Source organism: Streptomyces sp. NPDC024017, assembly GCF_040638895.1.
Lineage (GTDB): Bacteria > Actinomycetota > Actinomycetes > Streptomycetales > Streptomycetaceae > Streptomyces.
The window spans coordinates 286788-517473 of the sequence record NZ_JBEZYZ010000004.1; the positions used below are offsets into that span (position 1 = coordinate 286788).

205 protein-coding genes, 1 tRNA gene, 9 pseudogenes and 1 riboswitch (2 of these 216 only partly in view) are annotated in these 230686 nt (G+C 71.8%); of the genes and pseudogenes, 124 read left to right on the plus strand and 91 right to left on the minus strand.

The features are described from left to right. The 4 genes from AB0G20_RS12630 to AB0G20_RS12645 form a co-directional block, all read left to right on the plus strand. Positions 1-925, plus strand: partial view of an MBL fold metallo-hydrolase gene (locus AB0G20_RS12630; protein WP_361300048.1) — the 3' portion only. The gene continues 155 nt to the left of window position 1, outside the view; only the last 925 of its 1080 coding nucleotides appear in the window; its start codon lies off the left edge, out of view; its stop codon occupies positions 923-925. After that, entirely contained in the window at positions 922-2202 is a 1281-nt protein-coding gene (locus tag AB0G20_RS12635; protein ID WP_361300051.1) for a patatin-like phospholipase family protein, read from the plus strand. The genes AB0G20_RS12630 and AB0G20_RS12635 overlap by 4 nt, the downstream gene beginning before the upstream one ends. An 87-nt stretch (positions 2203-2289) precedes the next feature. Then, the gene (locus tag AB0G20_RS12640) at positions 2290-3132 is read left to right on the plus strand and encodes an NAD(P)H-binding protein (protein ID WP_361300054.1); all 843 of its coding nucleotides are present in this window, start codon (positions 2290-2292) and stop codon (positions 3130-3132) included. Positions 3133-3270: 138 nt separating this feature from the next. Then, positions 3271-4185 carry a YceI family protein gene (locus AB0G20_RS12645; RefSeq protein WP_361300057.1) on the plus strand — a complete coding sequence of 305 codons (915 nt, stop codon included), beginning with the start codon at positions 3271-3273 and terminating at the stop codon, positions 4183-4185. Positions 4186-4235: 50 nt separating this feature from the next. On the opposite strand, the gene AB0G20_RS12650 is transcribed toward AB0G20_RS12645, so the two are convergent. Further along, positions 4236-4619, minus strand: a complete 384-nt coding sequence (locus tag AB0G20_RS12650; protein WP_361300060.1) for a DUF6083 domain-containing protein — start codon at positions 4617-4619, stop codon at positions 4236-4238. A gap of 508 nt (positions 4620-5127) precedes the next feature. Here AB0G20_RS12650 and fusA point away from each other — a divergent pair. After that, positions 5128-7170: an elongation factor G gene (fusA, locus tag AB0G20_RS12655; RefSeq protein ID WP_361300063.1), complete on the plus strand. Its 2043-nt coding sequence runs from the start codon at positions 5128-5130 to the stop codon at positions 7168-7170. Positions 7171-7220: 50 nt separating this feature from the next. Here fusA and AB0G20_RS12660 read toward each other — a convergent pair. Beyond that, positions 7221-7465: pseudogene (locus AB0G20_RS12660) on the minus strand (coagulation factor 5/8 type domain-containing protein); the annotation flags it as partial. A 1-nt stretch (position 7466) separates the two neighbouring features. Between AB0G20_RS12660 and AB0G20_RS12665 the strand changes: the two are divergent. The 6 genes and pseudogenes from AB0G20_RS12665 to AB0G20_RS12690 form a co-directional block, all read left to right on the plus strand. After that, positions 7467-7571: pseudogene (locus AB0G20_RS12665) on the plus strand (sugar ABC transporter permease); the annotation flags it as partial. Positions 7572-7890: 319 nt separating this feature from the next. Then, entirely contained in the window at positions 7891-8463 is a 573-nt protein-coding gene (locus tag AB0G20_RS12670) for a hypothetical protein (protein ID WP_361300066.1), read from the plus strand. 43 nt (positions 8464-8506) lie between these two features. Further along, positions 8507-8773 (plus strand): annotated as a pseudogene (locus AB0G20_RS12675) (RNase A-like domain-containing protein); the annotation flags it as partial. Positions 8774-9152: 379 nt separating this feature from the next. Further along, positions 9153-10466 (plus strand): hypothetical protein, encoded by a 1314-nt coding sequence (locus AB0G20_RS12680; protein WP_361300069.1) that lies wholly within the window; start codon positions 9153-9155, stop codon positions 10464-10466. Between the two features lie 61 nt (positions 10467-10527). Then, the gene (locus AB0G20_RS12685) at positions 10528-10815 is read left to right on the plus strand and encodes a hypothetical protein (RefSeq protein ID WP_361300072.1); all 288 of its coding nucleotides are present in this window, start codon (positions 10528-10530) and stop codon (positions 10813-10815) included. Between the two features lie 220 nt (positions 10816-11035). Further along, on the plus strand, positions 11036-13021 hold the full coding sequence (locus tag AB0G20_RS12690; RefSeq protein WP_361300075.1) for a hypothetical protein: 1986 nt from the start codon (positions 11036-11038) through the stop codon (positions 13019-13021). A 60-nt stretch (positions 13022-13081) separates the two neighbouring features. On the opposite strand, the gene AB0G20_RS12695 is transcribed toward AB0G20_RS12690, so the two are convergent. Both AB0G20_RS12695 and AB0G20_RS12700 read right to left on the minus strand, forming a co-directional pair. Continuing rightward, entirely contained in the window at positions 13082-13753 is a 672-nt protein-coding gene (locus tag AB0G20_RS12695) for an SMI1/KNR4 family protein (protein ID WP_361300078.1), read from the minus strand. Positions 13754-13982: 229 nt separating this feature from the next. Then, on the minus strand, positions 13983-14606 hold the full coding sequence (locus tag AB0G20_RS12700) for an HD domain-containing protein (protein WP_361300081.1): 624 nt from the start codon (positions 14604-14606) through the stop codon (positions 13983-13985). Between the two features lie 170 nt (positions 14607-14776). Between AB0G20_RS12700 and AB0G20_RS12705 the strand changes: the two genes are divergently transcribed. Next, the gene (locus AB0G20_RS12705) at positions 14777-15319 is read left to right on the plus strand and encodes a hypothetical protein (protein ID WP_361300084.1); all 543 of its coding nucleotides are present in this window, start codon (positions 14777-14779) and stop codon (positions 15317-15319) included. 81 nt (positions 15320-15400) lie between these two features. Further along, positions 15401-16267: an alpha/beta hydrolase gene (locus AB0G20_RS12710; RefSeq protein WP_361300087.1), complete on the plus strand. Its 867-nt coding sequence runs from the start codon at positions 15401-15403 to the stop codon at positions 16265-16267. Here AB0G20_RS12710 and AB0G20_RS12715 read toward each other — a convergent pair. Further along, positions 16237-17196, minus strand: a complete 960-nt coding sequence (locus tag AB0G20_RS12715) for an ATP-binding protein (RefSeq protein WP_361300090.1) — start codon at positions 17194-17196, stop codon at positions 16237-16239. The genes AB0G20_RS12710 and AB0G20_RS12715 overlap by 31 nt on opposite strands. 151 nt (positions 17197-17347) lie before the next feature. On the opposite strand from AB0G20_RS12715, the gene AB0G20_RS12720 reads away from it, so the two are divergent. Further along, positions 17348-18871, plus strand: coding sequence for an ABC transporter substrate-binding protein (locus AB0G20_RS12720; protein ID WP_361300093.1), 1524 nt, complete (start codon positions 17348-17350; stop codon positions 18869-18871). 8 nt (positions 18872-18879) lie between these two features. Here AB0G20_RS12720 and AB0G20_RS12725 read toward each other — a convergent pair whose 3' ends face one another. Next, complete coding sequence (locus tag AB0G20_RS12725; protein ID WP_361300096.1) at positions 18880-19281, minus strand: RidA family protein; 402 nt, start codon at positions 19279-19281, stop codon at positions 18880-18882. 114 nt (positions 19282-19395) lie between these two features. On the opposite strand from AB0G20_RS12725, the gene AB0G20_RS12730 reads away from it, so the two are divergent. Continuing rightward, the gene (locus AB0G20_RS12730; protein WP_361300099.1) at positions 19396-19776 is read left to right on the plus strand and encodes a helix-turn-helix domain-containing protein; all 381 of its coding nucleotides are present in this window, start codon (positions 19396-19398) and stop codon (positions 19774-19776) included. A gap of 16 nt (positions 19777-19792) precedes the next feature. Here the strand turns inward: AB0G20_RS12730 and AB0G20_RS12735 are convergent, their stop codons facing one another. Beyond that, complete coding sequence (locus AB0G20_RS12735; protein ID WP_361300102.1) at positions 19793-20551, minus strand: CDP-alcohol phosphatidyltransferase family protein; 759 nt, start codon at positions 20549-20551, stop codon at positions 19793-19795. A 108-nt stretch (positions 20552-20659) separates the two neighbouring features. On the opposite strand from AB0G20_RS12735, the gene AB0G20_RS12740 reads away from it, so the two are divergent. The 5 genes and pseudogenes from AB0G20_RS12740 to AB0G20_RS12760 form a co-directional block, all read left to right on the plus strand. After that, complete coding sequence (locus AB0G20_RS12740; RefSeq protein WP_361300105.1) at positions 20660-21640, plus strand: zinc-binding alcohol dehydrogenase; 981 nt, start codon at positions 20660-20662, stop codon at positions 21638-21640. Positions 21641-21811: 171 nt separating this feature from the next. Further along, positions 21812-22210 carry a 6-carboxytetrahydropterin synthase gene (locus AB0G20_RS12745; protein ID WP_030843501.1) on the plus strand — a complete coding sequence of 133 codons (399 nt, stop codon included), beginning with the start codon at positions 21812-21814 and terminating at the stop codon, positions 22208-22210. Further along, a complete protein-coding gene (locus tag AB0G20_RS12750; protein ID WP_361300108.1) occupies positions 22207-23412 on the plus strand; it encodes a glycosyltransferase family 4 protein in 1206 nt (401 codons plus the stop codon). Before AB0G20_RS12745 ends, AB0G20_RS12750 begins: the two co-directional genes overlap by 4 nt. Beyond that, a complete protein-coding gene (locus AB0G20_RS12755) occupies positions 23409-24503 on the plus strand; it encodes a class I SAM-dependent methyltransferase (protein WP_361300111.1) in 1095 nt (364 codons plus the stop codon). The genes AB0G20_RS12750 and AB0G20_RS12755 overlap by 4 nt, the downstream gene beginning before the upstream one ends. A gap of 155 nt (positions 24504-24658) precedes the next feature. Then, positions 24659-25669, plus strand: a pseudogene (locus AB0G20_RS12760) (lysylphosphatidylglycerol synthase transmembrane domain-containing protein); the annotation flags it as partial. A gap of 107 nt (positions 25670-25776) precedes the next feature. Here AB0G20_RS12760 and AB0G20_RS12765 read toward each other — a convergent pair. Next, the gene (locus tag AB0G20_RS12765; protein WP_361300114.1) at positions 25777-26505 is read right to left on the minus strand and encodes a creatininase family protein; all 729 of its coding nucleotides are present in this window, start codon (positions 26503-26505) and stop codon (positions 25777-25779) included. Between the two features lie 41 nt (positions 26506-26546). Here AB0G20_RS12765 and ribA point away from each other — a divergent pair, with 41 nt between their 5' ends. From ribA to AB0G20_RS12780, 3 genes are all read left to right on the plus strand, one after another. Next, entirely contained in the window at positions 26547-27206 is a 660-nt protein-coding gene (ribA, locus tag AB0G20_RS12770; protein WP_361300117.1) for a GTP cyclohydrolase II, read from the plus strand. A 144-nt stretch (positions 27207-27350) separates the two neighbouring features. Next, positions 27351-28412, plus strand: a complete 1062-nt coding sequence (locus AB0G20_RS12775; protein ID WP_361300120.1) for a saccharopine dehydrogenase — start codon at positions 27351-27353, stop codon at positions 28410-28412. Beyond that, positions 28402-29559: a saccharopine dehydrogenase family protein gene (locus tag AB0G20_RS12780; protein ID WP_361300123.1), complete on the plus strand. Its 1158-nt coding sequence runs from the start codon at positions 28402-28404 to the stop codon at positions 29557-29559. The genes AB0G20_RS12775 and AB0G20_RS12780 overlap by 11 nt, the downstream gene beginning before the upstream one ends. A gap of 6 nt (positions 29560-29565) precedes the next feature. On the opposite strand, the gene AB0G20_RS12785 is transcribed toward AB0G20_RS12780, so the two are convergent. The 3 genes from AB0G20_RS12785 to AB0G20_RS12795 all read right to left on the minus strand — a co-directional run bounded on the left by AB0G20_RS12785 (position 29566) and on the right by AB0G20_RS12795 (position 33348). Next, on the minus strand, positions 29566-30795 hold the full coding sequence (locus tag AB0G20_RS12785; protein ID WP_361300126.1) for a serine hydrolase domain-containing protein: 1230 nt from the start codon (positions 30793-30795) through the stop codon (positions 29566-29568). A gap of 366 nt (positions 30796-31161) precedes the next feature. Continuing rightward, positions 31162-32520, minus strand: coding sequence for an MFS transporter (locus AB0G20_RS12790; protein WP_361300129.1), 1359 nt, complete (start codon positions 32518-32520; stop codon positions 31162-31164). A 162-nt stretch (positions 32521-32682) separates the two neighbouring features. Then, positions 32683-33348 (minus strand): TetR/AcrR family transcriptional regulator, encoded by a 666-nt coding sequence (locus tag AB0G20_RS12795; RefSeq protein ID WP_361300132.1) that lies wholly within the window; start codon positions 33346-33348, stop codon positions 32683-32685. Between the two features lie 142 nt (positions 33349-33490). Here AB0G20_RS12795 and AB0G20_RS12800 point away from each other — a divergent pair, with 142 nt between their 5' ends. Further along, complete coding sequence (locus AB0G20_RS12800; protein ID WP_361300135.1) at positions 33491-34366, plus strand: shikimate dehydrogenase; 876 nt, start codon at positions 33491-33493, stop codon at positions 34364-34366. A 14-nt stretch (positions 34367-34380) separates the two neighbouring features. Then, positions 34381-36177 (plus strand): TIM barrel protein, encoded by a 1797-nt coding sequence (locus AB0G20_RS12805; RefSeq protein WP_361300138.1) that lies wholly within the window; start codon positions 34381-34383, stop codon positions 36175-36177. Here the strand turns inward: AB0G20_RS12805 and AB0G20_RS12810 are convergent. From AB0G20_RS12810 to tkt, 8 genes are read right to left on the minus strand one after another with little or no spacing between them, the layout of a single operon-like run. After that, positions 36164-37630 (minus strand): membrane-associated oxidoreductase, encoded by a 1467-nt coding sequence (locus AB0G20_RS12810; RefSeq protein WP_361300141.1) that lies wholly within the window; start codon positions 37628-37630, stop codon positions 36164-36166. The two genes, AB0G20_RS12805 and AB0G20_RS12810, sit on opposite strands and share 14 nt — an antisense overlap. A 59-nt stretch (positions 37631-37689) precedes the next feature. Then, complete coding sequence (locus tag AB0G20_RS12815; RefSeq protein WP_361300144.1) at positions 37690-38277, minus strand: histidine phosphatase family protein; 588 nt, start codon at positions 38275-38277, stop codon at positions 37690-37692. Positions 38278-38280: 3 nt separating this feature from the next. Continuing rightward, the gene (gnd, locus tag AB0G20_RS12820; protein WP_361300147.1) at positions 38281-39165 is read right to left on the minus strand and encodes a phosphogluconate dehydrogenase (NAD(+)-dependent, decarboxylating); all 885 of its coding nucleotides are present in this window, start codon (positions 39163-39165) and stop codon (positions 38281-38283) included. Position 39166: 1 nt separating this feature from the next. Next, the gene (gene pgi, locus AB0G20_RS12825) at positions 39167-40867 is read right to left on the minus strand and encodes a glucose-6-phosphate isomerase (RefSeq protein ID WP_361300150.1); all 1701 of its coding nucleotides are present in this window, start codon (positions 40865-40867) and stop codon (positions 39167-39169) included. Continuing rightward, on the minus strand, positions 40860-41795 hold the full coding sequence (opcA, locus tag AB0G20_RS12830; protein WP_361300153.1) for a glucose-6-phosphate dehydrogenase assembly protein OpcA: 936 nt from the start codon (positions 41793-41795) through the stop codon (positions 40860-40862). Before opcA ends, pgi begins: the two co-directional genes overlap by 8 nt. After that, a complete protein-coding gene (gene zwf, locus AB0G20_RS12835; protein ID WP_361300156.1) occupies positions 41792-43465 on the minus strand; it encodes a glucose-6-phosphate dehydrogenase in 1674 nt (557 codons plus the stop codon). The genes opcA and zwf overlap by 4 nt, the downstream gene beginning before the upstream one ends. Beyond that, a complete protein-coding gene (tal, locus tag AB0G20_RS12840) occupies positions 43462-44607 on the minus strand; it encodes a transaldolase (protein WP_361300159.1) in 1146 nt (381 codons plus the stop codon). Before tal ends, zwf begins: the two co-directional genes overlap by 4 nt. A gap of 19 nt (positions 44608-44626) precedes the next feature. Beyond that, positions 44627-46702: a transketolase gene (gene tkt, locus AB0G20_RS12845; protein ID WP_361300162.1), complete on the minus strand. Its 2076-nt coding sequence runs from the start codon at positions 46700-46702 to the stop codon at positions 44627-44629. 160 nt (positions 46703-46862) lie between these two features. Between tkt and AB0G20_RS12850 the strand changes: the two genes are divergently transcribed. Next, positions 46863-47756 carry an AraC family transcriptional regulator gene (locus tag AB0G20_RS12850; RefSeq protein ID WP_361300165.1) on the plus strand — a complete coding sequence of 298 codons (894 nt, stop codon included), beginning with the start codon at positions 46863-46865 and terminating at the stop codon, positions 47754-47756. 60 nt (positions 47757-47816) lie between these two features. Here the strand turns inward: AB0G20_RS12850 and AB0G20_RS12855 are convergent, their stop codons facing one another. After that, on the minus strand, positions 47817-49211 hold the full coding sequence (locus tag AB0G20_RS12855) for a glycoside hydrolase family 16 protein (protein ID WP_361300168.1): 1395 nt from the start codon (positions 49209-49211) through the stop codon (positions 47817-47819). A gap of 351 nt (positions 49212-49562) precedes the next feature. Between AB0G20_RS12855 and AB0G20_RS12860 the strand changes: the two genes are divergently transcribed. The 4 genes from AB0G20_RS12860 to AB0G20_RS12875 all read left to right on the plus strand — a co-directional run bounded on the left by AB0G20_RS12860 (position 49563) and on the right by AB0G20_RS12875 (position 53538). After that, entirely contained in the window at positions 49563-50072 is a 510-nt protein-coding gene (locus AB0G20_RS12860; RefSeq protein WP_361300171.1) for an SRPBCC family protein, read from the plus strand. After that, the gene (locus tag AB0G20_RS12865; protein WP_361300174.1) at positions 50065-51684 is read left to right on the plus strand and encodes an NAD(P)/FAD-dependent oxidoreductase; all 1620 of its coding nucleotides are present in this window, start codon (positions 50065-50067) and stop codon (positions 51682-51684) included. The genes AB0G20_RS12860 and AB0G20_RS12865 overlap by 8 nt, the downstream gene beginning before the upstream one ends. 47 nt (positions 51685-51731) lie before the next feature. Further along, the gene (locus AB0G20_RS12870) at positions 51732-52613 is read left to right on the plus strand and encodes an SDR family oxidoreductase (RefSeq protein WP_361300176.1); all 882 of its coding nucleotides are present in this window, start codon (positions 51732-51734) and stop codon (positions 52611-52613) included. A gap of 73 nt (positions 52614-52686) precedes the next feature. Next, the gene (locus AB0G20_RS12875) at positions 52687-53538 is read left to right on the plus strand and encodes an oxygenase MpaB family protein (RefSeq protein WP_361300179.1); all 852 of its coding nucleotides are present in this window, start codon (positions 52687-52689) and stop codon (positions 53536-53538) included. Positions 53539-53797: 259 nt separating this feature from the next. Here AB0G20_RS12875 and AB0G20_RS12880 read toward each other — a convergent pair whose 3' ends face one another. The 4 genes from AB0G20_RS12880 to AB0G20_RS12895 form a co-directional block, all read right to left on the minus strand. Then, the gene (locus AB0G20_RS12880; protein ID WP_361300182.1) at positions 53798-54541 is read right to left on the minus strand and encodes an IclR family transcriptional regulator; all 744 of its coding nucleotides are present in this window, start codon (positions 54539-54541) and stop codon (positions 53798-53800) included. Beyond that, positions 54538-55908: an alpha/beta fold hydrolase gene (locus AB0G20_RS12885; protein ID WP_361300185.1), complete on the minus strand. Its 1371-nt coding sequence runs from the start codon at positions 55906-55908 to the stop codon at positions 54538-54540. The genes AB0G20_RS12880 and AB0G20_RS12885 overlap by 4 nt, the downstream gene beginning before the upstream one ends. Then, positions 55905-57251, minus strand: a complete 1347-nt coding sequence (locus AB0G20_RS12890; RefSeq protein ID WP_361300188.1) for an MFS transporter — start codon at positions 57249-57251, stop codon at positions 55905-55907. The genes AB0G20_RS12885 and AB0G20_RS12890 overlap by 4 nt, the downstream gene beginning before the upstream one ends. Positions 57252-57331: 80 nt before the next feature. Then, on the minus strand, positions 57332-57850 hold the full coding sequence (locus AB0G20_RS12895) for a MarR family transcriptional regulator (RefSeq protein ID WP_199808830.1): 519 nt from the start codon (positions 57848-57850) through the stop codon (positions 57332-57334). 94 nt (positions 57851-57944) lie between these two features. On the opposite strand from AB0G20_RS12895, the gene AB0G20_RS12900 reads away from it, so the two are divergent. Genes AB0G20_RS12900 through AB0G20_RS12915 form a run of 4 tightly spaced genes read left to right on the plus strand, consistent with a single transcriptional unit; the run spans position 57945 to position 61714 of the window. Beyond that, positions 57945-58862 (plus strand): SDR family NAD(P)-dependent oxidoreductase, encoded by a 918-nt coding sequence (locus AB0G20_RS12900; RefSeq protein ID WP_031134960.1) that lies wholly within the window; start codon positions 57945-57947, stop codon positions 58860-58862. Then, positions 58862-59737: an amidohydrolase family protein gene (locus AB0G20_RS12905; RefSeq protein ID WP_361300193.1), complete on the plus strand. Its 876-nt coding sequence runs from the start codon at positions 58862-58864 to the stop codon at positions 59735-59737. Before AB0G20_RS12900 ends, AB0G20_RS12905 begins: the two co-directional genes overlap by 1 nt. 10 nt (positions 59738-59747) lie before the next feature. Beyond that, positions 59748-61250 (plus strand): long-chain fatty acid--CoA ligase, encoded by a 1503-nt coding sequence (locus tag AB0G20_RS12910; RefSeq protein WP_361300196.1) that lies wholly within the window; start codon positions 59748-59750, stop codon positions 61248-61250. Positions 61251-61258: 8 nt separating this feature from the next. Then, positions 61259-61714 carry a MaoC family dehydratase gene (locus AB0G20_RS12915; RefSeq protein ID WP_361300199.1) on the plus strand — a complete coding sequence of 152 codons (456 nt, stop codon included), beginning with the start codon at positions 61259-61261 and terminating at the stop codon, positions 61712-61714. On the opposite strand, the gene AB0G20_RS12920 is transcribed toward AB0G20_RS12915, so the two are convergent. The 9 genes from AB0G20_RS12920 to AB0G20_RS12960 form a co-directional block, all read right to left on the minus strand. Further along, complete coding sequence (locus AB0G20_RS12920) at positions 61705-62532, minus strand: PaaX family transcriptional regulator C-terminal domain-containing protein (protein WP_031134966.1); 828 nt, start codon at positions 62530-62532, stop codon at positions 61705-61707. The two genes, AB0G20_RS12915 and AB0G20_RS12920, sit on opposite strands and share 10 nt — an antisense overlap. Before the next feature lie 51 nt (positions 62533-62583). Continuing rightward, entirely contained in the window at positions 62584-64254 is a 1671-nt protein-coding gene (locus AB0G20_RS12925; RefSeq protein WP_361300202.1) for a PHP domain-containing protein, read from the minus strand. Positions 64255-64279: 25 nt separating this feature from the next. Next, a complete protein-coding gene (locus AB0G20_RS12930; protein ID WP_361300205.1) occupies positions 64280-66106 on the minus strand; it encodes a LamG-like jellyroll fold domain-containing protein in 1827 nt (608 codons plus the stop codon). Between the two features lie 47 nt (positions 66107-66153). After that, positions 66154-69087 (minus strand): glycoside hydrolase family 2 TIM barrel-domain containing protein, encoded by a 2934-nt coding sequence (locus tag AB0G20_RS12935; protein ID WP_361300208.1) that lies wholly within the window; start codon positions 69085-69087, stop codon positions 66154-66156. Continuing rightward, complete coding sequence (locus tag AB0G20_RS12940) at positions 69084-69953, minus strand: alkaline phosphatase family protein (protein WP_361300927.1); 870 nt, start codon at positions 69951-69953, stop codon at positions 69084-69086. Before AB0G20_RS12940 ends, AB0G20_RS12935 begins: the two co-directional genes overlap by 4 nt. A gap of 231 nt (positions 69954-70184) precedes the next feature. Then, complete coding sequence (locus tag AB0G20_RS12945; protein WP_361300211.1) at positions 70185-71033, minus strand: carbohydrate ABC transporter permease; 849 nt, start codon at positions 71031-71033, stop codon at positions 70185-70187. Next, positions 71030-71914, minus strand: coding sequence for a sugar ABC transporter permease (locus tag AB0G20_RS12950; RefSeq protein ID WP_361300930.1), 885 nt, complete (start codon positions 71912-71914; stop codon positions 71030-71032). Before AB0G20_RS12950 ends, AB0G20_RS12945 begins: the two co-directional genes overlap by 4 nt. 124 nt (positions 71915-72038) lie before the next feature. Beyond that, positions 72039-73316, minus strand: a complete 1278-nt coding sequence (locus AB0G20_RS12955; protein ID WP_361300214.1) for an extracellular solute-binding protein — start codon at positions 73314-73316, stop codon at positions 72039-72041. A gap of 47 nt (positions 73317-73363) precedes the next feature. Continuing rightward, positions 73364-74416, minus strand: a complete 1053-nt coding sequence (locus AB0G20_RS12960) for a carbohydrate kinase family protein (protein WP_361300217.1) — start codon at positions 74414-74416, stop codon at positions 73364-73366. A 149-nt stretch (positions 74417-74565) separates the two neighbouring features. Here AB0G20_RS12960 and AB0G20_RS12965 point away from each other — a divergent pair, with 149 nt between their 5' ends. From AB0G20_RS12965 to AB0G20_RS12985, 5 genes are all read left to right on the plus strand, one after another. Then, positions 74566-75330, plus strand: coding sequence for a DeoR/GlpR family DNA-binding transcription regulator (locus AB0G20_RS12965; RefSeq protein WP_361300933.1), 765 nt, complete (start codon positions 74566-74568; stop codon positions 75328-75330). After that, on the plus strand, positions 75327-76667 hold the full coding sequence (locus tag AB0G20_RS12970; protein ID WP_361300220.1) for a 6-phospho-beta-glucosidase: 1341 nt from the start codon (positions 75327-75329) through the stop codon (positions 76665-76667). Before AB0G20_RS12965 ends, AB0G20_RS12970 begins: the two co-directional genes overlap by 4 nt. A gap of 71 nt (positions 76668-76738) precedes the next feature. Beyond that, positions 76739-79780 (plus strand): glycoside hydrolase family 38 C-terminal domain-containing protein, encoded by a 3042-nt coding sequence (locus AB0G20_RS12975; RefSeq protein WP_361300223.1) that lies wholly within the window; start codon positions 76739-76741, stop codon positions 79778-79780. Positions 79781-79784: 4 nt separating this feature from the next. Continuing rightward, on the plus strand, positions 79785-81035 hold the full coding sequence (locus AB0G20_RS12980) for an alpha-L-fucosidase (RefSeq protein WP_361300226.1): 1251 nt from the start codon (positions 79785-79787) through the stop codon (positions 81033-81035). A 158-nt stretch (positions 81036-81193) separates the two neighbouring features. Further along, positions 81194-82048, plus strand: coding sequence for a sulfotransferase (locus AB0G20_RS12985; protein WP_361300229.1), 855 nt, complete (start codon positions 81194-81196; stop codon positions 82046-82048). Here AB0G20_RS12985 and AB0G20_RS12990 read toward each other — a convergent pair. Then, positions 82045-83178, minus strand: a complete 1134-nt coding sequence (locus tag AB0G20_RS12990) for an ATP-grasp domain-containing protein (RefSeq protein ID WP_361300232.1) — start codon at positions 83176-83178, stop codon at positions 82045-82047. The genes AB0G20_RS12985 and AB0G20_RS12990 overlap by 4 nt on opposite strands. Before the next feature lie 254 nt (positions 83179-83432). Between AB0G20_RS12990 and AB0G20_RS12995 the strand changes: the two genes are divergently transcribed. Beyond that, a complete protein-coding gene (locus AB0G20_RS12995) occupies positions 83433-84293 on the plus strand; it encodes a metallophosphoesterase (RefSeq protein ID WP_361300235.1) in 861 nt (286 codons plus the stop codon). Further along, the gene (locus tag AB0G20_RS13000) at positions 84290-84949 is read left to right on the plus strand and encodes a 4'-phosphopantetheinyl transferase superfamily protein (RefSeq protein ID WP_361300238.1); all 660 of its coding nucleotides are present in this window, start codon (positions 84290-84292) and stop codon (positions 84947-84949) included. The genes AB0G20_RS12995 and AB0G20_RS13000 overlap by 4 nt, the downstream gene beginning before the upstream one ends. A gap of 36 nt (positions 84950-84985) precedes the next feature. Here the strand turns inward: AB0G20_RS13000 and AB0G20_RS13005 are convergent, their stop codons facing one another. The 3 genes from AB0G20_RS13005 to AB0G20_RS13015 form a co-directional block, all read right to left on the minus strand. Then, positions 84986-85210, minus strand: coding sequence for a hypothetical protein (locus AB0G20_RS13005; protein WP_361300241.1), 225 nt, complete (start codon positions 85208-85210; stop codon positions 84986-84988). Between the two features lie 177 nt (positions 85211-85387). After that, positions 85388-85918: a toxin-antitoxin system, toxin component gene (locus AB0G20_RS13010; RefSeq protein WP_361300936.1), complete on the minus strand. Its 531-nt coding sequence runs from the start codon at positions 85916-85918 to the stop codon at positions 85388-85390. Between the two features lie 32 nt (positions 85919-85950). After that, positions 85951-86610 carry a helix-turn-helix transcriptional regulator gene (locus tag AB0G20_RS13015; RefSeq protein ID WP_361300244.1) on the minus strand — a complete coding sequence of 220 codons (660 nt, stop codon included), beginning with the start codon at positions 86608-86610 and terminating at the stop codon, positions 85951-85953. 238 nt (positions 86611-86848) lie between these two features. Here AB0G20_RS13015 and AB0G20_RS13020 point away from each other — a divergent pair, with 238 nt between their 5' ends. From AB0G20_RS13020 to AB0G20_RS13050, 7 genes are all read left to right on the plus strand, one after another. After that, entirely contained in the window at positions 86849-87508 is a 660-nt protein-coding gene (locus AB0G20_RS13020) for a hypothetical protein (RefSeq protein WP_361300247.1), read from the plus strand. A gap of 71 nt (positions 87509-87579) precedes the next feature. Then, positions 87580-88734, plus strand: coding sequence for an FAD-binding oxidoreductase (locus AB0G20_RS13025; RefSeq protein WP_361300250.1), 1155 nt, complete (start codon positions 87580-87582; stop codon positions 88732-88734). Further along, on the plus strand, positions 88731-89045 hold the full coding sequence (locus tag AB0G20_RS13030) for a (2Fe-2S)-binding protein (RefSeq protein WP_361300253.1): 315 nt from the start codon (positions 88731-88733) through the stop codon (positions 89043-89045). The genes AB0G20_RS13025 and AB0G20_RS13030 overlap by 4 nt, the downstream gene beginning before the upstream one ends. Beyond that, on the plus strand, positions 89035-90399 hold the full coding sequence (locus tag AB0G20_RS13035) for an NAD(P)/FAD-dependent oxidoreductase (protein ID WP_361300256.1): 1365 nt from the start codon (positions 89035-89037) through the stop codon (positions 90397-90399). Before AB0G20_RS13030 ends, AB0G20_RS13035 begins: the two co-directional genes overlap by 11 nt. Continuing rightward, positions 90396-91286 (plus strand): dihydrodipicolinate synthase family protein, encoded by an 891-nt coding sequence (locus AB0G20_RS13040; RefSeq protein ID WP_361300259.1) that lies wholly within the window; start codon positions 90396-90398, stop codon positions 91284-91286. The genes AB0G20_RS13035 and AB0G20_RS13040 overlap by 4 nt, the downstream gene beginning before the upstream one ends. Positions 91287-91535: 249 nt before the next feature. Continuing rightward, complete coding sequence (locus AB0G20_RS13045; RefSeq protein ID WP_361300262.1) at positions 91536-92537, plus strand: proline racemase family protein; 1002 nt, start codon at positions 91536-91538, stop codon at positions 92535-92537. 40 nt (positions 92538-92577) lie between these two features. Beyond that, positions 92578-93249 (plus strand): GntR family transcriptional regulator, encoded by a 672-nt coding sequence (locus tag AB0G20_RS13050; RefSeq protein WP_361300265.1) that lies wholly within the window; start codon positions 92578-92580, stop codon positions 93247-93249. A gap of 81 nt (positions 93250-93330) precedes the next feature. Here the strand turns inward: AB0G20_RS13050 and AB0G20_RS13055 are convergent, their stop codons facing one another. Genes AB0G20_RS13055 through AB0G20_RS13065 form a run of 3 tightly spaced genes read right to left on the minus strand, consistent with a single transcriptional unit; the run spans position 93331 to position 95509 of the window. Next, complete coding sequence (locus AB0G20_RS13055) at positions 93331-94266, minus strand: PDR/VanB family oxidoreductase (RefSeq protein WP_361300268.1); 936 nt, start codon at positions 94264-94266, stop codon at positions 93331-93333. Then, complete coding sequence (locus tag AB0G20_RS13060; RefSeq protein ID WP_361300271.1) at positions 94263-94442, minus strand: hypothetical protein; 180 nt, start codon at positions 94440-94442, stop codon at positions 94263-94265. The genes AB0G20_RS13055 and AB0G20_RS13060 overlap by 4 nt, the downstream gene beginning before the upstream one ends. Further along, a complete protein-coding gene (locus tag AB0G20_RS13065) occupies positions 94439-95509 on the minus strand; it encodes an aromatic ring-hydroxylating dioxygenase subunit alpha (protein ID WP_361300274.1) in 1071 nt (356 codons plus the stop codon). The genes AB0G20_RS13060 and AB0G20_RS13065 overlap by 4 nt, the downstream gene beginning before the upstream one ends. A 178-nt stretch (positions 95510-95687) precedes the next feature. On the opposite strand from AB0G20_RS13065, the gene AB0G20_RS13070 reads away from it, so the two are divergent. The 5 genes and pseudogenes from AB0G20_RS13070 to AB0G20_RS13090 all read left to right on the plus strand — a co-directional run bounded on the left by AB0G20_RS13070 (position 95688) and on the right by AB0G20_RS13090 (position 100115). After that, a complete protein-coding gene (locus AB0G20_RS13070) occupies positions 95688-95885 on the plus strand; it encodes a LysM domain-containing protein (RefSeq protein ID WP_361300277.1) in 198 nt (65 codons plus the stop codon). A gap of 1262 nt (positions 95886-97147) precedes the next feature. Beyond that, the gene (locus AB0G20_RS13075) at positions 97148-98386 is read left to right on the plus strand and encodes a SpoIIE family protein phosphatase (protein ID WP_361300280.1); all 1239 of its coding nucleotides are present in this window, start codon (positions 97148-97150) and stop codon (positions 98384-98386) included. Between the two features lie 95 nt (positions 98387-98481). Next, a pseudogene (locus AB0G20_RS13080) lies at positions 98482-98622 on the plus strand (LysM domain-containing protein); the annotation flags it as partial. A gap of 36 nt (positions 98623-98658) precedes the next feature. Further along, positions 98659-98910, plus strand: a pseudogene (locus tag AB0G20_RS13085) (peptidoglycan-binding protein); the annotation flags it as partial. Between the two features lie 137 nt (positions 98911-99047). Next, positions 99048-100115 (plus strand): hypothetical protein, encoded by a 1068-nt coding sequence (locus AB0G20_RS13090; RefSeq protein WP_361300283.1) that lies wholly within the window; start codon positions 99048-99050, stop codon positions 100113-100115. Between the two features lie 12 nt (positions 100116-100127). Here AB0G20_RS13090 and AB0G20_RS13095 read toward each other — a convergent pair whose 3' ends face one another. Then, the gene (locus AB0G20_RS13095) at positions 100128-101411 is read right to left on the minus strand and encodes an MFS transporter (RefSeq protein WP_361300286.1); all 1284 of its coding nucleotides are present in this window, start codon (positions 101409-101411) and stop codon (positions 100128-100130) included. 169 nt (positions 101412-101580) lie between these two features. Here AB0G20_RS13095 and AB0G20_RS13100 point away from each other — a divergent pair, with 169 nt between their 5' ends. Further along, positions 101581-103632: a phosphocholine-specific phospholipase C gene (locus AB0G20_RS13100; RefSeq protein WP_361300289.1), complete on the plus strand. Its 2052-nt coding sequence runs from the start codon at positions 101581-101583 to the stop codon at positions 103630-103632. Here the strand turns inward: AB0G20_RS13100 and AB0G20_RS13105 are convergent. Then, positions 103622-104569, minus strand: a complete 948-nt coding sequence (locus AB0G20_RS13105) for a hypothetical protein (RefSeq protein ID WP_361300292.1) — start codon at positions 104567-104569, stop codon at positions 103622-103624. The two genes, AB0G20_RS13100 and AB0G20_RS13105, sit on opposite strands and share 11 nt — an antisense overlap. Beyond that, complete coding sequence (locus AB0G20_RS13110; protein ID WP_361300295.1) at positions 104566-105369, minus strand: phosphatase PAP2 family protein; 804 nt, start codon at positions 105367-105369, stop codon at positions 104566-104568. Before AB0G20_RS13110 ends, AB0G20_RS13105 begins: the two co-directional genes overlap by 4 nt. 167 nt (positions 105370-105536) lie before the next feature. On the opposite strand from AB0G20_RS13110, the gene AB0G20_RS13115 reads away from it, so the two are divergent. Then, entirely contained in the window at positions 105537-106145 is a 609-nt protein-coding gene (locus AB0G20_RS13115; RefSeq protein ID WP_361300298.1) for a TetR/AcrR family transcriptional regulator, read from the plus strand. A 159-nt stretch (positions 106146-106304) separates the two neighbouring features. Here AB0G20_RS13115 and AB0G20_RS13120 read toward each other — a convergent pair whose 3' ends face one another. From AB0G20_RS13120 to AB0G20_RS13135, 4 genes and pseudogenes are all read right to left on the minus strand, one after another. After that, the gene (locus tag AB0G20_RS13120) at positions 106305-107324 is read right to left on the minus strand and encodes a hypothetical protein (protein WP_361300939.1); all 1020 of its coding nucleotides are present in this window, start codon (positions 107322-107324) and stop codon (positions 106305-106307) included. A 252-nt stretch (positions 107325-107576) separates the two neighbouring features. Next, positions 107577-107693: pseudogene (locus tag AB0G20_RS13125) on the minus strand (DUF2510 domain-containing protein); the annotation flags it as partial. 53 nt (positions 107694-107746) lie between these two features. Continuing rightward, on the minus strand, positions 107747-108901 hold the full coding sequence (locus tag AB0G20_RS13130; RefSeq protein WP_361300301.1) for an anhydro-N-acetylmuramic acid kinase: 1155 nt from the start codon (positions 108899-108901) through the stop codon (positions 107747-107749). Positions 108902-108905: 4 nt separating this feature from the next. Next, positions 108906-110210, minus strand: coding sequence for an MFS transporter (locus AB0G20_RS13135; RefSeq protein WP_361300304.1), 1305 nt, complete (start codon positions 110208-110210; stop codon positions 108906-108908). A gap of 180 nt (positions 110211-110390) precedes the next feature. On the opposite strand from AB0G20_RS13135, the gene AB0G20_RS13140 reads away from it, so the two are divergent. Then, the gene (locus tag AB0G20_RS13140) at positions 110391-113075 is read left to right on the plus strand and encodes an AAA family ATPase (protein ID WP_361300307.1); all 2685 of its coding nucleotides are present in this window, start codon (positions 110391-110393) and stop codon (positions 113073-113075) included. A gap of 1 nt (position 113076) precedes the next feature. Here AB0G20_RS13140 and AB0G20_RS13145 read toward each other — a convergent pair whose 3' ends face one another. From AB0G20_RS13145 to AB0G20_RS13180, 8 genes are all read right to left on the minus strand, one after another. Then, complete coding sequence (locus AB0G20_RS13145) at positions 113077-113868, minus strand: SDR family NAD(P)-dependent oxidoreductase (protein WP_361300310.1); 792 nt, start codon at positions 113866-113868, stop codon at positions 113077-113079. Positions 113869-113946: 78 nt separating this feature from the next. After that, the gene (pcaD, locus tag AB0G20_RS13150) at positions 113947-115065 is read right to left on the minus strand and encodes a 3-oxoadipate enol-lactonase (protein WP_361300313.1); all 1119 of its coding nucleotides are present in this window, start codon (positions 115063-115065) and stop codon (positions 113947-113949) included. After that, positions 115062-116357, minus strand: coding sequence for a 3-carboxy-cis,cis-muconate cycloisomerase (gene pcaB / locus AB0G20_RS13155; protein ID WP_361300316.1), 1296 nt, complete (start codon positions 116355-116357; stop codon positions 115062-115064). The genes pcaD and pcaB overlap by 4 nt, the downstream gene beginning before the upstream one ends. Then, entirely contained in the window at positions 116354-116959 is a 606-nt protein-coding gene (gene pcaG, locus AB0G20_RS13160; RefSeq protein WP_361300319.1) for a protocatechuate 3,4-dioxygenase subunit alpha, read from the minus strand. The genes pcaB and pcaG overlap by 4 nt, the downstream gene beginning before the upstream one ends. A 6-nt stretch (positions 116960-116965) precedes the next feature. After that, entirely contained in the window at positions 116966-117739 is a 774-nt protein-coding gene (gene pcaH / locus AB0G20_RS13165) for a protocatechuate 3,4-dioxygenase subunit beta (protein ID WP_361300322.1), read from the minus strand. 91 nt (positions 117740-117830) lie between these two features. Beyond that, complete coding sequence (locus AB0G20_RS13170) at positions 117831-119033, minus strand: thiolase family protein (RefSeq protein WP_361300325.1); 1203 nt, start codon at positions 119031-119033, stop codon at positions 117831-117833. Further along, complete coding sequence (locus AB0G20_RS13175) at positions 119030-119674, minus strand: CoA transferase subunit B (protein WP_361300328.1); 645 nt, start codon at positions 119672-119674, stop codon at positions 119030-119032. The genes AB0G20_RS13170 and AB0G20_RS13175 overlap by 4 nt, the downstream gene beginning before the upstream one ends. Continuing rightward, positions 119674-120429, minus strand: a complete 756-nt coding sequence (locus tag AB0G20_RS13180; protein WP_361300331.1) for a CoA transferase subunit A — start codon at positions 120427-120429, stop codon at positions 119674-119676. The genes AB0G20_RS13175 and AB0G20_RS13180 overlap by 1 nt, the downstream gene beginning before the upstream one ends. 206 nt (positions 120430-120635) lie before the next feature. Here AB0G20_RS13180 and AB0G20_RS13185 point away from each other — a divergent pair, with 206 nt between their 5' ends. Beyond that, entirely contained in the window at positions 120636-121100 is a 465-nt protein-coding gene (locus AB0G20_RS13185) for a MarR family transcriptional regulator (protein ID WP_361300334.1), read from the plus strand. A 23-nt stretch (positions 121101-121123) separates the two neighbouring features. On the opposite strand, the gene AB0G20_RS13190 is transcribed toward AB0G20_RS13185, so the two are convergent. Then, a complete protein-coding gene (locus AB0G20_RS13190) occupies positions 121124-122104 on the minus strand; it encodes a DUF3048 domain-containing protein (RefSeq protein WP_361300337.1) in 981 nt (326 codons plus the stop codon). Positions 122105-122307: 203 nt separating this feature from the next. Here AB0G20_RS13190 and AB0G20_RS13195 point away from each other — a divergent pair, with 203 nt between their 5' ends. Next, positions 122308-123498: a zinc-dependent alcohol dehydrogenase gene (locus AB0G20_RS13195; RefSeq protein WP_361300340.1), complete on the plus strand. Its 1191-nt coding sequence runs from the start codon at positions 122308-122310 to the stop codon at positions 123496-123498. Positions 123499-123513: 15 nt separating this feature from the next. Here AB0G20_RS13195 and AB0G20_RS13200 read toward each other — a convergent pair whose 3' ends face one another. Next, positions 123514-124578: an ATP-dependent DNA ligase gene (locus AB0G20_RS13200; protein ID WP_361300343.1), complete on the minus strand. Its 1065-nt coding sequence runs from the start codon at positions 124576-124578 to the stop codon at positions 123514-123516. 74 nt (positions 124579-124652) lie between these two features. Between AB0G20_RS13200 and ligD the strand changes: the two genes are divergently transcribed. Next, positions 124653-125684, plus strand: a complete 1032-nt coding sequence (ligD, locus tag AB0G20_RS13205; RefSeq protein ID WP_361300346.1) for a non-homologous end-joining DNA ligase — start codon at positions 124653-124655, stop codon at positions 125682-125684. Here the strand turns inward: ligD and AB0G20_RS13210 are convergent. Further along, complete coding sequence (locus AB0G20_RS13210) at positions 125671-127815, minus strand: family 16 glycoside hydrolase (RefSeq protein ID WP_361300942.1); 2145 nt, start codon at positions 127813-127815, stop codon at positions 125671-125673. The two genes, ligD and AB0G20_RS13210, sit on opposite strands and share 14 nt — an antisense overlap. Positions 127816-127859: 44 nt before the next feature. Beyond that, a complete protein-coding gene (locus tag AB0G20_RS13215) occupies positions 127860-130340 on the minus strand; it encodes a ThuA domain-containing protein (protein ID WP_361300349.1) in 2481 nt (826 codons plus the stop codon). A 189-nt stretch (positions 130341-130529) separates the two neighbouring features. Here AB0G20_RS13215 and AB0G20_RS13220 point away from each other — a divergent pair, with 189 nt between their 5' ends. Together AB0G20_RS13220 and AB0G20_RS13225 are read left to right on the plus strand one after the other, a co-directional pair. Beyond that, the gene (locus AB0G20_RS13220) at positions 130530-131507 is read left to right on the plus strand and encodes a multicopper oxidase domain-containing protein (RefSeq protein ID WP_361300352.1); all 978 of its coding nucleotides are present in this window, start codon (positions 130530-130532) and stop codon (positions 131505-131507) included. A 94-nt stretch (positions 131508-131601) separates the two neighbouring features. Beyond that, positions 131602-132639, plus strand: a complete 1038-nt coding sequence (locus AB0G20_RS13225; RefSeq protein WP_361300355.1) for a LacI family DNA-binding transcriptional regulator — start codon at positions 131602-131604, stop codon at positions 132637-132639. A gap of 69 nt (positions 132640-132708) precedes the next feature. On the opposite strand, the gene AB0G20_RS13230 is transcribed toward AB0G20_RS13225, so the two are convergent. Beyond that, entirely contained in the window at positions 132709-133494 is a 786-nt protein-coding gene (locus tag AB0G20_RS13230) for a VOC family protein (protein ID WP_361300358.1), read from the minus strand. Between the two features lie 224 nt (positions 133495-133718). On the opposite strand from AB0G20_RS13230, the gene AB0G20_RS13235 reads away from it, so the two are divergent. Beyond that, a complete protein-coding gene (locus AB0G20_RS13235) occupies positions 133719-133964 on the plus strand; it encodes a WhiB family transcriptional regulator (RefSeq protein ID WP_030841026.1) in 246 nt (81 codons plus the stop codon). 117 nt (positions 133965-134081) lie between these two features. Here AB0G20_RS13235 and AB0G20_RS13240 read toward each other — a convergent pair whose 3' ends face one another. The 5 genes from AB0G20_RS13240 to AB0G20_RS13260 all read right to left on the minus strand — a co-directional run bounded on the left by AB0G20_RS13240 (position 134082) and on the right by AB0G20_RS13260 (position 142658). Beyond that, positions 134082-135059, minus strand: a complete 978-nt coding sequence (locus tag AB0G20_RS13240) for an acyl-ACP desaturase (RefSeq protein ID WP_361300361.1) — start codon at positions 135057-135059, stop codon at positions 134082-134084. Positions 135060-135248: 189 nt separating this feature from the next. Then, the gene (ddaH, locus tag AB0G20_RS13245; RefSeq protein ID WP_361300364.1) at positions 135249-136025 is read right to left on the minus strand and encodes a dimethylargininase; all 777 of its coding nucleotides are present in this window, start codon (positions 136023-136025) and stop codon (positions 135249-135251) included. A gap of 191 nt (positions 136026-136216) precedes the next feature. Continuing rightward, positions 136217-138598 carry an Orn/Lys/Arg decarboxylase N-terminal domain-containing protein gene (locus AB0G20_RS13250; RefSeq protein WP_361300367.1) on the minus strand — a complete coding sequence of 794 codons (2382 nt, stop codon included), beginning with the start codon at positions 138596-138598 and terminating at the stop codon, positions 136217-136219. 138 nt (positions 138599-138736) lie between these two features. Further along, positions 138737-141022 (minus strand): excinuclease ABC subunit UvrA, encoded by a 2286-nt coding sequence (locus tag AB0G20_RS13255; protein ID WP_361300370.1) that lies wholly within the window; start codon positions 141020-141022, stop codon positions 138737-138739. A 10-nt stretch (positions 141023-141032) separates the two neighbouring features. Beyond that, entirely contained in the window at positions 141033-142658 is a 1626-nt protein-coding gene (locus tag AB0G20_RS13260; RefSeq protein WP_361300372.1) for an ABC-F family ATP-binding cassette domain-containing protein, read from the minus strand. Between the two features lie 306 nt (positions 142659-142964). Here AB0G20_RS13260 and AB0G20_RS13265 point away from each other — a divergent pair, with 306 nt between their 5' ends. Continuing rightward, the gene (locus tag AB0G20_RS13265; protein WP_361300375.1) at positions 142965-143609 is read left to right on the plus strand and encodes a GPP34 family phosphoprotein; all 645 of its coding nucleotides are present in this window, start codon (positions 142965-142967) and stop codon (positions 143607-143609) included. A gap of 266 nt (positions 143610-143875) precedes the next feature. Continuing rightward, a complete protein-coding gene (locus tag AB0G20_RS13270) occupies positions 143876-144706 on the plus strand; it encodes an isocitrate lyase/phosphoenolpyruvate mutase family protein (protein WP_361300378.1) in 831 nt (276 codons plus the stop codon). 1 nt (position 144707) lies between these two features. Here AB0G20_RS13270 and AB0G20_RS13275 read toward each other — a convergent pair whose 3' ends face one another. After that, positions 144708-145124 carry an SsgA family sporulation/cell division regulator gene (locus tag AB0G20_RS13275; RefSeq protein ID WP_053674905.1) on the minus strand — a complete coding sequence of 139 codons (417 nt, stop codon included), beginning with the start codon at positions 145122-145124 and terminating at the stop codon, positions 144708-144710. Between the two features lie 256 nt (positions 145125-145380). On the opposite strand from AB0G20_RS13275, the gene AB0G20_RS13280 reads away from it, so the two are divergent. After that, positions 145381-146475 (plus strand): oxidoreductase, encoded by a 1095-nt coding sequence (locus AB0G20_RS13280; RefSeq protein WP_361300381.1) that lies wholly within the window; start codon positions 145381-145383, stop codon positions 146473-146475. 70 nt (positions 146476-146545) lie between these two features. Next, positions 146546-146869 (plus strand): hypothetical protein, encoded by a 324-nt coding sequence (locus AB0G20_RS13285; protein WP_030840999.1) that lies wholly within the window; start codon positions 146546-146548, stop codon positions 146867-146869. A gap of 10 nt (positions 146870-146879) precedes the next feature. Here AB0G20_RS13285 and AB0G20_RS13290 read toward each other — a convergent pair whose 3' ends face one another. After that, on the minus strand, positions 146880-147173 hold the full coding sequence (locus AB0G20_RS13290; RefSeq protein ID WP_361300384.1) for a YciI family protein: 294 nt from the start codon (positions 147171-147173) through the stop codon (positions 146880-146882). A gap of 62 nt (positions 147174-147235) precedes the next feature. Here AB0G20_RS13290 and AB0G20_RS13295 point away from each other — a divergent pair, with 62 nt between their 5' ends. Beyond that, the gene (locus AB0G20_RS13295; protein WP_361300387.1) at positions 147236-147928 is read left to right on the plus strand and encodes an endonuclease V; all 693 of its coding nucleotides are present in this window, start codon (positions 147236-147238) and stop codon (positions 147926-147928) included. Here AB0G20_RS13295 and AB0G20_RS13300 read toward each other — a convergent pair. Continuing rightward, positions 147916-148110, minus strand: a complete 195-nt coding sequence (locus AB0G20_RS13300) for a hypothetical protein (RefSeq protein ID WP_361300390.1) — start codon at positions 148108-148110, stop codon at positions 147916-147918. The genes AB0G20_RS13295 and AB0G20_RS13300 overlap by 13 nt on opposite strands. Before the next feature lie 181 nt (positions 148111-148291). Here AB0G20_RS13300 and AB0G20_RS13305 point away from each other — a divergent pair, with 181 nt between their 5' ends. Beyond that, positions 148292-148438 (plus strand): hypothetical protein, encoded by a 147-nt coding sequence (locus AB0G20_RS13305; RefSeq protein WP_361300393.1) that lies wholly within the window; start codon positions 148292-148294, stop codon positions 148436-148438. 5 nt (positions 148439-148443) lie between these two features. Here the strand turns inward: AB0G20_RS13305 and AB0G20_RS13310 are convergent, their stop codons facing one another. After that, positions 148444-149622 carry a saccharopine dehydrogenase NADP-binding domain-containing protein gene (locus AB0G20_RS13310; RefSeq protein ID WP_361300396.1) on the minus strand — a complete coding sequence of 393 codons (1179 nt, stop codon included), beginning with the start codon at positions 149620-149622 and terminating at the stop codon, positions 148444-148446. 91 nt (positions 149623-149713) lie between these two features. Between AB0G20_RS13310 and AB0G20_RS13315 the strand changes: the two genes are divergently transcribed. The 4 genes from AB0G20_RS13315 to AB0G20_RS13330 all read left to right on the plus strand — a co-directional run bounded on the left by AB0G20_RS13315 (position 149714) and on the right by AB0G20_RS13330 (position 154796). Next, positions 149714-150094: an MmcQ/YjbR family DNA-binding protein gene (locus tag AB0G20_RS13315; protein ID WP_361300399.1), complete on the plus strand. Its 381-nt coding sequence runs from the start codon at positions 149714-149716 to the stop codon at positions 150092-150094. A gap of 109 nt (positions 150095-150203) precedes the next feature. Beyond that, a complete protein-coding gene (locus AB0G20_RS13320) occupies positions 150204-151349 on the plus strand; it encodes a CaiB/BaiF CoA-transferase family protein (protein ID WP_361300402.1) in 1146 nt (381 codons plus the stop codon). An 11-nt stretch (positions 151350-151360) separates the two neighbouring features. Continuing rightward, a complete protein-coding gene (locus tag AB0G20_RS13325) occupies positions 151361-152575 on the plus strand; it encodes an acetyl-CoA C-acetyltransferase (protein WP_094053779.1) in 1215 nt (404 codons plus the stop codon). A 34-nt stretch (positions 152576-152609) separates the two neighbouring features. Continuing rightward, positions 152610-154796: a 3-hydroxyacyl-CoA dehydrogenase NAD-binding domain-containing protein gene (locus tag AB0G20_RS13330; protein WP_361300405.1), complete on the plus strand. Its 2187-nt coding sequence runs from the start codon at positions 152610-152612 to the stop codon at positions 154794-154796. On the opposite strand, the gene AB0G20_RS13335 is transcribed toward AB0G20_RS13330, so the two are convergent. Then, positions 154782-155504: a MerR family transcriptional regulator gene (locus AB0G20_RS13335; protein ID WP_361300408.1), complete on the minus strand. Its 723-nt coding sequence runs from the start codon at positions 155502-155504 to the stop codon at positions 154782-154784. The genes AB0G20_RS13330 and AB0G20_RS13335 overlap by 15 nt on opposite strands. 268 nt (positions 155505-155772) lie before the next feature. On the opposite strand from AB0G20_RS13335, the gene AB0G20_RS13340 reads away from it, so the two are divergent. Together AB0G20_RS13340 and AB0G20_RS13345 are read left to right on the plus strand one after the other, a co-directional pair. After that, the gene (locus tag AB0G20_RS13340) at positions 155773-157239 is read left to right on the plus strand and encodes an amino acid permease (RefSeq protein ID WP_361300411.1); all 1467 of its coding nucleotides are present in this window, start codon (positions 155773-155775) and stop codon (positions 157237-157239) included. Between the two features lie 43 nt (positions 157240-157282). Next, positions 157283-157501, plus strand: a complete 219-nt coding sequence (locus AB0G20_RS13345; RefSeq protein WP_361300414.1) for a hypothetical protein — start codon at positions 157283-157285, stop codon at positions 157499-157501. A 22-nt stretch (positions 157502-157523) separates the two neighbouring features. Here the strand turns inward: AB0G20_RS13345 and AB0G20_RS13350 are convergent, their stop codons facing one another. Both AB0G20_RS13350 and AB0G20_RS13355 read right to left on the minus strand, forming a co-directional pair. Next, on the minus strand, positions 157524-158465 hold the full coding sequence (locus tag AB0G20_RS13350; RefSeq protein ID WP_361300417.1) for an arginase family protein: 942 nt from the start codon (positions 158463-158465) through the stop codon (positions 157524-157526). Between the two features lie 279 nt (positions 158466-158744). After that, a complete protein-coding gene (locus AB0G20_RS13355) occupies positions 158745-160262 on the minus strand; it encodes a M1 family metallopeptidase (protein ID WP_361300420.1) in 1518 nt (505 codons plus the stop codon). A gap of 211 nt (positions 160263-160473) precedes the next feature. Here AB0G20_RS13355 and AB0G20_RS13360 point away from each other — a divergent pair, with 211 nt between their 5' ends. The 3 genes from AB0G20_RS13360 to AB0G20_RS13370 all read left to right on the plus strand — a co-directional run bounded on the left by AB0G20_RS13360 (position 160474) and on the right by AB0G20_RS13370 (position 165523). Continuing rightward, complete coding sequence (locus tag AB0G20_RS13360; protein WP_361300423.1) at positions 160474-162429, plus strand: Xaa-Pro dipeptidyl-peptidase; 1956 nt, start codon at positions 160474-160476, stop codon at positions 162427-162429. Continuing rightward, positions 162426-163715 carry a M14 family metallocarboxypeptidase gene (locus tag AB0G20_RS13365; RefSeq protein ID WP_361300426.1) on the plus strand — a complete coding sequence of 430 codons (1290 nt, stop codon included), beginning with the start codon at positions 162426-162428 and terminating at the stop codon, positions 163713-163715. The genes AB0G20_RS13360 and AB0G20_RS13365 overlap by 4 nt, the downstream gene beginning before the upstream one ends. An 83-nt stretch (positions 163716-163798) precedes the next feature. Next, positions 163799-165523, plus strand: coding sequence for a BCCT family transporter (locus tag AB0G20_RS13370; RefSeq protein ID WP_361300429.1), 1725 nt, complete (start codon positions 163799-163801; stop codon positions 165521-165523). A gap of 73 nt (positions 165524-165596) precedes the next feature. Here the strand turns inward: AB0G20_RS13370 and AB0G20_RS13375 are convergent, their stop codons facing one another. Continuing rightward, positions 165597-166547: an FAD-dependent oxidoreductase gene (locus tag AB0G20_RS13375; RefSeq protein WP_361300432.1), complete on the minus strand. Its 951-nt coding sequence runs from the start codon at positions 166545-166547 to the stop codon at positions 165597-165599. A gap of 66 nt (positions 166548-166613) precedes the next feature. Between AB0G20_RS13375 and AB0G20_RS13380 the strand changes: the two genes are divergently transcribed. After that, positions 166614-167636 (plus strand): oxidoreductase, encoded by a 1023-nt coding sequence (locus AB0G20_RS13380; protein ID WP_361300435.1) that lies wholly within the window; start codon positions 166614-166616, stop codon positions 167634-167636. 29 nt (positions 167637-167665) lie between these two features. Next, the gene (locus tag AB0G20_RS13385; RefSeq protein ID WP_361300438.1) at positions 167666-169306 is read left to right on the plus strand and encodes an ABC-F family ATP-binding cassette domain-containing protein; all 1641 of its coding nucleotides are present in this window, start codon (positions 167666-167668) and stop codon (positions 169304-169306) included. Here the strand turns inward: AB0G20_RS13385 and AB0G20_RS13390 are convergent. From AB0G20_RS13390 to AB0G20_RS13405, 4 genes are all read right to left on the minus strand, one after another. Then, entirely contained in the window at positions 169303-169851 is a 549-nt protein-coding gene (locus AB0G20_RS13390) for a putative glycolipid-binding domain-containing protein (RefSeq protein ID WP_361300441.1), read from the minus strand. The two genes, AB0G20_RS13385 and AB0G20_RS13390, sit on opposite strands and share 4 nt — an antisense overlap. A gap of 113 nt (positions 169852-169964) precedes the next feature. Next, complete coding sequence (locus tag AB0G20_RS13395; RefSeq protein WP_361300444.1) at positions 169965-172364, minus strand: Tex family protein; 2400 nt, start codon at positions 172362-172364, stop codon at positions 169965-169967. A gap of 99 nt (positions 172365-172463) precedes the next feature. Beyond that, positions 172464-172595, minus strand: a complete 132-nt coding sequence (locus AB0G20_RS13400; protein ID WP_252100478.1) for an LPFR motif small protein — start codon at positions 172593-172595, stop codon at positions 172464-172466. A gap of 67 nt (positions 172596-172662) precedes the next feature. Beyond that, positions 172663-173538 carry a hypothetical protein gene (locus AB0G20_RS13405; protein ID WP_361300449.1) on the minus strand — a complete coding sequence of 292 codons (876 nt, stop codon included), beginning with the start codon at positions 173536-173538 and terminating at the stop codon, positions 172663-172665. A 114-nt stretch (positions 173539-173652) separates the two neighbouring features. Between AB0G20_RS13405 and AB0G20_RS13410 the strand changes: the two genes are divergently transcribed. Both AB0G20_RS13410 and AB0G20_RS13415 read left to right on the plus strand, forming a co-directional pair. Continuing rightward, positions 173653-174612 (plus strand): GlxA family transcriptional regulator, encoded by a 960-nt coding sequence (locus tag AB0G20_RS13410; protein WP_361300452.1) that lies wholly within the window; start codon positions 173653-173655, stop codon positions 174610-174612. A gap of 33 nt (positions 174613-174645) precedes the next feature. Continuing rightward, positions 174646-175281, plus strand: coding sequence for a DJ-1/PfpI family protein (locus AB0G20_RS13415; protein ID WP_361300455.1), 636 nt, complete (start codon positions 174646-174648; stop codon positions 175279-175281). On the opposite strand, the gene AB0G20_RS13420 is transcribed toward AB0G20_RS13415, so the two are convergent. Continuing rightward, on the minus strand, positions 175268-176023 hold the full coding sequence (locus AB0G20_RS13420) for an enoyl-CoA hydratase/isomerase family protein (RefSeq protein ID WP_361300458.1): 756 nt from the start codon (positions 176021-176023) through the stop codon (positions 175268-175270). The genes AB0G20_RS13415 and AB0G20_RS13420 overlap by 14 nt on opposite strands. Positions 176024-176241: 218 nt before the next feature. Here AB0G20_RS13420 and AB0G20_RS13425 point away from each other — a divergent pair, with 218 nt between their 5' ends. Next, positions 176242-176748 (plus strand): ATP-binding protein, encoded by a 507-nt coding sequence (locus AB0G20_RS13425; protein ID WP_361300945.1) that lies wholly within the window; start codon positions 176242-176244, stop codon positions 176746-176748. 21 nt (positions 176749-176769) lie between these two features. Here the strand turns inward: AB0G20_RS13425 and idi are convergent, their stop codons facing one another. From idi to galE, 3 genes are all read right to left on the minus strand, one after another. Continuing rightward, entirely contained in the window at positions 176770-177363 is a 594-nt protein-coding gene (idi, locus tag AB0G20_RS13430; RefSeq protein ID WP_361300461.1) for an isopentenyl-diphosphate Delta-isomerase, read from the minus strand. A gap of 294 nt (positions 177364-177657) precedes the next feature. Then, positions 177658-178593: a cation diffusion facilitator family transporter gene (locus tag AB0G20_RS13435; protein ID WP_361300464.1), complete on the minus strand. Its 936-nt coding sequence runs from the start codon at positions 178591-178593 to the stop codon at positions 177658-177660. A gap of 148 nt (positions 178594-178741) precedes the next feature. After that, entirely contained in the window at positions 178742-179713 is a 972-nt protein-coding gene (gene galE, locus AB0G20_RS13440; protein WP_361300467.1) for a UDP-glucose 4-epimerase GalE, read from the minus strand. Positions 179714-179991: 278 nt separating this feature from the next. Between galE and AB0G20_RS13445 the strand changes: the two genes are divergently transcribed. The 20 genes from AB0G20_RS13445 (at position 179992) to AB0G20_RS13540 (ending at position 201185) form a co-directional block, all read left to right on the plus strand. Next, positions 179992-181806: a DUF5941 domain-containing protein gene (locus tag AB0G20_RS13445; RefSeq protein WP_361300470.1), complete on the plus strand. Its 1815-nt coding sequence runs from the start codon at positions 179992-179994 to the stop codon at positions 181804-181806. Then, the gene (locus AB0G20_RS13450) at positions 181803-182555 is read left to right on the plus strand and encodes a phosphocholine cytidylyltransferase family protein (protein WP_361300473.1); all 753 of its coding nucleotides are present in this window, start codon (positions 181803-181805) and stop codon (positions 182553-182555) included. Before AB0G20_RS13445 ends, AB0G20_RS13450 begins: the two co-directional genes overlap by 4 nt. Further along, a complete protein-coding gene (locus AB0G20_RS13455; RefSeq protein ID WP_361300476.1) occupies positions 182543-183604 on the plus strand; it encodes an iron-containing alcohol dehydrogenase family protein in 1062 nt (353 codons plus the stop codon). The genes AB0G20_RS13450 and AB0G20_RS13455 overlap by 13 nt, the downstream gene beginning before the upstream one ends. Continuing rightward, positions 183582-184361, plus strand: a complete 780-nt coding sequence (locus tag AB0G20_RS13460) for a CDP-alcohol phosphatidyltransferase family protein (protein WP_361300479.1) — start codon at positions 183582-183584, stop codon at positions 184359-184361. Before AB0G20_RS13455 ends, AB0G20_RS13460 begins: the two co-directional genes overlap by 23 nt. A gap of 5 nt (positions 184362-184366) precedes the next feature. Continuing rightward, positions 184367-185239: a glycosyltransferase gene (locus AB0G20_RS13465; RefSeq protein WP_361300948.1), complete on the plus strand. Its 873-nt coding sequence runs from the start codon at positions 184367-184369 to the stop codon at positions 185237-185239. 105 nt (positions 185240-185344) lie between these two features. Further along, positions 185345-186274 (plus strand): ABC transporter permease, encoded by a 930-nt coding sequence (locus AB0G20_RS13470; protein WP_361300482.1) that lies wholly within the window; start codon positions 185345-185347, stop codon positions 186272-186274. Beyond that, positions 186267-187046: an ABC transporter ATP-binding protein gene (locus AB0G20_RS13475; RefSeq protein WP_361300485.1), complete on the plus strand. Its 780-nt coding sequence runs from the start codon at positions 186267-186269 to the stop codon at positions 187044-187046. The genes AB0G20_RS13470 and AB0G20_RS13475 overlap by 8 nt, the downstream gene beginning before the upstream one ends. A 359-nt stretch (positions 187047-187405) precedes the next feature. Then, on the plus strand, positions 187406-188308 hold the full coding sequence (hpnC, locus tag AB0G20_RS13480) for a squalene synthase HpnC (protein WP_361300488.1): 903 nt from the start codon (positions 187406-187408) through the stop codon (positions 188306-188308). Further along, positions 188305-189255, plus strand: coding sequence for a presqualene diphosphate synthase HpnD (hpnD, locus tag AB0G20_RS13485; RefSeq protein WP_361300491.1), 951 nt, complete (start codon positions 188305-188307; stop codon positions 189253-189255). Before hpnC ends, hpnD begins: the two co-directional genes overlap by 4 nt. Then, positions 189252-189443, plus strand: coding sequence for a DUF6380 family protein (locus AB0G20_RS13490; protein ID WP_361300494.1), 192 nt, complete (start codon positions 189252-189254; stop codon positions 189441-189443). Before hpnD ends, AB0G20_RS13490 begins: the two co-directional genes overlap by 4 nt. Further along, positions 189440-190852 carry a hydroxysqualene dehydroxylase HpnE gene (hpnE, locus tag AB0G20_RS13495; protein WP_361300497.1) on the plus strand — a complete coding sequence of 471 codons (1413 nt, stop codon included), beginning with the start codon at positions 189440-189442 and terminating at the stop codon, positions 190850-190852. The genes AB0G20_RS13490 and hpnE overlap by 4 nt, the downstream gene beginning before the upstream one ends. Next, a complete protein-coding gene (locus AB0G20_RS13500; RefSeq protein ID WP_361300951.1) occupies positions 190852-191985 on the plus strand; it encodes a polyprenyl synthetase family protein in 1134 nt (377 codons plus the stop codon). The genes hpnE and AB0G20_RS13500 overlap by 1 nt, the downstream gene beginning before the upstream one ends. Positions 191986-192107: 122 nt before the next feature. Further along, a complete protein-coding gene (gene shc / locus AB0G20_RS13505; protein ID WP_361300500.1) occupies positions 192108-194180 on the plus strand; it encodes a squalene--hopene cyclase in 2073 nt (690 codons plus the stop codon). Beyond that, positions 194177-194818: a 1-hydroxy-2-methyl-2-butenyl 4-diphosphate reductase gene (locus AB0G20_RS13510; RefSeq protein WP_361300503.1), complete on the plus strand. Its 642-nt coding sequence runs from the start codon at positions 194177-194179 to the stop codon at positions 194816-194818. Before shc ends, AB0G20_RS13510 begins: the two co-directional genes overlap by 4 nt. A gap of 5 nt (positions 194819-194823) precedes the next feature. Beyond that, entirely contained in the window at positions 194824-195846 is a 1023-nt protein-coding gene (gene hpnH, locus AB0G20_RS13515) for an adenosyl-hopene transferase HpnH (protein WP_361300506.1), read from the plus strand. A gap of 4 nt (positions 195847-195850) precedes the next feature. After that, positions 195851-197008: a flavodoxin-dependent (E)-4-hydroxy-3-methylbut-2-enyl-diphosphate synthase gene (gene ispG, locus AB0G20_RS13520; protein WP_361300509.1), complete on the plus strand. Its 1158-nt coding sequence runs from the start codon at positions 195851-195853 to the stop codon at positions 197006-197008. Positions 197009-197037: 29 nt separating this feature from the next. Continuing rightward, entirely contained in the window at positions 197038-198933 is a 1896-nt protein-coding gene (gene dxs, locus AB0G20_RS13525) for a 1-deoxy-D-xylulose-5-phosphate synthase (RefSeq protein WP_361300512.1), read from the plus strand. Next, the gene (locus AB0G20_RS13530; protein WP_361300515.1) at positions 198930-200345 is read left to right on the plus strand and encodes an aspartate aminotransferase family protein; all 1416 of its coding nucleotides are present in this window, start codon (positions 198930-198932) and stop codon (positions 200343-200345) included. The genes dxs and AB0G20_RS13530 overlap by 4 nt, the downstream gene beginning before the upstream one ends. A gap of 79 nt (positions 200346-200424) precedes the next feature. Next, positions 200425-201069: an XRE family transcriptional regulator gene (locus tag AB0G20_RS13535; RefSeq protein WP_361300518.1), complete on the plus strand. Its 645-nt coding sequence runs from the start codon at positions 200425-200427 to the stop codon at positions 201067-201069. Further along, positions 201066-201185 (plus strand): DUF6126 family protein, encoded by a 120-nt coding sequence (locus AB0G20_RS13540; protein WP_361300521.1) that lies wholly within the window; start codon positions 201066-201068, stop codon positions 201183-201185. Before AB0G20_RS13535 ends, AB0G20_RS13540 begins: the two co-directional genes overlap by 4 nt. A gap of 14 nt (positions 201186-201199) precedes the next feature. On the opposite strand, the gene AB0G20_RS13545 is transcribed toward AB0G20_RS13540, so the two are convergent. Beyond that, complete coding sequence (locus AB0G20_RS13545) at positions 201200-201997, minus strand: tyrosine-protein phosphatase (protein WP_361300524.1); 798 nt, start codon at positions 201995-201997, stop codon at positions 201200-201202. A 179-nt stretch (positions 201998-202176) separates the two neighbouring features. Here AB0G20_RS13545 and AB0G20_RS13550 point away from each other — a divergent pair, with 179 nt between their 5' ends. From AB0G20_RS13550 to AB0G20_RS13565, 4 genes are all read left to right on the plus strand, one after another. Next, positions 202177-204252, plus strand: a complete 2076-nt coding sequence (locus tag AB0G20_RS13550; protein WP_361300953.1) for an alpha-galactosidase — start codon at positions 202177-202179, stop codon at positions 204250-204252. Positions 204253-204560: 308 nt separating this feature from the next. Continuing rightward, a riboswitch (cyclic di-AMP (ydaO/yuaA leader) is annotated at positions 204561-204722 on the plus strand. A gap of 4 nt (positions 204723-204726) precedes the next feature. Beyond that, on the plus strand, positions 204727-205653 hold the full coding sequence (locus tag AB0G20_RS13555) for a LysM peptidoglycan-binding domain-containing M23 family metallopeptidase (RefSeq protein ID WP_361300527.1): 927 nt from the start codon (positions 204727-204729) through the stop codon (positions 205651-205653). A gap of 169 nt (positions 205654-205822) precedes the next feature. Beyond that, positions 205823-206539, plus strand: a complete 717-nt coding sequence (locus AB0G20_RS13560) for a DUF6250 domain-containing protein (RefSeq protein ID WP_361300530.1) — start codon at positions 205823-205825, stop codon at positions 206537-206539. A 145-nt stretch (positions 206540-206684) separates the two neighbouring features. Continuing rightward, positions 206685-207470, plus strand: a complete 786-nt coding sequence (locus AB0G20_RS13565; protein ID WP_361300956.1) for an SGNH/GDSL hydrolase family protein — start codon at positions 206685-206687, stop codon at positions 207468-207470. 72 nt (positions 207471-207542) lie between these two features. On the opposite strand, the gene AB0G20_RS13570 is transcribed toward AB0G20_RS13565, so the two are convergent. Then, positions 207543-208154 (minus strand): TetR/AcrR family transcriptional regulator, encoded by a 612-nt coding sequence (locus AB0G20_RS13570; RefSeq protein ID WP_361300533.1) that lies wholly within the window; start codon positions 208152-208154, stop codon positions 207543-207545. Between the two features lie 94 nt (positions 208155-208248). After that, on the minus strand, positions 208249-209427 hold the full coding sequence (locus AB0G20_RS13575; RefSeq protein ID WP_361300535.1) for a Glu/Leu/Phe/Val dehydrogenase dimerization domain-containing protein: 1179 nt from the start codon (positions 209425-209427) through the stop codon (positions 208249-208251). 128 nt (positions 209428-209555) lie between these two features. On the opposite strand from AB0G20_RS13575, the gene AB0G20_RS13580 reads away from it, so the two are divergent. The 12 genes from AB0G20_RS13580 to AB0G20_RS13635 all read left to right on the plus strand — a co-directional run bounded on the left by AB0G20_RS13580 (position 209556) and on the right by AB0G20_RS13635 (position 220661). Beyond that, the gene (locus AB0G20_RS13580) at positions 209556-210821 is read left to right on the plus strand and encodes an MBL fold metallo-hydrolase (RefSeq protein ID WP_361300538.1); all 1266 of its coding nucleotides are present in this window, start codon (positions 209556-209558) and stop codon (positions 210819-210821) included. A 591-nt stretch (positions 210822-211412) separates the two neighbouring features. After that, positions 211413-213638, plus strand: coding sequence for an ATP-binding protein (locus AB0G20_RS13585; RefSeq protein WP_361300541.1), 2226 nt, complete (start codon positions 211413-211415; stop codon positions 213636-213638). Positions 213639-213706: 68 nt separating this feature from the next. Continuing rightward, entirely contained in the window at positions 213707-214138 is a 432-nt protein-coding gene (locus AB0G20_RS13590) for a roadblock/LC7 domain-containing protein (protein ID WP_361300544.1), read from the plus strand. Positions 214139-214140: 2 nt separating this feature from the next. Continuing rightward, positions 214141-214512, plus strand: coding sequence for a DUF742 domain-containing protein (locus tag AB0G20_RS13595; protein WP_062930368.1), 372 nt, complete (start codon positions 214141-214143; stop codon positions 214510-214512). After that, entirely contained in the window at positions 214490-215119 is a 630-nt protein-coding gene (locus AB0G20_RS13600; RefSeq protein WP_361300547.1) for an ATP/GTP-binding protein, read from the plus strand. The genes AB0G20_RS13595 and AB0G20_RS13600 overlap by 23 nt, the downstream gene beginning before the upstream one ends. Positions 215120-215180: 61 nt before the next feature. Then, positions 215181-215753 (plus strand): GAF domain-containing protein, encoded by a 573-nt coding sequence (locus AB0G20_RS13605; protein ID WP_361300550.1) that lies wholly within the window; start codon positions 215181-215183, stop codon positions 215751-215753. Between the two features lie 181 nt (positions 215754-215934). After that, a complete protein-coding gene (gene tdh / locus AB0G20_RS13610) occupies positions 215935-216963 on the plus strand; it encodes an L-threonine 3-dehydrogenase (RefSeq protein ID WP_361300553.1) in 1029 nt (342 codons plus the stop codon). Between the two features lie 35 nt (positions 216964-216998). Continuing rightward, complete coding sequence (locus AB0G20_RS13615) at positions 216999-218192, plus strand: glycine C-acetyltransferase (RefSeq protein WP_361300556.1); 1194 nt, start codon at positions 216999-217001, stop codon at positions 218190-218192. A 36-nt stretch (positions 218193-218228) separates the two neighbouring features. Beyond that, entirely contained in the window at positions 218229-219131 is a 903-nt protein-coding gene (locus AB0G20_RS13620; protein WP_361300559.1) for a LysR family transcriptional regulator, read from the plus strand. 46 nt (positions 219132-219177) lie between these two features. Next, positions 219178-219750 (plus strand): XRE family transcriptional regulator, encoded by a 573-nt coding sequence (locus AB0G20_RS13625; RefSeq protein ID WP_361300562.1) that lies wholly within the window; start codon positions 219178-219180, stop codon positions 219748-219750. Continuing rightward, positions 219747-220274 (plus strand): GNAT family N-acetyltransferase, encoded by a 528-nt coding sequence (locus AB0G20_RS13630; RefSeq protein ID WP_361300565.1) that lies wholly within the window; start codon positions 219747-219749, stop codon positions 220272-220274. Before AB0G20_RS13625 ends, AB0G20_RS13630 begins: the two co-directional genes overlap by 4 nt. A 30-nt stretch (positions 220275-220304) precedes the next feature. Continuing rightward, positions 220305-220661 carry an MmcQ/YjbR family DNA-binding protein gene (locus tag AB0G20_RS13635; RefSeq protein ID WP_361300568.1) on the plus strand — a complete coding sequence of 119 codons (357 nt, stop codon included), beginning with the start codon at positions 220305-220307 and terminating at the stop codon, positions 220659-220661. 13 nt (positions 220662-220674) lie between these two features. On the opposite strand, the gene AB0G20_RS13640 is transcribed toward AB0G20_RS13635, so the two are convergent. Both AB0G20_RS13640 and AB0G20_RS13645 read right to left on the minus strand, forming a co-directional pair. Next, positions 220675-221586 (minus strand): transketolase, encoded by a 912-nt coding sequence (locus AB0G20_RS13640; RefSeq protein ID WP_361300571.1) that lies wholly within the window; start codon positions 221584-221586, stop codon positions 220675-220677. Between the two features lie 28 nt (positions 221587-221614). Continuing rightward, positions 221615-222319 carry a transketolase gene (locus tag AB0G20_RS13645; protein WP_361300574.1) on the minus strand — a complete coding sequence of 235 codons (705 nt, stop codon included), beginning with the start codon at positions 222317-222319 and terminating at the stop codon, positions 221615-221617. 135 nt (positions 222320-222454) lie between these two features. Between AB0G20_RS13645 and AB0G20_RS13650 the strand changes: the two genes are divergently transcribed. After that, a tRNA-Pro gene (locus AB0G20_RS13650) sits at positions 222455-222528 on the plus strand. Between the two features lie 100 nt (positions 222529-222628). On the opposite strand, the gene AB0G20_RS13655 is transcribed toward AB0G20_RS13650, so the two are convergent. From AB0G20_RS13655 to AB0G20_RS13675, 5 genes and pseudogenes are all read right to left on the minus strand, one after another. After that, entirely contained in the window at positions 222629-223165 is a 537-nt protein-coding gene (locus AB0G20_RS13655; protein ID WP_361300577.1) for an NUDIX hydrolase family protein, read from the minus strand. 76 nt (positions 223166-223241) lie between these two features. Then, positions 223242-223664 (minus strand): annotated as a pseudogene (locus AB0G20_RS13660) (amidohydrolase); the annotation flags it as partial. Between the two features lie 12 nt (positions 223665-223676). Then, positions 223677-223946, minus strand: a pseudogene (locus tag AB0G20_RS13665) (glutamine synthetase); the annotation flags it as partial. A 51-nt stretch (positions 223947-223997) separates the two neighbouring features. Next, positions 223998-224810: an SAM-dependent methyltransferase gene (locus tag AB0G20_RS13670; protein ID WP_361300580.1), complete on the minus strand. Its 813-nt coding sequence runs from the start codon at positions 224808-224810 to the stop codon at positions 223998-224000. Positions 224811-224962: 152 nt separating this feature from the next. Continuing rightward, a complete protein-coding gene (locus AB0G20_RS13675) occupies positions 224963-225778 on the minus strand; it encodes a hypothetical protein (RefSeq protein WP_361300583.1) in 816 nt (271 codons plus the stop codon). 173 nt (positions 225779-225951) lie between these two features. On the opposite strand from AB0G20_RS13675, the gene AB0G20_RS13680 reads away from it, so the two are divergent. The 5 genes in view from AB0G20_RS13680 to AB0G20_RS13700 are tightly spaced (at most 52 nt apart) and all read left to right on the plus strand, a layout consistent with a single transcriptional unit that may run on beyond the window. Then, the gene (locus tag AB0G20_RS13680) at positions 225952-226629 is read left to right on the plus strand and encodes an XRE family transcriptional regulator (RefSeq protein WP_361300586.1); all 678 of its coding nucleotides are present in this window, start codon (positions 225952-225954) and stop codon (positions 226627-226629) included. Between the two features lie 52 nt (positions 226630-226681). Next, on the plus strand, positions 226682-228007 hold the full coding sequence (locus AB0G20_RS13685) for a Xaa-Pro peptidase family protein (RefSeq protein WP_361300589.1): 1326 nt from the start codon (positions 226682-226684) through the stop codon (positions 228005-228007). Further along, the gene (locus AB0G20_RS13690; RefSeq protein ID WP_361300592.1) at positions 228007-228984 is read left to right on the plus strand and encodes a thiamine pyrophosphate-dependent dehydrogenase E1 component subunit alpha; all 978 of its coding nucleotides are present in this window, start codon (positions 228007-228009) and stop codon (positions 228982-228984) included. The genes AB0G20_RS13685 and AB0G20_RS13690 overlap by 1 nt, the downstream gene beginning before the upstream one ends. Beyond that, positions 228972-229952 (plus strand): alpha-ketoacid dehydrogenase subunit beta, encoded by a 981-nt coding sequence (locus AB0G20_RS13695; protein ID WP_361300595.1) that lies wholly within the window; start codon positions 228972-228974, stop codon positions 229950-229952. Before AB0G20_RS13690 ends, AB0G20_RS13695 begins: the two co-directional genes overlap by 13 nt. 41 nt (positions 229953-229993) lie before the next feature. Next, positions 229994-230686, plus strand: the 5' portion of a protein-coding gene (locus AB0G20_RS13700) for an amidohydrolase family protein (RefSeq protein WP_361300598.1). It continues 669 nt past the right edge of the window; 693 of the gene's 1362 nt are visible here — the first part of the coding sequence; the start codon lies at positions 229994-229996; its stop codon lies off the right edge, out of view.

Sequence of the window (230686 nt, forward strand, 5' to 3'; positions counted from 1 at the left end):
CGGCGAGGACCCGCCGCACCTCGATGTCGTGTGCCTCTCCCACGTCGACGACGACCACGCCGGCGGGCTCGTCCGGCTCTTCCGCGACATGAGGCAGGCCCAGCAGGACGGGGACGCCCCGCCGTACGCGGTGGACGCCCTGTGGTTCAACTCCGTGGAGGAACTCGTCGACCGGCGCGCCCCCGGGCTGAGCGCCTCCGTACGGCCGCTTCTCGAACGCGCCGCCACCGACGCGGCAGTCGGGGCGAGCTACCAGCAGGGCCGCGACATCCGCAACGCGGCCACCGCACTGCACCTGGACGGCAACACCCCGTTCGGCGGCCCGCTCGTCGAGGGCGCGGAGGCCGACCTCGACGACCTGGGCGTCACGGTCGTCGCGCCGGACGAGGAAGCGCTGGAGGAACTGGAGGAGCGGTGGCACAAGGCGAAACAACGTGGCGATCCCGACGTCATCACCGCGGGATACACCGACGGGTCGGTGCCGAACCTCTCCAGCATCGTCCTGCTGCTGCGCCAGGCGGGCCGCACCGCCCTGCTCACCGGTGACGCCCGCGGCGACCGCGTCCTGTCCGGGCTGCGCGCACTGGGCCTGCTCGACGACTCGGCGCCCCTCCACGTCGACCTGCTGAAACTGCCGCACCACGGCAGTGACCGCAACGTGGAGGCAAGCTTCTTCGAACAGGTGCAGGCCGACCACTACGTCGTCTCCGCCGACGGCGTGCGCCACCACCACCCCAGCGAGGACACCCTGCGCTGGCTCGTCGAGTCCCGGGCACCGGACGACGCCTACGTCGTCCACCTGACCAACCCCATCCCGTTCGCCGAGGAGGAACTGGCGCGACTGAGCGAGGGCCGGGCCTTCGGCATCGACGTCCGGGCGCCCGCCGAGCAGGGGCTCCCCATCACGATCGGAGACTCGCCATGACCACCTCCCGGCAGGCCCCCGCCCCTTCCGCGCCCCCGGCCGGCGCCGCGCCGGCCGCCGGTCCGCGGTGGGCCGTCGACTCGCCCGCGGCCGGCACCGGCCTCGCGGCGCGTCCCTGCGGTGACGCCCTCCGCCCCGCCGAGCCTCCCGCCACCGCGCACCCGGTCGCGCTCGCCCTGTCCGGCGGCGGGTTCCGCGCCACCCTCGCCGCCCTGGGCTTCGTGCGGCTGCTGGCCGGCACCGGGCTGCTTTCCCGGCTGCGCTACTCCTCGTCCGTGTCCGGCGGTTCGGTGGCCAACGGCTGCCTGGCCACCGCCTGGCCCGCGCTGCGGCGGGAGAACTTCACCACACGCGCCTTCGACGAGCTGGTCGTCGCGCCGGTCGTCGACCGCGTCTCCTCCCGCTCCCTCAAGCGCGCTCTCGTCGGCGGCCTGTGGCGGACCCTCGGCCCTTCGACCCGTACGGACCTCCTGGCCGGGCGTCTGGACGAGTGGTTCCTGCGGGAGACCGAACTGGAGCGTCTGGACCCACAGGTGCGCTGGATCATCAACGCCGCCAACCTGACCACCGGTGCCCGCTTCACCTTCGAACGCGACGTGTACGGCGACTACACCATCGGCCTGGCCTCCACGGCCGGCACGCGGCTGCGGCTGAGCCGGGCCGTGTCGGCCTCCGCCGCGGTCCCCGGCGCGTTCCCGCCCGTCGTTCTCGACCGGGCCCCCTTCCCGTGCGCCACCCAGCCGCCGGCCCTGCTCGACGGCGGTACGTACGACAACACCGGCCTGGAGGCCATCGACTCGGACCGCTACGGGCACACCTTCCTGTGCGTCCTCAACGCCGGAGGTCTGCTGCGCCCCGGCGTGTACGGGCGCGTCCCGGTGGTCCGGGACCTGGCCCGGGCGAACTCACTGCTGTACCGGCAGAGCACCACACTGCGGACCCGTGCCGTCGTCGAACGCTTCGAGCACGCGAGGGCCTCGGGCCCGGACGGTGAACTGCCGCGCGGTGCCCGCCGCGGAATTCTCGTCCAGCTCTCCACCGACTTCCCGGCGGACGGCCCGGACGCCCTGCGCCGCTGGCGTGCGGCCTTCCCCGAACACCCGGCCTTCGACGGCCGCCATCTCGCCCTCGTCCCGACCGTGTTCGACCGCCTCGACCCCGGCCTCTGCCGTGCCCTGGTCCACCGCGGCTGGTGGCTCGGCGGCGCGGCTCTGGCGGCGTACCACCCGGAGCTGCTTCCGGACGACCTGACAGCGCTGAGCCCGCCGCAACGGTGACACCCCCGTCGACGACCGCAAGCACAGCTCAGACCCGCCCGGTTCCCGCGGACAGAAGGTGACCGCAAGTCTTCCTAGGGTCGTGGCATGACCCAGACGCAGAAGACTCTTGTCACCGGCGCCACCGGAACCGTCGGCCGTCAGGTCGTGGCCGAGCTGCTCGACCGGGGCCACGAGGTGCGTGCCCTGACGCGTGACGCCGCGAAGGCCGCCTTCCCGGCGGGTGTGGAGGTCGTCGAGGGCGACCTGACCGAGCCGGACAGCCTGGCCCCGGCCCTGGAGGGGGTCACCGGCCTCCATCTGATCACCTTCGGCGGCGCTGCCTTCAGCCCGCTGGAGACCGGCCCCCGGATCCTGGAACTCGCCCGCTCCGCCGGTGTCCGCCGCGTCACCGTGCTGCACGGCGGCGGCCCCACCCCGCTGGAGGACGCGGTGCGCGCCGACGACGGTGTGGACTGGACCGTGCTCATGCCGGTCGAGTTCATGGCCAACGCCCTGGAGTGGGCGGACGGCATCGTGGCCTCGGGCGAGGTGCGGGAGCCGTTCGTCGGCCGGCTGAGTGCCATGGTCCACGAGGGCGACATCGGCGCCGTCGCCGCGGTCGCGCTCACCGAGGAGGGACACGGCGGCCGGGAGTACGTGATCACCGGCCCCGACGTGCTCACCGTCGGCGACAAGGTGAAGACGATCGCCGACGCCGTCGGCCGGGAGATCACCCTGGTCGAGCTGACCGAGGAGCAGGCCCTCGCGCAGTGGCGTGCGGCGGGCCTCCCGGAAGACGTCATCGGCTTCCTGCTCATGGCCTACGGGGACACCCCGGAGGTGGGCCGGACGGTCTCCGGCACCGTCGAGAAGCTCACCGGACGCCCTGCGCGCACCTTCGCCCAGTGGGCCGCCGAACATGCGGACGCCTTCAAGCGGCAGTCCTGACTGTCTCGTATTGAGACACCCGCACCGGAGCCCGGCCCGTCAAGATCGACAAGGGGGTGTGACCGCAGCAAGGTGCGGCCGTCGGCATGCGCTGAATCGCTGCGCGTACGGCCGCACACCCGAAGAAAGGTGACCACCATGGCCCTCGCACTGCTCCGGCGCCGGTGGCTCAAGAGCTCCTCCGCCGCAGCGGCGGGCCTCGCCCTCCCCCTCCCCACCGGCGCGGGTGCCGTCGCCCGCGAGGTCGTCGACCCGATGGGCGCGCCCCTGGCGGCCGCGGACGTCACCGTCACCGCCCTGGACACCCACCGCGTCGCCGCGCGCGGCACGACCGACCCGTACGGCTACTTCCTCGCGGCGCTGCCGCCCGGCCGGTACAGCCTGCTCATCTCGGCGGAGGGCCTGCGGCCGCACCGCGAGACGATCGAGACGGGCCCCGGGACCCCGACGGCCACCGAGCGGGTCTGGCTGCAGCCCGCCGAGGCGCTCCAGCTGCCGACCGCCGGAACCTGGCTCTTCGACCCGCCGCACACGGCGATCCGGTTCATCGCCAAGCACGTCGGCATGGCCCATGTCCACGGCCGCTTCGAACGCTTCGAGGGCGGCATCCGGATAGCCCCGGACATGACCGACTCCCGCGTGCACGTCCGTATCGACGCCTCCAGCATCACCACCGGCAACTCCACCCGCGACAACCACCTGCGGTCCGCCGACTTCCTCGATGTCGAGCGCTTCCCGTACATCGACTTCACGAGCGCGCGCTTCGCCTACCGGGGCGGCAGCAAGTGGACGCTGCACGGCTCCCTCACGATGCACGGCGTCAGCCGCTCGGTGTCCCTGGACACGACGTACCTCGGCACCGTGAACGGCGGCTACGGGCAGGAGCTGCGCTGCGCCGCCCTCGCCACGGCGGAACTCCACCGCGAGGACTACACCCTCAACTGGCGTTCCATGCTGGCCCGGGGCATCGCCGTGGTCGGCCCGACCGTCCAACTGGAGCTGGACGTCCAGGCGATGTACCGCACCCACGACACACCGACCCCGCCGGAATAGTGGTACGACCCGGGCCTTCCGAGAGGCCCGGGTCGTACGGTGAGCTGCTCCTACCCGGCGTCCGGCCACACCTCCGGCGGCCGGGGCGGTTCCGGGTCGGTCCGCCGCTCCGCCGCCCGGGCGTTCTCCTCCCGCAGGGCCGTCAGCCACGGCCACAGATCGGGCAACGGCTGCCTCGCGCACGCCAGTCGGTGCTCGATCCGGCAGCGCTGCGATCCGTCCGGCGGGCACACGCCGTACATCGCGACCCGGCCGTCCGACAGAGGGATCCACCGGTGCCCCGCAGGCACGAGATGCGCCGGCACCTCCACCCCCGGCTCCAGCAGAACCCATCCGTGCTCCAGCGTCGCCACGCGATCCTGCGGCAACCGACAGCGCGGACACGCGTACCGGCCGACCCGCAATCGGCGCAGCCCGTCATCAACAGCCCCCATACGGCCAGCGTCCGCAGTCACCGGCACGGCGAGTAGAGGGCGAACCGGACGGGGCACCTGCGTCGCTCCGGCACCAGAGGGGCGAAGCGAGACTCGGCAGGTGCCATCAGCAACCACCGCCGAATCCCCGGAGGCCGATACGCGACGGGACCCCGGCCGTCCCGCGCCCGCGGGACTCCGCAATAATCCCTGGCACCCGTCCCGCTGACCTCCCTACACTCACGCACATACCCGCGCCGCCCACGACCCGAGCGGTGCACCGATGTGACGAACGAAGGGAGACGGCCATGCGTGACCACACCGCTGTCGCCGCCTCCCTGCCGCGCTACGAGGTGATCCTCGTGTCTTCGTCGTCCCGGTGCCCGCTGCGCGGCGGCATCGGCTGACCGGACGAAGAACGCCGGACCCGGAAGCACTCCGACGTGAGGTCAGGGCTGTGTGCCGCCCTGCCCTTCCCGCCCGGAAATCGCGCTGCCTCATTCCCGATCGCACCGAAAGGCCCTGGGCCGTGCGCACCCACCTCAACCCGCTCGCCGTCGTCCGCAACCTCGGCATCCTCGCCCACGTCGACGCCGGCAAGACCACCGTCACCGAACGGATCCTGTTCGCCACCGGCACCACGCACAAACGCGGCGAGGTCCACGACGGCACCACCGTCACCGACTTCGACCCGCAGGAGCGCGACCGGGGCATCACCATCTTCGCCGCGGCGGTGAGCTGCGCCTGGGACGGGCACCGGATCAACCTCATCGACACCCCCGGGCACGTCGACTTCGCCGACGAGGTGGAGCGTGCGCTGCGGGTGCTCGACGGTGCGGTGGCCGTGTTCGACGCGGTGGCCGGCGTGGAGCCGCAGAGCGAGTCGGTGTGGCGCCAGGCGGACCGGCACGGCGTGCCGCGGATCGCGTTCGTCAACAAGATGGACCGCGCCGGGGCCGATCTCGACGCGGCCGTGGCGTCGATCCGGGAGCGACTGCACCCGGCGCCCCTGGTCGTCCAGCTGCCCATCGGCGTGGAGGACACCTTCACCGGCGTCGTCGACCTGGTGCGCATGCGCGCGCTGCTGTGGGCCGACGACGGCACCGCCGAGGACGTGCCGGTGCCAGGCGACCTGCTGGGCGCAGCCCATGAGCGCCGCCGGACACTGGAGGAGGCCGTGGCGGAACTGCACCCGGGAGCCCTGGAGGAGTTCTGCGACACGGGCACGCTCTCCGAGGGGACTCTCTCCTCGGCGCTGCGCGAGGTCACCCGTGACGGCGACGGCGTGGTCGTGCTGTGCGGCTCCGCGTACCGCAACCGCGGTGTCGAGCCACTGCTCGACGCGGTCGTGGCCTATCTGCCGTCGCCACTGGACGTGCCCCCGGTCCGCGGCACGCACGAGGGCGAGGAGCAGGCGCGGCCCGCCGACCCCGCCGCGCCGGCGGCCGCCCTCGCGTTCAAGGTGCACGCCACCTCGACGGGACGGCTGACCTACCTGCGGATCTACTCCGGCACGATCGAGAAGGGAGACACCCTGTGGGACACGAGCGCGCGGTGCACCGAGCGGATCGGGCGGATCCTGCGCGTCCAGGCCGACCGGCACGCCCCGCTGGACCGGGCCGTCGCCGGGGACATCGTCGCCGTGGTCGGGCTGAAGTCCGCCCGCGCCGGCTCGACCCTGTGCGCACCGGACGCGCCGCTCGTCCTGGAACCGCCCGGTGTTCCCGAGCCGGTGGTGTCGGTCGCGGTCGAGTCCCGCCGGGCCGGTGACACCGACCGCATGGCGTCGGGGCTGGCGCGGCTGACCGAGGAGGATCCCTCGCTGGTCGTGCGAACCGACCCGGAGACCGGGCAGACGGTGCTGTCGGGCATGGGTGAGCTGCACCTGGAGGTGGCGGTGGAGAAGCTCCGGCGCGAGCTGGGGCTGGAGGTCAACGTCGGACGCCCCCGGGTCAGTTACCGCGAGACCGTCGGCCGGGGTGTGTCCGGCCTGGTGTTCCGGCACGTCAAACAGGACGGCGGGGCGGGGCAGTTCGCCCACGTCGTCCTGGACGTCGAGCCGTACGCGGAGGGAGGGTTCGACTTCCGCTCGGCCGTCGTCGGCGGGCGGGTGCCGCAGGAGTACGTCCGGGCGGTCGAGGCGGGCTGCCGTGACGCCCTCGCCGAGGGGCCGCTCGGCGGTCATCCGGTGACCGGGCTGCGGGTCACCCTGACCGACGGGGCGACCCATGTGAAGGACTCCTCGGACACGGCGTTCCGCACGGCCGGCCGGCTCGGTCTCCGCGCGGCCCTGCGCGCCTGCGCGATGGTCCTGCTGGAGCCGGTCGTCGAGGTCACGGTCACCGTGCCCGAGGACGCGGTCGGCGGTGTGCTCGGCGATCTCGCCGCCCGGCGCGGACGGGTGACCGGCTCGGTCACCCGCGCGGGCGCGGCGGTCGTCACCGCCACCGTGCCGCTGGCCGAACTGTTCGGCTACGCGACCCGGTTGCGCAGCCGCACCCAGGGCCGCGGCACTTTCACGGCCCGGCCCACCGGCTACGCGCCGGCGCCGGTCGCGACGCCGGTGCGGTAGCCCGGGGCACCGGCCCCTCCCTTCCCGACCGGAAGGGAGGGGCCGGCCGTTCACGGGTACGACACCACCGTCGACGGCACCGTGGACGTCCCCGACGTCGGCGACCCCGTGTCGTTGATGCACGCTCGTACTGCCCGTTGCCGCCGAGCGAGACCACGAGCAGGTCGTGGAAGCGCACCCCGGGCCGGTTCGGCGCCGCGAAGCCGTGGTGCTGCACGATGCCCGGATCGACGTTGTAGTAGCAGTAGCTGCCCAGGCCCCAGCCCTCGTGGGCGGTGACGCCGTCCCCGACCCGGTCCTTCTGGCTCATCGGCGACAACAGCTTCATCGCACTGCTGACGGCGTCGGTGTGGAAGGGCTGGCCGTTCGCCTTCCTCATCGTCATGGCGGGCCTGCAGAACAGCTTGTCGGTGAGGCCCAGCTGGTCGTGCAGGACGTGGTTCACCAGGCCGTTGTCGTGCTGGAACATGAAGACCCAGGTGCGGCGGATCTGCTGCCACACGCCGGCCCCGTCCAGGGCGGCCGCCTCGTACAGCTCGCCCGGGATACCCGAACGACCCGCTGTCCGGGTACAAGCAGGGCGGCCTGAACGCCGAGGCGTACGACGTCACCGGCATCGACACAAGGATCCGGTACGACAGCAGCCGCACCCCGCCGTTCACCGTCATGACGTCGATGCCCTCCAAGGTCTGACGCCCCGCATAGAAAGGCCAGCGCCACATGTCCGTCGACCAGATTGCCTGGGAAGCCGCAGTACGCCACCTCTTCGAGGACGCGTTCCCGTACGACGCCACGGGTCCGCGACGCCACGAGGACTGGATCCTCGACGTTCTCGCGCTGATGGCCCGGGCCGTACCGGATCCCCGGGGCTGGACCGGTCTCGACGACACGGCGCAGACCCCGGAGCGCGAGACGTACCCCACGTATCCGTTCGCCGTCCACCCTCCGGAGTACATCGCGCCGCGTCTCCACGAGATCGACCGGGCCAGCGCCGAGAACCTGCTGCTGGCCCTCACGGACGACTGCTGCACCCTGTCCAACCTGAAGCGCTTCACGGAGAGCGAGGAGGAACTGCGGGCGATGGCACGCACGATCCTCGCCCGGTACGGAGACGAAGCCACCTATCACACCAACGTCAAGAAGCCCGGACATGTCCGTGGCACGCTCGACTTCACGTCATCGAGTTGGGCTTACAGCCCGCTGGCGCTTACCAACGACTACTCGGAGGACTGCGGCCTGATCGTCGTCTCCGACACCGAGGTGGGCATGTTCTGGAACTTCTCCGACTACTGATCCGTACAAGCGCAGCTCCTGGCCATTTGAGCAGGATGCCCCCGTGCTGACCCGTTCCGCCTCCTACCCCGACCGGGAGACCGCCCACTGGGCCACCCAGCAGGTGGTGACCGCCAACGAGCAGGTCATCCACCGCTGGCTCGCCCAGGGCACCCGGGCCCGCCTCACTGTCGAGGCCGCCTGGCCCTCCCGAGAGGAGCCCGTGGGCCGGGTCCAGCTGGAGGGTGACCTGCTGGCGGGGCGGGGGCTCGTCGACGTTCGCGCGGCGCGCGTCGTTCTGCGCCGTGAGCCGTCGAGCCCCCATGGTTGGCCACCACCGACCCCCACCTGGTCGCACGCCCTCGTGGGCGAACTCCACGAGCTGCCCGCACTGCCCGTGGACGAAGGGGACTACGCCTTGGCAGCCGCCGAACTGGGCATGAAGGTCGGCCCATCCGAACCCTTCTCCTACGTGCCTGGTTCCAGGCGGTGGCGGTGACGCTGGCCGGCAGCTGAGGCGGGCTTGTGGCCGCCCACCGCCCACCGCCCACCGCCCGATGCTTGACCCGACGGTACTCACGAGCAGGAGCACGGCCGGGCCCGCATCGCGCGGTGCCGTGGGCGGCGGTTCCCCTGGCCTGGAAGCACGAGGTTCATGCCGTCCTCGTCGGGCGTCGGCCGTAGGCTGTCGTCGGAAAAAGGGGGAGACGATGACTGACGACCGCAACGCGATGATTCCGGTGTGGACGCTGGCGACCGGTGACGTCCGGGTGCCCGCATTGGCCGGGGACGAGCCGATGACGGCTGAGCGCTTGGCCGAACTGCGCGGTGTGCTGGCGGCTTTGGCCGACTCGCCGATCGCCACGCTCGAGGCGCATCCGCTGCCCGACAAGCTCGACCGCGGCCGGGGCATCCCGCTCGATGCCGCCAGCCCCCTGGCGCAGCACCTGTCGCAGCTCATCACGCAGACAGCCCGAGGCTCCTCTGCCCCGGCCACGTCGGCCGCTGCCGGCGAAGGCCTGTATCGCATGGTGGTTCCGGCGAAGGTCGCCGCCCAGTTCGCTCAGGGTGTCGTCCGTCCGATGGCGTCGAAGGGGTCGGCCGACGGCATCTACGGTTCACTCGTGAACGCCGCCACGGGCCGCATCGCTGCCGGCGCGACGTTCGAGCCGGTCGGCAGAGCGGCGGCGGCGGGCGCGGTCGGCGGAGCCGGTGCGACAGCCGGTGTCGCGGTCGCCGGCAGCGCGGCGCTCACCGTGGCCGCGCCGCTCGTGCTCATGGCCGTGGCGGTGGGGATGAGCGCGAACGCCGACTCCAAGCGCCAGCAGGCCATCGAGCGCATCACGGAACTGCTGGAGCAACTGCACGACGAAAAGCTCAACAACGACCGCAGCGAACTCGACGGCTGCCGTGACGCCATTGACAAGGCGACCGCCGTTCTCCTCGACCAGGGCAAGCTCGGTGCCTCGCTGGGACTGGACTCGGCGGTGCACGCCATCAGCAAGGCGCTTGCCGCCGCCGAGCGTAACCTCGCCCAGTGGCAGAGCGCACTCGACGAGTTGCCTGACGGCAAGGCCGTCGAGATCGGCACGCTGACCAAGGCGTTCCCCGGCGTCGACGAGGACGGCAGCACGTTCCGCGCCCACCTCGAACTCGCCTCCCTGGCCATCGCGTTGAAGCGGCGGGTCATCGTCCTGCAGGCCGTCGAGCACGCCCAGACCGACTCCGGCAACCTGTTCGAGAACTTCACCCGCGCACTCAAGACCGATCAGCAGCGCCTCGACACACTGGAGTCGGCCATCGCCGGTGTCCTGCAACGCCTGTCGAGGCTGGAGCTGGCCCGCCCGCAGGGTCGGCGACCCGTCTTCACAACCGGTGAGGTCGATCGCTTGATGCGCGCGACGAACCAGATCCACAGGCTGGGCGACGGCGTCATGGTCAACGGCCCCACGCCGGACGTGGCGATCGAGATCGCCCGCGACAAGGACGGCTCGGTGGTCGTGTTCCCTGCGCTGGCCGCGTAGGCGTGAGCGCGCTCGCCGCGGACCGGTGCGTGGTGCGGGGTCGTCCGACACCCCGAGCTCGATGGTGGCTCTCCTCGCTTCGTCCCGCATCGTGAGTGACGGCAGGACGGCGGTGATTCCCGCATCCCGCCGTCCTGGCGAGACCAGCCCCCACCAGCACGGCGACGGCCGACTGCGTGTCCACGCTCAGCGCACCCTTGACCTGTCGTTCAGCCGCGGGCAGCAGCATTTCCTGGTCGGCTTGCTACTGATCCGCGCCTGTGGAGATGCACCCGGTGCCTGGACCGTGACCGACCCCGTCGATGCCGACGGCACCAACTTCGCAGCGGAGCCGGCGACCGTGGTGTAAGGCAAAGCGCTGTCCGCCTCCGTGACTTGCCGAGACCACCTTGATGGCTCCGGGACGTATCCGCCCCCCTGTTCGCGATGGCGGCCTTCGAGGCGACGCGTACGGGATTCCTGGTGGCTCATCTCTTTCCCTTCTCGCTCAAACCGTGATCTCGGCCATGGCCCGCGCCACCACGGCCTGATGGTATCGAACTGATGTTCTCCAAGAGAGAGGTCGCAGGTTGATACCCGCTACTGCAAGAAGACATCGCTTAACCGTCGGTGCGATCCTCGCGATCGTCATCGGGTCCGGTGCCCCCGGCATCAGCCACGCGGTCGGCTCCGACAGCCCTCCCGCCGTTCACGGTCCCGGTGCACGGACCGTCGCGGCCGCCGAGCCGAACACTCCCAACGGCCCCGAAGTCGGCCCGCCGTTCACGAAGACCAACAACGTGTGGCAGACCGACACCACCACACCGACCTTACGCAACACGGTCACCGCCCCCAGCGGCCACAAGACCACCGCCACCTTCGAGGTCCACACCACCGATTCCAGCGGCAAGCCCACGGCCACGGTCGTCAAGCTGACCGACGAGAACCAGTGGGGCGTCCTCGTCTCCGGCGAGGTGACCGCCGGCAAACCGGCCTCCGTCAAGGTTCCGGCCGGCAAGCTCAAGAACGGCGTCACCTACGCGGTCCGCTCCTCCGGGTACGACGTCACCAGCAACGCGTACGAGAGCGACTGGTCCCCGTACTCCACCTTCAAGATCAACGTGCCCCCGGCCGAGAAGCCGTACGTCACCTTCCCTGCACCGCAGGCCACGTCCGGCATCGACTCGCTCGCGCAGACTCCGGTCGAATTCACGCGTACCGATCCCGGCCCGGTCGCGGGGCTGCGCGGCGATGACACCGGCCGGAAGTGCTCCGCCCCGGACGCCGAGGGGCGGAAGGTGTGCATCGAGATCAGTCGCGACGCGCCGACTCCCGAAGACGCGGCGGTCGCCAAGAGGGCGATGAGACAAGCTCTTCGGGGCGCCGATCTCGTCTCGTGGTGCGCCGCGAAACCCGACGGCAAGGACTACATGAACCGGGGCGAAGCGTGCCTCAAGAACGTCGGCTACGCGACCCTGATCTTCGTCGACGCCGATGACCTGCCCCGGTTCGGCACCGCCACGTTCGCCCTGTCCCAGCAGATCAAGCTGTACAACAGGAAGTCGGACACCGGCACGGACCGTGCGGAGTTCGACCAGCAGCTCACCGTGATCCCGACGCAGATCGACGCCGCGACCGAGGGCGTTCACCTCACCTGGCAGCCGGGCGACAACTGCAAGGACTGCACCAGCTCGCAGGTCAAGTGGTCGAGCAACGACGGCCTCAACACCACGCCGCACTGGGCGATAGGCGAAGTCGGTGCCCAGTACGCCATGACGGCGAAGAGCCAGACGATCTGGAACGGCACCGGTAAGGAGCAGTTCGACCTCGGCTGGAGCCTCCTCGGTTCCGTCGACGCCGGCAACGCACACGCGCAGACCAGCCTCGGCACCAGCGGCGACGTCCGTGTCCGGGAACTGGCGCCGCGCTGTGACGACATCGCCGGAGGCAGCATCAAGACCGGTTGTGTCTTCCCGTACTTCAAGCCCACCTGGACGGTGGACACCAACCTGTACCCGGCGGCCGGTGCCTACTACTGGCTGCTGCAGGAGAAGCTCCCCTCCCACCCCGGCAGCAGGAAGTGGGACTCCCTCGTCACCTACCTCGGCCCGGGCAACAATGCCGATCCGGACGGCGGTGACTGGACCAACGACGACAGCCGCGGCATCGTCTGCCCCACGGGAGCCAGCGGTTTCAAGCCCAACCCTGCCACGCCCGACGGATCGTGCGACGAGTACGCGCCGGCGAGTACGTACCAGAGCGGCGGCATGCCTAAGGGCCCGAACCAGGTCGCTTCCGGTAAGGAGTGCGCACAGCTCTACACCAAGCCCATGACCGGCGGCACGTGGGGACTGCTTGCCGAGAACCGTGACGGCTACACCGGCCCGAAGTGGAACGAGAAGTGTGGCCGTGCCTCCGTGCCCACGGATCAGAACACCGGCGCCTTCCGCGACCTCGGCATCAAGTTCGTCCCCCAGATGCGGCTGCTCGACAAGGACGGGTTCTTCATCAGCGACCCCGGCTTCGAGCACTGCAAGAACGCCGACACGGTCTGCGCGTGGAAGAAGGTCGGCTGACCTGACCCTTGACTGACCAAGCCTGTGGCCGGAGCACCCTGTGGTGCTCCGGCCACAGTGCTATGCGAAGCGCGTCCAGTCCGGATCCCGCGGATGTGCCGGCCCGTCCCACACCAGCGCCTGATCGACGAGACCGGGCACCTTCCTGTCCTGGTGTCCGTCCGCGTACTCCACGCCCCGGTTCTCGTACAGGGCGTCGGCGACTTCGATGAGGTAGTCGGCGAATGACGGCCAGACGCCCAGCTTGGGAATGCCGGCCTCTTCAAAGGTGCCGATCCGTCCGTACCCCGGCCCTGGCGTGCAGTCCGTGAACAGCCCGTACAGACCGCTGCGGTCGGTCGCGGCGAACGCCAGGTATCGCACCATGGGGTCGTCCGGCATACCGATCGTGTGAGGGCCTTCATCCCAGTACGACAGGTGCTGCACGGGAGGAATCCCATGCTTCCTCGGCAACAGCCAGGCCGTCTCCTGCCCTTGTGGGGGGAGTCCGGTCTCGGGTTCGGGTGTCCAGCCGAAGTCACCGGGGTGACCCGTGCCGTTGCGGAGGCGGTAGAAGGCCTTGAGGCCCGGCGGGACGGTGAGGTCGAGTTCCTGCTCGACCTCACGGATGTCGGCCTCCAGGGCGGGCGGAGGAAGCATCCGGTAGGAGCGCGGAGCGTGCTGCTCCAGCCACTTCTCGATCCTCGCCCAGGCGCCCGCCACGGCCTGCTCCTGTTGCTGATCGTCCGTCATACCCAGGACCCTACGGGTCTCATGCCGTTCTCCGGCAACCTCACGAACCTCTTCGGCCGCACAAAGCGGGAGTCCAAGTGTGAGCGGTCCGAGGCGTCCTGTGGGTCGTCGGTCCGGTGAGTCGTTGTCGCCCGTAGGGGCCCGTGCTCACGGCTCAAGTCACTGCGGTTCAGCCTTCACCGAGCCGCCGTGAGAGCACCGGAACCGGCCGCCATGGCCTTCCGGCCTGCTACCCCAGAACCGCGGCAGCCGTCGTGTCTTCCTCCGTCCCGAAGCCCGGCACGGACCCGCTGAGATCCGGTTCGCCGAACTCCCCCCGCAATGCCTCGAAAGCCGTCACCTTGTCCTCGCCGAAGCGGCGGATGTGGACGGCGTATTCGTCAGGTGAGAGGAACGCCGACGGCTGGGACTTGGTGTGGAACTTGTCCGCGTACATCACCAGCCTCTCCTCCTCCGTCACCGCCAGGTAGTCGGCGGGAGGGAGGGGCAGACCTTGGCTCACGATGTCCTGCCGCGTGAGTCCCACTCCGGTGTGGTGGGAGCAGAAGCGGCGAAGGGTTTCGGGGAAGCCCTCCGCTTCGAGGATCTCGTGGCCGAGCAGTCCGTGCCGGATGTAGTTCTCGTGGTCCAGCCGTCCGTCGTCCCCGTAGAGGCGGTAGACACCGATGTCGTGAAGGAGGCAGCCGGCGCGGACCAGTTCGGCATCGAGGTGAGCGAGGTGAGGCGCGGAGAGCAACTGCTCGGCGATTCCCCAGACGATCTCGCAGTGCGTGTGGACGAGCGTGAACGCCTCGGCGGTGGGCGCGTGCTTCTCGTGCAGCGCCCGGATCTCTGCGGGGTCCGGAATCCTCACCGGAGGAGCGTAACAAGCGCCATCTCGCTTGGTCGGCCAGTTCCCACGCTGCCTGTTTTCACGCGATCAGGTGGTGCTGCGGAGAAGCGGGCACGGGCTGACAACGCGGGCCGTTCGAGCTGGTGACGGGGACTTCTCGTCCATTGTCATCACGGCAACGGGAGCACACCATGGGCCTGCACTTCCACCGCAACCCCGACGGCACGACGACCGGGCGCAACGAGGCCAACGGCTTCGCCGTGACGCATGCCGAAGAAGAAGAGGTGAAGCGGCAGTTGTACGAGGACGCCGGGTGGGAGTACACGCCTCCACCGCCTCCGGTTCCGCCCGGGTTCCATCGGTTCTCTCTGGTGCACGACGAGTTCCAGGCCTCCGGGTTCGGGGACGAGAGGTATGCGGGGCTGCGGGCGCGTCCACCGGAGGGGTGTGTGCCGGTCGACTGGGGTGACTTCGCCCTGGATTGCGAGCGGCCGGGGAAGACGCTCATGGACGCGGTCGCCGGTACCGTCGCGGAGGTCCGCCGAGAGCACGGGCTGGTGATGAACAGCCTGGGTGTCGAGAAGCCCCACGAGTGGTTCGACGCGGACAACAAGGACGGATACGCGGCGAAGATCGTCGCGCACCTGGTGCTGATGGCCGCTGATCGCGCCCGGCTGCTCGGGTACGGGCGCAAGGACGTGGTCCGGCTGCTCGACGCCACGGGGATCGAGTAGGGGAACGCCTTGGTGGGCTGGGACTGACGCCCGGCGGAAATCCCGTTGTCCAGGACGCCACCTCCTGACAAGGTCGCGCCCATGCCCACCTTCACCGCTCCCGACGGCACGGTCCTCGCCTACCACGTGACCGGAGAAGGCCCGCCCTTGCTCTGTCTCCCGGGCGGCCCCATGCAGGACTCCGTCTACCTGGGGGACCTGGGCGGTCTGACGGCTCACCGCACCCTGATCCGGCTGGACCTCCGGGGCACGGGCCGGTCCGCGGTGCCGAGCGATACAGCGTCCTACCGCTGTGACCGGCAGGTCGGCGATGTCGAGGCACTGCGCGAGGAGTTGGGCCTGGAGCGGGTCGATCTGCTCGGGCACTCCGCCGGGGCGAACCTGGCCGTGCTGTACGCGGCCCGCCATCCGGAGCGGGTGGACCGGCTCGCCCTCGTCACGCCCAGCGTCTTCGCCGTCGGCCTCGCCATCACCGCCGAGGACCGGCTGGAGACGGCCCGCCTGCGCCGGGACGAACCGTGGTTCGCCCCGGCGTACGCCTCTCTGGAGGCCGTCACCTCCGGCCGCGCGGCGCCCCCCGACTGGGACGCCGTCGCCCCCTTCTGGTTCGGCCGGTGGGACGACGAGGCGCGGGTGTTCCGTGCGGCGGAGCAGCAGCAGCGCAACGACGAGGCCGCGGCCCTGTATGCCTCGGAGGGTGCCTTCGATCCCGAAGCCCAGCGCGCCGCCCTCACCGCGTTCACAGCGCCGGTCCTCGTTCTCGCCGGGGAGTACGACGTGGCCGCGCCCCTGCGCGTGATGAAGGAGTACGCCGGCCTGTTTCCGCACGCCGAACTCGTCGTGCAGAGCGAAGCGGGGCATTTTCCGTGGCGGGACGGGCCGGAGACGTTCGTGACGACCCTGGCGGCCTTCCGGGATCAGGCGTTGGCCGGGCCGCCCGGCACATAGTCCGGATCCACCTGCGCCGCCAGATCCTCCCCCGTGCGGGCATCCGCCCAGGCCCGGACGTTGCGCAGGTGGAACTCGACCGCGTGGCGGTGCAGGCGGTCCCAGTCGCGGACCTGGGAGTCGACCGTCTCGCGCAGGACCGTCAGGGCGTGGCGGTTGTGCGGCTCCAGGGAGTCCAGGGCATCCGGCCCGGACTCTGCGCGGCCCTGCTCGGCCGCGCGGACCCAGGGGGAGTGGGCCAGGTGGGTCAGGAGGTCGTCGCCCACCTGTTCCTTGAGGAAGAGCAGGTCGTCCTCGCAGGTGACCTTGTTGCCGACGACCGCGATGCGGATGCCGAACTGTTCCGCGTGGTCGCGGTACTGGCGGTAGACCGAGACGCCCTTGCGGGTGGGTTCCGCCACCAGGAACGTGATGTCGAAGCGGGTGAACAGGCCGGAGGCGAAGGCATCCGCCCCCGCTGTCATGTCGACCACGACGTACTCGCCCGGGCCGTCCAGCAGGTGGCTGAGGTACAGCTCCACCGCGCCCAGCTTGGAGTGGTAGCAGGCCACGCCCAGATCGGACTCGTCGAACTCGCCCGTCACCATGAGGGGGACGCCGCCGGCCCGGCCGACGTGCCGCGCGTGCAGTTCGTCCTCGCCGAGCGGGCGGACGAGGCGGGAGCCGCGGCCCGGCGGGGTCGTCTTGATCATCGCTTCGGGGGAGGGGATGCGCGGGTTGTCGCCCCGTAGGAAGTTCTTGACCTCCGGCACGTGGGTGCCCAGGGGAGGGGCGGATTCCTCCTCGCCGCCGAGCGCCTCGGCCAAGTGCTGGTTGATGTCGCCGTCGATGGCGAGGACCGGGGCGCCGGAGCGCGCCAGGTGGCGGGAGAAGAGTGCGGACAGGGTGGTCTTGCCGCTGCCACCCTTGCCGACGAACGCGATCCTCACGGCCGCCCCACCCTTTTGAAAATGGATGTCATGTGGTCAGGTTTAGGGAGTGACCCTCGTCGGTGTCAAATCGCCTAGTCCGTATGGGATTTGTGGCGCCGTCGGCATGGATCACCCGGTTGAACGGCGTGTTCCGCTTGATGCATATGCTGTGCAAGTGCGTCATCAGAGCATCAAGGGCCGCCGCCTCCGGTTCCTCACCGCCCTCGCCCTCGTGCCGTGTCTGGCCGGCTGCTTCGTCTCCCCCGGCGGGGAGTCGTCGTCGGAGGGCGGGCCGTCCGGGGCGCGGCTGCGCGTCGCCCTCGCCTTCCCGCCCGCGGAGAACTTCTCGCCGTACGGAGCCGACGCCACGCTGCTCAGCCGGCTCGGTGTCACCGAAGGGCTGACCGCCCTGGACGCCAACGGCGCCGCGGCCCCCGCGCTCGCCCGGTCCTGGCGCCGGGAGGGCGAGCACACCTGGCGGTTCACCCTGCGCGAGGCCACCTTCCAGGACGGCACGGACGTCACCCCCGCCGCCGTGGCCTCCGCGCTCACCCACGCCACGAAGGCCGAGCCCGCACCCGCCGCCCTGGCCGGCGTCACCCTCAGCGTGAAGGCCGACGGCGACAGCGGCATCCGCATCACCACCGCCGCACCCGACCCCGTCCTGCCCATGCGCCTGGCCGGTCCGAGCCTGGCGATCCTCTCCCCGAAGGCGTACGCGAAGAAGGGCACCCCCACCCCGGTCGGCACCGCCACCGGGCCCTTCGAGATCACCAAGGTCAACGGCGGCGGCTCCGCCACCCTCGACCGCTTCGGCGACTACTGGGGCGGCCTCGCACACGCGTCCGGCATCGACGCGCGCTTCGTCAAGGACGGCACCGCACGCGCCAACGCCGTTCGCACCGGGGACGTCGACATCGCCGAGGCAATCCCCGTCGCCCAGGCCGCCACGCTCGACAAGGCCACCCTGGAAGAAGCCGGCACCACCCGGACCACCAGCCTGCAGCTCAACACGCGGACCGGGCCCTTCAAGGACCCGGAGCTGCGCGCCGCCGCCCGCTCGGCGATCGACTCCTCCGCCCTCGTCAAGGGCGTCTTCGAGGGGTACGCCGACCCGGGCGCCGGCATCTTCGGACCCGCCGTCACCTGGGCCGAGAGCAAGCGGGTGAAGCCGGTCGGCCGCGCGAAGCCGGCGCGGGCCGACGGTGCGCCGATCACCCTCGCCACCTACGACAACCGGCCGGAGCTCCCCGAGGTCGCCCAGGTCGTGCAACAGCAGCTCCGGAAGGCCGGCTTCACGGTGAAGCTGGAGGTGCGCGAGTACTCCCGGCTGGAGAGCGACGCGCTCGCCGGGAAGTTCGACGCGTTCATCGGCGCACGCAACAGCCTCCTGGACACCGGCGACCCCGTCGGCGTCCTCGGCAGTGACTACACCTGCGACGGCGCCTACAACCTGGCCCGGTTGTGCGACAGGAAGGTCGACCGGGCCGTCGCCGAGGCCATCAAGACCGACGGCACCGGTGAGCGGCAGGGCGCCGCCATGGCCGCCGAGGCCGCGATCCTCGCCGCGGACGCGGTCGTGCCGCTGGCCCACCAGCAGATCGTCGCCGGCGTCTCCACCAAGGTCCGGGGCGTGCTGCTCGACCCGTACGAGCGGACCCTGGTGGGCACGGGGACACGAACGCGGCACTGACCGGTGTCTCAGGCGGGCAGCTTCGTGTCGATCACGCAGCCGATCTCGACGAGCTGCCCGGGGAAGGTCAGTTCGGTGACGCCGAGGGCCGTGCTGACCGGGCGGTGGGTGCCGAAGTAGGCCCTGTTGCCCTTCGCCACCACATCGGCGTTGCGCACCAGGTCCACCAGGTACAGCGTCTGGGAGACGATCTGGTTGCGGGTGGCGCCGTAGTGGGCCAGGACCCTGTCGAGGTTGACGTAGGTCTGTCCGAGCTGGGCGGCGACGTCGTCCTCCGGGTGGAAGACGCCCGCCTCGTCGAACGAGAGCTGCCCGGAGACGTGGATCAGATCGCCGGACCTGATCGCCTGCGCGTAGCCGAAGTGGCTCTCGGCCGGAATGCCGTGGTCGTAGACGTCGAGCGTGGTCATGGTTCGGGTTCCCTCCGTCGAGCACGCACTCGTGCTCTCTTGTGGTTACTCAAGAACCGTAGGAGAGTGAACGCCGACCTGGAAGAACGCACTTTTCAGTGACTGGGGAACCAGATGGTGACCAAGCAGTTGAGGGACCTGCCCGAGAACGCCGACCTGCGCAGGGCGGACTCCCTGGCGCGGGAGATCTTCTCCGACGTGGCCAACAAGTGGGCGCTTCTGATCATCGAGGCGCTGGGGGAACGCACCCTGCGCTTCAGCGAGTTGCGCGACGAGGTCGAGGGCGTCAGCCACAAGATGCTCACGCAGAACCTGCGAATGCTGGAGCGCAACGGCCTGGTCGACCGGAAGGTGCACCCGACCGTGCCGCCCAAGGTCGAGTACACGCTCACCGAGCCGGGCCGGGCCCTGCGCGCCACGGTCGACGCGATCTGCGGCTGGACCCACCAGTACCTCGGGCACATCGAGACGGCGCGGGGGCGCTTCGGCACCTGACCGGCACCGGCCGGCGTCAGCTCGCGACGAGTTCCCGCACCTGACGGGGCGCCACCGGCTCCTCGACCCGCGAGGTCCGGAACAGCCACAGCACGTCACGCCCGAACGACCAGACCAGCAGGCCCAGGGCCAGGGCCGCGACGCCGAAGTTGGCCGCGTGGGGCAGCAGATCGGCACCCGCCAGCAGCAGAAGCACACCCTGGAGCGCGGCGACGGTCTTGCGGGCGGTGCTCGGCGGGAGCGCGGCGGTCAGCCAGGGCCACACCTTGGCCGCGGCGACGAAGACGTAGCGCATGCCGCCGATCAGCAGCACCCACGGGCCCAGTTGCATCGACACGTACACGCTCAGCACCAGGATCAGGAACGCGTCGACCTCCATGTCGAAACGCGCGCCCAGCGGGGTCGAGGTGCCGGTGCGGCGGGCGACCTTGCCGTCCACGCCGTCGAGGATCAGCGCCACCGCCGTCAGGCCGACGAACAGCGACACGGGCGGCGAGCTCTGGAAGGAGTCGGCGACCAGGGCGGTGACCCCGCCGACGAGGGTGGCCCGGCCGAGGGTGACCCGGTTGGCCGCGCCGAACGAGCGCAACCGGGAGCGGTGCAGGGCCCGGGAGAGCACCGCCCAGGTGGCGATCGCGAACGCGAGGCCCGTCAGCCAGCCCGCCGGCCCCATCCCGATCGCCGTGCCGATCAGGGCCAGCAACAGGACCTGCACGCCCGCCCCCAGGGCGGTCTCCTGCTGGAGCCTCGCGTCGTAAGTGTTGTTCAGGGCCACCGAACACCCTCCGGCCGTGTGACAGAGTCGATCAACGCCGCTACGTTGTGCGCGGCCTGTGCACCCCTCGGTACGCAAGCAGCTTCCCGATCGTTCAGGAGGACTTCGATGAAGCACACCGGACGTGCGTTCTGGATCGACTCGCCTGGGCGAGGCGGGATCCGGGACGTCACCCTGCCGGCGCCCGGCGAGGGCGAGGTGCTGGTCCGCACGCTCTTCTCCGGTGTGAGCCGCGGCACCGAGACGCTCGTCTTCCGCGGCGGCGTGCCCGTCAGCCAGCACCAGGCCATGCGCGCGCCGTTCCAGGAGGGCGACTTCCCCGGCCCGGTGAAGTACGGCTACCTCAACGTCGGCGTGGTGGAGGAAGGCCCCCGGGAACTCATCGGCCGCACCGTCTTCTGCCTCTACCCGCACCAGACGCGCTACGTCGTCCCGGCCACCGCGGTCACCCCCGTCCCGGACACCGTGCCCGCCGAACGGGCCGTGCTCGCCGGGACCGTGGAGACCGCCGTGAACGCCCTGTGGGACGCCGCGCCCCTGGTCGGCGACCGGATCGCCGTGGTCGGCGGCGGCATGGTCGGCTGCTCGGTGGCCGCCCTCCTCGCCCGGTTCCCCGGGGTCCGCGTCCAACTGGTCGACGCCGACCCGTCCCGGGCGAAGATCGCCGAGGCGCTCGGCGTCGGCTTCGCCACGCCGCAGGACGCCGACGGGGACCGCGACCTGGTCGTGCACGCCAGCGCCACCGAGCAGGGCCTCGCCAGGTCCCTGGAACTCCTCACCGCCGAGGGCACCGTCCTCGAACTCAGCTGGTACGGCGACCGGCAGGTCAGCCTCCCGCTCGGTGAGGCCTTCCACTCCCGGCGGCTCGTCATCCGCAGCAGCCAGGTCGGCACCGTCTCCCCGGCCCGCCCGAACCGCACCTACGCCGACCGGCTCGCCGTCGCCCTGGATCTGCTCGCCGACCCCGCGCTCGACGCCCTCATCACCGGCGAATCCCGCTTCGAGGACCTGCCGGACGTGCTGCCCAAGCTCGTCTCCGGCGAGGTCCCCGCGCTGTGCCACCGCGTCCGTTACGACGAGAGCGATTGACGCATCGACCGGCGATTCGTTCCATCCGGTACGGCTTCGCCACGACAAGAGCGCCTGACCTGAGAAAAGACGTACGGAAGGCTGAACAGGGGAAGGTAACGAGCCGTACTACTCGGCATCCCCGGCACCCGGAGCGGGGGAGCAGACGCGCCGCACCTGGAGGGTCGTCCGTTGTTCAGCATCACCGTCCGCGATCACATCATGATCGCCCACAGCTTCCGTGGCGACGTCTTCGGACCGGCCCAGCGCCTGCACGGGGCCACGTTCCTCGTGGACGCCACGTTCCGGCGCGAGCAGCTGGACGAGGACAACATCGTCGTCGACATCGGGCTGGCCACCCAGGAACTGGGCGCGGTCGTCAGCGAGCTGAACTACCGCAATCTCGACAACGAGCCCGACTTCGCCGGAGTCAACACCTCCACGGAGTTCCTCGCCAAGGTCATCGCCGACCGGCTCGCCGAGCGCATCCACAAGGGTGCGCTGGGCGAGGGCGCCAAGGGCATCGCCGGCCTCACCGTCACGCTGCACGAGTCGCACATCGCCTGGGCGAGTTACGAGCGTGCGCTGTGACCGACACGACCATCGAGCGGCCCGAGCACATGGGTCCGGCGCCGGCGCGGCTGAATTATGTTCCCGTGCAGCACGCTTCCCTGAAGAACGCCGAGATCATCCCCATGTCCCTGCGCACCGTGCACTTCGTGCTGCCGGGCGGCGTCGACGACCCGACGGCCCCGAGCGGCGGCAACGCCTACGACCGGCGCGTGTGCCTGGACCTGCCCGGCTTCGGCTGGCAGGTGACCAAGCACGCCGTGGCCGGTGACTGGCCCCGGCCTGGGGCCGACGCCCGCACGGAACTCGCCCGCACCCTGAGCGGGTTGCCCGACGGGGCCGCCGTCCTGCTCGACGGGCTGGTGGCCTGCGGCGTGCCGGAGGTCGTGGTGCCCGAGGCGAAACGGCTGAGCATGGCCGTCCTCGTCCACCTCCCGCTCGGTGACGAGACGGGACTGGACGCTGCGGTCGCCGCCGAACTGGACGCCAAGGAGCGGACGGTGCTGCGGGCGGTGCCGGCGGTGATCGGCACCAGCGACTGGGCGGTCCGCCGCCTGGTCTCGCACCACGGCCTGCCCCCCGAGCGGGTCCACGTCGCGGCCCCCGGCGCCGACATCGCGCCGCTCGCGCCCGGTACCGACGGTGTGTCGCGCCTGCTGTGCGTGGCCGCCGTGACCCCGCGCAAGGGCCAGCACCGGCTGGTGGAGGCGCTGGCCGCGGTGCGCGAGCTGCCGTGGAGCTGCGTGTGCGTCGGCGCCCTGACCCAGGACCCGGAGTACGTCACCCATCTGCGGTCCCTCATCAGGAAGCACGGCCTGGAGGACCGGCTGGAGCTGGCCGGTCCCAAGTCCGGCCCCGCGCTCGACGCCAGCTACGCCACCGCCGACCTGATGGTCCTCACCTCCTACGCCGAGACGTACGGCATGGCGGTGACCGAGGCCCTGGCCCGGGGCATCCCGGTGCTGGCCACGGACGTCGGCGGGCTGCCCGAGGCGGTCGGCCGCGCGCCCGACGGCGGGGTGCCCGGCATCCTCGTCCCGCCGGAGAACCCCGCCGCCATCGCCGCCGAACTGCGCGGCTGGTTCGGCGAGGCGGACGTACGACGCCGCCTGAAGGCCGCCGCCCGCAGCCGCCGCGCCGCCCTCGGCGGCTGGGCGACGACCGCACAGAGCCTGGCGGCGGTACTGCGCCGGCTCCCGACCGAACCCCGGAGGGCCGCATGACGAACCCGGCGACGACGACCCAGCAGAGCGGGGCGATCCCGGCGCAGCCCGGGCCGAGGGAGGTCACGGGTGTGACGGACAGCGCGATGCCGGGCGGGAAGCCCGGCCCGGGGCAGGTCGCCGAGGCCGTGATCCCGCATCTGGGCTCCAGCGTGGAGTTCGGTCCGGGCCAGGTCCCCGGGGCCGTCATCCCCGGCGCCGGCCCCAGCGGCAAGCCCGGCTCGCGGCCCACCGTCAAACTGCGTGAGGCCAACCCGGACGATCCGCCCCGGTACGCGCCGGAGTGGCTGGAGTTGCGGGAGCCGGCCGATGCCGCCGCGCGGGCGCACGAGCTGCTCGACCCGCTGCGGATCCGGCTCGCCAACCTGCCCGGCAAGTCGGGCGTCGTCATCCACGACCTGGGCTGCGGCACCGGCTCGATGGGCCGCTGGCTCGCGCCCCGCCTGGACGGCACCCAGCACTGGATCCTGCACGACCGCGACCCGTACCTGCTGCACTTCGCCGCCGTCTCCTCCCCGCGCTCGGCCGCCGACGGCAGCCGGGTCTCCGTGGAGACGCGGCGCGGCGACGTCGCCCGTCTCACCCCGGACGCCCTGCAGGGCGCGTCCCTGGTGACGGCGTCCGCCCTGCTGGACGTCCTCACGCGCGAGGAGGTCGACACCCTGGCCGCCGCGTGCGCCGGAGCCGGCTGCCCCGCCCTGCTGACGCTGTCCGTCGCCGGGCGCGTGGAACTGACCCCGTCCCACCCGCTGGACGCGGAGATCGCCCAGGCGTTCAACGACCACCAGCGCCGCGACGGCCTGCTCGGCCCCGACGCGGTCACGGCGGCGGCCGAGGCGTTCTCCGAGCACGGCGCGACCGTACGGCTGCACCCGAGCGCCTGGCGGCTCGGCCCCGAGCAGGCCGCACTCACCGAGCAGTGGCTGCGCGGCTGGGTCGGCGCCGCCGTCGAGGAGCGCCCCGAGCTGCGGGCCGAAGCCGACGTCTACCTGACCAACCGGCTGGCGGCCTGTGCGGCGGGCGAGTTGCGCGTCACCGTCCACCACGTCGACCTCCTGGCCCTGTCCCGCCCGGCGGGCGGAGCGTCATGAGCCTCCAGGCGACGGGAACGCGTCCGCGCACCACGCTCACCGGGCACCCCCGGTCGCGCGCGACCGGCGGCATCGGCAGCCGGGTGCCCGCGGTATCCGGTGCGGCGACCGCGGTCCGGGCGGTCGCGGCCGTGCCGAGCCCGGCCGTGGGTGAGATGAGCGAGCCCGTCGCCTCGGACCCGGCCGGACCCGCCCGGACCGCCGAAGCCCCGTCGCCGGGCACCGGTTCGCACGGCACCGGCCCGGACGGCGCCGGCCCGCCGTCGCCCGGCCCGATCCGCACGGCCCTGGCCCGGCTGGGCTCCCCCAAGGTCCGTACGCACCTCGGCACCGTCGCCGGAATCGCCATCCTGGGCGTGCTGTTCTGGCGGCTCGGTACCGGAGTCTTCCTGGACGGGCTGCGGCGGATCGACGCGGTGTCGCTGCTGCTCGCGCTCGGCATCGGACTCGTCACCACCGTGTTCAGCGCGTGGCGTTGGGCGATCGTGGCCCGGGGGCTCAGGATCCGGCTGCCGTTCGGGCCGGCCCTCGGCGACTACTACCGCGCGCTGTTCCTGAACGCGGCCCTGCCCGGCGGCGTCCTCGGCGACGTGCACCGGGCCGTGCGGCACGGGCAGAGCGAGGGGGACCTGCGGCGGGGCGTGAAGGCGGTCGTCCTCGAACGGGCCGCCGGGCAGATCGCGTTGTTCGCCGTCGGGGCCGTCGTCATGCTGACCATGCCGTCCCCGGTGCTGGCCGAGGCCCGCCACATCGCCCCGCTCGCGGCCCTGACCGCGCTGGGCGCACTCGCCGTCGTCCTCGCCCTGCGCATGAACCGCACGGCACCCCCGCACCGCGGCCGCAAGCTGCGCGCGGTCCTCGCCGAGGCCTGCAACGTTCTGCTGTCGCGACAGAACGGGCCCGGAGTGGTTGTCTCCTCCGTGGTGGTGCTGGCAGGTTACGTCGCGATGTTCGTACTCGCCGCCCGGGTCGCCGGGACCGCCGCCCCCGTGGCCGTCCTGCTGCCCCTCGCGGTCCTCGCCCTGCTGGCGATGAGCCTGCCGCTGAACGTGGGCGGCTGGGGACCCAGGGAAGGCGTCACCGCCTGGGCGTTCGGCGCCGCGGGCCTGGGCGCCGGCCGGGGACTCGCCGTCGCGGTCGTCTACGGGGTGCTCAGCCTCGTGGCCAGCCTGCCCGGCCTGATCGTGCTCGTCGCCCGCTGGTACGCGGGCCTGCGGGGCGGGACCCGGTCCGTCGTACCGGACCCGGAGCCCGTCCCCGCGACCGCGGCTGACTACTCGTCGGAGGCCAGCATCGAGAAATACGCCCCGAAGGAATCCGCGAGGCTCGCCAGGAGTTCCTTCCCCTTTTCCGCCGAACCCAGCGAAGGACGGCCGATGACACCCGAATCGGTATAGCCGGACATGCCGAGGGTGAGCAGATGACGCCGGTCGTCAGCGACGAAATCGGAAGTTTCATAACCGGGTCGGAGAAATTCGGGATGAGCGTGCAGAAGGATGGAGGTCTCTATTTCCCCCGCATGCATGTCGGTGAGCAGCGAGGTGACCACACCCGCCCGCTCGCGCGCCGCCTCCCAGTCCTCCGCGGCCGGGAAGAGCGCCATCCGCTCGCCGCGGGCGGAGGATTCCTGAACCACGTTGCCCAGCACGTAGTTGCCGCCGTGCCCGTTGACCACCACCAGGGTGTCGACCCCGGACCGGCGCAGCGAAGCCGCAATGTCCCGTACCACCGCATGAAGGGTCACCGAGGAGATGCTGACGGTCCCCGGCCAGGCCGCGTGCTCGTGCGAGCACGAGATCGTCACCGGAGGAAGGAGGTGCACCGGGTACGCGCCGGCTATCTCCCGCGCGATGGCACAGGCGACGAGCGTGTCGGTCGCCAGCGGGAGGTACGGACCGTGCTGCTCGAAGCTCCCCACGGGAAGCACCGCGACCTGCCGTGAGACATCGGCGCCCCGCGTCCGTACGTCTTCCGTGGTGTCCGCCGGCACCAGATCACTCATAACGTCACGGCCTTTCGTCTCTGCTTAGGAACTCGAGAATCATGACAGAAAAAATTGGCGTACTCGGCAAGAAGTCGGCGCAGCGGACCGGCGTGGAACGCGTCGTGAATGCGCCCTTGCCCACCGTGTACGGGAAATTCCAGGCGGTCGGCTACCTGGACCATGACCGCGGTGACGAGCAGGTGGCGCTGGTCTACGGAGAGATCGGCACGGACGACGTCCTCATCCGGCTGCACTCGGAGTGCCTGACCGGCGACGCCTTCGGCTCCCAGCACTGCGAGTGCGGCGACCAGCTCGACGCCGCCCTGCGCGCGGTCGTCGCCGAGGGCGCCGGCGTCGTCGTCTACCTCAGAGGGCATGAAGGCCGCGGCATCGGCCTGCTCGCCAAGCTGCGCGCGATGGCCCTGCAGGCGGAGGGCCTGGACACCGTCGAGGCCAACCTCGCCCTCGGTCTGCCCGTCGACGCCCGGGACTACGGTGTCGCCGCGCGAATACTGGAGGACCTGGGCGTGCGGTCCGTGCGCCTGATGTCCAACAACCCGCGCAAGCGCGAGGCGCTGGTGGACCACGGCATCGAGGTCGCCGAGCAGGTCCCGCTGCTGATCCCGCCGTGCGAGAACAACATCACCTATCTGCGCACCAAGCGGGAGCGCCTCGACCACCATCTGCCCCACCTGGACGCGGTGGTCAGCTCCTCCTGACCGCCTCGGCCGGTTCCGGTTCCCCGACGTGACCTGGGCGAATCCGTGCGCGACCCGCAGGCGGGCCGCGTACGCTTCGTGGACGTCCGCCCCAGAAGCGTCGGCCCTCAGCGGCCGACGCCTCACGCCGGAGGCCCACCTGGTATGACCGAGCTCCATCTGTGGCTGCGCCACGAGGCCCGAACGACCGAGCGACGCACTCCGATCGTGCCCGACGACGCCCGGCGGCTCGTCGGGGACGGAGTGCGACTGACCGTCGAGGAGTCCCCGCAGCGGGTCTTCCCGATCGAGGAGTACGAGGCGGCCGGCTGCCGCGTCGCCCCCGCGGGATCCTGGGTGACGGCGCCGCGGGACGCCGTCGTGCTCGGCCTGAAGGAACTGCCCGAGGACCCGGCCGAACTGACGCACCGGCACATCTTCTTCGGCCACGCCTACAAGGGCCAGCCGGGAGCGGCGGAGCTGCTGGGCCGGTTCGCCGCCGGGGGCGGGGCGCTGTTCGACCTGGAGTACCTGGTGGACGACACCGGGCGGCGCCTCGCCGCCTTCGGTTTCTGGGCCGGCTATCTGGGCGCGGCCTTGGCCGTGCTCCGGCACCGGGGCCGGCTGCGGGCACCACTGGCGCCGACCACCAAGGAAGACCTGGACGAGACGCTCAAGCCCGCCGCCGGTGACGCCGAGTTCACCGGCCTCGTCATCGGCGCCCTGGGCCGCAGCGGCCGCGGCGCCCGCACGGCCTTCGCCACCGCCGGCGTCGACCCGACCTGCTGGGACCTCGCCGAGACCCGGGACCTGGACCGCCCCGCCCTGCTGCGGCACGACGTGATGGTGAACGCGGTGCTCGCCACCACCCCCGTCCCGCCCTTCCTCCGCGAGCAGGACCTCGACACCTCCGACCGCCGCCTGCGCACCCTGTGCGACGTGACCTGCGACGTCGGTTCTCCGCTCAACGTCCTTCCCGTGTACGACGACACCACCTCCTGGGACGAGCCCGTCCGGCGCCTGCGCGATGAACCCCCGCTCGACCTGATCGCGATCGACAACCTGCCCTCCCTGCTGCCCCTGGAGTCCAGCGCCGACTTCTCGGCCGCCCTGCTGCCCCACCTGCTCGACTTCGGCGTCTCCGGGCCCTGGGGACGTTGCCTGGACCGGTTCCGTGACGCCTCCCGCGCGCACGGCCTCGACAAGGGGGAGCCCCTTGACCACTGAACCGGCAGCGGCGAGCGGCACCGTCCACTGGATCGGCGCCGGCCTGTCCACGGGCAGCGGCCTTGCCGCGCTGTGCGACACCGCCGAGCGCGTACGGCTCTGGCACCGCACCGAGAGCCGCGCGTCCGACGCCCTGGGCCGGCTGGGCCTCGCCGGACGGGCCGAGCCCCGCGCGTACGCGCCGTCCGCGCTCGCCGCCGAACTCGCGCCGGGCGATGTCGTGGTGTCGATGCTGCCCGCGCCGGAGCACGCGCCGCTGCTCGCGGAGTGCGTACGGCAGGGGGCGCACTTCGCGTGCTCCAGCTATGTGTCGGACGCGGTGCTGGAGCAGGTGCCCGCGGCCGGGGAGGCCGGGCTCGTCGTCCTCACCGAGGCCGGGCTGGACCCGGGCATCGACCACCTCTTCGCCCACGCCCTGGTCGCCCGGGCCCAGGAGGCGATCGGCGACGAGACGCCCGCCTCGTACACCCTCACGTCGTACTGCGGCGGTGTCCCCGCCGTCCCGAACGACTTCACGTACCGCTTCAGCTGGGCACCCACGGGTGTCCTCAACGCCCTGCGCTCCCCGGCCCGTTACATCGAGGGCGGGGTGCAGACGGTCGCCGAGCGGCCCTGGGAGGCCACCCGGCGGCATGTCGTCGACGGGGAGACCTTCGAGGTCTACCCCAACCGCGACAGCGTCCCCTTCGTCGCGCAGTACGGCCTGCCGGACACCTGGACACCGCGCACGTTCGTTCGCGGCACCCTGCGTCTGGAGGGCTGGCTGCGCGCCTGGGACGGCGTCTTCGAGGAGCTGAGGACCGGCGACGACGACCGCATCGCCGCCCTTGCGCGGGAACTGGCCGCCGCCCACCCCACCACGGACGCCGACCACGACCGGGTCGTCCTCGCCGTGTCGCTGGACGTGCGGGCCGAGTCCGGACGCACCTGGGCGGGCGGTTACCTGCTGGACCTGGTGGGCGATGCCGAGGAGAGCGCGATGGCCCGCTGCGTCTCACGGACCCTCGCGCTCGGCGTCCGCCACGTCCTGGACGGTTCCCTGCCGCCGGGCCTGAACCGCGCCGCCGAGACGGCCGCCCGGTCCGAGCATTGGCTGAGTGAACTCGCCCGGGACGGAGTCGGGTTCACGCTCCGCGTCGACCAGTAGCGGGCATCAGCCCGTCAGGGCCTCGTGGATCAGCCGCTTGAGATCCTTGAAGACCGTGTGGGAGGTCCTGGGCCGCAGCTGCGTCATGAACTGCACCGTCAGGTCGCGGCCCGGATCGACCCAGAACGTCGTCGTGGCCACCCCGCTCCAGCCGAACGCGCCGAGCCCGGACGGCACCAGGGTGCGGGACGGGTCGATCACCACGGAGCAGTTGAGGCCGAAGCCGAGCCCGTCGTTGCCGGGCTCGTCGTGGGCGGGGCGGCTGCCGAAGGCCCGCAGGTCGGCGCCGCCGGGCAGGTGGTTGCGGGTCATCAGATCCACCGTCTCCGGGGCGAGCAGCCGCACGCCGTCGAGCTCGCCCCGGCGGCGCAGCAGCTCCATGAAGCGGTGGTAGTCGTGGGCCGAGCACACCATGCCGCCGCTGCCCGACAGGAACCGCGGCCGGCCGCGCAGCGGGAGCCCCGGGATCGGCTCGATGCCGCCGCCCTCCTTCTCCCCGTACATCTCGGAGAGCCGGGGCGCCTGCGCGTCCGTGACGTGGAAGCCCGCGTCCGTCATGCCGAGCGGCCCGAAGATCCGCTCGGCGCAGAACACGTCGAGCGGCTGCCCGGACACGACCTCGATGATCCGGCCCAGGACGTTGCTGGCCACCGAGTAGTTCCACTCGGTGCCCGGCTCGAACTGCAGCGGCAGGCTCGCGTACACCTCGATGGTCTCGGCCAGGTTCGCGCCCGGCGGCACCGACGACTCCAGGTTGGCCTCGCGGTACAGGGCGTCGACGGGGTGGGTGTGGTAGAAGCCGAAGGTCAGACCCGAGGTGTGGGTCATCAGATGCCGGACGAGTATCGGGCCGTCGGCGGGGCGGGTCTCGACGTCCGCCCCGGAGCCGCCGACGTAGACCCGCGGGTCGGCGAAGGCGGGCAGGTGGTCGGCGACCGGGTCGTCCAGCGACAGCCGGCCCTCCTCCACCAGCAGCAGTGCGGCGACCGCGGTGACCGGCTTCGTCATGGAGTACACCCGCCACAGCGTGTCGGGCTCGACCGGGAGCCCGGCCGCGATGTCGCGCAGTCCGTGCGTCGTGAGGTGGGCGACGCGCCCGGCCCGGGCGACGGACACCAGGAAGCCCGGCAGACGCCCGTCGTCGACCAGCCGGGCGAAGGTCCGGTCCAGGCGGCCCAGCACCTGCGGATCCAGCCCGGCCTCACCCGGATCGACCTCTTGTCGCAGCTGTGCCATGGCTCTTCTCCCGTCGCGCTCGTCGAGGTGAGATCCGGCCTACCCCGCCCGGACCGCCTCAGACCCCATCGTGGTGCAGGAACGGTTCATGATCGCGCAGGAACACGTGAGCGAGGGCCTGGGTGTGTCGACCCGCTGAACAACTCTGGGGGCAATACACCGAGGGCCTGTCGGCTGGATCAGGTCGCAGGCAGGCGACGGTGCCGCTCGACGCCGGTGAGCGGGGTCAGCTGCGTTCGGCCGGCCCGACGCCGACTGGCACGCCCCGGACGGCTACCGCCTGGTCCTGTGCCGGCGAGGCTGGTCCACCAGCTGAAGCGCGAGCTGCCGGGCCCGTAAAGGGCCCGGCAGCAGCACCTGATGGCCTCAGGCCGTCACCTTCTCCGGCGACACGGCTTCCCGGACCGCACGGTCACCCAGCGCCTCGGTCGGGACCCGGTGCGTCTCCCGCGCCGACAGTGCCGCGATCACGGGCGGCACGCACAGCGCCGCCGTGAACAGCGCCACCGCCGACCAGTTGTCGCCCCCCGGCCCCGCGATCTGCGCCGCGAACGTCACCGCGAACCCGGCCGCCGCGAAACCGATCTGCGTGCCGATGGCCACGCCGGACAGCCGGACCCGGGTCGCGAACATCTCGCCGTAGAAGGCGGGCCACACACCGTTCGCGGCGCTGTAGACCACGCCGAAGCAGACGATGCCCGTCAGGAACGTCAGCGGGTAGGAGCCCGTGGAGACCGCCCACAGGTACAGGAACATCGTCACCGCGCTGCCCACCGCGCCGATCAGGAACACCGGGCGGCGCCCGATCCGGTCGGACAGCGTCGCCCAGAGCGGGATCGCGGCGAGCGCGACGACATTGGCCAGGGCGCCCACCCACAGCATGGCCGTACGCGACATGCCGACCGCGTCGCTCGTGGCGTACGCCAGCGCCCACACCGTGAAGATCGTGCTGACCGAGGCGACCAGCGCACCCGCGATCACCCGCAGCACGTCCGCCCAGTGATCGCGGAGCAGGACCACGAGCGGCATCTTGGCCACACCGTCCTGAGCGGCCTGCTGGGCGAAGGCCGGCGTCTCGTCCAGCTTGCGGCGGATGACCCAGCCGACGACGGCGACCGCGACGCTCAGCCAGAACGGCAGCCGCCAGCCCCACGACAGCAACTGGTCCTCGGGCAGTGCGGCGACCGGGATGAACACCAGCGTGGCCAGCAGCTGGCCGCCCTGGGTGCCGCTGAGGGTGAAGCTGGTGAAGAAGCCGCGCCGGTCCGGTGGCGCGTGTTCCAGCGTCATGGAGTTGGCGCTGGCCTGCTCGCCCGCCGCCGAGATGCCCTGCAGCACCCGGCACAGCACGAGCAGGACCGGGGCGAGGTTGCCGACCTGGTCCCGGGTCGGCAGACAGCCGATGAGGAACGTCGACAGCCCCATCAGCATCAGCGTGAAGACCATGATCTTCTTGCGGCCGAGCTTGTCGCCGAAGTGGCCGAGGACCAGCGCGCCGACCGGGCGGGCGGCGTACGCGACGCCGAACGTGGCCAGCGACAGCAGGGTCGCGGTGGCCGGGTCGGACTCGTCGAAGAACACCTCGGGGAAGATCAGCGCGGCGGCGCTGCCGTAGATGAAGAAGTCGTAGTACTCCAGCGCGCTGCCGATCCAGGCGGCGGTCGCGGCCTTCTTCGGCTGACCGGGTGGGGCGGCGGCCCCTTGGGGCATGGCGGGGACGGACACGGCGGCTCCTTAGCGGGCTCCACCATAGGCGGAGTGAGAAGAACGGCAAGCAGAGGGGACGGGCCGGATCGCGGCTAATTAACCCACTGGGTAGTTAGTAGGGGATGGCCAGTGATGCTGCGCCGGTGCGCCGCCGGTGTCAAGGGGTCGTGCGCGGGGCGTTCAGTGCGCCGTGCGCTCCGCCGTCAGGTAGGCGATCACCATGTCGCCCAGCATCGCGCGGTAGTGCGCGCGCTGCGCCCCGTCGAGCAGGTCGCGGCCGAACAGCGCGCCGAAGGTGTGCCGGTTGGAGACCCGGAAGAAGCAGAAGGAGGAGATCATGGCGTGCAGGTCGACGGCGTCGACGTCGGCCGTGAACAGGCCCGACTCCTGGCCCGACGCCAGGATCCGGCGGATCACGTCCAGGGCGGGGGAGCCCATCTTCCCGAGCTTCTCGGAGCCGGCGATGTGCTGCGCCTCGTGAATGTTCTCGATGCTGACCAGGCGGATGAAGTCGGGGTGCTGCTCGTGGTGGTCGAAGGTCAGCTCGGCCAGGCGCCGGATGGCAGCCACCGGGTCCAGATGGTCGACGTCGAGTTGCTGCTCGGCCTCCCGGATCACGCCGTACGCGCGCTCCAGCACGGCTGTGAACAGCTGCTCCTTGCCGCCGAAGTAGTAGTAGATCATCCGCTTCGTGGTGCGGGTACGGGCGGCGATCTCGTCCACCCGGGCCCCGTCGTAGCCGGCGCGGGCGAACTCCTGGGTGGCGACGTCGAGAATTTCGGCCCGGGTGCGGGCGGCGTCACGGATGCGCTCGCCGGATCGTGCCGGTTCTTCGACGCTGGTCATCAGGTTCCTTCGGGCAAAGGGGCGGGTGCCGGTGATTCTAGAAGCAGGGGCCCGTCCGCCCGAGGGGTCTTCCCGAGCTCGTGCTCGACTGATATAGCTAACGTACTAGTTCGTACATTAGTGAGCCGCTCGGGAGGCGCGCGTGCCCAAGGAGTCGTACCTCGTCGGACTGATCGGTTCCGGCATCGGCCCGTCACTCAGCCCGGCCCTGCACGAGCGGGAGGCCGACCGGCAGGGCCTGCGCCTGCTGTACCGGCTGATCGACATCGACACCCTGGGGGTGCCGCCCGAGGCGGTGGGTGATCTGCTGCGGGCCGCCCGCGACCTGGGCTTCGACGGGCTCAACATCACGCACCCCTGCAAGCAGCTCGTCATCGAGCACCTGGACGCGCTCGCCCCGCAGGCCGAGTCACTGGGCGCCGTCAACACGGTCGTGTTCGAGGACGGCCGCGCGGTCGGCCACAACACGGACGTCACCGGCTTCGCCGCGTCGTTCGCCCGCGGGCTGCCCGACGCGCCGCTGGAGCGGGTCGTGCAGCTGGGCGCCGGCGGTGCGGGCGCGGCCGTCGCCCACGCCACGCTCACCCTCGGCGCCGAACGGGTCACCGTCGTCGACGCCCTGCCCGAGCGGGCCGCGGCCCTGGCCGGCTCCCTGAACCGGACCTTCGGGGAGGGCCGCGCGGCCGCCGCCCGCCCGGACCGGCAGGCCGAGCTGCTCGCGCACGCCGACGGCATCGTCCACGCCACCCCCACCGGCATGGCCGCCCACCCCGGCCTGCCGTTGCCCGCCGAGCTGCTCCACTCCGGGCTGTGGGTGGCCGAGGTCGTCTACCGCCCGCTGGAGACACAGCTGCTGCGCACCGCCCGCGCCCTGGGCTGCGCCACCCTCGACGGCGGCGGCATGGCCGCTTTCCAGGCCGCCGACGCGTTCCGCCTGTTCACCGGCCGGGAACCCGACGCAGCGCGGATGCTGGCGGACCTGACCGAACTGGCCGGGGCCGTCGGGGCTTCGAACTAGAGAGAGGTACCGACGTGCGTACGTCCATCGCCACCGTCTCCCTCAGCGGCTCCCTCACCGAGAAACTCGACGCCGCCGCCCGGGCCGGCTTCGACGGGGTGGAGATCTTCGAGAACGACCTGCTCGCCAGCCCCCTCGCTCCCGAGGACATCCGCGCCCGCTGCGCCGACCTCGGGCTCCGCATCGACCTCTACCAGCCGATGCGGGACATCGAGGCCGTCCCCGAGGCGGAGTTCGCCCGGAACCTGCGGCGGGCCCGGCACAAGTTCGAGCTGATGCGCCGGCTCGGCGCCGACACGGTCCTCGTCTGCTCCAGCGTCTCCCCGCAGGCGGTGGACGACGACGCCCTCGCCGCCGAGCAGCTCGGCCGACTCGCCGACCTGGCACGGGAGTCCGGCATCCGGGTGGCCTACGAGGCGCTCGCGTGGGGGCGGCACGTCAGCACGTACGACCACGCCTGGCGCATCGTCGAGACGGCCGGCCACCCGGCGCTCGGCACCTGCCTGGACAGTTTCCACATCCTGTCGCGCGGCTCGGACCCCAAGGGCATCGAGGACATCCCCGGCGAGAAGATCTTCTTCCTCCAGCTCGCCGACGCCCCGCTGCTCGCCATGGACGTCCTGCAGTGGAGCCGCCACTACCGCTGCTTCCCCGGGCAGGGCGGCTTCGACGTCGCGGGGCTGGTGCGCCACGTGCTGGCCACCGGCTACGACGGCCCGCTCTCCCTGGAGGTCTTCAACGACGTGTTCCGGCAGGCCGATGCCGGCCCGACCGCCGTCGACGCCCGGCGCTCGCTGCTGGTCCTCCAGGAGACGGTGGGCAGGGCACCCCTGCCCGTCCCCGTGGTCCCCACCGGCGTCGCCTTCGCCGAGCTGGTCACGCCCGACGCCGAACCCCTCGCCGCCCTGCTCGGGGCCCTGGGCTTCACCCGTACCGCACGGCACCGCGGCAAGCCCGTCGGCCTGTGGGAGCAGGGCGACGCCCGGATCCTGGTCAACACCGGGCCGGCCGTCCGCCGCGACGGCACCCAGCTCGCCGCGATCGGGCTGGAGTCACCGGATCCGGCCGGAGCCGCCCGGCGCGCCGAGGCACTGCTCGCGCCCGTCCTGCCGCGCCGTCGCGCCCCGCAGGACGCGGTGCTCGACGCGGTCGCCGCGCCCGACGGCACGGAGCTGTTCTTCTGCGCCACCGGCCGCCCGGAACTGCCCGACTGGCGTGCCGACTTCGAGGACACGGGGCTGCCCTCGGCGGAAACGGGCATCCGGGGCATCGACCACCTCGCCCTCACCCAGCCCTGGCACCACTTCGACGAGGCGGCCCTCTTTCACCGCGGCGTGCTCGGCCTGCACGCACAGGAGAGCGTCGACGTCGCCGACCCCTACGGACTGATGCGCAGCCGCGCCGTCACCACCCCCGACGGCAGCGTCCGGATCGCCCTCACCGTCGGCGCCGCGCCCACGGACGACACGGTCCACGCCCAGCACATCGCCCTGGCCACGGACGACGTGGTCGCCTCGGCCCGCCGCTTCCGGGACGCGGGCGGCACTCTGCTGCCGGTCCCGGCGAACTACTACGACGACCTCGCCGCCCGCTTCGAGTTCGCCGACGGCGAGCTGGAGACCTACCGCGACCTCGGCATCCTCTACGACCGTGACGCGCACGGCGTCTTCCGCCACTGCTACACCCGCACCGTCGGCCGGGTCTTCTTCGAACTGGTCCAGCGCGACGGCGGTTACCGGGGCTACGGCGCCGCCAACGCCCCGGTGCGGCTGGCCGCGCAGCACACGGTGCGTTCGCTCACTGGCGGCTGACGGTCCGGGTGATGCCGGTGACGACGGTGGTGGCGAGGATCCAGCCCGTGAGCACGAGGGCGTAGGAGAGCCACTGGTAGCCGCCGGTGGGGGCGAACGCGGCCTCCTGCCCGAAGGAGATGACCGGCAGCAGCAGATCGAGGGTGTAGAACACCGGGTTGAACTGCGGTACCTCGTCCGCCTTCAGCGGCGCGGGGTGGTGCAGCGCGTAGGCGAGGGAGCCGACCACGAGCAGCGACACCAGCCAGCCCGCGGCCCGCAGGGGGCGGAAGCCGTAACCGACGGTGGCGTCCTGCACGTGTCCCCACAGCCGGCCGTACCAGGGCAGGGTGCCGCGCCGGCGGCGCTGCTTGGCGAGCTGGACGAGGCGGGCCGCAGGGTCGTCGCCGATCCTGCGGTAGGCGGCGGTCAACTGCTCGTAGGCGTGCGGGACATAGCCCTCGCCGTCCCGCTCCAGCATCGCCAGGCGCCGCTCCGCGGGCTCGTGCGGGGTGAGGGAGGTGTAGACGAGACTGTTGAGAAGGACCTCCTCGGGGACCACCTCCGGCTCCAGGAACAGCACGTCCACCTGGGCGCGGCGCAGATTGAGGGTGCCCTCCATGGGAGGGCCCTTGCGCAGCCAGAGTTCCCCGATGGTGCAGCTGCTGGCCCGCAGCGCCGCGTCGCCCGGGTTCGCCAGCCGCGCGTGCGACAGGTCGAGACGGCCCGCGATCCGGGCGCCGCGCAGGCCGATCCAGCCCAGCACGTCCGCTTCGCGCAGCAGGGCGTCGCCCTCCACCGTGAGCGTCTCCGCGTCGACGGCGACCTCACCGGTACCGGCCTGCAGCCGCGCCCCGTTGAAGTCGATCGTGCCGGCGACCGACGCACCCGTCAGCCGCACCTCGCCGCGCGTGTGCAGGCCGTGTGCCGACAGTCCGTCCCCGACGGTCACGTGGTTGAGCTGGAGCGCCGGCTGTCCGCCCGGAGGCTCGTCGATGTCGGCCCCGTCCATGAACAGCGCGCCGGAGATCTGCGCACCGCCGAGCCGCACGGGCCCGGCGAACTGACAGCCCGACAGGCGCAGGACGCTGTCCACGCGCAGGGTGGCGGCGTCCAGGCCGGGCAGGGCGGAGCCGCGCAGGTTCAGCTGGCGCAGCCGCGCCGCGTACAGCACGGGCACGTCCTCGAAGCAGCAGTCACTGAGGCGCACGGCGTGGTCGATCTCGCCGTACTGGAGGTTCAGCACCCCGGTGATCCGCGCGCCCGCCAGTCTGAGGGTGGCGACCTCCCCGTCCTCCTGCGGCGCGCTCAGCAGCAGGGCGCGCAGCACGGCCGCCCGCACGGTCCGCTCGGGGCCCCAGTCCGCGCCCCGCGCCGGGTCCTCGTCGGCCGGGCCCCGGAAGTCCACGTCCTGCCCGCGCGGAAAGGCACGCCACACCCGCTCCTCGGCGGGTGTCATGTTGTCGATCTGCATCAGCGGGGACTCTGACGTGCCCGGCCGGAGGCTGTCAACTCACCTCCGGCCGGGACCGGTTACGCCCTGGTGTTCCACTCCGCGATCACGGGCCGGCCGTGCTCGGTCGACAGCCGGCTGACTGTCCCGGTCTCCAGCCGGAACAACTGCCCCCGCGCCGGGGGCAGACCCAGCCGGCGGGCTGTCAGGACGCGGAGGAAGTGGCCGTGGGCCACCAGCATCACATCGCCCTCGGGCAGCGCCTTCGCCGCCCGGGTCAGCACCCGGTCGGCCCGTTCGCCGACCTGCTCGGGGGACTCGCCGGGCCGGCCGTCGGGGCCGGGCGGCCCGCCGTCGGTCCACAGGTCCCAGTCGGGCCGGGTGCGGTGTATCTCCTCGGAGGTGACACCCTCGTAGGCGCCGTAGTACCACTCGTGCAGGTCCGCGTCCCGCACGGCCCCCGTCAGGCCCGCGAGTTCGGCGGTGCGCACCGCGCGGGCGAGCGGGCTGGTGAGGACCAGTGCGAAGGAGCGGTCCGCGAGGAGCGGGGCGAGCGACTTGGCCTGTTCCTCCCCGTTCGGGGTGAGGGGCAGGTCGGTGAAGCTGGTGTGCTGTCCGCTCCGGCTCCACTCCGTCTCGCCGTGGCGGACCAGCAGCAGATCACCCACGTCCTACGCCTTCTTCGCGGACTCGACGGCGTGGCCGCCGAACTGGTTGCGCAGCGCCGCGATCATCTTCATCTGCGGCGAGTCGTCCTGCCGGGAGGCGAACCGGGAGTAGAGGGAGGCGGTGATCGCGGGCAGCGGTACGGAGTTGTCGATCGCGGCTTCCACGGTCCAGCGTCCCTCGCCGGAGTCCTGGGCATAGCCCCGGAGCTCCTCCAGGTGCTCGTCCTCGTCCAGGGCGTCCACCGCCAGGTCCAGCAGCCAGGAGCGGATGACGGTGCCGTCCTGCCAGGAGCGGAACACCTCGCGGACGTTGTCCACCGAGTCCACGGCCTCCAGCAGCTCCCAGCCCTCGGCGTAGGCCTGCATCATCGCGTACTCGATGCCGTTGTGGACCATCTTCGCGAAGTGCCCGGCGCCCACCTTGCCCGCGTGGACGAAGCCGTACGGGCCCTCCGGCTTGAGCGCCTCGAAGATCGGCCGCAGCGGGTCGACGTACTCCTTCTCGCCGCCGACCATCAGGGCGTAGCCGTTCTTCAGGCCCCACACGCCGCCCGAGACGCCCGCGTCGACGAAGCCGATGCCGCGCTTGCTCAACTCCTCGGCGTGCTTCTCGTCGTCCGTCCAGCGGGAGTTGCCGCCGTCGACCACCGTGTCGTACGGCTTCAGGAGGCCCGCGAGCTGGTCGATGACGTGCTGGGTGACCTCGCCGGCCGGGACCATGACCCAGACCGTGCGGGGCGCTTCCAGCTGGTTGACGAGGTCGGCCAGGCTGCTGGCGTCGGACTTCTCGGGGTTGGTGTCGTAGCCGATGACGGTGTGGCCGGCGTTGCGCAGGCGCTCGCGCATGTTGCCGCCCATCTTGCCGAGACCCACAAGACCGATCTGCATGTCAGTTCACTTCCCGAAGTGTGCGGTAGGCGGCCACCAGCGCGGCCGTGGACGGGTCGAGACCGGGGACGTCGGCGCCCTCGGTCAGGGCGGGCTCGACGCGCTTGGCGAGCACCTTGCCGAGCTCCACGCCCCACTGGTCGAAGGAGTCGATGTTCCAGACGGCGCCCTGCACGAACACCTTGTGCTCGTAGAGGGCGACCAGCTGGCCGAGGACCGACGGGGTCAGTTCGGTGGCGAGGATCGTCGTGGTCGGGTGGTTGCCCCGGAAGGTGCGGTGCGGCACCTGCTCCTCGGGCACGCCCTCCGCGCGCACCTCCTCGGCGGTCTTGCCGAAGGCGAGCGCCTGCCCCTGTGCGAACAGGTTGGCCATCAGCAGGTCGTGCTGCGCCTTCAGTTCGTCGCTCAGCTCGGCGACGGGCCGGGCGAAGCCGATCAGGTCGGCCGGGATGAGCTTGGTGCCCTGGTGGATCAACTGGTAGTAGGCGTGCTGCCCGTTGGTGCCGGGCGTGCCCCACACCACCGGCCCGGTCTGCCAGTCCACCGGGTTCCCGTCGCGGTCCACCGACTTGCCGTTGGACTCCATGTCGAGCTGCTGGAGGTAGGCGGTGAACTTGGACAGGTAGTGGCTGTAGGGCAGCACCGCGTGCGACTGGGCGTCGTGGAAGTTGCCGTACCAGATGCCCAGCAGGCCCATGATGAGCGGGGCGTTGGCCTCCGCGGGGGCGTTGCGGAAGTGCTCGTCGACGATGCGGAAGCCGTCGAGCATCTCCCGGAAGCGGTCCGGGCCGATCGCGATCATCAGGGACAGGCCGATCGCGGAGTCGTACGAGTAGCGGCCGCCGACCCAGTCCCAGAACTCGAACATGTTGTCGACGTCGATGCCGAAGCCGGAGACCTTCTCGGCGTTGGTCGACAGGGCGACGAAGTGCTTCGCCACGGCCTTCTCTCCCCCACTCTCGGCTTCGCTCGAGCGGGAGGTGCCCCCAGCCCCCAGGCCCTCCAGCAGCCAGGAGCGCGCCGAGGTCGCGTTGGTGATCGTCTCGATCGTGGTGAAGGTCTTGGACGCGACGATGAACAGCGTCTCCGCTGGGTCCAGGTCGCGCACCGCCTCGTGCAGGTCCGAGCCGTCCACGTTCGACACGAAGCGGAACGTCAGCTCCCGCGCGGTGAACGGCCGCAGCGCCTCGTACGCCATCGCCGGGCCCAGGTCCGAGCCGCCGATGCCGATGTTGACGACGTTGCGGATGCGCTTGCCGGTGTGGCCGGTCCACTCACCCGAGCGCACCCGGTCCGCGAAGGCGGCCATCCTGTCGAGCACGGCGTGCACGCCCGGGACGACGTTCTCGCCGTCGACCTCGATCACGGCGTCCCGCGGGGCGCGCAGCGCGGTGTGCAGCACGGCCCGGTTCTCGGTGGTGTTGATCCTCTCGCCGCGGAACATGGCGTCCCGCAGCCCGGACACGCCGGTCGCGGCGGCCAGCTCCTGGAGCAGGGCCAGCGTCTCGTCGGTGACCAGGTGCTTGGAGTAGTCGATCCGCAGGTCGCCCACGTGCACGACGTAGCGCTCGGCACGCCCCGGGTCCGCCGCGAACAGCTCACGCAGGTCCGGCTGCGGCAGGGCGTCCTTGCGGTGGTCCTCCAGGGCGGTCCACTCGGGCCGCCGGTCGAGCCTCGGGGAACCGGAGGGGGAGTCAGACATGAGCAGGGGTCTCCTCGGTTGCCTCGCCGTTCAGGGCGATGGCGTACATCTCGTCCGCGTCGAGGCGCCGGAGCTCCTCGGCGATGAGTTCGGAGGTGGCACGGACCTTCAGCGCGAGGGTGCGCGACGGCTGGCCCGGCAGGGTCAGCGTGGCCAGCGGCCCCTCGGGGCGGTCGATGACGATCTCGCCGCTCTGCGTGCCCAGGCGCACGGCCGTCACGACCGGCCCGGCGGTGACCACGCGGTCGACCCGGACGTGCAGCCGCGCCTCCAGCCAGCGGGCCAGCAGCTCGGCGGCCGGGTTCTCGGCCTCGGCCTCCACCGCCGCCGAGACGATCCGCGCCCGGGCCTGGTCCAGCGCCGCCGCCAGCATCGAACGCCAGGGCGTCAGCCGGGTCCAGGCGAGGTCGGTGTCACCGGGCGCGTAGGAGTGGACCCTGGCCTGGAGCGTCTCCAGGGGGTTCTCGACGGCGTACAGGTCGGTGATCCGCCGCTGGGCCAGTGCCCCGAGCGGGTCCTTCGAGGGCACCTCGGGGGCGTCCACCGGCCACCAGACCACCACCGGGGCGTCCGGGAGCAGCAGCGGCAGCACCACCGAGTCGGCGTGGTCGGACACCTCGCCGTAGGTCCGCAGGATCACCGTCTCGCCGGTGCCCGCGTCGGCGCCCACCCGGACCTCGGCGTCCAGGCGGGAGGACTGGCGGTCGCGCGGGGTGCGGGCGTGCCGCTTGATGACCACCAGGGTGCGCGAGGGGTGCTCGTGCGAGGCCTCCTCGGCCGCCTTGATCGCGTCGTAGGCGTTCTCCTCGTCCGTGACGATCACCATCGTCAGGACCATGCCCACCGCGGGCGTGCCGATGGCGCGGCGCCCCTGCACCAGCGCCTTGTTGATCTTGCTTGCCGTGGTGTCGGTCAGGTCGATCTTCATGGCCTGCGCCAGCTCCGTCCGTCTCGTGCGAGCATCTCGTCGGCTTCCTCGGGTCCCCAACTGCCCGAGGCGTACTGCGCGGGCCGGCCGTGCGTGGCCCAGTACTGCTCGATCGGGTCGAGGATCTTCCAGGACTCTTCCACTTCCTGGTGACGGGGGAACAGGTTGGCGTCGCCCAGGAGGACGTCAAGGATCAGCCGTTCGTACGCCTCGGGGCTCGACTCGGTGAACGACTCGCCGTAGGCGAAGTCCATCGTGACGTCCCTGATCTCCATCGACGTACCCGGCACCTTGGAGCCGAAGCGGACCGTCATGCCCTCGTCCGGCTGGACGCGGATGACGATCGCGTTGGAGCCGAGCTCCTCGGTCGCGGTGGAGTCGAAGGGGGAGTGCGGCGCCCGCTGGAACACCACCGCGATCTCCGTCACCCGGCGGCCCAGCCGCTTGCCGGTGCGCAGGTAGAACGGGACGCCGGCCCAGCGGCGGTTGTCCACCTGGAGCCTGACCGCGGCGTACGTGTCCGTCGTGGAGGCCTGGTCGATGCCGTCCTCCTCCAGATAGCCGCGCACCTTCGCACCGCCCTGCCAGGCCGCCGCGTACTGCCCGCGCACGGTGCCCTGCCCGAGGTCCTGCGGCAGCCGCACCGCCTTGAGGACCTTCAGCTTCTCGGTGAGCAGCGAGGCGGCGTCGAAGGCGGCCGGTTCCTCCATCGCGGTGAGCGCCATCAGCTGGAGCAGGTGGTTCTGGATGACGTCACGGGCGGCGCCGATGCCGTCGTAGTAGCCGGCCCGGCCGCCGATGCCGATGTCCTCGGCCATGGTGATCTGCACGTGGTCGACGTACGACCGGTTCCAGATCGGCTCGAACATCTGGTTGGCGAAACGCAGCGCCAGGAGGTTCTGGACGGTCTCCTTGCCGAGGTAGTGGTCGATGCGGAAGACCTGCTCCGGGTCGAACACGTCGTGCACGATCGCGTTGAGCTCCTCGGCCGACCCCAGGTCGTGCCCGAACGGCTTCTCGATGACCGCCCGGCGCCAGGATCCCTCGGGAGCGCTGGCCAGCTTGTGCTTCTTCAGCTGCTGGACGACCTTCGGGAAGAACTTCGGCGGCACCGAGAGGTAGAAGGCGTAGTTGCCGCTGGTGCCCCGGGAGGCGTCCAGCTCCTCGACGGCGGAACGCAGCTGCTTGAACGCCGTGTCGTCGTCGAAGTCGCCGGGGATGAACCGCATGCCCTCGGCGAGCTGCTGCCAGACCTCCTCGCGGAACGGGGTCCGCGCGTGCTCGCGGACCGCGTCGTGCACCACCTGCGCGAAGTCCTGGTCCTCCCAGTCCCGGCGGGCGAAGCCCACCAGGGAGAAGCCCGGCGGCAGCAGACCCCGGTTGGCCAGGTCGTACACGGCCGGCATCAGCTTCTTGCGGGACAGGTCGCCGGTCACGCCGAAGATGACGAGCCCGGACGGGCCCGCGATCCTCGGCAGCCGGCGGTCGCGCGCATCGCGCAGGGGATTGACGAAGTCGGCCTCGGTGTACTCCGGGCGCGGGCCGGCACCGGCCGTGCCGCTCACCCCGGTCTGCTCGACCCCGGCCGCCTCCTGGGCCGCCAGGGCCTCCTTCTCCTCCTTGGTCCCCTTGGTCTCCTGCTCGGCCGTCTGGGGGATGCCCTCGCTCATTCCGCGTCAACTCCCTTGCTGTTCAAGGACTTGGTGACCGCGTCCAGCAGGTCCTGCCAGGCCACCTCGAACTTGGCCACGCCCTCGTCCTCCAGTTGCCGCACCACCTCGTCGTATGCAATGCCGAGCCGTTCGACGGCCGCCAGGTCCGCACGGGCCCGGTCGTAACCGCCGGTGACGGTGTCGCCCTGGACGTCGCCGTGGTCGGCGACGGCGTTCAGCGTGGCCTCCGGCATGGTGTTGACCGTCCCGGGGGCGACCAGCTCGTCCACGTACAGGGTGTCCTTGTAGGCGGGGTCCTTCACACCGGTGGAGGCCCAAAGGGGGCGCTGCCGGTTCGCGCGGGCGTCCTCCAGGGCCTGCCAGCGCGGCCCGGCGAAGACCTGTTCGTACGCCTCGTAGGCGAGCCGCGCGTTGGCCAGGGCCGCCCTGCCCTTCAGGGCGAGGGCCTCGTCCGTGCCCAGCAGCGTCAGCCGCTTGTCGATCTCGGCGTCCACACGGGAGACGAAGAACGACGCGACCGAGTGAATGCCCGACAGGTCCAGGCCGGCCGTCCGCGCCCGCTCCAGGCCGGCGAGGTAGGCGTCCATGACCTCGCCGTAGCGCTCCAGCGAGAAGATCAGTGTCACGTTCACACTGATACCCGCTCCGATCACCTCGGTGATCGCCGGCAGGCCCGCCTTCGTCGCCGGGATCTTGATCATCACGTTGGGGCGGTCCACCAGCCAGGCCAGCTGCCGGGCCTCGGCGACGGTCGCCCTCGTGTCGTGGGCCAGCCGGGGGTCGACCTCGATGGAGACCCGGCCGTCCCGGCCGCCGGTGGCCTCGTACACCGGCCGCAGGACGTCGGCGGCGGCCCGGACGTCGGCGGTCGTCATCATCCGGACGGCCTCGTCGACGGTCACACCGCGCACCGCCAGGTCGGCGAGCTGCTCCTCGTAGCCCGCGCCGGAACCGATGGCGGCCTGGAAGATGGACGGGTTGGTGGTGACGCCGACGACGTTCCTCGTGGCGACGAGCTCGGCCAGGTTGCCGGACTCGATCCGCCGGCGCGACAGGTCGTCGAGCCAGATCGACACGCCCTCGTCGGACAGGCGCTTGAGTGCTCCCGCGCTCGCGGTCGCTTCGGTCACAGTGATCATCTTCTTTCGGGCGGTCGGATCAGCCACGGGCGGCGGTCAGGGATTCCCGCGCGGCGGCGACGACGTTCTCGGGGGTGAAGCCGTACTCGGCGAACAGGGTCTTGGCGTCGGCGGAGGCACCGAAGTGCTCCAGGGAGACGATGCGTCCCGCGTCCCCCACGAACCGGTACCAGGTCAGGCCGATCCCCGCCTCGACGGCGACCCGGGCCTTCACGGACGGCGGCAGCACGCTGTCGCGGTAGGAGCGCGGCTGCTCCTCGAACCACTCCACGGACGGCATCGACACGACCCGGGTGGGCACGCCGACGGCCTGGAGGAGATCGCGCGCCCCGGCGGCGACGTGCACCTCGGACCCGGTGGCGATCAGGATCACCTGAGGCTCGCCGCCCTCCGCCTCGAACCTCACGTAACCACCGCGCGCCGCGTCCGGGTCCGGCTCGTACGTGGGCACGCCCTGGCGGGTGAGCGCGAGGCCGTGCGGGGCCGGGGCGGTGCTGTGCCGCTTGAGGATCTCGGCCCAGACGACCGCGGTCTCGTTGGCGTCGGCGGGACGTACGACGTTCAGGCCCGGGATGGCGCGGAGACTGGCGAGGTGCTCGACCGGCTGGTGGGTCGGGCCGTCCTCGCCCAGGCCGATGGAGTCGTGCGTCCACACGTACGTCACCGGCAGCTGCATCAGGGCCGACATCCGCACGGCGTTGCGCATGTAGTCGGAGAAGACCAGGAAGGTGCCGCCGTAGATCCGGGTGTTGCCGTGCAGCGCGATGCCGTTCATCTCCGCGGCCATGGAGAACTCGCGGATGCCGAAGTGCACGGTGCGGCCGTACGGGTCGGCCTCCGGCAGCGGGTTGCCCTTCGGGAGGAACGAGCTGGTCTTGTCGATGGTGGTGTTGTTGGAGCCGGCCAGGTCGGCGGAGCCGCCCCACAGCTCGGGGACGACCGGGCCGAGCGCCTGCAGGACCTTGCCGGAGGCGGCACGCGTGGCGACCGCCTTGCCCGGCTCGAACACCGGCAGCGCGTCCTCCCAGCCCTCGGGCAGCTGGCCCTTGCTGACACGGTCGAACGTGGCGGCCCGCTCCGGGTTCTCGCCCCGCCAGGCGGCGATCCGCTTGTCCCAGGCGGTGCGCGCCTCGGCGCCCCGGTCCAGGGCCAGGCGGGTGTGGGCCAGTACCTCGTCGGCGACCTCGAAGGACTGCTCCGGGTCGAAGCCGAGGAGGCGCTTGGTGGCCGCGACCTCGGCCTCGCCGAGCGCCGAGCCGTGGGAGGCCTCGGTGTTCCGTGCGTTCGGGGCGGGCCAGGCGATGATCGTGCGCATCGCGATGATCGAGGGGCGCTCGGTCTCGGCCTGAGCCGCCCTCAGCGCCGCGTACAGCGCGTGCACGTCGACGTCGCCGTCCTCGGCGGGCGTGATCCGCTGCACGTGCCAGCCGTAGGCCTCGTAGCGCTTCAGCACGTCCTCGGAGAACGCGGTCGCGGTGTCGCCCTCGATGGAGATGTGGTTGTCGTCGTAGAGGAAGACCAGGTTGCCGAGCTTCTGGTGGCCGGCGAGCGAGGAGGCCTCGGCGGAGACGCCCTCCTGGAGGTCGCCGTCGGAGACGATCGCCCAGATCGTGTGGTCGAAGGGGGAGTCGCCCTCGGGGGCCTCCGGGTCGAACAGGCCGCGCTCGTAGCGGGCGGCCATCGCCATGCCGACGGCGTTCGCGACGCCCTGGCCGAGCGGGCCCGTGGTGGTCTCCACACCCGCGGTGTGCCCGTACTCGGGGTGGCCGGGCGTCTTGGAGCCGTGCGTGCGGAACGCCTTCAGGTCGTCCAGCTCCAGCTCGTAGCCCGCGAGGTAGAGCTGCGTGTAGAGGGTCAGCGAGGTGTGTCCGGGGGACAGGACGAAGCGGTCACGGCCGGGCCACTCGGGATCGGCGGGGTCGTGCCGCATCACCTTCTGAAAGATCGTGTAGGCGGCCGGGGCCAGGCTCATCGCGGTACCGGGGTGGCCGTTGCCGACCCGCTGGACGGCATCCGCCGCCAGGAGACGGGCGGTGTCGACGGCACGCCGGTCGAGTTCGGTCCATTCGAAGCGGTCCGCTGTCTGCGTGCTCATCTTCAAGAAGTCCTCGATAGGAGCGAAGTGGCTGGTCTGACGCGTTCAAATTTAAAAGTCTGACTTTTATGACGGAAGGTCGCGGTGTGCCAGCCTGTGGTGAAAGTGGGACACCCACCGGCAGCAGGGCACGCGAGCGGGGCGGGACGAGGGGTACTTGATGGACATCGCGGACAGAAGCATCCAAGGCGGCGACGGGATCAGAACGTTCCCCTTCCCGGTCGAACTCAGCGTCGGCGGTGTCGGCATGCAGGTCGGCCCGATGGGGACCGGCCGCACCTGGCATGCCGACGCGCCGCTGGAGCGCGTGCACCGCATCGACTTCCACGTCGTGATGCTGTTCGGCGCGGGCCCGGTCCGGCACATGGTCGACTTCACCGAGTACGAGGCCATGGCCGGGGACCTGCTGTGGATCCGCCCGGGGCAGGTCCACCGCTTCTCCCGCACCAGCGAGTACCGCGGAACCGTGCTGACCATGCAGCCCGGCTTCCTGCCCCGCGCGACCGTGGAGGCAACCGGCCTGTACCGCTACGACCTGCCGCCCCTGTTGCGCCCCGACGCGGCCCAACTCGCCGGTCTGGAAGCCGCGCTGGCACAGCTGCGGCGCGAGTACGAGGACACGGCCACGCTCCCGCTCAGCCTGCACACCGCCGTCCTGCGTCATGCGCTGACGGCGTTCCTGCTGCGGCTCGCCCACCTCGCGGCGAGTTCGGCCCAGGCCCTGCGGCAGCGGTCCGACTCCACCTTCACCCTCTTCCGGGACGCCGTGGAACGGGACTTCGCCACCAACCACAGCGTCAGCGCCTATGCCGACGCGCTCGGCTACTCCCGCCGCACCCTGGTCCGCGCGGTGCGCGCCGCGACCGGTGAGACGCCCAAGGCGTTCATCGACAAGCGCGTGGTCCTGGAGGCCAAACGGCTCCTCGCCCACACCGAACTGCCCATCGGCCGGGTCGGCGTGGCGGTCGGCTTCCCCGACGCCGCGAACTTCTCCAAGTTCTTCCACCAGCACACCGACCAGACCCCGGCGGCCTTCCGGGCGGAACTGCGCTGAGGGCGCCCGGGCACAGCGAAGAGGGGCCCCACGCGTGCGTGGAGCCCCCGTCGGAGAGGGTCAGTGCCCGAAGGTGAACCAGTTGACGTTCACGAAGTCCGCCGGCTGACCGCTGGTGAAGGTCAGATACACGTCGTGCGTTCCCGTCACGGCACTGATGTTCGCCGGGACGGTCCGCCACGACTGCCAGCCCCCGGTGCCACCCACCGCGAAGCTCCCGACCGGCGCGTTGCTGCGACTGTCCAATCGCACTTCGACCAGCCCGCTGACGCCGCCCGCCGCTCCGCTCGCGACCCGGGCACTGAACTGCCGGGCCGCCGAGGAGCCGAAGTTCACGCCCTTGAAGTGCAGCCAGTCGCCGTTGGCCAGCGCGCCGACGTTCTGGCCGCCGCCGGAGTCGGCCGTCGTCTCGGTGATCACGCCGGACTGGCCGTCGTAGGACTCGGCCTGGATGGTGCCGTAGGCGTCGCGGTTGCCCGTCGGGGGAGGCGTGGTGCCGCCGCCGGACGACAGCACCTGCACGTAGTCGACGACCATCGAGTGCCCCGGCTGGGTCCCGGCGTCCGGGCCGCCGCCGAACGCGTCGGGGAAGCCGCCGCCCATCGCGACGTTCAGGATGACGAAGAAGCCGTGGTCGGTGGCGTTCTTCCAGGTCGTCGCGTCGACCTGGTTGGCGCGCACCGTGTGGAAGTTGACGCCGTCCAGGTAGAAGCGGATCTCCTCGACGCTCGTCGAGCGGTCCCACTCCATCCGGTACGTGTGGAAGCCGGCCTGGCAGGAGGTGCCCTGGCAGGTGGTCGAACTGCCGATGCCGCTGGTCTCGTTGCAGGGGCCGCCCGGGGAGGTGCCGCAGTGCATCGTCGCGAACACCGTGTTCATGCCCTGGGTGTTCTCCATGATGTCCAGCTCGCCGACCGCCGGCCAGTTCCAGTAGTCGCCGCGGTACGGGGCGCCCAGCATCCAGAACGCCGGCCAGTAGCCCTTGGCGGCGGCGCCGGTGACGTTCGGCACCTGGATGCGCGACTCGACGCGGAGCTTGCCGCCGGCCGGGGGCTGGAAGTCGGTGCGGTTGGTCTCGATCCGGCCGGAGGTCCAGTTGCCGGCGGCGTCCCGCCGGGGCGTGATGCGGAGGTTGCCGTTGCCGTCGAGGGAGACGTTGTCGGTGCTGTTCGTCATCGTCTCGATCTCGCCGGTGCCCCAGTTGGCGGGGCCGCCCGGGTAGCCCTTGCCGGTCGCGTACTGCCAATTGGAGGTGTTGACGCCGGTGCCGGCGGCGCCGTTGAAGTCGTCCACGAACACCTGCGTCCAGTCCGACGGGGGTGTCGGCGCGGAGGCGTTCGCGGACGGAGTGGCGACCGTGGAGGCGGCCGCCGCGAGGCCGAGCGTGCTGACGACGGCGACGAACGCCTGCCGGAAGGGGCGCCGTCTGGGGGAGGTGCCGGTGGTGTCGCTCATGTGGGGATGCCTCTCGGATCGGATGCGGGAGGTGAGAGCGCTCTCAAAGTGCCGTCAATGTGCTCCACGCTGCTCGGGGCGTCAAGAGGTAAAGCCGGGAAAAGTACGACGGCGGTTGATGGGTGCACAGCTTGAACAGGGCTGGGCGGCCGGGGAGTTGCGGGTAGGGCAGAGGGGTGGGGGGTGAGGTCCATTGAGAGCGCTCTCAGAGGACGTGGCGGCCCCCTCGACCACTGCTTCGGCGGCCGCGCTGCCGCCGCCCTCCTGCCGAGGGGCCGCGCTGTTGAACAAGGGCTTCCTGGGCACTCGGGGTGGACGACGGACTACCGGTCGAGGCAGCTGGAGGCATCCGTGGCCGTACGTCATCACCTGATCCGAGTCGGCCCCGGCGCCGTGTGGGACGTCCTCGCCGACGGCTACCGCTACGCGGAGTGGGTGGTGGGAACCTCCGAGTCCCACCCCGTGCGCGGACAGTGGCCGCGCACGGGCGCGGCGATCAGCTACCAGGTCCGGCTGGGCCCGGTACGGCTCGACAACGAGACGGTCGTCCGCTACTGCGAGGAAGGCACCCGGCTGGAGCTGGAGGCCGCCGCCGGTGCGCTCGGCACGGCACGCATCGCGATCGAGCTGCGGCCCTGGGGCGAACACTGCCTGGTGATCGTGGACGAGCATCCCCTGCGGGGCGCGGGCGGGCGCATGCACAACGTCGGCTTCGAGGCGCTGATCCAGCTGCGCCACCGGGCCATGCTGTCCCGCCTGGCCAGGCTGTGCGAGGCCGAGGCGCAGAACCCGGGAGGTCGGCGCCGCGCCCTGGGCCAGGTGACCGTGCGACCCGACGCGGACGGAGCCGGCCATGCCTGACGCGGTGGTGATCGGCGCAGGGCCCAACGGCCTGGTGGCCGCCAACGTCCTCGCGGACGCCGGGTGGAGCGTCGAGGTGCTGGAGGAGCAGCCCGAACCGGGCGGCGCCGTGCGCCACGACCGGGGCGTCGACCCGGCCTTCGTCAACGACCTGTTCAGCTCCTTCTACCCCCTCGCGGCCGCCTCGCCCGTCCTGGCCGCGCTGCACCCCGAGGAGCACGGACTGCGCTGGAGCCACGCGCCCAGCGTGCTGGCCCACCCCCTCACCGACGGCAGCTGCGCCGTCCTGGACCGGAACATCGAGACCACCGCGGCGTCCCTCGACACCTTCGAGCCGGGCGACGGAGCCGCCTGGCAGCGGCTGCACGAGGTGTGGCAGAACCTGGGCCCCGGCCTCCTGGCCGCCCTGTTCACCCCGTTCCCGCCCGTCCGCGCCACGGCGCGGCTGGCGCTGCGGCTGCGGGCGGCGGGCGGCCTGCGCATGGCGCGCTCCCTGGTCCTGCCGGTGCGCCGCCTGGGGGAGGAGGAGTTCCGCGGCCAGGGCGGCCGCCTGCTGCTGGCCGGCAACGCCCTGCACGCCGACCTCGCCCCCGAGTCGGCGGGCAGCGGCGGCTTCGGCTGGCTGATGGCCATGCTGGGCCAGACCTACGGCTTCCCGGTCCCGGCCGGCGGCTCCGGCGCGCTGACCTCGGCCCTGGTGCACCGCCTGCAGACCCGGGGCGGCCGGGTGCGCTGCGGGCAGCGCGTCGAGCACGTCGTCGTCCGCGGCGGGCGGGCCGTCGGCGTGCGGACCGCGGCCGGCGACGCGGTGCCGGCCCGCCGGGCGGTACTGGCGGACGTGTCGGTGCCCGCCCTGTACGGCGAGCTGGTCGACCCCGAGCACCTGCCCGCGCAGCTCCTGGACGACCTGCGGCGCTTCCAGTGGGACTTCGCCACCTTCAAGGTCGACTGGGCACTCGACGGCCCGGTGCCCTGGCAGGCGGAGGAGGCGACCCGGGCCGGTACCGTGCACCTCGCCGACGGCATGGACGAGCTGACGCGCTTCGCCGCGCAGATCGCCATGCGGCAGGTCCCGGACCGGCCGTTCCTGATCTTCGGCCAGATGACCACCTCCGACGCCTCCCGTTCTCCGCAGGGCACCGAATCGGCCTGGGCCTACACCCACATCCCCCACGAGATCCAGGCCGACGCCGCCGACGAGGGCATCACCGGCCGCTGGGACACCAAGGACCAGGAACTCATGGCCGACCGCGTCGAACGCCAGGTGGAACGCTTCGCGCCCGGCTTCCGCTCCCTGATCCGCGCCCGCCGCGTCCTGGCGCCCCCGACCCTGGAGGCGCTCGACGGCAATCTCGCGGGCGGCGCCATCAACGGCGGCACCACCGCGATCCACCAGCAGCTCGTCTTCCGCCCCCTGCCCGGCACCGGCCGCCCGGAGACACCGGTACCGGGCCTGTACCTCGCCTCCTCGGGGGCCCACCCGGGCGGCGGGGTGCACGGCGCACCCGGAGCCAATGCCGCCCGGGCCGCCCTGCGCCGCAACCGCCCACCCGGCCTCGCCGGCGCCCAGCGGCTCCTCGCCCACCGCGACCGCACCGGAGCCAGACGCTGAACCCAGCCCTCCAGGGCCGGGTCCGGCACCGGAAGGAAGGGCAGCCCATGCGCAGCAGCCCGCTCGCCGAGCGCACGATCGTCGTCACCGGAGCCGCCCGTGGCGTGGGCGCGGCACTGGCCCGCGAAGTCGCCCGGCGCGGCGCCCGAGTGGCGCTCGTCGGCCATGAGAAGACCGCCCTGGACGCCGTGGCAGCCTCTCTGCCGGGCCCGGCCCTCGCCCTGGAGGCCGACGTCACCGACCTCTCCGCCTTGGAGGCCGCGGCAACCACCGTGCGGGAGCGCCTCGGCCCACCCTCGGCCGTGGTGGCGAACGCCGGCATCGCCGAGGGCGGCGCGTTCCTCGCCTCGGACCCGGCCGCCTGGCGCCGCGTGATCGACGTCAACCTCACCGGCAGCGCCCAGACCGCCCGGGCGTTCCTGCCGGACCTGCTCGACACGGCGGGCTACTTCCTCCAGGTCGCCTCCCTGGCCTCGATCGGGGCCGCCCCGCTGATGAGCGCCTACTGCGCGTCCAAAGCGGGGGTCGAGGCCTTCGCGCACGCCCTGCGCGCGGAGGTGGCGCACCGCGGGGTCGGGGTGGGCATCGCCTACCTCAACTGGACGGACACCGACATGATCCGCGACGCCGACCGGTACGCCGTGCTGCGGGAACTGCGCAGGCACATGCCCCCGCCGGCCCGCCGCGTGTACCCCGTGGACGTGGTCGCCGCCCGCCTGGTCAGAGGCATGGAGCGGCGGCGTACGGCCGTCTACGCACCGGCGTGGCTGCGGCTGGCCCAGCCGATACGCCCGGCCATGCCCCCTGTGGTGCTGCGCGTGGCGCGCCGCGAACTGCCCCGCCTGGAGGCCATGGGCCCGGTGCGCTACACCGGCCCGCTCGGCGCCGGGGGCCGGGCGGACCGTGCGGCGGCCGGGCCGGGCCCCTGACGGCGGCGGTCCGGCAGGTCCGGTCGGGCACGGCCATGCCGGACACTGGTCAGCAGGAGAAGGGAGGCCGACCGTGCTGACCGGAGTCCGTGACCAGCTGGGCCAGGCCCTGTTCCGCCGCGTTGCGGGTCCCGGCGGGCCCGCGACCCGTGCCCGTATCCACGACACCCCCGGCCCGCGCTGGTTCGGGCCGGACCGGCCGATCCGCACGGTTCACGGCGACGCCTCGATGTTCATCGGCGGGCTGACCGCCCTGCTCCTGCAGTCGCTGCATCCGCTCGCGATGGCGGCGGTCGCCGGGCACTCCGGCTTCCGCGGCGACCCGTGGGGCCGGTTGCAGCGCACCAGCACCTTCCTGGCCGTGACGACGTACGGCACCGCCGCGGACGCCCAGCAGGCGGTCGACCACGTGCGCGGCATCCACGAACGGATCCGCGGCACGACGGCCGGGGGCGTGCCGTACCACGCGGCCGACCCCCATCTGCTCGGCTGGGTGCACGCCGCCGAGACGGACAGTTTCCTGCGCGCCCACGAACGCTACGGGGCCCGTCTCCTGGACGCCGCCGGCTACGACGCCTACGTCGCCGACACCGCGCGCGTCGCGGAGGCGCTGGGGGGCGTCGACCCACCGCGGGACCGCCGCGAACTGGCCGAACGCCTGACCGCCTACCGGCCCGAACTGCGGGCCACGCCCGAGGCCCGGGCCGCCGCCCGCTTCCTGCTGTTCCAGCCTCCCCTGCCCCTTGCCGTCCGGCCCTTCTACGGCGGGCTGGCCGCGAACGCCGTCACCCTGCTCCCGCCCTGGGCGCGCGGCATGCTGTGGCTGCCCCGGCTGCCGGTCGTCGAGGACCTCGCGGTACGTCCCACCGGCCGGGCCCTGACCCGGACCATCCGCTGGGCCATGACCCCGGCCCGGGAGGCCTGACCTAGGGCCTGTCGTTTGGATCAGGCCGCAGACGCGGGGCCTGGCACGCGCCTCTGCCGTGTTGTCGTCGGTTGCCGACTCCCCCACGCTCGGCTGCGCTCGCGCGGGAGGGACCCCCATCGCGTCGACTCCCTCCTCCGCCTTGCAGCTGCACGCACCAGACCCCGCTCACCGGCGTCGAACAGCACCGTCGCCTCCCTGCGACCTGATCCAAACGACAGACCCCAGGGGCGAGCGGCCCGGCGAACCCCGGCAGCGCTCAGGGCTGCCACCCCAGCGCCCGCGAGATGCCCCGCGCCGCCACCCGCACCGCCGGGCCCAGGACCGGCACCTGGGCGTCCGCGTGGGGCACCACGATCGACACGGCGGCGGTCACCGTGCCGTCCGCGCCGCGTACCGGCGCGGCCACCGACAGGGCGTCCTGCGTGACCTGACGGTCGCTCACCGCGATCCCCGACCTGCGCACTTCGGCCAGCGCCCGGCGCAGCCGCTCCGGTTCGGTGATCGTGTACCGGGTGAAGGACGCGAGTTCGCCCGCGCAGTACTCCTTCTGGAACACCGGGTCGCCGTGGGCCAGCAGGGCGAGTCCGACGCCGGTGGCGTGCAGCGGCCAGCGGGCGCCGACGCGGATGTGCACGCCGACCGCCGACCGGCCCGAGAGCCACTCGATGTAGACGACGTCGGACCCGTCCCGCACGGCCAGCTGCACGTTCTCGTGGGTCGCCTCGTACAGGTCCTCCAGGTACGGCAGCGCGATCTGCCGCAGGGCGAGGCCGCGCGGGGCGAGTGCGGCGAGTTCCCACAGCCGAAGCCCGACGTGGTAGACCCCGGACTCGTCCCGCTCCAGGGCGCCCCAGTCGGTGAGCGCGCCCACCAGCCGGTGCGCGGTGGTCAGGCTCAGCCCGGCCCGCCGGCTGATGTCCGTCAGGCACAGGGCCGGGTGCTCGTGGTCGAAGGCCGCGAGCACGGACAGCAGCCGGTCGGGCGCGGTGGGCCCGGTCATGGCCGGTTGTCTCCCGGGTGGGCGAGGTCGTAGGGGCGGGGGTAGGCGGTCGGGCGGTAGGAAACGTAGCGGGGCTCGGTCGTCGGGTCCTCCTGCTGCGCGCGGGAGTTCAGGGTGCCGGGCGACACGTCCCAGCGGCCCGTGTCCAGGCGGTCTTCCAGGGCGTCCAGGGCGCCCAGCGTCTCGCCGGTGGTGAAGGTGCAGTGGCCGGGGCCGTCGACGTACGCCTGGCGCAGCAGCCCCGCGGAGCCCCCGGCCGTGGCCGCCCGCCGGTAGGCACTCTCGGCCTGCACCGGGATCAGCGCGTCACCCGTCGTGTGGATGTTCAGCTGGGGGTCGGTGAGCCGGCCGGAGGGCACGCTGGTGTCGCGCATCCACTCCACGGCCGACGCGTCCGCCGAGATCCGGGGTGCCCGGCCCAGAGCCGAGAGGTCGGTGTGCAAGGACAGGCCCGCCTCCTTGTAGAGCTCCGTCACCTCTTTGTACAGCGGGGAGCGGGCGAGCATGGCCCCGTAGTCGACGCCCGTGTTCCAGGACGGGTTGCCGCCCGCCCGGCTCTCGGCCTCCTGCCGCCAGCTGAAGGCGGGCCTCTGGATGAGCCCTCGGACGGCGGCCAACTGGTTGGACTGCTGGGTCCCCCAGTCGGTGGGGCCCGGCTTCGTCTGCGAGGCGTCGTTGTAGCCGGGGATGTTGTGCAGGGCGGCGGCGAGGCCGATGCGGGCCCGGCCCTCGGGGGTCTGCTGGGCGGCGTCGACCTTCGTGGTGAGGCTCTTCGCGGCGGCGACCGCCTCGGCCTGGTCCGCGAACCCGGCGAGCCGGATGCCGGAGTCCGGGGCGAGCAGTGTGCGCAGTGCGAACACCGGGTCCAGGGTGCTGTTCCAGTTGGCGACGCCGCCCTGCACCAGCCCGCACATCGACACCGAGCCGTCGAAGCGGTCGGCGTGCCGCTCGGCGAGCATGGTGGTGACGAAGCCGCCGTACGAGGTGCCCCAGGCGAGTGTCCGCCGGGCCGGTCCGAACTTCTCGGTGAACAGGTCCAGCGTGGCGAGCTGGTCGGGCACCGCCTCGGTGACGGCCCAGCCGTTCGTCGCGTACGAGGAGCCGATCAGGGCGTAGCCCTCGGCCAGCAGCTTGTCCAGGGCGGCCGTGCTCGGCGTGTTCTGGGCCCGCTTGGGGGATCCGGCCGGGGCGTAGCCGTGGCTGTACAGCAGCACCGTGCCGTTCCAGGACGCGGGTACGTCCATCACGTAGACCGCGCCGGAGGAGAGCTCGCCCTCCAGGTGGGTGTCGGTGGCGCCGGCGGCCTGCGCGGGCAGCGCGGTCGCCACGGAGAGGCAGGTGGTCAGGAGGGCGAGGCGGATCCTCAACGCGGGATTCCTTCCAGGGTGGGGGTGGCGGCGGGGGAGTCCAGGGCGTCCGTGTGCGTCTCGCGCAGCCGCCACACGGTGACGGCGGTGATCGCCGCGCCCGCGCACAGCAGCAGCGAGACGGGCGTGCTCCCGCCCCCGTACGAGGCGAGGAGGCTGCCGGCGATCAGCGGGGAGAAACCGGCGCCGACCAGGGTGGCCGCCTGGTAGCCGAGGGAGGCGCCGGTGTAGCGGACGCGGGTGCCGAACATCTCGGTGAGCAGGGCGCCGAGCGGCCCGTACATCGTGGACTGGGCGACACCGTGGCCGAGCGCGAGGGCGAGGATGAGCAGGCCGGGCGAGCCGGAGTCGACCAGGGCCAGTACGGGGAAGGCGAGCGCCGCCGAGGCGACGGCACCGGCGAGGACGACGGGCCGGCGGCCGACCCGGTCCGACAGCGCGGACGCGGCGGGCAGGACGGCGAGGGCCACGCAGGAGGCGACGGTGACCGCGGTCAGCACCTGCGGGCGGGTGTACCCCTCGTCGACGGCGTAGGAGATCATGAAGCTCGTCAGCAGCGACTGCGTGGTGAACGCGCCGATGCCGACGCAGGCGGCCAGCAGCACGGGCTTCGGGCGGCGCAGCAGCTCCACGATCGGCGGCTTGTCCACCGGCTCCCGCTTGACCTGGGCGAACAGCGGGCTCTCGGCGACCTTCAGACGCACGAACAGTCCGACGGCCAGCAGCACGATGCTGAGCAGGAACGGCACCCGCCAGCCCCAGGAGCGGAACTCGTCGTCGGGCAGGCCGGCGACGAGGGTGACCACACCGGCCGACAGCACGGAACCGAGCGGGGCGCCGAGCTGGGTGAAGCTGGACCACAGCCCGCGCCGGGAGCCCTGCGTCTGCTCGGCGTGCTCGACGACCATCAGCATCGCGCCGCCCCACTCGCCGCCGATCGCGATGCCCTGCACCACACGCAGGGCGACGAGCAGCACCGGGGCCCAGACGCCGATGGCGTCGTAGGTCGGCAGCAGGCCGATGAGGAAGCTGCCCAGGCCCATCAGGACCATGGTCAGCAGCATCATCGACTTGCGCCCGATCCGGTCGCCGAAGTGGCCGAAGACGATGCCGCCGAGCGGGCGGGCGAGATAGCCCGCGGCGAAGGTTCCGAACGCCGCGATGGTGCCGACCGCCGGGTCGGCCTGGGGGAAGAACAGGTCGCCGAAGACGAGCGCGGCGACCGTGCCGTAGACGAGGAAGTCGTAGAACTCGACGGTCGTGCCGAGCAGGCCGGAGACGGCGACACGGCGCAACTGCCGGGAATCCGGGGATGGCTGAGCGGCTGACGGGGATGGCTGCACGGGGAGCTCCCTGGGGACGGGTCGCGGTTGGTCCGTGAAGTTATGCATCTATCGTGCAGCCGTCAATCATTTGCACAACATCAGTTCAGGCCGTCCTCCGCGATCCGCAGCAGCAGCGCGTGCAGTGCCTCCCGCTCGGCCTCCTCCAGCGGGCCCAGCAGTTCGTTGGTCACCCGCAGTCCGGCCTCGTCGGTGTCGCGCAGGAACGCGCGGCCGCTCTCGGTCAGGACGACGATCCGGCTGCGGCGGTCGTCGGGGGAGGGGCGGCGCTCGGCGAAGCCCTGCTTCTCCAGGTCGTCGACCAGGCCGACGATCGCGCTCGGGTCGTAGCCGAGCCGGGTGCTCAGCTCGCGCTGGAGGGCGCCCTCGGCGGTGGCGAGGAAGCGCAGCACCGCGTAGTGACGCAGGCGCAGGCCCGACTCCTGGAGGCAGGCGTTGAAGAGCTGCCCCGAGCGCAGGCCCAGGCGGTACAGCAGGTAGCCCGTGTCGGCGTGCAGCCCGCGCATCCACGGCTCGTGGGCGTCGATGGGCTTCGGGGTGACGTTCTGGCGAGTGATGGCGGGCTCCCTGTGCTCGGCGCTTCCTGGAGATTCCAGCATCTCGCACCCGTAGGTCGCCAACAACTATTGACGTCAACAATTATTGCTCTTAGCTTCGATCTCGAAGTCGAACCCGTGTTGAAGGGACCCACCCGTGCCCAGCATCGATCTCTCCGGCAAGGCCGCCGTCGTCACCGGCAGCGGCCGAGGCCTCGGCCTCGCCTACGCGCAAGCCCTGGCCGCCCACGGCGCCTCCGTGGTGGTCAACGACGTCGACGAGGCCGTGGCCGAGGCGGCCGTGAAGTCCATCGAGGAAGCGGGCGGCAGGGCCGTCGCCGAGGTCGTCCCGGTCGGCACCTCCGAGGCCGCCGAGCGGCTGGTGAACCGCGCGGTCGAGGAGTTCGGCCGGCTGGACGTCCTCGTCACCAACGCGGGCATCCTGCGCGACAAGGTGCTGTGGAAGATGACCGACGAGGACTTCGACGCGGTGATCACCACCCACCTCAAGGGCACCTTCACCTGCGCCCGCGCCGCCGCCGTCCGGATGCGCGAGCAGGGCGAGGGCGGCTCGCTGATCCTGGTCGGTTCCCCGGCCGGCCAGCGCGGCAACTTCGGCCAGACGAACTACGCCGCCGCCAAGGCCGGCATCGCCGCCATGGCCCGCACCTGGTCCATGGAGCTGGGGCGCGCGAACATCACCGTCAACGCGATCGTGCCGGTCGCCGCCACCGCGATGACCGAGACCATCCCGGCCTTCGCCCCGTACATCGAGGCCATGAAGAACGGCGAGCCCCTGCCGGACTTCCTGCGCAAGGGCGAGGGCTTCGGCACGCCCGAGGACTGCGCGGCCCTGGTCCCGTTCCTCGCCTCCGAGGCCGCCCGGGGCGTCACCGGCCAGGCCATCGGCATCGGCGGCGACAAGGTGGCACTCTGGTCGCATCCGCAGGAGATCAGGGCGGCCTACGCCGACGGCGGCTGGACCCCCGGCGCGCTGGCCGACGCCTGGCCCACCTCGGTCGGTGCCGAGCTCCAGTCGGTCGGCATCCCGGCGCCGAAGTCCCCGGAGGCGTGATGGACCTGGAGCACCTGGTCGCGATCGACGTCCATACCCACGCGGAGGTGTCGTCCAAGGGACACTCCTCGCTGGACGACGACCTGCACGACGCCTCCTCCGCCTACTTCAAGGTCGAGGGCAAGCGGAAGCCGACCCTGGAGGAGACCGCCGCCTACTACCGCGAGCGGAACATGGCCGCCGTGATCTTCACGGTCGACGCCGAGTCCGCCACCGGCACGGCGCCCGTCCCGAACGAGGAGGTCGCCGAGGCGGCCGCCGCCAACGCCGACGTCCTCATCCCCTTCGCCTCCATCGACCCCTTCCGGGGGAAGGCGGGCGTCAAGCAGGCCCGCCGCCTGGTCGAGGAGTACGGGGTGAAGGGCTTCAAGTTCCACCCCAGCATCCAGGGCTTCTTCCCCAACGACCGCTCGGTGGCGTACGACCTGTACGAGGTGATCGAGGAGACGGGCGCGATCGCCCTCTTCCACACCGGCCAGACGGGCATCGGCGCCGGAGTCCCCGGCGGGGGCGGGATCAGGCTGAAGTACTCCAACCCGCTCCACGTGGACGACGTGGCGGCCGACTTCCCGCACCTGAAGATCATCCTGGCGCACCCGTCCTTCCCCTGGCAGGACGAGGCCCTGGCCGTCGCCACGCACAAGCCGGGCGTGCACATCGACCTGTCCGGCTGGTCGCCGAAGTACTTCCCGCCGCAGCTCGTGCAGTACGCGAACACGCTGCTGAAGGACAAGGTCCTCTTCGGCTCCGACTTCCCCGTCCTCACCCCCGACCGCTGGCTCGCCGACTTCGACAAGCTGACGATCAAGGAAGAGGTCCGGCCGAAGATCCTCAAGGAGAACGCGGCCCGCCTGCTCGGGCTGACGAAACCGTAAGGGGCGTGACATGCGCAACGAGGGACTGGGGTCATGGCCCGCACGCCGGGCCCGCAAGACCCCGCACCGCACCGCCCTGATCCACGGCGACACCACCCGCACCTACGCCGGCCTGCACGACCGCACCACCCGCCTGGCGCACGCCCTTCGCGCCCGGGGCGTGCGCCGTGGCGACCGCATCGCCTACCTCGGCCCGAACCACCCCTCCTACCTGGAGACCCTGTTCGCGGCCGGCACGCTCGGCGCGGTCTTCGTCCCGCTCAACATCCGCCTCGCCGGCCCCGAGATCGCCTACCAGCTCGCCGACTCCGGTGCGAGAGCCCTCGTCTACGGCCCGTCCTACGCCGGTCTGGTCGCGGGCCTGCCCGGCAGCACGGACGTCCGCGTCTATCTGGAGGTCGGCGGCGAGTACGAGGCGGCCGTCGCCGAGGCGCCCGGGGAGCCGATCGACGAACCGGTCGGCGCCGACGACACCTGCATCATCATGTACACCTCGGGCACGACCGGCCGCCCCAAGGGCGCCATGCTCACCCACGGCAACCTCACCTGGAACGCGATCAACGTCCTCATCGACCACGATCTGGTCGCCGACGAGCGAGCCCTGGTCTCCGCCCCGCTGTTCCACACCGCAGGCCTGAACATGCTGACGCTCCCCGTCCTGCTGAAGGGCGGCACCTGCGTCCTGGTCGAGGCCTTCGACCCGGACGCCACCTTCGACCTCGTCGAACGGCACCGGATCACCTTCATGTTCGGCGTGCCCACGATGTTCGACCAGGTGGCCCGCCACCCGCGCTGGCCGGACGCGGACCTGTCGTCGCTCCGCATCCTCACCTGCGGCGGCTCCCCGGTCCCCACCCCGCTGATCGCCGCGTACCAGGAGCGCGGCCTGACCTTCCTCCAGGGCTACGGCATGACCGAGGCCGCTCCCGGCACGCTCTTCCTCGACGCCGAACACGCCGTCGCCAAGGCGGGTTCGGCGGGCGTGCCCCACTTCTTCAGCGACGTACGCGTCGTCCGGCCCGACCTGTCCCCGGTCGACGCCGGCGAGGTGGGCGAGATCGTGGTGCGCGGCCCGCACGTCATGCCCGGCTACTGGGGGCTGCCCGAGGAGACGGCCGCCTCCTTCGCGGACGGCTGGTTCCGCAGCGGGGACGCCGCCCAGGTCGACGAGGACGGCTACGTCCACATCGTCGACCGCATCAAGGACATGATCATCTCGGGCGGCGAGAACATCTACCCCGCCGAGATCGAGGACCAGCTCCTCGCCCACCCCGACATCGTCGAGTGCGCGGTGATCGGGGTGCCGGACGACAAGTGGGGCGAGGTGCCGCGCGCGGTCGTCGTGCCCCGTGAGGGTGCCGTCCTCGACTCCGACGAGGTGCTCGCGTCGCTCGCGGGCCGCCTCGCCAAGTACAAGATCCCGAAGTCGGTGGTGGTCGCGGACGGACTCCCGCGCACCGCCTCCGGAAAACTCCTCAAGTCCCGTGTCCGTACGCGCTACGGCAACCAGTAAGGATCCGCATGAGCATCACCGTCAACGGCCTCGACGAACTCAAGAAGCTCGCCGGCAGCGACCTCGGCACCAGCGAGTGGATCGAGGTGACGCAGGAGCGCATCGACACCTTCGCCGACGCCACGGGCGACCACCAGTGGATCCACGTGGACCCCGAGAAGGCCAAGGAGGGCCCCTTCGGAGCCCCCATCGCGCACGGCTACCTCACGCTCTCCCTCTTCATCCCCCTGTTCACCGAACTGCTGGACGTCCAGGGCGTGACGACGAAGGTCAACTACGGCCTCAACAAGGTGCGTTTCCCCTCCCCCGTGAAGGTCGGCTCCCGCATCCGGCTGGTGGCGAAGCTCGCCGAGGTCGAGGAGGTGCCGGGCGGCGTGCAGATCACCGTCGAGGGCGCCATCGAGATCGAGGGCGGCAGCAAGCCGGCCGCGGTGCTGCAGAGCCTGTCGCGGTTCTACGCCTGAGGCCGGGCGGGCACCAGGTCCAGAAGGCGTTCTGAGGCGTCGCGGGCGAGCGGTGAGAGCCGTTCGTGCACGGCCCGGAACGTCTTCTCGGCCTGTTCGGCCGGCCAGTCGTCCGGCAGGTGCTTGACGGGCAGCCGCGGATCGCACCGGACGATCTGCAGCCACTCCGTCTGGAGGCGCAGGCGCAGCACGAGGGCGTCGTCGGCGTCCGGCAGCTCGTCCTCCCAGGGCTGCCAGCGCCGCACGAAGCCCTCGTAGCGCCCGGCCAGGTCGGACAGCTCCCAGGTCTCCTCGATCATCTGGCCGATGTCCATGCCGGTGTCCGCGTGCGCCCGGAAGACCTTCACGTGGGCGGAAAGGCCGAGCTCGGCCACCAGGGCCGACACATCGACCTCTCCGGGGGCGATCCACAGGCCGTTGAAGAGGGCGCCGAAGCCGCTCCAGGTCAGCTGGGAGCGCAGATCGTGGCGCTGGCGCTGCCACGACTCGGGCAGGGAGAAGCCGAGCAGCGTCCAGGTGCCGTCCCACCGCCGGTTGACGGCACCCGTCTGCCAGATCCGCTGCTCGCCGTCGCGCAGCACCGCCTCCGAGCGCTCGGTCAGCCCGAAGTACATACGACGGCCCTCGCGCTGGCGGCGCAGCAGGTCACGGCCCGCCATGCGGGTCAGCGTGGAGCGGGTGGCCTGCTCGCCGATCCCGGCGCGGGCGAACACGTCGATGACGCTGCCCGAGTACACGCACACGTCACGCCCGAGCACCTGGTCACCCAGGAACGTCAGCATGAGGGACTGGGGCCGCAGCGACTCTTCACCGGTCACGCGGCCCACCGTACCTCCGCGGATCAGTCCGTGACCTGCTGGTACCCGGGGTCAGGAACCCTCGACGTCGACGAACACGGGGTTCGAGTAGAACCACGTGTCCGCCCACGGGTCACCGTCCCCGGGCGGATGCGGCACCGGCCCGTGCGGGTCGACCGAGGCGCCGAGCAGGCCGGTGCCGTGCCGGTTGCCGTCGCTGCCGCGCAGCCGGACGTAGAAGGACTCCCTGCCGGCGGTCAGCGGGATGCGCAGGGTGTAGGTGCCCTCGCGGCCCGAGACGTCCGCCGTCCGGACGACCCGGGTGTCCGGGGCCTTCCAGGTGTCACGGTCGGCGACCGGCCCGCGCACCGCGCCGCGGATGACGTCCACATGCGCCAACTCGGGCAGCACGCCCTGCGGGTTGGGCCGGGAGGCGGTCGTCACCGTGACGTTCAGCGTGAGCTTCTCGCCCTTGCGCACCCGGAGCCGGCCGCCGAGCGTCACGCCCCGGCCCCGCTCGCAGTCCCGGGTCAGGCGGACGTCGAGCCCGTCGAGCAGATGCCCGTGGTCCAGCCAGACCCGGCCCGCCCGCATCCCCGCCATGACCGCGCGGTAGCCGTAGCCGGTCACGCCCACATGCGTACGGCTGAACTGGCCGGGCCAGAAGTCGCTGCCCGGCTGCGGGGTGTCCGTGTTCACCGGGTCGGGCAGCCTGCCGGTGTTGTCGAAGGTCCGGCCGGGCTGCCAGTCGCCGTTCTTCCAGGTGTCGAAGACGATCCGGTGGGCGTCGGAGTTGGTGGTGACCGAGAACAGCCGGCCCTCGGCCAGCATCGAGTCCCACAGACCGCCGACGGTCGCCGTCGCCCAGTCGAAGCCGCCGTACGTCAGGTAGGCGTCCGCCGGGTAGCCGGGCCAGGACTGCGTGGACGGCTTGTTCTCGTACTCGCCGCGGATCGAGGTGGCCCCCCGCCAGCCGGGGATGGCCGCGCCCTGGGCACCGGGAGCACCCTCCATGCCGATCATGATTTCCGGCGCCGCGTCCCGCCAGTTGCGCATCTCGTGCGGGGAGTCGATGCCCAGGCGCATGGGGTGGTTGGCGAGGACCAGGACGTCGTCGACGTAGCCCGAACGGCGCTGCTCGGCCAGCCACTTGAGGGCCTTGAGGGCATGCGCCTCGTTGCGGGCGGTGTCCGCGTCGGCGGGTCCGCCCTTGTCGTAGCCGAGGAGCTTGCCGTCGTAGGCGCTCTCGAAGCGGGTCAGTACGTCGACCTCGTGCGGGCCGGGCGCGGTGAACACCGTGCAGTGCTCGGCCGCCGGGATGTACCACTCCAGGCCCTGGAAGATCAGCTGACGCGGGTTCTCGGCACGCGCCCTGAGGATCTCCTCGTGCTCCAGCGCGGCGCCGAAGTCGGCGTGCCCGACGTTGGAGTGCTCGGTGAACACCATCCAGTCCAGGCCGTACTTCGCACCCGCGGTGGCCAGTTGGGAGAAGGTGTACTTGGCGTCGTGGCTGTAGACGGAGTGGATGTGGTGGTCGCCGACGAGGTAGGCGAGGCGGGGATCCTCGCCGCCCAGCCTCCCGCCGCCGGCGGCCAGGGCCGGGGTCGCCGCCGGGCCGAGGGCGAACGCGGCACCGAACAGGCCCGCGCGGCGCAGGAGCCCGCGGCGGGACACGCCCTGCGGGTCGAGGGCGGCGGGGGAGACGGACGGATCGGCCCAGGAGGGCAGTTGCTGCTCGGTCATGACGGATCTCGCGGGTTCTGTGAGGTCAGTGGTTCATGAAGGAGGTGACGGGCAGCGCCCGGGCGACGATCCGGACATCGCCGAGCCGGCCGTGGAGGATCTGGTCGATCTCGCCGCCGTACTCGTAGCCGCCGAGCAGCCACGGCAGTCCCACCGAAGTGATGCCGACCGAGGACGCCTTGGGGTTGCGGACCACCGGGCAGCCCTCGATGTACAGGGTCGTGTGCCTGCCGTCGTTGACGACCGCGAGGTGCCACCAGGTCTCCAGCGGGGTCTCCTGACCCCAGTTGGTGGCGATGCCCTGCTGGTCGAGCGGGCGCATCGCCCACTGCGGTTCACGGTCGTTCGACAGCGACAGCGTGGCCAGCGGCTCGTCCGGGTCGTCGGCGGTCTTCCCGGCGGCGCCGCCCGTGCCCGTGCGGGAGACCAGGCCCGACCAGGCGTTGTGGTCCGGGTCCCAGTCGGCGGGCAGCCGGTAGAACGCCTCGATGGTGTAACCGTCCTCGAAGGTGGCCCGGTTGAGCGGAGCGTCGTCGACCGTGCGCAGGTAGGCGCCCTTCAGTGGGGACTTGAAGCCCTGGAACTCCAGGCTGCCGTGGCCCGGCTGGTCGGGGTGGTGGTCCGCGGACCAGCCCAGCGCGCCGCCGCCGACGGTGACGAGGGAGAGGTCGTTGCCCCGCCCGGACAGGTCGCGGACCGTGCCGTCGGCGGGGCTCTCGAAGCGCCAGTAGGCCATCGTGCCCGGGACCAGCAGCTTCGAGACGGGCCGGGCCGGACGGGCGGGTACGGGTGCGAAGCCCGAGAAGCGCTTCTCGAAGTCGATCTCGACGGAGAACCGGTCGGCGTCGCCGCTCAGTTCCATCTCCTGCCGCTCCAGCTCGTTGAGGCCCTTCTTGGCCCGGCCGAGGATCCAGGGGGAGATCGTTTCCACGTCGATGACGTCGCGGTCCAGGTCGAAGCGGTAGAGGCGGATCATCGCCGCGCCGCCGAAGTAGCGGTTCTGGTAGTTCGTCAGGTGCAGATGGACGTCGTGCCCGGCGGCGTTCCGGCGCGTCGCGCGGGCGGCCGGCCAATAGTGGCCGTTGAGGGTGAGGAAGATCTGGTCGTGGTCCTCGATCAGCCGGTCCCACAACTGCTGCCCGTAGTCCGACAGCGTGTCGTCCTCGACGACCAGTTCGTGCGTCGTGAGGATCACCGGCGTCTTCGGGTGCTGCGCCAGGACGTCCTTCGCCCACGCGTAGCCCTGCGGCGACAGCCGCCAGTCCAGCGCCAGCACCAGCCACTCCCGGCCGGCCGCGGTGAACAGGTGGAAGGAGTTGTAGCCGTCCGGGGAGGCCCCGCCGAACGTCCGCTGCTCCTTGAACCGCCGCGGCCCGAAGGCATCCAGGTACGGGGTGGTGCCGCGCTGGTCGGTCGTCGACGGCTTCACGTCGTGGTTGCCGGCCAGGACGCTGTAGCCGACGCCCCGCCGGTCCAGCAGCCGGAACGCCTCGCCGATCGCGGCGAACTCCTCCTTCGCGCCGTTCTGCGTGAGGTCCCCGAGGTGCGACAGGAAGACGATGTTCTCCTGACTGCCGTGCTCCAGCAGATAGCGCAGCGAGGCCTCGACCGGCGCCTTGTCGATGCTCGGCCCGTCGAAGAGGTACTGCGTGTCCGGCATCACGGCGAGCGTGAACCGCCGGCTGTGCGGGTCGGGGCGCCAGGTCGAGGTCGCCGCCTCGGCGCCGGCGGCCGGCAACGCGGTCACCGCCGCCGCACTCGCGCCGAGCAGCGCTGTCGCGCGAAGGAAACTGCGTCTTCCGGCACCGGCCTGGGGCGCCTCGCCCGGGTCGTGGTCATGCGAAGTGCACACGGGTGCTCCATGAGGTGACTGAGACGGTGATCGAGAGGGGGGAGAACTCAGAGAACGCGCAGCGTCCAGCTCCAGCGATGGACGCCTGCCGCGACGAGGTAGGAAGCGAAGGTGTCGGGCCCGCACGACGCCGTGCCCAGCCCGCGGTGCGCCGCGTCGATGTGCACCACGCACCCGGCCCGCGGCACCAGTTCGTCATGGTGCGCGACGGCGGCGAGGTCGGCCGCGCGATGCCGGGTCACGGAGACCTGGCGGGCCCGGTCCAGCCGCACCGCGAGGCCGGTGGCGTCGGGCGCGGACAGGGTGAACCGCCGGACGCCGTGCCGCCCACCGCTCTCCTGCGGTCGCAGATACGGCGTGAACAGCTCGTCCACCGGGAGGCAGTGGTGGCCGACGGGTGCGCCCGCGGCCCGGTCCGGATACGACTCCCAGGGCCCCTGCCCGAACCACTCCAGCAGGTTCAGCCCGGCGACCGTCTCGAACACGGTCCCCACCCGGGCCACGTCGTGCAGCGCCTCGGGCAACTCGGCGCTCTCGTCGACGATCAGCCCGCCCTCCACGGCCGTCAGCACCTGCTCGTGCCGGACGGTCCCGCCCGCGCAGAGGTAGTCGGACACCACGGCGACCCGGCCCGGGGACCGCCGTACGGAGACGACCTCGCGGGCGGGCGCCTCCAGGCCCCAGTCCCGCCAGCGGGCCGCCGTGCCGCCCAGTTCGTCGTTGTCGGTCGGCGCCCGCCACAGCGACAGCGTGGGCGCGGCCGTCAGCAGCGGATGGACCAGCAGCCCGTCCTCGTCGACCTCGACCGTGCCGGCCGGGACCCGGGCGTGCGCCGGCGGGTGCGCCGCCCGCAGCCGGACCTGCGGCAGGCACACCACCGTGCCGCGCGGCGCCCACGGCTCGTCCCCGGCCGTCGTGACCCGCAGGGTCAGCCACGCCTCGCCACCGTCCTCCGGCACCGCGAACGGCAGCGGCACCGCGGCTGTCTCACCGGGCCGCAGGACGGGCAGTTCGGCGGGCGCCGTCAGCGTGGCGCCGTCGGCGAGGGACAGCTCCCACTCGCCGGACAGCCACTCCAGGCCCCGGAAGTGCTGGTGGTTGCTCAGGACGACACCCTCGTGCCGGAAACAGTCGATCCGCACCGGCGCGGCGATCTCCCGGTGCTCGAACATCACCGGCTTGGGGGTGCGGTCGGGGAAGACGACACCGTCGGCGATGAAGGCGCCGTCGTGGTCCCTCTCGCCGAAGTCACCGCCGTACGCCCAGCGATGCCCGGGCGCGGCGACACCGTTGTCATAGAGCCCGGCGCCCCCGCGCCCGGCCGGTCTGCCGTCGTTCACACGCTGCAGGATGCCGTGGTCCCAGAACTCCCAGATGAACCCGCCCTGAAGACCCGGGGTGGCCTCGATGGCCGCCCAATGGTCCGCCAGCGTGCCGTTGCTGTTGCCCATGGCGTGCGAGTACTCGCACTGGATGAGCGGCTTGGTCTGGGTGCCCGACAGGGCGTGCGCCAGACAGTCCTCCATCGGGGCGTACATCGGGCAGGCGATGTCGGAGGCCAGGTCAGGATCCGCCCAGCCGCGCTTGGCGGCGCCCTCGTACTGCACAGGCCGGGTCGGGTCGTGCCGGCGCACCCAGCCCGCCGCCGCGTCGTGGTTCGCGCCGTAGTCGGACTCGTTGCCCAGCGACCAGACGATGACGGACGGGTGGTTCTTGTCCCGCAGCACCATCCGCGCGACCCGGTCCACGAAGGCGTTCAGGTAGCGCGGGTCGTCGGCGATCTCGTGCGCGTGGTCGTGGGACTCGAGGTCGGCCTCGTCGACCACGTAGAAGCCGAGCTCGTCGGCCAGGCCGTACAGGGCCGGGTCGTTCGGGTAGTGCGCGGTGCGGATCGCGTTGAAGCCGAACCGCTTCAGCAGGACGAGGTCCGCGCGCATGTCGTCGTACGACACCGTGCGCCCCGTCAGCGGATGGAAGTCGTGCCGGTTGACGCCCCGGATGAACACCCGCTCGCCGTTGACCAGCAGGTCCCGGCCGGCGATCTCGACGTCACGGAAACCGACGCGGTGCCGTGAGGTGTCGGCGACCGTGCCGTCGGCGCGGTGGAGGCGGACGGTCAGGCCGTACAGCTCGGGCGTCTCGGCGTTCCAGGTGCGCACCTCCGGCACGGCGGCGCGCAGCCGGGCCTCGCCGAGGAACTCGGAGACACGCTCGTCCTCGGCGTTGGCCCGGTCGAACTCCGCGTCCTGGGTGAGCAGGCGCCCGTCCAGCTCCCCGCTGACGTACCAGCCCTCGGGCAGCGCCCCGCCCGCGTCCCGCACCCGGCACTCCACCAGCAGGTCGCCGTCCCGCCGGGCCCGCACGGTCACGTCCGCGAGATGCAGCGGGTCGACGGCGTACAGCAGCACCGAGCGGGTGATCCCGCCGTGCCACCACTGGTCCTGGTCCTCGATGTGCGAGGCGTCCGACCACTTCACCACGGTCAGGCGCACGGTGGCCCGCTCTCCGGGGCGCACCACCGGCGTGAGGTCGAACTCGGCCGCCAGGTGCGAGTCCTTGGAGATTCCGACGGGCCGCCCGTCCACGTGCACCAGCAGCACGCTCTCGGCGGCCCCGACCTGGAGCACGATCCGCCGCCCGGCCCACTCGGCGGGCACGTCCACGGAACGCTCGTAGACCCCGGTCGGGTTGGCCGCGGGCACGTCCGGCGGGAACTCGGCGAACGGCATGCGGACGTTGAGGTACTGGGGGAGGTCGTCCGTGCCCTGCACGGTCCACACGCCGGGCACGTACGACGACGACCAGACCTCCCCGAGCGGGGCGTCCGGCGCGGGCAGCAGCTGGAAGCGCCAGTCGCCGTCGAGCGACACGGCTCCGGGGCGCCGGTCGACGGCGTTCATCGGCAGCCGGCCCCACGAGGTCAGCTCGGGTGCCTGCCAGGGGCGCAGGGCGATCAGGGGGTCGGGAAGTTCGTCGGTCATGACCGTTCCGCAGTCGGTGTGGTGGGCCGGGGCAGGGCTCGGCCCGGCAGGCCCCAGGCGGGGTCGATCGGGATGCCCAGACGGTCCAGGACGGTGGGTGCGATGTCGACGAGGCGGGGAGCGACGAGCCGGGTGCCTTCGGGCCCGCCGGGCTCGGCGAGGATGACGAAGACCTCCCGCTCGGCACGCGAGTCGCCGCCGTGGCCCCCGGAGTCGAGGTGACCGTGGTCGGTGGTGACCAGCACGGTCCAGCGCTCCTCGGCGCGCCCCGGAACCGCGCGCCGGGCCTCGATCGCCTCCAGCAGCCGTCCGAGGTGGGCGTCCTGGGCGAGGAGGGCCCGGTCGTAGGCGGGGGAGAGGGGGCCCGTGTCATGGCCGGCCTCGTCGGTGGCGCCGAAGTACACGAACAGGACGTCCGGGTCGGACTTGGTGAGCCAGCGCAGTGCGGTGCGGGCGACGCGGCGGTCCGCGGTCTCGTATCCCCACCGTTCACCGTTGTGGCGCACACGTCGGCCGATGGCCCGGCCGAGGGTGCCGCGGCGGACCAGGGCCGGCCAGGACACGGCGGCCGCCGTGCGCAGACCGGGCCGGACGGTGGCGGCGCGGGTCAGGAAGTCGGGGTAGCGGGCGTAGTCGGCGCCTTTGAAGTCGTTGCCGGTGATCCCGTGCCGGTCGGGCCACACCCCGGTGAGGATGCTCGACCAGCCGGGCCCGGAGTCGGTGTAGGCCACGCCGGCCGAGGGGTCGTCGTCGGCTCGGCCGTAGGGCAGCAGGCTCGTGCCGTGGGAACCCGTGGCCATCAGGTGGTGCAGCACGGGTGCGGTGGAGGGGGAGCGGGTCAGCCGGTCGTAGCGCAGTCCGTCCATGCTGACGACGAGCACCTTGCCGTGCCCGGTGCCGATGTCGAAGTCCGTCACTGCCTGCCTCCCTCGTCGTCGGCGCCTGCTGCACCGGCCTGCCCGCCCGCCCAGTACCAAGAGCTCGGGACCGCCGGCCGGTTCTCGGCCGCGCGTCCCCTGTGGCTGGTCGCGCCCACGCGGCGGAGCCGCATGTCGATACCGGCCCGCGCCCCTGACGGGGCGCGGCCCCTCAGGGCGTCAACTGCCCTGCACCGCCCCCTCCGTGGCGCCCGCGATGAACCCGCGGGCGAAGATCGTGAAGATCACGACCAGCGGCACGGACGCCATGAGCACACCCGCCATGACCATGCTGTAGTCGGTGGTGTGGCCGACGTGGAGCTGGGCGAGCGCCACCTGGAGGGTGAGGTGGCCGGGGTCGTTCAGCACCACCAGCGGCCAGATGTAGTCGTTCCAGGCGCCGACGAAGGCGTAGATGGCGAGGAAGGACAACGCGGGCTTGATCATCGGCAGCACGATGTTCCAGTACTGGCGGAAGAACCCCGCGCCGTCGATGCGCGCGGCGTCGAGGAGTTCGTCCGGCACGCCGTTCTCTATGTACTGGCGCAGCCAGAAGATGCCGAAGGCGTTGGCCAGGGCGGGCAGGATCAGCGCCTTGAGGGTGCCGACCCAGCCGATGTCGGACATGAGGATGAACTGCGGGAGGACGGCCAGCTGGAGCGGCAGCATCATGAACCCCACCAGCATGGCGAACAGCACCTTGCGGCCGGGGAAGTCGAACTTGGCGAAGGTGAACGCCGCCAGGGAGTCGACGAACAGGACCAGGACGGTGGTCACGGACGCCACGACCAGCGTGTTCAGCATCGACCCGAAGAAGTCGATGGTGTCGAGCACGTGCCCGATGTTCTCCAGCAGATGCGAACCGAACGTCAGCTTCGGCGGGCTCTTGTAGATGTCCTCGGTGGTGTTCGTCGCCATGACGATCGTCCACACGAACGGGAAGACCGAGATCAGGACCGCCAGGACGAGGACGATGTGCGCGGTCAGGCCCTTGGGGCGCCGGGACCGCCTGGGGACCACTGCGGTCATGACTTCCTCCCGCGCTGGACCAGACGCCAGTTGACGACGACCAGCACCATGATCAGTACGAAGAAGGCCCACACGATGGCCGCGCCGTAGCCGTAGTCGTTGTTGACGAAGGCCGACTGGTAGAAGTACAGGAGCGTGGTCAGGCCCGCCTGGCCGGGGCCGCCGAGGTTCGGGTTGGCGGCGTTGCTGCCGAACAGGACCTGGGGCTCGCTGAAGCTCTGCAGGCCGTTGATGGTCGAGATGATGACGGTGAACAGGATGATGGGCCGCATGATCGGCATCGTGATCTGGAAGAACGTACGGATCGGCCCGGCGCCGTCCAGCCTGGCCGCCTCGTAGATCTGGCCGGGGATGGCCTGGAGACCGGCCAGGTAGATGATCATGTTGTAGCCGGTCCACATCCAGGTCATCAGCAGCGCGATGACCAGTTTGATCAGCCACGGATTGCTCAGCCACGGGACGGGTGGGATGCCGACCGTGCCCAGGATCGCGTTGACCAGGCCGAAGTTGTTGCTGAACACCGCGCCGAAGAAGATCGACACGGCGACGATCGAGGTGACGTTCGGTACGTAGAGGGCGATGCGGTAGAAGCCCTTGAAGCGGCGCACCGAATGCAGCAGCGTCGCCAGCACCAGGGCGCCGAACAGCGTGGGGACGGTGGACAGCACCCAGATCACCAGGGTGTTGCGGATCGACAGCCAGAAGACCGGGTCGTCCAGGAGGAACCGGAACTGCTGCAGTCCCACGAACTGCACGGTGCCCATGCCGTCCCAGCGCTGGAAGGCGAGGTACAGCGAGTAGAAGACCGGGAAGAACGAGAAAATGCCGAAGATCAGGAAGAAGGGCGAGACCGCGAGGTACTGCCGCCAGTGGGACAGCACCCCGCGACGCTCTGGCCGCACGGCGCCCGCGGGCGCCGTGCGCCGCGGGCGGAAGCGGGCCGGGCCGGGCCCGCCGCGGTGCCGGGGCACCGCGGCGGAACCGGTGACCGGAGGTGAGGACACCTCAGTTCACCCCCTGTCGCCGGGCGATCTGCTTGGCCTGGGCGACCGCGTCCTTCCAGGCGGCGTCGGGCTTCTTGCCCTTGGCCTCGATGCTGGACAGCTCGGTCATGAAAGGTGCCATGACGGCGGCGTCGGCGGGTGCCTCGTAGGCGGCCGGGATGGCCTTGGCGGCCGGGCCGAACACCTCGATGACCTTCTGTCCGCCGAAGAAGGGGTCGCCACCCGTCATGGCCGGCATGGTGTACGCCGCCGGCGCGGCGGGGAAGATCGCGGCGTCGGCGAAGCCGCGGGCGTCGTTCTCCGGGCTGAGTATCCAGCTGATGATCTTGAACGCCTCTTCGGGGTTCCGGCACTGCTTGGGCAGGGCCAGGTAGGAGCCGCCCTGGTTGGCCGGCCCGCCGGGCATCGCACAGACCCGCCACTTGCCCTTGGTCTTCGGGGCCGCCTGCTCGATGTCCAGCGCGTGCCAGGCCGCACCGAGTTCGGTGCTGAGGCTCTTGCCGACGGCGGCGTTCCAGGTGTTGTCGTTGATCTTGGCGTCGAGGCCGAGGGTGTAGGGGCGGACCGCCGTCGTCCACGCCTTGCGGATGTGGTCCTGGTCGCCGATGAAGCGGTTGTCCCTGTCGATGAACCGCTCGGTGCCCTGCCCGACCGCCATGTTGAAGACCGAGCCGATGTTGTTGACCAGGTAGGTGCCCGGCACCTTCGCGCGCAGCTCGGTGCCCAGCGCGAAGTACTCCTCCCAGCTCCCGGCCCGGGCGGCGACCTTGTCGGGGTCGGTGGGCAGTCCGGCCTTGTCGAACATGTCCGCGCGGTAGAAGAGCGCGGTCGGGCCGATGTCGATCGGGAAGCCGATCTGCTTGCCGTCCTCGGTCCGGGCGAGCTTGGTCTTCCAGTCCAGGTACTGCGACGCGATCTTCTTGAAGCCCAGGTCGTTCAGGTCGAGGAAGCGGTTCGCGTTGGGCAGGAAGGACGCCATGTCCTCGCCCTTGATGCCGGTGATGTCGGGCACGGAGGCGCCCGCCGCGAGGGTGGTGGTCAGCTTCTGCTTGAAGTCGCCGCCTATGGAGGCGGCGGTCAGCTTCACCTGGCCGCTGAAGTGCGTCTTCGCCTCGGCGACCACCTTGTCGCTGAGCGCGCCTCCCCAGTACCACAAGGTGAGGTTCTTGCCGTTCTTGCTGCCGGCCGATCCTGAGCCCCCGCCGCATGCGACGGTCAGACCGGAGGCGGCCGCGGTGAGTGCGGCGGCCTGGAGGAAGCCTCTACGAGAAAGGTCCACGGGTCACTCCTGTTGTTCCTGTTCGACGTGCCAGAGGGGTGGGAGGGTCAGTGCGGCCCTTCGGAGGCGCGCGGACCGGCGGGGGTGTGGGGGGCCGGCGGGGTGACGGGGGCATGGTGCACGGGCGGGCCGGCGTCGGCCGGGATGCGGTCGGCGAGGAAGCCGTAGGCGCGGCGCAGCTCGGGGTCGGTCTGGGAGCGCCACCAGCGCTCGACGCCGTACCAGCCGGGGGCCGCGAGGGCACCGCCGTGATGCCGGACGGACAGCCCCGCCGCGAGCACCGCGAACCGCAGCCGCTCCGCCAGCGGCCAGCCGCCGAGGGATGCCGCGACGAAACCCGCGCCGAAGACGTCCCCGGCGCCCGTCGCGTCCAGGACGTCGGTGTCCAGGGCCGGGACCTCGGCGTACTCGCCGGTGATCTGGTCGACGGCAAGGGCGCCGTCCCCGCCCCGTGTCACCACGGCGACCGGCACCAGCTCGGAGAGGATGCCGAGCGCGGCCACGGCGCTGTCGGTGCGGGTGTAGGCCATCGCCTCGGTCTCGTTCGGGAGGAAGGCGTGGCACAGGGCCAGCTGGTCCAGGAGCGCCGCCGACCACTCCTGGGTGGGGTCCCAGCCGACGTCGGCGTAGATCTGCGTGCCGTTCGCGGCGGCCTTGGCGAGCCATTCGCGGGGCCGGGCCTCGAGGTGCACCAGGGCGGTCCGCGCGTCGGGCGGGTCGCCCATCAGCACGTCCTGCGAGTACGGCGGCTCCTGGCCGTGGGTGAGCAGGGCCCGGTCGTGGCCGTAGGCGACGGAGACGGTGACCGGGGTCGGCCAGTGGTCCGCTGTGCGGGAGAGCGAGAGGTCGACGCCTTCCTGGTCGCACAGGACGTCCCGGCAGTGCTCGCCGTAGAAGTCGTCGCCGAACACCGTGGCCAGACAGGTGCTGAGGCCGAAGCGGGAGGCGGCCACGGCGAGGTTCGCGATGCCGCCCGGGCCGCAGCCCATGCCCCGGGTCCAGATCTCCTCGCCCGGTGTCGGCGGCTTACCGAGCCCCGTGAGGACGAGGTCGTAGAAGAGCAGCCCGGTCAGCAGCACATCGGGCCGGTCACCGTCCACGGATGTGTCCTCTCGCTCACGGCTTCGACGGAGATCGTCAAAACTCGTCATTTCTCTGGCCGGAATCGTGCGCTGCTCAGAGAGATTGGTCAATACCCGAGCAGAACTGAGCATGGAAATGATTGAAGATGACGAGTAGTGTTCCCGCCGTGCTGGCTGAACGACGACACCAACTCATCCTGCGGGCCCTGCGTGCCGGCGGGCCCGCCTCCGTGACCGACCTCTCGGAGCAACTGGGCGTGAGCCCTGCCACAATCAGGCGCGACCTGGTCAAACTGGAAGAAGACGGACTGCTCACGCGCGTGCACGGCGGCGCCGTCGTGGAGGAGGGCGACCAGCCCTTCGCCGAGGTCGCCGAGGTGCGCGTGTCCGAGAAGGACGCCATAGCCGAACGCGCCGCCGCCATGATCGAGGACGGCCAGTCGGTGCTGCTGGACATCGGGACGACGGCCTACCGCCTGGCCCGGCAGTTGCACGGCCGCCGGCTCACCGTGATCACGAGCAACCTGGTGGTCTACGAGGAACTCGCCGACGACGAGGGCATCGAGCTGGTCCTGCTCGGCGGCATGGTCCGCCGCGAGTACCGCTCCCTGGTCGGCTTCCTCACCGAGGACAACCTGCGCCAGCTGCACGCCGACTGGCTCTTCCTCGGCACCAGCGGGGTGCGGCCCGGCGGGCAGGTCATGGACACGACGGTCGTGGAGGTGCCGGTCAAGCGCGCCATGATCAAGGCCGGCGAGAAGGTGGTGCTGCTCGCCGACGCGGCGAAGTTCCCGGGGCACGGGATGGCGAAGGTCTGCGGTCCCGAGGAACTGAACGCGGTGGTGACGAACGAGCCGGTCGATGCGGCGACGCGGGCCTCCTTCCAGGAGGCGGGCGTCGAGGTCGTCGTGGTGGGAAAGGTGCAAGCGTGAGGCTGACGATTCTGGGCGGCGGAGGATTCCGCGTGCCGCTGGTGTACGGAGCCCTTCTCCAGGACCACGCCGAGGGCCGGGTGACCCATGTCGTGCTGCACGATCTGGACGCCGGACGGCTGTCGGCCGTGACACGCGTCCTCGCCGAGCAGGCGGCCGGCGTCGCCGACGCGCCCGAGGTGAGCGCCACCACGGACCTCGACGAGGCCCTGCGCGGCGCCGACTTCGTGTTCTCCGCGATCCGCGTCGGCGGCCTGGAAGGGCGTGCGAACGACGAGCGCGTGGCCCTCGCCGAGGGCGTGCTGGGCCAGGAGACGGTGGGCGCGGGCGGCATCGCCTACGGCCTGCGCACCGTCCCGGTCGCCGTCGACATCGCGCAGCGGGTGGCCCGGCTCGCGCCCGACGCCTGGGTCATCAACTTCACCAACCCGGCCGGACTGGTCACCGAGGCCATGTCCCGCCACCTCGGCGACCGCGTCATCGGCATCTGCGACTCCCCGGTCGGTCTCGGCCGCCGTATCGCCCGTGTGCTCGGCGTGGAGAACCCGGGCGAGGCGTGGATCGACTACGTCGGCCTCAACCACCTCGGCTGGGTCCGCGGCCTGCACGTCGCCGGCCGTGACGAACTGCCGCGGCTGCTCGCCGACCCCGACCTGCTCGGCTCCTTCGAGGAGGGCAAGCTCTTCGGCGCCGACTGGCTCCGGTCCCTGGGCGCGATCCCCAACGAGTACCTGCACTACTACTACTTCAACCGCGAGGCCGTCCGCGCCTACCAGCAGGCCGAGAAGACCCGCGGCGCGTTCCTGCACGACCAGCAGGCCCGCTTCTACGCCGAGATGAAGAACCCGCACGCCCCGGCCCTGAAGGCCTGGGACCGGACCCGCGCCGAGCGCGAGGCCACGTACATGGCCGAGAACCGCGAGACGGCGGGCGCCGGCGAGCGCGACGAGGACGACCTGTCCGGCGGCTACGAGAAGGTGGCCCTCGCGCTCATGCGGGCGATCGCCCGGGACGAGCGCACCACCCTGATCCTCAACGTCCGCAACCGGCGCACGCTGTCGGTCCTGGACGCGGAGGCCGTCATCGAGGTCCCCTGCCTCGTCGACGCCAATGGCGCCCACCCCGTGACCGTCGACCCGCTGCCCGACCACGCCACCGGCCTGGTCTGCGCGGTCAAGGCGGTCGAGCGCGAGGTGCTGGCCGCCGCCGGCTCCGGCTCCCGCGCGACGGCCGTGAAGGCCTTCGCCCTGCACCCGCTCGTCGACTCCGTCAATGTGGCCCGCAGGCTGGTCGAGGGCTACACCGATGTCCACCCCGGGCTGGCGTACCTTAGGTGAACGCCGACCGGTAAGCGCTTTCCCCCACCGCTTCCCGCCTGCTCGCTCTTCCCGCTTCCTGGAGATATCTCATGCACGACGAAAGCCGCCGCATCGAGGAGCGCGTGCAGCGCCTTCACGACCAGCGCATCAAGACCGCGGTCTACGCGGCCACCGTCCCCTTCGAGGTGGAGGCCTGGCAGGCCCCGGGGGAGCCGGTCCCGTTCGAGGAGGCCGCCGCCGCTTCCTACGAGCCGTTCGCGATGGGCACCCCGTGGGGGCCGCCCTGGGGCACCACCTGGTTCCGCATGCGCGGGCAGGTGCCCGAGGAGTGGGCGGGCCGCCGCGTCGAGGCCGTCATCGACCTCGGCTTCGTCGGCGACTGGCCCGGCAACCAGGCCGAGGCCCTCGTGCACCTCACCGACGGCACCCCGCTGAAGGCCGTGAACCCGCTCAACCAGTACGTGGCGATCGCCAACCCCGCGCAGGGCGGCGAGACGGTCGACTACCTGGTCGAGGCCGCCTCCAACCCGGACATCCTCGCGGACAACTTCTCCAAGGTCACGCCCCTCGGCGACAAGCTGACCGCGGGCGACAAGCCGCTCTACACCTTCCGCAGCGCCGACCTCGCCATCCTCGACGAGGAGGTCTTCCACCTCGACCTCGACGTGCAGGTGCTGCGCGAGCTGATGCTGGAGCTCGGCGAGCACGACCCGCGCCGGCACGAGATCGCGCACGCCCTCGACCGGGCCATGGACCTGCTCGACCTGGACGACGTCTCCGGCTCGGCCGCCGCGGTCCGGGAGGCGCTCAAGCCGGTGCTGTCCAAGCCCGCGCACGCCAGCGCGCACACGATCTCCGGCGTCGGCCACGCCCACATCGACTCCGCCTGGCTCTGGCCGATCCGCGAGACGAAGCGCAAGACGTCCCGCACGTTCTCCAACGTCACCTCGCTCGCCGACGAGTACGACGACTTCATCTTCGCCTGCTCCCAGGCCCAGCAGTACGAATGGGTGCGCGACAACTACCCGAAGGTCTGGGCCCGCATCCAGGAGTCGGTCAAGAACGGCCAGTGGGCGCCGGTCGGCGGCATGTGGGTCGAGTCCGACGGCAACCTGCCCGGCGGCGAGGCCGTCGCCCGCCAGTTCATCCACGGCAAGCGGTTCTTCATGGACCACTTCGGCATCGAGACCAAGGGCGTCTGGCTGCCGGACTCCTTCGGCTACAACGCGGCCTATCCGCAGATCGCCAAGCTCGCCGGCAACGAGTGGTTCCTCACCCAGAAGATCTCCTGGAACCAGACCAACCGGTTCCCCCACCACACCTTCTGGTGGGAGGGCATCGACGGCACCCGCATCTTCACCCACTTCCCGCCGGTCGACACCTACAACGCCCGCTTCAGCGGCGAGGAGATGTCCCGCGCGGTCCGCAACTACCAGGAGAAGGGCGGCGCCTCCCGCTCCCTGGCCCCCTTCGGCTGGGGCGACGGCGGCGGCGGCCCCACCCGCGAGATCATGGAACGCGCCCGCCGGCTGGCCGACCTGGAGGGCTCCGCGAAGGTCGTCGTCGAACACCCAGACGAGTTCTTCGCCAAGGCCCGCGAGGAGTACCCGGACGCGCCCGTGTGGGTCGGCGAGCTCTACCTGGAGCTGCACCGCGCCACGTACACGTCCCAGGCCCGCACCAAGCAGGGCAACCGCCGCTCCGAGCACCTCCTGCGCGAGGCCGAACTCTGGGCGACCACGGCCGCCCTGCACGCGCCGGGCTACACCTACCCGCACGAGCAGCTGGACCGGCTCTGGAAGACGGTGCTGCTGCACCAGTTCCACGACATCCTGCCCGGCTCCTCCATCGCCTGGGTACACCGCGAGGCCGAGGCGGAGTACGCCCGCGTCGCCCGCGAGCTGCACGCGCTGACCGCCGAGGCGGTGGCCGCGCTGGGCGCCGGCGGCACCCGCGTCTTCAACACCAGCCCCTACGACCGCGCCGAAGTGGTCCGCACCGCCGACGGCGCGCCGGCGTACGTGGAGGTACCCGCGAGCGGCTCCGCGCCCCTGGCCGACACGGCGCCCCCGCAGCCGGTGACGGTGGACGGCCTGGTCCTCGACAACGGACTGGTCCGCGTGGAGGTCGCCGAGGACGGCACCCTGTCCTCCGTCCGCGACCTGCGCGCCGGCCGCGAGGTCCTCGCCGAGCCGGGCAACCTGCTCCGTCTGCACACGGACCTGCCCAACTACTGGGACGCCTGGGACATCGACAAGCACTACAAGAACCGCTACACGGACCTCCTGGACGCCGCGTCCGTCGCGGTCGTCGAGCAGGACCCGCTGGTCGGCGCCATCCGCGTCGAGCGGTCCTTCGGCAAGGGCTCCACGATCACCCAGACGATCACCGTCCGCGCCGGCAGCCCCCGGATCGACATCGAGACGGACATCGACTGGCACGAGACCGAGAAGATCCTCAAGGCGGCCTTCCCGGTCGACATCCGCGCCCCGCACTCCTCCGCCGAGATCCAGTTCGGCCACGTCCAGCGCCCCACCCACACCAACACGAGCTGGGAGGCGGCCCGCTTCGAGGTCTCCGGCCACCGCTGGGTGCACCTCGGGGAACCCGGCTACGGCGTCGCCGTCATCAACGACTCGACGTACGGCCACGACGTCTCCCGCACGGTCCGCGAGGACGGCGGCACCACGACCACCGTCCGCCTCAGCCTGGTCCGCGCCCCGCGCATCCCCGACCCCGAGGCCGACCAGGGCCGCCACCGCTTCACCTACGCCCTGCTGCCCGGCGCGACCATCGAGGACGCCGTCGCCGAGGGCTACGCCCTCAACCTGCCCCTCCGGGTGGCCGATGCGGCAGGCGCCCCCGAACCGGTCGTCTCCGCGGAGGGCGAAGGCGTGACCGTGGAGGCGGTCAAGCTCGCCGACGACGCCTCCGGCGATGTCGTCGTACGGCTCTACGAGTCCCGCGGCGGCCGCGCCACCGGCACCCTGCGCACCGGATTCCCGCTCGCCGGCGCCCAGATCACCGACCTGCTGGAGCGCCCGCTCCAGGACGCGGAGATCACCGACGGCGCCGTCGCCGTCGCGCTGCGGCCCTTCCAGATCCTCACCCTCCGCCTGCGCAGGGGCTGACCGCATGGCCATGCAGCCGTGGTTCGAGGACGCCAAGCTCGGCATCTTCGTCCACTGGGGCATCTACGCCGTCGACGGCGTCCAGGAGTCCTGGTCGTTCTACGACGACATCGTCCCGCACGAGCAGTACATGTCCCAGCTCGACCGGTTCACGGCCGCCCGCTACGACCCGCGCGACTGGGCGAGGCTCTTCGCGCGGGCCGGGGCCCGGTACGCCGTCCTGACCAGCCGCCACCACGACGGGGTCGCCCTGTGGGACACCGCCCACGGCGACCTGAACGTGGGCCGCGACCTGATCGCCGGCTACGCCGAGGCCCTGCGCGAGCAGGGCCTGAAGGTCGGCCTCTACTACTCCCACTCCGACTGGAACCACCCCGACTACGCCTCCACCCGCAAGCCCGGCCGGCCGCCGGAGCTGGAGGACAACCGCTACTCCGAGGTCGCCGCCGAGTTCGAGGACCTGGAGGCGTGGGAGAGGTTCCTCGCCTACCGCGACGGGCAGATCCGCGAACTCACCAGCCGTTACCGGCCCGACCTGATGTGGTTCGACGGCGAGTGGGACCGCAGCGAGGAGCAGTGGCGCATCCCCGAACTCGCCGCTCTCATCCGCTCCGAGGTACCGGATGTCGTCTTCAACGCCCGGATGCTGAGCGAGGGCGACTACGCCACCCCCGAGCAGGGCGCCCCCGTCATCCCGCCGGAGGGCCCCTGGGAGCTGTGCCTCACGATCAACGACTCCTGGGGCCACCAGCACCACGACCCCAACCACAAGTCCGTCGACCAGCTGATCCGCTACTTCGCCGAGACCATCGGCGGCGGAGGCAACCTGCTCCTCAGTGTCGGCCCGCGGGAGGACGGCACGATCACGGACGAGCAGGCAGAGCGGCTGGAAGGGCTCGGCGACTGGATCGCCAAGCACGCCGAGGCCGTGTACGGCTCCGTACGCGGACTCCCGCCGGGCCACCACTACGGCCCGAGCACCCTCTCCAAGGACCGCCGCACCCTCTACCTGACCCTCTTCGACGCCCCGCGCGCCGAGATCAACGTCCGTGGCCTGCTCAGCGAGGTCCGCCGGGTCTCGGTCCTGGGCAGCGGTACTGAACTGCCCCACCGCATCACCGGCGGCCTCCACGAGACGCCCGGCATCCTCTGGATCGAGCCCCCCGCGACGGCGGACCTCGACCCGCACGCCACGGTGCTGGCCGTCGAACTGGAAGGAGAACTGGAGCTGTACCGCGGAGCCGGACGGTTCTGACGAAAGTTTAAGAAACCGGTGAGTGGCCTGCTCACGGGCGGTATGTGGATGCCCGTGAGCACGCCGGTTCGCCCACCGGACACCTTGAGTTCGCCCGCTCCCCCTGGGATGCGGAATGCCCGGCGAAAAGGAAAGGTGTCACGGTGCGAGACCCGCGCATGTCTGCGATCGGCAAGGGACTGAAGCGTCGCGGAAGGCTGGTGAGGGAAGCGGTCAGCCGCCCGCGCCGGAACCTCGACGCCGTCCCCGGCCCCCGCCCGGCCACCGACCCCTACACCGCCCCGCCCGCCTCCCGGCTGGTGCAATCACCGGTCTTCGTCCTGTCGTCGGTGCGCTCCGGATCGACCCTGCTGCGCGTGCTGCTCAACAGCCACAGCCGCATCCGCGCCCCGCACGAGATGCACCTGCGCACCGTGCACGTCAACCTGTCCCGCGAGTTCACCGCGGACGCCATGCGGGCACTCCACCTCGACAAGGACGAGCTGGAGCACGTGCTGTGGGACCGGGTGCTGCACCTCGAACTCACCCGCAGCGGCAAGGACGTCATCGTCGACAAGACCCCGCCGAACACCCTCATCTGGCCCCGGCTGCACCGATGCTGGCCGGGCGCCCGCTACATCCTGCTGCTCCGCCACCCCGGCGCGGTCGTCGCGTCCCTCACCGACCGCCGTGCCGACCCCGATCCCGAAGCCGTCCGCGCCGAGGTCCTCCACTACAGCGAGAAGCTGGAGGAGGCCCGCCGGAACCTCGACCCCCACGTGATCACCTACGAGGAACTCACCGCCGAGCCGGAGAAGGTCACCCGCGGCATCTGCGACCACCTCGGCCTGCCCTGGGAGCCCGGCATGCTCGACTACGGCAGCCAGGACCACGGCACCTTCCGCCCCCAGCTGGGCGACTGGTCCAGCACCATCAAGTCCGGCCGCATCCAGACGGCCCGCACCGCCGACCCGGACGTGGAGCTGCCCCCACGCCTGACGGAACTCGCCCGGGCGTGGGGCTACCCCGTCTAGAGCGGCAGGGCCCCGACCGTGTTCTGCGGGGCCGTCGCCCCGACGGAGTCGACCGGCACCGTCGGCAGGGGCTCCGCCGCGGCCTCGGCCCGCTGCTGCGGCAGCGACACCGGCCGCAGCGGGCGCGGCCCCGACACCACCGTGTAGTCCTGGCCCAGGAACGGCGGGACCATCTCGCCCGGGTCCTCGCCGAGGGCCAGCTGCACGGCGGCCCAGGGGGCGTTGACCCCGCACAGGGACAGCTGGTGCAGTCCGCCGGCCGGTCGGGTGTTGACGTCCATGAGGACCGGCCGGTCGCCGAACATCCGGAACTGGATGTTGGACAGGTAGTGCAGACCGAAGCCCTCGGCGATCCGCCGGGCCGGGTCCAGCCACTGCTCGTGCAGGGTGAAGCCCCGGCGGCGGCCGTTCTTGGTGCGGCCCACCGAAAGCCGGAGCCGGTTGTCCGGGCCGGTCAGGCAGTCCACCGACACCTCGGGCTGCTCCAGGCGCGGCATCACCAGCCAGTCGACCGGCTCCTCGGCCCGCCGCAGCGCCTCCAGCACCAGGTCGAGCGGCACGTACGGGCTCGGGAACCCGCTCAGATGCATCAGCGAGAAGGGCGTACGCGTGATCACGCGGAAGCCCACCCCACCGGCCCCGGACGCCGGCTTGAAGCACGCCTTGTGCCCGCCCGCCTCCAACTCCTCGACAGCGGCGACGAGTTCGTCCTCCGAGCGGGCCCGCCACCACGGCGGCACGGGCACGCCGATCGCCTGGACCGCCTCGTAGGCGATCACCTTGTCGTGGAAGACGGCCACGGCCTCGGGCGGCGGCGCCAGCACCGCCGTGCCGGCCGCCTCGAACTCGGCGCGGTGCGCCACGATCGCAGACTGGTGCAGCCGGGGCACGAACACGTCGATGCCGCGCCGCGCGCACTGGTCCAGCGCGTACTCCACATACCCGGCGGGGGAGAGGTTCTCGGGCTCCAGCTCGGCCGTGTCGGCGGCGGCCAGGACCGGCGAGTCGGGGTCACCGTGGGTCGCATGGATCTCGACGGCCCGGTCGCTGGGATTTCTCCGCAGCTGATCCATGAAGAACACGTTCTCCGCGTACGTGCGGTTGAGCCAGACGCGTACGCGAGAGACCATGCAGGCCGCCTTTCACGGTTCGCGGGCAGGGCTGAGCAGCCCGTGCCCGGGCAGGAAAATGGAGGGACACCAAACCGCCCCTGTGAAAGGGAGTTCTCAGCGGTGGTGTTGGGCCAGATCATACGGCTTCGGCGAGCCCTGTCGTGCAACGCGCGTGTGAAGGATTTCTCCGGCCACGGCCCCCGGACGGCTCTTGTCCCGCCCGCACGGATGTGATCTCTTGGTGACGTCCGGGTGCGCGGAGGGGGCGAGAGGTGACGTCGACGGCCGGTGGCGCTGCACAACTGCTGGCCATCAGCGATCTGCACATCGGTTACCCGGAGAACCGCGCCCTGGTCGAGGGCATGCGGCCCGGGACGGACGACGACTGGCTGCTCGTGGCCGGGGACGTCGCCGAGACCGTGGCGGACATCCGCTGGACCCTCGAGACGCTCGCGGGCCGCTTCCGCAAGGTCGTCTGGGTGCCCGGCAACCATGAGCTGTGGACCCATCCGAGCGACTCCGTCACCCTGCGCGGTGTCGCCCGCTACGAGTACCTGGTCGAGCTGTGCCGGGAACTCGGGGTGACGACACCCGAGGACCCCTATCCCGTCTGGGACGGCCCCGGCGGCCCGGTGGCCGTCGCCCCGCTGTTCCTGCTCTACGACTACTCGTTCCTGCCGGCCGGCTGCACCACCAAGGAGCAGGGCCTGGAGTACGCGCAGGGCACCGGGATCGTGTGCGCCGACGAGTACCTGCTGCACCCCGACCCGTACCCGAGCCGGGAGGCCTGGTGCCGGGCCCGGGTCGCCGAGACCGAACGCAGACTCGCCGAACTGCCCGGCGACATGCCGGTGATCCCCGTCAACCACTACCCGCTGCACCGGCATCCGATGGACGTGCTGTGGCACCCCGAGTTCGCCATGTGGTGCGGCACGGACCTGACCGCCGACTGGCACCGCAGGTTCTGTGTGCACACCATGGTCTACGGCCATCTGCACATCCCCCGCACCACCCGGCACGAGGACGTGCGCTTCGAGGAGGTGTCGGTGGGCTATCCGCGCGAGTGGAGCAAGCGGTCCCAGCCGCCGGGGCGGCTGCGGCGCATCCTGCCGGGGGAGGGCGAAGAGCGGTGATCGAGGAGCTGTTGCCGGAGGCTGTGGTCACCGTGGAGGCGTACGGCCACGAGGACGCCGACACCCCGCTGTACCCCGAGGAGGCGGCGCTCCTGTCACGGGCGACCGCCAAGCGGCGCAGGGAGTTCGCCGTCGTGCGCTCCTGCGCCCGCCGCGCCATGGAGAAGCTCGGCGTGCCGCCGCAGCCGATCCTGCCCGGGGAGCGCGGCGCCCCCGGCTGGCCGGCCGGCCTGGCCGGGAGCATGACCCACTGCGAGGGCTACTGCGCCGCCGCACTGGTCCGCGCCACCGACCTGGCCTCCCTGGGCATCGACGCCGAGGTCCAAGGCCCGCTGCCCGAGGGGACCCTGCCGTCCGTGTCCCTGCCGGCCGAGGCGGACCGGCTGCACAGGCTCGCCGCCGAACGCCCCGACATCCACTGGGACCGGTTGCTGTTCAGCGCGAAGGAGTCCGTCTACAAGGCGTGGTTCCCCCTCACCGGGCAGTGGCTGGACTTCATGGAGGCCGACATCGAGCTCACCCCCGACGGCACCTTCCGCGCGGCGCTGCTCGTCCCCGGGCCGCTGGTGGGCGGCCGTCGCGTCGACCATTTCGACGGCCGCTGGACGGCGGGGCGGGGCCTGGTCGCCACGGCGGTCGCGGTACCGCACGCCTGACCCCGCTCCGCGAGGCTCCGCCTCCGGCGCTCCGGGTCAGGGCCCCGTCTCAGGGCACCAGTTCTCCAGGAGCCGGAAGAACGCCTCCTCGTTGCCGGACAGCCCGGCCCGCTCCAGGGCCTGCTCCGCCTCGGCGAGCACCGCGGGCGGGACGAGCGGCGGGCCGCCCTCCAGGTCGAAGGCGGCCCGGACGGTGTGCAGCAGCCGCAGATAGGCCTGGACGGCGGTGCGTTCACGATCGGTCAGAACGGCGGTGGGCATCGGTCGGCTCTCCCCGTGTCGGCGTCGTCTCTCCCGCGCCCTCGCGGCGCGCACGCCCCGCACAGCGGTGGCGCCCCTCCAGCTTGCCGCCCACCACTGACAATCCGGCCCCGCCGCCCTCCGGTTCGCCCGCTCGGCGGAGGCGGACCGCACCACGTCGCCGCTGAGGACGACCCGTCAGCCCTGTGGCCCGCGATACCCGAGCGACGCCTCGATCCGCCCCGCCAGATGGTCCCGCTGCACCGGCCCCCGCGACGACGAACCGGCGAGCCACGCACGGCACTTGCTGGCGAGCAGCAGGCCGAAGCTCTCGGCCTCCTTCTCGTCGTCGAGGTCGAAGCGGGTGCGCGCGGCGACCTTCAGCACGGTCGCCTGGAGGTCGGCGCCGTCGTCGAGCAGCCGGGCCGCGACGGCGGCGCCCTCGACGTGGTGGGAGCAGTGACCGGCCTTCATGTGCCACAGCTCGTGGCCCAGGATCACCAACTGGTGATCGGGGGCGGTGCGTTCCTCGATCACGACGAGGTCCTGCTCGGCCATGTCGAGCCAGAGCCCGCTGGCGGTCCCGGGCGGGAACGCGGCCGTACGGAAGCGGACGGGGCGGCCGCGGCGTCTGCTCATGCCGTCGCACAGGGCGGCGTACAGCTCGTCGGGCCGTGCCGGCGCGGGGAGGGTCAGCTCCGCGACCAGCTCGCCGCACAGGCGGCGCATTTCCTTACCGATGCCCACAGTTCTCCCCACGGTCACGACTCGGGCCGCTTGACGCTCTCCAGGAGCATGTCCAGCCACTCCGCGACCTTGTCGCGGTGCTGGTCGGTGGGCAGTTGCGCGGCCCGCCAGGCGATGCCGCGCACGCCGTGGTCCTGCAGCAGCCGCTCCAGCGGGTCGTCCGCCGCCGCGGCCGCCTCCCGCTCGCGGTCGGCGAGCTTCTGCAGCAACTCCTGCTCGGTGTGCTGGAGGGCGCTCACGAGCGCCTCCGGGTCCTCGGCCGTCAGGAAGCCGGCGTGCACCCGGAAGAACCGCTGGAGGGCGTCGCAGTGCTCCATGGTCGGCCGCCGGTCGCCGTTGATGAGGGCGCCGGCCTGCTGGCGGGACATGCCCGCGCCGTCGGCGATCTCCTGCTGGGTGTACTTGCGGCCGTTGGGCTTGAGCCGGGTCCGGCGCAACAGGTCCAGTCGCTGCAGGAACCGGGCCTGGACATCGGGCTCGCCCGCCGGCCGGCCACTGAGCAGGGCCTTGACCACGGGGTCCGGGACTCCGGAGGCGACGGACAGCCGGCCGATGTCGAAGACCTCGGCGTGCGGCACGCCGAGTCGGTCGGCGAGCGCGCCGACACGGGAGACGACGGCCGGTAGCACGGCCGTCGGCGTGGCGCCCGGACCCTCGACGAAGCCACCCGTCACCGACAGATCTCCTACGTATCTCACAGGCTTCTCACACGTGGATGCCGTGACCTACCCCGGCGTGAACTTCCCGGAGCGTAGCCGGTGGTTCGAACTCACATCCAGGTCTCGCCACAACTGTGGCCAATTTCAGCCGTCAACAGGCACGAAATGCCACGATAGTTGACACGCCTCAGCTCGGGGCAGCAGGATCGGGGCGCCGCGTCAAGGCCGCACAGGCAAGAGGGGTGACCTCCCGATGGCATATCAGGCAGGAGGGCAGCGGCCGGCACCGCGGCCCGTCCCCGAGACTCCCGAGGCCCAGGCCTACCTGGAGGACTACGCCGGGCTGCTGGAGGGTGTCTCCTTCCCCTCCCTCGTCGTCGACCACTGCTGGGACGTGGTGCTGACCAACGGCGCCTTCCGGTCACTCTTCCGAGAGGTCGGCCCGCATCCGACGGCCATGCCGGGCGACAACTTCCTCAGGTTCGTGCTGTTCCACCCCGACGCCCCCACGGTGCTCGGTGAGCACGAGGCGAGCTGGTGCCTGCCGATGCTCGCGCACTTCGCACGGACCGTGGAGAGCCACGGCCCCGACCACGGCCTCCAGGCCATCCGCCGCGACATCGCCCAGGACCCGATCATGGAGGCCGCCTACCGGCACGGCCTGCCGCACTGGATCCGCGCGGTCGGCGAGGACGCCGTCGAGCAGGACGGTGCCGTACGGCCGCTGCTGCACCCGGATCCGCGCCGGGGCGCCACCGAGTGCCGGATCGTCGTCGAGACGTCCAGGACGCTCGAGGAACTGGGCTGCGCCCGGGTGACGTTCGTCCTGCGCGAGGCCCGCCGCGCAGCGTCCCGGGAGCGCCGCACGCGCCGTACCGCCTCCCACCTGAGGGTCGTCCCCGCGGCCGACTGACCGCTCCCGCGCGTTCCCCCACCCTCGTCCGCACCATTCCCAGAGCATGTGGTGTGTGACATAGTACTGGCGTGAGCGAGTCGCTGACCTGCGATGTCGTGGTGGTCGGTGCCGGAGTGGTCGGCGCCGCCGCCGCCCTGTACGCGGCCCGGGCGGGCCTGGACGCCGTCGTGGTGGACCGGGGGCCGGTGGCCGGCGGTACGACCGGAGCGGGGGAGGGGAACCTCCTCGTCTCCGACAAGGAACCCGGACCGGAGCTCGAACTGGCCCTGCTGTCCGCCCGGCTGTGGGCCGGACTGGCCCGGGAGGGACTGGGCAGGGCCGTCGAATACGAGGCCAAGGGCGGTGTCGTCGTCGCCGGCACGGACCGGGCCCTGGCCGGGCTGGAGAAACTCGCCGCCGGGCAGCGCGCGGCCGGGGTCGAGGCCGTCCCGGTGCCGCCCGACCGGCTCACCGACCTGGAGCCGTATCTGACCCCCCACCTCGCGGGCGGCATGCACTACCCGCAGGACGCCCAGGTGATGCCCGCCCTCGCGGCGGCGCACCTGCTGCGCGCGTCGAAGGCCCGGGTGCTCACCGGCCGGGAGATGACCGGGGTCCTGCGCGGCCCGGGCGGTGCGGTGCGCGGTGTGCGTACCGACCGGGGCGACGTCCACGCCCCCGCGGTCGTCAACGCCGCCGGCACCTGGGGCGGCGAGGTGGCGGCCCGCGCCGGAGTGTCCCTGCCGGTGCTGCCCCGGCGGGGCTTCGTCCTGGTCACCGAACCGCTGCCGCCCCGCATCCGGCACAAGGTGTACGCCGCCGACTACGTGGCCGACGTCGCGAGCGACTCGGCGGCGCTGCAGACCTCCCCGGTCGTGGAGGGCACCCCGGCCGGGCCCATCCTCATCGGCGCCAGCCGCGAACGGGTCGGCTTCGACCGGTCGCTGTCACTCCCGGCGCTGCGCGCGCTGGCGGCCGGGGCGACCGGGCTCTTCCCGTTCCTCCACGAAGTCCGGGCCGTGCGGACGTACGCCGGCTTCCGGCCGTATCTGCCGGACCACCTGCCCGCGATCGGCCCCGACCCGCGGGCGCCCGGACTCCTCCACGCCTGCGGGCACGAGGGCGCCGGTGTCGGTCTCGCCACCGGCACCGGGCATCTGATCGCCCAGGTGCTGACCGGGCGGACACCCGACCTGGACCTGGGCCCGTTCCGGCCCGACCGCTTCACCGAGGAGGCCGAGTGAACTCCCTGGAGCCGGCGGGGGCCAGGCCCGGCCCCGCCTTCACCGTCACGTTCGACGGACGGCCGGTCGGGGCGCTGCCCGGCCAGACGGTCGCCGCCGTGCTGTGGGCGGCAGGGGTGACGTCGTGGCGCTCCACCCGGCGCGAGGGCCGTCCGCGCGGGGTGTTCTGCGGGATCGGCGTCTGCTTCGACTGCCTGGTGACCGTCAACGGCCGCCCCAACCAACGGGCCTGCCTGGTGCCGGTGCGGCCGGGGGACGCGATCGGCACCCAGGACGGCATGGGCCACGAGGAGGCGCACCATGCGGACTGACCTCGCCGTGATCGGCGCCGGACCGGCCGGGCTCGCCGCGGCCCTGGCCGCCTCCGCGCGCGGCGTGCGGGTCACGCTCGTCGACGCCGCACCCGCACCGGGCGGGCAGATCTACCGCCGGCCCGCCGCCGGACTCGGCGCCGGGCGGCCCGAGGCGCCGCACCACCAGTGGCGGACCTGGGAGCGGCTGCGGGACGGACTCGCCGCAAGCGCCGCAGACGTCCTGACGGAACACCATGTGTGGTGCGTGGAGCGGACGTCGGAGGGCTTCACCGTGCACGCGCTGCTCGGGCCCGCGCAGGAGCAGCCCGCCGAGGTGCCCGCCCGCGCCGTCCTCCTGGCCACCGGCGGCTACGAGCAGGTGCTGCCCTTCCCCGGCTGGACCCTCCCCGGTGTCGTCACGGCCGGGGGAGCCCAGGCCATGCTCAAGGGCGGGCTCGTGGTGCCGGGGCGCCGAGCGGTCGTGGCCGGGACCGGGCCGCTGCTGCTGCCCGTGGCGACCGGGCTCGCGGCAGCCGGCGTCGAGGTCGCCGCGCTCGTCGAGTCGGCGGGCCCGGGGCGCCTCGCCCGCCACGGCCCGGCCCTGGCCGGCAAGCTCCCCGAGGGCGCCGCGTACGCGGCCCGGCTGCTGCGCCACCGCGTCCCGGTTCTCACCCGGCACACCGTCGTCCGCGCCCACGGCGACGACCGGCTGACCGGCGTCACCGTCGCCGCCCTCGACACCGACGGGCGCGTCCGGCCCGGCACCGAACGGCACCTGCCCTGCGACACCCTCGCCGTCGGCCACGGCATGCTCCCGCACACCGACCTCGCCGAGAGCCTCGGCTGCCGCCTCGACGGGCTGACCGTGGCGGTCGACACCGAGCAGCGCACGGACGTGCCCGGCGTGTGGGCCGCCGGGGAGGCCACCGGCATCGGCGGCGCCGCACTCGCCCTCGCCGAGGGGCACATCGCCGGCTGCTGCGCCGCCGCCCACCTGCACGGCACCACCCCCGACCCGGCGCCCGCCGCCCTCAAGGCCCGTACGAAGCTCATGCGATCCGCCGCCGCCCTCGACTCCGCCTACGCGCCGCCCGCGCACTGGCCCGAGCAGCTCACCGACGACACCGTGGTCTGCCGCTGCGAGGAGGTCACCGCGGGGGCCGTGCGCGAGGCCCTGGACCTCGGAGCGGGCGACGAACGCACCGTGAAGCTGCTCACCCGGGCCGGAATGGGCTGGTGCCAGGGCCGGATGTGCGGCACCGCGATCGCCGGTCTCGCCGGCTGCGCACCCACCCCGGCCAAGCGCCCGTTCGCCCGTCCCGTGCCGCTCGGCGTCCTCGCCCGGCAACATCCCCAGGAGGGACCGTCATGACCGAACACCGCCCCTGGCGCGGCGTCCTCGTCGCCACCGCGCTCCCGCTGAACGACGACCTCTCGGTGAACTACGACCAGTACGCCGAGCACTGCGCCTGGCTGGTCCGCAACGGCTGCGACGGCGTCGTGCCGAACGGCTCCCTCGGCGAGTACCAGGTGCTTACGCCCGAGGAGCGGGCCCGGGTCGTCGAGACGGCCGTCGCCGCGATCGGCGGGGAGCGCGTGATGCCCGGCGTCGCCGCGTACGGGTCCGCCGAGTCCCGGCGCTGGGCCGAGCAGGCCGGCGAGGCCGGCTGCCGCGCGGTGATGCTGCTGCCGCCGAACGCCTACCGCGCCGACGAGCGCTCCGTCCTCGCCCACTACGCCGAGGTCGCCAGGTCGGGCCTGCCGGTCGTCGCGTACAACAACCCGATCGACACCAAGGTCGACCTCGTGCCGGAGCTGCTCGCCCGGCTGCACGGCGAGGGGCACATCCAGGGGGTGAAGGAGTTCTCGGGCGATGTCCGCCGGGCCTACCGGATCGCCGAACTCGCCCCCGAACTGGACCTGCTGATCGGCGCGGACGACGTTCTGCTGGAGCTGGCGGTCGCGGGCGCCAAGGGCTGGGTGGCGGGCTACCCGAACGCGCTGCCCCGGGCCTCCGTCGAGCTGTACCGCGCTGCCGTCGGCGGCGACCTGGACACCGCGCTGCCCCTGTACCGGCAGCTGCATCCGCTGCTGCGCTGGGACTCGCGCGTGGAGTTCGTCCAGGCCATCAAGCTGTCCATGGACCTCGTCGGCCGCCACGGCGGACCCTGCCGCCCGCCCCGCGCGGCGCTGCTGCCCGGGCAGGAGGCGGCGGTCCGTGCCGCCACGGAGAAGGCCCTCGCGGCCGGACTGGCCTAGGGCCTGTCGTTTGGATCAGGTCGCAGGGAGGCGACGGTGCTGTTCAACGCCGGTGAGCGGGGTCTGGTGCGTGTAGCTGCAAGGCGGAGGAGGGAGTCGACGCGATGGGGGTCCCTCTCGCGCGAGCGCAGCCGAGCGTGGGGGAGTCGGCGACCGACGACAACGCGGCAGATGCGCGTGCCAGACCCCGCGTCTGCGGCCTGATCCAAACGACAGGGCCTAGCCCGCACAAGAGTCTGGGGACCGACCATGCGCAGCAAACTCGTCCTGCACGCCGTCGACTCGCACACCGAGGGCATGCCGACCCGCGTGATCACCGGCGGCATCGGCACCATCCCCGGCGCCACCATGAACGAACGGCGGCTGTGGTTCCGCGAACACCGCGACGACATCAAGCAGTTGCTGATGAACGAGCCGCGCGGCCACTCCGCCATGAGTGGCGCGATCCTCCAGCCGCCGACCCGGCCCGACTGCGACTGGGGCGTCGTCTACATCGAGGTCTCCGGCTATCTGCCGATGTGCGGGCACGGCACCATCGGCGTGGCGACCGTGCTGGTCGAGACCGGCATGGTCGAGGTCGTCGAGCCGGTCACCACCATCCGGCTCGACACCCCGGCCGGCCCGGTCGTCGCCGAGGTGGCCGTCGAGGGCGGGGCCGCCAAAACGGTCACCCTGCGGAACGTGCCCTCCTTCGCCCTCGGCCTGGACCGCGAGGCCACCCTCGCCGACGGCAGGACGGTGACGTACGACCTCGCCTTCGGCGGCAACTTCTACGCCATCCTGCCGCTGGAGCGGTTCGGCCTGCCCTTCGACCGGTCCCGCAAGGACGAGATCCTCGCCGCCGGCCTGTCCCTCATGGCCGCCGTCAACGCCGAGGACCCACCCGTCCACCCGGAGGACCCGTCCATCCACGGCCTCCACCACGTGTACCTGGCCGCCCCCGGCTCGACCGCCCGCCACTCCCGGCACGCCATGGCCATCCACCCCGGCTGGTTCGACCGCTCGCCCTGCGGCACCGGGACCAGCGCCCGGATGGCACAGCTGCACGCGCGCGGCGAACTCCCGCTGCACACCGAGTTCGTGAACGAGTCCTTCATCGGCACCCGCTTCACGGGCAGACTGCTCGGCACGACCGAGGTCGTCGGGCAGCCGGCCGTGCTGCCCAGTTTCACCGGCCGCGCCTGGATCACCGGCACAGCCCAGTACCTGCTGGACCCCGAGGACCCGTTCCCGGCGGGCTTCGTCCTGTAGACACCCCCCGTAAGGGCACGAGAGAGGAACCCCGACCGTCATGGTCCCGCAGCACACCCCCGCCCTGCCCGTGCTGGGCAGCAGGAAGCCCAGCCACCGGGAGCGGGTCGCGGACGCGCTGCGGGCCGCCCTGATCGCCGGTGAACTGCGGCCCGGGGAGATCTACTCGGCCCCGGGCCTCGCCGCCCGCTTCGGCGTCTCCGCCACGCCCGTGCGCGAGGCCATGCTCGACCTGGCCAAGGAGGGCCTGGTCGACACCGTGCCCAACAAGGGCTTCCGGGTCACCGCCGTGTCCGAGCGGCAGCTCGACGAGTACACCCACATCCGGGCGCTGATCGAGATCCCCACCACGGCGGACCTGGCCCGCACGGCCGACCCGGTGGCCCTGGAGGCGCTCCGCCCGGTCGCCGAGGAGATCGTCTCCTCCGCCGCGGCCGGCGACCTCATCGCCTACGTCGAGGCCGACCTGCGCTTCCACCTCGGCCTGCTGGCCCTCGCCGGCAACGGCCATCTCGTCGACGTGGTGCGCGACCTGAGACGCCGCTCCCGGCTCTACGGGCTGACGGCGCTGGCCGAGCAGGGCCGGCTGGAGGCGTCGGCCGAGGAACACCTGGAGATCCTGGACGCGCTGCTCGCCCGGGACGAGGCGGCCGTACGGGCCGTGATGGCCCGGCACCTCGGGCACGTCCGGGGGCTGTGGGCCGCGCCCTGACGGGCCTGTCCGCCCGTGGCCGCACGAGACCGATCGCCGCCCCGGTGCCGACGGGCCGGGACGGCGGATCGGGCGGCCGGTTCACAGGTCCAGCACGAGCCGCTTCCCGCGGCAGCGCGACACGCAGATGAGCATGGTCTCGCCGGCCGCGCGTTCGTCCTCCGTCAGGACCGAATCGCGGTGGTCCGGTTCGCCGTCGAGGACGTCGGTCTCGCACGTGCCGCAGGTGCCCTCGGTGCAGGAGTACAGCACCTCGACCCCGGCGGCGCGCACGGCGTCGAGCACGGACACGTCCGGCGCGACGGTGAGCGTCCTGCCGCTGCGCGCCAGCTCCACCTCGAACTCCGTGCCGGCGCCGGTCTCCTGCTCCTTCGGCTGGAACCGCTCGACGCGCAGCACCCCGGACGGGCACCGGGCCTCGACCGCGTCCAGCAGCGGCCCGGGGCCGCAGCAGTAGACGAGCGTGCCCTCGGGTACGTCCTCCAGCACGGAGGGCAGGTCCAGCAGGCCCGTCTCGTCCTCGGGTGCGATCGTCACCCGGTCCCCGTAGCGGCCGAGTTCCTCGCCGAACGCCATGGACCGGCGGGTGCGTCCGCCGTACAGCAGCGTCCACTCGGCGCCCGCCGCGTCGGCCGCCGCCAGCATCGGCAGGATCGGGGTGATGCCGATGCCGCCCGCGACGAAGCGGTACCGGGCAGCGGGCTCCAGACCGAAGTTGTTCCGGGGCCCGCGCACCCGCACCTTGGCGCCCTCGCCCAGCTGCTCGTGCACATGGGCCGAGCCGCCCCGCCCGGCGCTCTCGCGCAGCACCGCGATCCGCCACGCCGACCGGTTCGCCGGATCGCCGCACAGTGAGTACTGCCGCTCCAGGCCGGGCCCCAGCAGGACGTCGACGTGGGCGCCCGGCTCCCAGGCCGGCAGCGGCTCACCCAGCGGATGGCGCAGGGTGAGGGCGAGCACGCCATCGGCCGCGAACTCCCGCCGCTCGACGACGAGTTCGGCTTCGTACACGCTCATGAGCTGTCCCCTCGCGGCTCGTCGACGCAATGCCCCTGCGGATGGGCGAGCATCCACTCCCACATCTCGACCGGGTCCTGCGCGGTGTGCTCACGGCCGCAGTGGCACGTGCCGTGCAGGGTGTCGGTGCCGGGCAGCCAGGCGATGCGGTAGATCTCGCCGGTCGGAGCGGTCACTGGACCTTCTCCACGGGCTTCTCGCCCTGCTCCACCAGCCGGGCGAGGATGCGGCGGGCGGCCAGACCACCGGTGTCGATGTTGATGCTCAGCTCCTGGTAGCCGGTGCGCTCGGTGCCGAGGGTCTTCTGCAGCAGGTTGAGCGCGGTGACGTCCTGCATCACCACCGTGTGGTTGTTGCCGCGCAGGAACTCGGTGACCTCGGCGTCGTCCGTCGCCCAGTCCCGGGAAACCGCCCAGAAGTCGTACACCTTGCCGTCGCCGGACGGCGTGATCGCGTACGTGATCTCGGTGTGGAAGCCGTTCGGGTCGCTGCCGTCCGCCTCGGGCAGTACCCCGACCGGGGCGATGCGGCTGTGCAGCAGATACAGACAGGGCGCGTGGTACTCGATGTCCTGCCAGCGGGTGATCCGGCCCTCGATGCCGGTCGACCTGGCGTAGAACGGCGGGCACTCGGCGTCGTCCATGTGCCGGCTCACCCGGACGATCCCGGCGCCTTCGTCGACCTCGGTGTTGATCGGTGTCTCGGCGACCTCGGGGGTGCCGATGTAACCACCGTGCAGATACGTCTCGTGGGACAGGTCGAGGAGGTTGTCGACGAGCAGGCCGTAGTCGCAGTCGATGGGCTCCATGCCGCGCACGGTGACCCAGCCGGGGGAGTCGAGGTGCCGGGCCCGGGGGATGGTCTGCGGATCGGCGAGCGCGGGGTCACCGATCCACACCCAGATCAGCGAGTCCTGCTCGACGACCGGGTAGGAGGCGACCCGGGCCGTGCGCGGCACCCGTTTCTGCCCCGGCACGTACACGCACGTACCGGACGTGTCGTAGGTGAACCCGTGGTACCCGCACACGATCCGGTCGCCGTCGAGCCGCGTCGGGGCCTCGGACAGCGGGTACCGGCGGTGCACACACCGGTCGTGCAGCACGACCGGAGTGCCCTCCTCCTCGGTCCGGTAGAGCACGAGCGTCTCACCGAGGATCGTCCGTCCGAGCAACTCCCGCCCGACTTCGTGACTGTAGGCGGCGACGTACCACTGGTTCCTGGCGAACGCGGTCATGTGGGGCATGGGCACTGGCTCCCGTCTCTGGTCGTGCTGTCATCGTCGGGGCGGCCCTCCGGGCACCGCAACGGCCCTTCCGCCAGGCGGAAGCCGCCTTCGGCAGAAGCGGTTTCCGAATCAAAAAGTGAAATCGAAACGGAATTCTCCACTTTGTTCTCGCGGAGAATTGTCTTAGGCTGGACGCATGGAAAAGACAAGAACGAAGTTCTACGTAGTGAAGCGCGGTGACAATCTCACCAAGATCGCGCGGATGCACCGCGTGAGTCTGGATGAGATTCTGGAGTGGAACCCGCAGATCGAGGATCCGGACCTCATCCACCCCGGCGACCGGATTCGCGTGTCACCGCCCCGGGAAGAGGGCGGTGAGTTCGAGAGCGAATGACCAGAACCGAAAGCCGGCCGGCCCGTACGCTCAGCCGAATGACAGGCCTGCGTAACGGGCCGCCGTGGTCGGCATGGCGCACCCGTGCGAAAACGCGGGTTGCCTAATTCGAAGCGCAACTCGAGTACGAAAGCGTTAGTCCCCGTCCGGAAGAGAGCACGACGCTTATCCAAAGAAGCGGGGGCATCTCGAAAGGGCCCCGAACCGCCGTCGACGAGAAATTCGGCCGTGGCGTTGGGGTAGGGGGTACCGGGTTTGTCTCGGATTTTCTCCCCTCCGTGTCCCGGGGCACCCGGTGCACGGAGGGGATAAGCGCCGTTGAAGCGAGTGGCAGTCGCACAGCCGCCGCCAGGCCGTTGCCCGGTCCGGGTCGGCGGCGGCGTGTAGCAGCAGCAGGTCGTGAACTGGAATCGGTCGGAGGCGGTGTGCTGCACGCGTCCGGCGGTGGTGAGCCGGTCGAGGAGGTGCTTCGCGACGCCGATCGGGGAGTCGAGCATGTTGCGGCCGCCTCGGCGGCGAAATCCGGGCCGAGGTGTAGACCGAGCAGGGCGAACAGCGTGCTGCGTCCGGCTCCAGCGCGGCGTAGGAGTGGTCGAAGACGGTACGGACGGCGGGCTGGCGATTACCGGTGACGGACAGTTTGGTAGACGGGCGCACGGTCAGCCAGGCGCTCGCCCGCTTCCGGCTCGGCCCCCACCCGCTGCGCCCCGAGGGTGTTGGTCGGCAGGGCGCGGGCCCCGGGCCCGGGCGAGCACGTCAAGGGGCGTTGTGCGGGCGGCGTGGCCTGCGGTCAGGCCGCGAAGGTCGGGCCGGCTGGTGACGAGGACCGCGACCCGGGTGGTGCCGGGCAGTAACGGCCGGATCTGCTCGGCACTGGCGTCGTCGTCGGTTCCACCGGCTGCGCTCGGGCCGGCCTCGTGCGGCCGGGCTGCCGGGATACGGCCTCGAGGCGCTTGTCGGAGGCGCGGGCCGCCGAGGGAGCCCAGGAACAAACGGCTCCGGCGAAGCCGGCCCAGATGCCGATGAGGAAGAAGTCTCCGTGACTCGGGGTGAGCCGTCCCGTCGGCTCACCCCGGCCTCGGCGGCGGGCGAGCGGCCGGCCGCACCCGTGCAGGTGGCGCGTATTCTCCTGTCCTGACAGCGAGTGCGAGGAGTCGAGCGCCACGACGGAGGTCGGACCGCAGTGCGCGATGCGTCGTCCGGCGGGCTGCTCGTAGGTTGGAGTTGCAGCGGTCGCGCCTGTAGAGATCGGCAGGTCACGCGTGACGTCAACGGAGATGGATTTCGAGGAGCTGTTCGACGCCGCACCGAATCCGTACCTGGTGCTCGACGCCGACCTGGTGGTCTGCCACGCCAACCGGGCCTACCTCCGGGTCGCCGGCAGGAACCGCGAAGAACTGGTCGGGCGGTACATCCTGGAGGCGTTTCCGGACACCCCCGGCGCGCCGGAGGCAGCGCGTGACTTCGGCGCCTCGCTCCAGCGCGTCCTGGACTCCCACGCGCCCGACGCGGTGGCACCGCGGCGATTCGACATTCCCGTCGACGGCAAGCCGGGCGAGGTGGAGGAGCGCTGGTGGTGCGGGATGTCCAGCCCCGTCCTGGGGACGGACGGCGCCGTGAAATGGATCATCGCGCGGGCCGACGACGTCACCGAGTTGATGCATTCCCCGGTCGTCCGGGAGCTCACCCCGCCGCTGAGCAACCAGGCGACAGGGATCGCAGCCCAGGTGTACGCCCGGTCGCACGATCTGGAACAGCTGAACGAGCGACTGCGCCAGGCGCATGCCCGTGAACGCGAGATCGCCGTCACCCTCCAGGAGGTCATGCTCCGCTCGCCCGACCTGGACAGGCACCGGGAGATCGCCGTGCGCTACCTGCCGGCCTACGGAACGCTCAACGTGTGCGGCGACTGGTACGACGTGGTCGATCTGCCGCCCGACCGCTACTCCATCGCCGTCGGCGACGTCGTCGGCCACGGCCTGGAGGCCGCCGCCGTCATGGGCATGCTGCGCAGCGCCCTGAGCGCCGCCATCCGGGCGGTTCCCAGCCCCGCACAGGCCCTGGAGGTGCTGGGCCTGTACGCCAGGGCGGTCGACGGCGCGCTGGCCACCACCGTGGCCCAGGTGCTCATCGACCCGCGCAGCCGGCTGATCATCTACAGCAACGCCGGCCACCCACCGCCGATCCTGCTCAGCCCGGACGGCAGCTGCCAACTGCTGGACCAGGCCACCGACCCGCCGCTGGGCGCCCGGCCGGAACACGTCCCCCGCCCCCAGGCCGGCCTGTCCTACATCCGCGGGGACACCCTCGTGCTCTACACCGACGGCCTCATCGAACGCCGCGACGAGGACATCGACGTCGGCCTGGCCCGGCTGATCGACGCCCTGGCCCGGTCCGGCACGCTCCCGGTGGAGGAACTCGCCGACGGACTGCTGGCCGAGATGGGCGTCCCCGGAGGTGGTCAGGACGACGACATCGCCCTGGTCGTCGTCCGCCTGTGAGCAGGTTTCCACGGAAGCCGTTTCCACATCAAAAAGTGAAATCGAAACGGAATTCTCGACTTTCCCGTGACAGGGAATGCATTTACTCTGGGTGCATGGAAAGGACAGTAGAGTTCTACACAGTGAAACGTGGCGACACGCTCAGTAAGATCGCGCTGATGCACCGCGTGACGCTGGACCAGCTTCTGGAGTGGAATCCCTGGATCATGAATCCGGATATCATTTACCCCGCTCAGCGGATCCGCGTGGCTCCCCCAGAAGTGGAGGGTGAGTTCCAACCCTTCCCAGGGGCCGACTTCTTCCAGCCCTCCGTGAGCAGCCCGGTCATCGAGGCCATGGGCTACCGCCTCATCGACGAGGACTGCGGGGTGTACGCCGACGGGCCCGACTCGCAGTGGAGCGAAGCGGACCGGAAGTCGTACGCGAATTGGCAGTGGAAACTCGGATTCAGGGGCCAGGACGCTGACGGCATACCGGGCCGGAAGTCGTGGAATAGGCTGCACGTACCGGCCGTCTACGAGTGACCAGAACCGCTCCGGGACGGCCATCGCGGACCGCTTGGCGCGCACGGGCGAAAACCCGGATCGCCTATCTCGAAGCCCAGCTGGAACGCGAACATGTCAAGCCGTGCTCCGAAGACCGCAAGACGCTCGTCGAGGGAATGCGGGGCCATCTGAAAAAGGCCGGAGCGGCTGCCGACGAGGATTTCGGATGGCGGCGTGCCTGGTCCGGATCGGCCGCGCGTGAGGGCGTCTGGTCGAACATACGCAGCGCGGAGGTGATGCTCCTGCAACTGGTCTCCGCCGAGGAAGCCGCCGGACGTGCCAGCGAGGTCATGGCGCTGGTCAAGGAACATCTGGAAACGGACGACCCACGCCGCGTCCGCCTGGCCCGGCGGCTCCGTTCCATCATCTCCGGTGAGATCTCACCGAGCGACCGTGACCTCATGGTCCGGGCGCTCGACGCCGCGTACAACGCGCTGGACGACGAGCTGGCCCGGGTGCGCAGCCTGCGCAACATCCTGTGGACCGCGACGTTCCTCGTCCTGCTCGGCGTGGCCGGCCTCGCCGTCTACGGCTGGTTCTTCCCCCAGTCGCTGAGCATGTGCTTCACGCCCAAGGTCAATCCCGGGGACACGGGCGGAGTCGACGTCGTGTGTCCCACGGCGGAGCATCCCGACGAGGAGGTGGGCACCCCCGCCAGCAGCCTGGCTCAGCCGAGGGACATCCTCACCGTCGAGATCGCCGGGCTCGCCGGCGCGGCACTCACCGTCATCGCCTCACTGCGCCACATCCGGGGCACCGACGCTCCCTACATGCTGCCCCTGGCGTCGGCGGTGCTGAAGTTCCCCACCGGCGCCCTGTCCGCCTTCCTCGGACTGCTGCTGATCCGGGGCGCCTTCGTCCCCGGGCTCAGCGACCTCGACAGCAGGGCGCAGGTCCTCGGCTGGGCCGCGGCCTTCGGCGCCGCCCAGCACCTTGTGACCCGACTGGTCGACGACCGCGCCCAGATGACGCTGTCGGAGGTGGGCAGGACGACCGACGCCATGATCGACCCCGAGAGAGCCGCCGTCCGGGAGCACAGCGTGCTGGGAGGGACCGGCGCGCCCGGACCGCCGACCGCCTTCCAGGACGGCGCGGGACCGCACGAAGGGCCACAGGAGGGAACCCGCGAGGGAGAGCGCGCGGACGAAGGGGTGGACGGGGCTCGCCCGCGAGCCGGGCCCTGACCGGCCGCCCGCTCACCGCTTGAGCGGTGTGTGCGCCGTCTCCGGCAGCCGCAGGTACACCAGCGACGACAGCAGGCAGAGCACCGCGACGTACCAGGGGAACAGCCCGGCGTGGCCCACCTCCTTGAACAGCGTGCCCACGTACGGAGCCGTGCCGCCGAAGAGGGCCACCGTCAGCGAGTAGGGGAAGCCGATACCGGCCGCGCGGACCCGGGGCGGGAAGATCTCCGCGTTCACGGCCGCGCTGATCGAGGTGAACCCGGTCAGCAGCACCATGCCCGCGCACTGCACGAGCAGCAGCACGGCGAACGAGTCACGCAGGGTGTGCAGCAGGGGCACCGCGAGCAGTGCGAAGCCCAGGCCGAAGAAGAGCAGCAGGGGGCGGCGGCCGAAGCGGTCCGAGAGCAGGCCGCCCAGCGGTTGCAGCAGGGCGAAGAACGCCAGTGAGATCGTGCCCGCGAGCAGCGCGTCCGACTTCTCGATGCCCGCGTTGAGTTCGGCGTACGTCGGCAGGTACGACGTCCAGGTGTAGTAGGCGATGGTGCCGCCCGCCGTGATGCCGCCGATGAGCAGCGACTCGCGCGGGTGCCGGCGCAGCGCCTCGAACAGACCCGGGCGCGGGGCCTGCTGCTGCTCGGCGCTGCGGGTCTCCTGCGCGCCCTGCCGGATCCAGAAGCCGACCAGGCTCAGCAGGGCCCCGAGGACGAACGGGACCCGCCAGCCCCAGCCGTTCATCTGCCCGTCGCTCAGCGTGTCCACCAGCAGCGCGGCGATGCCGGAGGCGACGAGCTGTCCCACTGTCGTCGACACGTACTGGAAGCTGGAGAACAGCCCGCGCCGGCCGGGGCCCGCCGACTCCACCAGGAATGTCGTCGAGGCCGCGAACTCGCCGCCCACGGACAGACCCTGCAGCAGCCGCGCGAGTACCAGGATGACCGGCGCCAGCACGCCCACCGCCGCGTACGTCGGGGTCAGCCCGACGAGCAGGCTGCTGCCGCCCATCAGCAGGATGGTGACCGTCAGCGCGGCCCGCCGCCCGTGCCGGTCCGCGACCGCGCCCATCAGCAGTCCGCCGACCGGCCGCATGAAGAAGCCGACCGCGAACACCGCGAACGTGGACAGCAACGGCACCAGCGAGTTGTCCGCGCTCTTCGGGAAGACCTGGGCGGCGATGTAGGTGGCCAGAAACGTGTAGGCGTACCAGTCGTACCACTCCACGGCGTTGCCCACGGAGGCGGCGAGGAGCTGGCGTACGGGCCGTTTCGTCGGCGGGGAAGCCGTCTGCGTCTCTGTCACGCCCCTCACCCTCCCCTGGGAACGCCCCGGCACACCTGGCGTACCGGCGACTTTCACACGAGTGTCACGCGCCCCTTCCTTGACGTTTGGTGTCCCTGAAACACTCCTTCCGCGCAGATTCCGTCACGTTCCGGCCATCCAGCACAGCAGGATGAGAGGTCTGTCCTACATGTCCGAAGTCAACCGGCGCCGCTTCCTTCAACTCGCGGGTGCCACCACGGCCTTCAGTGCGCTGTCGGCCAGCATCCAGCGCGCCGCCGCCCTTCCGGCGAACCACCGCACCGGGTCGATCGAGGATGTCGAGCACATCGTCGTCCTCATGCAGGAGAACCGTTCCTTCGACCACTACTTCGGCACCCTGAGAGGCGTCCGCGGCTTCGGCGACCCCCGCCCGGTCACCCTCGACAACGGCAAACCGGTCTGGCACCAGGAGAAGGACGGCAAGGAGATTTTGCCGTTCCACCCGGACGCCGACGACCTCGGCATGCAGTTCCTGGAGGGCCTGCCGCACGGCTGGCCCGACGGCCACCAGGCCTACAACGGCGGCAAGTACGACCGGTGGGTGCCCGCCAAGGGCACCACGACCATGGCGTACCTGACCCGCGAGGACATCCCGTTCCACTACGCCCTCGCCGACTCCTTCACCGTCTGCGACGCCTACCACTGCTCGTTCATCGGCTCCACCGACCCGAACCGCTACTACATGTGGTCGGGTTACACGGGCAACGACGGCACCGGCGGCGGCCCGGTCCTCGGCAACGACGAACTCGGCTACGGCTGGACGACCTATCCCGAGCGCCTGGAGCAGGCCGGCATCTCCTGGAAGGTCTACCAGGACATCGGCGACGGCCTCGACGCCCATGGCTCCTGGGGCTGGATCGAGGACGCCTACCGCGGCAACTACGGCGACAACTCCCTGCTCTACTTCAACAGGTACCGCGATGCCAAGCCCGGCGACCCCTGGTACGACAAGGCCCGCACCGGTACGAACGCCAAGGCCGGCGAGGGCTACTTCGACCGGCTGAAGGCGGACGTCAAGGCCGGCAAGCTGCCGCAGATCTCCTGGATCGCCGCCCCCGAGGCCTTCTCCGAGCACTCCAACTGGCCGTCCAACTACGGCGCCTGGTACATCGCGCAGGTCCTGGACGCCCTCACCTCCAACCCGGAGGTCTGGTCGAAGACGGCCCTGTTCATCACGTACGACGAGAACGACGGCTTCTTCGACCACGTGGTGCCGCCACTGCCGCCCAAGGACGCCTCCCGCGGACTGTCCACCGTCGACGTCTCCCTCGACCTCTTCCCGGGCGACAGCAAGAAGACGGCCGGCCCCTACGGCCTCGGCCCCCGGGTGCCGATGCTGGTCGTCTCGCCGTGGAGCAAGGGCGGCTACGTCTGCTCCGAGACCCTCGACCACACCTCGATCCTGCGGTTCATGGAGCGCCGCTTCGGCGTGCGCGAGCCCAACATCTCGCCGTGGCGCCGGGCCGTCTGCGGTGACCTGACGGCCGCGTTCGACTTCTCCCGCAAGGACGCGCGCCCGGCCCCGCTGCCCGGCACCGACGCGTACGAGCCGCAGGACCGCGAGCGTCACCCGGACTACAAACCGACGCCGCCCGCCGACCCGCGCATGCCCCGGCAGGAGCGCGGACTGCGCCGCTCCCGGCCGCTGAAGTACGCCCCGCACGTGGACGCCTCGGTCGACGCGGCGGCCGGGAAGCTCACCCTGACCTTCGCCTCCGGCGCGAAGGCCGGCGCCGCCTTCCACATCACCTCGGGCAACCGTACCGACGGTCCCTGGATGTACACCACCGAGGCCGGCAAGACGCTCTCCGACACCTGGAACTCGGCGTACTCCGGAGGTTCCTACGACCTGACCGTGCACGGCCCGAACGGCTTCGTGCGCGTCTTCAAGGGCTCGAACAAGGCGGCCGGCTGCGAGGTCACCGCCCGCCACACCGGCGACGACGTCGAGCTGACCTTCACCAACAAGGGCTCCGGCACGGCCCGCCTGAAGCTCTCCAGCGGCTACGGCGGCCGGACCTCCACCGTCACCGTCCGCCCGGGCGCGAAGGTGTGCCGGACCGTCGAACTCGCCGCCGGCCACCGCTGGTACGACCTGACCGTCACCGCCGAGGGCGACAAGGCGTTCCTGCGGCGGTTCGCGGGGCACGTCGAGAACGGGCAGCCGGGGGTGAGCGACCCGGCGATCATCACCGCGTAGCGGGAGTGAGGTGCCCCGGACCGTGCGGCCGGGGCACCAGCGCCGGTTCGGCCGCCGCCGAGCCGGGCTCCAGGGCCAGGACGGCGGCCACCGGATGGTCGTCGTCCACCGGGGCGTCCGCGGGTGCCGCCCGGCTGAGCAGCACCACGCCCCAGGACGCCAGGCCCGCCCCGGCGAGCGCGAGCAGCACACCCGCCGCGCCGCCCTGGAGGCGTTCGCCCAGCAGCGACAGGCCGATCACCGCGGCGGCCAGCGGGTTGGCCAGCGTCACCATCGCGAGCGGGCCGCCCAGACCGCCCCGGTACGCCGTCTGCGACAGCAGCAGCCCACCGGCCGCGAAGGCCGCCACGAGCAGCGCCACGCCGACCACCTGGACGCTCAGCACCGGACCGGACCGGTCCGTCGCGGCCACCGTCACGGTCTGTGTGAGGGCCGAGGCGACCCCGGAGGCGAGGCCGGACGCGGTCGCGTGCCGCAGCCCGGGGCGGGCGCCCGGCCGGGACAGCACCCCGATGAGCGCCGCGGTGGCGCCCGCCACCGCCACCGCCTCGGGCACGCTCAGCACATCGTCCGGAGCCGGAGCGGACGCCGTGACCAGGATCGCGCCCAGGCCCAGCAACGTCAGCGCGGTGCCCCTCCACTCGACCGCGCTCACCCGCCGTCCCGCCATCCGCGCCCCCATGGGCACCGCCGCGACCAGCGTGAGCGCGCCGAGCGGCTGGACCACGGTCAGCGGGCCGTACCTCAGGGCGACGACGTGCAGCAGCGCGGCCGACGCGTTCAGCCCGACCGACCACCACCAGGCGCCGCTGCCCAGCAGCCGCAGCGTGCCCGTGCCGGGGGACCGGGACGCGAGCCGCTCCTGGGAGACCGCCGCGGCCGCGTAGGCGACGGCGGAGACGAGGGACAGGGCGACGGCGATCAGGACGGCGTTCATCGGCCGGCTCCCACGAGTGTCTGCTCGTCCCGCTGAGCCGGTACGAGACCGCCCTGCGCCCGGCCGGCCGTGGTCGCCGTGCGGTGCGGCAGGTGTATCACCGCGAGCGCGAGGCCGAGCAGGGCCGCCGCCACGATCGCGTCCAGCCAGTAGTGGTTCGCCGTGCCGACGATCACCAGCAGCGTCAGCAGCGGATGCGCCGTCCAGAGCCACCGCCACCGCGAGCGGGTGGCGACGATCAGGCCGACGGCCACCATCAGGGCCCAGCCGAAGTGCAGCGACGGCATCGCCGCGAACTGGTTCGACAGGGAGTCCGTCGCGGGATCGCCGTACACCGACGGCCCGTACGCCCGTGCCGTGTCCACCAGGCCGGTCGCCGCCGGCATGCGCGGCGGGGCGAGCGGGAACAGCAGGTGCAGCGCCAGGGCGGCGGCGGTGACCGCGGCCAGCACCCGGCGGGCCCACACGTAGTGGGCCGGGCGGCGCAGATAGAGCCAGACCAGGAAGGCGGCGGTGGCCGGGAAGTGGACGGCCGCGTAGTAGGTGTTCGCGACGTGCACCAGGCCGTCGCCGTGCAGCAGCAGGGACTGCACCGCCCCCTCGCCGGGCAGATGGACCGCTCGCTCGAAGTCCCACACGCGGTGCGCGTTGTGGAAGGCCTCGCCGGTGTGGCCGGTGGCCAGCTGCCGACCGAACTTGTAGACGAGGAAGAGCCCTGCGACGAGCAGGAGCTCCCGGACGAGCGGCGGTCGCGCTATCGCGTCGGACCCCGCCGGCGCAGGCTCGGTGCGGGCATTCATCCCCCGGCCCCTTCGGTGACGGTGGTGCTGTTATCGGTACGAGAGCGTACCGATACGCCAGTGTACCGATACGGCTGCGTACCGGTACACTGGTGTATCGATAGACGTACGACACATCGCCGGCCGGGAATTTTCCGGCCGCCCGACGAAAGCCAGGAGCACCGCCCATGACGTCGCAGGCTGCGGACCGGCCCGAGCCGGCCGGTGTCACGCGCCGCTCCAAGATCACGCCTGAGCGTGAGCAGGAGTTCTACGACGCCGTGCTGGAGCAACTGGGCGAGTGCGGCTACGACTCCGTCACCATGGAGGGGATCGCCGCCAGCACCCGGTGCAGCAAGTCCACGCTCTACCGCCAGTGGAAGACCAAGCCCCAGCTGGTGGCGGCGGCGCTGCGCTCCCACCGGCGGACACGCTGCATCGACACCGGCTCGCTCGCCGAGGACCTGCGGGAAGCGGCCCGGGCGGCGGGCGAGTTGTCGGGCCGGGACACCAGGCTGCTCCAAGCCCTCGCCCATGCCGCCGGCCAGGATCCGGAGCTGCAGCGCGCCTTGCGCGAGGCGCTGGTCGAGCCGGAGATCGCGGCGCTGAAGGAGATCATCCGGCGCGGGGTCGAACGCGGAGAGGTGCCCGCCGATCATCCGGCGCTGGAGTACATCCCGGCACAGGTGCTCGGCGTCCTGCGGGTGCGGCCCATCCTGGAGGGCGAGTGGGCCGACCCGGACTACCTGGTCCGGTTCGTGGAGGCCGCCGTGCTGCCGGCACTGGGCCTGACCTGAGACTCGGGCCGCCGTCCACCGGATGACCGGACGGTGACCCGACCGCGCCGACCCGTGGGGACGGGGGCGGCGCGCACCCCCCGGCCGGGTGGGGTTCCCCCGTGAGCGGCAGGGGCGCCCCACCCGGCCGACCGGTGTGTGCGGGGCGCCCGCTCCCGGTCAGACGTCCTGGCCGTTGCCGCTGCCCGTCGCCACCTTGATGCCCTTGGTGATGTCGTCGAGCACGGTCTCCTGCTGGTCCGCGTCGACGCCGAACCGCACGACGACCATCTGCTTGGCGTTCGCGGGGGAGGGGAACGCGAGCGACTCCACGATGCCGTCGGCGCCCTTGCTCGTGACGGCCTTCCAGCGGACCAGGTAGCCCTTCTGCCCGGCCACGGTCACGGCCTTGGAGTCCAGCACGTCGTGGGAGGTGATCCCGCCGTAGGACTTGCCGCCGTAGGACTCCTCGGCGTTCCTCGCGATGTCCGCCTTGGCGATCTCCTCGGCGGTGGTGCCCTTCGTGCCGAGGAGCAGTGCCGGGGCCGAGTACGCGCCGCCCTTGGTGCAGGTCGAGGAGGTGTCGCCGGGGCACTTGTAGGAGTCGTCGGACGTCACCTGCGCGCCGACCCGGGCCTCCTGGCCGTACCAGCCCTTCGGTATCGGCAGACTGATCCCGCTGACCGCGTCGGTCACCGACCCGCTCCTGATCTTGGGCGGCTCGGACTGCTCGGGCCGCGGACTCTGCCCACCGGACCCGCCGTCGCCGCCGGACCCCCCGGATCCACCCGAGCCTCCGGACCCGCCCGGCCCGCCGAACGGCCCGCCCTGGCCCCCGGGTGCGCCCGGCCCTCCGGGCCCCTGCGAGGTGGCCGACCCGCCTCCGCCGCCGTTGTCCGTCAGCGCGTACACGCCCACACCGATGCTGGTGAGCACGACCACGGCCGCGGCGACGGCGGCACCTATCCGCAGCCGCCGCCCCTTGCCGTCCGCAGGCGGTGCGGGATAGGCGGGATAGGCGGGATACCCGGCGGCCGCAGGGTAAGTGCCGCTGCCGAGCCGCCCGTCGGCTCCCGGCTGCCCGAAGGCACCCGGATGTCCGGCAGCCGGTGAGCCCCACGCGCCCGCAGGCTGCGCAGCTCCGGTCTGCCCGGTACCGCCCGGGTGCCCGGCGGCTCCCGGGTCCCCGGCACCGGTCAACTGCCCATCGCGAGGCTGCTCGGCACCTCCGGAGGCCCCGGTGCCGGCGGGCTGCACGGTTCCCGGAGCCTCGGCGGCAGCCGGCGCCCCTGCGCCGGCCGGCTGTCCAGTCCCCGGGGTCTCGCTTCCGGTCGGCTGTCCGGTTCCCGGAGTCTCGCTCCCGGCCGGCCGTCCGGCCTCCGGGCCTTCGGACCCCGTCGGCGCCTGGGCGGCAGCCGGTTGCCCGGTCGGGGGACCCCAGGTCGCGGGCGGCTGCGCCGGGCGGATGCGGTCCGTCCAGGTCCTGCCGTCCCACCAGCGCTCGGTGGCGGGCCCGTCACTTGTCTGTCCGGGGTCGGCGTACCACCCGGGAGGAGTCTCCTGCGTCATGCCCCCACCGTATGAGGCGACGGTGAAAGAGGCATGAGAGGAGTCGGAACCGGCTATTCCAGGAGCAGCCGCGTCGGCTGCCGAGCCGCCCGTGGCGGAAGCCGCAGCCCGTCCCGGCCCGGGGTCACCGACCCCAGCACGCTGGGATGCCGGGCACCCGTGCTCGCCGGCTCCGTGCCCGGAAGGCCGTGCAGGGTCAGAAACCCCAGCACCGCGAAGGCGTACGCCTCCTTCGCGTCCGACGGCAGACCGAAGCTGTCCGAGGTACGCAGGGCCACTCCCCGGAGCAGGTCCGCGAGCATCGACATCAGCGCCGGGTTGCGCGTTCCGCCGCCCGACGCGATCACCTCCGTCGCGCCCACCGAGCGCACGGCGTCCGCCACGGTCCGGGCCGTGAGCATCGTGAGCGTGGCGACGACGTCCTCGGCCGGCAGCGTCCCGAACCCGGCCAGCGCGTCCCGCAGATGACCGAGATGGAACAGCTCCTTGCCCGTCGTCTTGGGCGCGGACAGCGCGTAGTACGGCTCCTCCAGCAGCCGGTTCAGCAACGGCCCGTGCACCAGGCCGCGCGCGGCCAGCGCCCCATCCCTGTCGCAGGCCAGCGCTCCACCGCTGAACCCCCGCGCCGCCGCGTCGATCAGCGCGCAGCCCGGCCCGGTGTCGAAGGCCGTCCCGTCGGGCGCGGTGAGGTTGGCGATCCCGCCGATGTTGAGGGCGACGGGCCTGCCCGGCCGGCCGCGCAGCCACAGCAGGTCGACCAGGCTGACCAGTGGCGCGCCCTGCCCTCCTGCGGCGATGTCACGCGGCCGGAAGTCGGCGACCACGGGCAGCCCGGTCGCCTCGGCGATCCAGGCCGGCTGACCGAGCTGGAGCGTGCCGTGGACCTCGGCGTCGGCGACCCAGTGGTGGACGGTCTGCCCGTGCGAGGCCACCAGCTCGGCCCGCCCCTCGCACAGTTCGCGGTCGGCCCGGACCGCGGTCGCCGCGAAGGCCTGCCCGATCCGGGTGTCGAGCCGGCACACCTCGCCCAGCGTGGTGGTCCCCGGCGGCAGCGCGGCGGCCAGGGCCTCGCGCAGTTCTCCGTCGTACGGTTCGCTCACCATGCCGAGGGGCTTCAGCACCAGGCTGTCGCCGACCAGGTCCAGCTCGGCCGCCGCCGCGTCGATCGCGTCGTACGACGTGCCGGACATGAGACCGATCACCCGCATCCGCTCAACCAGCCCTCTCCCGCGCCGCCTTCGTCACCCCGGCCCGCCGCGCGGGCCGCAGCGTGAGAAGCGCCGGTACGCTCGCCGCGCACGCCGCCGCCGCATAGTACGCGGGGACGTCCAGGCTGCCGGTGCGCTCGACGGTCTCCGTGATGATGAGCCCGGCACACCCCGAGAACACGGCATTGGACAGGGCGTAGGCGAGTCCGAGGCCCGTGTAGCGCACCCTGGTCGGGAACATCTCCGACAGCATCGCCGGTCCCGGCCCCGCCATCAGCCCCACCACCGCACCCGCACCGCACACGGCCACACCCTTCACGGTGTTCGAGACGCCGGGCTCCTGCAGAAGGTTGAGCAACGGCACCGCGAGCACCACCACCAGCACCGCCCCGGTCAGCATCACCGCCCGCCGCCCGAGCCGGTCGCTGAGCAGCCCCGCCGGCACGATCGACGCCGCGAAACCGACATTGGCCAGCACGGTCGCCACCAGCGCCTGCTGGAACGTCGCGCCCAGCGAGCTCTGCAGATACGACGGCAGCACCACGAGGAACGTGTAGCCCGCCGCCGCCCAGCCCATGATCCGCCCCGCGCCCAGCGTGATGGCCCGGACCACTTCACGCGGCGGAGGAATCTCCTCGGACCGCTGCGCCACGAACGCCGGCGTCTCGTCCAGCCGCAGCCGCAGCCACAACGCGCCCAGCCCCAGCGGCAACGTCAGCAGGAACGGCAGCCGCCAGCCCCAGGCGCCCAGTTGCTCCTCCGTCAGCACGGTGGCGAGCAGCGCCGCCGCACCCGCTCCGGCCAGCAGCCCCAGGGCCACCGTGAACGACTGCCACGACCCGTACAGCCCGCGCCGGCCCGGCGGGGCGAACTCCGTCATCACCGACACCGCCCCGCCGAACTCCCCACCCGCCGACAGCCCTTGGAGCACCCGCAGGAACGTCAGCAGCCAGGGCGCCAGGGCACCCGCCTGCGCGTACGTCGGCAGCACACCGATCAGCGTCGTCGCCACCGTCATCAGCATGATCACCATGACCAGCACCGGACGCCGTCCGACCCGGTCGCCGAGTCGGCCGAAAAGCGCCGCTCCGACGGGACGGAAGAAGAACGCGAGCGCGAAGGACGCGTACGTCTTCACCAGAGCCTCGGCCTCGCCGCCGCCCTCCGGCGTGAAGAACCGCGCCGCGATGATCGTCGCGAAGTAGCCGTAGACGCCGAACTCGTACCACTCGATGAGATTGCCCACCGACCCCGCGACCAGCGCCCGCCGACCGCGCCGTATGTCCCTTTGTTGCTGAATGAACGTCACCTCCCTTGACTTTGCCCGCCGTTGACCCCAAGGCGGCTGGTGACGGGCCAGGTGCGTCGCCCGGCCGTACCCGGTGTCACCCGTCACGGCAAGAGGTGCCCCGAGGACCCTCCACTCAGGCAATCGGACGGCTACGCTCGACGTCTGTACGTCGTTCGGGCGACTTGGGGAGGTAGCGGGATGACGGAGGTACGGCCCACGGCCGCCGCCTCGGCTTCCCTGTGGGAGCGCGACGAGGAGGTCGCCGCCGTCGTGCGGGCGGTCGACAGCCTGTGCGCGGACCGTTCCTCGTCGGGCGGACTGCGGGTCTTCCGCGGCGAGGCCGGACTCGGCAAGACCGCGCTGCTGGCCGAAACCCGCCGCCTCGCCGAGGCCCGCGGCTGCACGGTCTGGTCGGCGCGCGGCGGCGAGACCCTCAGGTCGGTCCCCTTCAACGTGGTACGGCAGTTGCTGCAGCCGGCCCTGGTGTCGATGCTGCCGGAGGAGGCCCGCGAGTACCTCGGCGACTGGTACGACATCGCCGGCCCCGCCCTCGGCATAGTGGACCCCGGCGACCGGCAGGCCGACCCGCAGGGTGTGTGCGACGGTCTGGTCGCAGCCGTGCGCCGGCTCGCCCGCCGGGACTGGCCGCTGGTGCTGCTGATCGACGACGCCCACTGGGTGGACCAGGAGACCCTGCACTGGCTCGCGGGGCTCGCCGAGCGCCTGGACGAGATGTCCGTCCTGGTCGTCGTCACCCGCCGCCCCGAGGAGGTCTCCGGCGCGAGCGCCCGCCACCTCGACACCGTCGCGGCCGCCGCGGACGGCCCCGTCACGACCCTGAGCGCCCTCACCCCGGACGCCACGGCCGGACTCACCCGCGCCACCCTGGGCCAGCACGCCGACGCCGCGTTCTGCCGCGAGGTCTGGGCCGTCACCGCGGGCAACCCCTACGAGACCGTCGAGCTCCTCGCCAAGGTGCAGGACAGCGAGCTCGAACCGGTCGAGGCCCGGGCCGGCGAACTGCGCGAACTGAACCGCTCGGCCCGCGGCGGCGGTCTCGTCGCCCGCCTGGAGGAACTCGGCATCGACGCGACCAGGTTCGCCTGGGCCGCCGCCATCCTCGGCACCGGCATCTCCATCGACCTGGTCGCCAAGCTCGCCACCCTGCGGCCGGACGACGCCCGCCGCTGCGCCGAACTGCTGCGCACCGCCCGCATCCTCACCGCGCCCGACCCCGCGACCGGCCGCAGCGCCGACGGCGACCTGGAGTTCGTCCACCCGCTGATCGCGACCGCCGTCTACAACTCCATCCCCGACGCCCTGCGCACCGCCATGCACGGCATCGCCGCCCGGATCGTCTCCGACGAGGGACGCGGCGCCGCGGCCGCCGCCCGCCACCTCCTGGAGGTCCACCCGGACGACGACGAGGAACTCGTCGGGCAACTGCGCGAGGCCGCCCGCGAACACCTCGCCGTCGGCGCCCCCGACGCAGCCCGCCGCTGCCTGGAGCGCGCCCTGAAGGAACCGCCCCGGCCCGAGTCCCACCCTCACGTGCTCTACGAACTCGCCGAGGCCACCTTCCTCACCGCGCCCGCCCGCACCATCGGCCATCTGCGGGCCGCGCTCGGCATGCCCGGCCTCGACGGCGACCAGCGGGTGGACGCCGTCTTCCGCCTCTCCCAGGCGCTCCTCCACAACGACCAGCTGGAGGAGGCCGTCCGCACGGTCGAGGCGGAGGCCGCCCGGCTCCGGCCCGGCCCCGCGCGGATGCGGCTGCAGGCCGTGCACTTCATGTGGGAGGGCCTCCACGCAGGCGAGGCCACCTCGCCCGGCCGCTCCCAGCGGCTCGCCGACCTCGCGAGCACCTGCACCGGCCGGGACAACTCCGAACGCGCCCTGCTCATCCTGCGCGGCTTCGACGCCCTCATGCACGGCGAGAACGCCGAGGAGGTCGCCGAGCTGTGCGACCGCGCCCTCGTCAACGGCCGCCTGGCCCCGGGACTCGGCTGGACCGACACCGAGTGGGGCATCGAACTGCTGCTGATGCTGGCCAACGCGTACGGCTTCACCGACCGCCTCGACCGCGCCGAGACCCTCTACAACGAAGCCCTGCGCGCCTACGAGACGGCCGGCTGGAGCGGCGGCCACCTCGCCCTGGCCCACGCCTACGTCGGGATCGGCCACCGCCGGCGGGGCCGCCTGAAAGAGGCGGAGGCATCCCTGCGCGAGTCGTTGCGCCTCGCCGAGCGCGTCGGCCGCGGCCTGCCCCTGTACTGGTCCGCGACCTGCAGCCTGGTCGACACCCTGCTCGCCCGAGGCCATGTCGAGCAGGCCTGGGAGACCGCCGAACGGCACGGCTTCGCCCCGCCCTACCCGTCCACCATCGTCCTGCCCGATCCCCGCTCGGTGCGCGGCCGGCTGCTGCTGGCCGTCGGCCGCACCAAGGAGGGCATCAACGAACTCGAAGCCGCGGAGAAGGCGGCGGCAGCCCGCGGCCACCACAACCCCGTGCTCGTCCCCTGGGCGACCGACCTCGCCCGCGCCCTGCGCACCGAGGACCCGGCCCGGGCCGCCCGGCTCGCCGTCGACGTCCGCCGCCAGGCAGAACGCTTCGGCACGGACACGGCGATAGGGGAAGCCCTGCGCTGCGCCGCCGACCTGGAGACCGGCCAGCGCGCGGTCCGGCTCTACGGCCAGGCCGTCACCTACTTGGAGGCCTCGCCCGGCCAGTACGAGCACGCGGCGGCCCGCATCGAGTTCGGCATCGCCGCCCGCTCGGCGACCGACCTCCGGCGCGGCCTGGACCTGGCGGTCTCGTGCGGGGCCGACGGTCTGGCGGAGCGGGCGCAGGCCGCGCTCAAGGCCGGTGCCGGACCGGCGTAGTTCAGGCGCGCAGCAACTGGTCGGTCACCGCCGCGAGGCGTCTGCGCACCTCGGGGTCGTAGGCCGCCTCGTCCGCCCGCGCGGCTCGGGTGCCGTCGAAGTAGCGGCCCGTGCCGAGGTCCCGGGTGGCCAGCGCGATCACGCCCGGTGCGCCGTCGGCGACCGTGTTCCGGGGCGTGAAGCCGGCCTCGCGGACCATCGCGGTGTCCATGTGGGTCGCGGGGTGCAGCACGTTCACGGCGACGCCGCTGCCGGCGAGCTCCTCGGCCAGGGTGAAGGTGTGGGCGGCGAGCGCGAACTTGCTGCGGCAGTACGCCGACAGGCCGCTGTAGCGGCGGGTGAGCTCCGGATCGGCGAAGTCGAGCGGTTCCTGTCCGGCCGAGCCGACGTTGACGATCCGGGCGGGCGCGTTCGCACGCAGCACCGGCAGCAGGGCGCCGATCAGTGCGATCGGCGCCAGGTAGTTGACCGCCAGCCGCAGCTCGTGCCCGTCGGCGCTCAGCTCACGCCCGGAGCCGGGCGGCCCCGCGCCCAGGCCCGCGTTGTTGATCAGCACGTCCAGTTCGGGATGCGCGTCGCCGACGTGCGCCGCCAGCTCCCGCACCTGCGTCAGCGAGGCGAGATCGGCGACGAACCCCTCCGCGTCGCCCTCGGCACGCAGCTCCTCGGCGAGCCGCCGCGTCCGGCCCTCGTCCCGGCCGTGGGCGAGGACGGTGTGCCCGGCACGGACCAGCTCGAAGGCGAGGTGGCGGCCGAGCCCCGACGTGGCGCCGGTGAGCAGCATCGTGGACATGCCTCCACCGTAGGCACGCGGTGGAGACATGCGCGCGATACGGCCGGGGCTACGACCGGCAGGATCACCCTCCGGCTCTCAGGAGGTGCCGTCCTCTTCCGCCAGCACCCGCTGGGCCGTCGCGAACGCCGAGTTCGCCGCCGGCACCCCGCAGTACACCGCCGTCTGGAGCAGCACCGCGCCGATCTCCTCCGGGGTGAGCCCGTTGCGGCGAGCCGCGCGGACGTGCATGGCCAGCTCGTCGTAGTGGCCGTGCGCGACCAGCGCGGTGAGCGTGATCATGCTGCGCTCGCGGCGCGACAGGGTCGGGTCGGTCCAGATCTCTCCCCAGGCGTAGCGCGAGATGAAGTCCTGGAAGCGGGCCGTGAACGGGGTCTGCCGGGCCTGCGCCCGGTCGACGTGCGTATCGCCGAGCACCTCGCGCCGTACGGCCATGCCCCGGAGGGCCCCCTGACCGAGATGGGCGCGCAGGGCGGTCAGCACCGCCTCCGGGCACTGCGCGGGCGCCAGGTGCGAAGCACCCGGCAGCTCCACGAGCGTCGCGCCCGGCACCGCGTCGGCGATCTCCCGCAGGTGCGCGGGCGGCGTCGCGGGATCCTCGCGGCCGGCGATCAGCAGGGTCGGCACGGCGATCTCCGTCAGCCGGTCCCGCAGGTCGAACGCGGCGAGCGCGTCACAGCAGGCGGCGTACGCGTCCGGGTCGGCGTCCCGGTGGTCCTGCACCAGTCGAGGCACGGTGAAGCCGCCGGCGAACCAGCGCGCGCCGGCGTTCTCCGCCAGCCCGGCCAGCCCCTCCCGTCGCACCAGCGCGGCCCGCTCCTCCCACGGCTTGGAGCCGTTGAAATGGGCCGACGAGCAGATGACGGCGAGCGACGACAGCCGCTCCGGACGGTGCACCGCGAGATGCAGCCCCACGGCCCCGCCCAGCGACACACCCGCGTACGCGAACCGCTCGATGCCGAGCGAGTCGGCGAGCGCCAGCACCTGCGCGGCGAGGTCGTCGACCGTCGCGCCCGCCCCGATGAGACCGGCCGCCGAACCGCCGTGCCCCGGAAGATCCCAGCGCACCACCCGATGGGTGATCGACAGCTCGGGCGCCACCGTGTCCCACAGGGCGTACGACGTGCCGAGCGAGGGGCCGAGCAGCAGCGGGGGAGCGGAGGCAGGCCCTTCGGCATGGTGGTTCAGGAGTTTCAACGTCGCTCCAGAGCACGGTCGGTGAGGGCCCCGGCGGAGCCCGTGTAGTGGGTCGGATCGAGGTCGACGTCCGCCAGCTCCGGTGCCTCGGCGAGGGGTCGCCCCTCGGAGGCCAGGCGGGTGAGGAGCTCCTTGGCGCGGGCGCGGCCCAGCACCGGGGCCAGCTCGGCCGACAGCCGCTCGGAGACGATCAACCCGTGGGTGAGATCCAGGTGTTCGCGCATGGCCTCGGGCCTGACCCGCAGTCCCCGCGCCAGTTCGGCGGCGTCCCGGGCGGCCCCGCCGACCAGCCGCAGGAGGTCCCGCAGCGGCTCCCACTCGGCGTGCCAGGCGCCGGCCGGACGCTCGTCCTCCGCGGCCAGCGCCCCGTACAGCGTGGCCGCGAGCTGCGGTGCCCGCCGTGCGGCGGAGGCGATCAGAGTGGACCGTACGGGATTGGACTTGTGCGGCATGGCGGACGAGCCCCCGCCGCTGCCCTCCACGACCTCGGCGATCTCGGTGCGCGACAGGGTGAGGACGTCCACGGCGAGCTTGCCGAGCGCGCCCGCCGTGAAGGCCAGGCACCCGGCGAGATCGCCGATCGGCGTCCGCAGGGTGTGCCAGGGCAGATCGGGTGCCCGCAGGCCGAGTTGCGCGGCGTACGCCTCCGGCAGCCCTGCCGGATCGCTCGCGCCGTACGCCCCGAAGGCCGCCAGCGTTCCCGCCGCACCGCCGAGTTGAGCGGGCAGCGAGTCCCGGACGGCCTGCATCCGGTCCCGCGCGTCCAGCACCAGCGCCCGCCAACCGGCCGCCTTCAGCCCGAACGTGGTCGGCACGGCGTGCTGGGTGAGCGTCCGCCCCGGCATCGCGGTGTCGCGGTGCTCGGCGGCCAGCAGGGACAGGGCCTGCGCGGTGCGGCCGAGGTCGGCGAGGACCAGGTCGAGAGCCCGCGCGGCGACCAGCATCGTCGCCGTGTCCATGATGTCCTGGCTGGTCGCCCCCCGGTGGACGTAGGGGCCGTACGTCTCGCCCACGGCCTTCGTCAGATCGGCGACCAGGGGAATGACGGGGTTGCCGCCCGCCCGGGCGCGTTCGGCGAGGGACCGTACGTCGAAGGAACCGGCGCCGGCCGCCTCGGTCACGGCCGTCGCCGCCTCTGCCGGGGCGAGCCCCATGGCGGCCTGGGCGCGGGTCAGCGCGGCCTCCGCGTCGAGCAGCGCCCGCAGATACGCGTGGTCGCCGGTGGCGGACGCGGCCGCCGAGCCGGCCCACCCGGGGGCGAGCAGGCCGGTGTCGCCGGGGTGAGCTGTCACTGGAACTCCAGGAAGACCGTTTCGCCTTCGCCCTGAAGGCGGATGTCGAAACGGTACGTGCCGTCCCCCTCCGCCACGGCGATCAGCGTGTCGCGGCGAGCGTCCTCCAGGCCGGACAGCAGCGGATCGGCGGCGAGCACCGCCGCGTCGCCCGGCAGGTAGATCCGGGTGTACAGGTGCACCAGCAGCCCGCGTGCGAAGACGCACACGCTGAGGTACGGGGCGTTCTGCCCGCGCGCACCGGGCCGCAGCGTGCGCGCGTACCAGTGGCCGTTCGCGTCGGTCTGGATGCGTCCCCAGCCCGTGAACTCCACGCCGTTGCGCCCGAGGAAGCCGCCCGAGGCCGGGTCCCGCCGCATGGAGCCGTCGGCCGTCGGCAGGTTGCCGTCGGGGTCCGGGCCCCACAGCTCGATCAGGGCGTCCGGCAGGGGGTTGCCCTCGCCGTCGGTGACGTAGCCGTGCACGGTGACCGTGTCCGGATGCCCGAGGGGCGCGATGTCCTCGCCCCCGCGGAACGGCAGGGCGTGACCGTAGAACGGGCCGACGGTGTGCGAGGGGGTGGGCAGCACGCTGTCCGGCCGGCTGGTGTCGATCTTCGTCATGGCTGGTCAGCGCCCTTCTTCGATCCAGGTGGCCTGCGGGCCGTCCAGCACGATGTCCCAGTGGTAGCCCATCGAGAACTCCGGCACCGACAGGCTGTGGTCGTACGTCGCGACAAGCCGCTGCCGGGCCGCGTCGTCCGTCACGGACTGGATGATCGGGTCGTAGGGGAACAGCGGGTCGCTCGGGAAGTACATCTGCGTCACGAGCCGCTGGGTGAACGCCGAGCCGAAGAGCGAGAAGTGGATGTGCGCCGGCCGCCAGGCGTTGACGTGCTGGCGCCACGGGTACGGGCCCGGCTGGACGGTGGTGAAGCGGTAGCGGCCGTCGTCGTCGGTGAGCGTGCGGCCCACGCCGGTGAAGTTGGGGTCCAGCGGGGCGTCGTGCTGCTCGCGCTGGTGGGCGTAGCGGCCCGCGGAGTTGGCCTGCCAGATCTCCACGAGCTGGCCGCGCACCGGACGGCCGTCGCGGTCCAGCAGCCGTCCGGAGACGGTGATGCGCTCACCGATCGGCTCGCCGTCGTGCTGCCGGGTGAGGTCGTTGTCGATCTCGGTGATGTCCCGCTCCCCGAAGGCCGGGGAGGACAGCTCCACCAGCTCCGGATCCCTGCTGACGTCGATGGTGACCGGCGGCTTCTTGGGATGCCGGAGCACCGAGGACCGGTACGGCGCGTAGTCACGCCGCGGCTGGTGCTCGACGGGCCCTCCGTCGGCGAGCCGCTTCTCGTACGCGGCGCGCTCGGCCGCGATCTCCTGGTCGATGTCGTCCTGAGTGAGAGTCATGGGGGTCCCTGAGGTTCTTGACGGTCGTGCCCCGTCAGGGGCGCGGGGAACTGCGCGACCAGCCACGTGCGGCCCGCAGCCTTGAACGGCGCTAGCGCTCCAGGACAAGGGCGAGCCCTTGCCCCACCCCGATGCACAGTGTGGCGACACCGACTCCGCTGCCACGCCGGGCGAGTTGATGGGCGACCGTCCCGGCCAGCCGTGCCCCGGACGCACCCAGCGGATGCCCCAGGGCGATCGCCCCGCCCTGCGGATTGAGGATCGCGGGATCGAACTCGGGCCATTCGGCCACACATCCCAGCACCTGCGCGGCGAACGCCTCGTTCAGTTCCAGCACGGACAGGTCGTCGAACCCCCTGCCCGCCTTGGCCAACGCCCGGTTGACCGCCTCCACGGGCGCCAGCCCGAAGTAGTGCGGGTCGGTAGCGGAGACACCCGTCGCGCGGACGCGGGCGAGCGGTTCACGGCCCGTCGCCTTCAACCCCTCGTCGTCGACGAGCAGCAGCGCCGCCGCACCGTCGTTCAACGGCGAGGCATTACCCGCCGTCACCGTGCCGCCCTCCTTGCGGAACGACGGCTTCAGTCCGGCCATCGCCGCCAGGGAGGCATCCGGCCGGACGCACTCGTCGGCGGCGAAGACCACCGGCTCGCCCTTGCGCTGCGGAATCGCCACGGACGCCAGCTCACCGTCGAACAGGCCCTCGGCCTGCGCCCGCGCGGCCTTCTCATGGCTGCGCAGCGCGAACTCGTCCTGCTGTTCCCGGCCGATCTTGTGCTTGTCCGCGATGAGTTCGGCCGACTCGCCCAGCGGGATCGTCCACTGCGGCTCCATGCGCGGGTTGACCATCCGCCATCCGAGCGTCGTCGAGTACAGCTCGGTGTGCCCGGCCGGGAAGGGCCTGTCGCTCTTCGGCAGCACGTACGGAGCCCGGGTCATGGACTCGACGCCCCCGGCCAGCGCGATGGACGCGTCGCCGAGCGCGATGGCCCGGGCCGCCTGGATCACGGCCTCCAGGCCGGACGCGCACAGCCGGTTGACCGTCACGCCCGGCACGGACGTGGGCAGACCCGCGAGCAGCGCGGCCATCCGGCCGACGTTGCGGTTCTCCTCACCGGCCCCGTTCGCGTTGCCGAAGTACACGTCCTCGACCCGGGCCGGGTCCAGCTCCGGTGTACGGCCGAGGAGTTCGCGGACGGCATGCGCGGCCAGGTCGTCCGGGCGCACGCTCGCGAGGCCCCCGCCGTAGCGGCCGATCGGCGTGCGGACCGCGTCGACGATGTAGACGTCCTTCACTTCAGGCCCTCCGGCACGGTCAGTTCGGCATCGGTCCTGGCGACGATCTCGTCGGCGGTCACACCCGGCGCGGTCTCGACCAGGACGAGACCGTCGTCGGTGACGTCGAGGACGCCGAGGTCGGTGATGATCCGGTTCACGCATCCCTTGCCGGTCAGCGGCAACGCGCACTCGGTGAGGATCTTCGGCGAGCCGTCCTTGGCGGTGTGCGTCATGACGACGACGACCGTGCGGGCGCCGTGCACCAGGTCCATCGCCCCGCCGATGCCGGTGATCAGCTTGCCGGGGACGGCCCAGTTGGCCAGGTCGCCCCGCTCGGACACCTGCATGGCACCGAGCACGGCGACATCGATGTGCCCGCCCCGGATCATCGAGAACGACAGTGCCGAGTCGAAGAAGGAGGCGCCCGGCAGGACCGTCACCGTCTCCTTCCCGGCGTTGATCAGGTCCGGGTCGACGGCGTCCTCGGTGGGGTAGGGGCCGGTGCCCAGGATGCCGTTCTCCGATTCGAGGACGACCTCGACGCCCTCGGGGAGGAAGTTCGGGATGAGCGTGGGCAGGCCGATGCCGAGGTTGACGTACTGGCCGTCCCGCAGCTCCCGCGCCGCCCGTGCGGCCATCTCCTCGCGCGTCCAGGCCATCAGGACCTCACCGTCCGCTGCTCGATCTTCTTGTCCGCCGCCTGCTCCGGGGTGAGCGCGATCACCCGCTGCACGAAGATGCCCGGCAGGTGCACCGCGTCCGGGTCGATCTCGCCGGGCTCCACCAGCTCCTCCACCTCGGCGATCGTGACCTGCCCGGCCATCGCGGCCAGCGGGTTGAAGTTCCGGGAGGACTTGTTGAAGACCAGGTTGCCGTGCCGGTCGCCCTTCCAGGCCCGGACCAGGGCGAAGTCGGTGCGGATGCCCCGCTCCAGCACGTACTCGGTGCCCTCGAACTCCCGGACCTCCTTCGGCGGCGAGGCGAGCGCGACCCCGCCCTCACCGTCGTAGCGCCAGGGCAGCCCGCCGTCGGCGACCTGGGTGCCGACGCCGGCCGGGGTGTAGAAGGCGGGGATCCCGGCACCGCCGGCCCGCAGCCGCTCGGCCAGCGTGCCCTGCGGGATCAGCTCGACCTCCAGCTCCCCGGCCAGGTACTGCCGGGCGAACTCCTTGTTGGCGCCGATGTAGGAACCCGTGACCCGGGCGATCCGGCCGGCGGCCAGCAGTACCGCGAGGCCCGACTCCATCGCCCCGCAGTTGTTGGAGACCACCGACAGCCCGGCCACGCCACGCTCGTACAGCGCCTCGATCAGCACGTTCGGCACACCGCTCAGCCCGAAACCGCCCACCGCGAGCGACGCGCCGTCCGGCACGTCGGCCACCGCCTCCAGGGCTGTGGCGACCACCTTGTCCATCCGAGAAGCCCCATCTCTTCCGAGCGACCCGACCAAATTAATCAGGGCACTGAGTATTTCTGCGAGCTGTCCCTCACGCTGCCATCGGGACGGTGGGACGTCAAGGCCTCGGCATATCTGCTTACGGTCCTTGGTGCGGACAGCAGACAGCGCCCGGCGCGTTGAGTATTGTTCAGTGCACCGACGAAAACGACCGAGGGGTGCACATGGCGGCCGCGGACCTCACCACCCACCCCGGGCACCTGGCCCGGCGGCTCCAGCAGGCGCACTACCTGCTGTGGAACGCGATGGTCTCCGAGGAGATCACCTCACCCCAGTTCGCGGTCCTCAACGCGCTCGTCGACGAGCCCGGCCTGGACCAGCGCACGGTGGGGGAGCGGGTGGGGCTCGACCGGTCCACCATCGCCGAGGTGATCAGCCGGCTCAGCCGGCGCGGACTGCTCGACAAGGTCCGCGATCCCCAGGACGGCCGCCGCTCCCTGCTGCATCTCACGGACGAGGGGGTGCGCACGCATCGCAAGCTGACCGTGCGCACCGCCCGGATGAACCAGGTGTTCCTCGCCCCGCTGACCGCCGACGAGCGGACGGTGTTCTTCGACCTCATACGGCGGGTCGCGGACGCGGCCGAGGGGCTCCGCAATCCCGAGGAGCCCCTGGTGGCGCCCCACTGACGGACGCGGCCCGCACGGTCCGGTCAGGGCGTCCCGGCGAACACCACCCACACCCGGCCCTTCGCGAAGTTCACCGGCGTGCCGTCGCCGGTGGTGAACGTCGTGCCGTCGGCGGCGTCGTCCCGTGTCCAGTTCACGTCCCAGGCCCGCCCGTCGCGCAGCACCGTCGCCTTCCCCGAACCGACCGTCTCGGTGTACGGCGTGTTGTTGCCGAGGAAGTCCTGGAAGGCGGACTCGCGCACCTTCACGTACTGCACGACGACCGTCTCGGCCGCCATCCGCTCGCCGTCGGCCGTCGTCGCGGGCGTGCCGTCCATGCCGATCAGCCAGCGGTCGCGGGAGTCCGACCAGGTGAAGGTGAAACGGGCCGCCGGGTAGCGCACCGTCCGGGAGGCCGTCGCCGTGCCGCCCTCGGGTGCCGGTCCGTAGCGGAAACCGGTGGTCAGGGCGGCCTGGCCCGGTGCCTCGGGCACGATCCGCTCGGGCCGCAGGTAGAGGTTGTGCGGGGCGGGCCTGCCGGAGCCGCGGAAGTAGGCGTCGGCGGCGTTCTCCGGCGTCTCCGCCCGCAGCGGCGCCTCGTCGATCAGCGGCAGGAGCTTCTTCTGCGCGCCGGAGAAGGCGAGCGTGGGCCGGCCGAACTGGCGCAGCAGCTCCAGATCCGACTCGCGTGCGCTGCGCACCGGCCCGATCGTCTTCGGCAGCCGGGTCGCGTACACCGCCATCAGCCGGCTCAGCCCGCCCTCGACCTGCTCCGCGTAGACCACGTCCGCGGCGTCGACACCCGTGTGCGGACGGGCCGAGGCGGCGTTGTCGATCTTGACGACGAGTGCGGAGGGGCCGGTCGCCGAGGGTGATGCCCCCTGCTCGGACTTCTTCGGTGCTCCCCGTCCGTCGTCGCCCGGACCGCCCCCGCTCGTGCAGCCCGCCGCCAGTGCGGCCGTCACCGTGGCGGCCAGCAGCGCCGCCGTCGTCGCGGCGCGCCGTCCGCGCGCCCCTCGTCCCATGCCCACCGTCGCCACCGCGCCTCATGTCATCGATCTGCCTTGATTGTGCGCTTATCTGAACATCGATGGCCATGGCCGATCGTTCTTGACGGGGAAGTGTCTCCGCCGCGTCCGTCGATCGGCTCAAGGTTCAGCGCGGGGCGTCCGGGTACCCGGAGGTCGCCGCAGACCGACGCGCACGCTGACGGAGGGAGCGCGAGGCGATGAGGGCAGTGACCTGGCAGGGCAAGCGGGACGTGCGGGTGGAGAACGTGCCCGATCCGACGATCCAGGAGCCGACGGACGCGGTCATCCGCATCACCTCCACCGGCCTGTGCGGATCCGACCTGCACCTGTACGAAGTGCTCACCCCGTTCATGACCCCGGGCGACATCCTCGGCCATGAACCCATGGGCATCGTCGAGGAGGTCGGCGCCGGCGTTCCTGACCTGCAGGTGGGGGACCGGGTCGTGGTGCCGTTCCAGATCGCCTGCGGCAACTGCTGGATGTGCCTCACCGGCCTGCCCACCCAGTGCGAGACCACCCAGGTGCAGGGCGAGGGCATGGGTGCCGCCCTGTTCGGCTACACCCGTCTGTACGGCGCGGTGCCGGGCGCCCAGGCCGAGTACCTGCGGGTCCCGCAGGCACAGTTCGGCCCGATCAAGGTCCCCGAGGGCCCGCCCGACGACCGATTCGTCTACCTCTCCGATGTCCTGCCCACCGCCTGGCAGGCGGTCGCCTACGCCGACGTCCCGAAGGGCGGCAGCGTCGCCGTGCTCGGCCTCGGCCCCATCGGCGACATGGCCTGCCGGGTCGCCCAGGTGCAGGGTGCCGGCCAGGTGTTCGGCGTGGACCTGGTCCCGGAGCGGCTGCGCCGGGCGAGGGCACGGGGCGTGGAGACCTTCGACCTGAGGTCCTTCGACGACGAGAAGGAACTCGTCGAAGCGATCCGCGACCAGACCGACGGCCGCGGCCCCGACGCCGTGATCGACGCCGTCGGCACCGAGGCCCACGGCAGCGCGGCCGCGCGCATGGTGCAGAACGCCGCGGCGATCCTGCCCCGCAAGATCGGCGCCCCCATCGCCGAGCGCTTCAGCATCGACCGCCTCGCCGCGCTCCACACCGCCATCGAACTGGTCCGCCGCGGCGGCACCATCTCGCTGTCCGGCGTCTACGGCGGCATGGCGGACCCGCTGCCGCTGCTCACCCTGTTCGACAAGCAGATCCAGATGCGGATGGGCCAGGCCAACGTCCGCCGCTGGAGCGACGACATCATCCCGTACCTGACCGACGAGGACCCCCTCGGCGTCGACGACTTCGCCACCCACCGGGTGCCGCTGTCGGAGGCTCCGCACGCGTACGAGATGTTCCAGCGCAAGCAGGACGGCGCGGTCAAGGTCCTGATGCAGCCCTGATCCAGACGACAGGCCTTAGACGCCGAGGATCTCCGCCAGGTCGTAGCGGACCGGCTCCTGAAGCTGCGCGTATGTGCAGCTCTCGGGGGTGCGGTCCGGGCGCCAGCGGCGGAAACGGGCAGTGTGCCGGAAGCGCTGCCCGTTCTCCATGTGGTCGTACGCCACCTCGGCCACCCGGTCCGGCCTGAGCGGTACCCACGACAGGTCCTTCCGGCCCGACCAGCGGCTCGGCGCCCCCGGCAGCCGGGCCTTCTCGTGGGCGGCCTCCTCGGACCAGGCCGCCCACGGATGCCCCGACACGTCGTCCAGGCGGAGCGGCTCCAGCTCCTCCACGAGCTCGGCGCGCCGCTTCATCGTGAAGGCGGCGGACACCCCCACGTGCTGGAGGGTGCCCCGGTCGTCGTAGAGGCCGAGCAGCAGCGAACCCACGACCGGGCCGCTCTTGTGCAGGCGGTACCCGGCGACCACGACGTCCACCGTCCGCTCGTGCTTGATCTTGAACATGGCGCGCTCGTCCGGCCGGTAGCGCACGGTCAGCGGCTTGGCGATGACACCGTCGAGCCCGGCCCCCTCGTACTCCTCGAACCACTGCCGCGCCACCTCGATGTCGGTGGTCGCGGGCGCCAGGTGCACCGGCGCCCTCACCCCGGACAACTCAGCGCTCAGCCGCTCCCGACGCTCGGTCAGCGGGGCGCCCACCAATGACTCGTCACCCAGCGCGAGCACGTCGAACACGACGAGCGAGGCCGGCGTCCGCTCGGCCAGCATGCGCACCCGCGAGTCCGCCGGATGGATCCGCTCGGTCAGCGCGTCGAAGTCCAGATGCCCCTCCCGCGCGATCACGATCTCCCCGTCCACCACGCACCGCTCGGGCAACCGCTCCCGCACGGCCGTCACAAGCTCGGGAAAGTACCTGGTCAGAGGCTTCCCGGTACGACTGCCCAGCTCGACCTCGTCCCCGTCACGGAACACGATCGCCCGGAACCCGTCCCACTTCGCCTCGTACTGCATGCCCGCGGGGATCGCCGCCACGGACTTGGCGAGCATCGGCAGGACGGGGGGCATCACCGGCAGATCCATGGATCGATTCTGCTCTGATACACCCCGACACGCCCGATATGCGAGGTGTGCGGGCTACGCCTACCGTGGCTCGCATGGGTGACGCGGTGGAGCTGGAGGTCGGCGGGCGGACCGTACGGCTGTCCAGCCCGGACAAGATGTTCTTCCCCGAGCGCGGCTTCACCAAGCTGGACCTCGCCCGCTACTACATCGCCGTCGGCCCCGGCATCCTGCGCGCCCTGCGCGACCGGCCGACCACCCTGGAGCGCTACCCGGAGGGCATGAACGGCGAGAACTTCTTCCAGAAGCGGGCGCCCAAGAACATGCCCGACTGGATCCCGACCGCGCACATCACCTTCCCCAGCGGCCGCAGCGCCGACGAGATGTGCCCCACCGAGGCGGGAGCGGTGGTGTGGGCCGCCCAGTTCGGCACCCTCACCTTCCACCCCTGGCCGGTACGCCGTGACGACGTCGACCACCCGGACGAACTCCGCATCGATCTCGACCCGCAGCCCGGCACCGACTACGACGACGCCGCCCGCGCCGCCCACGAACTCCGGGCGGTGCTCGACGAGTTCGGCGGACTGCGCGGCTTCCCCAAGACGTCGGGCGGTCGGGGGCTGCACGTCTTCGTGCCCATCGAACCGCGCTGGACCTTCACCCAGGTTCGCCGCGCCGCCATCGCCGTCGGCCGGGAGATGGAACGGCGGATGCCCGAGCACGTCACCATCAAGTGGTGGAAGGAGGAGCGGGGGAGACGCATTTTCCTGGACTACAACCAGACGGCACGCGACCGCACGATCGCCTCCGCCTACTCCGTACGCCCCCGCTCGCACGCCCCCGTCTCCGCGCCCCTGCGCTGGGACGAGGTCGGCATCGCGCACCCCCAGGACTTCGACCTCGCGACCATGCCCGCGCGCTTCGCCGAACTCGGCGACGTGCACGCGGACATGGACGACAAGCGCTACTCCCTGGAAGTCCTGCTCGACCTCGCCCGCCGCGACGAACACGACCACGGCCTGGGTGACCTGCCGTACCCGCCCGAGTATCCGAAGATGCCGGGGGAGCCCAGGCGGGTACAGCCGAGCAGGGCCCGCAAGGAGAAGGAACCTCCTACAGCTCCTTGATCCGGATGTCCCGGTACGAGACCACGTCCGTCGTGCCGTGCACCTGGAGCCCGATGTAGCCGGAGGCGAACCGCCGCCCGTCCGTGCCCGGGTCGTCCGAGCGGGGCGGACTGAACTCCTGGCCGCCGGTGTTGTCGAACTCGTTGATCAGCACACCGTTGCGGAACACCGAGTAGTGCTGGCCCTCCACACGGATCTCGTAGTCGTTCCAAGTGCCCTTCTGCGTCACGCCGGCGCCGGCCAGGCCCACGCGGTCGAAGCCGTAGACCGAGCCCGTCTTGTACATGTCGCCGTCGGGCCGGTCGAGCACCTGCACCTCGTGCCCGTACTTGATGGCGACCCACTCCGGACGGGACTCCTCCGGGTGGTCGTGGACCCACGGGAAGCGCACGAACACACCGGAGTTGGCGTTGCCGGTGCCGGGTGCGTCGTCACGCCACTGGAGCTTCAGCGAGAAGTCGCCGTACTTGCGCTGCGGGAACCACAGCATGCCCATGCCCGGCGTCGTGGTGCTGGAGGTGATCGTCCCGTCCGGGTTCAGTCCGAACGAACCGCCGCCCACCTGCTGCCACTTGCCGAAGGACTCCGCCGTGCCGTCGAAGAGCGCACGGTAGCCCTCGGTCTGCCCCGGCTTGCCGATCCCGGACTGCCGGGCCGCCTTCCGGATCGCCTTGGACTCCCGCTGGTCGATCACGCCTTCCTTCAGCAGCGCGCCCAGGACGGAGTCCACGTGCTTGAGGAACAGCGCCTGGGACGTCCACTCCTTCTCGTCCTCGATCAGCTCGCCGATCCTGCAGCGATTGTCGGTGACCCGGTTGCGCACGCCCGAGTCGACCGTGCCGACGATCACCGTCAACCGCTCGTCGTACTCAGGGCAGTTCGGTGCCGGGACCTGCCCGGAGACGACCGTGAAGGTCACCGTGCGCGCCGCGGCGGTGTTGCCCGCCTTGTCCGTCGCCCGGTAGGCCACGGTGTGCGCACCCGCCCGGTCGACCACCACCGGCGCCGAGTACGCCAGATACGGGCCGCCGTCCAGCGAGTACTCGATCCTGTCGACGCCCGACCCGTGCGCGTCGGTCGCGGTGACCGTCACCCGGGCACTGTTGACGTACGCGCCGCTCGCGTTCTTCGTGCCCTCCACTGCCACGCCCGTCACCGGCGGGGTGGTGTCCGCGGGAGGCGCCGCGACGACCGTGAACCGCACGCTCTTCTCGGCCGCCGCGTTGCCCGCCTTGTCGGTGGCGCGGTAGCGGACGGTGTGCGCGCCCACCTCGTGCAGCATCACGGGCGCGGTGTACGGCTGCCAGGCGCCCGAGCCGATCGCGTACTCGATCGTGTTGACCCCGGTACCCGTGTCGGAGGCCGAGACGGTGACCGTCGCCATGTCGATGTACGCACCGTCGGCGTTGCGCTCACCGCTCACCGTCGCCGAGGTCTCCGGGGCGGTGGTGTCGTCCGACTGGGGAGCGACGACCGTGAACGCGGCACTCTTCTCGGCGGACACGTTCCCCGCCTTGTCGAACGCCCGGTAGCGGACCTTGTGGCTGCCGACCTGGTCGACCACGACCGGCGTGGTGTACGGCTGCCAGGCGCCCGCGTCACCGATCGCGTACTCGATCCTCTCGACGCCGGAGCCGCCCTCGTCGGTGGCGTGCAGCGCCACGCTCGCCGAACCGACGTACTCGCCCTGAGCGTTCTGCGTGCCGCTCACGTGCGCCGACGCCTCGGGCGCCGTGGTGTCCTCGCCGGTGCCCTCGGTCACCGTCAGGATGCCCTGCATCTGGCCGTGGCCGGGGATCGTGCAGTGGTAGAAATACCGGCCGGGCGTGAGCGTGACCTGGGCGGTGTGCTTGCCGCCCTGGGCGTCGTTCGGGTTGGCCAGGATGTTGAGCTGCACATCGCTGTTGAACTCGGGATCGCTGGTCACGAACGTCAGCGTGTGCGGCATGCCCATGGTGTTGCCGGTGGCCGTGCTGTTCTCGAACACGATCGTGGCCGTGCCGGCGACCGCCGTCTTCGGTGCCGAGAGGTACTTGTCGATGTCGTTGCCGGCCGTCCAGGTGAGCACCTGGTCGGCGGCCTGTGCCTTCGGCTCGGAGGCCGCGGGCAGCGCCTGCAGCCCCAGCATCATCAACAGGGCGGCCAGCAGGGCGGCCCAGATTCTTCGTTGCCGGATCACTCGGTCCCCCTCGCCAGCTGACCGGCGGCCGGGGTCGGCCCGCCGCCCTTGTAGGTGACCCGCCACAGGGCCGACTTGGAGTCCGAGGTGAAGAAGCCGCGCCCGTAGTCGAGGACGTACAGCGCGCCGTCCGGACCGAACTTCCAGTCCATGAGGTTCTTGATGCCGTCGTTGCCGACCGGCACGATCTTCTTCAGCGACTCCGAGTGCACCGGCAGACCGCCGTCGCCCTGCGTCTTCGGGTCCATGAGCACCGCGTTGCGGGGCTGGTCGGCGTCGTAGAAGTCACCGACGAACCACTTGCCGTCCCAGTACGACGGCCACTTGACGGCACTGTCGGCCGCGACCGTGTCGTAGCGGTAGACCGGCCCGTTCATCGCGGCCTGTCCGCCGCCCTTCAGCCAGGGCAGCCGGTACGTGGCCTCCGCCGGCTTGTACGAGGGGACACCGTTGGCGTCCCGCGGGTAGTCCGGCCCGCCGCCCGAGGGCGAGTACCAGATGTTGTTGCCGGTCACCGGCGGCAGATCGACCAGGCCGTCGTTGTTCGGCGACTCGTTCTTCGGGTGGTCGCAGTCGTACCAGCCCAGCGGCTTGGACGGGTCCGGCAGATTGCGGTCCCGGTAGGGCTGCTTGTTGCCCATGCAGTACGGCCAGCCGCGGTTGCCCGCCTCGGTGATGGCGGCGAACGTGTCGTACTTGGCCGGGCCCCAGGTCGTCGAGGGCGCGCTCGCGTCCGGGCCGACCCAGCCCGCGTAGAGCACGTCGGTCGACTTGTCGACGGAGATGCGCGCGGGGTTGCGGACGCCCATCACATAGATCTCGCCGCGCGTCTTGCCACCGCCCTCGTCGGGCTCCTTCCCGGTGAAGAGATTGCCCGCGGGGAGCGTGTACGTCCCGTCCGGCTCCGGGTGGATGCGCAGGATCTTGCCGTTGAGGTTGTTCGTGTTGCCGGCGGTGCGGCGTGCGTCAGCGAAGGAGACACCCTTGTAGTTCGGCTCCGGGTTGTTGCCCGAGTAACCGCCGCTGAACCCGCTGGAGTTGTTGTCACCCGTGGCGATGTACAGGTTGCCCTTGGAGTCCCAGGCCATCCCGCCGCCCGCGTGGCAGCAACTGTGGATCTGCACCGGCCACTTCAGCAGCACCTTCTCGCTGCCGAGGTCCAGCTTGTTCGTGGCCCGGTCGAGCGTGAACCGGGAGACCCGCCGCTCGGCCATCCGCGTCTCGCGGTTGATCCGCTCGTGCGGCGTGTAGTGCAGGTACACCCAGCCGTTCTGCGCGAACCCCGGGTCCAGCTCGATGCCGAGCAGTCCCTCCTCGACCTTGACCAGTTCGTCGCCGCCGCCCTTGTTGCCGAAGACGGTGAGCGCACCGGCCAGGGTGACCTGCTTGGTCTTCGGGTCGTAGACGTGGATCTCGCCCTTGCCCTTGCCGATGTCGGGGTTGTTCCAGTCCGTGATCACGGGCTGCGAGGAGTCGGCACCGCCCCGGCCGATGTAGAACACCCGGCCGTCGGGTGCGGTGACCATCCCGTGCGGCTCGCCGATCTGGTCGTTCTGCCCCGGCTGGTTGGGCTTGGTCAGCCGCTCCGCCGCGTAGTTGGCGTTGACGGTGGCCTTGCAGTCGGCCTGTTCCAGACGGGTCGTCCACATCAGCGCACCGCGCAGATGATCGCGGAAGTCGGTCTCGTCGTACGACGACACCGTCCCGCCCATGCCCGTGTAGAAGGAGCGGCCACCGTCGTAGTCCCGGCACCAACTGACCGGGTGGTCCCAGCCGTTGGCGCCCGTGCCCGGCTGGTACGTCGACTCGCGGACCCGGGCCACCGTATGCACGTCACCCGACGGGTTCTTCACCCAGTTCAGCCACTGGTCCGGGCGCTTCCACTGCACCGGCAGATTCCTGGTGGCCGGATGCCCGCGGTCGCCGACCTCGACGGTCGCCCGCTGGACGGCCGTCGGGCTCGACGCGGCCGGACGGGCACCCACCAACCCGGTGAACCAGTCCGAGTACGGCTCCGCGCGCGCCGCGTCATGAATGCCGACGAACCCGCCGCCGGCCTCCATGTAGGCCTCCAGGCCCGCCTCCTGCTCCGCGTCGAGGACATCGCCCCCGCCGGTCAGGAACACGATCGCGTTGAAGCGGCCGAGCCTCGTCTCGTCGGTGAACACCGAGGCGTCATCGGTGGCCTGGACCTTGAAGCGGCGGTTCGCCGGGCCCGAGAGGCCGATGTCCTCGATGGCCTCGATCCCGGCGTTCACGACCGGGGACTCCTCCCCGGCCGCCGCGGAACCGTGGAAGATCAGCACCCGTACGTTCGCGCCGCCCGGCGGCGACTTGATCGACATCGTTGTCAGCGGGGGTTCGGGATAGGGGCGCGCGTTCGCGGCGGGGCCGGACAGCAGCCCGGCGGCCACGACCCCGGCGGCGACGGACGCCGCCCAGACGCGTCTTGACTTGCTCAACCCTCGTAAGTGCATGGGCACCTCCTCGGCCACAGCAACACCGCCAAGGAAGCTAAACCCCTTTGCATGTCTCGCCAATACCTATGACCGGGATGGCACCAACTTTGTCTTGAGTGTGGATAAACGGGAGCGCGGCCGGTACCGTCGCACAGGTTCATCACAGGTACGCCTCCGTAAATGCCTTACCAGGGTGGGGAGTTCCGCATGGACAGACGCAGCTTCAACCGGCGGGTCCTGCTGGGCGGCGCGGCCGTCGCGACATCGTTGTCCGTGGCGCCGGAGGCCGTGAGCGCCGCCGGACCGGTGAAGACGGCGCCCGCCGGGGGCGAGGTGAAGCGCATCAAGCTCTACGCCGAGAAGCTCCCCGACGGGCAGATGGGCTACGGCCTGGAGAAGGGCAAGGCGAGCGTCCCGGGCCCGCTGATCGAACTCAACGAAGGCGACACGCTGCACGTCGAGTTCGAGAACACCATGGACGTGGCCGTGAGCCTGCACGTCCACGGCCTGGACTACGAGATCACCAGCGACGGCACGAAATTGAACCGCAGTCATGTCGAGCCGGGCGGCACCCGCACCTACACCTGGCGCACCCACGCCCCCGGCCGCCGCAAGGACGGCACCTGGCGCTCGGGCAGCGCGGGCTACTGGCACTACCACGACCACGTCGTCGGCACGGAGCACGGGACGCAGGGGCTCCAGAAGGGCCTCTACGGCCCGGTCATCGTCCGCCGCAAGGGCGACGTCCTGCCGGACCGGACGCACACGGTCGTCTTCAACGACATGCGGATCAACAACAAGCCGCCGCACTCCGGGCCGAACTTCGAGGCCACGGTGGGGGATCGCGTCGAGTTCATCGTGATCACGCACGGCGAGTTCTACCACACGTTCCACATGCACGGTCATCGCTGGGCGGACAACCGCACCGGCATGCTGACCGGCCCCGAGGACCCCAGTCAGGTCATCGACAACAAGATCACGGGCCCTGCCGACTCCTTCGGCTTCCAGGTGATCGCGGGCGAGGGCGTCGGCGCCGGCGCCTGGATGTACCACTGCCATGTCCAGAGCCACTCCGACATGGGGATGGTCGGCCTGTTCCTGGTGAAGAAGCCGGACGGGACCATTCCCGGGTACGACCCGCACGAGCACGGGGAGGAGCCGCCGGGCGGCGGCCACGAGCACTGACGGGCGGCTGCTCCCCGGCACACGCGAGAGCGCTCTCACCACGCTGCGTCCCCAGGGCTATCCTGATCCGCAGCCGCAGGTGAGGAGCCCCGAAGTGACCGACACAGCGCCGCGACCCACGCTGGAGGCCGTGGCCGCCCGGGCCGGTGTCTCGCGGGCCACCGTGTCCCGCGTGGTCAACGGTGGGGACGGGGTGCGGGACGTCCTGGTGGAGCGGGTCCGCAAGGCCGTCGACGAGCTCGGGTACGTGCCCAACCAGGCCGCCCGCTCCCTGGTGACCCGGCGGCACGACGCGGTCGCCGTCGTCGTCGCCGAACCGGAGACCCGGGTCTTCGCCGACCCGTTCTTCGCGCTCCAGCTGCGGGGCATCAGCAAGGAGCTCACCGCCCACGACAACCAGCTCGTGCTGCTGCTCACGGAGGGCCGGGACGACCACGCCCGGGTCGGCCGGTACCTCGCCGGCGGACACGTCGACGGCGCCCTCGTCTTCTCCCTGCACCTCGACGACCCGCTGCCGGAGCTGATCCAGCGAGCCGGTGTCCCCACCGTCTTCGGCGGCCGGCCCGGCTGGAGCGGCGACCGGCGCGCAGTGGTCTACGTCGACAGCGACAACCGCGGCGGCGCCCGCGACGCCGTCCGGCACCTGGCCGGCCTCGGCCGCACCCGGATCGCGCACATCACCGGCGCCCTCGACCAGACCTCCGCCGCGGACCGCCTCGACGGCTACCGGGACGTCATGGTGGACGCCGACCCGCGGCTCATCGCCGAGGCCGACTTCACCCCGGCCGGCGGCGAGCGGGCGATGCGCGAGCTCCTCGACCGCTGCCCGGACGTCGACGCGGTGTTCGCCGCCAACGACCTCATGGCCTCCGGGGCACTGCGCGTCCTGCGCGAGTCGGGCCGCCGAATCCCCGACGACGTGGCCGTGATCGGCTTCGACGACATGCAGCCCGTGGCGGAACAGACCGACCCGCCGCTCACGACGGTCCGTCAGGACATAGAGGAAATGGGCCGCCTGATGGCCCGCCTGCTGCTGCGCGGCCTCGACCGGGGCGCCCCGCGGGAGGGCGTCGGGGCGGCGCCGTCGAGCGTGGTGCTGCCGACGACGCTGGTGCGGCGCGGGTCCGCCTAGGTCCTATCGCGAGAGTCCGTGCCGGGTGTTGCGCGGCAGGCGCCGCTTTCGCACCAGGCCCCAGGGGTCTCAGCCCTGCTGCGGTTCGCTGCGGATCACCGCGAAGCGGGCGCCGTACGGGTCGGTGAGTTTGGCGAGGCGGCCGACGGACGGGAGGTGCGTGGCGGGGAGGCGGACCGTGCCGCCGAGTTCCTCGGCCCTCGCGACGATGGCGTCCGGGTCGGCGACCTCGAAGTACGGCAGCCAGTACGCTTCCTCCTCGCCCGGGTCGTCGGCCAGGGGTACGACCCCGCCGAACATGGCGTCCTCGCTCTCCCCGGCGGGGCTGAACGTGGTGTAGATGCCGCCCACGAAGTCCGCGCCGAAGGTCTCCAGACCGAGCACCGAGTGGTAGAAGGCCGCCGCGGCCGGGACGTCCGCCGTGTACAGCTCGACCCAGCACAGCGAGCCGGGCTCCCGGACGACTTCCATACCCTTGTTGCGGCCCGGCTGCCACAAGCCGAAGGGCACCCCGGCCTGGTCGGTGAGGATCGCCATCCGGCCCAGGTCCTGGACGTCCATCGGCTGCACGGTCACCGAGCCGCGCGCCTGCTCGGCCACCCGGGCCGTGGCGTCCGCGTCCGGCGCCTGGAAGTACACCGTCCAGGACGGCGGGCCCTGCTCCGGCGTGGTCTGCATGCCCCCGGCGGCCGTCCTGCCACCGAGCTGGAAGAGGCCGTACCCTCCGACCTCAGGGCCGCCCGGCTGGAACCGCCAGTCGAACAACCCGCCGTAGAAGGCGGCGGCGCCGTCGATGTCGGGGGTGCCGAGATCGATCCAGTTCGGAGCACCGGTGACATAACGGGTGGTGAGCATCGTCGCCCTCCTCGCACAGGGGCCCGTCGTCCGTACTGCCGAGTCTTGCACCGCCCGGCGGCCACCGCCGCCGGAGCGCCGCCGGGGCGTGGTTTTCGGTGTTTCCGCGCGCCGCCGTGCGTCGGCCCGTCCGGCGGGCGACCATCGAGGCGGCCGGGGGCCGTGAACGCGGCGTTGATCCCGCGTTGATCGAACGTTTTTCGCCGCCCGCGACGCTTTCGGTCATGCACATCGACACCATCACCTCGCCCGAACTCGAATGGCAGCAAGAGGCGTTGTGCGCGCAGACGGGGGCGGACTTCTTCTTCCCCGAGCCGGGCAGTTCGGTGCGGGAGGCGAAGCGGATCTGCGGTATGTGCCCGATCCGTGCGGCCTGTCTCGAGTACGCGCTGGACCACGACGAACGTTTCGGCGTCTGGGGCGGTCTTTCGGAGAAGGAGCGGCTGGAGCTGCGGCGGGTGTCGCGGTAGCCGCCCCCCCCGTGGGGGCAGGAGCTTCCCGGGCCCGCGACGTCCGCTGCCACAATCGCACCAGGCCCCGGCCGCTCGTGGCGGCCGGGGCCTGGTGGCCGTGTGTGCGGGTCGGCGTCAGGCGCCGGCCCGGGCGGCCATGCGGGCCTTGCGGGCGGCCAGCTTCTCGTCGAACTTCGAGGCCTCGGAGTCCAGACCGCCCATGTACAGGCCCAGCTCCTCCTGCGCCTTGCGGCCCTCGGGGCCCAGGCCCTCGATCTCCATGATCTTCAGGAAGCGCAGCACGGGCTGGAGCACGTCGTCGTGGTGGATGCGCATGTTGTAGATCTCGCCGATCGCCATCTGCGCGGCGGCCCGCTCGAAGCCGGGCATGCCGTGGCCGGGCATCCGGAAGTTCACGATGACGTCGCGCACCGCCTGCATCGTCAGGTCGGGCGCCAGCTCGAAGGCGGCCTTCAGCAGGTTCCGGTAGAAGACCATGTGCAGGTTCTCGTCGGTGGCGATGCGCGCCAGCATGCGGTCGCAGACGGGGTCCCCGGACTGGTGGCCGGTGTTGCGGTGCGAGACGCGGGTCGCGAGCTCCTGGAAGGCCACGTAGGCGACCGAGTGCAGCATCGAGTGCCGGTTGTCCGACTCGAAGCCCTCGCTCATGTGGGACATCCGGAACTCCTCCAGCTTGTCCGGGTCCACCGCGCGCGAGGTGAGCAGGTAGTCGCGCATCACGATGCCGTGCCGGCCCTCCTCCGCGGTCCAGCGGTGCACCCAGGTACCCCAGGCGCCGTCGCGGCCGAACAGCGAGGCGATCTCGTGGTGGTAGCTGGGCAGATTGTCCTCGGTCAGAAGGTTGACGACGAGCGCGATGCGGCCGATCTCGGTGACCTTGGACTGCTCCTTCTCCCAGGCCTCGCCGTCCTCGAAGACGCCGGGGAAGTTGCGGCCGTCGCTCCACGGCACGTACTCGTGCGGCATCCAGTCCTTGGCGACCTGCAGATGCCGGTTGAGTTCCTTCTCGACCACTTCCTCCAGGGCGTACAGCAGCTGAGCGTCGGTCCAGGCGCCGGCCGGGCTGCCGAGGTGGGGAGTGGTGATCGTCATGGACTCTCCAGGGGGCAAGCGTATGAGCGGTGTGCGGTATACCTACGGCATCGTAGGCTACGTTTCCGTAGGTTACGATGCCGTAGGTTAAGAGCGCTGTAAAGGCCGCTGATCAGCGATGTCGCCCGAATGCGCGTCAGCTCCCCGGAGTCGCAGGTCGACGGGCGGGACGGGGACGTGCGGGTCCGGTCAGGCGTAGAGATCCCGCAGCCGCACCGAGAGGCACGTCACACATCCCTCGAGCTTCTCGAACTCGCTGATGTCCACGACGACCGGTTCGTACCCGAGGTCGGCGAACAGCTCGGCGGTCTTCGGCGCACTCGCCGCCATCAGCAGTTTGGCGCCGCCGAGCAGGACGACGTGTGACCCGGCCTCCTCGGGGACCGGCAGGAAACGCGCGAACAGCGAGGGCGCGTCCATCTTGGGGATGTGCCCGATGACCGTGCCGTCCGGCAGCGCCGTGACCGCCGACTTCAGGTGCAGCACCTTGCTCACCGGTGCGGCGACGACCCGCGCTCCGAGCGGCTCGAACGCGGCGCGCAGCTGCTGGACGCCGGCGGCGTTGGTGCGCCCGCCCCGTCCCACGTAGACGGTGTCGCCGATCTTCAGGACGTCTCCGCCCTCCAGCGTGCCCGGCTCCCAGATCCAGTTCACCGAGCAGCCCAGACCGGCCACGGCCTCCTCGATGCCGGCGGTCTCGTCACGCCGGGACTCGGCGCCCGGGCGGGCGATCAGGGCCACGTTCTTGTACATCACGACCGTGTCCTCGACGAACACCGAGTCCGGGCAGTCGTCGACCGGGTCCACCTCGATGGTCTCCCAGCCGTGCGTGCGCAGGGCCTCCAAGTACGCCTCCCACTGCTCGACGGCGAGGTCGGCGTCGACCTTCTCCCGCTCGATGTGTGTCACCAGCCCTTCGGCGAGGCGCGGGCTGGGGCGGCGGACGAGGGCCTTCTTGCTGGGCACGAGCGTGACTCCGTATCGGATGGGACGTGTCGGGACCGCACCGACAGAGCCTCCGGGATCGACCGGAACCCATCGGGCGTCGGCCGCCATCATGCAGGGCGAACGGGGGAGAGGACAGCCCTGGGGAGCGGCGGAGGGGGGGAGGGGCTGCTCCACCGCCCGCCAGGTACCCCATCCGCCTCCCTTCGAACTCAACCCACCGGCCCGGCCCCCTCCAGCCCCCGCCGCTGCGCCGGCGTCACCGCACCGGCGGCGGTCTCCTCCCGTTCGTCCGCACGCAGGCACTCGATCAGGTAGTCGCCCGTGTCGGGGTCACGGGTCACCCCGTGGGTCTCGCTGCCGAAGCCGGGGAAGTGGCGGTCGAAGGACTCCAGGGCGCCGAGGTACCGCAGGAGCGGGCCGTCTGTCTCTCCGACGCTCTCGCCCGGCATGAGGACCGGGATGCCGGGCGGCGTCACCGTGACCATCGCCGCGGCGACCCGGCCCGGCGCCTCCGTCAGGCGGATCCGTTCCGTGCCGCCGCGGATCAGACGCTGGTAGCACAGCTGGGGCGGGGCGACGGGCTCGGGCAGTTGCTGGAAGGCGGTGTCGAGGAGTTCGACCAGGCGGGCCTCGCGCAGATGGTCGTGCATCTCCTGGCACAGGTCGCGCAGCGTCAGCCCGGCGTAGCGCCGCGGGTGCTCCGCGACCAGCGCGGGCAGCACGCGGTCGAGCGGGGCGTCGCCGTCGTAGAGGTCCTTGAAGTCCATGAGGGCGTCCAGCAGTGTGCCCCACTTGCCCTTGGTGATGCCCATGGAGAACAGCACCAGCGTGGTGTAGCTGTCGGTCTTCTCCACGACGATGCCGCGCGTCGTCAGATAGGCGGTGAGCACCCGGGCCGGGATGCCCTGGTCGGACATCACCCCGGTCGCGCCGAGCCCCGGGCAGGTCAGGGTGACCTTGATCGGGTCGAGCATGCAGTAGCCGTCGGTCAGTCCGGGGAAGCCGTGCCAGTCCGCGTCGGGCGCGAGGTGCCAGCAGGACGGCTCGGTCCGCAGCAGGTCCGCCGGTGCCTCGTCGAAGGGCAGGTGTTGCCCGCTCACGGGGTCCGTCACCTCGTCCGGCTGCCACACCCCGAAGAACCACGGCGGCCGGTCACCCGCGGCCTCGATCCGGCGCCCGATCCGCACCATCTCCTGGCGGAAGCGGACCGCCTCGGTCACCGCCTCGTCGACCAGCCACTGCCCCTGCGGACCGTCCATCATCGCCGTGGCCACGTCCAGCGAGGCGATCATCGGGTACAGCGGCGACGTGGTGCCGTGCATCATCAGCGCCTCGTTGAACCGGTCGTGTTCCACCGGCGCCCGCGGCGCGGGCCTGACGTGCACCATGGCGCCCTGCGACAGGGCCGCCAGCAGTTTGTGGGTGGACTGCGTCGCGAAGACCGTCGGCCGGTCGGGGCCGGGGAAGGCCTCCTCGTCCACCGACATGCCGTAACGCCCGGCGTAGAGCGGATGGAAGCGGGCGTACGCGAACCACGCCTCGTCGAAGTGCAGCCGGGGCGTCCCGGCGGCGAAAGCCCGGGCCGCCGCCACCGCGTCGTAACACAGCCCGTCGTACGTCGAGTTGGTGAACACCGCGTACTGGGCGCGCGACGAGACGGCGTCCGCGGTCAGCGGATTCGCGGCGATCCGCGCCGCCACCGAATCCGCCGCGATCTCGGCCGGCGGCAGGGGTCCGGCGAGGCCGTAGCCGTTACGGGTGGGGATCAGGTACACCGGTCGCGCGCCGGAGACGACCAGGCCGTGCAGAACGGACTTGTGGCAGTTGCGGTCCACCAGGGCGATCTCGTCGCGGGTCACGCTGAAGTGGCCGACCAGGCGGTTGCAGGTGGAGTCGCCGTGCAGCACGAAGTACGTGTGGTCGGAGCCGAAGACCCGCGCGGCGTTGCGCTCCGCCTCGCCGATCGGCCCGGTGTGCTCGAACAGCGAGCCGAGCTCCTCCACCGAGATCGACAGGTCGCTGCGCAGCAGCCGCTCCCCGAAGTACTCGTGGAACGCCCGGCCCACGGGCGACTTGAGGAAGGCGACACCCCCGGAGTGGGCGGGGGTGTGCCACGAGTACTCGTGCGCGTCGTCGAAGCGCCGCAGGGCCTTGAAGAACGGCGGGAGCAGCGCGTCCTGGTAGGCGCGCGCGGCGGTGGTGATCCGCCCGGCGATGAACGCCGGCGTGTCCTCCAGCGGCCACATATAGCCCACCACCGACTGCGACACCCACAGCGGCAGCTCGCGCAGCCCTTCGTCCGCCATGACCAGGAACACCGGCAGGTTCTGGAAGCGGCGGCCGATCCGGCGCAGCACCGTCGCACCGCCCGGTCCGTCTCCTGCTCCGGGCGGGAGGTCCCAGGCGACCACCGCCGCGGCCAGCCCGGCCTCGGTCCTGAGCACCGCCTCGGCGTCGGCGACGCTCACCACCCACCGGACCTGTAAGCCGCGCGCCCGGATCCCCTCGGCGATGCGCGTCAACTGCCCTGCGGTGGCGCCCCCGTCCTCCGGATGTTCCGCCACCGCCACCAGAACCGTGCCGTCGGTCATGCCGTCCCCCTCCCCGGTGGCCCGCGCCACCCCCTTCCAGTGTTGGCGGGCCCCGCACGCATGATCGGTCGGCGGCGGCCCAAACCACCCCATCGGTTCAATGAGCGGATCGCGCTTTGACGTCGGGACACCCCCGGCTCACGGGCGGTGCCGCACCGCCCGCCGCAGGTGCTCGCCGGTGAACGACCCCTGCGCGTCGAGGAGTTGTCGAGGCGTCCCCTCGAAGACGATCTCGCCGCCGTCCCGGCCGCCGTCCGGGCCGAGGTCGATCACCCAGTCGGCCCGGGCGATCACGTCGAGGTTGTGTTCGACGACGACGACCGTGTTGCCCGAGTCGACCAGTCGGTCCAGCAGGGCGACGAGCCCCTCCACATCCGCCATGTGCAGGCCGGTCGTCGGTTCGTCGAGCACGTAGACCGCGCCCGTCCGGTGCAGTCGCGTGGCCAGCTTGATGCGCTGCCGCTCGCCGCCGGAGAGCGTGGACAGAGGCTGCCCCAGCGTCAGATAGGTGAGGCCGACGTCCCGCAGGGCGCGCAGCCGGCGCCGTACGCCCGTGTCGTCGAAGAAGCCGAGCGCCTGTTCGGCCGTCATCTCCAGGACGTCCGCGATGGAACTGCCCTTCACCGTGAGCCGCAGCACCTCCTCCTTGAAGCGCCGCCCCTCGCAGACGTGGCAGGTCGTCGTCACCGGGTCCATGAAGGCGAGGTCGGTGTAGATGATGCCCCGGCCCTCGCAGGTGCCGCAGGCCCCGGCCGAGTTGAAGCTGAAGAAGCCCGCCTCGGCCCCCGTCTCACGGGCGAAGATCTTCCGGACCGTGTCCATGATCCCCAGGTACGTCGCCGGGGTGGAGCGGCCCGAGATGCCGATCGACGACTGGTCGACGACCACGGCCTCGTCGTGGGCTGCGGTGAACTCCCCGGCCAGGGTGCTCTTTCCGGACCCGGCGACCCCGGTCACCGCGGTGAGCACACCGGCCGGGAACCGTACGGTCACGTCCCGCAGGTTGTGCCGGTCGGCGCCCTTGACCCACAGCTCGCCGGTGGGCTCCCGCACCTCGTCCTTGACCGCCGTCCGGGTGCGCAGGCAGCGCCCGGTGAGCGTGCCGGACACGGCCAGCTGCTCCGGCGTCCCCTCGAACACCACCGTGCCGCCCCCGGCACCGGCGCCCGGCCCCATGTCGACGACGTGGTCGGCCAGCGCGATGACGTCCGGGTCGTGCTCGACCACCAGCACGGTGTTGCCCTTGTCGCGCAGCCGCAGCAGCAGGTCGCCGAGGCGGCCCACGTCCCGCGGGTGCAGGCCGACGCTCGGCTCGTCGAAGATGTACGTCATGCCGGTCAGGCTGGAGCCGAGGTGCCGCACCGTCTTCAGCCGCTGCCCCTCCCCGCCGCTGAGCGTGGCCGTCTCCCGGTCGAGGCTGAGATAGCCGAGGCCGATCGCCTCGATGCGCTCCAGCGCGGCCACGGCGGCCCCCGCGATCGGCCCGGCCACCGGGTCGTCGATCTCCTTCAGTACGGTGATCAGGTCCGTGACCTGCATGCGGGTGCAGTCGGCGATCGACCGGCCGTTGATCCGGGTCGCGAGCGCCGCCGCGTTCAGACGTGCTCCACGACAGTCCGGGCAGGGGCCCTCCACCAGGAACGCGCGGACCAGGTCCCGGGTCTTCTGGCTCATGGCCGACAGGTCCCGCTTCAGGTACAGCCGCTCGAAGCGGACGGCCAGCCCCTCGTACTCGGTGGTCCAGGTGCCGCCGGTGCCGCCGGTGCCGCTGACGGTGACCTTGCTGCCGGGCCGCCCGCGCATCAGGAACTCCCGCTCGGCGGCCGTGAACCGCCCCACCGGCTTGTGCGGGTCGAGATCGGCGCTGTTCGTGTACGCCTGCCCCTGCCAGGTGCCGGCGGCGAACGGCGGGAAGCGGACCGCTCCGTCCGCGAGGGAGCGGCCCGGGTCCAGAATGCGGTCCCAGTCGGGCCGTACCGTCCGGCCGAGGCCGTCGCACTCGGGGCACATGCCCGACGGGTCGTTGAACGAGTACGCCGTCGCCGGTCCGGCGCTCGGGGTGCCGTGCCGGGAGAACAGCACCCGGATCACCGAATAGACGTCCGTCATGGTGCCGACGGTCGACCGGGAGTGGCCGCCGACCTGCCGCTGGTCCACGACGATCGCGGGGGTGAGGTCCTCCAGGCCGTCCGCGTGCGGCCGCTCGAACTTGGGCAGCCGGTTGCGGACGAACCATGGATACGTCTCGTTCAGCTGGCGCTGCGACTCCACCGCGATCGTGTCGAAGACGACGGACGACTTCCCCGAGCCCGAAACGCCGGTGAACACGGTCAGCCGGCCCTTCGGGATGCGCAGGGTGACGTCCTTGAGGTTGTTCTCGCGTGCTCCGGTCAGGGTGATGGCATCGTGTGCGAAGTCGGTCATGCCACCGACGCTAGGAGGAAAACCCGACAGCCTCTGGCGTGATTTCCCTCAGTTTCCCCTCCTCCAGCAGCAGCCAGCGCGTGATGCCGATCGACTCCAGGAACGGCAGGTCGTGGCTGGCCACGACCAGCGCCCCCTCGTACGACTCCAGGGCCGTGGTGAGCTGGCGGACGCTCGCCATGTCGAGGTTGTTGGTCGGCTCGTCCAGCATGAGCAGCTGCGGCGCGGGCTCGGCCAGCATCAGCGCGGCCAGGGCGGCCCGGAAGCGTTCGCCGCCGGACAGCGTCGCCGCCTTCTGGTCGGCGCGGGCGCCCCGGAACAGGAAGCGCGCCAGCCGCGCCCGGATCCGGTTGTTGGTGGCGCCCGGCGCGAACCGGGCCACGTTCTCGGCGACGGACAGCTCCGCGTCGAGGACGTCGAGCCGCTGCGGCAGGAACCGCAGCGGGACGTGCGTCGTCACCTCGCCCGACTCCGGGGCGAGCTCCCCGGTGATCGTGCGCAGCAGCGTGGTCTTGCCCGCGCCGTTGCGCCCGATCAGCGCGACACGCTCGGGTCCGCGCAGTTCGAAACCGCCCTGCACGCGGCCGCCGTACCGGAGCCCCAGGTCCTGCAGGGTGAGGACGGTACGCCCCGGCGGCACGGCCGTGTACGGCAGGTCGACGCGGATCTCGTCGTCGTCCCGTACGGCCTCCACCGCCTCGTCGAGCCGCTCCCTGGCCTCGGCGAGCTTCTCCTCGTGCATGATGCGGTGCTTTCCCGCGGACTCCTGCGCCGCGCGCTTGCGCGCCCCCATGACGATCTTCGGCTCGCGCTTCTGGTCCCACATCTTCTGCCCGTACCGCTTGCGGCGGGCCAGCTTGACCTGGGCGTCGGCCAGTTCGCGCTTCTGCTTGCGGAAGTCGGACTCGGCGACGCGCACCATGCGCTCGGCCGCCTCCTGCTCGATCTCCAGTGCCTCCTCGTAGTCGGAGAAGTTGCCGCCGTACCAGGTGATCTCGCCGGAGCGCAGATCGGCGATCTGGTCGACCAGGTCCAGCAGTTCACGGTCGTGGCTGACGACGACCATCACGCCCGGCCAGGACTGGACGGCCGTGTACAGCCGCCTGCGGGCGTACAGGTCGAGGTTGTTGGTCGGCTCGTCCAGCAGCAGCACGTCGGGCCGCCGCAGCAGCAGTGCGGCCAGCCGCAGCAGGACCGACTCGCCGCCCGAGACCTCGCCGAGGGTGCGGTCCAAGTCGACGTGCCCGAGGCCGAGTTCGCCCAGGGTGGCGAGGGCGCGCTCCTCGACGTCCCAGTCGTCGCCGACGGTCTCGAAGTGCGCCTCGGAGACGTCACCGGCCTCGATGGCGTGCAGGGCGGCGCGCCGTTCGGCGATGCCGAGGGTCTCGTCGACGCGCAGGGTGGTGTCGAGCGTGACGTTCTGCGGGAGGTAGCCGACCTCGCCGGCCACGCGGACGGTGCCGTCGGCCGGTGCGAGTTCACCGGCGATCAGCTTCAACAGGGTTGATTTTCCCGACCCGTTGACGCCGACCAGGCCGGTCCGGCCAGGGCCGAACGCGACGTCCAGGCCCTCGAAGACGGGGGTGCCGTCGGGCCAGGTGAACGAGAGGGACGTAACGGTGATGGAAGTAGACATAAGGGCCTCATTCGCGGTTGCTTGAAGCGGTCAGGGGCAAACGCGTGTCGAGACACCTGCGACCAGGGGAGGAGGCTCCATGGGCACGTCGCGGACATGAAAAATGCCCTGCACCGGAGGACGGCTCGAACGCCGAGGTCGCACGCAGCGCACACCAGAGGGGTGTGACGCGGTGTCTCAGGACCTCAGACGAGCAACGTCCTTCTCCAATCGGCGGCAACAGGACGCTTCAGACCGTACGAGGGCGCTGTGAGCCTGTCAACGGATTAACGTGGAACTCGATCTTCCTGCCCTGAGGAGGCCTCCGTGCCGCACGGCCCGCTCTCGCTGCCGGCCCGGCTCTGCCTGCTGGCCTGGGACGCCGGGCGACCGGCGGCCGGCGGCAGCGCCCACCGGCCCGGCCTGGTGCGGGCCGGCGCCCTCGTCGAGCTGGCGCGGCGCGGGCTGCTCACCGACGAGGGGGGCATCGCCACGCCGGTCGACCTGGATGCGAGCACGGGTGACGCGGTCCTCGACGGGCTGCTCGAACTCGTCCGAGAGTCGTGCCCGCACCCCTGGCGCACGTGGGTGACGCTGCGGACGCGGGTGACCTTCGACGCCGTGCGGGAGCAACTGGTGGCCGAGGGCTGTCTCCGGGCGGAGAAGAGACGGGTCCTCGGCGTGTTCCCGTCCGTGGAGTACGCGCTGGAGCGTGTGGCTGTCGTGGACGCGCTGCGGGAGGAGACACGGCAGATCCTCCGCGGGCCGCTGCCGGTCGCCGAGCTCTCGGAGCGGGACGCCGCCCTCGGCGCCCTCGCCGCCGCGGTGGGCCTCCTCGGCACCGGCACTCCCGACCAGCGCGCCGAGGAGCTGACCGAACGGGCCGGAACGTCGACGCCCGGCCTGGGGAGAATCATGCGCGAGGTGAACGCGGCGCTGACGGCGGGGCGCGCGGCGGCGACCTCGCCCTGACACCGGTCAAAGCCGACTGCGCCGGCAGCGCTACGACATCACGGCCGGCCTCGACGCTGCCCACGGAGGCGACGAAGCCCGCCCCGACCGGCCACTGCCCCGGCCCACCGATCACCGTGGACCGGCCACTGCCCCGACCCACCGATCACTGCCGACTGGTCACCGCCCCGGGCCCACCGGCCACCGCCGACCGACCACCGCCCCGCCCAACCACCCCGTCGCATTCCTGCCAGACCCACCCCCGCCCGGCTGGTTCAGTTGCTCGCATGACGAAGCAGAGCGACCGTGCAAGAGCCTTCCGCGACCTCCACATCCCCGGGACCCCGCTCGTCCTGCCCAACGCATGGGACGCCGTCAGTGCGCGGCTCGTCGAGGACGCGGGTGCCGCCGCCGTGGCGACGACCAGTGCCGGGCTCGTCTGGGCGCTGGGGGTGCCGGACGGCGAGCGGGTGGACCGGGACGCGGCGCTCGCTGCCGTCGCCAGGATCGCCGAGGCCGTGACCGTCCCCGTGACCACGGACATCGAGAGCGGTTACGCCGCGGACGCCGCGGGTGTGGGCGACACCGTCCGGGCGGTCCTGGCCGCGGGGGCGGTGGGGGTGAACATCGAGGACGCGCTGCACGACGCGGGAGCGAGCGGTCCGCTGCGGGACGTCGCCGAGCAGGCCGAGCGGATCGCCGCCGCACGCGAGGCGGCCGACGCGGCGGGTGTGCCGCTGTTCGTCAACGCCCGGATCGACACCTTCCTGAGCGGCGCGGGGGGAGTGGACCTCACCCTGGAGCGGGCCGCCGCCTTCCGTGCCGCCGGCGCCGACGGGATCTTCGTCCCCGGGGCCGTCGACCCGGGGACGGTGAAGGAACTCGTGGGCGGCGTCGACGGGCCGCTGAACGTCATGGCAGGCCCCGGCGCACCCCCGGTCGCCGACCTGGCCGCCCTGGGCGTCGCCCGCGTCAGCGTCGGCTCGGGCATCGCCCAGGCCGCCCACGCCCTGGTCCGCCGGGCCGCCCGGGAGCTGCTGGAGCGGGGGACCTACGGGTCACTGACGGACGCGCTCGACCACGGCGAGGTCAACGCCCTCCTGGAACGGACCCGTTAGCTCAGCACGCGTCCCGCATCAGCTCGGCGAGACCGTGGTCCAGATCCAGCTGAAGGTGCTCCAGACCGACGGGCACGAGTTCGCTCGTGGCCTCGAGGAACCGGCGGATCTCGCTCGAGCGGACGTGGACCACGGCGGTGCCCTCGGGGGCGTGGAACTCCAGGACCGTGCGGTCGTAGCCGTAGGGCCGCACGCGCACGTCGCCGTGCCCCTCGGCGCTCTTCTGGCCCGCGGCGAGCAGCTCGCGGGAGAAGGTCCAGCAGACCTCGACGCCCTCCAGCGTGGCCGGGGCGGGGAAGGTCATGCGGACGGCGAAAGGGTCACGCCGGTCGTAGTGCAGCGTCGCGGGAATGCTCGGCATACGCGGCGCGGCGGCGACGAGGCGGGCCTCCACGGGCTGCTCGATGACGATGGACAACGCCTTGCTCCCTTGTGACGGCTGGACGGACACTTCCGGGCGGATGAGGCCGGGCATTGGAAGAGACGACGGAATCAGCCAATCCGTGCACACGAAATGCGAGTGACCTCTGTCACCGCGTTCATGCACCAGAGTGACGTGACTCTCCTCGTGTGCCCCCAAGGGCACTTGTGGCGCCCGCCGCACCACCCGGAGCGCCCGCGAGGCCATCTGGACGGCACCCGGGCGGTGGGCTAGCTTCCCCGCCATGAGGCGCATGGGGAGCACGCGACGGACGGGACGAACACGGGGCAGGGCGACCGCGCTGGCGGCCTGCGCGGCGGCACTGGCAGCCCTGACCGCGGTACCGGCACAGGCGCACGAACCGGGGCAGCGGGTGCCGCACTGGGAAGTCAAGGACACCGGCGCCCCGGAGGCACGCTTCCGGGGCCTCGCCGCCGTCAGCCGGAACACCGCCTGGGTCGCCGGTACCGGCGGCACCGTCCTGCGCACCACCGACGGCGGGGCGAACTGGCGGAACGTCTCACCGCCGGGCGCGGGGGAGTTGCAGTTCCGGGACGTCGAGGCGTTCGACGCACGCCGGGCCGTGGTCCTGGCCATCGGCGAGGGCGAGGCGTCCCGCGTCTACCGCACCGACGACGGCGGAGCGACCTGGACCGAGTCCTTCCACAACACCGACACCAAGGCGTTCTACGACTGCCTCGCCTTCTTCGACCACCGCCACGGTCTCGCGATGAGCGACCCGGTGGACGGCAGGTTCCGCATCCTGTCGACCGGCGACGGCGGCCGTACCTGGAAGGTGCTGCCGGACAAGGGCATGCCGGCCGCGCAGGAGGGCGAGGCCGGGTTCGCGGCGAGCGGCCAGTGCCTGGTGACGTCCGGGTCGAAGGACGTCTGGCTCGCCACCGGCGGGGCGGCACGCGCGCGGGTGCTGCACTCCGCCGACCGGGGACTCACCTGGACGGCCACCGACACGGCCCTCCCGGCGGGCGATCCGGCCCGCGGCGTCTTCGCCCTCGCCTTCCGCGACCGCACCCGGGGTCTCGCCGTGGGCGGCGACTTCCGCCCCGACCAGCCCTCACCGCGCGCCGCCGCACGCACCTCCGACGGGGGCCGCACCTGGCGCCCGGCCGCCGCACCCCCGCCCGCCTACCGTTCCGGCGTCGCCTGGCTCCCGCACAGCCGCACCGCCGCCCTGGCCGTCGGACCCACCGGCACCGACCTCACCACGGACGCCGGCCGGACCTGGCGGACCGTCGACACGGGCTCCTACGACACCGTCGACTGCACCCCGGACCACGGGTGCTGGGCCGCCGGCGAGAAGGGCCGGGTTGCCCGTCTGGAGCACTGAGCATGCGGCATGCGCTGATCCTCGGCAGTGTGGGTACTCGTTCACTGATCGTGAAAGGAAGTGAGCGAGAATGCCACGCGGTTCGAGCTCCAAGCGGGAGCGCCAGTACGAGCACATCAAGGAAAGTGCGAAGGACCGGGGCGAGAGCACCGGCCGTGCCAAGGAGATCGCCGCGCGGACGGTGAACAAGGAACGCGCCCGCTCCGGCGAGTCGAAGACCGCCAGCCGCACCTCCACCCAGGACATGTCCTCCGGCAAGCGGGGCGGTCAGCGGTCCGGGCAGGGCTCCCAGGGGCCCACCTACGACCAGCTGTACCAGGAGGCCAAGCGCAAGGGCGTCGAGGGCCGTTCCAGCATGAACAAGAGCCAGCTGCAGCGCGCACTGGGCAAGTGAGGCGGATGCCTCAGAGGGTCTCCCGGTAGGTCTCCAGCGCGGGCGCCGTCTTCGTCGCCGTGAACTCGGTGACGCGGTACGCGCACACGCCCGCGGTGACGAACGGGTCCTCCGCGGTGATCTCCTCGATCCGCGCGCGATCCCCCGCGACGGCGATGATCACCCCGCCGTCGCGGGGGTTCTTGCGTCCGGACGCGAGGAAGACGCCCCGCTCGTACTGCTCGTCGAGCCACGCCACATGCGCCGGCAGCACGGCGTCGACGGCTTCCAGCGGGGCGGTGTACGTCAGCTCCAGCACGAACATGACCGGGAGCCTACCCCCGGGCATCCGCCCGGCCGCCGGGGAGCCCGTAGGCTCAGGCCACCATGACGACCGTACGCATTCCCGAGGACTGGCCCACCACCGAGGAGCAGGCCCGCGCCGTCCAGGACGCCCTGCGCGAGCGGGTGATCCGCGACGAGCCGGGCCCGCCGCCCGGGACCGGCCGTGTGACAGGTGTCGACGTCGCCTACGACGACGAACGGGACGTCGTCGCGGCGGCCGCGGTCGTCCTGGACGCGGCGAGCCTCGAAGTCGTCGCCGAGGCCACCGCGGTGGGCCGGATCTCCTTCCCTTACGTACCCGGGCTGCTCGCCTTCCGCGAGATCCCCACGGTCCTGGCCGCCCTCGACGCCCTCCCGTGCGGCCCCGGCCTGGTCGTCTGCGACGGCTACGGTCTCGCCCACCCCCGCCGGTTCGGCCTCGCCAGCCACCTCGGCGTCCTGACCGGCCTGCCCACGATCGGCGTCGCGAAGAACCCGTTCACCTTCACCCACGACGACCCGGACGCCCCGCGCGGCAGCACCTCCGCGCTGCTCGCCGGCTCCGAGGAGGTCGGCCGGGCCCTGCGCACGCGCGACGGGGTCAAGCCGGTCTTCGTCTCCGTCGGCCACCGGGTGTCGCTGGACAACGCCTGCGCGCACACCCTCGCGCTGACCCCCGCCTACCGCCTCCCGGAGACCACGCGCAGAGCGGACGCGCTGTGCCGCGAGGCACTTCGGGAGACCTACTCGGCCTGACCGTCCACCCGCCAGCGGCCCACCTCGCGGTACTCCGAGTCGTAGATCGCCGATTCGTCCCCGGGGGCGAGCGCGTAGTGACGCAGACTGCCGGCCCAGTACCTCAGGATCCGGCCCAGTTCGCCCGCCGGGTCCTCCGCCAACGCCGCGTCGTCCAGGGAAACTTCCAGGAGGAATCTCATGCCTTCAAGGGTTTCATTGAACTCCTCGTTGGCACTTTTCGAGCGGTCACCGGGGGCGGATCGCTGAAAGTCTCAAGCCGGGCCGGAAGAGGGCGGGCGGGGCGGTCGGCCGGATCTGAGTACCGCCTCTGAGTACCAGTACGGATGCCCCGCCGGCGCCCCCGTCGGCAGGCTGGGGCGCATGACAACGCACCGCGCCCCCAAGCCTGTTTCCGGCCCGACCCAGACCGTCGAGCGGGCCGTCACCATAGGGCTGATCCTCGCCGTGCTGGCCGGGCTCGGCTGGATCGCCGGGATGATCTACACCATCGCCGAGTGGCCGCTGTAGGACCGTCAGCGGGCCGACGCGACGCGGAAACGGATGCCCGCCGCGCGCAGCCGGTCGATCAGCGCGTTGCCCATCGCCACCGCCGTGGTGACCTGACCCGCCGTCTTCGGAAGGTCGTCGAAGGCCAGGCAGAGCGCGGACTCGGCCAACATCTTGGCCGTCTCGTCGTAGCCGGGATCGCCGCCCGAGACCTCCGTGTACACCCGCTTGCCGCCGCCTTCGCCCACGAAGCGCACGGAGAACCAGCTCTTCGCCCGCTTCTGCGGGCTCGGCCCGTCCCCGGGCTTGAGCCGGTCCGACAGCCAGCGCCGCGCGGGCGGCACCTGGGCCGCCGCGACCAGCGCCCCGACCGCCGCGACCCCGCCCACAGCGACCGGCAGATGCCGGACGGCCGCGTACTGCCGGTAGCGGAAGTCGGGCCCGTAGCGGTCGAGAGCCGACGCCGAGCGCCGCACGATCTGCGGGTCGATCGTCGGCATCGGCAGTGCCCACGCGCCGACCTCCTTGGCGAACCGCGGACCGCCCACCGGCGCCGACGTCCGCCGGCCCACCAGCCGTGGCTCGTGCCGCCGCCGGTCCCGCGCGGCCGCCGCCATCTCCCGATGCCGCGCGAACTGGTTGAGCGCGGAGGCGAAGGTCCCGCCCGAGAAGGCCGCGTCGGCGGTGACGAAGCCCTCCACGGTCAGCGGCACGTCCTCGGGCAGCTGCTGCACGGTGAAGTACACACCCAGGTCGTGCGGGATCGAGTCGAACCCGGCGGCGTGCACCAGCCGCGCCCCGGTCTCCCGCGCGCGGGCGTCGTGCCGGATGTACATCAGGTCCACGAACTCGGGCTCGCCGCACAGGTCGAGGTAGTCGGTCCCGGCGTCCGCGCAAGCGGCGACGAGTTCCTCGCCGTACGTCACGTACGGGCCGACGGTCGTGGCGACCACGCGCGCGTGCCCGGCGAGGTCGCGCAGCGAGGCCGGGTCGGAGACGTCCGCCTGCAGCACCCCCACCTCGGCGCCGGCGGGGAGCCGCTCCCGCAGCCGCTCCAGCTTCTCGGCGTTGCGGCCCGCGATCGCCCAGCGCAGCTCCTCGGGCGCGTGGGCGGCCAGATACTCCGCGGTGAGCACCCCGGCGAAACTGGTCGCTCCGAAGAGCACGATGTCGTACGGACGGTCCGTCCTGCTTTGCCTGCTCATGACACCCCTCGGTCGTGCAGCCCGTGCCGCTGTCGGTGGCCGAGGCTAGCGTGAGGAGTGCGGAGCCCGACGACGAGCCCGGAGGACGACGATGGCCGTGCCCAGGAATGCCCTGAAGAAGTGGGAGAAAGTGCGCGCGTTCGCACTGGGGCTGCCGGATGCCGTCGAGGAGTTCCCCTGGGGCGAGTCCGTCGCGAAGGTCAACAAGAAGGTGTTCGTGTTCCTCGGCGTCCAGGACGGCAGTTACCCCATGGGGGTGACGGTGAAGCTCAAGGACGAGACGGCGCACGCGCACGCGCTGGCCTGTCCCGGCGCCGAGCCCGCCGGCTACGGCCTGGGCAAGGCGGGCTGGGTGAGCATCCCCCTGGAGCAGCAAGGTGCCCCGGCCGCGGAGGTGCTCTGCGACTGGGTGGAGGAGAGCTACCGGGTGATCGCCCCGAAGCGGCTGATAGTCGAGCTGGACGGAAGCTGACCTCGTCCGGCAGATTGCTAAGCGCTTGCTCGTTCAGGTCTTGTGCCGAGTGGAACGCGTTCTTAGCATCACTGGTGTTACATCAGTTGTGTCACAGCATGGGGGCTGGATGACCACGGCAAGGACGCCGGCACACGGGCCGCTCACCGGCGTGCGCGTCGTCGAGCTGGCCGGCATCGGGCCCGGCCCGTTCGCCGCCATGCTCCTGGCCGACCTCGGGGCCGACGTCGTGCGGGTCGACCGGCCGGGCGGCCCCGGACTCGCGATCGACCCGGCCTGCGACGTCACCAACCGCAACAAGCGCTCGGTCGTCGTGGACCTGAAGGCCCCGGACGGCCCGGACCAGGTGCTCGACCTCGCGGCCCGCGCCGACATCCTGGTCGAGGGCAACCGCCCCGGTGTCGCCGAGCGGCTCGGTGTCGGCCCCGAGGCCTGCCACGCCCGCAACCCGCGTCTCGTCTACGGCCGGATGACCGGCTGGGGCCAGGACGGACCGCTCGCCCAGCGTGCCGGGCACGACATCGCCTACATCGCCCCCACCGGCGCCCTCGGCATGATCGGCCGGCCGGACGAGCCGCCGCCGGCCCCGGCCAACCTGCTCGGCGACTACGCGGGCGGTTCCCTCTACCTCGTCGTCGGTGTCCTCGCGGCCCTCCACCACGCCCGGGCGACCGGCACCGGCCAGGTCGTCGACGCCGCCATCGTCGACGGCACCGCCCATCTCGCCACGATGATCCACGGCATGCTCGCCGCCGGCGGCTGGCAGGACCGCCGCGGCGCCAACCTCCTGGACGGCGGCTGTCCCTACTACGGCACGTACGAGACCGCCGACGGCCGGTACATGGCCGTCGGCGCCCTGGAGCCGCAGTTCTACGCGGAGTTCCTCGCCCTCCTCGGCATCGAGGACCAGGCCGCGGCCCGCAAGGACGTCGCCCGCTGGGGTGAACTGCGCGAGCAGGTCGCCGCCCGCTTCACCATGCGGACGCGGGACGAGTGGACGGCCGTCTTCGACGGCTCCGACGCCTGCGTGGCGCCCGTGCTGTCGCTGCGCGAGGCCCCGCACCACCCGCACCTGGCCGCCCGCGGCACCTTCACCGACCACGGCGGCATCACCCAGCCCGCCCCGGCCCCCCGCTTCTCCGCGACCCCGACCTCCGTCCGCACCGGCCCGGCGCGGCCGGGCGCCGACACGGCGGACGTCGCCCGGGACTGGGACGTCCCCGGGCTCCTCCCAGCGTCCCGAAACCCTCAGTGAAAGGCCTCCTCGTGAGCACCGAAGCGTACGTGTACGACGCGATCCGCACCCCGCGCGGCCGCGGCAAGGCCAACGGCGCCCTGCACGGCACCAAGCCCATCGACCTGGTCGTCGGACTCATCCACGAGATCCGCGCCCGGTTCCCCGGCCTCGACCCGGCCGCTGTCGACGACATCGTCCTCGGCGTCGTCGGCCCGGTCGGCGACCAGGGCTCGGACATCGCCCGGATCGCCGCCATCGCCGCGGGCCTGCCCGACACGGTCGCCGGTGTGCAGGAGAACCGCTTCTGTGCCTCGGGCCTGGAGGCCGTCAACCTGGCCGCCGCCAAGGTGCGTTCCGGCTGGGAGGACCTCGTGCTCGCGGGCGGTGTCGAGTCCATGTCCCGGGTGCCGATGGCCTCCGACGGCGGCGCCTGGTTCAACGACCCGATGACCAACCTCCAGGTCAACTTCGTGCCGCAGGGCATCGGCGCCGACCTCATCGCCACCATCGAGGGCTTCTCCCGGCGCGACGTCGACGAGTACGCGGCGCTCTCCCAGGAGCGGGCCGCCACCGCGATGAAGGACGGCCGCTTCGAGAGGTCCGTCGTACCGGTGAAGGACCGCAGCGGCCTCGTCGTCCTCGACCACGACGAGTTCCCGCGCCCCGGCACGACCGCCGACTCCCTCGCCAAGCTGAAGCCGTCCTTCGCGGACATCGGCGAACTCGGCGGATTCGACGCGGTGGCGCTCCAGCAGTACCACTGGGTGGAGAAGATCGACCACGTCCACCACGCGGGCAACTCCTCCGGCATCGTCGACGGCGCCTCGCTCGTCGCGATCGGCTCCAAGGAGGTCGGCGAGCGCTACGGCCTCACGCCCCGCGCCCGGATCGTCTCCGCCGCCGTCTCCGGCTCCGAGCCGACCATCATGCTCACCGGCCCGGCCCCGGCCACCCGCAAGGCCCTCGCCAAGGCCGGGCTGACCATCGACGACATCGACCTCGTCGAGATCAACGAGGCGTTCGCGGCGGTCGTGCTGCGCTTCGTGAAAGACATGGGCCTGTCCCTGGACAAGGTCAACGTCAACGGCGGCGCGATCGCGCTCGGCCACCCCCTCGGCGCCACCGGCGCGATGATCCTCGGCACCCTCGTCGACGAACTGGAGCGCCAGGACAAGCGCTACGGCCTCGCCACGCTGTGCGTCGGCGGCGGCATGGGCGTCGCCACCATCGTCGAGCGCATCTGACCCCCTCCCGACGGATCACACGGAGCACCTCCACATGAGCACTGAGTCCACCACCATCCGCTGGGAACAGGACCGCACCGGCCTCGTCACCCTCGTCATCGACGATCCGAACCAGTCCGCGAACACCATGAACCAGGCGTTCCGCGACTCGCTCGCCGCCGTCACCGACCGCCTGGAGGCCGAGAAGGACTCCATCCGGGGCGTCATCATCACCTCCGCGAAGAAGACCTTCTTCGCCGGCGGCGACCTGCGCGACCTCATCCGGGTCACGCCCGAGACGGCCCAGGAGCTGTTCGACGGCGGCATGGCCATCAAGCGGAACCTGCGCCGCATCGAGACCCTCGGCAAGCCGGTCGTCGCCGCGCTCAACGGCGCTGCCCTCGGCGGCGGTTACGAGATCGCCCTGGCCTGTCACCACCGCGTCGCACTCGACGCGCCCGGCTCCAAGATCGGCTGCCCCGAGGTCACCCTCGGTCTGCTCCCCGGCGGTGGCGGCGTCGTCCGCACGGTCAGGCTGCTGGGCATCGCCGACGCCCTGCTGAAGGTCCTCCTCCAGGGCACCCAGTACAGCCCGCGCCGCGCCCAGGAGAACGGCCTCGTCGACGAGGTGGCCGACAGCCCGGAGGACATGCTCGCCAAGGCCCGCGCCTTCATCGACGCCAACCCCGAGTCCCAGCAGCCCTGGGACAAGCCGGGCTACCGGATCCCGGGCGGCACGCCGGCCAACCCCAAGTTCGCCGCGAACCTGCCCGCCTTCCCGGCCAGCCTGCGCAAGCAGACGAACGGCGCCCCCTACCCGGCCCCGCGCAACATCCTCGCCGCCGCCGTCGAGGGCTCCCAGGTCGACTTCGAGACCGCGCAGGTCATCGAGGCCCGCTACTTCGTGGACCTCGCGGCCGGGCAGACGTCGAAGAACATGATCCAGGCGTTCTTCTTCGACCTCCAGGCGGTCAACTCCGGTGCGAACCGCCCCAAGGGCGTCGAACGGCGCCAGGTCCGCAAGGTCGCCGTCCTCGGCGCCGGGATGATGGGCGCGGGCATCGCCTACTCCTGCGCCCGCGCCGGCATCGACGTCGTCCTGAAGGACGTGTCCCTGGAAGCGGCCCTCAAGGGCAAGGGCTACTCCGAGAAGCTGTGCGCCAAGGCCGTCACCAAGGGCCGTACGACCCAGGAGAAGGCCGACGCGCTGCTCGCCCGGATCACCGCCACCGCCGAGGTCCAGGACCTGGCCGGCTGCGACGCCGTCATCGAGGCCGTCTTCGAGGACACGTCGCTCAAGCACAAGGTGTTCCAGGAGATCCAGCACGTCGTGGAGCCCGACGCGCTGCTGTGCTCCAACACCTCCACCCTGCCCATCACCGCCCTCGCCGAAGGCGTGGAGCGCCAGGGCGACTTCATCGGCCTGCACTTCTTCTCGCCCGTCGACAAGATGCCGCTCGTCGAGATCATCAAGGGCGAGCGCACCGGCGAGGAGGCCCTGGCCCGGGCCTTCGACCTGGTGCGGCAGATCAACAAGACGCCGATCGTCGTCAACGACTCGCGCGGATTCTTCACCTCCCGCGTCATCGGCCACTTCATCAACGAGGGCGTCGCCATGGTCGGCGAGGGCATCGAGCCCGCCTCGGTCGAGCAGGCCGCCGCCCAGGCCGGCTACCCGGCCAAGGTGCTGTCCCTGATGGACGAACTGACACTGACCCTGCCCCGCAAGATCCGGGCCGAGTCCAAGCGGGCGGTCGAGGAGGCGGGCGGCACCTGGACGGCCCACCCGGCCGAGGCCGTCATCGACCGCATGGTCGACGAGTTCGGCCGCACCGGCCGCAGCGGCGGCGCCGGTTTCTACGACTACGGCGACGACGGCAAGCGCACCGGCCTCTGGCCCGGACTGCGCGAGCACTACACCAAGCCCGGCCACCGGATCCCGTTCCGGGCCATGCAGGAGCGCATGCTGTTCTCCGAGGCGCTGGACACCGTCCGGCTGCTGGAGGAGGGCGTGCTGACCTCCGTGGCCGACGCCAACATCGGCTCCATCTTCGGCATCGGCTTCCCGGGCTGGACCGGCGGCGTGCTCCAGTACATCAACGGCTACGAGGGCGGTCTGCCCGGATTCGTGGCACGCGCGCGTGAACTCGCCGAGCAGTACGGGGAGCGCTTCACGCCGCCCGCCCTGCTGGTGGAGAAGGCGGAGAAGGGGGAGCGGTTCAGCGACTCAGCCCGCGCCTGACGCACCGGAGTCCGAAGGCCCGGTGAGCCACTCGCCCAGCTCTTCCTTCAGCGACCGCTGGAAGGCGGTGAGGAGCGCCTGCACCACCAGCGGGTGCATGTGCGCCGACAGGGACCGCACGTCCCGAGCGTCACGCTCCGCCACCTCGCCGCGGAAGAGCTGGGACAGCTCCCGGGCCGCGGCGCGCGTGTGTTCGATGAGCACCTTGCGCGCCGCGAAGATCGCCTCCGGGGAGAGAGGGACGTCCAGCAGTCCCGCACCGAGCCGGAGCAGACCGAGGTCGGCCTCGTACCCGCCGTCCGCGGGCCGGACCACGCCCATCGCGACGAGCCGCTCGACGTCCTCGTCGCCCAGGGGCCGTCCGGCCCGCCGCTCCAGCTCCGCCCGGGTGACCGTCTCGACGGTCTCCGGCGCCCAGGAGGCCACCACGGCCCGGTGGATGGCGAGGTCGTGCGCGCTCAGGTCCGGCGGCAGCTGCCGCAGGTAGCGCTCGATGCCGGCCAGCGTCATGCCCTGCTGCTGCAACTCCTCGATCAGCGCCAGCCGGGCCAGATGCGCGCGCCCGTAGTGCCCCACGCGCCGCGGACCGAGCACCGGCGGGGGCAGCAGCCCCTTGGTGCCGTAGAAGCGGACCGTGCGCACCGTGACACCGGCCCGGGAGGCCAGCTCGTCGATCGTGAGGGTCGGCTCCTCGGTGTCGGTCGTCATGTGCAGCAGTATCGCTGTCTCACCAGTGCTGTGAAACCTCACCGCAGCCCTTGATGACCATGCGGTGAACGACCGGTGGCCGCTGTGCGTGTCCGTAGTGGACCTTGTGAGAAGTGACGCTCTGTGACGCGGGCCACCGTATGGGCCCGGATGGGTGTGGGAAGGTGCTGGCTTGGTCTGCGCCGCGTCACAAGGGTGGTGCGGGCCACTGCACTGTACGGACCCCGGGCCCACGACGTCCGGGGCGATCCAGAGAGTGGAACCACCCGTGAGCAAGGACGCCGTGAACACGGCTGCGGCCACGCCGCGTACCGATGCGGCCGCAGTGCCCGCGGACGCGGGCGACGCCGGCTACAGCAAGGACCTCAAGGCCCGCCACGTCAACATGATCGCCATCGGGGGCGCGATCGGCACCGGACTCTTCCTGGGTGCGGGCGGCCGTCTCCACAACGCGGGCCCGGCGCTGGCGATCGCGTACCTGGTCTGCGGCATCTTCGCCTTCTTCGTGGTCCGGGCCCTCGGCGAACTCGTGCTCTACCGCCCCTCCTCGGGCTCCTTCGTGTCCTACGCGCGCGAGTTCCTCGGCGAGAAGGGCGCGTACGTCGCCGGCTGGATGTACTTCCTCAACTGGTCGACCACCGGCATCGCCGACATCACCGCGATCGCGCTCTACACGCACTACTGGAGCATGTTCACGGACATCCCGCAGTGGGTGCTCGCGCTGGTCGCCCTCGCGGTCGTCCTGGCGGTGAACCTGATCTCGGTGAAGTACTTCGGCGAGATGGAGTTCTGGTTCGCGATCATCAAGGTCGCCACGCTCGTCGGCTTCATGTTCATCGGCATCTTCCTGCTCGCCACGCAGCACGAGGTGGGCGGCCAGACCCCGGGCCTGAGCGTCATCACCGACAACGGCGGCGTCTTCCCGCACGGCATGATGCCGGTCGTCCTCGTCATGCAGGGCGTGATCTTCGCGTACGCCGCGCTGGAGCTGGTCGGTGTCGCCGCGGGCGAGACCGCCGAGCCGGAGAAGGTCGTCCCGCGCGCGGTGAACTCGATCATGTGGCGAGTGGGCCTCTTCTACGTCGGCTCGGTCGTCCTGCTGGCCCTGCTCCTGCCCGGTTCGGTCTACTCGGCCGACCAGAGCCCCTTCGTCACGGTGCTGTCGAAGATCGGCGTCCCGGCCGCGGGCGACGTGATGAACCTGGTGGTCCTGACGGCCGCCATGTCCTCTCTCAACTCCGGCCTGTACTCCACGGGCCGCATCCTGCGCTCCATGGCGATGGCGGGCTCCGCCCCGAAGTTCACCGCGCGCATGAACCGCAGCCAGGTCCCCTACGGCGGCATCCTGCTGACCTGCGGGGTGTGCGTGCTCGGCGTCGGCCTGAACTTCCTCGTGCCGGCCCAGGCCTTCGAGATCGTGCTGAACGTCGCCTCGCTCGGCATCATCAGCACCTGGGTGATCATCATGGTCTGCCACCTGGTCTTCGTCCGCCGCGCCAAGGCGGGCCTGATCAGCCGCCCCTCCTTCCGCCTCTTCGGCAGCCCGGTCACGGAGATCACCACGATCGCCTTCCTGCTGGCCTGCCTCGGCATGATGTGGAACGACCACGAGGTCGGCCGCAAGACCCTCCTGCTCATCCCGCTGATCGCGGCCATGCTGGTCGCGGGCTGGTTCGGCGTCCGCCGCCGGGTCTCGCAGACGGCGGACCAGGAGCTGTCGCAACTGACGAAGTAGCAGCCCGCGGCCCGTTGTCAGTGGCCGCGTCTACGGTGGCGTCATGTCGGGGATCACGTATGTCCGAGGTGACGCCACCGTTCCGTCGGTGAAGGGCGTCAAGGTCATCGCGGGCTGGGGCAGGCAACTGGGCGCCTCCGTGCATATGCCCGGTATCGGCTGCGGCCTGGCCGGCGGCAAGTGGTCCCGTGTCGAGCCGCTGGGCCAGGAGCGGCTGGCCCGGCGGGGGATACGGGTGACGGTGTACGACCACGGGGATTGAGACCTGGCGCGGATCGGTCGGCTCAGCCCTGGCTGTCGAAGGCCCGCACCAGGCAGTCGCCGAGGTTCCGCGCGATGCTCCCGTCGGGGTCCAGGCGGGGGTTGAAGATCGCGACGGTGAGGCCGACCGCCCCGCCGCCCGACAGGGCCGTGCGCAGGACGGTTTCCAGCTCCTGCCAGGTCAGGCCGTCCGGCTGCCGGTAGTCGACGGCGGGCATGATCGCGTCGTCCAGGACATCGACGTCGAGATGGATCCAGTAACCGGCGCCGACGCCGTCACCGGTCAGCAGCCTCACCGCGCGCCGGGCCGACTCGGCCGCCCCCAGGGCACGCACGGTATCCAGTTCCAGGGCGTGCAGCCCGGGCGGCAGCGGCTGCATCCCGTACGCCGCGGACTCCTCCGCGTCCCGGAACCCCAGGGCGACGACGTCCTCGTCCCGCACGAGCGGGCCCCGGCCCTCCAGGTCGGCCAGCACGCGCGGGCCGCGCCCGGTGGCCAGGGCGAGTTCCATGGAGGCCACCTCGCCGGCCGGCTCCGCCGACGGCTGGTAGAAGTCGGTGTGCCCGTCCAGGAAGAGCAGACCGTGCCGGTCGCGGCGGCGCAGTGCGAGCAGGTTGCCGAGCAGCACGCTGCAGTCGCCGCCGAGCACGACGGGGAACCGGCCCTGGTCGAGAACATCGCCCACGGCGTCTGCCAGGGCGACGGAGTACGCGGCGATGCCGCCCGGGTTCAGGACTCCTGTCGCCGGGTCCCGCTCCGGGTCGTACGGGGGCGGCTCGACCCGGCCTGCGTGCCCCGCCCCGAGCCCCTCGGCCAACCCGGCCCCGAGGAGCGCCGCCGGCAGGTCCTCGACACCGGTGGGGCGCAGCCCGAGCACGGACGGTGCCTCGACGATCGTCACGTTCCGCACGTCCGGCTCCTCGATCGGCCCGACAACACCGCCGGACGGACGCGCCCGGGGCATGGGCCCACCGTAGACCGAGGGCCGGAAGGAAGCGCGCTGCTCGGGGGCCGGCCGGGGCGTTACGCAACCCGGCGCAGCGGGGCGTAGCCGCATGGCCAAGCAGCACCAACCCCGCCCGGACCGGCGAGGGGGGAGGGGCACGCGGTACCGGCCCCGCCCGCCCCCGAGCGGCATCAACCCCGCCCGGACCGAGGGGCACCACCCCCTCCGCAACCGATCAGAACCGACCCCGCCCGCAGTCCACCCCCGACATCCGAAGCCCAGGCCAGACCGAACCCGTCAGTCGCGCCCGTGCCCCCGATCCTCATGCCCGTGCACCCCGTTCGTCGCGGCGATCCGCTTCCACGACCTGGGCTGCGCAACACCCCCCGACGCCTTGGCCACCGCCGCGGCCCGGGCCGCGGGAACCCCCGGCTTCGACGGCTGGAACAGCCACGTGTCGAACAGTGCGGCCAGCGGCTTGCCCGAGACCTCCTCCGCGTACCGCTGGAAGTCCGCCACGGACGCGTTGCCGTGGGCGTACTTCGACGGCCAGCCCTTGAGGATCGCGAAGAACGCCGCGTCGCCGATCTCGTTGCGCAGCGCCTGCACGGCCAGCGCGCCCCGGTCGTAGACCGCCGTGTGGAACTGGTTGTCCGGGCCGGGGTCCCCCGGCTTCACCGTCCAGAACGGGTCGTCGGCCGGATGCGAGGCGTACACGTAGTCGGCGAGTTCCTGCGCCGTGCCCTCGCCCTCGTGCTCGGACCACAGCCACTGCGCGTAGCGCGCGAACCCCTCGTTGATCCAGATGTCCTTCCAGCCCTTGAGCGACACCTCGTCGCCGTACCACTGGTGGGCCAGCTCATGGACGACGAGGGACACGTTCGACCCGTTCGCGAACTGCCGCGGGCTGTAGAACGGCCGGGTCTGGGTCTCCAGCGCGTACCCGGTGTTCGTGTTCGGCACGTACCCGCCGAGCGCGTTGTAGGGGTACGGCCCGAAGTACCCGGCCAGCCAGTCCGCGATCTCCCCGGTCCGTTCGATGCTCGCCCGCGCCGCCCCGGCATGGGCGCCGAGATCCTTGCTGTAGGCGTTGAGCACCGGAATGCCGCCCTCGGTCGTGCCGGTCGTGATGTCGAACTTCCCGACCGCGAGCGTGGCGAGGTACGTGGTCTGCGGTTTGTCGGAGCGCCAGTTCCAGCGGGTCCAGCCGAGCCGCGAACTCGTCGACTGGAGCGTGCCGTTGGAGATGGCCTGCGTGCCGTCCGGAACCAGCACGGACACGTCGTAGGTCGCCTTGTCGAGCGGATGGTCGTTGCCCGGGAACCACCACGCCGCCGCCTCGGGCTCGTTCGCCGCGACGCCCCCGTCCGGAGTGCGGTGCCAACTGGTGAAGCCGTAGGCCTGCTTCGACGACGGCACCCCGCGGTAGCGCACGACGACCGTGACGGACGTGCCCTTGGCCAGCGGGCTCGTCGGCGTGATCTCCAGCTCGTGCTCGCCCGAGGTCCGGAACGAGGCCTTCGTTCCGTTGACGCGCACCTCGCCGACGTCCAGCAGGAAGTCCAGGTTGAAGCTCGACAGGTCCTGCGTGGCGCGGGCCACGAGGGTCGCCGTGCCCTCCAGCTCGTCCGTGGCCGGCTGGTACTTCAGCCGCAGGTCGTAGTGGGAGACGTCGTATCCGCCGTTGCCGTAGGCCGGGTAGTAGGGGTCGCCGATACCCGGCGCGCCGGGGGAGTGGGGGGCGGCCGACGCCGGGATCGCCAGCAGGAGAACGGCCGCTGCCAGGGCTCCCGGCGCGATGATTCTGCGGTGCACGCAAGGCTCCAAGTCGTAGGGTTCCGAGGTCTTCCGGAGTCTGTCCGGAGCCTATTGACTCCCTGTGCTCCTGATCATGTCCATGGCCCCCGCTGTCACACGATCGCCATTCGGCCGACATGAGACACCCGCCCCAATGGCTCATCCCGGACACGCCGGTCCGTCAGCTGCCCTCTTCTGAACGGGAGTTCACCGATGTACCGTCCGGCCCATGCCGAAACGCACGCGCTTCACGACCTGGAGACCGCTCGCGACGGCGGCCACGGCCGCCCTCTTGGCCACACTGCTCACCCCGGCAGCCGCACAGGCCGCCCCGCGCGAGAGCGAACCCGTCTACTCGTACGAGAACGCCATCCGCGAGGCCGTCTGGGTGGACACCGGGCTCGACGGCGACCGCGACGGAAAGACCGACCGGGTCGCCGTCGACATCGTCCGCCCCCGCGAAACCGCCCGGCAGGGCCGCAAAGTCCCCGTCATCATGGACGCCAGCCCGTACTACTCCTGCTGCGGGCGCGGCAACGAGAGCCAGAAGAAGACGTACGACGCGCACGGCGACGTCGCGCAGATGCCGCTGTACTACGACAACTACTTCGTCCCGCGCGGCTACGCCTTCGTCGGCGTCGACCTGGCCGGAACCAATCGCTCCGACGGCTGCGTCGACGTCGGCGGCCGCTCCGACATCCAGTCCGCGAAGGCCGTCGTCGACTGGCTGAACGGCCGCGCCAGGGCCTACACGACCCGCACGGGCAGCACCCGCGCCCAGGCCGGCTGGACCAACGGCCGCACCGGAATGATCGGCAAGAGCTGGGACGGCACCATCGCCAACGGCGTCGCCGCCACCGGTGTCAAGGGCCTGAAGACCATCGTCCCGATCAGCGCCATCTCCTCCTGGTACGACTACTACTTCCAGCAGGGCGCCCCGCTCTACGACTCCGGCCCCGAGTGGCTGTCCGACTACGTCAACAGCCCCGACGCCCGGGCCAAGTGCGACGCCGTCCAGCAGAAGCTCGTCGACGGCGCCCCGCGCACCGGCGACTGGACCCCGCTGTGGACCGAGCGTGACTACGTGAAGGCCGCGCGCAAGGTCGAGGCGAGCGTCTTCCTGATCCACGGCATGCAGGACCTCAACGTCCGCATGAAGCACGTCGGCCAGTGGTGGGACGCCCTCGCGAAGAACGGCGTCGACCGCAAGATCTGGCTGTCGCAGACCGGCCACGTCGACCCCTTCGACTTCCGCCGCGGCGCATGGGTCAGGACGCTGCACCGCTGGTTCGACCACGAACTCATGGGCATAGACAACGGCATCGACCGCGAGCCCATGGCCGACATCGAACGCGCGCCCGACCAGTGGGACACCTCCCGCGTCTGGCCGCCGAGCGGCACCCGGGCCGCCACCCTGCGCCCCGACCGGGGCACCCAGGCCGGCGTCGGCACCCTCGGTCTGCACCGCGGGCACGGCACCGAGACGTTCACCGACGACCCGAAGCTGAGCGAGACCGACTGGGCCGCCCGGATCGACCAGCCGACACCGGAGAAGGCCGGGTTCGTCACCGGGCCGCTCACCCGCGACCTGCGCCTGTCCGGCTCCTCCGAGGTCAGCGTCACCGCGACGCCCTCCACCCCGACGGCCCACCTCTCCGCCGTCCTCGTGGACATCGGCCCCGCCACCATCCGCGACTACACGGACGCCGGCGAAGGCATCACCACCCTCACGAACCGCACCTGCTGGGGCGCGAGCACCACCGGCGACAGCTCCTGCTTCAAGGAGACCCGGGCGAAGACCGCCGACGTCGACTACACGGTCGTCAGCCGCGGCTGGGCAGACCTCGGCAACCACGCCTCCGGTCACAAGGGCTCCCCGCTCACCCCGGGCAAGCGGTACACGATCACCCTCGACCTCGCGGCGACCGACCACGTCGTGCCCGAGGGCCACCGCCTGGCGCTGATCGTCGCGGGCACCGACCAGGGCCTCATCGACCCTCCCGCCGACCGGCCGAAGCTCACGCTCGACCTCTCCCGCACCTCGGCGCGCGTCCCGTTCGCCGGCGGGGCCACCGCCTTCGCCCGGGCCACCTCGGGCACCGCGTTCGCCACCCCCGACGCCGCGTTCCTGGACGGCGTACGGGAGCCGCGCACCACGTACCGAGTCCCGGAGGGAACCCGGTGACCCCCGACACCACCCGCGTCCGCGCCCTGATCCTGACCACCGTGGCCCTCACGGCCTCCCTGGTCGCCGTCCCCGCCCAGGCGACGACGACCGGCTCCCCGCCGCGCACCGGCTTCGAGCAGTCGAACGGCGCCCGCTGGACCACCCAGCCCGAGGAGCAGGACTTCCTTCGAACCGTCGACCGGTCCGGCAGCCGCGTCTCCGTCACCCGCTTCGGCACGACGAAGCAGGACCGCCCGCTCCAGCTGGTGCGGATCGGCAACCGCCCGAGCCCCAACAAGGTGCTGCTCGTCTGCAGCCAGCACGGCGACGAACCCTCCGGCCGCGAGGCCTGCCTGACCACCGTCCGCGACCTCGCGTACGCCCGCGACAGCCGCACCCGGCGCTTCCTGGACCGCACCACGGTCCTGGTCGTGCCCACCGCCAACCCGGACGGCCGAGCCGCGAACACGCGCGGCAACAGCGACGGCGTCGACATCAACCGCGACCATCTCGCCCTGAAGACCGCCGAGGGCCGCGCCCTGGCCGCCCTCATCCGCGACCAGCGCCCCGACCTCGTCTACGACCTGCACGAGTACGGCGCCACACCCCGGTACTACGACAAGGACCTCTTCGATCTGTGGCCGCGCAACCTCAACACCCACGAGGCGGTCCACGACGAGGCGCAGACCCTGTCCGAGGCGTACGTCCGCCCCGCCGCCCGGCGGGCCGGCCACTCGACCGGCACCTACGGCATCTGGACGGACCCGGAGACCGGTGAGCCGATCAAGCAGGTCGCCGGAGACGGACAAGAGCGCATTCTTCGCAACATGTCCGGTGTAAAGCACTCCGTCGGGTTGCTCATCGAGAGCCGCGTGGACCCGCTCACCGAGGCGGAGAAGGCGGACGAGGCCCTGAACAACCGGCGCCGGGTCACCTCCCAACTCGACGCCCTCAAGGGCCTGTTCGGCTATACCGACCAGCGCCGGGGCCGGATCGAGACGGCGACGGCCAAGGCCCGGCTCGCGGGCTACGCCACCACCGGCCCCGTGTACGTCGGAGGCGCCGACAACGACCCACCCGAACCGGCCGAAATCATCCAGAATCCGCCCTGCGGCTACCGGCTCACCGCCGCCCAGTACGCCGAGGTGGGCGACGAACTCGCGCTGCACGGTGTGCGCGTACGCCGGGACGCGGAGGGCGTGCTCGTGCCCTTGCGCCAGCCCCTGCGGGCCCTCGTGCCGCTGCTGCTCGACGAACGGGCCGAGTACCACCTGACAGGAGGTTCATCCGAAACCGCATGTTGAGAGGGGTGAAATTCCGCCACACGTGGTAGCAGCGTTACGGAGGACTTCCATCCTCTCTGCTGTTTCGATGAAAGGTGCCGCCTGTGACGCAAGAAGGACCAAGCGACAAGAGCTCCCCGGAGGGAGCCGCGCTGCCGGGGTCGGAAGCGGGCCTGCCCGGTCAGGACCGGCCGCAGACCGACCGCATCGTCTTCGGTGTCACGGCGGCGCTCACCCTTGCCTTCGTGGTCTGGGGAGCGACGGCGACCGACTCCCTCGAAAGCGTCTCCACCAGCATGCTCGGTGGGCTGATGCACAACGGCGGCTGGGCGTTCATGCTCGCCGCCTCCGGGTTCGTCGTCTTCGCCCTCTGGCTCGCGATCAGCCGCTACGGCCGTATCCACCTCGGTGCGGAGGGCGAGGAACCTGAGTTCCGCACGGTGTCCTGGGTCGCGATGATGTTCAGCGCGGGCATGGGCATCGGCCTGATGTTCTACGGCGTGAGCGAGCCGCTGTCGCACTACGGCACGCCCCCGCCGGGTTCCAACCCGGCCGACTCCGGCGATCGCATGGAGACGGCCATGGCCACCACCCTGTTCCACTGGACGCTCCACCCGTGGGCGATCTACGCGGTGGTGGGCCTCGCCATCGCCTACAGCACCTTCCGCAGGCGGCGCCGGCAGACCATCAGCGCCGTCTTCACCCCGCTGATCGGCAGGAAGAACGCCAACGGCGGCATCGGCCGGGCCATCGACATCCTCGCGATCATCGCGACCGTCTTCGGCTCTGCCGCCTCCCTCGGCCTCGGCGCGCTCCAGATCGGCTCCGGTGTGCAGGAGCTGAAGTGGATGGACAAGGTGAGCACCGGGCTGCTCGTCACGATCATCGCGGTGCTGACCCTGGCCTTCGTCGCGTCGGCGATCTCCGGTGTGGAGAAGGGCATCCAGTGGCTGTCCAACACCAACATGGTGCTGGCGCTGGTGCTCGCCCTGTTCGTGTTCGTGGCCGGCCCGACCATCATCGTCCTCGACCTGCTGCCCACCTCCGTCTTCGCCTACCTCGGCGACCTGCCCCAGCTGGCCGGCCGCACCGAGGCGAGCGGCGGCGAGGGAGTCGCCGACTGGCTCAGCAGCTGGACGGTCTTCTACTGGGCGTGGTGGATCTCCTGGACGCCGTTCGTCGGCATGTTCATCGCCCGCATCAGCCGCGGCCGCACGATCCGCCAGTTCGTCGGCGGCGTCATCCTCGTACCCAGCACGGTCAGCCTGGTCTGGTTCGCGATCTTCGGCGGCTCGGCGATGAAGATGCAGGAGCAGGGCCGGCTCGGCAAGGAGGCCACCCCGGAGGGCCAGCTCTTCGGCGTGCTGCAGCAGTTCCCCATCGCCACCGCCACGAGCCTGCTCGTGATGATCCTCGTCGGCATCTTCTTCGTCTCGGGCGCCGACGCGGCCTCGATCGTCATGGGCACCCTGTCGCAGAAGGGCGCGCTCGAACCCGGCCGCTTCGTGGTGGTGTTCTGGGGCGTGGTCACCGGTGCGGTGGCCGCGATCATGCTCATGGTCGGCAGCGGCCAGGGCGACGCGCTGACAGGTCTGCAGAACCTCACGATCCTCGCGGCGGCGCCCTTCGTCATCGTGATGATCTTCATGTGCGTCGCCCTCATGCGCGACCTTCGCCGCGACCCGGTGATCGTGCGTGAGCAGATGGGCTCCGAGGCCGTCGAAATGGCCGTCATGGCGGGCCACAAGAAGTACGACGGCGATTTCGAGTTCCGCGTCGGCCCGGGCCGCGGCCCGGACGTGGAGGGGGACCCGATCGGCAAGCACTGATCCGAACGGCGGTGGGCGGCCCGGGTTCTGCGAACCCGGGCCGCCCACGCGGTTCAGACGCCGCCGCGCGCCCTCAGCCGGAGACCAGCCGGGCCGCCTCCTCCGCGCACCCCCAGGCCACGGTGACGCCCGCGCCGCCGTGGCCGTAGTTGTGCACCAGGAGCCGCCCGTCCGGCAGGGCGTCACGCTCCAGCCGGACCGCCGGCCGGGTGGGCCGCAGCCCGACCCGGTGCCCCAGCACACGGGCCCCGGCGATCTCCGGCCGCAGTGCCGCACAGCGCCGGATGATCGCCTCGGCGGTCGCGGGGTCCGGCTCCAGCGACCACGCGTCCTCCTCCGAGGTACCGCCGAGGACGAGCCCGCCCGGCTGCGGGAACAGGTACGTGTGCTCCCCGGCCGCGTCGGAGGAGACCAGCCAGGTGTCGATCCCCGGGTTCTCCACGACGACGAGCTGCCCGCGCACGGGCCGCACGGAGGGGTCCGGCACGAGCTCCCGCGCGGCGAGCCCCGTGCAGTTGACCACCACCGGCGCGTCCACCTCCGCGAACCCGGACACCGTACGCGTCTCGACCACGCCGCCCGCCGCGACGAACCGCTCCCGCAGCCACCGCAGATGGGCCGGCATGTCGATGAGCGGCAGCCGTGCCCAGAGGCCCGTGCCCGCGTATTCGCCGGCCGTGGCCGCCCGCAGCCCCGGCACCCGGCCCGCCAGCCACGCGTCGGCCTCGTCGAGACGGGTCTCGCCCTGTACCCCTTCGACCATGCGTACGCCGGCCGGTTCGTCCCGCGCGGCCAGCTCCTCGTAAACCTCCAGCGACCGCAGTGCCCACATCCGTGCCGTCGCGACCGGCTCGATCCGGTACGGCCACCACAGCGCACCCGCAATGGCTGAGGTGGTCGCCTCGACGGCGTCCCGCGTCCACACCCGCACCCGCCGCCCGCGCTCGGCGAGAGCCAGGGCCGTCGTCAGCCCGACCACCCCGCCCCCGACCACCACGATCTCGCCACTCGACTCGCTCGCCATGCCCGGACCGTAGCGGAATGTGTCATGCCGTGCTCACATCACGCGCAGTGTGGGGATACTCACAGCATGTGTGCCGAGTACGCGACCTTCGGCCTGGCTCCCGCGATGCGGGCCGGGGGAGTCCTCAACGACGGTGGTTACCAGGTCCACCGGGACTTCGTGGACTTCATCGTCGACGGACGCCCGCTGCTGTTCCAGCTCTCCGACCTCGACGCGGTCTCCCCGCTCGCCTCCGACGTCCCACCCGCGATCTTCACCGCGCAGGTCCGCAGCCTGCTCCTGGAGAGCGAGGCCCCGCTGCCGGGCGGCCGCTACGTCGTCTACGGCTGTCCCGAGTGCGAGGACCTGGCCTGCGGAGCCGTCACCGCCGTCATCCAGAGCGACGGCGAGGACTTCATCTGGCGGGACTTCGCCTGGCAGACCGACGAACACGCCGACCTGGAGCTCAACGGCTACCACGGCATCGGCCCGTTCCGCTTCCGCGGCGCCGAGTACCGGACGGCGCTGAGCGCCCTGCTGAACGGCTCCGCGCCCGACCCCCGGCGCCGCGTCCTGCTGATCGGCGCCCGCGTCGCCGTCCTCGCCAAGCTGGCCGCGGCATTGCGCACCATCGGCGTCGGCGCCGACATCGCCCATGACGCCGACGGCGTACCCCCCGAGGAACTCCGCGGCTACGGCGCCGTCGCCTTCGGCCACACGGCCGGGGAGCAGGAACGTGCCGCCGTCCGCCGCGCCTTCGAGCGCGCCCGGGTGCCGGTCGCCCACGTCGACGGCCTCGCCCCGATCGTCCCGCTCCTCGTCGCCCAGATCGAACACGCCCTGGACCGCAGCCCGGCCGACCGGCGCCGCCTCACCGGCCTCACCGCCGCCGGCAGCAGCGCGGAGGTCGAGGTCACCTCCGCCTGCCGGGTCACCCTCACCGCCTACCGGCTCGACCGGCTCTCCCGCACCCACACCCACGAGATCTTCGACGGCGTCCTCGAAGCGGGCCGCCACCGCCTCGCCCTCGACACGAAGGCGGTCAGGGGCCGGTCCTTCGTCGTGGCACGCACCTCCGGAAGCGTCCTGGCGGTGGCCGTGAACCACTGAGCGGCCCGGCCGTTAGGATCGGCGCTCTGATGACTGCCACCCTCGTCGCCAAGAACCTCGCCGCCGGCCACGGCGACCGCTCCCTGTTCACCGGCCTCGACCTCGTCGTCGCGCCCGGCGACGTGATCGGCCTGGTCGGAGCCAACGGCGCGGGCAAGTCCACCCTGCTCAGGATGCTCGCCGGACTCATCGCCCCCGAGCAGGGCGACCTGCGCCTGTCGCCGCCCACCGCCACCGTCGGCCACCTCCCGCAGGAGCCGGACCGCCGGCCCGGCGAGACCGTACGGGCGTTCCTGGCCCGCCGCACCGGCGTCGCCGAGGCGCAGCGCACCATGGACGAGGCGACCCAGGCCCTGGTCGACGGGGCACCCGGCGCCGACGACGCCTACGCCACGAGCCTGGAGCGCTGGCTCGGCCTCGGCGGCGCCGACCTCGACGAACGCGCCGAGGAGGTCGCCGACGGCCTCGGTCTCGCGGTCGACCTGGACCAGCCGATGACGTCCCTGTCCGGCGGCCAGGCGGCCCGCGCCGGCCTCGCCTCCCTGCTCCTGTCCCGCTACGACGTCTTCCTCCTCGACGAGCCGACCAACGACCTCGACCTGGACGGCCTGGAGCGCCTCGAACGCTTCGTGAGCGGCCTGCGCGCCGGGACGGTGGTCGTCAGCCACGACCGCGAGTTCCTCACCCGCACCGTCACCAAGGTCCTCGAACTCGACCTCGCCCAGCGGCAGATCAACCTCTTCGGCGGCGGCTACGAGGCCTACCTGGAGGAGCGGGAGGTCGCCCGCCGGCACGCCCGCGACGAGTTCGAGGAGTACGCCGACAAGAAGACGGCCCTCCAGGACCGCGCCCAGATGCAGCGCTCCTGGATGGACAAGGGTGTGAAGAACGCGCGCCGCAAGGCGGGCAACGACAACGACAAGATCGGCCGCAAGTTCCGCAGCGAGGCCAGCGAGAAGCAGGCCGCGAAGGCCCGCCAGACCCAGCGCATGATCGAGCGCCTGGACGTCGTCGAGGAGCCCCGCAAGGAGTGGGACCTGCGCATGGAGATCGCGTCGGCCCCGCGCTCGGGCGCCGTCGTCGCGACCCTGCGGGACGCCGAGGTGCGCCGCGGCGGCTTCGTCCTCGGCCCCGTCTCCCTGCAGATCGACTGGGCGGACCGGGTGGCGGTGACGGGCGCGAACGGCGCGGGCAAGTCCACGCTGCTCGCCGCCCTCCTCGGCCGTGTCCCGCTGGACGCCGGGCACGCCGCGCTCGGCTCGGGCGTCCTGCTCGGCGAGGTCGACCAGGCCCGCAAGCTGTTCCACGGCGAGGAGGCCCTGCTCGACGCCTTCCGCACGGCCGTCCCGGACACCGAACCGGTCGAGATCCGCACCCTCCTGGCCAAGTTCGGCCTCAAGACGGACCATGTCCTGCGCCCCGCGGCGAGCCTCTCCCCGGGCGAGCGCACCCGGGCCGCCCTGGCGCTGCTCCAGGGCCGGGGCGTCAACCTCCTGGTCCTCGACGAGCCGACCAACCACCTCGACCTGCCCGCCATCGAGCAACTGGAGTCCGCCCTCGACGCCTACGAGGGCACCCTCCTGCTGGTCACCCACGACCGGCGCATGCTGGACGCCGTGCACGTGACCCGCCGCCTGGAGGTGGCGGACGGCAAGGTGACCGAGCGCTAACGGGCCGTCAGGCGCGTGGCCAGCCGGGGATAGTCGACGACGTACCCCTCGTCGTCGAACTCCAGGTCACTGCGGAAGTCGCCGGAGGCGTACCGGACCCGCCCGGGGCCGAGATGTGTGTACGTCTGCCGCGACGGCCGCACCGTCAGGTCCGGCACCGACACCCAGGCCATCAGGAACTCCCGTTCGCCCGGGGCCTGATGGAGCCCGTGCCGGAGCACCGGCATGGTGTTGGTGAGCGGGCACAGCCCGAGATCGCAGTCGAGAGCTCCGTCGACGTCCGGGAGCGGCTCGCCGTCGGCGGTCCAGCCGCCCTCACCGTCGTGGAGCAGATCGAGCGCCCGGGTCCCGGCCTCGGCCTCCGCCGTGACGGTCAACCGCTTGGTCACGAATCCTTCTGCGGTCTCCAGCTCGTACGAGATCCAGTACGGCTCCGGAACGGTACCGACGGCCCGCCCGCGCGCCCGCAGCACGCCTTCTCCGAGCTGGACCCAGGCGGTCTCGAACCCATGGCTCCCGGACACTTCCCAGGTGATGGCACGCATGCGGCAACCCTAGAACGGAAAGGGCGCGAAGCGCCTCTTTCCCAGGGGCGCGGGGAGCTGCGCGCCCGGCCACAACGGGCCCGCAGCTCCCCACGGCCTCCCCGACGGAACAGTCAGCGCTTGCCGCCCTTGGGATCCGCCAGCCCCGCGCGGCGCAGCGCATCGGCCATCGCGCTGTTGGCGGGCGGCGGCGCCTGACGCGAACCGCCACCACCGCCACGGCCACCACCACGCCCACCCTGCCGCTGCTGCGGCGGACGCCCACCCCGCTGCCGGCGCTCACCGGAGCCCCCGCCCTGGCCCTGCGAGGCAGCCGCCTCGTCCTCCAGACGCAGCGTCAGCGAGATCCGCTTGCGCGGGATGTCGACGTCGAGCACCTTCACCTTGACGATGTCGCCGGGCTTCACGACGTCCCGCGGGTCCTTCACGAACGTCTTCGACATCGCGGAGACGTGCACCAGGCCGTCCTGGTGCACACCGATGTCCACGAACGCCCCGAACGCGGCGACGTTCGTCACGACGCCCTCCAGGATCATCCCGGACGACAGGTCGGAGATCTTCTCCACGCCCTCCTTGAATGCGGCCGTCTTGAAGGCCGGACGCGGGTCACGGCCGGGCTTCTCCAGCTCCTTCAGGATGTCGGTGACCGTCGGCAGACCGAACGTCTCGTCCACGAAGTCCTGCGGCTTCAGCGAGCGCAGCACCCCGGTGTTGCCCACGAGCGAGGCGACCTCCTGCCCGGTGGTCTTCACCATGCGCCGGACCACCGGGTACGCCTCGGGGTGCACGCTCGACGCGTCCAGCGGGTCGTCCCCGCCGCGGATCCGCAGGAAGCCCGCGCACTGCTCGTACGCCTTCGGGCCGAGCCGCGCCACCTTCTTCAGCTCACCGCGGGCCTTGAACGGCCCGTTCTGGTCCCGGTGGGCCACGATGTTCTCGGCGAGCCCGGAGGTGATGCCGGAGACCCGGGCGAGCAGCGGGGCCGACGCCGTATTGACGTCCACACCCACGCCGTTCACACAGTCCTCCACCACCGCGTCCAGCGAACGCGACAGCTTCACCTCGGACAGGTCGTGCTGGTACTGGCCGACGCCGATCGACTTCGGGTCGATCTTCACGAGCTCGGCCAGCGGGTCCTGGAGCCGGCGGGCGATCGACACGGCGCCGCGCAGCGACACGTCCATGTCGGGCAGCTCCTGCGAGGCGAAGGCGGACGCCGAGTACACGGACGCGCCGGCCTCGGACACCATCACCTTCGTGAGCTTCAACTCCGGGTGCTTGGTGATCAGTTCCCCGGCGAGCTTGTCGGTCTCGCGCGACGCCGTGCCGTTGCCGATGGCGACCAGCTCGACCGCGTGCTCCTTCGCGAGCCTGGCCAGCTTGGCGATGGCCTCGTCCCAGCGGTTGGCCGGGACGTGCGGGTGGATGACGTCCGTGGCGACGACCTTGCCGGTCGCGTCGACGACGGCGACCTTCACACCGGTACGGAAACCGGGGTCGAGGCCGAGCGTCGCGCGCGTGCCCGCGGGGGCGGCGAGCAGCAGGTCGCGCAGGTTCGCCGCGAAGACCCGTACCGCCTCGTCCTCGGCGGCCGTGCGCAGCCGCAGCCTCAGGTCGATGCCGAGGTGGACGAGGATGCGGGTGCGCCACGCCCAGCGGACCGTGTCCTTCAGCCACTTGTCACCGGGGCGGCCGCGGTCGGCGATCCCGAACTTGTGGGCGACGATACCCTCGTAGGAGGAGGGGCCGTCCGTCTGCTCCTCGGGCTCCAGGACGAGGTCGAGGACCTCCTCCTTCTCGCCGCGCAGCATCGCGAGGATGCGGTGCGAGGGCAGCTCCGTGAACGGTTCCGCGAAGTCGAAGTAGTCGGCGAACTTCGCCCCCGCCTCCTCCTTGCCCTCCCGCACCTTGGCGGCGAGCCGCCCGCGTACCCACATGCGCTCGCGGAGCTCGCCGATCAGGTCGGCGTCCTCCGAGAAGCGCTCGGTGAGGATCGCCCGGGCGCCGTCCAGAGCGGCCTGCGGATCGGCCACGCCCTTGTCGGCGTCGACGAACGCGGCGGCCGCGGCGAGGGGCTCGACGGCCGGATCGCCGAGCAGCCCCTCCGCCAGCGGCTCGAGTCCGGCCTCGCGGGCGATCTGCGCCTTGGTGCGCCGCTTGGGCTTGTACGGGAGGTAGATGTCCTCCAGGCGCGCCTTCGTCTCGGCGCCCCGGATGCTCGCCTCCAGCTCCTCGGTGAGCTTGCCCTGCTCGCGCACCGACTCCAGGATCGCCGTCCGCCGCTCCTCCAGCTCCCGCAGATAGCGCAGCCGCTCCTCGACGGTGCGCAGCTGCGCGTCGTCGAGCATCTCGGTCGCTTCCTTGCGGTAGCGGGCGATGAAGGGCACCGTAGAACCGCCGTCGAGCAGTTCCACGGCGGCCCTGACCTGCCGCTCCCGTACGCCGAGTTCCTCGGCGATCCTGCCTTCGATGGACACTGCGTTGATGGACCCGATGGACCCGGGTGTCGTCACGATCCCGTACCGCCTTCTCCGCTGAGGTTGCGCGGCAATTGTGGCAGGTGGTGCCGACACTCGGGGATCAGGGCGGCTCCCGGCAGGTCGGGATCCGGATCAGGCCCTGCGGCTGCGGGTGGAGGACGAGGCCCCGCCGAACAGCCGGGCCAGGGCCCGGAAGGGCAGCGTGACGACGGTGGCGATGGCGCCGCCGATCTGGCGCAGCACGTCTGCGATAGCACGGAACACGAAATTCCCCTTTCTCCACTCCCGGCCGCGGCGGCCGGTGGAGAGCGGGTACCTCAGAGCGGCGTCACTATGCGTCACCCTTGCCGATCAGATCAGCCGGGTACGCCCCGGCCACGAGCGCCGCGTGCGCGAACACCCCACCCAGCTCGGTCAGCCGGGCCACCCCCTCCGGGCCCAGGTGCTCGTACGGGGCACGGTCCAGGCGGTCCGTCTCGTGCTCGATCTCCCGGCGCAGGGCGACACCCTGATCGGTGAGGTCGCCGGACGCGTCCAGCAGCCCGCGCTCCCGCAGCCGGTCCGTCGCCGCGTCCCAGTCGCCCTGGCTCCAGCCCCGGGTCCTGAGGACCCACTTCGGGGTCATCCCCTTGCCCGTCGCCGTGTGGGTCGCCATCGCCTCCAGGCCGTCGAGACCCGCGGACATCAGGACGGCCAGGTGCCCGTCGCCGCGGTGCTCGCGCAGCAGGGTCGCCGCGTGCCAGTAGGCGAGGTGCGGTTGCTCGGGGACGGGCAGATCGGCGTGGGCGGCGTACAGCGGCCGCGCCGCGCGCGAGCAGGCCTCGGCGGCGCGCAGCGCGAGCTGTGCGGCCTCGGCCATCTCCGCCGATGCCAGGGCGTCCGCACCGAGCAGGCGGCGCAGTGTCGCGTCGACCGCACGCGCGCGTGCCGCCAGGACCTGCCCGGGTGCGGCGGTCTCCCACACCGCCGGCACGTGCCGGGCCACGAGCTCGTACTTGTAGTTGTAGAAGGCCGCCGTCACGGCCCCGGCCCCGACCGGTCCGAGGGCGGCGGCCCGCACGGCGAAGTTCACGGCACGCGGGTCGGTGACCCCGACGGCGCCCAGCTCCCGCCCGAGGTCGGGCGAGAAGTAGTGGGTCGCGTGCAGGGAGTTGAGCACGTTGTGGCAGCGTCGGCCGGCGCGCGGCTCCAGGGCGGCAGTCGTCATGCCCCGCAGGTTACCAACCGCTTGGTATGTCCTCCATGGTCACGTGCCCCATGGCAGGAAAGGTGGGGCACTCGTCCTTGCGGCCATACTCCGGCCCCGCGAAGAATCGACGGCATGGCCCAGCGCACGGTTCTGGCCGTCCTCTTCGACGGCCTGCAGAGTCTCGACGTCACCGGCCCCGTGGAGGTCTTCGCTGGCGCGGAGCTGCTCTCCCCGGGCGCGTACCAGATCCGCACGGCGTCCCTGGACGGCGCACCCGTGCGGACCACCAGCGGCCTGACCCTCGTACCCGACGGGTCCCTGGCCACCGCGCCGGACCCGGACATCCTCCTCGTCCCCGGCGGGCCGGGCAGCCTGCGGCCCGACCCGCGTCTGGTGGCCTGGGTGCGCGAGCGGGGTCCGCGTGCCGGCCGCCTTGTCTCCGTGTGCACCGGCGCGGCCGTGCTGGCCGCGGCGGGCCTGCTGGACGGCCGCCGCGCCACGACCCACTGGGCGTACTGCGACCGGCTCGCCCGCGAGCACCCGGCCGTCGAGATCGACCCCGACCCCGTCTTCGTGCGCGACGGGCACATCGCCACCTCGGCCGGTGTCACCGCCGGCATCGACCTCGCCCTGGCCATGGTCGAGGAGGACCTGGGCCGGGACGCCGCCCTCACCATCGCCCGCCACCTGGTGGTGTTCCTGCGCAGGCCCGGCAACCAGGCCCAGTTCAGCGCCCAGCTCGCGGCCCAGACCGCACAGCGCGAGCCTCTGCGGGACGTCCAGCGGTGGATCACCGACCACCCGGACGCCGACCTCTGCGTCGACGCCCTCGCCGCCCGCGCCCGCCTCTCGCCCCGCCACTTCGCCCGCGCCTTCCGCGCCGAGACCGGCATGACACCGGGCCGCTACGTGGACCGCGTCCGCCTCGAACACGCAAGACGCCTGCTGGAGGACACCGCCGGCGGCGTCGAGGAGATCGCCCGCACCTGCGGCTACGGCACACCCGAGGCCATGCGCCGGGCCTTCGTCAGGGCCCTGGGGACGCCCCCGGCCGAGTACCGCCGCCGCTTCCGCCCCGCCACCACACCCTGAACCCCCACCACAGCAGCCGACCGGAAGGACCTCATGCAGATCGCCATCGTCCTCTACGACCGCTTCACCGCCCTCGACGCCGTCGGCCCCTACGAGACCCTCGGCCGGGTCCCGGACGCCGAGACCGTCTTCGTCGCCGAGCAGGCCGGCCCCGTGCGCAACGACTCGGGGAACCTCGCGCTGACCGCCGACCGGACCCTGGCCGACGTACCGCACCCCGACATCATCGTGGTCCCCGGCGGCCCGGGCCCCCTCCCGCTGGCGGCCGACGGGCCCCTGCTCACCTGGCTGCGCACGGCCGACGAAACCAGCACCTGGACGACGTCCGTGTGCACCGGCTCCCTGCTGCTCGCCGCCGCCGGACTCCTCAAGGGCCGCCGGGCGACGTCCCACTGGCTGGCCCTGGAGGAGCTGAAGCGCCACGGCGCCGAGCCGACGGGTGAGCGGGTCGTCACCGACGGCAAGTACGTCACCGCGGCCGGCGTCTCCTCCGGCATCGACATGGGGCTGACGCTCCTCGGCCGGATCGCCGGCGACGACCACGCCCAGATCGTCCAGCTCGCCACCGAGTACGACCCGCAGCCGCCCTACGACGCCGGGTCACCCGACAAGGCCCCCGCGCACGTCGTCGAGCTGCTCCGGTCGCACCTCGACCTCACCCTGACGTAGGCACGCTCCAGCCGAACCGCGGCTGCCGGCGCTCCAGGAACGCGGCGACACCCTCGGCGGTGTCGCCGCTCGCGCGCGCCTGCCCGGCCCAGTGCGCGTCCCGGTCCGTACGCCCGTCCGCGAACTCCTTGGCCGCCGCCTGCGTCAGCTGCGAACGGGACACCAGGATCCGGGTGAACTCCGCGACGCGCTTGCCGAGTTCGCCCTCGGGCAGCACCTCGTCGGCCAGACCGGCGCGCAGCGCCCGCTGCGCGTCGATCAGCTCACCGGAGAACAGCAGGTACTTGGCGGTGGCCGGCCCCACCAGGGACACCAGCCGCCGGGTCGAGGAGGCCGGGTACACGATGCCGAGCTTCGCGGGCGTCACACCGAACAGCGCCCCCTCCTCGGCGAACCGCAGATCACAGGCCGCCGCCAGCTGCGCCCCGCCGCCCACGCAGTGACCCCGGATCGCGGCCAGTGTCGGCTTCGGGAACGCGGCCAGCGCCTCCTCGGCCCGCACGGCCAGCCCCTGTGCCTCCTCGGGCGAGCCCCGCAGTGTCGAGATGTCGGCCCCGGCGCAGAACGTGCCGCCCTCGCCGGTCAGCACCAGCGCCCGCACCGCGGGATCCCCCGCGAGCTCCTCCAGCAGCGCGGGAAGGGAGCGCCACATCGCGGCCGTCATGGCGTTGCGCTTCTCGGGATGACGTATGACGACCGTCGCGACCGAGTCGGTCACGCGGTGCTGCAGCTGCGGCTCCATGCGCCGGATGCTATCCGGATGCCAAACCCGTACAACCCGAATAGTTCGCCGAGACGGCACAACAGGGACAGGACCAGTCCCACAACTGACCGTGTCATACGCCAACGGTCAGAAGTGCTCGATACTTGCTGACTTCTGTTCAGTCCCAGGGTGCGAGGCGCATCGTTACCAACACTCGGGGTGTGGCGACAATCGAGCGCGAGGGTGGCGACCGGACGATGGACGACGACGGGCGTGGGTTCGGTCCGCGCCCAGAGGGCGGCGCGGCGCCCCTCGACCCCGGGCCCGCGGATCCGCTGCCGTACGAAGGCGTATGGAGGTTCACCGCTCCGGCGGTCGACGCCTCGGTCCCCCAGGCGCGGCACGCCGTGCGGGACCTGCTGCTGCGTCAGGGGGTGCCGGTCTCGGACGACCTGGCCCAGGGGCTGCTGCTGATCGTCTCGGAGCTGGTGACGAACGCCGTGAAGCACGCGGCGGTGCTGTCGCCGACGATCGCCGTCGAGCTGGCCGTCGGTGCCGAGTGGCTCCGGGTGTCCGTGGAGGACAACCATCCGTACCGGCCCACCGCCCTGGAGACCGACCACGGCCGGACCGGGGGACGCGGACTGCTCCTGGTGCGCGAGGTCACCCGGGAGGCGGGCGGCAGGTGCGAGGTCGAGTACACCGCGAGCGGCGGCAAGGTGATCTGGGCCGCCCTGCCGCTCAAACCCGCGCGCTTCTCCTGAGTCCGGTCCTCAGGGTCCGGGTCACCAGCCGGCCGACGGGCCCGTCAGCTCCCTGATCGCCGGCCGGGCCGCGTCCAGGACGGTCATGAACCAGGCCGAGAAGGTGTCCTTGGCGTGCCGCTCCGCCAGCTCCGGCGGGGTCACGAACACCGTCGACGCCACCTCCTCCGGGTCCGGCCGCACCACGGCCTGCACCATGCCGACGAACAGGTGGTTGTACTCCTGCTCCACCAGACCGGACTCCGGGTCCGGGTGGTTGTAGCGGACCGTGCCCGCCTCGGCCAGCAGGGACGGGGAGGCGCCGAGCTCCTCGAAGGTGCGCCGCGCCGCCGCCGCGAAGGGCGCCTCACCGGGGTAGGGGTGGCCGCAGCAGGTGTTGGACCACACGCCGGGGGAGTGGTACTTGCCCAGCGCCCGCTGCTGGAGCAGCAGCCGGCCGTACTCATCGAAGAGGAACACGGAGAACGCGCGGTGCAGCCGTCCGGGCGGCTGGTGGGCGGCGAGCTTCTCCGCGGTGCCGATCGTCACGCCGTCCTCGTCGACCAGTTCCAGCAAAATCGCGTCTGCGGTGCCGTTCGACGGGTTGTGCGTCGCGGTGGCAGGTGTGATCGGCATACCCATCCTTCACATCGGTCTTCGCGCCCCAAGTCTGCCGTACGAATCCGGCACTCCCGGCACTTCGCGGCACGCCCGCATGTCCCGCGCGGCGGCGCGGACCGCGGTCGGCACCGGTCGGACGCCGGGAAAGGGACCCGGTAGAAGATCGTGCCCGGCCAGGCGGGCGGAAATCGTCCATACCGGAGCTGTGGGGGCTCAGGACGCGGGCGCGCGGCGGAGGGTTGCGTTCTCCGGCGCACTCCAGGCGGAGTGCGCCCCCCGACTGTGTCCCACACCTCGGAAGCCGCCGCGTCAGTGACAGAGCCGCGCCTCGTGCTCCGCGTGCCCGACCGGCTCCAGCTGGAAGGTGCAGTGCTCCACGTCGAAGTGGTCGCCGAGGCAGCCCTGGAGCTCGTGGAGCATCTTCTCGTGGCCTATCGCGTTCAGGGCCTCCGAACTGACGACCACGTGCGCCGACAGCACGGGCATGCCGGAGGTGATCGTCCAGGCGTGCAGGTCGTGGACATCCTCCACACCGTCCGTCGCGAGGATGTGCGACCGCACCTCGGCCATGTCGACGCCCGGCGGAGCGGTCTCCAGCAGCACGGACAGCGTCTCGCGCAGCAGCTTCCACGTCCGGGGCGCGATCATCAGCGCGATGACGAGCGAGGCGATCGGGTCGGCGGGCTGCCACCCGGTGAGCATGATCACAACGGACGAGACGATCACCGTGACCGAACCGAGGGCGTCCGCCGCGACCTCCAGGAACGCGCCGCGCACGTTCAGGCTCTCCTTCTGGCCGCGCATCAGCAGCGACAGCGACACCAGGTTCGCGACCAGGCCGATCCCACCGAACAGCAGCGCCAGCCGGCCCTCGGTCTGGGCCGGCGTGATGAAGCGCTGGACCGACTCGTACACGACGTACCCGCCGGCCCCGAGCAGCAGCACGCAGTTGGCCAGGGCGGCGAGGATCTCGGCCCGGGCGTAGCCGAAGGTGGCCCGATCGCTGGGCGGGCGGTTCGCGAAGTGGATCGCGAGCAGCGCCATGCCGAGGCCCAGCGCGTCCGTCGCCATGTGCGCCGAGTCCGCGACGAGCGCGAGCGAGTCGGCTAGGGCACCGCCGACGATCTGCACGACCACGATGCCGAGCGTGATCGCCAGCGCCGCCCGCAGCCTGCCGCGGTACGCCGAGGTCGCCGTACCGCCGGCCGCGCCGTGCGCATGACCGTGATCGTGCCCAGCCCCCATGAGAAGTCAGCCTCCCTGTGTCCGCCTGATCGTGCTCGGGCACCCCAGTGAACTACGGGGAGGGGGTATGTGCAACGCGGCACTGAACACCGTTGTCATGTGCCCTGACCTGCGGAAACGATGTGCAGGTCAGGGCGCCTCCAAGAGGTCAGGAGCCGTGGTGCAGCAACCAGCCCCGCCAGGCCGACTCGGTCATCTCGCGCACCCCGCGCCGGGCCGTCCAGCCGAGCTCCGCGGCTGCCCGGGCGGCCGAGGCCACCGCGCGTGGGGCGTCGCCGGGCCGGCGCTCCTCGACGAGCGGCGGCCGGCGGTCGCCGGTGACCTCGCCGATGACCGTGATGAGTTCGCGGACCGAGACGCCCTCGCCGCGGCCGATGTTGACCGTCAGGTCGCCCGTGCCGCCGCCCCCGGCCAGCCGCCGGGCCGCCGCCAGGTGGGCCTCGGCAAGGTCGGCGACGTGAATGTAGTCACGGATGCAGGTGCCGTCCGGGGTCGGGTAGTCGTCACCGAAGATCCGGGGCGCCTCGTCACGCGTCAGCCGGTCGAAGACCATCGGGACGATGTTGAAGACGCCCGTGTCGGCCAGCTCCGGCTCCGCCGCCCCCGCCACGTTGAAATAGCGCAGACATACGGTGGAGATCCCGTGTGCCTGTCCCGCCGCCCGCACCAGCCACTCGCCGGCGAGCTTGGTCTCGCCGTACGGGTTCACCGGAGCACAGGGAGTGTCCTCCGTGATGAGGTCCACACCCGGGTCGCCGTACACGGCAGCCGACGACGAGAACACGAAGCGCTCGATCCCTGCCCCGGCGACCGCGTCCAGCAGGGTCACCAGGCCGCCGACGTTCTCCCGGTAGTAGCGAGTGGGCTGCGCGACGGACTCGGCGACCTGCTTGCGCGCCGCGAGATGCACCACACCCGTCACACCGTGCTCGGCGAAGACCCGCTCCAGCAGCTCCCCGTCCAGTGAGGAACCCCGCACGAGCGGGACGTCGGACGGGAGCCGCGCGGGCACCCCGGCCGAGAGGTCGTCCAGGGCGACGACGCGCTCCCCGGCCCCGGTCATGGCCCTGGCCACATGAGCTCCGATATAGCCGGCACCGCCGGTGATCAGCCAAGTCATGGTCGCCCACCCTATGCGGCCACGACGGCTGCCTGCGCAATGTCCCCGATGTCCGCTCTGCGGGGCACGGTTTGTGGGGCGGGCCCCGGATCCACGATGATGATCGAGGCAAGGGCTTGTGCGAACCACGTCGATCCAGCTGCCGAACAGGCGGTGAACGTGGCCTTCCCGGCATCCGATAGCCTCTGCCGACATGCCGCCCGGGAGCCACCGGAGAAGGCGCCCCCACCATGTACGTCACTGGCGCGGACGCGTCGGTACCCAGGGAGTGAATTCGGTTGTCGACCGCCATCCTCACCGGCCAGCCGGTCCCCGGATCGTCGATCGAGGCCGACCTGCGGTCCCTCGGGTTCGACCTCCGGATCGCGACCGACGCCGCAGAGGCCGAGACCCTCCTCGCGGAGGTGCCGGGCGACCAGCGGGTCGCCCTGGTCGACGCCCGCTTCGTGGGGCACGTGCACGCGCTGCGCCTCGGCCTCACCGACCCCCGCTTCCCGCTCGCCGGGATCCCCGGCGCCGTCACGGCCCAGCCCGCCGGCCGCCAGGCCCTGACCCGGGCGATGGCCCGCGAGAACTCCGCCGGCGGCGGCACCACCCTGGTCGACAGCCTCGCCGACCGCATCCTCACCGCCCTCGACGCCGACGGCACCGACGTGCACCGCCCCGAGCTGGGCAGCCTCGTCGCGGCCGTCCCCGCCGACCCGCAGGCCCGCAACGAGGCACGGCAGGCGGTGACGGACGTCGACGACGAGGCCGTACGCCTGAAGTCCGCCGTGAAGTCCCGCGACGGCTTCTTCACCACGTACTGCATCAGCCCGTACTCCCGCTACATCGCCCGCTGGTGCGCCCGCCGGGGCCTGACCCCGAACCAGGTCACCACGGCCTCCCTGCTCACCGCCCTCATAGCGGCGGGCTGCGCGGCCACCGGCACCCGCGGCGGCTTCGTCGCGGCCGGCGTCCTGCTGATCGCGTCCTTCGTGCTGGACTGCACCGACGGGCAGCTCGCCCGCTACTCCCTGCAGTACTCCACGCTCGGCGCCTGGCTGGACGCCACCTTCGACCGGGCCAAGGAGTACGCCTACTACGCCGGCCTCGCCCTCGGAGCCGCCCGCGGCGGCGACGACGTCTGGGCCCTCGCCCTCGGGGCCATGGTCCTGCAGACCTGCCGGCACGTCGTGGACTTCTCCTTCAACGAGGCCAACCACGACGCCACCGCCAACACCAGCCCCACCGCCGCCCTCTCCGACAAGCTCGACAGCGTCGGGTGGACCGTCTGGGTCCGGCGGATGATCGTCCTGCCCATCGGCGAGCGCTGGGCGATGATCGCCGTCCTGACGGCGGTCACGACCCCGCGCATCACCTTCTACGCGCTGCTGATCGGCTGCGCCTTCGCCGCGACGTACACCACGGCCGGGCGGGTGCTGCGGTCCCTGACCCGCAAGGCCAAGCGGACCGACCGGGCCGCCGGCGCCCTGGCCGACCTCGCCGACAGCGGCCCGCTCGCGCAGGGCTTCGCGCAGGCGTTCAAGAAGGCAGCCCGCAAGCTGCCCGGCTTCACCGCCCCGGTCGTCGCCCTGCTCGGCGGTCTCGCCGTCGTCCTCACCGCGGCGCTGACGGACTTCGGCGGCCCCTGGCCGATCGTCGCTGCCCTCGGCTACGCCCTCACCTCCGGCCTCGCCGTCGCCCGCCCCCTGAAGGGCGCCCTCGACTGGCTGGTCCCCCCGTTCCTCCGCGCCGCCGAGTACGGCACCGTCCTGGTCCTGGCGGCAAAGGCGGATGTGAACGGAGCCCTTCCTGCGGCTTTCGGGCTGGTGGCCGCGGTCGCCTACCATCACTACGACACGGTCTACCGCATCCGCGGCGACGCCGGAGCGCCCCCGGCCTGGCTGGTGCGCTCCATCGGGGGGCACGAAGGGCGGACGCTGCTCGTCACCGTCCTCGCCGCGCTGCTCACCGCCTCGCAGTTCACAGTCGCGCTCACGGCACTGGCCGTGGCCGTGGCCCTGGTGGTGCTCGTCGAGAGCATCCGCTTCTGGGTCGGCGCCCACAAGGGCGGCGCACCCGCCGTACACGATGAAGGAGAAACCGCATGATCGGCCTCGTGCTCGCGGCCGGCGCCGGACGGCGTCTGCGCCCCTACACCGACAGCCTCCCGAAGGCGCTGGTGCCGGTGGGCCCCGCGGGCATAGAAGGCGAACCCACGGTGCTCGACCTGACCCTCGGCAACTTCGCCGAGATCGGTCTCACCGAGGTCGCGATCATCGTCGGCTACCGCAAGGAGGCCGTGTACGCGCGCAAGGAAGCCCTTGAGCAGAAGTACGGCCTCAAGCTCACCCTCATCGACAACGACAAGGCCGAGGAGTGGAACAACGCCTACTCCCTGTGGTGCGGGCGTGACGCCCTCAAGGACGGCGTGATCCTCGCCAACGGCGACACCGTCCACCCGGTCTCCGTCGAGAAGACGCTGCTCGCCGCCCGCGGCGACGGCAAGAAGATCATCCTCGCGCTGGACACGGTCAAGCAGCTCGCGGACGAGGAGATGAAGGTCGTCGTCAGCCCCGAGAAGGGCATGACGAAGATCACCAAGCTGATGGATCCCGCCGAGGCCACCGGTGAGTACATCGGCGTCACGCTGATCGAGGGCGACGCCGCCCCCGAGCTGGCCGACGCGCTCAAGGCCGTGTGGGAGACCGACCCGCAGCAGTTCTACGAGCACGGCTACCAGGAGCTGGTCAACCGCGGCTTCCGTATCGACGTGGCGCCGATCGGCGACGTCAAGTGGGTGGAGATCGACAACCACGACGATCTCGCCCGTGGACGGGAGATCGCATGCCAGTACTGACCCGGCTCATCCCCTCGCCGCTGGTCGTGGACATCCGCCCGGGTGCCCTCGACGACCTGGCGTGCGTCCTCGCCGACGAGCGCATCTCGCACTCCGGCCGCCTCGCCGTCGCCGTCAGCGGCGGCTCCGGCGCCAGGCTGCGCGAGCGCATCTCGCCGAGCATGCCCGGCGCCACCTGGTACGAGGTCGGCGGCGGCACCCTCGACGACGCGATCCGGCTGGCCGGCGACATAAAGGCCGGCCACTTCGACGCGGTCGTCGGCCTCGGCGGCGGCAAGATCATCGACTGCGCCAAGTTCGCCGCGGCACGCGTCGGCCTGCCCCTGGTCGCCGTGCCGACGAACCTCGCGCACGACGGCCTGTGCTCGCCGGTCGCCACCCTCGACAACGACGCGGGCCGCGGCTCGTACGGTGTGCCGAACCCGATCGCGGTCGTCATCGACCTGGACGTCATCCGTGAGGCGCCGGTCCGTTACGTGCGCGCCGGCATCGGTGACGCCGTCTCCAACATCTCGGCGATCGCCGACTGGGAGCTGGCCAACCGCGTCAAGGGCGAGCGGATCGACGGACTCGCCGCGGCCATGGCCCGCCAGGCCGGCGAGGCCGTACTGCGGCACCCGGGCGGCATCGGGGACAACAACTTCCTCCAGGTGCTCGCCGAGGCGCTGGTCCTCAGCGGCATCGCCATGTCGGTCTCGGGCGACTCGCGGCCCTCCTCCGGGGCGTGCCACGAGATCAACCACGCCTTCGACCTGCTCTACCCGAAGCGCGCCGCCGCCCACGGCGAGCAGTGCGGACTCGGCGCGGCCTTCGCGATGTGGCTGCGCGGAGCGCACGAGGAATCGGCGTACATGGCCGAGGTGCTGCGCAGGCACGGGCTGCCCGTGCTGCCGGACGAGATCGGCTTCACGACGGACGAGTTCGTCAAGGCCGTCGAGTTCGCCCCGGAGACCCGGCCCGGTCGCTACACCATCCTCGAACACCTCGACCTGAACACCGAACAGATCAAGGACACCTACGCCGACTATGTCAAGGCCATCGGTAGCTGAACTCCGCCCCGTCGTTCACCCCCCAGGGGTGAAGGACCGGCGCAGCGGTGAGCACTGGATGGGACGCCTCTACATGCGTGAGGTGTCCCTGCGGGTCGACCGTTACCTGGTCAACACCAGGGTCACGCCCAACCAGCTCACCTACCTGATGACCGTCTTCGGTGTGCTCGCGGCCCCGGCACTGCTCGTGCCGGGGATCGCGGGAGCCGTTCTCGGCGTGGTCATGGTCCAGATGTACCTGCTGCTGGACTGCGTCGACGGCGAGATCGCGCGCTGGAAGAAGCAGTACTCGCTCAACGGCGTCTACCTGGACCGGGTCGGCGCCTACCTGACCGACGCCGCCGTGCTCGTCGGCTTCGGCCTGCGCGCCGCCGACCCGTGGGGCAGCGGCCGCATCGACTGGCTGTGGGCCTTCCTCGGCACCCTGGCCGCCCTCGGCGCCATCCTGATCAAGGCCGAGACCGACCTGGTCGGCGTCGCCCGGCACCAGGCCGGGAAGCCGCCGGTCAAGGAGGCCGCCGCCGAGATGCGCTCCTCCGGCATGGCGCTGGCCCGCAAGGCCGCCGCCGCCCTGAACTTCCACCGGCTGATCCTCGGCATCGAGGCGTCCCTGCTGATCCTCGTGCTGGCGATCGTCGACCAGGTCCGCGGTGACCTGTTCTTCTCCCGGCTCGGCGTCGCGGTGCTGGCCGGCATCGCGCTGGTGCAGACCCTGCTGCACCTGGTGTCCATCCTCGCCTCGAGCAGGCTGAAGTGAGCGGCATGAAGGTCGGCGCCGTCATCATCACCATGGGCAACCGGCCCGAGGAGCTGCGCGCCCTCCTCGACTCCGTCGCCAAGCAGGACGGCGACCGGGTCGAGGTGGTCGTCGTCGGCAACGGCTCGCCCGTCCCGGACGTCCCCGAGGGCGTCCGCACGATCGAGCTGCCCGAGAACCTCGGCATCCCCGGCGGCCGCAACGTCGGCATCGAGGCCTTCGGGCCCGCCGGCCGGGACGTCGACATCCTGCTCTTCCTGGACGACGACGGACTGCTCGCGGGCCACGACACCGCCGAGCTGTGCCGCAAGGCGTTCGAGGCCGACCCGAAGCTCGGCATCGTGAGTTTCCGCATAGCCGACCCGGAGACCGGCGTCACCCAGCGCCGCCACGTACCCCGGCTGCGCGCCTCCGACCCGATGCGCTCCTCGCGCGTGACGACCTTCCTCGGCGGCGCCAACGCCGTCCGCACCCGCGTCTTCGCCGACGTCGGCGGGCTTCCGGACGAGTTCTTCTATGCCCACGAGGAAACCGACCTGGCATGGCGGGCCCTCGACGCGGGCTGGATGATCGACTACCGGTCCGACATGGTGCTTTACCACCCGACGACCGCTCCCTCGCGGCACGCGGTCTACCACCGCATGGTCGCCCGCAACCGCGTCTGGCTGGCCCGCCGCAACCTCCCCTCGGCGCTCGTCCCGGTCTACCTCGGCGTGTGGCTGCTGCTCACCCTGCTGCGCCGCCCCTCCCGCAGTGCGCTGCGGGCCTGGTTCGGCGGATTCCGCGAAGGCTGGACCACCTCGTGCGGGCCCCGCCGGCCCATGAAGTGGCGTACGGTGTGGCGGCTGACCCGGCTGGGCCGGCCCCCCGTCATCTGACAAGCTCGTATCCGGGACTACCCGGGAGCCCCCGGGCCGTACTCTGGCCCCGGCTCATGCCAGACCGGCACAGGCCGAGCATCTCGAAGACGAAAGTTTCCACTAGTGAGTGAGACAACGCACGACGCCACGGTCGCGGTGAGCGCGCCCGCGGCGCCCGACGAGGGCCTCACGGCGAGGGAACTCGCCGCCAAGCACGGGCTGACCGTGAGCGGCGCCCGGCCGTCCCTCATCGAGTACGTCCGTCAGCTCTGGGACCGGCGGCACTTCATCCTCGCCTTCTCCCGGGCGAAGCTGACCGCCCAGTACAGCCAGGCCAAGCTCGGCCAGCTGTGGCAGGTGGCCACGCCGCTGCTGAACGCGGCCGTGTACTTCTTCATCTTCGGCCTGCTGCTGGAGGCCGACCGGGGCATGCCCCGCGAGGTGTACATCCCGTTCCTGGTCACGGGCGTGTTCGTGTTCACCTTCACGCAGAGCTCGGTGATGGCGGGCGTGCGCGCGATCTCCGGCAACCTCGGCCTGGTCCGCGCCCTGCACTTCCCGCGCGCCTCGCTGCCGATCTCCTTCGCGCTCCAGCAGCTCCAGCAGCTGCTGTTCTCGATGTTCGTGCTGTTCGCCATCGCGGTCGGCTTCGGCCACTACCCGGACCTGTCCTGGGTGCTGATCGTGCCCGTGCTGGTCCTGCAGTTCTGCTTCAACACCGGCCTCGCGCTGATCATGGCCCGGGCGGGCGCCAAGACCCCCGACCTCGCGCAGCTGATGCCGTTCGTGATGCGGACGTGGATGTACGCGTCCGGCGTGATGTTCTCCATCCCGATCTTCCTGGAGGACAAGCCGAGCTGGATCGCGAACGTCCTGCAGTGGAACCCGGCCGCGATCTACATGGACCTGATGCGGTTCGCCCTCATCGACGACTACGACGGCTCGTACCTCCCCGACCACGTGTGGGCGGTCGCGGGCGGCTGGGCCGTGCTGTTCGCCCTCGGCGGCTTCGTGTACTTCTGGAAGGCGGAGGAGAGGTACGGCCGTGGCTGAGCAGAACCAGGACGCACGCATCCCCACCGTCGTCGCGGACGACCTGCACATCGTCTACCGCGTCAACGGCGCCAAGAGCGGCAAGGGCAGCGCCACCGCCGCCCTCAGCCGCATCCTCAAGCGCGGCGAGGAGCGGGGTGTGCGCAAGGTGCACGCCGTGCGCGGTGTCTCCTTCGTCGCCTACCGCGGCGAGGCCATCGGCCTGATCGGGTCCAACGGCTCCGGCAAGTCGACCCTGTTGCGCGCCATCGCCGGGCTGCTGCCCGCCGAGCAGGGCAAGGTCTACACCGACGGCCAGCCCTCGCTGCTCGGCGTCAACGCGGCCCTGATGAACGACCTCACGGGCGAACGCAACGTCATATTGGGCGGGCTCGCCATGGGCATGTCCCGTGAGGAGATCAAGGAGCGCTACCAGGACATCGTCGACTTCTCCGGCATCAACGAGAAGGGCGACTTCATCACCCTGCCCATGCGGACCTACTCCTCCGGCATGGCGGCCCGGCTCCGCTTCTCCATCGCCGCGGCCAAGGACCACGACGTCCTGATGATCGACGAGGCCCTGGCGACGGGTGACCGGAAGTTCCAGAAGCGCTCCGAGGACCGCATCCGGGAGCTGCGCAAGGAAGCCGGCACGGTGTTTCTGGTCAGCCACAACAACAAGTCCATCCGCGACACCTGCAACCGCGTCCTGTGGCTGGAACGCGGCGAGCTGCGCATGGACGGCCCCACCGACGAGGTGCTCAAGGAGTACGAGAAGTTCACGGGCAAGTAGCCCGATTCGGCCAGGGCCCCGACGGAACTGCTCCGACGGGGCCCCGCGTCTGCAAAGGAAACGTCAACTCCGGCCCATCTCAGGAATCTTGGGGCCAATCGGTGCGTTCTCGTGATGTGCGGGACACCCTGACGAACCGTGGCGCGTTGTACAACGTAAGCTGTACCGGTCCCGAAACACGGCAATCAGGGCAATAATGCGCGACACCGCCCGTCGGACCACCGTGCGGACGGCTGGGCGGCGTGTCCGAAATAGTGTGTATTGGGTCGGCAGTGTAGAACGGGAGATGTGACGGCGATGGCTACGGAAACTCCCCAGCTCCACGCAGCACGTGCCGTCCCCGCGCCGGGCAGTCGGCGGTGACGGGAACCGGCACGGCGCGCCCCCTCGATCCGGAGCGCGGCACGCTCGACAAGGCCGCCGGCGAGAACTTCCCGGTGGCCCCCTTCTTCCTGCCCCGGGCCTGGCGCTTTGACCTCATGGCCGTCTACGGCTTCGCCCGTCTGGTCGACGACATCGGCGACGGCGACCTCACTCCCGGCGGTGCCGACGCCCGCCTGCTCGGTGTGTCCTCGCGGGACGCCGAGGACCGGCTGGTTTTGCTGGACGCCTTCGAGGCCGACCTGCGCCGGGTCTTCGACTCGACCCCGCGCCATCCGCTGCTGCGCCGCCTCCAGCCGACCGTGCGCCGCCGCTCGCTGACTCCCGAGCCGTTCCTCGGCCTGATCGCCGCCAACCGCCAGGACCAGCTGGTCGGCCGCTACGAGACCTACGACGACCTGCTCGCCTACTGCGAGCTGTCGGCCAACCCCGTGGGCCGTCTCGTCCTCGCCGTCACCGGCGCCTCGACACCCGAGCGGATCCGCCGCTCCGACATGATCTGTACGGCGCTCCAGATCGTCGAGCACCTCCAGGACGTGGCCGAGGACCTCGGCCGCGACCGCATCTACCTGCCCGCAGCCGACATGAAGCGCTTCCACGTCCAGGAAGCGGATCTCGCCACGAAGACCGCCGGAGCGTCGGTCCGTGCGCTGATTGCGTACGAAGCGCAAAGGGCCCGGGATCTCCTGAATGAAGGCGCCCCCCTGGTGGGTAGCGTCCACGGCAGGCTGAAGCTGCTGCTCGCAGGGTTCGTGGCGGGGGGAAGGGCGGCCGTCCACGCGATCGCCGCCGCCGAATTCGACGTACTTCCCGGCCCGCCCAAGCCCGGCAAGGTCCGGCTGCTGCGTGAGGTCGGCGTGACTCTGCGAGGAGAGGGGTGATCCGGACCGTGGAGTCGGAACCACACGCGTCCCCACCGGTACTCGCCGCCTACAGCTACTGCGAGGCCGTCACCGGGCGGCAGGCCCGTAACTTCGCCTACGGCATCCGGCTGCTGCCGACGCCTCAGCGCCGTGCCATGTCGGCGCTGTACGCGTTCTCGCGGCGGGTCGACGACATCGGCGACGGTGCGCTCGCCGACGACGTCAAGGTGGGCAGGCTGGAGGAGACCCGGGCGCTGCTCACCCGGATCCGCGAGGACGAGGTCGACGAGGACGACACCGACCCGGTCGCCGTCGCCCTCTCGCACGCGGCCGGGCACTTCCCGATCCCGCTCGGAGGCCTGGACGAGCTCATCGACGGCGTCCTGATGGACGTCCGCGGTGAGACCTACGAGACCTGGGACGACCTGAAGGTCTACTGCCGCTGCGTGGCGGGCGCGATCGGGCGTCTGTCGCTCGGCGTGTTCGGCACGGAACCGGGGGCGCGCGGCGTGGACCGCGCGCCGGAGTATGCCGACACGCTCGGGCTCGCGCTTCAGCTCACCAACATTCTCAGAGACGTTCGCGAGGACGCCGTGGACGGGCGGACCTACCTGCCCGCCGACGATCTCGCCAAGTTCGGCTGCTCGGCCGGCTTCAGCGGGCCGCGGCCGCCGGAGGGCTCCGACTTCGCGGGCCTCGTGCACTTCGAAGTGCGACGGGCCCGCGCTCTGTTCGCCGAGGGCTACCGGCTGCTCCCCATGCTCGACCGGCGCAGCGGCGCCTGTGTCGCCGCCATGGCCGGCATCTACCGCCGCCTCCTCGACCGCATCGAGCGCGACCCGGAGGCCGTGCTGCGCGGCCGGGTCTCCCTGCCCGGCCGGGAGAAGGCGTACGTCGCCGTGCGCGGCCTGTCCGGCCTCGACGCCCGGCATGTGACCCGACGGACCGTCAGGAGGCGTGCGTGAACGGCACAGAGGCCGCCCTCGGCGGTGTGGCGCGGATGGCCGGGCGTGGGTGCGACGCGCCCCTCGGCCGAGCCGTCGGAGACAACCGGCGGGCAACCCTCCGGCGCGAGGCCGCGTCCCTGACGGAGACGGCCGGTCGTGCACCGTTCGAGCAGCACGCCCGGGCCGAGGGGGAGGGCGCACGATGACCCACGGCACACGGTCTCAAGGACCTGCCGCACAGGGGCGGCACGCCGTCGTGGTGGGCGGCGGGCTCGCCGGCGTCACCACCGCGCTCGCGCTCGCCGACGCCGGGGTGCGCGTCACCCTGCTGGAAGGCAGGCCACGGCTCGGCGGCCTGGCCTTCTCCTTCCAGCGCGGTGATGTCACCGTCGACAACGGCCAGCACGTCTACCTGCGCTGCTGCACCGCCTACCGCTGGTTCCTCGACCGCATCGAGGGCGCGGCACTGGCCCCGCTGCAGGACCGGCTCGACGTACCCGTTCTGGACGCCGCACGGCCCGAGGGGCGACGGCTCGGCAGGCTGCGGCGCGACGCGCTGCCCGTGCCCCTGCACCTGGGGCGCAGCCTCGCCACCTATCCGCACCTGTCGCTCGCCGACCGCGCCAGGGTGGGCCGGGCGGCACTCGCGCTCAAGGGGCTCGACCTCACCGACCCGGCGCTGGACACGCAGGACTTCGGCAGCTGGCTGGCCGCGCACGGCCAGTCGGCACGCGCCGTCGAGGCCCTGTGGGACCTGGTCGGGATCGCCACCCTCAACGCGGCCGCCTCCGACGCCTCTCTGGCGCTGGCCGCGATGGTGTTCAAGACCGGTCTGCTGTCCGACCCGGGCGCGGCCGACATCGGCTGGGCGCGCGTCCCGCTGGGCGACCTGCACGACCGGCTGGCCCGCAAGGCCCTCGACTCCGCGGGCGTGCGCACCGAACTCCGCACCCGCGTCACCTCCGTCTGCGCGAACGCGAACGGGCAGTGGGCCGTCGACGTCCCGGGGGAGACCCTGGAGGCCGACGCGGTGGTCCTCGCCGTGCCGCAGCGCGAGGCGCACGACCTGCTGCCCGCGGGCGCCCTCGACGCGCCCGAACAGCTCCTGGAGATCGGCACCGCGCCGATCCTCAACGTCCATGTGGTCTACGACCGGAAGGTCCTCGGCCGGCCGTTCTTCACCGCCCTCGGCAGCCCCGTGCAGTGGGTCTTCGACCGGACCGAGGCGTCCGGGCTGCGCGAGGGCCAGTACCTCGCCCTGTCGCAGTCGGCCGCCCAGGACGAGATCGACGAGCCCGTCGCCGTGCTGCGCGAGCGGTACCTGCCCGAGCTGGAGCGGCTGCTGCCGCTGACCCGCGGTGCCGGAGTGAAAGACTTCTTCGTCACCCGGGAGCGCACCGCGACGTTCGCTCCCACCCCCGGCGTCGGGCGCCTCAGGCCCGGCGCCCGCACCAAGGCATCCGGCCTCTACCTGGCCGGAGCGTGGACCGCCACCGGGTGGCCCGCGACCATGGAGAGTGCGGTCCGCAGTGGTGTGAGCGCGGCGGACGCCGTGCTGGGCGCCCTGGGCCGGCCCCGTCCGCACGCCCTCTTCGAGTTCGAGGAGGCGGCATGATGCCGGCTCAGGCCGGCGCGGCAGGCGACCCCCGCACCCCCGGTACCGCAACAAGAGGAGAGACTGTGCCCACTGTGCCCCCGGCCTCGAAGACTGCCGAGGCGGTGGACGTGACCGCGCTGCTGGAGCGCGGCCGGACCCTGGCCACTCCGGTACTGCGGGCGGCCGTCGACCGCCTGGCACCTCCCATGGACACTGTTGCCGCCTACCACTTCGGCTGGATCGACGCCCAGGGCAGGCCCGCGGCGGGGGACGGCGGCAAGGCCGTACGCCCCGCCCTCGCGGTGCTGTCCGCCGAGGTCATGTCGGCCGCCCCCGAGACCGGCATCCCCGGCGCCGTCGCCGTGGAACTGGTCCACAACTTCTCCCTCCTCCACGACGACCTCATGGACGGCGACGAGCAGCGCCGTCACCGCGACACGGTCTGGAAGGTGCACGGCCCCGCCCAGGCCATCCTGGTCGGCGACGCCCTGTTCGCCCTCGCCAACGAGGTCCTCCTCGAACTCGGCACCGTCGAGGCCGGCCGAGCCACCCGCCGTCTGACCACGGCCACCCGCGCCCTGATCGACGGCCAGGCCCAGGACATCTCCTACGAGCACCGCGATCGCGTCAGCGTCGCGGAGTGCCTGGAGATGGAGGGCAACAAGACCGGCGCCCTGCTCGCCTGCGCCAGCTCCATCGGCGCGGTCCTCGGCGGCGCCGACGACCACACCGCCGACACCCTCGAGAAGTACGGCTACCACCTGGGCCTCGCCTTCCAGGCCGTCGACGACCTCCTCGGCATCTGGGGCGACCCGGACTCCACCGGCAAGCAGACCTGGAGCGACCTGCGCCAGCGCAAGAAGTCCCTGCCGGTCGTGGCCGCCCTCGCGGCGGGCGGCTCGGCCTCCGAGCGGCTCGGCGAGATCCTCGCCGCCGACGCCAAGGCCCACGACTTCGAGAATTTCTCCGAGGAGGAGTTCGCGGCCCGCGCCGCCCTCATCGAGGAGGCCGGCGGCCGCGAGTGGACCGCCGACGAGGCACGCCGTCAGCACACCATCGCCATCGAGGCCCTCGACGCCGTCGACATGCCCGACCGGGTGCGGGCACAGTTCACGGCCCTCGCGGACTTCGTCGTCGTACGAAAGAGATGATCACTATCGGCCGAATAGCCCTCGCGTAGTCGCCGGCCGGTGCCGCGAGTCATCACGGAGCACCGGCCGACGGCGGACCCACAGCAGCTGCACACCTTGCACCACTGCACGAAGGGGAAGCCATGACAGCGACGACCGACGGAAGCACCGGGGCCCTGCCACCCCGCGCCGCCGCGGCCAGCGAAACCGATACGGACACGGACACGGACACCCCCGGGGCGGCCGGGGTACCGGAAGCCGCCGCACGCGCCGCCCGGCGTGCCACCGACTTCCTGCTCTCCCGCCAGGACGCCGAGGGCTGGTGGAAGGGCGACCTCGAGACCAACGTCACGATGGACGCCGAGGACCTGCTGCTCCGTCAGTTCCTCGGCATCCGCGACGACAAGACCACGCAAGCCGCCGCCCTCTTCATCCGCGGCGAGCAGGGCGAGGACGGCACCTGGGCCACCTTCTACGGCGGACCGAGCGAACTGTCCGCCACCATCGAGGCGTACGTCGCCCTCCGCCTGGCCGGTGACGCGCCCGACGCCCCGCACATGGCGAAGGCCTCCGCCTGGATCCGCGCGCAGGGCGGCATCGCCGCCGCCCGGGTCTTCACCCGGATCTGGCTGGCCCTGTTCGGCTGGTGGAAGTGGGAGGACCTGCCCGAACTCCCCCCGGAGCTCGTCTTCTTCCCGAAGTGGGTGCCGCTCAACATCTACGACTTCGGTTGCTGGGCGCGGCAGACCATCGTCCCGCTGACGATCGTCTCCGCCAAGCGGCCGGTACGCCCCGCGCCCTTCCCGCTCGACGAGCTGCACACCGACCCGGACCGGCCCAATCCGCCCAAGCCCCTGGCTTCGCCCTTCAGTTGGGACGGGGCCTTCCAGCGGATGGACAAGGGCCTGCACGCCCTGCGGAAGGTCGCCCCGCGCAGACTGCGCAGAGCCGCCATGAACAGCGCCGCCCGCTGGATCATCGAGCGGCAGGAGAACGACGGCTGCTGGGGCGGCATCCAGCCCCCGGCCGTGTACTCGATCATCGCCCTGCACCTGCTGGGCTACGACCTCGACCACCCCGTGATGCGCGAGGGGCTGGCGTCCCTGGACCGGTTCGCCGTGTGGCGCGAGGACGGCGCCCGGATGATCGAGGCCTGCCAGTCACCCGTGTGGGACACGTGCCTGGCCGCCATCGCCCTCGTGGATGCCGGACTGCCCGCCGATCACCCGCAGTTGGTGAAGGCGGCCGACTGGATGCTGGGCGAGGAGATCGTCCGGCCCGGTGACTGGTCCGTGAAACGGCCCGGACTGCCGCCCGGCGGCTGGGCGTTCGAGTTCCACAACGACAACTACCCCGACATCGACGACACCGCCGAGGTGATCCTCGCCCTGCGCCGGATCACCCACCACGACCCGGAGCGGCTGGAGCGGGCCGTCGCACGCGGCATGCGCTGGACGCTCGGCATGCAGTCGAAGAACGGCGCCTGGGCCGCCTTCGACGTCGACAACACCAGTCCCTTCCCGAACCGGCTGCCGTTCTGCGACTTCGGCGAGGTCATCGACCCGCCCTCCGCCGACGTCACCGCGCACGTCGTCGAGATGCTCGCGGTGGAGGGCCTCGCCCACGACCCGCGCACCCGGCGCGGCATCGAGTGGCTGCTGGCCGAGCAGGAACCGGACGGCTCGTGGTTCGGGCGCTGGGGCGTCAACTACGTCTACGGCACCGGGTCCGTCGTGCCCGCCCTGACCGCCGCCGGTATCCCCGCCGCGCACCCGGCGATCCGGCGGGCCGTGGCCTGGCTGGAGTCGGTCCAGAACGACGACGGCGGCTGGGGCGAGGACCTGCGCTCCTACAAGTACGCCGAGGAGTGGAGCGGCAAGGGCGCCTCGACCGCCTCGCAGACGGCATGGGCGCTGATGGCCCTGCTCGCGGCGGGGGAGCGGGGCTCCCGGGCCGTCGAGCGCGGAATCGAGTGGCTCGCCGCGACCCAGCGGGCGGACGGCTCCTGGGACGAGCCGTACTTCACGGGGACGGGCTTCCCGTGGGACTTCTCGATCAACTACCACCTCTACCGGCAGGTGTTCCCGCTCACCGCGCTCGGCCGCTATCTGCACGGAGAGCCCTTCGCCGAGAAGCTCCGGGGAAGCGGGGCGGCCGAGGAGCTCCGGGGAAGCGGGGCCGGCAAGCCGCTCGCCGAGGCCAAGGGGAGCGGATGACCGCACAGACCGCCCCGGTCCCGCTGCTGATCGCCTGCGCGCTCGGCATCGAGCAGTTCGCCCTGCGCGCGGGCGGCCGAGGCGGGGCCGACGGGCCGGTCACGGTGCTGCGCACGGGCATGGGGCCGGCGGCGGCCGAGCGGGCCGTCACCCGCATGCTGGCCGACCCGGCCCTGCGCGACGCCGCCGTCCTGGCCACCGGCTTCTGCGCGGGCCTCGCACCGGGCATGCACCCCGGCGACCTCGTCGTCGCCGAGGAGACCCGCGACCCGCGCGGCACGACCCCCTGCGTCGGGACCGAACTGCTGGTCAAGGAGCTGACCCGCGCGCTGCCCGGGCGGACCGTGCACACCGGGCCGCTCACCGGCTCCGACCACGTCGTGCGCGGCCCCGAACGGTCCGCCCTGCGCGCGACCGGTGCCATCGCGGTCGACATGGAGTCAGCCGTCACGCTCCTGAGCGCCGTGCGCGCGGGCGAGCGCCCGGTTGCGGCCGTCCGGGTGGTCGTGGACGCTCCTGAACATGAACTCGTCCGGATCGGCACGGTGCGCGGTGGAATATCAGCTTTCCGCGTCCTTCGTTCCGTCCTTCCCGCTTTCTTCGAATGGCACCGTTCCTTGCTGCTCCCCAGGAGGTGAGCCAGATGGCCATGCCGCTCCGACAGTCCATCAAGGTCGCTACGTACTTGGCTGAACAGAAGATCCGCCGACGGGACAAGTTTCCGCTGATCGTCGAGCTGGAGCCGCTGTTCGCCTGCAATCTCAAATGCGAGGGGTGCGGCAAGATCCAGCATCCGGCCGGGGTGCTCAAGCAGCGGATGCCGGTCGCCCAGGCCGTGGGGGCGGTCGTGGAGTCCGGTGCCCCGATGGTGTCCATCGCCGGTGGCGAACCGCTGATGCACCCGCAGATCGACGAGATCGTGCGTCAGCTGGTGGCCAAGCGGAAGTACGTTTTCCTCTGCACCAACGCCATGCTGCTGCGCAAGAAGATGGACCAGTTCACGCCGTCGCCCTACTTCGCCTTCGCGGTGCACATCGACGGGCTGCGCGAGCGGCACGACGAGTCGGTCGCGAAGGAGGGGGTGTTCGACGAGGCCGTGGCGGCGATCAAGGAGGCCAAGCAGCGCGGCTTCCGGGTCACCACCAACTCGACCTTCTTCAACACCGACACCCCGCAGACCATCATCGAGGTGCTGAACTTCCTCAACGACGACCTCCAGGTCGACGAGATGATGATCTCGCCCGCCTACGCCTACGAGAAGGCCCCCGACCAGGAGCACTTCCTCGGCGTGGAGCAGACCCGCGAGCTGTTCAAGAAGGCCTTCTCGGGCGGCAACCGGCGGCGCTGGCGGCTCAACCACTCCCCGCTCTTCCTGGACTTCCTGGAGGGCAAGGTCGACTTCCCGTGCACGGCGTGGGCGATCCCGAACTACTCGCTCTTCGGCTGGCAGCGCCCCTGCTACCTGATGAGCGACGGGTACGTGCCGACGTACCGGGAGCTGGTCGAGGACACCGACTGGGACAAGTACGGCCGCGGCAAGGACCCGCGCTGCGCCAACTGCATGGCGCACTGCGGCTACGAGCCCACCGCCGTCCTCGCCACCATGGGATCGCTGAAGGAGTCCCTGCGCGCCCTGCGCGAGACGGTCTCCGGGAACCGGGAGTGACGTCATGACCGCTGTCCCGCTGGGTGTCCCCGAGGTGCCGGTCCGGCCGATCGCGCAGCGGCGCGTCTCGCGCCGGATCCAGGTCGGTCCGGTGGCGGTCGGGGGCGGGGCCCCGGTGTCGGTGCAGTCGATGACGACGACCCGTACGTCGGACATCGGCGCCACGTTGCAGCAGATCGCGGAGCTGACCGCGTCCGGCTGCCAGATCGTCCGGGTCGCCTGCCCCACGCAGGACGACGCGGACGCCCTGGCGACCATCGCGCGCAAGTCGCAGATCCCGGTGATCGCGGACATCCACTTCCAGCCGAAGTACGTGTTCGCGGCCATCGAGGCGGGCTGCGCGGCGGTCCGCGTCAACCCCGGCAACATCAAGCAGTTCGACGACCGGGTCAAGGAGATCGCCCAGGCGGCGAAGGACCACGGCACCCCGATCCGGATCGGCGTGAACGCCGGGTCGCTGGACCGGCGCCTCCTCCAGAAGTACGGCAGGGCGACCCCGGAGGCGCTCGTGGAGAGCGCGCTGTGGGAGGCGTCCCTGTTCGAGGAGCACGGCTTCCGCGACATCAAGATCTCCGTCAAGCACAACGACCCGGTCGTGATGATCGAGGCGTACCGGCAGCTGGCCGAGCAGAGCGACTACCCGCTGCACCTGGGCGTGACGGAGGCGGGGCCGGCCTTCCAGGGCACGATCAAGTCGGCGGTGGCGTTCGGGGCGCTGCTGTCGCGGGGCATCGGCGACACGATCCGGGTGTCGCTGTCAGCGCCGCCGGCCGAGGAGGTCAAGGTCGGCATCCAGATCCTCCAGTCCCTCGGGCTCAAGGAGCGCCGGCTGGAGATCGTGTCGTGCCCGTCCTGCGGGCGTGCCCAGGTCGACGTGTACAAGCTGGCCGAGGAGGTCACGGCCGGGCTCGACGGCATGGAGGTGCCGCTGCGGGTCGCCGTCATGGGGTGTGTGGTCAACGGGCCCGGCGAGGCGCGGGAGGCCGATCTGGGGGTCGCCTCCGGCAACGGCAAGGGGCAGATCTTCGTCAAGGGCGAGGTCATCAAGACCGTCCCCGAGTCGAAGATCGTCGAGACGCTGATCGAAGAGGCGATGAAGATCGCCGAGCAGATGGAGCAGGACGGCGTGGGGTCGGGGGAGCCGGCCGTCACCGTGAGCTGAGCAGCACGGAATCCGAAGGGGGCCCGAGCGTGACGATTCTGGAGAGCATCCGGGGACCACGCGACCTGAAGGCGCTGTCCGAGGCGGAACTAGGCGAACTGTCCGAAGAGATCCGCGAGTTCCTGGTGCACGCGGTCGCCAGGACCGGCGGCCATCTGGGACCCAACCTGGGCGTGGTGGAGCTGACCATCGCCCTGCACCGGGTCTTCGAGTCGCCGGTCGACCGCATCCTGTGGGACACCGGCCACCAGAGCTACGTCCACAAACTGCTGACCGGCCGCCAGGACTTCTCCAAGCTGCGCGGCAAGGGCGGTCTGTCCGGCTACCCCTCGCGCGAGGAGTCCGAGCACGACGTCATCGAGAACAGCCACGCCTCCACGGCACTCGGCTGGGCCGACGGGCTCGCCAAGGCCCGCCAGGTGCAGGGCGAGAAGGGCCATGTCGTCGCGGTCATCGGCGACGGGGCGCTCACCGGCGGCATGGCCTGGGAGGCCCTGAACAACATCGCGGCCGCCAAGAACCGCCCGCTGATCATCGTCGTCAACGACAACGAACGCTCCTACGCCCCCACCATCGGCGGCCTCGCCAACCACCTCGCGACACTGCGCACGACGGACAGTTACGAGCGGGTGCTGGCCTGGGGCAAGGACGTGCTCCAGGGCACGCCCCTGGTCGGCAACACCCTCTACGAAGCCCTGCACGGCGCGAAGAAGGGCTTCAAGGACGCGTTCGCCCCGCAGGGCCTCTTCGAGGATCTGGGCCTGAAGTACGTGGGGCCGATCGACGGGCACGACACCGGGGCCGTGGAGTCCGCGCTGCGGCGCGCGAAGCGCTTCCACGGGCCGGTCCTCGTCCACTGCCTCACGGAGAAGGGCCGCGGCTACGAGCCCGCCCTCGCCCACGAGCAGGACCACTTCCACACCGTCGGCGTGATGGACCCGCTGACCTGCGCACCGCTCTCCCCGTCGGGCGGCCCTTCCTGGACCTCCGTGTTCGGCGAGGAGATCGTCAAAATCGGCGAGGAGCGCCGGGACGTGGTGGCGATAACCGCCGCCATGCTGCATCCCGTGGGCCTGGGCGGGTTCGCCGAGCGGTTCCCGGACCGGGTGTGGGACGTCGGCATCGCCGAGCAGCACGCGGCCGTGTCCGCGGCGGGCCTGGCGACGGGCGGCCTGCACCCGGTCGTCGCCGTCTACGCCACCTTCCTCAACCGCGCCTTCGACCAGCTGCTCATGGACGTCGCCCTGCACCGCTGCGGGGTGACCTTCGTCCTGGACCGGGCCGGGATCACCGGCGTCGACGGGGCCTCTCACAACGGCATGTGGGACATGTCCGTCCTCCAGGTCGTGCCCGGTCTCAGGATCGCCGCCCCGCGGGACGCCGACCAGCTGCGCGCGCAACTGCGCGAGGCGGTCGCCGTCGACGACGCGCCGACGCTGCTGCGGTTCCCGAAGGAGTCCGTCGGCCCGTCGATCCCGGCCGTGGACCGGGTGGGCGGACTGGACGTGCTGCACCGGGACGGCGACCCCGAGGTGCTGCTCGTCGCCGTCGGCGTGATGGCGCCGGTCTGCCTCCAGGCCGCCGAGCTGCTCGAAGCGCGCGGCATCGGCTGCACCGTCGTCGACCCGCGCTGGGTCAAACCCGTCGACCCGGCGCTGCCGGGGCTCGCCGCCGAGCACCGCCTGGTCGCCGTGGTCGAGGACAACAGCCGTGCGGCCGGGGTCGGTTCGGCCGTGGCGCTGGCCCTGGGCGACGCCGAGGTGGACGTGCCGGTACGGCGGTTCGGCATCCCCGAGCAGTTCCTCGCGCACGCCAAGCGCGGTGAGGTGCTCGCCGACATCGGCCTGACACCCGTCGAGGTCGCCGGACGGATCGGCGCGAGCCTGACCGTCAAGGAAGAGCTGTCCAAGGAGCCACAGGAATGACAACCGCCGAGTCCGCGTCGGAGTCGTCGCAGGCCGGGGAGTTCGACCTCGGCAAGCTGCTGGCCGAGCGCGGAGCCGAGCGCTACGAGCTGCACACCCGGCACCTCAACCACCAGCTCCCGCGCATGCTGCACACCATCGGCTTCGACAAGGTCTACGAGCGCGCCGAGGGCGCCTACTTCTACGACGCGGACGGCAACGACTACCTGGACATGCTCGCCGGGTTCGGGGTGATGGGCCTCGGCCGCCACCACCCCGTCGTACGCAAGGCGCTGCACGACGTCCTGGACGCCGGGCTCGCCGATCTCACCCGCTTCGACTGCCAGCCGCTGCCGGGCCTGCTGGCCGAGAAGCTGCTCGCGCACAGCCCGCACCTGGACCGGGTGTTCTTCGGCAACAGCGGCACCGAGGCCGTCGAGGGCGCCCTGAAGTTCGCCCGGTTCGTCACCGGCAGACCCAGGGTCCTGTACTGCGCGCACGCCTTCCACGGTCTGACCACCGGCTCCCTCTCGGTGAACGGCGAGTCCGGCTTCCGCGACGGCTTCGCCCCGCTGCTGCCCGACACGGCCGTCCCGCTCGGCGATCTCGACGCGCTGGAGAAGGAGCTGAAGCAGGGCGACGTCGCCGCGCTGATCGTCGAGCCGATCCAGGGCAAGGGCGTCCTGGAGGGCCCGCCCGGCTGGCTGCGGGCCGCCCAGGAGCTGCTGCACCGGCACAAGGCGCTGCTCATCGCCGACGAGGTGCAGACGGGCCTCGGCCGGACCGGCGATTTCTACGCCTACCAGCACGAGGACGGTGTGGAGCCCGACCTGGTGTGCGTGGCCAAGGCGCTCTCCGGCGGCTATGTGCCGGTCGGCGCCACGATCGGCAAGGACTGGATCTTCAAGAAGGTCTACTCGTCCATGGACCGGGTGCTGGTCCACTCGGCGAGCTTCGGGTCCAACGCGCAGGCCATGGCGGCGGGTCTGGCGGTGCTGTCGGTGATGGAGAACGAGCAGATCGTCGCGGGCGTCCGCGCCACCGGGGAGCAGCTCCGGTCCCGGCTGGCGGCGCTGACGGACAGGTACGAGATGCTCGCCGAGGTCCGCGGCCGGGGCCTGATGATCGGCATCGAGTTCGGGCGGCCGAAGTCGCTGAAGCTGCGCAGCCGCTGGACCATGCTCCAGGCCGCTCGCAAGGGACTGTTCGCGCAGATGGTCGTCGTCCCGCTGCTGCAGAAGCACCGGATCCTCACCCAGGTCTCCGGCGACCACATGGAGGTGATCAAACTGATCCCGCCGCTGATCATCGGCGAGCGGGAGGTGGACCGGTTCGTCGACGCCTTCACGGCCGTGATGGACGACGCGCACAACGGCGGGCTGGTCTGGGACTTCGGCAAGACGCTCGTCAAGCAGGCCGTGGCGAACCGCTGAGCCACGGCACCGACACCTGCTCTTTTGCCTGTGAGGCAAGAAATTTGCCGGTGAGGCAAAGCTCCGGCTGAATGGAGCCATGAGCTCCTCCGAGACCGAGCGGCCCTCCGGGGCCGACTCGCCGGCCGAACCGGCGCCCGGTGCGCTGCCCACCGTCGCGCCCCAGCTGCGGGCCCTGCGGCGCCAGGCCTCCCTGACGCTGGAGGCCGCGGCCCGCGCCGCCGGGCTGTCGCCCGCCCACCTCTCCCGTCTGGAGACCGGGCAGCGCCAGCCCTCGCTGCCGATGCTGCTCGCGCTCGCCCGTGTCTACGGTACGACTGTCGCCGAGCTGCTCGGCGAGACGGTCGCGGGCCGGGACGCCGTCATCCGCGCGGCCGACATGGAACCGACCGCGGCGGGCGGCTGGACCTACTGGCAGGCCGGCGCGACCGGCCGCGGGATGCAGGCTCTGCGCGTCCACGTCCCCTACGGCTCCCAGGGTGACGTCGTGCGCGTCCACCCCGGCGAGGAGTGGCTCCATGTGCTGCGCGGCCGGCTGCGGCTGCGCCTCGGGGACTCCACGCACCGGCTGGCGGCCGGCGACAGTGCCCACTTCGACTCGCTCACCCCGCACCGGATCGCCGCCGAGGACCACGACGGCGTCGAGCTGCTCTTCGTCCACACCCTGTTGCAGAGCCCGACGGCCGCGCTGTGCCTGGGCCCCACCCCTGGAGACGCGTCATGAGCGACATGGAGGAGAAGTTTCCCCGTGCCCTGTGGGTGAGGCTGTTCGTCTACCTCATCGCAGGCCACATCTTCGCCGCGTTCGTCTACCTGCTGTTCGAGGTCGGGGCGAAGTAGGGCCCCCGGGCGCCTCAGTCGAGGAGCCGCTCGCGCAGCCGCTCGCGGGTCTCCGGGGCGAGCTTCAGTCCCTGCTCCAGGTAGGCGTCGACGCCGCCCCAGGTCTCCTCGATGGTGTCGAGGGCCGCCGTCAGGTACTCGGCGCGCGCGTCGAAGAGGGGGCTGAGCAGTTCCATGACCTCGGGGGAGTAGGCCGAGGCGGCGGAACTGCTGCGGTGCACCTTGTAACGGCGGTGCTTGGCGTTCGACTTCAGGTAGTCCTCGACGATCGCCTCCTGCTCGACGCCCACCGCGAGCAGCGTGACCGCGACGGACAGACCCGCGCGGTCCTTGCCCGCCGCGCAGTGCATCAGCGCCGGGACGCTGTCCTGCGCGAGCGCGTGCAGCACCCGGGAGTGCTCGTCGGTGCGGTGCTTGATGATCGTGCGGTAGGAGGCGATCATGCGGCCCGCCCCCTTGCCGTCCGCGAGGATCTCGCGCAGCTGGTCCAGGTCGCCGTCGCGGACCATCTTCCAGAACTCGGCGCCGTCGGCGGGGTCGCTCAGCGGCAGGTTCACATTGCGCACGCCGGGCAGCTCGACGTCCGGACCCTCGAGCTTCTGGTCGGCCGCGTTGCGGAAGTCGAAGATCGTGTGCAGGCCCAGTGTGGTCAGGAAGGCGGCGTCCTCCCCGGTCGCGTGAGCGAGGTGGCCGCTGCGGAACAGCACTCCCTGGCGCACCCGCCGTCCGTCCACGGTCGGAAGTCCGCCCACATCACGGAAGTTGCGCACTCCGGCCAGCTCGGGCTCGGTCGACGGGACCTGCTGTGTCACGAGGGCTCCTCCCCTTCGGCGCCGCCGCCGCGGCTCGTCGGCGGGCACCACTCGACGATACGACATGCCTGCCTGGGGCAATGAGTTGTCCACAGGCGTTGCCCAGAGCCCCCACAGCCCTTGATGATGTTGCCGTCTGGTCGCACCTGATCGGGCTTGTTCGAACCTGTGAGGGCATGATGGTGGAGATCTCCGAAGACGGTCGTACGTGGGTGCTCTCCGGGCCGGCCGGCAGCTACGCCGTCCATGTCACCGACCGGGACGAGCTGCTGCACCTGCACTGGGGCCCCCGGATCGGCCTCGCCGACGCCGAGGCCCTCGCCGTCCGGCCGCTGCCGGACTACTGGCCCTTCGAGGCCCCGCTCGACGGGCGCGAGGAGTACCCGGTCGAGGGCGGCCCCCGTTTCGTCCGCCCCGCCCTGTCCGTGCGCACGCCCGAGCGGCGCGGCACCGAGTGGGTCTTCGAGGGGCACGACACCGAGAACGGCGAGCTGCGGCTCCGGTTCCGGGACGGCGACCTCGCCGTCACGCTGCACTACCGGGTGCGGTCCTCGACGGATGTCGTCGAGCGCTGGGTGACCCTGGACAACCGGGGGCCGGCCGTCGAACTGCTGCGCGCCGACTCCGCCACCTGGACCCTGCCCGACCGCGACACCTGGCGGCTGTCCCAGCTGCACGGTCGCTGGGGCGCCGAGTCGCGGCTGACGCGCTCCGCCCTCACCCACGGCGAGAAGGTCATCGGCAGCCGCCGCGGCCACACCTCCCACCAGCACCTGCCGTGGGTCGCCCTCGACACCGACGCCACCGAGGAGCGCGGCGAGGTCTACAGCTGCGCGCTGGGCTGGTCCGGGTCCTGGCGCGTCGCCGTGGCCCAGCTCCCGGACGCGCGCGTGCAGATCACCGGCGGAGCCGGCTACGACGACTCGGGCCTGCTGATGCTGGGCACGGGGGAGTCGTACACGACCCCCGTCTTCGCCGGGCTCTGGAGCGACGGCGGCTTCGGCGGGGCGAGCCGTGCCTGGCACGCGTACCAGCGGGCGTACGTGATCCCGGACGCCGGCCGGGACCGGCCGGTGCTGTTCAACTCCTGGGAAGCCACCGAGTTCGACATCTCCGAGGAGCAGCAGCGGGCGCTCGCCGAGCGGGCCGCCGCCATGGGCGTGGAGCTGTTCGTGGTCGACGACGGCTGGTTCGGGGCGCGCACCAGCGACCGGGCCGGGCTCGGCGACTGGACCCCGAATCCCGACCGCTTCCCGGGCGGGCTGAAGCCGCTCGCCGACCACGTGCACGGCCTCGGCATGCAGTTCGGGATCTGGGTCGAGCCCGAGATGGTCAACCCGGACAGCGACCTGTACCGCGCGCACCCGGACTGGGTGCAGTACCAACCGGGACGAAAGAGGACGGAGTTCCGCAATCAGCTCGTACTGAACCTGGCCCGCGAAGACGTCCGGGAGTACCTGTGGGAGCAGCTCGACGCGCTCCTCTCCCGTGCTCCGATCGACTACGTCAAGTGGGACTTCAACCGCTGCTTCACCGACGCCGGCTGGCCGGACGACCCTTACCCGCAGCGGCTGTGGATCGACCACGTGCACGGCTTGTACGCCCTGCTGGACCGGCTGCGGGCCGCCCACCCGGGCGTCGCCTTCGAGTCCTGCTCGGGCGGTGGCGGGCGGATCGACCTCAGCGTGCTGAGCCGCACGGACCAGGTGTGGACCTCCGACAACACCGACCCGCTCGACCGGCTCGCCATCCAGCACGGCTTCAGCCAGATCCATCCGGCCCGGGTCATGGCCGCCTGGGTCACCGACAGCCCGAACGCCATGCTCAACCGGCGGGCCAGCTCCCTGCGGTTCCGCTTCGTCAGTGCCATGGCCGGCGTGCTGGGCGTCGGCGGCGACCTCACGAAGTGGACGAGCGAGGAGCTCGCCGAGGCGCGGGAGTGGGTGGGGCTCTACAAGGAGATCCGGCCGGTGGTGCAGCGCGGTGATCTGTACCGGCTGCGTCCCCCGGAGGGCGGACTGAGCGCCGTGCAGTACGCCCTCGGCGACGAGACCGTCGTCCTCGCCTGGCTCCAGGCGCAGCGCTACGGCGAGGCCGTGCCGGCGCTCCGGCTGCGCGGCCTCGACCCGGCGGCATCGTACGAATGCCTCGAAACGGGCGAAGTTCACCGAGGGGCCGTACTGCTCCATCACGGACTGCGGGTCGGCCTGTGCGGGGATCTGGACGCCACGGTCGTCCGCCTTAAGCGGAAGTAGCCCTTCTGTCCGAATAGGGCGCTTAAGTCGTTAAGGGGTAACGTGCCCCGATCGTAAAGGAGATGAGGTCGGGGTGCGTGACCATCGTCATATTCGTGACGATGTGTTGTTGCCATGTTCACGTAATTCTGGCGTTATTCAGGGATATTGAGGAAAGCGGGAGATCCGTAATCCACGCTCGGTGACGTCACATGTGCCGACGCGTCAAGAAAAACACCGTCATGGGCAACCGCAAGCTTGTCCTATTGCGTCGTGGTCGCTTACGTTCCACACCAATCCGGACGGACGCCTAATCCTGCCGCCGCCCGGAGCCCCACACACTGACCCGACGTACGGCAGGAGCGGGGGACCCACAGGTAAGACGCCTGTTCCGGTTCCCGGAACGGCTTGGGGTTAAGCCGCGCCCTGGCGCGGCCGGGCATCTCCAGCTCGCACCCGACAGCTCACCTCGCAGGCGACGGAGAGGAATTCGCCATGCCCGCGAAGGGTAAGCACCGCCGCCCCAAGACTCAGCGTTTCACCCGCTCCATCGCCGTCGCCGGAACCGGCGGGGCCGCCCTCGCCCTGCCGCTCATGGGGGCCGCCGGCGCCCACGCCGCCACCCCGCAGTCGGCTCCTGAAAAGGCCGTCCAGTCCGCTCCGGCCGCCGAGAAGAAGGCTGCCGAAAAGGCCAATGGTGCCCGCACGTACACCGTGAAGGCCGGCGACTACCTCGCGAAGATCGCCGACGACCAGAACGTCAGCGGCGGCTGGAAGAAGCTCTACGCGGACAACCGCGACGCCGTCGGCTCCGACCCGTCGCTGATTCACCCGGGCCTGAAGCTGTCGATCGGCAAGAAGGCGGCGAGCGCGCCGAAGCCCGCGGCCCCGTCCGCGCCGAAGTCGTCGGCCTCCAAGTCGTCCGCCGCCGAGTCGGCCCCGAAGGCGGAGACCGCCGCGAAGCCGGCCGCCGCCAAGCCCGCCGCCAAGCCCGCCGCCGAGAGCAACTCCAGCGGCTACGCCCTCCCGGTGGACGGTGCCACCGTCGGCACGCCGTACCGCATGTCCGGCAGCATGTGGTCCAGCGGTTACCACACCGGTGTCGACTTCGTCGTCCCGACCGGCACCTCCCTCAAGGCCGTCGGCGCGGGCACGGTCGTCTCCGCCGGCTGGGGCGGCGCCTACGGCAACCAGGTCGTCATCAAGCTGAACGACGGCCACTACGCCCAGTACGCCCACCTGTCCCAGCTCTCCGTCTCGGCCGGCCAGACCGTGACCGCCGGGCAGCAGGTCGGCCTGTCGGGCGCGACCGGCAACGTGACCGGACCGCACCTGCACTTCGAGATCCGCACCACGCCGGACTACGGCTCCGACGTGGACCCGGTCGCCTTCCTGCGCTCGCACGGCGTCTCCGTCGGCTGACCGACCGCACGACCACCTGCCTGACACGCGACCGAAGGCCGGACCCCGATCCCCGGGTCCGGCCTTCGGTGTGTCCGCCTCGAACGCCTCAAGGGATCGACAGGGGGCGGCAGTTGCGACACAGTGATCGCATCGTGAGTGCAAGCGCTTTCTGAAGGAGCTGTGCCCCGTGCCGACCACCCGCAGAACGTTCGCAGCCCTGGCAGCCGGAGCCGCTCTGGCGACCATCGCCCCGCCCGGGAGCGCGAGTGCCGCCCCCGGGCGCCGACGCCTCATCGCTCACGACGACTTCTGCCACGGCCTCGGCCAATGGGTCGCCGAACTCCAGGACGGCGGCACGGTCACCGCCTCGCGCGGCGTCCTGGAGATCGACGTACCGAGCGGGGCGACCGTCTGGTTCACACGGCGTCTCGACGGCCCGTACGTCCTCGAGTACACCGCCACGCCGGTGTCCGAGGGAGGGGTCAACGACCGGGTCTCGGACCTCAACAACTTCTGGAACGCGACCGACGTCCGCTCCCCGGGCGACCTCTTCGCGACTCCGCGCGGCGGCGCCCTCGACGAGTACGACCACCTCACGACGTACTACGCGGGCTACGGCGCCAACTACAACACCACGACCCGGCTGCGCCGCTACGTCGGCGAGCCCGGCGTCCGTCCCCTGGTCTTCGACTACACCGAACCGCTGCTGGTCCCGGGTGAGCCGAACCGGGTGCGGATCGTCTCCGACGGCTCCACGGTCCAGTGGTGGAACAACGGGCGGCCGGTCTTCGACTACACCGACCCGCAGCCGTACACGAGCGGGCACTTCGCCTTCCGGACCGTGTGGAGCCATTTCCGGATCAGTGGATTCCGAGTCTGGCGACTGACCCCGGAACGTCCCTGACGGGCGATGTATTCCGGAGTTGGCGAACAGTTTAGGAGTGGCTTATCTCACCGTCCGTCAACCCTTTCCTACGGTCGCGTAGGTCACATTCGAAGGTGAATCATGACCTGCTGTGGCAGACGATTCGAAGAGTGACAGCAGAGCAGTGATCGGGTCGTACGTGGCGTTGGGGGACAGCTTCACCGAGGGCGTCGGTGATCCCGGCCCCGACGGCGCGTTCGTCGGCTGGGCCGACCGGTTCGCCGTCCTGCTCGCCGACCGCAGGCCCGAGGGCGACTTCCAGTACACCAATCTCGCCGTACGCGGAAAGCTCCTCGACCAGATCGTGGCGGACCAGGTTCCGCGGGCCGTCGACATGGCCCCGGACCTCGTCTCGTTCTGTGCCGGGGGCAACGACATCATCCGGCCCGGCACCGACCCGGACGAGGTGGCCGAGCGCTTCGAGCGTGCCCTGGTCCAGCTCACCGCCGTGTCCGGCACGGTCATGGTGACGACCGGTTTCGACACCCGTGGCGTGCCCGTGCTCAAGCACCTGCGCGGCAAGATCGCCACGTACAACGGCCATGTCCGGGCCATCGCCGACCGGTACGGCTGCCCGGTGCTGGACCTGTGGTCCCTGCGCAGTGTGCAGGACCGCAGGGCCTGGGACGCCGACCGGCTGCACCTGTCGCCCGAGGGGCACACGCGCGTGGCGCTCCGCGCGGGCCAGGTCCTCGGTCTCGAGGTGCCGGCCGACCCCGAGCAGGCGTGGCCTCCGCTGCCCCCGCGCGGCGCGCTCGACATGCGGCGGGACAACGTCGCCTGGGCGCGCGAGTTCCTCGTGCCGTGGATCGGGCGCCGGCTGCGCGGGGAGTCGTCGGGCGACCATGTGACGGCCAAGGGGGCGTTGTCGCCGGACGACATCAGAATGCGGATCGCACCGGTGGCGTGAGAGCGGCTCCTGCGGGTGCGAGCCGAGCCGGGTGGGACACCGGCGCGGCCCGCACCCGCAGGAGCGCGGCTTCTAGGGCGTCAGCCGCTCTTGCTCCAGACCCAACTCGCGGGCCAGCGCCCCCTCCACCCACTCCTGGGCCCGTGCCCGCGGCACCGCCCCGGCGTACGACGTCAGCTGGACGGCGAGACCGTCGAGGAGGGCGGTGAGACGCAGGGCCGTGCCGGCCGGGTCCGGGCAGCGGAACTCGCCCGCGGCCACGCCCTCCGCGATGACCTCGGCGAGGGCCGCCTTCCACTGCCGGTCGAGATCCTGGGCGACCTCCCGCAGCGCGGGGTCGCGCAGCGCCACCGCCCAGCCCTCGATCCACAACCGCCAGCCCTTGGCCTGCCCGGTCGGGGCGTACCACCGTACGGCCGACCGCAGCCGGCGCAGCGCCGGCGAACGGCGGCCCAGCACCTTGCGCAGCTGCGCCAGGTCGCCCTCCGCCGCGTGCCGGAACGCGGCGGCGACCAGCTGCTCCTTCGTCGAGAAGTGGTAGAGGACCAGCGCGTTGCTCACGCCGAGCGCCGAGGCCACGTCGGCGATCCTGACCGCCGCCACACCCCTCGCCTCGATCTGCTCGATGGCGGCCCGCAGCAGATCGCCGCGCCGCTGAGCCACACTCAACCGGACTCTCGTCACGCCGTCACCCTACCCACGCGCGTACCGCCCCCCGACGGGGCGTTTCGGCCTGTCCGGCAGGGCCCCAGCCGACGTCGAGGGGGCGGCGGGCGCCTCACCGGAACCAGCCGAACCGCTCCGCGATCACCGGCAGCCGGTCCGCCGCGATCGCGTGGGCGGCGGCCCGCGGTGTCGTCCCCTCGGCCTGCGCGCGGGCCAGCATCCGCTCGACCAGGGCCCGCATCGAACGCCGGGTGTACGCGAACGCCTCCTCGGCGTCGGCGCCGATGTCCCCGAACAGCGTCCACCACCACCAGGCGTTCGTCCCCGAGTTGACCACGACGTCCGGCAGCACGGTCACCCCGCGCGCCGCCAGCAGCAGCTCCGCCTCCGGCCGTACGGGCATGTTGGCCGCCTCCACGACCCAGCGGGCGGTGATCCGCTCCTGGTTCCCGGCGTCGATCGCGTACGACACGGCGGCCGGCACCAGCACGTCCGCGTCGGCCGACAGCCAGGCGTCGCCCGGCAGTTCGCGGTCGCCGGGGCCCAGCGCGGAGCGGTCCACCGTGCCGTGGGCGTCCCGCGCGGCGAGCAGCGACTCGACGTCGAGGCCCGCCCGGTTGGCGATCGTGCCCTTGAGGTCGGCGACGGCCACGACCGTGAGCCCCGCGCGCGTGAGGAAGCGCGCGGTGGCCCCGCCCATCGTGCCCAGCCCCTGGAGGGCGACCCGCGTCCCGGTGTACGGCACACCGGCCCGGTCCAGGGCGGTCAGGGCCGCCTCGGCCACACCGCAGCCGCCGGCCAGCTCGTCCAGACCGATGCCGTCGACCTCGACCGCGAACGCGTCCCGGAGCCGCCGCCGGGCCTCGGCCTCGTCGTCCAGCAGCGGATACACGGCCTGGATCGAGGAGACCAGACCCGCCTCGGCGGCGGCCCGGTCCACCAGGTCCTGGGTGAGCCCCAGGTCCTCGCCCGTCGTCCAGCAGCTCTCTATGTACGGCCGCATCGCGCGCAGGTAGCGCACCAGCAGCGGGTACGCCTCAGGGTCCCGGGGATCGCAGTCGATGCCGCCCTTGGCGCCGCCGAGCGGGACGTAGCGGCTCGCGGGGTCGTAGTGCAGGGCCTCCTTCAGGGTCATGCCGCGGGCCAGGCCGGTGACCTCGTCCAGGGTGCAGCCCGCGCGCATCCGCAGACCGCCGCTGGCGACCCCGCGCACGAGCCGGTCGACGACCAGGAAGCCCTGCCGTCCCGTGAGGTGATCGGTCCAGGTCAGGGACAGCAGGGGGGTGGCCATACGGGCTCCTTCGCCGCCGGGATACTGAATCACCGGTCAGTATCACCTCCGGTGGGGCCCCTGTGCTCCGGTGGTGTCGGAGGGGCCGACCATAATGGAAAGCCTGACCGACTCCACCTGGAGGTACCGTGGCCGGTTTCCGTACCCTGAGCTCCGGGCTCCGCGCGCTGCAGCCCGGGGCATTCGGCGCGGACCCGAGCGGTGAGCGCCTGGCGCGCATCCGCAGATCGCCGCACTTCGAGGACGGGGTCTTCCAGAACCCCGGCGGCCCGGCGCGGACCCGGCCCTCGGGCTCGACCCTGGACTTCGCGAAGGTCTTCTTCGACAAGGACACCCGGCCCCGCCGCACCCCGATGGGCACCGTTCCGGTGCACTCCACCACCCTCGCCGACATCGCCCGGCCCCCGGCCACCGGGCTGCGGCTGACGTGGATGGGGCACTCCAGCGTGCTCGCGGAGATCGACGGCCGACGGGTCCTGTTCGACCCGGTGTGGGGCGAGCGCTGCTCCCCCTTCTCCTTCGCCGGGCCCAAGCGGCTGCACCCCGTGCCCCTGCCGCTGGCCGCGCTCGGCCCGGTCGACGTGGTGGTCATCTCGCACGACCACTACGACCACCTGGACATGCCCACCATCAAGGCGCTCGCCGGCACGGACACGCTGTTCGCCGTGCCCCTCGGCGTCGGTGCGCACCTGGAGCACTGGGGCGTCTCCGCCGACCGGCTGCGCGAGCTGGACTGGCACGAGGCCACCGAGATCGGCGGCCTCACCCTGACGGCCACCCCGGCCCGGCACTTCTGCGGCCGCGGGCTGCGCAACACCCAGCACACCCTGTGGGCCTCGTGGGTCGTCGCCGGTGAGGAGCACCGGATCTACCACAGCGGCGACACCGGCTACTTCGACGGCTTCAAGGAGATCGGCGCCGAGCACGGGCCGTTCGACGCCACGATGATCCAGATCGGCGCGTACTCCGACTTCTGGCCCGACATCCACATGACTCCCGAGGAGGGCATGCGCGCCCACCTCGACCTCCAGGGCGGACCGGAGCACGGCCCGATGCTGCCGATCCACTGGGCCACCTTCAACCTGGCGACGCACCCGTGGGCGGACCCCGGCGAGGGGACCCTCGCGGCCGCCCGGGCGGTGGGCGCCGGTGTCGCCCTGCCCCGGCCCGGTGAGCCCTTCGAGCTCACCGGTGAGAACGTCCCGTCCGAGCCGTGGTGGCGTGGGGTGGCGCTCGCCCCGCCGGGTGGCCGACAGGCCGCGGAGGCCCTCGCCGGAGCCGGCATCAAGACCGCGTCGAACGCGGCAGCCGTGGCCCAGGCCGACACGGTGAGTGACGACGGCCGTGGGGCCGTCAAGGGCACCGAGGACCCCGAGACGCTCCCGGCGGGCTGACCCGGGGCGTACGGCAGACCGACGGCGAGGGCCGGGGGGCGAGAGGCTCCCCGGCCCTCGCCGTCTCGGCGTGACCGCTTCTGACCAGGTCGGATCGAACTCGCTTCGTTCGTGTCCGGATGTCGGGAGGTGTTATCGGTCTGTCGTACGAGACCTCATACCAGAGCGGGACGCTCACCGTATGAGTTTGTCAACTGCCCACCGCACATGATGCGCTGGCGACTACTGTCAGTGGCCGTCGGGAAACAGGGCGGATCAGGGAGCGGGGGCCGGCACGTGCAGGCGCAGGGCGGACGAGGGGGTCGACGCGACGGGGATCCCCGCTGCCCGCGTGCCACCGATGCCGGGACGGGTGCGGTCGACGACACGGGGGCCGCCGTCGGCGGCACGGGTACCGCCGCGGCCGGCGCGGGTGCTGCCGGGGTCTTCGGCCCGGGCCGGCACGCGGGCCGCGGTGGCGTCGGTGCCGTTCGGAAACGGGGCGAGGCAGGGCGCGCGGCCCGGGGCGCGCGCAAGCGCCCACGCGAACCCGATCGCACCCCCGCAAGCTCCCCTGGCACCCAGGCCCGACGGACCAGTACGAGGACACCGATGTCTCACCTCCGCGCCCCGGCCGCACGCGCAGACCGCCGTGAGGGCGGGCGGCACGGGCGGCCTGCCGTCCGCACCGCACCCGCGCTGCCCGAGACCCATATACGGCCCCAGCTGCTGCGTCTCGCGGTACTGCCCCCCGTCGCCGTCGCCCTCAGCGGCTGCGCCGCCGTCCTCTTCACCGTCCGGTCCACCGGAGCGCGGCCGGGCCTCACCCTGTGGGCCGTGCTCGGCGGCGCGGTCTTCGTGGCCCTCGTCGGCATCGTCGTCGCCGCGATCGCCGCCAACCGGGCCGCCCGGTCCGTGCACGACCGCATCGGCGTCCTGCGCCGCAGCACCGCTCGGCGCGAGGCCGACCTGCGCACCCTCGTCGAGACGCTGCGCCGCGGCGACGGCCCGCCGCAGCTCGCCCCGCAGAGCCGGCACGGTGATCCCGCCGAGGACGCCGACGACTTCGACCTCCTCACCGCCGACCTGTCCCGCGCGCACGACGGCGCCGTCACCGCCGTCGTGCAGGCCTCCCAGCTCTCCAGCCAGGTCGGCAGCGAACAGAAGCTCGAGGTGTTCGTCAACCTCGCCCGGCGCCTGCAGTCACTGGTGCACCGCGAGATCTCCATCCTCGACGAGCTGGAGAACGAGATGGAGGACCCCGACCTGCTCAAGGGGCTCTTCCACGTCGACCACCTCGCCACCCGCATCCGCCGCCACGCCGAGAACCTCGCCGTGCTCGGCGGCGCCGTCTCCCGCCGCCAGTGGAGCAACCCGGTCTCCATGACCGAGGTGCTGCGCTCGGCCATCGCCGAGGTCGAGCAGTACTCACGGGTCAAGCTCGTCCCGCCGATCGACGGACAGCTACGCGGCCACGCCGTCGCCGACGTCATCCATCTCCTCGCCGAACTCGTCGAGAACGCCACGGTGTTCTCCGCCCCGCACACCCAGGTCCTGCTGCGCGCCAACCTCGTCACCTCCGGGCTCGCCGTCGAGGTCGAGGACCGCGGACTCGGCATGCCCCTGGAGGAGCAGACGCGGATGAACGCGCTGCTCGCCGACCCCGACCAGGTGAACGTCGCCCGGCTCCTCGCGGACGGCCGCATCGGCCTGTTCGTCGTCTCCCAGCTCGCCCGGCGGCACGGCATCACCGTCCGCCTCCAGACCAACATCTACGGCGGCGTGCAGGCGGTGCTCGTCGTACCGCAGGCGCTGCTGGGAGCGGAGGCGGGGGCGCCCGGGGGAGCGGGGCAGCCGGAGGGCGGAGCGGCCGGTACGGATCGCCCGGCTGTACCGGGGCGGCCGGACGGGCAGACCGGTCGGGCCGGGCAGGCCGGGCGGCATGGGCAGAACGGGCAGGCTGCGGCTGGTGCCGCAGCTGTTGCCGGTGGCGCGTCCAGGGGGCTGTCCTCGGGCGGGGGCGCTGATCTCGGAGTCTCGTCCGTGCCGCTGCCCGCGTCCGGATCAGGGCCGTCGGTCCAGCTCGCCGCGCCCGCCGCCCCCCGGGGGCACGAGCCGGATGCCGCACCGGCCCCGGGCGGGAGCCCGCAGGGCGGCCGGCCCGCCCCCCTGCCCATGCGCGGGGCCCGTCGGGAGCGTCCCACCCCGGCCGAGGCACGGCCCGGTATCAGTCCCGACGACCGGCGTGTCCTCGCCGAGAACGTCACCGAGCCACCCACCCCCCGCAACGGCACGGTGCGCGGCACCATGGGCAAGCCCCAACTGCCCCGCCGCCGCGCCCAGGAGCACATCGCACCCCAGCTGCGCGACGGCCCGGCGCCGCGCCAGGACCCCGAGTTCCTCGTGGGCCACGACCCCGGTCTGATGGCGGCCTTCCAGCGCGGCATCAGCCTCGCCGAGGCCCAGCAGAACTTGGAGGCGGTCACCACCGAGTGGGGCGACACAGGCGCGGCCCACATGGAGTTTCCCGAGATGGAGTCCGCCGACATGGGGTCCGTCCACATGGACCCCATCCACATGGACCCCGCTTACAAGGACTCCGCCCATACGGACCCGGCCTACACGGACTCCGCCCATACGGACCCGGCCTACACGGACTCCGCCCATACGGACCCGGCACCCGGCGGGTCCGCCCACAGGGACCCGATGCCCGTCCGGCCGGTTCACCTGGAGGCGCTCCCCTCGGAGTTGTCCTCATCGAACAGCCCGGCCCCCGGGTCCCGTTCCGACCACCGCACGACCACCACCCGGCAGGACGGGAGCGCACCCGCCGGATGACCACCCCCCTTCCCACCCCCACCCCCAGCGCTCCCGCAGACCTTCGTACCCCAAGGAGTCGATCCACCATGGCGAGCGATGCGCCGACCGCCCATGTATCCGATCTCGACTGGCTGATGAGCGGCCTCGTGCAGCGCGTACCGCACACGAGTGCCGCGGTGCTCCTGTCCTGCGACGGGCTCGTGAAGTCCGTGCACGGCCTCGACCCGGACAGCGCCGACCACATGGCCGCCCTGGCCTCCGGTCTGTACTCCCTCGGCCGCAGCGCCGGTGTCCGCTTCGGCGACGGGGGCGACGTGCGGCAGGTCGTCGTCGAACTCGCCTCGACCCTGCTGTTCGTCACGACCGCCGGCTCCGGCACCTGCCTGGCCGTGCTCGCCGGCCGCGAGGCCGACGCGGCCGTGCTGGGCTACGAGATGGCGATGCTGGTCAAGAGCGTCCGTCCCTACCTGGTGACCGCTCCCCGGCAGTCCGTCGAATCCCCGGCGATGAGGTCTTGAGCGTGACGGCGGCCGGCGACGGGCCCTGGCTCGACGACGCGGCCGGGCGGCTGGTGCGGCCGTTCACGGTCAGCAACGGCCGCACCCGTCCGACCGTCGCGCTCGACCTCGTGTCGCAGGTGATGGCCACCGGGGCGACCCCCCTCGGCTATCTCGGCCCCGAGCACGCGCAGGCGCTCGAGCGGTGCCGGGTGCCCGTCGCCGTCGCCGAGGTCGCCGCCCATCTCAAACTGCCGGTGGCCGTCACCAAGGTGCTGCTGGCGGACCTCGTCGACTGCGGGGCGCTGACCACCAAGCCCCCCGCGTTCCACCACAACCCGACGGACCGGGCCCTTCTGGAGGCAGTGCTCGATGGACTACGACGACAGCTCTGACTACACCGACGGACCGGGCCCCGGCGCCGACCCGTTCCCCACCGCTCTGAAGATCCTGGTGGCGGGCGGGTTCGGCGTCGGCAAGACGACCTTCGTCGGCGCGGTCAGCGAGATCGCGCCGCTCAGCACGGAGGAACTGCTCACCACCGTCAGTGCCGCCACCGACAACCTCGACGGCATCGAGAACAAGGTCGAGACGACCGTGGCCATGGACTTCGGCCGCATCACCCTCGACCCGCAACACGTGCTGTACCTGTTCGGCACGCCCGGACAGGAGCGGTTCTGGTTCATGTGGGACGAGTTGTGCGAGGGCGCGCTCGGCGCGGTCATCCTCGCCGACACCCGCCGGCTGCAGGAGTGTTTCGCCGCCGTCGACTTCTTCGAACAGCGCGGCCTCGGTTTCATCGTCGCCGTCAACGAGTTCGACGGCGCCCACCGCTACGACCCCGAGGAGGTGCGCGGTGCCCTGGATCTATCCGAGGACGTTCCCGTCGTGTGCTGCGACGCGCGGATCTCCAGCTCCGGGGTCCAGACCCTGCTGACCCTGGTGCGCCATCTCATCGCCCATACGCCGGCCCCCGCCACGGGGTACGGCGCCCACATGTGACCCCTTCACACCCGCCACGGAGCCCGTATATGACGCAAGCCCACAGCCCAGGAGCACGCCCATGACCTACGACCCGCCGCGCCCGGCCGGTCGTCTGCTGCTCACACCCGAGGACAAGGAGGCCCCCGCCCGCACCCGCCGACTGCGCCGACTGGGCCTGGGGGAGCGCCCCGAACCCGCACTCGACTCCTTCGCGCACCGCCTCGCGGTACTCACCGGGGCGCCGTACGCCATGGTCAACCTCCCCGACGAGCAGGGGCAGTTCTACGCGGGCCTGCACGTGCCCGCCATCGCGCCGGTGGTGCGGAGCGACGGCACCAGCCCGCGCCTCAGCCGTGCCCTGCCCCGCGACCACGGCTTCTGCCCCCATGTGGTGGCACGACGCAAGGCCCTCGCCCTGGAGGACGTCGGCGACTATCCGCGGTTCGCCGGCAACCCGGTGGTCGACGAGTTCGGCATCCGCTCCTACCTGGGGGCACCGCTCATCGACGGTACGGGCCTGGTGCTGGGCACGGTCAGCGTCGCGGACGTCGAGCCGCGGCCGTGGGGGAAGCCGGGCCTGACCGCGATCAAGGAACACGCCGCGCAGCTCGCCGCGGAGCTGGAGAGCCGGGACGGCCTGCCGCCCTACTGAAGCCCAGGGTTCCCGCGGGGCCCGTGAGGGCGTGAAGGAAAGCTGAGGCGGCGCTTAAGAAATCCTCGATGGACCGGCGCGGCCGGCGTACGGCAGATTGCTGTGCGATCCCACTCCTCTCCCGGTCCAGGGGTTCCTTCGGCATGCCCGGAGCCGGGACTCACCCACTGGAGCCGTAGCGGTGAAGGCGCTGGTCAAGCAGAAGGCGGAACCCGGGCTGTGGCTCGCGGACGTCCCCGAGCCCACCGTCGGGCCCGGCGACGTACTCATCAAGGTGCTGCGCACCGGAATCTGCGGCACCGACCTGCACATCCGGGCCTGGGACGGCTGGGCCCAGCAGGCGATCAGCACCCCGCTCGTGGTCGGGCACGAGTTCGTCGGCGAGGTCGTCGAGACCGGGCGGGACGTCACCGACATCGGCATCGGCGACCGGGTCAGTGGCGAGGGCCATCTGGTGTGCGGCAAGTGCCGCAACTGCCTGGCCGGGCGTCGGCACCTGTGCCGGGCCACCGTGGGGCTGGGCGTGGGCAGGGACGGTGCGTTCGCCGAGTACGTCGCGCTGTCCGCCGCCAATGTCTGGGTGCACCGGGTGCCCGTCGACCTCGACGTGGCCGCGATCTTCGACCCGTTCGGCAACGCCGTGCACACCGCGCTGTCGTTCCCGCTCGTCGGCGAGGACGTCCTGATCACCGGCGCGGGCCCCATCGGCCTCATGGCCGCCGCCGTGGCCAAGCACGCAGGCGCCCGCAACGTCGTGATCACCGATGTCAGCGAGGAGCGGCTGGAACTGGCCCGCAAGATCGGTGTCAGCCTCGCGCTCGACGTCTCCGGCTCCACCATCGCCGACGGGCAGCGCACGCTCGGACTGCGCGAGGGTTTCGACATCGGCCTGGAGATGTCCGGCCGCCCCGAGGCCATGCGCGACATGATCGCCAACATGACGCACGGCGGGCGGATCGCGATGCTCGGCCTGCCGGCGCAGGAGTTCCCCGTCGACTGGTCCCGCATCGTCACCTCGATGATCACCATCAAGGGCATCTACGGCCGCGAGATGTTCGAGACCTGGTACGCCATGTCGGTCCTGCTGGAGGGCGGACTGGACCTCGCGCCCGTCATCACCGGCCGCTACGGCCACCGCGACTTCGAGGCGGCGTTCGAGGACGCGGCGAGCGGCCGCGGCGGCAAGGTCATCCTCGACTGGACCGTGTAACTCCCCTGATCCGCAAGCACCTTAGGAGCTTTTCCATGTTCGACTCCGTGCGCGACGACCTGCGCGCCACCCTCGACGAGATCCGCGCCGCCGGCCTGCACAAGCCCGAGCGCGTGATCGGCACCCCGCAGTCCGCCACCGTCAGCGTGACCGCGGGCGGCCGCCCCGGCGAGGTCCTGAACTTCTGCGCCAACAACTACCTCGGTCTGGCCGACCACCCCGAGGTCGTCGCCGCCGCCCACGAAGCCCTGGACCGCTGGGGCTACGGCATGGCCTCCGTCCGCTTCATCTGCGGCACCCAGGAGGTGCACAAGGAACTCGAGGCGCGGCTGTCGGCGTTCCTCGGCCAGGAGGACACGATCCTCTACTCCTCCTGCTTCGACGCCAACGGCGGCGTGTTCGAGACGCTGCTCGGCCCGGAGGACGCGGTCATCTCCGACGCGCTCAACCACGCCTCCATCATCGACGGCATCCGCCTGTCCAAGGCCCGCCGCCTGCGCTACGCCAACCGCGACCTGGCCGAGCTGGAGGCCCGGCTCAAGGAGGCCTCCGACGCGCGCCGCCGCCTGATCGTCACCGACGGCGTCTTCTCCATGGACGGCTACGTCGCCCCGCTGCGCGAGATCTGCGACCTCGCCGACCGCTACGACGCGATGGTCATGGTCGACGACTCCCACGCGGTCGGCTTCGTCGGCCCCGGCGGCCGCGGCACGCCCGAGCTGCACGGCGTCATGGACCGCGTCGACATCATCACCGGCACCCTCGGCAAGGCACTCGGCGGCGCCTCCGGCGGCTACGTCGCGGCCCGCGCCGAGATCGTCGCCCTGCTGCGTCAGCGCTCCCGGCCGTACCTCTTCTCCAACACCCTCGCGCCGGTCATCGCGGCGGCCTCCCTGAAGGTCCTCGACCTGCTGGAGGCGGCGGACGACCTGCGCGTCCGGCTGGCCGAGAACACGGCCCTGTTCCGCCGCCGCATGACCGACGAAGGCTTCGACGTCCTCCCCGGCGACCACGCCATCGCCCCGGTGATGATCGGTGACGCGGCGGTCGCCGGGCGCATGGCGGAGCTGCTGCTGGAGCGCGGCGTCTACGTGATCGGCTTCTCGTACCCGGTGGTGCCCCAGGGCCAGGCCCGGATCCGCGTCCAGCTGTCGGCCGCGCACTCCACGGACGACGTCAACCGCGCGGTCGACGCCTTCGTGGCGGCACGGGCCGAGCTGGAGGGCTGACCGGCAGCACGGGGCGAATTTGAGACAATCGATCACATGATCGAAGCGCGGCGGCTCCACATCCTCCGGGCGGTGGCCGACCACCGTACGGTGACGGCGGCTGCCGCCGCGCTGTACCTCACCCCGTCGGCCGTCTCCCAGCAGCTCGCCGCCCTGGAGCAGGAGACCGGCCACCGGCTCGTCGAGCGCGGCGCCAAGGGCGTACGGCTCACTCCCGCCGGCGAGATCCTGCTCAACCACACCAACGCGGTCCTCGCCCAGCTGGAGCGGGCCGAGGCCGAGCTCGCCGCGTACAGCTCGGGGGCGGCCGGCACCGTCACCGTGGCCTCGTTCGCGACCGGCATCGCCCTGGTCGTCGCGCCCGCCGTGGCCTCTCTCGCCCGGTCGGCACCCGGGATCCGCATCCGCGTCCAGGACGCCGAGGGCGACGCCAGCCTCCCGATGGTGCTGGACCGGCAGGTCGACGTCGCGGTCGCCGTCGAGTACCGCGGGGCCCCGCCCGCAGACGACCCGCGCCTCACCCACGTCCCGCTGTACGCCGAGCCCTTCGACGCCGTCGTCCCGGTCACCCACCGCCTGGCCGATGCGGCCGAGGTGCCGCTCGCCGACCTGGCCAAGGACCCGTGGATCGGCCAGTACCCCGGCAACCCCTGCCACGACGTGGTGATCCTGGCCTGCGAGAACGCCGGTTTCCAGCCGCGCATGGAGCACTCCTCGGACGACTTCCGCGCGGTCGTCGCCCTCGCCTCGGCGGACGCCGGAGTCGCCCTGGTGCCGCGCTCGGCGCTGCGCGGCATGGACCTCACCGGCGTGGTCGTACGCCCCGTCGACGGGACGGCCCCCACCCGCCGGGTCTTCGCCGCCGTGCGCAGGGGAGCCGAGGAGCACCCCCTGATCCGCCCGGTGCTGGACGCGCTCGGCGCGGCGGCCCAGGTGTGAGCATCCCTTAACACGGCTGTCTCACATCCGGGATAGCGTCCCGGATATGAGAAACGACGAGGCGGACCCCGTCGACGCCCGGCTGGGCACACGCCTGGCCGAGCTGCGGGCCGAACACGGCTGGTCCCTGGGCGAGTTGGCCGACCGCAGCGGGGTGAGCCGGTCCACCCTGTCCCGGGCCGAACGGGCGGAGATCAGCCCCACGGCCTCCCTCCTGAACCGCCTGTGCGCCGTCTACGGGCGGACCATGTCCCAGCTGCTCAGCGAGGTCGAGGCCGAACCCGAGGCCGTCGTCCGCTCCACCGGCCAGCCCGTGTGGCAGGACCGCGCCTCCGGCTTCGTGCGGCGGTCCGTGTCACCTCCGCATTCCGCCCTGCGCGGCGAACTCGTCGAGGCCCGTCTCTCACCCGGCGCCGACATCGCCTACGACCGTCCGCCCGTCGCGGGACTGGAGCAGCACATCTGGGTCCTGGAAGGGGCGCTCGACGTGACCGCGCAGGACACCGACCACCACCTCGGCACTGGCGACTGCCTGCGGATGCGGGTGTGGGGGCCGACCCGCTTCCGGTGCGCCGCTCCCGAGGGCGTCCGGTACCTGCTGGCGGTGGTGCGGCCGTGATCCGACTGGACGAAGCCCAACTGCTGCAAAGCACAGTGGAGTTGGCGGAACTGCTGGCCGAGACCGTGAACGGTGGTGCCTCCGTCGGCTTCCTCGCCCCGCTCGGCCGGGCGGAGGCCCTGGCCTGGTGGGAGGGGCGCGCAGCCGACGTCGCCGCGGGCCGGCTCGTCGTGTGGGCGGCGTACGACGGTGACCGGGTGCTCGGCACCGTCAGTCTGGCCTTCCCCGACAAGGCCAACAGCCGTCACCGCGCCGAGCTGGTGAAGCTGATGGTGCACCCGGACGCCCGTGGGCGCGGCCTCGGCCGCAGGCTCCTGGCCACGGCGGAGGACGCGGCCGCCGCGGCCGGTGTCACCCTCCTGCACCTGGACACCGAGACCGGCAGCCCCGCCGAGCACCTGTACCGGTCCGCCGGCTGGACCCCGGTCGGCGCGATCCCCGACTACGCGGCGGACCCGGGCGGAGTGCTGCGGCCGACGACGATCTACTACAAGCACGTACCGGCAACCGCTCTCACCAGGTGATTGTCAGTGGGAGCCGATACGGTGCCTGCCATGCCGGATGCCGAAGACGTACGACGGATCGCCCTGTCCCTGCCGGACACGACGGAGAAGATCGCCTGGAGCATGCCCACGTTCCGGGTCGCGGGAAAGATGTTCGCCACGCTGCCGGAGGACGAGACCTCCCTCGCCGTGCGCTGCCCCAAGGAAGAGCGCAACGAACTGGTGCTCGCCGAGCCGGGGAAGTTCTGGATCGCCGACCACGAGTCGCAGTTCGCCTGGGTGCGGGCCCGGCTCGACGCCATCGAGGACGAGGCCGAGCTGCGGGACATCCTCGCCGACTCCTGGCGCCAGGCGGCCCCGACCCGGCTCCTGGAGGCCCATCCCCGGCTCGGCCTGTCCGCGCCGTGACGCCCGCCTGATCTCACACGCGAGCCGCCGCCCCGACGAAGCCCCCGATGCGCTCCCGCAGTGACCGGGCGTCGAGACCGTGGGCGGCGACGTGCTCCTCCAGCTGCCCGTACCGCCGCAGCTCGCGACGGCCCACGCCCAGTCCGAGGACCCGGTGCGGCACATCCGACAGCGCGTCGTTCGCGGCGGCCGTCGAGGTGCCCGTCAGGTAGGGCTCGACGAGGACGACGTCCGTCCCGGCCGCCTCGGTGGCCCGGCGCAGGGCGGCCCCGTCGAAGGGGCGGACGGTGGTCGCGTACAGGACGGTGACGTCCAGCCCCTCGGTGGCGGCGAGTACGGCGTCGAGCATCGGCCCGACGGCGACCACCACACCGGAGCGCCCCTCGCGGGCCGTGCGGAAGCGCTCCCCGTCCACCGGCAGCGCCCGCCCGTTGGACTGCAGGGACAGCCGTACGTACACCTTGTCGTCGCCCGCGGCGACCGCGTGCCGCAGCAGCGTCTCGGCCTCGTCCGGGTGCCCCGGCACATGGACGGTCCAGCCGTCCAGGGTGTCGAGCAGCGCCACATCGCCGGGCGCCATGTGGGTGTAGCCGCCGGCCGGCCAGTCGAAGGAGGCGGCGGCGCTCACCAGCACCGCGCCCGCGTTCTGGTGCCCGAGGTCCAGCTTGACCTGCTCGAAGGGCCGCTCGACGAGGAAGCTGGCGAAGGTGTGCACGACGGGCCGCAGCCCGGTCAGCGCCAGCCCCGCCGCCGCCCCGACCAGGAGCTGCTCGCGGATGCCGACGTCGACGACCCGGCCGGGATGGCGACGGGCGGCCCCGGCGAAGCCGTCCGTGCCGATCGCGGCGAGGACCACGGCGACGCGGGGATCCTCGTCGAGCAGCCGGGAGACGACAGGGGCGAAACGGTCACGCATGGTGTCCATGAGGATGGGGTTCCTTTCGGCGCGGGGCTCAGGCGGACTTCGGCTCGACCCGGGCCACGACCACGTGCGGGCGGCCCGGGTGCGGCGCGGTGAAGGCGGCGTACAGGGCGTCGTGGTCACGGCCGTCGACGGTCAGAGCGGACCAGCCCGCCGCCTCGAAGCGGGCGGCGATCCCGCCGGGCCGCGCATAGGTGGCGGAGGAGTTGTCGACGACGACGGTGTGCAGCCGGTCCAGCCCTGCGGGCCCGGCGAAGGCGATCGCCTCGTGGTTGCTGCCCTCGTCCAGCTCGGCGTCCCCGATCAGCGCCCACACCCGCGGCTCGTCGAGCCCCTGGGCGCGGAGCCCCAGTGCGGTGCCGACGGCGATCGGCAGCCCGTGCCCCAGTGATCCGCTGCCGATCTCGGCCCCCGGCACGAGCGTCCGGTCGGGGTGGTGTCCGAGCGGGGAGTCGAACGAGCCGAAGCCCGGCAGCCACTCCACCGGCACGAAGCCCTTGGCGGCCAGCACGGCGTAGTACGCCATCGGCCCGTGCCCCTTCGACAGCAGGAACCGGTCCCGCCCCGGATCGGCCCTGCCCTCCGGGCTCACCCGCAGCACCCGGTCGTAGAGCACCCACAGCACGTCCAGCGTGGACGTCGCGGCCGGTCCGTGCTTCTCGTCGCCGGTCATCAGGCCCATCAGCCCCGGCAGATCGGCATACGTGTACGTGTACGTCTGTGTCGCGTCGGTCATGTGAACGAGCGTGCAACCTCAACCAAAGTTGAGGTCAAGTGGCGCCACCCGGAAACGGATGCGCGATCACCGGCGCGAGTGCGGTATTGTTTCCCTGCGCGTTCGGCCGGGGGAATCCCCAGGTCAGACGGGCAACGGGACGTGGCGCAGCTTGGTAGCGCACTTGACTGGGGGTCAAGGGGTCGCAGGTTCAAATCCTGTCGTCCCGACAGAGTCGACCAGCGGGTCTGCCGATATCGGCAGACCCGCTGATTGCGTTCCAGGCCATCGCGGGGCGGTCGTCAGCCGCCCCCGACCCGCTCCGGACGGTCAGATCGCACAGCCCGCATGCGCCAGTGCCTGCTTCAGCAGCACCCCGTGCCCGCCCGGCATCTCGCTCTGCAACGCCTCCGAGACGGCCTCATGCGGGCTGAACCACACCAGGTCGAGCGCGTCCTGCCGGGGCCGGCAGTCGCCCGTCACCGGCACGATGTAGGCGAGGGACACCGCGTGCTGGCGGGGGTCGTGGTACGGCGTGACGCCCTGTGTCGGGAAGTACTCCGCGACCGTGAACGGCTGGAGCGACGCCGGGACGCGGGGCAGCGCGACCGGTCCGAGGTCCTTCTCCAGGTGGCGCAGGAGGGCGTCGCGGACGCGTTCGTGGTGCAGCACGCGGCCGGAGACCAGCGTCCGGCTGACCGTACCGTCGGGCCCGATGCGCAGCAGCAGGCCGACACTGGTCACTTCGCCGCTGTCGTCGACGCGCACCGGGACGGCCTCGACGTACAGGATCGGCATGCGGGCGCGTGTCATCTCCAGTTCGTCGGAGGACAGCCAGCCGGGCGTGGTTTCGGTCATGTCAGACATTGCTTGATCATACTTTCAGCCGTTCGGACTTCCTGGGTAGCCGCTCCTGGAGAACTGTGACCGGCCACACGCCTGTTCAATCGTCCTTGGGCCCGTCGGTCTGCAGCCGGTAGACCCGCAGGGCGTTGTCCCGCCCGGCCCACGGCGCGATCCGCAGCGCGTCCGGCAGGGACAGTTCGTCGGCTTCCACCCGCTCCTGGAGCAGCCCCGCCAGGCCTTGCCGGAAGGCGAGTGCCCCGAGGTGGTGGAACTCGGGCACACCGTAGGTGTCGGAGCTGTACAGCAGTTTGCGGAACGGTGTGATCTCCAGGTGCAGGAGCAGGACGGGGATCGTCCCGGCGGTGAGGTGCAGCCAGTCCGTGAGGTGGGTGGGGTCGACGCGGTGCAGCCGGATGTCGCTGTCGCCGAACCCGGTGTGCAGCTGGAGCGGCAGACCGAGGTCGACGGCGGTCCACAGCAGGTGCCGTACGAGGACCGGGTCGTCCAGACGGCCGCCCCTGACACTCCAGGGGACGTCGGTGGTGACGATGGAGTCGTTCGCCAGGAACGTGTCGAACACCGGCGACATGCCGACGCCCCAGGCCGCCGCGGAGGCGAGCCGGGCCGTCGCGGAGGCGAGCCGGGCCGTCGGGACGGTCTTCACCCGGCCGATGCCCGCGGTGTCGACGTAGGACAGCACGACACCGTGCACACCCCGGCCGGCGAGTTCGCCGCTCAGCGCGGTGGCCCGCTCGACGTCTCCGGGGCGGCCGCCGGGCACGGGATCGGCCAGGGTGGTCATGCGTCCTCCTCGGTCGTCCGGGTCCCCAGCGGCGGGCCTCGGCGCCGCGCGTCAGGGCTTCACGGCCACCGCGCCGTACTGCGGCACCAGCACGGCCGATCCGGGCTCGGCGTGCCACTGCCCGCACGACACCATGCCCGGTTCGAGCATCTCGAGACCCTCGAAGAACCCGGCGATGTCCGCGCCGCTGCGGGCCGTGATCGGGGGAGTGGCGTTCTCGTTCCAGAACTTCATGGCAGGGATCTGGCCCGCGCCGCCGAGCTCGTCGTCGAAGGTCGGGTGGGTGAGGACCAGGAAGCTGCCGGAGGGCACCGCGTCCATCACCCGGCGCACGATGTTCCGGGCCTCGTCGACGTCCAGGACGAAGTTGAGGATGCCCAGCATCATCACGGCGATGGGCCGGGTGAAGTCGAGCGTGTGCCCTGCCCGTTCGAGGATGGCCTCCGGGTCGTGCACATCGGCGTCGATGTAGGCGGTGACGCCGTCGTGCGTGCCGGTGAGCAGGGTGCGGGCGTGCACCAGCACGATCGGGTCGTTGTCGACGTAGACGATGCGCGCGTCGGGCGCGATCCGCTGGGCGATCTCGTGGGTGTTGTCCGCCGTCGGCAGTCCTGTGCCGATGTCGAGGAACTGCCGCACTCCGCGCTCACCGGCGAGGTACGACACGGCCCGGCCGAGGAAGTCCCGGTCCGCCCGGGCGATGTCCCGGATGATCGGGAACATGCCGGCGACGTGCTCGCCGACCTGCTGGTCGACCTCGTAGTTGTCCTTGCCGCCGATCCAGTAGTTCCACACGCGCGCGTTGTGCGCCACACCGGTGTTCAGCCTCGCCGACCCTCCCGAAGGGGTGTGGCCATCACTCACGACTCGTCCTCTCCTCGCACGCACGACCGAAGCCGGTCGACGCCGCCATTGTGCCGCGCTGATGATCACGCTGTCCCTGGAATCGGCGGAGCGGGCACGGCGGCCGGTGGTGTGCGGCGTGCGCGGGGGAACTGCTTGCCGTGCAACAGGCCCTAGTTGGGGCTCGCAGCGGGCGACTTCCCGGCCAGGACGTCCTTGAGGCGCTGGGTGCCCTGCCGCACCGCCTGCTTCACGGAGTCGTTCTCGTCCCCGTCGAGCCCGCCCGCCGTGACGGTGATGGCGTCGTCCCCGACGCGTACGGCGGCGACGTCCAGGGTCAGCGTGGCGTCGTCGCCGCCGGCCGAGCCCTGCACCGTCACGCGCAGGCCCTGACGGGCGTCGCCCACCTCGGGCAGCGGGATCTCGACGACCTGGACGGTGCGCTGCTCGTTGCCGTCGGTCACGGTGAACTGGTCGCACTTCTCCGGGAGGGTCGCCACCCAGTTCAGGGAGTCCTGCGGGTCGGTCCGGTCGTAGGAGGCGACCTGGTACAGCAGGCGGGAGTCGCCCTCCTCGAAGCCGCGCAGCTCGGACGCGCCCGACGGCCTGCCCAGCAGATCGTCGTCGAACAGGGAGTCGAGGAGCCGCCGGCAGTCGGACGCCTGGGCCTTGGCGGTGAGGAAGTCGGAGACGTCGACCGTGCCGATGAGCAGGCTGTCGTGCCAGTTCTCCGCCTCCGTGTCCTTGACCTGCGTCCAGTCGTCCTCGATGTCCGCCTCGGTGATCAGCGCGGTCCGTGCGCCGTTCGTGGAGAGGGTGGCGGTGGGGGAGGGGGTCTGCCGCTTCCCGGCGACCTGCGACGCGGTGATGCCGGAGACGCGCGTACCGTCCGTGCCGCCGTCGTCCGAGCAGGCGGCGGTGGAGAGCAGTGTGCCTGCCGCCAGGGCGGAGAAGAGGACGCGGACGAGCCGGGACGGACGACGGGTCATCGGGAGTGCCTCCTGAGAACGTGACGCGTGCCCACAGCGCACCACCGACGCTGACGGCCCACCACCGGCGTCGGACCGTTCGGGTGAGCGTCGCCGTGGCCCTTCTCTGGCGTTGCACGCCGCGTGAGCTGTTCAATGAAACTGCACACGCCCGCCCCGGAGAGGAGCCGCCCGTGCCCCCTGTCGTCGTGCCGCCGGTCGGTGCGCGGATCCGGCAGGCTCGTCTGGAGCGCGGCACGAGTCTGCGAGCGCTGGCCCGGGAGATCGGTGTGTCGGCGAGTCTCGTGTCGCAGATCGAGACCGGGAAGAGCCAGCCGTCCGTCAGCACGCTGTACGCGATCACCACGGCGCTGGGGATCTCCGTGGAGTCCCTCTTCGACGCCCGGGAGCGTGGTCGGGAGGGTCTCCGGGGGACTGTCCGGGCGGGCGCCGGAGCAAGGCCGCTCGCCGCGTCCCCCATCACCGTGACGCACGCCCTCGCCGCCTTCGCCGCCGATCCGGAGCGGCGGATCGGGCCGCTGGTCGGCGCGGGCGGGCGCGAGACGCTGGAGCTGGACTCGGGGGTCGTCTGGGAGCGTCTCGGGCGGGTGCCGGGCGCGGAGGCCGACTTCCTGCTGGTGACGTACCGCCCCGGCGGCTCGTCCTCCGGCTCCGGCGCGCTGATGCGGCACGCCGGCACCGAGTACGGCTATCTCACCTCCGGCGAGCTGATCCTCACCCTCGGATTCGAGGAGTACACCGTGCGGCCGGGCGACTCCGTCTGCTTCGAGTCGACGACCCCCCACCGCTACCGCAACGATGGAGGGGTACCGGCTGTGGGTGTCTGGTTCGTGTCCGGCGATGTTCAGTGACACTTGACACCCACTGCACACGGGCGTTCACTCCGAAGTGGGGGTGGTCGCCATGGCGATCCACACATACGGACCCAACGCCGTCGACTGGGAAGAGCGCATCGACCTGGACCGGCTGCGCGGGCAGCGGCTGGCCCGGCTGCACGAGTCGCTGAACCGCTCCGAGCTGGGCGCGGTGCTCAGCTTCGACTTCGCCAACATCCGCTACATGACGGCCACCCACATCGGCACTTGGGCGATGGACAAGCTGATCCGTTTCGCCCTTCTGGTGCGCGACGGCGAACCGGTCGTATGGGACTTCGGCTCCGCCGCCCGCCACCACCAGCTGTACAACCCGTGGCTCGACTACAGCGACGGCAAGGGCGGCCCGCCCACCGGCGCCCGGGCCGGTATCTCCACCCTGCGCGGCGCCTTCCACCCGGACGCCGGGATCGCCGAGGACGTGGCCGCCAAGATCGCCGCCGAACTGCGCGACCACGGGCTCGCGGGCGAACCCCTCGGCGTCGACGTCGCCGAGATGCCGGTCCTCGCCGCCCTGCGCGCCGAGGGCATCGACGTCGTCGACGGACAGCAGGTCTTCCTGGAGGCCCGCCGCATCAAGACCGGCGACGAGATCGCCCTGCTCACCCAGGCCTGTGCCATGGTCGACGCCGCCTACGAGGAGCTGTACGGCCACCTGCGCCCGGGGGTGCGCGAGAACGAGTGCGTCGGCGTGGTCAGCAAGGTGCTCTACGACCTCGGCAGCGAGTACGTCGAGGGCGTCAACGCCATCTCCGGGGAGCGCTGTTCACCGCATCCGCACGTCTACAGCGACCGGTTGATCCGCCCCGGCGATCCGGCCTTCTTCGACATCCTGCACAGCCACCTCGGCTACCGCACCTGCTACTACCGCACGTTCGCCGTGGGCAGCGCCTCCGGTGCGCAGCGGGACGCGTACGTGCGCTGCCGGGAGTACATGGACGAGGCGATCGCCCTGGTCCGGCCGGGCGCCACCACCGCCGACATCGTGCGGGTCTGGCCGCGTGCCGAGGAGTTCGGCTTCGCCGACGAGACCGCCGCCTTCGCCCTGCAGTACGGCCACGGCGTCGGCCTGTCGATCTGGGAGAAGCCGATCTTCAGCCGCCTGGTCTCCCTCGACCACCCCGAAGTCCTCGAAGAGGGCATGGTGTTCGCCCTGGAGACGTACTGGCCGGCCGCCGACGGCTGGTCGGCCGCCCGGATCGAGGAGGAACTGGTCGTCACCGCCGACGGCTGCGAGGTCATCACCAAGTTCCCCGCGGAGGAACTGCTGGTGGCCGGGCGCAAGTACTGGACGGTGGGCGGCGAGCTGAACACGCGTCGCGAGGCGCAGTCCCACCTCAACACCGGGGACCGCTGATGGACGCCACCGCCCTCCTCGACTGCTACGAGCGGATGAACGTCATCCGCCGGACGGAGAAGGCCGCCCACGACCTGTTCCTGCGGGGCCTCGTGAAGGGCACCACCCACCTGGCCGCCGGGCAGGAGGCGATCGCCGTGGGGGCGAGCGTCGCCCTGCGCCCGGACGACTATGTGTTCGCCACCTACAGGGGCCACCACCACGCCCTCGCCCGGGGCGCCACCCCCGAGGAGTGCCTCGCCGAGCTGATGAGCCGGGCGACCGGGCTGTGCGGGGCCAAGGGCGGCTCCATGCACCTGACCAAGGCGGCCACCGGCATGCTCGGCTCGTACGCCATCGTCGGTTCCCATCTCCCGATGGCCGTGGGCGCGGCGTGGTCGGCCCGGCTGCGGGGCACCGACCAGCTCGCGGTCGCCTTCTTCGGCGACGGCGCGACCAACATCGGCGCCTTCCACGAGTCGCTCAACCTGGCCGCCGTGTGGAAGCTGCCGGTGCTGTTCGTGTGCGAGAACAACCTGTACATGGAGTACACGCCGATCGCCGACGTCACGGCCGTGCCCCGCCCCGCCGCCGACCGGGCCCCGGCCTACGGCATCCCGGGCGAGGTCGTCGACGGCAACGACGTCGTGGCGGTCGAGGAGGCGGTGGGGCGGCTCGCGCGGCGGGCCCGGGCCGGAGACGGGCCCGCCGTGCTGGAGGCCGAGACCTACCGTCACTTCGGACACAGCCGCACCGACCCGGCGGCCTACCGCCCGGCCGAGGAGGTCGAACGCTGGCTGAAGCACGACCCGTTGGACCTCGCGCGCGGGCGCCTCGCCGAGCTGGGCGTAGGGGAGGAGAAGGTCGCCGAGGCCGACGAGCGGGCCCGGGCCGTCGTGGAGCGGGCCGTGGAGGCGGCGAAGGCCGCGCCGCCGCCCGATCCGCGCGAGGCACTGACCGACGTGTGGGCGGACGGAGGTGCCGCATGGCGGACGTGATCACCTACCGGGACGCGGTCGCCGAGGGCCTCGCCCGGGAGATGCGGCGGGACACGTCGGTGGTGTGCCTCGGGGAGGACATCGGCGCGGCCGGCGGGGTGTTCAAGACGACCACGGGGCTGCGAGAGGAGTTCGGGCCCGAGCGGGTGTGGGACACGCCCATATCCGAACAGGCCATCGTGGGCGCGGCGATGGGCGCCGCCATGACCGGGATGCGGCCCGTCGCGGAGATCATGTTCTCCGACTTCCTGGCCTGTTGCTGGGACTACCTCGCCAACGAGATCCCCAAGGTCCGCTACATGACCGGCGGCCAGGTGACGGTGCCCCTCGTCGTGCGCACCGCCAACGGCGGCGGGCTCGGCTTCGGCGCCCAGCACTCCCAGGCCACCGAGAACTGGGCATTGACCGTCCCCGGGCTGAAGATCGCGGCACCGGCGACACCCGCCGACGTCATCGGCCTGCTGGCGGCGGCGATCCGCAGCGACGACCCGGTGGTCTTCTTCGAGCACAAGGGACTGTTCGCGACCAAGGGCCCGCCGCCCCCGGCCGATCACGTCGTCGAGCTGGGCCGGGCAGCCGTCGTCCGCGAGGGCACCGACGTCACGCTGGTCGCGCTCGCCTCCATGGTGCCCCTGGCCCTGACGGCCGCCGACGTACTGGCCGGGGAGGGCATCGAGGCCGAAGTGATCGACCTGCGCTGCCTGATCCCGCTGGACGCCGCGGCCGTCCTCGCCTCGCTGCGCAGGACCTCGCGGCTCGTCACCGTCGAGGAGAACCCGTACCAGGGCGGCTGGGGCGGCACCGTCGTCTCGGTCGTCGCCGACGAGGGATTCGGCCTGCTGGACGCGCCCGTGCGGCGGGTCGCGGGGGAGTGCGTCCCGCTGCCGTTCGCCGACGCGCTGGAGGCGCAGGTGATCCCCACCGTCGACAAGGTCGTCACGGAGGTCCGCAGGCTCGCCGCGTACTGAGCCGCACATCCGCCACCGAACACCCCATGGGAGGAAGCGCGATGACCACAAGGACACTGCTGCGCTCCGGTCACGTGATCTCGATGGACCCGGACATCGGGGACCTGCCCCAGGGGGACGTCCTCGTCGAGGACGGCAGGATCGCGGCCGTCGAGCCCGAGATCAGCGCCGACGCCGAGGTCCTCGACATGACCGGCCACATCGTGATCCCCGGCTTCGTCGACACCCACCGCCACACCTGGGAGGCCCCCATCCGGGGCGTCGCACCCGATGCCACCCTCGACGACTACTTCGTCGACATCCTCGACACGTTCGCACCCCTGTACACCCCGGAGGACGTGTACGCCGGCAATCTCGCGGGCGCGCTGGAGTGCCTCAACGCCGGCATCACCACGCTCGTCGACTGGTCGCACATCAACAACACCCCCGAGCACCCGGACGCGGCGATCCAGGGCCTGGCGGAGTCCGGCATCCGGGCGCAGTACGCGTACGGCAGCGCCAACACCTCCCTCGCGGAGTACTGGTTCGAGAGCAGGATCGCGATCCCGGCGGACGACGTACGGCGGATCCGGTCGACGCACTTCGCGTCCGACGACGGCCTGCTGACCATGGGCCTCGCCACCCGGGGCCCCGGCTTCTGCGTCGACGAGGTCGTCGCCGCCGAGTGGGCCATGGCCCGCGAGCTGGGCCTCCCGATCACCGTGCACGTGGCCATGGGGCGGCTGGCCGGCCGC

Coding starts and splice junctions, on each gene's coding strand:
- AB0G20_RS13640 (WP_361300571.1), bottom strand. CDS start 221,586: ATGGACACCATGCGTGACCGTTTCGCCCCTGTCGTCTCCCGGCTGCTC.
- AB0G20_RS13465 (WP_361300948.1), top strand. CDS start 184,367: ATGAAGGTCGGCGCCGTCATCATCACCATGGGCAACCGGCCCGAGGAG.
- hpnE (WP_361300497.1), top strand. CDS start 189,440: ATGACCCACGGCACACGGTCTCAAGGACCTGCCGCACAGGGGCGGCAC.
- AB0G20_RS13590 (WP_361300544.1), top strand. CDS start 213,707: ATGGCGAGCGATGCGCCGACCGCCCATGTATCCGATCTCGACTGGCTG.
- AB0G20_RS13010 (WP_361300936.1), bottom strand. CDS start 85,918: ATGCGCCGCCTGTGCGGCGAGCTGGTCGCGGAGCTGACCCTCCCCGCG.
- AB0G20_RS12935 (WP_361300208.1), bottom strand. CDS start 69,087: ATGACCGACGAACTTCCCGACCCCCTGATCGCCCTGCGCCCCTGGCAG.
- AB0G20_RS12740 (WP_361300105.1), top strand. CDS start 20,660: ATGAAGCACACCGGACGTGCGTTCTGGATCGACTCGCCTGGGCGAGGC.
- AB0G20_RS12730 (WP_361300099.1), top strand. CDS start 19,396: ATGGTGACCAAGCAGTTGAGGGACCTGCCCGAGAACGCCGACCTGCGC.
- ispG (WP_361300509.1), top strand. CDS start 195,851: ATGACCGCTGTCCCGCTGGGTGTCCCCGAGGTGCCGGTCCGGCCGATC.
- AB0G20_RS13675 (WP_361300583.1), bottom strand. CDS start 225,778: ATGACCCGTCGTCCGTCCCGGCTCGTCCGCGTCCTCTTCTCCGCCCTG.
- gnd (WP_361300147.1), bottom strand. CDS start 39,165: ATGCAGATCGGTCTTGTGGGTCTCGGCAAGATGGGCGGCAACATGCGC.
- AB0G20_RS13260 (WP_361300372.1), bottom strand. CDS start 142,658: ATGTCTACTTCCATCACCGTTACGTCCCTCTCGTTCACCTGGCCCGAC.
- AB0G20_RS13450 (WP_361300473.1), top strand. CDS start 181,803: ATGATCGGCCTCGTGCTCGCGGCCGGCGCCGGACGGCGTCTGCGCCCC.
- AB0G20_RS13255 (WP_361300370.1), bottom strand. CDS start 141,022: ATGACCGACTTCGCACACGATGCCATCACCCTGACCGGAGCACGCGAG.
- AB0G20_RS12775 (WP_361300120.1), top strand. CDS start 27,351: ATGACCGAGCTCCATCTGTGGCTGCGCCACGAGGCCCGAACGACCGAG.
- galE (WP_361300467.1), bottom strand. CDS start 179,713: ATGACTTGGCTGATCACCGGCGGTGCCGGCTATATCGGAGCTCATGTG.
- AB0G20_RS13625 (WP_361300562.1), top strand. CDS start 219,178: ATGAGAAACGACGAGGCGGACCCCGTCGACGCCCGGCTGGGCACACGC.
- AB0G20_RS12670 (WP_361300066.1), top strand. CDS start 7,891: ATGTCCGTCGACCAGATTGCCTGGGAAGCCGCAGTACGCCACCTCTTC.
- AB0G20_RS13285 (WP_030840999.1), top strand. CDS start 146,546: ATGCCACGCGGTTCGAGCTCCAAGCGGGAGCGCCAGTACGAGCACATC.
- AB0G20_RS12880 (WP_361300182.1), bottom strand. CDS start 54,541: ATGACCGGGCCCACCGCGCCCGACCGGCTGCTGTCCGTGCTCGCGGCC.
- AB0G20_RS13540 (WP_361300521.1), top strand. CDS start 201,066: ATGAGCGACATGGAGGAGAAGTTTCCCCGTGCCCTGTGGGTGAGGCTG.
- AB0G20_RS12765 (WP_361300114.1), bottom strand. CDS start 26,505: ATGAGTGATCTGGTGCCGGCGGACACCACGGAAGACGTACGGACGCGG.
- AB0G20_RS12925 (WP_361300202.1), bottom strand. CDS start 64,254: ATGACCGAGCAGCAACTGCCCTCCTGGGCCGATCCGTCCGTCTCCCCC.
- AB0G20_RS12710 (WP_361300087.1), top strand. CDS start 15,401: ATGCCCACCTTCACCGCTCCCGACGGCACGGTCCTCGCCTACCACGTG.
- opcA (WP_361300153.1), bottom strand. CDS start 41,795: ATGAAGATCGACCTGACCGACACCACGGCAAGCAAGATCAACAAGGCG.
- AB0G20_RS12640 (WP_361300054.1), top strand. CDS start 2,290: ATGACCCAGACGCAGAAGACTCTTGTCACCGGCGCCACCGGAACCGTC.
- AB0G20_RS12910 (WP_361300196.1), top strand. CDS start 59,748: ATGCGCAACGAGGGACTGGGGTCATGGCCCGCACGCCGGGCCCGCAAG.
- AB0G20_RS12980 (WP_361300226.1), top strand. CDS start 79,785: ATGGCCATGCAGCCGTGGTTCGAGGACGCCAAGCTCGGCATCTTCGTC.
- AB0G20_RS13585 (WP_361300541.1), top strand. CDS start 211,413: ATGTCTCACCTCCGCGCCCCGGCCGCACGCGCAGACCGCCGTGAGGGC.
- ribA (WP_361300117.1), top strand. CDS start 26,547: ATGACAGAAAAAATTGGCGTACTCGGCAAGAAGTCGGCGCAGCGGACC.
- AB0G20_RS12855 (WP_361300168.1), bottom strand. CDS start 49,211: ATGAGCGACACCACCGGCACCTCCCCCAGACGGCGCCCCTTCCGGCAG.
- AB0G20_RS13110 (WP_361300295.1), bottom strand. CDS start 105,369: ATGAATGCCCGCACCGAGCCTGCGCCGGCGGGGTCCGACGCGATAGCG.
- AB0G20_RS13040 (WP_361300259.1), top strand. CDS start 90,396: ATGACCGAACACCGCCCCTGGCGCGGCGTCCTCGTCGCCACCGCGCTC.
- tal (WP_361300159.1), bottom strand. CDS start 44,607: ATGATCACTGTGACCGAAGCGACCGCGAGCGCGGGAGCACTCAAGCGC.
- AB0G20_RS13335 (WP_361300408.1), bottom strand. CDS start 155,504: ATGACGACCGACACCGAGGAGCCGACCCTCACGATCGACGAGCTGGCC.
- AB0G20_RS13600 (WP_361300547.1), top strand. CDS start 214,490: ATGGACTACGACGACAGCTCTGACTACACCGACGGACCGGGCCCCGGC.
- AB0G20_RS12635 (WP_361300051.1), top strand. CDS start 922: ATGACCACCTCCCGGCAGGCCCCCGCCCCTTCCGCGCCCCCGGCCGGC.
- AB0G20_RS13345 (WP_361300414.1), top strand. CDS start 157,283: ATGTCGGGGATCACGTATGTCCGAGGTGACGCCACCGTTCCGTCGGTG.
- AB0G20_RS13280 (WP_361300381.1), top strand. CDS start 145,381: ATGGGGAGCACGCGACGGACGGGACGAACACGGGGCAGGGCGACCGCG.
- AB0G20_RS13410 (WP_361300452.1), top strand. CDS start 173,653: ATGGCCCAGCGCACGGTTCTGGCCGTCCTCTTCGACGGCCTGCAGAGT.
- AB0G20_RS13065 (WP_361300274.1), bottom strand. CDS start 95,509: ATGCCCCACATGACCGCGTTCGCCAGGAACCAGTGGTACGTCGCCGCC.
- AB0G20_RS12695 (WP_361300078.1), bottom strand. CDS start 13,753: ATGACGGACGATCAGCAACAGGAGCAGGCCGTGGCGGGCGCCTGGGCG.
- AB0G20_RS13140 (WP_361300307.1), top strand. CDS start 110,391: ATGACGGAGGTACGGCCCACGGCCGCCGCCTCGGCTTCCCTGTGGGAG.
- AB0G20_RS13005 (WP_361300241.1), bottom strand. CDS start 85,210: ATGCCCACCGCCGTTCTGACCGATCGTGAACGCACCGCCGTCCAGGCC.
- AB0G20_RS13605 (WP_361300550.1), top strand. CDS start 215,181: ATGACCTACGACCCGCCGCGCCCGGCCGGTCGTCTGCTGCTCACACCC.
- AB0G20_RS13320 (WP_361300402.1), top strand. CDS start 150,204: ATGACCACGGCAAGGACGCCGGCACACGGGCCGCTCACCGGCGTGCGC.
- AB0G20_RS13350 (WP_361300417.1), bottom strand. CDS start 158,465: ATGCCCCGGGCGCGTCCGTCCGGCGGTGTTGTCGGGCCGATCGAGGAG.
- AB0G20_RS13105 (WP_361300292.1), bottom strand. CDS start 104,569: ATGAACGCCGTCCTGATCGCCGTCGCCCTGTCCCTCGTCTCCGCCGTC.
- AB0G20_RS13055 (WP_361300268.1), bottom strand. CDS start 94,266: ATGAGCGTGTACGAAGCCGAACTCGTCGTCGAGCGGCGGGAGTTCGCG.
- AB0G20_RS13360 (WP_361300423.1), top strand. CDS start 160,474: ATGCCGAAACGCACGCGCTTCACGACCTGGAGACCGCTCGCGACGGCG.
- AB0G20_RS13235 (WP_030841026.1), top strand. CDS start 133,719: ATGCACATCGACACCATCACCTCGCCCGAACTCGAATGGCAGCAAGAG.
- AB0G20_RS13550 (WP_361300953.1), top strand. CDS start 202,177: ATGGTGGAGATCTCCGAAGACGGTCGTACGTGGGTGCTCTCCGGGCCG.
- idi (WP_361300461.1), bottom strand. CDS start 177,363: ATGCCGATCACACCTGCCACCGCGACGCACAACCCGTCGAACGGCACC.
- AB0G20_RS13290 (WP_361300384.1), bottom strand. CDS start 147,173: ATGTTCGTGCTGGAGCTGACGTACACCGCCCCGCTGGAAGCCGTCGAC.
- AB0G20_RS12895 (WP_199808830.1), bottom strand. CDS start 57,850: ATGCTGGAATCTCCAGGAAGCGCCGAGCACAGGGAGCCCGCCATCACT.
- AB0G20_RS12915 (WP_361300199.1), top strand. CDS start 61,259: ATGAGCATCACCGTCAACGGCCTCGACGAACTCAAGAAGCTCGCCGGC.
- AB0G20_RS13115 (WP_361300298.1), top strand. CDS start 105,537: ATGACGTCGCAGGCTGCGGACCGGCCCGAGCCGGCCGGTGTCACGCGC.
- AB0G20_RS13215 (WP_361300349.1), bottom strand. CDS start 130,340: ATGCACTTACGAGGGTTGAGCAAGTCAAGACGCGTCTGGGCGGCGTCC.
- AB0G20_RS13385 (WP_361300438.1), top strand. CDS start 167,666: ATGACTGCCACCCTCGTCGCCAAGAACCTCGCCGCCGGCCACGGCGAC.
- AB0G20_RS13185 (WP_361300334.1), top strand. CDS start 120,636: ATGGCGGCCGCGGACCTCACCACCCACCCCGGGCACCTGGCCCGGCGG.
- pcaH (WP_361300322.1), bottom strand. CDS start 117,739: ATGACTCTCACTCAGGACGACATCGACCAGGAGATCGCGGCCGAGCGC.
- AB0G20_RS13145 (WP_361300310.1), bottom strand. CDS start 113,868: ATGTCCACGATGCTGCTCACCGGCGCCACGTCGGGGCTCGGCCGCCAC.
- AB0G20_RS12680 (WP_361300069.1), top strand. CDS start 9,153: ATGACTGACGACCGCAACGCGATGATTCCGGTGTGGACGCTGGCGACC.
- AB0G20_RS13435 (WP_361300464.1), bottom strand. CDS start 178,593: ATGGGGGCTGGGCACGATCACGGTCATGCGCACGGCGCGGCCGGCGGT.
- AB0G20_RS13615 (WP_361300556.1), top strand. CDS start 216,999: ATGTTCGACTCCGTGCGCGACGACCTGCGCGCCACCCTCGACGAGATC.
- AB0G20_RS13530 (WP_361300515.1), top strand. CDS start 198,930: ATGACAACCGCCGAGTCCGCGTCGGAGTCGTCGCAGGCCGGGGAGTTC.
- ligD (WP_361300346.1), top strand. CDS start 124,653: ATGGGTGACGCGGTGGAGCTGGAGGTCGGCGGGCGGACCGTACGGCTG.
- AB0G20_RS13620 (WP_361300559.1), top strand. CDS start 218,229: ATGATCGAAGCGCGGCGGCTCCACATCCTCCGGGCGGTGGCCGACCAC.
- AB0G20_RS12795 (WP_361300132.1), bottom strand. CDS start 33,348: ATGACCAGCGTCGAAGAACCGGCACGATCCGGCGAGCGCATCCGTGAC.
- AB0G20_RS12940 (WP_361300927.1), bottom strand. CDS start 69,953: ATGGACGGACTGCGCTACGACCGGCTGACCCGCTCCCCCTCCACCGCA.
- AB0G20_RS13045 (WP_361300262.1), top strand. CDS start 91,536: ATGCGCAGCAAACTCGTCCTGCACGCCGTCGACTCGCACACCGAGGGC.
- AB0G20_RS13070 (WP_361300277.1), top strand. CDS start 95,688: ATGGAAAAGACAAGAACGAAGTTCTACGTAGTGAAGCGCGGTGACAAT.
- AB0G20_RS13270 (WP_361300378.1), top strand. CDS start 143,876: ATGACGAAGCAGAGCGACCGTGCAAGAGCCTTCCGCGACCTCCACATC.
- AB0G20_RS13300 (WP_361300390.1), bottom strand. CDS start 148,110: ATGAGATTCCTCCTGGAAGTTTCCCTGGACGACGCGGCGTTGGCGGAG.
- AB0G20_RS13645 (WP_361300574.1), bottom strand. CDS start 222,319: ATGACCGACGCGACACAGACGTACACGTACACGTATGCCGATCTGCCG.
- AB0G20_RS12945 (WP_361300211.1), bottom strand. CDS start 71,033: ATGACCGCAGTGGTCCCCAGGCGGTCCCGGCGCCCCAAGGGCCTGACC.
- pcaG (WP_361300319.1), bottom strand. CDS start 116,959: ATGACGAAGATCGACACCAGCCGGCCGGACAGCGTGCTGCCCACCCCC.
- AB0G20_RS12850 (WP_361300165.1), top strand. CDS start 46,863: ATGGACATCGCGGACAGAAGCATCCAAGGCGGCGACGGGATCAGAACG.
- AB0G20_RS12975 (WP_361300223.1), top strand. CDS start 76,739: ATGCACGACGAAAGCCGCCGCATCGAGGAGCGCGTGCAGCGCCTTCAC.
- AB0G20_RS13200 (WP_361300343.1), bottom strand. CDS start 124,578: ATGGATCTGCCGGTGATGCCCCCCGTCCTGCCGATGCTCGCCAAGTCC.
- AB0G20_RS12985 (WP_361300229.1), top strand. CDS start 81,194: ATGTCTGCGATCGGCAAGGGACTGAAGCGTCGCGGAAGGCTGGTGAGG.
- AB0G20_RS13305 (WP_361300393.1), top strand. CDS start 148,292: ATGACAACGCACCGCGCCCCCAAGCCTGTTTCCGGCCCGACCCAGACC.
- AB0G20_RS13510 (WP_361300503.1), top strand. CDS start 194,177: ATGACCGCACAGACCGCCCCGGTCCCGCTGCTGATCGCCTGCGCGCTC.
- AB0G20_RS13555 (WP_361300527.1), top strand. CDS start 204,727: ATGCCCGCGAAGGGTAAGCACCGCCGCCCCAAGACTCAGCGTTTCACC.
- AB0G20_RS12990 (WP_361300232.1), bottom strand. CDS start 83,178: ATGGTCTCTCGCGTACGCGTCTGGCTCAACCGCACGTACGCGGAGAAC.
- AB0G20_RS13195 (WP_361300340.1), top strand. CDS start 122,308: ATGAGGGCAGTGACCTGGCAGGGCAAGCGGGACGTGCGGGTGGAGAAC.
- tkt (WP_361300162.1), bottom strand. CDS start 46,702: ATGAGCACGCAGACAGCGGACCGCTTCGAATGGACCGAACTCGACCGG.
- AB0G20_RS13330 (WP_361300405.1), top strand. CDS start 152,610: ATGAGCACTGAGTCCACCACCATCCGCTGGGAACAGGACCGCACCGGC.
- AB0G20_RS12755 (WP_361300111.1), top strand. CDS start 23,409: ATGACGAACCCGGCGACGACGACCCAGCAGAGCGGGGCGATCCCGGCG.
- AB0G20_RS13175 (WP_361300328.1), bottom strand. CDS start 119,674: ATGGCCTGGACGCGCGAGGAGATGGCCGCACGGGCGGCGCGGGAGCTG.
- AB0G20_RS13090 (WP_361300283.1), top strand. CDS start 99,048: ATGCGGGGCCATCTGAAAAAGGCCGGAGCGGCTGCCGACGAGGATTTC.
- AB0G20_RS12905 (WP_361300193.1), top strand. CDS start 58,862: ATGGACCTGGAGCACCTGGTCGCGATCGACGTCCATACCCACGCGGAG.
- AB0G20_RS13190 (WP_361300337.1), bottom strand. CDS start 122,104: ATGGGACGAGGGGCGCGCGGACGGCGCGCCGCGACGACGGCGGCGCTG.
- AB0G20_RS13380 (WP_361300435.1), top strand. CDS start 166,614: ATGTGTGCCGAGTACGCGACCTTCGGCCTGGCTCCCGCGATGCGGGCC.
- AB0G20_RS12705 (WP_361300084.1), top strand. CDS start 14,777: ATGGGCCTGCACTTCCACCGCAACCCCGACGGCACGACGACCGGGCGC.
- shc (WP_361300500.1), top strand. CDS start 192,108: ATGACAGCGACGACCGACGGAAGCACCGGGGCCCTGCCACCCCGCGCC.
- hpnH (WP_361300506.1), top strand. CDS start 194,824: ATGGCCATGCCGCTCCGACAGTCCATCAAGGTCGCTACGTACTTGGCT.
- AB0G20_RS13460 (WP_361300479.1), top strand. CDS start 183,582: ATGTCAAGGCCATCGGTAGCTGAACTCCGCCCCGTCGTTCACCCCCCA.
- AB0G20_RS13535 (WP_361300518.1), top strand. CDS start 200,425: ATGAGCTCCTCCGAGACCGAGCGGCCCTCCGGGGCCGACTCGCCGGCC.
- AB0G20_RS13415 (WP_361300455.1), top strand. CDS start 174,646: ATGCAGATCGCCATCGTCCTCTACGACCGCTTCACCGCCCTCGACGCC.
- AB0G20_RS13310 (WP_361300396.1), bottom strand. CDS start 149,622: ATGAGCAGGCAAAGCAGGACGGACCGTCCGTACGACATCGTGCTCTTC.
- AB0G20_RS13695 (WP_361300595.1), top strand. CDS start 228,972: ATGGCGGACGTGATCACCTACCGGGACGCGGTCGCCGAGGGCCTCGCC.
- AB0G20_RS13575 (WP_361300535.1), bottom strand. CDS start 209,427: ATGGCCACCCCCCTGCTGTCCCTGACCTGGACCGATCACCTCACGGGA.
- AB0G20_RS12810 (WP_361300141.1), bottom strand. CDS start 37,630: ATGCAGATCGACAACATGACACCCGCCGAGGAGCGGGTGTGGCGTGCC.
- AB0G20_RS12685 (WP_361300072.1), top strand. CDS start 10,528: ATGGTGGCTCTCCTCGCTTCGTCCCGCATCGTGAGTGACGGCAGGACG.
- AB0G20_RS13425 (WP_361300945.1), top strand. CDS start 176,242: ATGGACGACGACGGGCGTGGGTTCGGTCCGCGCCCAGAGGGCGGCGCG.
- AB0G20_RS13100 (WP_361300289.1), top strand. CDS start 101,581: ATGTCCGAAGTCAACCGGCGCCGCTTCCTTCAACTCGCGGGTGCCACC.
- AB0G20_RS13390 (WP_361300441.1), bottom strand. CDS start 169,851: ATGCGTGCCATCACCTGGGAAGTGTCCGGGAGCCATGGGTTCGAGACC.
- AB0G20_RS13455 (WP_361300476.1), top strand. CDS start 182,543: ATGCCAGTACTGACCCGGCTCATCCCCTCGCCGCTGGTCGTGGACATC.
- pgi (WP_361300150.1), bottom strand. CDS start 40,867: ATGTCTGACTCCCCCTCCGGTTCCCCGAGGCTCGACCGGCGGCCCGAG.
- AB0G20_RS12650 (WP_361300060.1), bottom strand. CDS start 4,619: ATGGGGGCTGTTGATGACGGGCTGCGCCGATTGCGGGTCGGCCGGTAC.
- AB0G20_RS12870 (WP_361300176.1), top strand. CDS start 51,732: ATGCGCAGCAGCCCGCTCGCCGAGCGCACGATCGTCGTCACCGGAGCC.
- AB0G20_RS13130 (WP_361300301.1), bottom strand. CDS start 108,901: ATGCGGGTGATCGGTCTCATGTCCGGCACGTCGTACGACGCGATCGAC.
- AB0G20_RS12785 (WP_361300126.1), bottom strand. CDS start 30,795: ATGGCACAGCTGCGACAAGAGGTCGATCCGGGTGAGGCCGGGCTGGAT.
- AB0G20_RS13375 (WP_361300432.1), bottom strand. CDS start 166,547: ATGGCGAGCGAGTCGAGTGGCGAGATCGTGGTGGTCGGGGGCGGGGTG.
- AB0G20_RS13315 (WP_361300399.1), top strand. CDS start 149,714: ATGGCCGTGCCCAGGAATGCCCTGAAGAAGTGGGAGAAAGTGCGCGCG.
- AB0G20_RS13210 (WP_361300942.1), bottom strand. CDS start 127,815: ATGATGCTGGGGCTGCAGGCGCTGCCCGCGGCCTCCGAGCCGAAGGCA.
- AB0G20_RS13050 (WP_361300265.1), top strand. CDS start 92,578: ATGGTCCCGCAGCACACCCCCGCCCTGCCCGTGCTGGGCAGCAGGAAG.
- AB0G20_RS13240 (WP_361300361.1), bottom strand. CDS start 135,059: ATGACGATCACCACTCCCCACCTCGGCAGCCCGGCCGGCGCCTGGACC.
- AB0G20_RS13250 (WP_361300367.1), bottom strand. CDS start 138,598: ATGACCGACGGCACGGTTCTGGTGGCGGTGGCGGAACATCCGGAGGAC.
- AB0G20_RS13500 (WP_361300951.1), top strand. CDS start 190,852: ATGCCGGCTCAGGCCGGCGCGGCAGGCGACCCCCGCACCCCCGGTACC.
- AB0G20_RS13690 (WP_361300592.1), top strand. CDS start 228,007: ATGGACGCCACCGCCCTCCTCGACTGCTACGAGCGGATGAACGTCATC.
- AB0G20_RS13180 (WP_361300331.1), bottom strand. CDS start 120,429: ATGGACAAGGTGGTCGCCACAGCCCTGGAGGCGGTGGCCGACGTGCCG.
- AB0G20_RS13020 (WP_361300247.1), top strand. CDS start 86,849: ATGGCATATCAGGCAGGAGGGCAGCGGCCGGCACCGCGGCCCGTCCCC.
- AB0G20_RS12725 (WP_361300096.1), bottom strand. CDS start 19,281: ATGACCACGCTCGACGTCTACGACCACGGCATTCCGGCCGAGAGCCAC.
- AB0G20_RS13405 (WP_361300449.1), bottom strand. CDS start 173,538: ATGACGACTGCCGCCCTGGAGCCGCGCGCCGGCCGACGCTGCCACAAC.
- zwf (WP_361300156.1), bottom strand. CDS start 43,465: ATGAGCGAGGGCATCCCCCAGACGGCCGAGCAGGAGACCAAGGGGACC.
- AB0G20_RS12645 (WP_361300057.1), top strand. CDS start 3,271: ATGGCCCTCGCACTGCTCCGGCGCCGGTGGCTCAAGAGCTCCTCCGCC.
- AB0G20_RS13035 (WP_361300256.1), top strand. CDS start 89,035: ATGCGGACTGACCTCGCCGTGATCGGCGCCGGACCGGCCGGGCTCGCC.
- AB0G20_RS13685 (WP_361300589.1), top strand. CDS start 226,682: ATGGCGATCCACACATACGGACCCAACGCCGTCGACTGGGAAGAGCGC.
- AB0G20_RS12865 (WP_361300174.1), top strand. CDS start 50,065: ATGCCTGACGCGGTGGTGATCGGCGCAGGGCCCAACGGCCTGGTGGCC.
- AB0G20_RS13635 (WP_361300568.1), top strand. CDS start 220,305: ATGCCGGATGCCGAAGACGTACGACGGATCGCCCTGTCCCTGCCGGAC.
- AB0G20_RS13230 (WP_361300358.1), bottom strand. CDS start 133,494: ATGCTCACCACCCGTTATGTCACCGGTGCTCCGAACTGGATCGATCTC.
- AB0G20_RS13655 (WP_361300577.1), bottom strand. CDS start 223,165: ATGTCTGACATGACCGAAACCACGCCCGGCTGGCTGTCCTCCGACGAA.
- AB0G20_RS13295 (WP_361300387.1), top strand. CDS start 147,236: ATGACGACCGTACGCATTCCCGAGGACTGGCCCACCACCGAGGAGCAG.
- AB0G20_RS13220 (WP_361300352.1), top strand. CDS start 130,530: ATGGACAGACGCAGCTTCAACCGGCGGGTCCTGCTGGGCGGCGCGGCC.
- AB0G20_RS13420 (WP_361300458.1), bottom strand. CDS start 176,023: ATGGAGCCGCAGCTGCAGCACCGCGTGACCGACTCGGTCGCGACGGTC.